Source organism: Aliirhizobium smilacinae, assembly GCF_006335145.1.
In the GTDB taxonomy this organism is placed as follows: Bacteria; Pseudomonadota; Alphaproteobacteria; order Rhizobiales; family Rhizobiaceae; genus Neorhizobium; species Neorhizobium smilacinae.
The window spans coordinates 738425-966563 of the sequence record NZ_VDMN01000001.1; the positions used below are offsets into that span (position 1 = coordinate 738425).

The 228139-nt window shown below is 59.4% G+C and carries 226 protein-coding genes, 1 tRNA gene, 1 riboswitch and 1 other annotated feature (1 of these 229 only partly in view); of the genes, 142 read left to right on the top strand and 85 right to left on the bottom strand.

Annotation, left to right across the window (positions count from 1 at the left end; translation table 11 throughout):
* From FHP24_RS03600 to FHP24_RS03645, 10 genes are all read left to right on the top strand, one after another.
* Positions 1–80: the 3' portion of a (2Fe-2S)-binding protein gene (locus FHP24_RS03600; RefSeq protein ID WP_246091588.1), read on the top strand. It extends 262 nt beyond the left edge of the window; only the last 80 of its 342 coding nucleotides appear in the window; its start codon lies off the left edge, out of view; it ends in the stop codon at positions 78–80.
* Positions 58–1461, top strand: a complete 1404-nt coding sequence (locus FHP24_RS03605; protein ID WP_246091589.1) for an FAD/NAD(P)-dependent oxidoreductase — start codon at positions 58–60, stop codon at positions 1459–1461. Before FHP24_RS03600 ends, FHP24_RS03605 begins: the two co-directional genes overlap by 23 nt.
* Positions 1448–2581 carry an NAD(P)/FAD-dependent oxidoreductase gene (locus FHP24_RS03610; RefSeq protein WP_139672972.1) on the top strand — a complete coding sequence of 378 codons (1134 nt, stop codon included), beginning with the start codon at positions 1448–1450 and terminating at the stop codon, positions 2579–2581. Before FHP24_RS03605 ends, FHP24_RS03610 begins: the two co-directional genes overlap by 14 nt.
* Positions 2582–2583: 2 nt before the next feature.
* Positions 2584–3702 (top strand): C45 family autoproteolytic acyltransferase/hydolase, encoded by a 1119-nt coding sequence (locus FHP24_RS03615; RefSeq protein WP_180355877.1) that lies wholly within the window; start codon positions 2584–2586, stop codon positions 3700–3702.
* 498 nt (positions 3703–4200) lie between these two features.
* Positions 4201–5031 (top strand): substrate-binding periplasmic protein, encoded by an 831-nt coding sequence (locus tag FHP24_RS03620; RefSeq protein ID WP_394344607.1) that lies wholly within the window; start codon positions 4201–4203, stop codon positions 5029–5031.
* Between the two features lie 74 nt (positions 5032–5105).
* Positions 5106–5906, top strand: coding sequence for an amino acid ABC transporter ATP-binding protein (locus tag FHP24_RS03625; protein WP_139672978.1), 801 nt, complete (start codon positions 5106–5108; stop codon positions 5904–5906).
* Positions 5903–6550: an amino acid ABC transporter permease gene (locus FHP24_RS03630; protein ID WP_139672981.1), complete on the top strand. Its 648-nt coding sequence runs from the start codon at positions 5903–5905 to the stop codon at positions 6548–6550. The genes FHP24_RS03625 and FHP24_RS03630 overlap by 4 nt, the downstream gene beginning before the upstream one ends.
* Complete coding sequence (locus FHP24_RS03635) at positions 6550–7284, top strand: amino acid ABC transporter permease (RefSeq protein WP_139672984.1); 735 nt, start codon at positions 6550–6552, stop codon at positions 7282–7284. The genes FHP24_RS03630 and FHP24_RS03635 overlap by 1 nt, the downstream gene beginning before the upstream one ends.
* An 83-nt stretch (positions 7285–7367) precedes the next feature.
* Entirely contained in the window at positions 7368–7790 is a 423-nt protein-coding gene (locus tag FHP24_RS03640) for a Rid family hydrolase (RefSeq protein ID WP_139672988.1), read from the top strand.
* A gap of 561 nt (positions 7791–8351) precedes the next feature.
* Complete coding sequence (locus tag FHP24_RS03645) at positions 8352–8666, top strand: ArsR/SmtB family transcription factor (protein WP_139672990.1); 315 nt, start codon at positions 8352–8354, stop codon at positions 8664–8666.
* 56 nt (positions 8667–8722) lie between these two features.
* On the opposite strand, the gene FHP24_RS03650 is transcribed toward FHP24_RS03645, so the two are convergent.
* The 4 genes from FHP24_RS03650 to FHP24_RS03665 all read right to left on the bottom strand — a co-directional run bounded on the left by FHP24_RS03650 (position 8723) and on the right by FHP24_RS03665 (position 19733).
* Positions 8723–9508, bottom strand: coding sequence for an SDR family NAD(P)-dependent oxidoreductase (locus FHP24_RS03650; protein WP_139672993.1), 786 nt, complete (start codon positions 9506–9508; stop codon positions 8723–8725).
* 16 nt (positions 9509–9524) lie between these two features.
* A complete protein-coding gene (locus tag FHP24_RS03655; RefSeq protein WP_394344587.1) occupies positions 9525–10952 on the bottom strand; it encodes an aminotransferase class I/II-fold pyridoxal phosphate-dependent enzyme in 1428 nt (475 codons plus the stop codon).
* Complete coding sequence (locus FHP24_RS03660; protein ID WP_139672995.1) at positions 10949–18376, bottom strand: type I polyketide synthase; 7428 nt, start codon at positions 18374–18376, stop codon at positions 10949–10951. The genes FHP24_RS03655 and FHP24_RS03660 overlap by 4 nt, the downstream gene beginning before the upstream one ends.
* A gap of 178 nt (positions 18377–18554) precedes the next feature.
* Entirely contained in the window at positions 18555–19733 is a 1179-nt protein-coding gene (locus FHP24_RS03665; RefSeq protein WP_180355878.1) for a polysaccharide biosynthesis/export family protein, read from the bottom strand.
* A 352-nt stretch (positions 19734–20085) separates the two neighbouring features.
* On the opposite strand from FHP24_RS03665, the gene FHP24_RS03670 reads away from it, so the two are divergent.
* Positions 20086–20967 (top strand): DUF6030 family protein, encoded by an 882-nt coding sequence (locus FHP24_RS03670; RefSeq protein ID WP_139673001.1) that lies wholly within the window; start codon positions 20086–20088, stop codon positions 20965–20967.
* Here FHP24_RS03670 and FHP24_RS03675 read toward each other — a convergent pair.
* The 9 genes from FHP24_RS03675 to clpP form a co-directional block, all read right to left on the bottom strand.
* Positions 20944–24396: an ATP-binding protein gene (locus tag FHP24_RS03675; RefSeq protein ID WP_139673004.1), complete on the bottom strand. Its 3453-nt coding sequence runs from the start codon at positions 24394–24396 to the stop codon at positions 20944–20946. The two genes, FHP24_RS03670 and FHP24_RS03675, sit on opposite strands and share 24 nt — an antisense overlap.
* Positions 24397–24398: 2 nt before the next feature.
* Entirely contained in the window at positions 24399–25634 is a 1236-nt protein-coding gene (locus tag FHP24_RS03680; protein WP_139673007.1) for a metallophosphoesterase family protein, read from the bottom strand.
* A gap of 111 nt (positions 25635–25745) precedes the next feature.
* Entirely contained in the window at positions 25746–27935 is a 2190-nt protein-coding gene (locus tag FHP24_RS03685) for an esterase-like activity of phytase family protein (RefSeq protein ID WP_139673011.1), read from the bottom strand.
* 182 nt (positions 27936–28117) lie between these two features.
* Complete coding sequence (locus FHP24_RS03690; protein WP_139673014.1) at positions 28118–28720, bottom strand: inorganic diphosphatase; 603 nt, start codon at positions 28718–28720, stop codon at positions 28118–28120.
* Between the two features lie 171 nt (positions 28721–28891).
* Positions 28892–30934: an autotransporter domain-containing protein gene (locus tag FHP24_RS03695; RefSeq protein ID WP_180355879.1), complete on the bottom strand. Its 2043-nt coding sequence runs from the start codon at positions 30932–30934 to the stop codon at positions 28892–28894.
* Positions 30935–31417: 483 nt separating this feature from the next.
* Positions 31418–31696: a DNA-binding protein HupB gene (gene hupB / locus FHP24_RS03700; RefSeq protein ID WP_112457241.1), complete on the bottom strand. Its 279-nt coding sequence runs from the start codon at positions 31694–31696 to the stop codon at positions 31418–31420.
* 190 nt (positions 31697–31886) lie between these two features.
* Positions 31887–34307 (bottom strand): endopeptidase La, encoded by a 2421-nt coding sequence (gene lon / locus FHP24_RS03705; RefSeq protein ID WP_139673020.1) that lies wholly within the window; start codon positions 34305–34307, stop codon positions 31887–31889.
* Between the two features lie 387 nt (positions 34308–34694).
* Positions 34695–35972, bottom strand: a complete 1278-nt coding sequence (gene clpX, locus FHP24_RS03710) for an ATP-dependent Clp protease ATP-binding subunit ClpX (RefSeq protein ID WP_139673023.1) — start codon at positions 35970–35972, stop codon at positions 34695–34697.
* Positions 35973–36250: 278 nt separating this feature from the next.
* Positions 36251–36883 (bottom strand): ATP-dependent Clp endopeptidase proteolytic subunit ClpP, encoded by a 633-nt coding sequence (gene clpP / locus FHP24_RS03715; RefSeq protein ID WP_139673026.1) that lies wholly within the window; start codon positions 36881–36883, stop codon positions 36251–36253.
* A gap of 364 nt (positions 36884–37247) precedes the next feature.
* Here clpP and FHP24_RS03720 point away from each other — a divergent pair, with 364 nt between their 5' ends.
* The 5 genes from FHP24_RS03720 to FHP24_RS03740 all read left to right on the top strand — a co-directional run bounded on the left by FHP24_RS03720 (position 37248) and on the right by FHP24_RS03740 (position 42894).
* Positions 37248–38495: a GGDEF domain-containing protein gene (locus tag FHP24_RS03720; RefSeq protein WP_139673029.1), complete on the top strand. Its 1248-nt coding sequence runs from the start codon at positions 37248–37250 to the stop codon at positions 38493–38495.
* 103 nt (positions 38496–38598) lie between these two features.
* Complete coding sequence (gene ggt / locus FHP24_RS03725) at positions 38599–40353, top strand: gamma-glutamyltransferase (protein ID WP_139673032.1); 1755 nt, start codon at positions 38599–38601, stop codon at positions 40351–40353.
* A 56-nt stretch (positions 40354–40409) separates the two neighbouring features.
* Complete coding sequence (locus FHP24_RS03730) at positions 40410–41657, top strand: cytochrome P450 (RefSeq protein WP_139673035.1); 1248 nt, start codon at positions 40410–40412, stop codon at positions 41655–41657.
* A 132-nt stretch (positions 41658–41789) separates the two neighbouring features.
* Positions 41790–42209, top strand: coding sequence for a CidA/LrgA family protein (locus tag FHP24_RS03735; protein WP_139673039.1), 420 nt, complete (start codon positions 41790–41792; stop codon positions 42207–42209).
* Positions 42196–42894 carry an LrgB family protein gene (locus tag FHP24_RS03740; RefSeq protein ID WP_139673041.1) on the top strand — a complete coding sequence of 233 codons (699 nt, stop codon included), beginning with the start codon at positions 42196–42198 and terminating at the stop codon, positions 42892–42894. Before FHP24_RS03735 ends, FHP24_RS03740 begins: the two co-directional genes overlap by 14 nt.
* Here the strand turns inward: FHP24_RS03740 and FHP24_RS03745 are convergent.
* A complete protein-coding gene (locus FHP24_RS03745; protein WP_139673044.1) occupies positions 42891–43688 on the bottom strand; it encodes an SDR family NAD(P)-dependent oxidoreductase in 798 nt (265 codons plus the stop codon). The two genes, FHP24_RS03740 and FHP24_RS03745, sit on opposite strands and share 4 nt — an antisense overlap.
* A 168-nt stretch (positions 43689–43856) precedes the next feature.
* Between FHP24_RS03745 and FHP24_RS03750 the strand changes: the two genes are divergently transcribed.
* Positions 43857–44330: a MarR family winged helix-turn-helix transcriptional regulator gene (locus FHP24_RS03750; RefSeq protein WP_180355880.1), complete on the top strand. Its 474-nt coding sequence runs from the start codon at positions 43857–43859 to the stop codon at positions 44328–44330.
* A 26-nt stretch (positions 44331–44356) separates the two neighbouring features.
* Here the strand turns inward: FHP24_RS03750 and FHP24_RS03755 are convergent, their stop codons facing one another.
* From FHP24_RS03755 to FHP24_RS03765, 3 genes are all read right to left on the bottom strand, one after another.
* The gene (locus tag FHP24_RS03755; RefSeq protein WP_139673050.1) at positions 44357–44596 is read right to left on the bottom strand and encodes a hypothetical protein; all 240 of its coding nucleotides are present in this window, start codon (positions 44594–44596) and stop codon (positions 44357–44359) included.
* A 104-nt stretch (positions 44597–44700) separates the two neighbouring features.
* Complete coding sequence (locus FHP24_RS03760) at positions 44701–45045, bottom strand: cupin domain-containing protein (RefSeq protein ID WP_139673052.1); 345 nt, start codon at positions 45043–45045, stop codon at positions 44701–44703.
* A gap of 40 nt (positions 45046–45085) precedes the next feature.
* A complete protein-coding gene (locus FHP24_RS03765) occupies positions 45086–45685 on the bottom strand; it encodes a TetR/AcrR family transcriptional regulator (protein ID WP_210237804.1) in 600 nt (199 codons plus the stop codon).
* A gap of 85 nt (positions 45686–45770) precedes the next feature.
* On the opposite strand from FHP24_RS03765, the gene bdcA reads away from it, so the two are divergent.
* Together bdcA and FHP24_RS03775 are read left to right on the top strand one after the other, a co-directional pair.
* Positions 45771–46484 carry an SDR family oxidoreductase gene (gene bdcA, locus FHP24_RS03770; protein ID WP_139673055.1) on the top strand — a complete coding sequence of 238 codons (714 nt, stop codon included), beginning with the start codon at positions 45771–45773 and terminating at the stop codon, positions 46482–46484.
* A gap of 360 nt (positions 46485–46844) precedes the next feature.
* A complete protein-coding gene (locus tag FHP24_RS03775; protein ID WP_139676105.1) occupies positions 46845–48416 on the top strand; it encodes a TerC family protein in 1572 nt (523 codons plus the stop codon).
* Between the two features lie 24 nt (positions 48417–48440).
* On the opposite strand, the gene FHP24_RS03780 is transcribed toward FHP24_RS03775, so the two are convergent.
* The 3 genes from FHP24_RS03780 to FHP24_RS03790 form a co-directional block, all read right to left on the bottom strand.
* Positions 48441–48851 (bottom strand): response regulator, encoded by a 411-nt coding sequence (locus tag FHP24_RS03780; RefSeq protein WP_139673058.1) that lies wholly within the window; start codon positions 48849–48851, stop codon positions 48441–48443.
* Positions 48852–48984: 133 nt separating this feature from the next.
* Positions 48985–49905, bottom strand: a complete 921-nt coding sequence (locus FHP24_RS03785) for a cation diffusion facilitator family transporter (protein ID WP_139673061.1) — start codon at positions 49903–49905, stop codon at positions 48985–48987.
* Positions 49906–50062: 157 nt separating this feature from the next.
* Entirely contained in the window at positions 50063–51349 is a 1287-nt protein-coding gene (locus FHP24_RS03790; RefSeq protein WP_139673064.1) for an O-acetylhomoserine aminocarboxypropyltransferase, read from the bottom strand.
* A 219-nt stretch (positions 51350–51568) separates the two neighbouring features.
* On the opposite strand from FHP24_RS03790, the gene FHP24_RS03795 reads away from it, so the two are divergent.
* On the top strand, positions 51569–51895 hold the full coding sequence (locus FHP24_RS03795; RefSeq protein WP_246091591.1) for a DUF6455 family protein: 327 nt from the start codon (positions 51569–51571) through the stop codon (positions 51893–51895).
* 5 nt (positions 51896–51900) lie between these two features.
* Here FHP24_RS03795 and FHP24_RS03800 read toward each other — a convergent pair whose 3' ends face one another.
* Entirely contained in the window at positions 51901–52329 is a 429-nt protein-coding gene (locus FHP24_RS03800) for a CoA-binding protein (protein ID WP_139673069.1), read from the bottom strand.
* A gap of 523 nt (positions 52330–52852) precedes the next feature.
* On the opposite strand from FHP24_RS03800, the gene rplM reads away from it, so the two are divergent.
* On the top strand, positions 52853–53317 hold the full coding sequence (rplM, locus tag FHP24_RS03805) for a 50S ribosomal protein L13 (RefSeq protein ID WP_112457226.1): 465 nt from the start codon (positions 52853–52855) through the stop codon (positions 53315–53317).
* Between the two features lie 2 nt (positions 53318–53319).
* Complete coding sequence (rpsI, locus tag FHP24_RS03810; protein ID WP_139673072.1) at positions 53320–53787, top strand: 30S ribosomal protein S9; 468 nt, start codon at positions 53320–53322, stop codon at positions 53785–53787.
* Positions 53788–53939: 152 nt separating this feature from the next.
* On the opposite strand, the gene FHP24_RS03815 is transcribed toward rpsI, so the two are convergent.
* The gene (locus FHP24_RS03815) at positions 53940–55199 is read right to left on the bottom strand and encodes a TadE/TadG family type IV pilus assembly protein (RefSeq protein ID WP_139673075.1); all 1260 of its coding nucleotides are present in this window, start codon (positions 55197–55199) and stop codon (positions 53940–53942) included.
* A 262-nt stretch (positions 55200–55461) separates the two neighbouring features.
* On the opposite strand from FHP24_RS03815, the gene FHP24_RS03820 reads away from it, so the two are divergent.
* From FHP24_RS03820 to FHP24_RS03835, 4 genes are all read left to right on the top strand, one after another.
* Positions 55462–55806 (top strand): antibiotic biosynthesis monooxygenase family protein, encoded by a 345-nt coding sequence (locus FHP24_RS03820; RefSeq protein WP_139673077.1) that lies wholly within the window; start codon positions 55462–55464, stop codon positions 55804–55806.
* An 8-nt stretch (positions 55807–55814) separates the two neighbouring features.
* Positions 55815–56765, top strand: coding sequence for an agmatinase (gene speB / locus FHP24_RS03825; protein ID WP_139673080.1), 951 nt, complete (start codon positions 55815–55817; stop codon positions 56763–56765).
* A gap of 73 nt (positions 56766–56838) precedes the next feature.
* The gene (gene argC, locus FHP24_RS03830; protein ID WP_139673083.1) at positions 56839–57771 is read left to right on the top strand and encodes an N-acetyl-gamma-glutamyl-phosphate reductase; all 933 of its coding nucleotides are present in this window, start codon (positions 56839–56841) and stop codon (positions 57769–57771) included.
* Positions 57771–58649: an aminoglycoside phosphotransferase family protein gene (locus FHP24_RS03835; RefSeq protein ID WP_139673086.1), complete on the top strand. Its 879-nt coding sequence runs from the start codon at positions 57771–57773 to the stop codon at positions 58647–58649. Before argC ends, FHP24_RS03835 begins: the two co-directional genes overlap by 1 nt.
* On the opposite strand, the gene FHP24_RS03840 is transcribed toward FHP24_RS03835, so the two are convergent.
* The gene (locus FHP24_RS03840; protein ID WP_139673089.1) at positions 58639–59739 is read right to left on the bottom strand and encodes a COX15/CtaA family protein; all 1101 of its coding nucleotides are present in this window, start codon (positions 59737–59739) and stop codon (positions 58639–58641) included. The two genes, FHP24_RS03835 and FHP24_RS03840, sit on opposite strands and share 11 nt — an antisense overlap.
* A gap of 196 nt (positions 59740–59935) precedes the next feature.
* Between FHP24_RS03840 and FHP24_RS03845 the strand changes: the two genes are divergently transcribed.
* Positions 59936–60148, top strand: a complete 213-nt coding sequence (locus tag FHP24_RS03845; RefSeq protein WP_139673092.1) for a DUF2842 domain-containing protein — start codon at positions 59936–59938, stop codon at positions 60146–60148.
* A gap of 179 nt (positions 60149–60327) precedes the next feature.
* Entirely contained in the window at positions 60328–61479 is a 1152-nt protein-coding gene (locus tag FHP24_RS03850) for a GNAT family N-acetyltransferase (protein ID WP_246091593.1), read from the top strand.
* Between the two features lie 7 nt (positions 61480–61486).
* Here the strand turns inward: FHP24_RS03850 and FHP24_RS03855 are convergent, their stop codons facing one another.
* A complete protein-coding gene (locus tag FHP24_RS03855) occupies positions 61487–63766 on the bottom strand; it encodes an exopolysaccharide transport family protein (RefSeq protein WP_139673098.1) in 2280 nt (759 codons plus the stop codon).
* Positions 63767–63937: 171 nt separating this feature from the next.
* Between FHP24_RS03855 and FHP24_RS03860 the strand changes: the two genes are divergently transcribed.
* The 10 genes from FHP24_RS03860 (at position 63938) to FHP24_RS03900 (ending at position 70613) form a co-directional block, all read left to right on the top strand.
* Positions 63938–64528, top strand: a complete 591-nt coding sequence (locus FHP24_RS03860) for a polysaccharide biosynthesis/export family protein (RefSeq protein ID WP_180355881.1) — start codon at positions 63938–63940, stop codon at positions 64526–64528.
* 6 nt (positions 64529–64534) lie between these two features.
* The gene (locus FHP24_RS03865; RefSeq protein ID WP_139673101.1) at positions 64535–65692 is read left to right on the top strand and encodes a glycosyltransferase family 4 protein; all 1158 of its coding nucleotides are present in this window, start codon (positions 64535–64537) and stop codon (positions 65690–65692) included.
* 77 nt (positions 65693–65769) lie between these two features.
* The gene (locus FHP24_RS03870) at positions 65770–67317 is read left to right on the top strand and encodes an undecaprenyl-phosphate glucose phosphotransferase (protein WP_139673104.1); all 1548 of its coding nucleotides are present in this window, start codon (positions 65770–65772) and stop codon (positions 67315–67317) included.
* The gene (locus tag FHP24_RS03875; RefSeq protein ID WP_139673107.1) at positions 67314–68576 is read left to right on the top strand and encodes an O-antigen ligase family protein; all 1263 of its coding nucleotides are present in this window, start codon (positions 67314–67316) and stop codon (positions 68574–68576) included. Before FHP24_RS03870 ends, FHP24_RS03875 begins: the two co-directional genes overlap by 4 nt.
* 30 nt (positions 68577–68606) lie before the next feature.
* Positions 68607–68897: a helix-turn-helix transcriptional regulator gene (locus tag FHP24_RS29385; protein ID WP_139673110.1), complete on the top strand. Its 291-nt coding sequence runs from the start codon at positions 68607–68609 to the stop codon at positions 68895–68897.
* A gap of 71 nt (positions 68898–68968) precedes the next feature.
* Positions 68969–69118 (top strand): hypothetical protein, encoded by a 150-nt coding sequence (locus FHP24_RS28630; protein WP_180355882.1) that lies wholly within the window; start codon positions 68969–68971, stop codon positions 69116–69118.
* Between the two features lie 92 nt (positions 69119–69210).
* Positions 69211–69399, top strand: a complete 189-nt coding sequence (locus tag FHP24_RS03885; RefSeq protein ID WP_139673113.1) for a hypothetical protein — start codon at positions 69211–69213, stop codon at positions 69397–69399.
* Between the two features lie 214 nt (positions 69400–69613).
* Positions 69614–69928, top strand: coding sequence for a hypothetical protein (locus FHP24_RS03890; protein ID WP_246091664.1), 315 nt, complete (start codon positions 69614–69616; stop codon positions 69926–69928).
* 153 nt (positions 69929–70081) lie between these two features.
* Positions 70082–70158 (top strand) — tRNA-Pro (locus tag FHP24_RS03895).
* 71 nt (positions 70159–70229) lie between these two features.
* Positions 70230–70613, top strand: coding sequence for a c-type cytochrome (locus FHP24_RS03900; protein ID WP_139673118.1), 384 nt, complete (start codon positions 70230–70232; stop codon positions 70611–70613).
* A gap of 76 nt (positions 70614–70689) precedes the next feature.
* Here the strand turns inward: FHP24_RS03900 and FHP24_RS03905 are convergent, their stop codons facing one another.
* From FHP24_RS03905 to FHP24_RS03935, 7 genes are all read right to left on the bottom strand, one after another.
* Positions 70690–71169, bottom strand: coding sequence for a BA14K family protein (locus FHP24_RS03905; protein WP_139673121.1), 480 nt, complete (start codon positions 71167–71169; stop codon positions 70690–70692).
* Positions 71170–71285: 116 nt separating this feature from the next.
* On the bottom strand, positions 71286–71822 hold the full coding sequence (locus FHP24_RS03910; RefSeq protein ID WP_139673123.1) for a MerR family transcriptional regulator: 537 nt from the start codon (positions 71820–71822) through the stop codon (positions 71286–71288).
* A gap of 240 nt (positions 71823–72062) precedes the next feature.
* The gene (locus FHP24_RS03915; RefSeq protein ID WP_139673127.1) at positions 72063–72401 is read right to left on the bottom strand and encodes an integration host factor subunit alpha; all 339 of its coding nucleotides are present in this window, start codon (positions 72399–72401) and stop codon (positions 72063–72065) included.
* A 118-nt stretch (positions 72402–72519) separates the two neighbouring features.
* A complete protein-coding gene (locus FHP24_RS03920; protein WP_139673130.1) occupies positions 72520–73491 on the bottom strand; it encodes a beta-ketoacyl-ACP synthase III in 972 nt (323 codons plus the stop codon).
* A 19-nt stretch (positions 73492–73510) separates the two neighbouring features.
* Positions 73511–74557 carry a phosphate acyltransferase PlsX gene (gene plsX / locus FHP24_RS03925; RefSeq protein ID WP_139673132.1) on the bottom strand — a complete coding sequence of 349 codons (1047 nt, stop codon included), beginning with the start codon at positions 74555–74557 and terminating at the stop codon, positions 73511–73513.
* A 146-nt stretch (positions 74558–74703) separates the two neighbouring features.
* Positions 74704–75270 (bottom strand): YceD family protein, encoded by a 567-nt coding sequence (locus tag FHP24_RS03930; protein WP_139673135.1) that lies wholly within the window; start codon positions 75268–75270, stop codon positions 74704–74706.
* Between the two features lie 20 nt (positions 75271–75290).
* On the bottom strand, positions 75291–75830 hold the full coding sequence (locus FHP24_RS03935; protein ID WP_139673137.1) for a ubiquinol-cytochrome C chaperone family protein: 540 nt from the start codon (positions 75828–75830) through the stop codon (positions 75291–75293).
* Between the two features lie 170 nt (positions 75831–76000).
* On the opposite strand from FHP24_RS03935, the gene FHP24_RS03940 reads away from it, so the two are divergent.
* On the top strand, positions 76001–76564 hold the full coding sequence (locus tag FHP24_RS03940; RefSeq protein ID WP_394344588.1) for an outer membrane protein assembly factor BamE: 564 nt from the start codon (positions 76001–76003) through the stop codon (positions 76562–76564).
* Between the two features lie 69 nt (positions 76565–76633).
* Here the strand turns inward: FHP24_RS03940 and FHP24_RS03945 are convergent, their stop codons facing one another.
* From FHP24_RS03945 to ribH, 4 genes are all read right to left on the bottom strand, one after another.
* The gene (locus FHP24_RS03945) at positions 76634–78775 is read right to left on the bottom strand and encodes a sodium-translocating pyrophosphatase (protein WP_139673141.1); all 2142 of its coding nucleotides are present in this window, start codon (positions 78773–78775) and stop codon (positions 76634–76636) included.
* 188 nt (positions 78776–78963) lie between these two features.
* Positions 78964–80187, bottom strand: coding sequence for an MFS transporter (locus FHP24_RS03950; RefSeq protein WP_139673145.1), 1224 nt, complete (start codon positions 80185–80187; stop codon positions 78964–78966).
* Positions 80188–80200: 13 nt separating this feature from the next.
* Positions 80201–80677, bottom strand: coding sequence for a transcription antitermination factor NusB (gene nusB, locus FHP24_RS03955; RefSeq protein ID WP_139673148.1), 477 nt, complete (start codon positions 80675–80677; stop codon positions 80201–80203).
* On the bottom strand, positions 80677–81138 hold the full coding sequence (gene ribH / locus FHP24_RS03960; protein ID WP_139673151.1) for a 6,7-dimethyl-8-ribityllumazine synthase: 462 nt from the start codon (positions 81136–81138) through the stop codon (positions 80677–80679). The genes nusB and ribH overlap by 1 nt, the downstream gene beginning before the upstream one ends.
* 290 nt (positions 81139–81428) lie before the next feature.
* On the opposite strand from ribH, the gene FHP24_RS03965 reads away from it, so the two are divergent.
* Positions 81429–82583 (top strand): GAF and HD-GYP domain-containing protein, encoded by a 1155-nt coding sequence (locus tag FHP24_RS03965; protein WP_210237805.1) that lies wholly within the window; start codon positions 81429–81431, stop codon positions 82581–82583.
* A gap of 10 nt (positions 82584–82593) precedes the next feature.
* Here the strand turns inward: FHP24_RS03965 and FHP24_RS03970 are convergent, their stop codons facing one another.
* From FHP24_RS03970 to FHP24_RS03990, 5 genes are all read right to left on the bottom strand, one after another.
* The gene (locus tag FHP24_RS03970; RefSeq protein WP_139673154.1) at positions 82594–83208 is read right to left on the bottom strand and encodes a riboflavin synthase; all 615 of its coding nucleotides are present in this window, start codon (positions 83206–83208) and stop codon (positions 82594–82596) included.
* Complete coding sequence (gene ribD / locus FHP24_RS03975) at positions 83208–84296, bottom strand: bifunctional diaminohydroxyphosphoribosylaminopyrimidine deaminase/5-amino-6-(5-phosphoribosylamino)uracil reductase RibD (protein WP_394344589.1); 1089 nt, start codon at positions 84294–84296, stop codon at positions 83208–83210. The genes FHP24_RS03970 and ribD overlap by 1 nt, the downstream gene beginning before the upstream one ends.
* Positions 84293–84784 carry a transcriptional regulator NrdR gene (nrdR, locus tag FHP24_RS03980; RefSeq protein WP_139673157.1) on the bottom strand — a complete coding sequence of 164 codons (492 nt, stop codon included), beginning with the start codon at positions 84782–84784 and terminating at the stop codon, positions 84293–84295. The genes ribD and nrdR overlap by 4 nt, the downstream gene beginning before the upstream one ends.
* Before the next feature lie 9 nt (positions 84785–84793).
* Positions 84794–86083, bottom strand: a complete 1290-nt coding sequence (gene glyA / locus FHP24_RS03985; protein ID WP_139673160.1) for a serine hydroxymethyltransferase — start codon at positions 86081–86083, stop codon at positions 84794–84796.
* Positions 86084–86262: 179 nt separating this feature from the next.
* Positions 86263–87591: a L,D-transpeptidase family protein gene (locus tag FHP24_RS03990; RefSeq protein ID WP_139676110.1), complete on the bottom strand. Its 1329-nt coding sequence runs from the start codon at positions 87589–87591 to the stop codon at positions 86263–86265.
* A gap of 545 nt (positions 87592–88136) precedes the next feature.
* Here FHP24_RS03990 and FHP24_RS03995 point away from each other — a divergent pair.
* The gene (locus FHP24_RS03995) at positions 88137–88337 is read left to right on the top strand and encodes a hypothetical protein (RefSeq protein ID WP_139673163.1); all 201 of its coding nucleotides are present in this window, start codon (positions 88137–88139) and stop codon (positions 88335–88337) included.
* Positions 88338–88490: 153 nt separating this feature from the next.
* Here FHP24_RS03995 and ldtR read toward each other — a convergent pair whose 3' ends face one another.
* Positions 88491–89003, bottom strand: a complete 513-nt coding sequence (gene ldtR, locus FHP24_RS04000; RefSeq protein ID WP_139676111.1) for a transcriptional regulator LdtR — start codon at positions 89001–89003, stop codon at positions 88491–88493.
* Between the two features lie 232 nt (positions 89004–89235).
* Positions 89236–89673, bottom strand: a complete 438-nt coding sequence (locus FHP24_RS04005) for a DUF6163 family protein (RefSeq protein WP_139673168.1) — start codon at positions 89671–89673, stop codon at positions 89236–89238.
* 97 nt (positions 89674–89770) lie between these two features.
* Between FHP24_RS04005 and hemB the strand changes: the two genes are divergently transcribed.
* From hemB to FHP24_RS04040, 7 genes are all read left to right on the top strand, one after another.
* Positions 89771–90817, top strand: a complete 1047-nt coding sequence (hemB, locus tag FHP24_RS04010) for a porphobilinogen synthase (protein WP_139673171.1) — start codon at positions 89771–89773, stop codon at positions 90815–90817.
* A gap of 61 nt (positions 90818–90878) precedes the next feature.
* Positions 90879–91337 carry an RDD family protein gene (locus FHP24_RS04015; protein WP_139673175.1) on the top strand — a complete coding sequence of 153 codons (459 nt, stop codon included), beginning with the start codon at positions 90879–90881 and terminating at the stop codon, positions 91335–91337.
* Positions 91338–91473: 136 nt separating this feature from the next.
* A complete protein-coding gene (locus FHP24_RS04020) occupies positions 91474–92244 on the top strand; it encodes an arginyltransferase (protein ID WP_139673178.1) in 771 nt (256 codons plus the stop codon).
* 9 nt (positions 92245–92253) lie between these two features.
* Positions 92254–93126, top strand: a complete 873-nt coding sequence (locus FHP24_RS04025; protein ID WP_139673181.1) for a DMT family transporter — start codon at positions 92254–92256, stop codon at positions 93124–93126.
* Positions 93127–93184: 58 nt separating this feature from the next.
* Entirely contained in the window at positions 93185–93406 is a 222-nt protein-coding gene (locus FHP24_RS04030; RefSeq protein WP_139673184.1) for an AbrB/MazE/SpoVT family DNA-binding domain-containing protein, read from the top strand.
* A complete protein-coding gene (locus FHP24_RS04035) occupies positions 93407–93796 on the top strand; it encodes a type II toxin-antitoxin system death-on-curing family toxin (protein ID WP_139673187.1) in 390 nt (129 codons plus the stop codon). It begins immediately after the preceding gene.
* 112 nt (positions 93797–93908) lie between these two features.
* Positions 93909–94151 carry a hypothetical protein gene (locus FHP24_RS04040; protein ID WP_180355883.1) on the top strand — a complete coding sequence of 81 codons (243 nt, stop codon included), beginning with the start codon at positions 93909–93911 and terminating at the stop codon, positions 94149–94151.
* Here the strand turns inward: FHP24_RS04040 and parC are convergent, their stop codons facing one another.
* The gene (gene parC / locus FHP24_RS04045; RefSeq protein WP_139673193.1) at positions 94152–96407 is read right to left on the bottom strand and encodes a DNA topoisomerase IV subunit A; all 2256 of its coding nucleotides are present in this window, start codon (positions 96405–96407) and stop codon (positions 94152–94154) included.
* A gap of 193 nt (positions 96408–96600) precedes the next feature.
* Here parC and FHP24_RS04050 point away from each other — a divergent pair, with 193 nt between their 5' ends.
* Positions 96601–97791, top strand: coding sequence for a DUF945 domain-containing protein (locus FHP24_RS04050; RefSeq protein ID WP_139673196.1), 1191 nt, complete (start codon positions 96601–96603; stop codon positions 97789–97791).
* Between the two features lie 56 nt (positions 97792–97847).
* On the opposite strand, the gene FHP24_RS04055 is transcribed toward FHP24_RS04050, so the two are convergent.
* From FHP24_RS04055 to aspS, 4 genes are all read right to left on the bottom strand, one after another.
* On the bottom strand, positions 97848–99335 hold the full coding sequence (locus tag FHP24_RS04055) for a SulP family inorganic anion transporter (protein WP_210237806.1): 1488 nt from the start codon (positions 99333–99335) through the stop codon (positions 97848–97850).
* Between the two features lie 68 nt (positions 99336–99403).
* Positions 99404–99461 (bottom strand) — a sequence feature (sul1 is cis-regulatory element that is thought to sense ions involved in sulfur or methionine metabolism; They are found in Alphaproteobacteria).
* Between the two features lie 116 nt (positions 99462–99577).
* Complete coding sequence (locus FHP24_RS04060; protein WP_139673199.1) at positions 99578–99913, bottom strand: DUF1236 domain-containing protein; 336 nt, start codon at positions 99911–99913, stop codon at positions 99578–99580.
* 170 nt (positions 99914–100083) lie between these two features.
* Positions 100084–102189 (bottom strand): methyl-accepting chemotaxis protein, encoded by a 2106-nt coding sequence (locus FHP24_RS04065; protein WP_246091595.1) that lies wholly within the window; start codon positions 102187–102189, stop codon positions 100084–100086.
* Between the two features lie 198 nt (positions 102190–102387).
* Positions 102388–104178: an aspartate--tRNA ligase gene (aspS, locus tag FHP24_RS04070; protein ID WP_139673203.1), complete on the bottom strand. Its 1791-nt coding sequence runs from the start codon at positions 104176–104178 to the stop codon at positions 102388–102390.
* 246 nt (positions 104179–104424) lie between these two features.
* Between aspS and FHP24_RS04075 the strand changes: the two genes are divergently transcribed.
* From FHP24_RS04075 to rnd, 4 genes are all read left to right on the top strand, one after another.
* A complete protein-coding gene (locus FHP24_RS04075; RefSeq protein WP_139673206.1) occupies positions 104425–104796 on the top strand; it encodes a hypothetical protein in 372 nt (123 codons plus the stop codon).
* 44 nt (positions 104797–104840) lie between these two features.
* A complete protein-coding gene (locus tag FHP24_RS04080) occupies positions 104841–105296 on the top strand; it encodes a DUF411 domain-containing protein (RefSeq protein ID WP_246091596.1) in 456 nt (151 codons plus the stop codon).
* Positions 105297–105511: 215 nt separating this feature from the next.
* Positions 105512–106750, top strand: a complete 1239-nt coding sequence (locus FHP24_RS04085; RefSeq protein WP_139673209.1) for an MFS transporter — start codon at positions 105512–105514, stop codon at positions 106748–106750.
* 80 nt (positions 106751–106830) lie between these two features.
* Positions 106831–107976, top strand: coding sequence for a ribonuclease D (rnd, locus tag FHP24_RS04090; RefSeq protein ID WP_139673212.1), 1146 nt, complete (start codon positions 106831–106833; stop codon positions 107974–107976).
* Positions 107977–107990: 14 nt separating this feature from the next.
* Here rnd and FHP24_RS04095 read toward each other — a convergent pair whose 3' ends face one another.
* Entirely contained in the window at positions 107991–108398 is a 408-nt protein-coding gene (locus FHP24_RS04095; protein ID WP_139673214.1) for a DUF2000 family protein, read from the bottom strand.
* On the opposite strand from FHP24_RS04095, the gene FHP24_RS04100 reads away from it, so the two are divergent.
* Positions 108397–109290 carry an AraC family transcriptional regulator gene (locus tag FHP24_RS04100; RefSeq protein WP_139673217.1) on the top strand — a complete coding sequence of 298 codons (894 nt, stop codon included), beginning with the start codon at positions 108397–108399 and terminating at the stop codon, positions 109288–109290. The genes FHP24_RS04095 and FHP24_RS04100 overlap by 2 nt on opposite strands.
* Positions 109291–109430: 140 nt before the next feature.
* Entirely contained in the window at positions 109431–110789 is a 1359-nt protein-coding gene (locus FHP24_RS04105; RefSeq protein WP_139673220.1) for an esterase-like activity of phytase family protein, read from the top strand.
* Positions 110790–110901: 112 nt separating this feature from the next.
* Here the strand turns inward: FHP24_RS04105 and FHP24_RS04110 are convergent, their stop codons facing one another.
* Positions 110902–111840, bottom strand: coding sequence for a DMT family transporter (locus FHP24_RS04110; protein WP_139673223.1), 939 nt, complete (start codon positions 111838–111840; stop codon positions 110902–110904).
* Between the two features lie 293 nt (positions 111841–112133).
* On the opposite strand from FHP24_RS04110, the gene FHP24_RS04115 reads away from it, so the two are divergent.
* Positions 112134–112577, top strand: coding sequence for an SRPBCC family protein (locus FHP24_RS04115; RefSeq protein WP_139673226.1), 444 nt, complete (start codon positions 112134–112136; stop codon positions 112575–112577).
* A gap of 56 nt (positions 112578–112633) precedes the next feature.
* Here the strand turns inward: FHP24_RS04115 and ppx are convergent, their stop codons facing one another.
* The 4 genes from ppx to FHP24_RS04135 all read right to left on the bottom strand — a co-directional run bounded on the left by ppx (position 112634) and on the right by FHP24_RS04135 (position 118334).
* Entirely contained in the window at positions 112634–114154 is a 1521-nt protein-coding gene (gene ppx / locus FHP24_RS04120; protein ID WP_139673229.1) for an exopolyphosphatase, read from the bottom strand.
* A gap of 5 nt (positions 114155–114159) precedes the next feature.
* Positions 114160–116352 (bottom strand): RNA degradosome polyphosphate kinase, encoded by a 2193-nt coding sequence (locus FHP24_RS04125; RefSeq protein ID WP_139673231.1) that lies wholly within the window; start codon positions 116350–116352, stop codon positions 114160–114162.
* Between the two features lie 64 nt (positions 116353–116416).
* Entirely contained in the window at positions 116417–117145 is a 729-nt protein-coding gene (hdaA, locus tag FHP24_RS04130) for a DnaA regulatory inactivator HdaA (protein ID WP_139673234.1), read from the bottom strand.
* Between the two features lie 22 nt (positions 117146–117167).
* A complete protein-coding gene (locus FHP24_RS04135) occupies positions 117168–118334 on the bottom strand; it encodes an AI-2E family transporter (protein ID WP_139673237.1) in 1167 nt (388 codons plus the stop codon).
* Between the two features lie 208 nt (positions 118335–118542).
* Here FHP24_RS04135 and purM point away from each other — a divergent pair, with 208 nt between their 5' ends.
* The 4 genes from purM to FHP24_RS04155 all read left to right on the top strand — a co-directional run bounded on the left by purM (position 118543) and on the right by FHP24_RS04155 (position 121007).
* A complete protein-coding gene (gene purM / locus FHP24_RS04140; protein WP_139673239.1) occupies positions 118543–119616 on the top strand; it encodes a phosphoribosylformylglycinamidine cyclo-ligase in 1074 nt (357 codons plus the stop codon).
* 26 nt (positions 119617–119642) lie between these two features.
* Positions 119643–120296, top strand: coding sequence for a phosphoribosylglycinamide formyltransferase (gene purN / locus FHP24_RS04145; RefSeq protein WP_139673242.1), 654 nt, complete (start codon positions 119643–119645; stop codon positions 120294–120296).
* A 76-nt stretch (positions 120297–120372) separates the two neighbouring features.
* On the top strand, positions 120373–120606 hold the full coding sequence (locus FHP24_RS04150; protein WP_139673244.1) for a type II toxin-antitoxin system Phd/YefM family antitoxin: 234 nt from the start codon (positions 120373–120375) through the stop codon (positions 120604–120606).
* Entirely contained in the window at positions 120582–121007 is a 426-nt protein-coding gene (locus FHP24_RS04155; protein ID WP_139673248.1) for a type II toxin-antitoxin system VapC family toxin, read from the top strand. Before FHP24_RS04150 ends, FHP24_RS04155 begins: the two co-directional genes overlap by 25 nt.
* 7 nt (positions 121008–121014) lie before the next feature.
* On the opposite strand, the gene FHP24_RS04160 is transcribed toward FHP24_RS04155, so the two are convergent.
* The 3 genes from FHP24_RS04160 to FHP24_RS04170 all read right to left on the bottom strand — a co-directional run bounded on the left by FHP24_RS04160 (position 121015) and on the right by FHP24_RS04170 (position 125140).
* Complete coding sequence (locus FHP24_RS04160; protein ID WP_139673251.1) at positions 121015–122184, bottom strand: alpha-D-ribose 1-methylphosphonate 5-triphosphate diphosphatase; 1170 nt, start codon at positions 122182–122184, stop codon at positions 121015–121017.
* 169 nt (positions 122185–122353) lie between these two features.
* A complete protein-coding gene (locus FHP24_RS04165) occupies positions 122354–122968 on the bottom strand; it encodes an NUDIX domain-containing protein (RefSeq protein WP_139673254.1) in 615 nt (204 codons plus the stop codon).
* Positions 122969–123007: 39 nt separating this feature from the next.
* Complete coding sequence (locus FHP24_RS04170) at positions 123008–125140, bottom strand: molybdopterin-containing oxidoreductase family protein (RefSeq protein WP_139673257.1); 2133 nt, start codon at positions 125138–125140, stop codon at positions 123008–123010.
* A gap of 98 nt (positions 125141–125238) precedes the next feature.
* Between FHP24_RS04170 and FHP24_RS04175 the strand changes: the two genes are divergently transcribed.
* The gene (locus tag FHP24_RS04175) at positions 125239–126111 is read left to right on the top strand and encodes a 23S rRNA (adenine(2030)-N(6))-methyltransferase RlmJ (protein WP_139673260.1); all 873 of its coding nucleotides are present in this window, start codon (positions 125239–125241) and stop codon (positions 126109–126111) included.
* Positions 126112–126116: 5 nt separating this feature from the next.
* On the opposite strand, the gene FHP24_RS04180 is transcribed toward FHP24_RS04175, so the two are convergent.
* On the bottom strand, positions 126117–127100 hold the full coding sequence (locus tag FHP24_RS04180; RefSeq protein ID WP_139673263.1) for a lysylphosphatidylglycerol synthase domain-containing protein: 984 nt from the start codon (positions 127098–127100) through the stop codon (positions 126117–126119).
* 134 nt (positions 127101–127234) lie between these two features.
* Here FHP24_RS04180 and FHP24_RS04185 point away from each other — a divergent pair, with 134 nt between their 5' ends.
* The 3 genes from FHP24_RS04185 (at position 127235) to FHP24_RS04195 (ending at position 129758) form a co-directional block, all read left to right on the top strand.
* The gene (locus FHP24_RS04185) at positions 127235–127933 is read left to right on the top strand and encodes a ribonuclease T2 family protein (protein WP_180355884.1); all 699 of its coding nucleotides are present in this window, start codon (positions 127235–127237) and stop codon (positions 127931–127933) included.
* A 23-nt stretch (positions 127934–127956) separates the two neighbouring features.
* Complete coding sequence (locus FHP24_RS04190; protein ID WP_139673266.1) at positions 127957–128553, top strand: glutathione S-transferase; 597 nt, start codon at positions 127957–127959, stop codon at positions 128551–128553.
* A gap of 215 nt (positions 128554–128768) precedes the next feature.
* Positions 128769–129758, top strand: coding sequence for a Bug family tripartite tricarboxylate transporter substrate binding protein (locus FHP24_RS04195; protein ID WP_139673268.1), 990 nt, complete (start codon positions 128769–128771; stop codon positions 129756–129758).
* 69 nt (positions 129759–129827) lie between these two features.
* Here the strand turns inward: FHP24_RS04195 and FHP24_RS04200 are convergent, their stop codons facing one another.
* The gene (locus FHP24_RS04200; protein WP_139673271.1) at positions 129828–130466 is read right to left on the bottom strand and encodes an outer membrane protein; all 639 of its coding nucleotides are present in this window, start codon (positions 130464–130466) and stop codon (positions 129828–129830) included.
* Between the two features lie 581 nt (positions 130467–131047).
* Between FHP24_RS04200 and uvrC the strand changes: the two genes are divergently transcribed.
* The 4 genes from uvrC to FHP24_RS04220 all read left to right on the top strand — a co-directional run bounded on the left by uvrC (position 131048) and on the right by FHP24_RS04220 (position 134694).
* Positions 131048–133114, top strand: coding sequence for an excinuclease ABC subunit UvrC (gene uvrC / locus FHP24_RS04205; RefSeq protein ID WP_139673274.1), 2067 nt, complete (start codon positions 131048–131050; stop codon positions 133112–133114).
* A gap of 141 nt (positions 133115–133255) precedes the next feature.
* Positions 133256–133843 (top strand): CDP-diacylglycerol--glycerol-3-phosphate 3-phosphatidyltransferase, encoded by a 588-nt coding sequence (gene pgsA / locus FHP24_RS04210; RefSeq protein WP_139673277.1) that lies wholly within the window; start codon positions 133256–133258, stop codon positions 133841–133843.
* 10 nt (positions 133844–133853) lie between these two features.
* Entirely contained in the window at positions 133854–134111 is a 258-nt protein-coding gene (moaD, locus tag FHP24_RS04215; RefSeq protein WP_139673280.1) for a molybdopterin converting factor subunit 1, read from the top strand.
* A 124-nt stretch (positions 134112–134235) separates the two neighbouring features.
* Positions 134236–134694 (top strand): molybdenum cofactor biosynthesis protein MoaE, encoded by a 459-nt coding sequence (locus tag FHP24_RS04220; protein WP_139673283.1) that lies wholly within the window; start codon positions 134236–134238, stop codon positions 134692–134694.
* Here FHP24_RS04220 and FHP24_RS04225 read toward each other — a convergent pair whose 3' ends face one another.
* Positions 134695–135591 (bottom strand): branched-chain amino acid ABC transporter permease, encoded by an 897-nt coding sequence (locus FHP24_RS04225; RefSeq protein WP_139673289.1) that lies wholly within the window; start codon positions 135589–135591, stop codon positions 134695–134697.
* 65 nt (positions 135592–135656) lie between these two features.
* On the opposite strand from FHP24_RS04225, the gene FHP24_RS04230 reads away from it, so the two are divergent.
* Together FHP24_RS04230 and FHP24_RS04235 are read left to right on the top strand one after the other, a co-directional pair.
* Positions 135657–136202, top strand: coding sequence for a CGNR zinc finger domain-containing protein (locus tag FHP24_RS04230; protein WP_139673292.1), 546 nt, complete (start codon positions 135657–135659; stop codon positions 136200–136202).
* A complete protein-coding gene (locus FHP24_RS04235) occupies positions 136199–136702 on the top strand; it encodes a hypothetical protein (protein WP_139673295.1) in 504 nt (167 codons plus the stop codon). Before FHP24_RS04230 ends, FHP24_RS04235 begins: the two co-directional genes overlap by 4 nt.
* 53 nt (positions 136703–136755) lie before the next feature.
* On the opposite strand, the gene ndk is transcribed toward FHP24_RS04235, so the two are convergent.
* Together ndk and FHP24_RS04245 are read right to left on the bottom strand one after the other, a co-directional pair.
* On the bottom strand, positions 136756–137178 hold the full coding sequence (ndk, locus tag FHP24_RS04240) for a nucleoside-diphosphate kinase (protein WP_112457152.1): 423 nt from the start codon (positions 137176–137178) through the stop codon (positions 136756–136758).
* Positions 137179–137294: 116 nt separating this feature from the next.
* Positions 137295–137987 carry a glutathione S-transferase family protein gene (locus FHP24_RS04245; RefSeq protein WP_139673298.1) on the bottom strand — a complete coding sequence of 231 codons (693 nt, stop codon included), beginning with the start codon at positions 137985–137987 and terminating at the stop codon, positions 137295–137297.
* Positions 137988–138137: 150 nt separating this feature from the next.
* On the opposite strand from FHP24_RS04245, the gene FHP24_RS04250 reads away from it, so the two are divergent.
* The 7 genes from FHP24_RS04250 (at position 138138) to FHP24_RS04280 (ending at position 145678) form a co-directional block, all read left to right on the top strand.
* Positions 138138–138650, top strand: a complete 513-nt coding sequence (locus FHP24_RS04250; protein ID WP_139673301.1) for a DinB family protein — start codon at positions 138138–138140, stop codon at positions 138648–138650.
* A gap of 125 nt (positions 138651–138775) precedes the next feature.
* Positions 138776–139810, top strand: coding sequence for a GGDEF domain-containing protein (locus FHP24_RS04255; protein ID WP_180355885.1), 1035 nt, complete (start codon positions 138776–138778; stop codon positions 139808–139810).
* A gap of 62 nt (positions 139811–139872) precedes the next feature.
* Positions 139873–141759: an ABC-F family ATP-binding cassette domain-containing protein gene (locus FHP24_RS04260; protein ID WP_139673307.1), complete on the top strand. Its 1887-nt coding sequence runs from the start codon at positions 139873–139875 to the stop codon at positions 141757–141759.
* 142 nt (positions 141760–141901) lie between these two features.
* The gene (locus FHP24_RS04265; RefSeq protein ID WP_139676116.1) at positions 141902–143944 is read left to right on the top strand and encodes a prolyl oligopeptidase family serine peptidase; all 2043 of its coding nucleotides are present in this window, start codon (positions 141902–141904) and stop codon (positions 143942–143944) included.
* Positions 143945–144045: 101 nt separating this feature from the next.
* Positions 144046–144303, top strand: a complete 258-nt coding sequence (locus tag FHP24_RS04270; protein ID WP_139673309.1) for a type II toxin-antitoxin system VapB family antitoxin — start codon at positions 144046–144048, stop codon at positions 144301–144303.
* Complete coding sequence (locus FHP24_RS04275) at positions 144303–144695, top strand: type II toxin-antitoxin system VapC family toxin (protein WP_139673312.1); 393 nt, start codon at positions 144303–144305, stop codon at positions 144693–144695. Before FHP24_RS04270 ends, FHP24_RS04275 begins: the two co-directional genes overlap by 1 nt.
* A 110-nt stretch (positions 144696–144805) precedes the next feature.
* The gene (locus FHP24_RS04280) at positions 144806–145678 is read left to right on the top strand and encodes a polysaccharide deacetylase family protein (RefSeq protein WP_139673315.1); all 873 of its coding nucleotides are present in this window, start codon (positions 144806–144808) and stop codon (positions 145676–145678) included.
* Positions 145679–145701: 23 nt separating this feature from the next.
* Here FHP24_RS04280 and FHP24_RS04285 read toward each other — a convergent pair whose 3' ends face one another.
* Both FHP24_RS04285 and FHP24_RS04290 read right to left on the bottom strand, forming a co-directional pair.
* A complete protein-coding gene (locus tag FHP24_RS04285; protein ID WP_139673318.1) occupies positions 145702–146151 on the bottom strand; it encodes a DNA polymerase III subunit chi in 450 nt (149 codons plus the stop codon).
* Positions 146151–147635, bottom strand: coding sequence for a leucyl aminopeptidase (locus tag FHP24_RS04290; protein WP_139673322.1), 1485 nt, complete (start codon positions 147633–147635; stop codon positions 146151–146153). Before FHP24_RS04290 ends, FHP24_RS04285 begins: the two co-directional genes overlap by 1 nt.
* Positions 147636–147885: 250 nt before the next feature.
* Between FHP24_RS04290 and lptF the strand changes: the two genes are divergently transcribed.
* From lptF to rsmA, 6 genes are all read left to right on the top strand, one after another.
* On the top strand, positions 147886–149061 hold the full coding sequence (gene lptF / locus FHP24_RS04295) for an LPS export ABC transporter permease LptF (protein WP_139673325.1): 1176 nt from the start codon (positions 147886–147888) through the stop codon (positions 149059–149061).
* Positions 149058–150146, top strand: coding sequence for an LPS export ABC transporter permease LptG (gene lptG / locus FHP24_RS04300; RefSeq protein ID WP_139673328.1), 1089 nt, complete (start codon positions 149058–149060; stop codon positions 150144–150146). Before lptF ends, lptG begins: the two co-directional genes overlap by 4 nt.
* Complete coding sequence (locus tag FHP24_RS04305) at positions 150146–152476, top strand: LPS-assembly protein LptD (RefSeq protein ID WP_139673330.1); 2331 nt, start codon at positions 150146–150148, stop codon at positions 152474–152476. The genes lptG and FHP24_RS04305 overlap by 1 nt, the downstream gene beginning before the upstream one ends.
* A 140-nt stretch (positions 152477–152616) precedes the next feature.
* The gene (locus tag FHP24_RS04310; protein ID WP_394344608.1) at positions 152617–153549 is read left to right on the top strand and encodes a SurA N-terminal domain-containing protein; all 933 of its coding nucleotides are present in this window, start codon (positions 152617–152619) and stop codon (positions 153547–153549) included.
* A 21-nt stretch (positions 153550–153570) separates the two neighbouring features.
* On the top strand, positions 153571–154611 hold the full coding sequence (gene pdxA, locus FHP24_RS04315; protein WP_139673336.1) for a 4-hydroxythreonine-4-phosphate dehydrogenase PdxA: 1041 nt from the start codon (positions 153571–153573) through the stop codon (positions 154609–154611).
* Complete coding sequence (rsmA, locus tag FHP24_RS04320) at positions 154611–155456, top strand: 16S rRNA (adenine(1518)-N(6)/adenine(1519)-N(6))-dimethyltransferase RsmA (RefSeq protein WP_139673339.1); 846 nt, start codon at positions 154611–154613, stop codon at positions 155454–155456. Before pdxA ends, rsmA begins: the two co-directional genes overlap by 1 nt.
* A gap of 34 nt (positions 155457–155490) precedes the next feature.
* On the opposite strand, the gene zigA is transcribed toward rsmA, so the two are convergent.
* Positions 155491–156696: a zinc metallochaperone GTPase ZigA gene (zigA, locus tag FHP24_RS04325; protein WP_139673342.1), complete on the bottom strand. Its 1206-nt coding sequence runs from the start codon at positions 156694–156696 to the stop codon at positions 155491–155493.
* Positions 156697–156824: 128 nt separating this feature from the next.
* Positions 156825–157020, top strand: a riboswitch (cobalamin riboswitch).
* A 143-nt stretch (positions 157021–157163) separates the two neighbouring features.
* Between zigA and FHP24_RS04330 the strand changes: the two genes are divergently transcribed.
* The 6 genes from FHP24_RS04330 to FHP24_RS04355 all read left to right on the top strand — a co-directional run bounded on the left by FHP24_RS04330 (position 157164) and on the right by FHP24_RS04355 (position 163123).
* Complete coding sequence (locus tag FHP24_RS04330; protein WP_139673345.1) at positions 157164–158183, top strand: ABC transporter substrate-binding protein; 1020 nt, start codon at positions 157164–157166, stop codon at positions 158181–158183.
* An 80-nt stretch (positions 158184–158263) separates the two neighbouring features.
* Positions 158264–159277: an ABC transporter substrate-binding protein gene (locus FHP24_RS04335; RefSeq protein ID WP_139673348.1), complete on the top strand. Its 1014-nt coding sequence runs from the start codon at positions 158264–158266 to the stop codon at positions 159275–159277.
* Positions 159274–160305, top strand: a complete 1032-nt coding sequence (locus FHP24_RS04340) for a FecCD family ABC transporter permease (protein WP_139673349.1) — start codon at positions 159274–159276, stop codon at positions 160303–160305. Before FHP24_RS04335 ends, FHP24_RS04340 begins: the two co-directional genes overlap by 4 nt.
* Positions 160302–161063: an ABC transporter ATP-binding protein gene (locus FHP24_RS04345; RefSeq protein ID WP_139673352.1), complete on the top strand. Its 762-nt coding sequence runs from the start codon at positions 160302–160304 to the stop codon at positions 161061–161063. The genes FHP24_RS04340 and FHP24_RS04345 overlap by 4 nt, the downstream gene beginning before the upstream one ends.
* 8 nt (positions 161064–161071) lie before the next feature.
* A complete protein-coding gene (locus FHP24_RS04350; RefSeq protein WP_139673355.1) occupies positions 161072–161857 on the top strand; it encodes a class I SAM-dependent methyltransferase in 786 nt (261 codons plus the stop codon).
* A gap of 138 nt (positions 161858–161995) precedes the next feature.
* Positions 161996–163123: an acyltransferase family protein gene (locus FHP24_RS04355; RefSeq protein ID WP_139673358.1), complete on the top strand. Its 1128-nt coding sequence runs from the start codon at positions 161996–161998 to the stop codon at positions 163121–163123.
* Positions 163124–163132: 9 nt separating this feature from the next.
* On the opposite strand, the gene gmk is transcribed toward FHP24_RS04355, so the two are convergent.
* The 7 genes from gmk to fabD all read right to left on the bottom strand — a co-directional run bounded on the left by gmk (position 163133) and on the right by fabD (position 169757).
* Positions 163133–163807 carry a guanylate kinase gene (gmk, locus tag FHP24_RS04360; RefSeq protein ID WP_112457127.1) on the bottom strand — a complete coding sequence of 225 codons (675 nt, stop codon included), beginning with the start codon at positions 163805–163807 and terminating at the stop codon, positions 163133–163135.
* 3 nt (positions 163808–163810) lie between these two features.
* Positions 163811–164698: a YicC/YloC family endoribonuclease gene (locus tag FHP24_RS04365; RefSeq protein ID WP_139673360.1), complete on the bottom strand. Its 888-nt coding sequence runs from the start codon at positions 164696–164698 to the stop codon at positions 163811–163813.
* 51 nt (positions 164699–164749) lie between these two features.
* On the bottom strand, positions 164750–166015 hold the full coding sequence (gene mltG, locus FHP24_RS04370) for an endolytic transglycosylase MltG (RefSeq protein WP_139673363.1): 1266 nt from the start codon (positions 166013–166015) through the stop codon (positions 164750–164752).
* Positions 166016–166143: 128 nt separating this feature from the next.
* Positions 166144–167406, bottom strand: a complete 1263-nt coding sequence (gene fabF, locus FHP24_RS04375; RefSeq protein WP_139673366.1) for a beta-ketoacyl-ACP synthase II — start codon at positions 167404–167406, stop codon at positions 166144–166146.
* Between the two features lie 116 nt (positions 167407–167522).
* Positions 167523–167759 (bottom strand): acyl carrier protein, encoded by a 237-nt coding sequence (locus FHP24_RS04380; RefSeq protein WP_003502080.1) that lies wholly within the window; start codon positions 167757–167759, stop codon positions 167523–167525.
* Positions 167760–168044: 285 nt separating this feature from the next.
* The gene (gene fabG, locus FHP24_RS04385) at positions 168045–168782 is read right to left on the bottom strand and encodes a 3-oxoacyl-[acyl-carrier-protein] reductase (protein ID WP_139673368.1); all 738 of its coding nucleotides are present in this window, start codon (positions 168780–168782) and stop codon (positions 168045–168047) included.
* An 18-nt stretch (positions 168783–168800) separates the two neighbouring features.
* Positions 168801–169757: an ACP S-malonyltransferase gene (gene fabD / locus FHP24_RS04390; RefSeq protein WP_139673371.1), complete on the bottom strand. Its 957-nt coding sequence runs from the start codon at positions 169755–169757 to the stop codon at positions 168801–168803.
* Positions 169758–170020: 263 nt separating this feature from the next.
* On the opposite strand from fabD, the gene FHP24_RS04395 reads away from it, so the two are divergent.
* From FHP24_RS04395 to FHP24_RS04425, 6 genes are all read left to right on the top strand, one after another.
* Positions 170021–171064 (top strand): aldo/keto reductase, encoded by a 1044-nt coding sequence (locus FHP24_RS04395; RefSeq protein ID WP_139673375.1) that lies wholly within the window; start codon positions 170021–170023, stop codon positions 171062–171064.
* A gap of 444 nt (positions 171065–171508) precedes the next feature.
* Positions 171509–171973, top strand: a complete 465-nt coding sequence (gene rpsF / locus FHP24_RS04405; RefSeq protein WP_139673378.1) for a 30S ribosomal protein S6 — start codon at positions 171509–171511, stop codon at positions 171971–171973.
* Positions 171974–171995: 22 nt separating this feature from the next.
* Positions 171996–172244, top strand: coding sequence for a 30S ribosomal protein S18 (gene rpsR / locus FHP24_RS04410; protein ID WP_112457119.1), 249 nt, complete (start codon positions 171996–171998; stop codon positions 172242–172244).
* 213 nt (positions 172245–172457) lie between these two features.
* Entirely contained in the window at positions 172458–173447 is a 990-nt protein-coding gene (locus FHP24_RS04415) for a DUF2232 domain-containing protein (RefSeq protein ID WP_139673381.1), read from the top strand.
* A 21-nt stretch (positions 173448–173468) separates the two neighbouring features.
* On the top strand, positions 173469–174047 hold the full coding sequence (rplI, locus tag FHP24_RS04420; RefSeq protein WP_139673385.1) for a 50S ribosomal protein L9: 579 nt from the start codon (positions 173469–173471) through the stop codon (positions 174045–174047).
* A gap of 296 nt (positions 174048–174343) precedes the next feature.
* A complete protein-coding gene (locus tag FHP24_RS04425) occupies positions 174344–175846 on the top strand; it encodes a replicative DNA helicase (RefSeq protein ID WP_139673388.1) in 1503 nt (500 codons plus the stop codon).
* Positions 175847–175900: 54 nt separating this feature from the next.
* On the opposite strand, the gene FHP24_RS04430 is transcribed toward FHP24_RS04425, so the two are convergent.
* Positions 175901–176407 carry a ClbS/DfsB family four-helix bundle protein gene (locus tag FHP24_RS04430; protein ID WP_139673391.1) on the bottom strand — a complete coding sequence of 169 codons (507 nt, stop codon included), beginning with the start codon at positions 176405–176407 and terminating at the stop codon, positions 175901–175903.
* 221 nt (positions 176408–176628) lie between these two features.
* Between FHP24_RS04430 and alr the strand changes: the two genes are divergently transcribed.
* The 8 genes from alr to FHP24_RS04470 all read left to right on the top strand — a co-directional run bounded on the left by alr (position 176629) and on the right by FHP24_RS04470 (position 183748).
* Positions 176629–177801 (top strand): alanine racemase, encoded by a 1173-nt coding sequence (gene alr, locus FHP24_RS04435; protein WP_139673395.1) that lies wholly within the window; start codon positions 176629–176631, stop codon positions 177799–177801.
* An 83-nt stretch (positions 177802–177884) separates the two neighbouring features.
* Complete coding sequence (locus tag FHP24_RS04440) at positions 177885–178142, top strand: type II toxin-antitoxin system ParD family antitoxin (protein ID WP_139673398.1); 258 nt, start codon at positions 177885–177887, stop codon at positions 178140–178142.
* A gap of 47 nt (positions 178143–178189) precedes the next feature.
* The gene (locus tag FHP24_RS04445) at positions 178190–178426 is read left to right on the top strand and encodes a type II toxin-antitoxin system RelE/ParE family toxin (protein WP_246091668.1); all 237 of its coding nucleotides are present in this window, start codon (positions 178190–178192) and stop codon (positions 178424–178426) included.
* 14 nt (positions 178427–178440) lie between these two features.
* Positions 178441–179856, top strand: a complete 1416-nt coding sequence (radA, locus tag FHP24_RS04450; protein WP_139673401.1) for a DNA repair protein RadA — start codon at positions 178441–178443, stop codon at positions 179854–179856.
* 112 nt (positions 179857–179968) lie between these two features.
* Positions 179969–180556 carry a CvpA family protein gene (locus FHP24_RS04455; protein WP_139673404.1) on the top strand — a complete coding sequence of 196 codons (588 nt, stop codon included), beginning with the start codon at positions 179969–179971 and terminating at the stop codon, positions 180554–180556.
* Between the two features lie 136 nt (positions 180557–180692).
* Positions 180693–182195: an amidophosphoribosyltransferase gene (gene purF / locus FHP24_RS04460; protein WP_139673407.1), complete on the top strand. Its 1503-nt coding sequence runs from the start codon at positions 180693–180695 to the stop codon at positions 182193–182195.
* Between the two features lie 123 nt (positions 182196–182318).
* Entirely contained in the window at positions 182319–183059 is a 741-nt protein-coding gene (locus tag FHP24_RS04465) for an SDR family NAD(P)-dependent oxidoreductase (protein WP_139673410.1), read from the top strand.
* Positions 183060–183172: 113 nt separating this feature from the next.
* A complete protein-coding gene (locus FHP24_RS04470) occupies positions 183173–183748 on the top strand; it encodes a DedA family protein (protein WP_139676118.1) in 576 nt (191 codons plus the stop codon).
* A gap of 23 nt (positions 183749–183771) precedes the next feature.
* Here the strand turns inward: FHP24_RS04470 and FHP24_RS04475 are convergent, their stop codons facing one another.
* Positions 183772–184386: a TetR/AcrR family transcriptional regulator gene (locus FHP24_RS04475; protein ID WP_180355886.1), complete on the bottom strand. Its 615-nt coding sequence runs from the start codon at positions 184384–184386 to the stop codon at positions 183772–183774.
* Between the two features lie 158 nt (positions 184387–184544).
* On the opposite strand from FHP24_RS04475, the gene FHP24_RS04480 reads away from it, so the two are divergent.
* The 13 genes from FHP24_RS04480 (at position 184545) to FHP24_RS04540 (ending at position 193811) form a co-directional block, all read left to right on the top strand.
* Entirely contained in the window at positions 184545–185102 is a 558-nt protein-coding gene (locus tag FHP24_RS04480; RefSeq protein WP_139673416.1) for a hydrolase, read from the top strand.
* Complete coding sequence (locus FHP24_RS04485; RefSeq protein WP_246091597.1) at positions 185095–186207, top strand: AbrB family transcriptional regulator; 1113 nt, start codon at positions 185095–185097, stop codon at positions 186205–186207. The genes FHP24_RS04480 and FHP24_RS04485 overlap by 8 nt, the downstream gene beginning before the upstream one ends.
* A gap of 203 nt (positions 186208–186410) precedes the next feature.
* The gene (cysS, locus tag FHP24_RS04490) at positions 186411–187808 is read left to right on the top strand and encodes a cysteine--tRNA ligase (RefSeq protein WP_139673419.1); all 1398 of its coding nucleotides are present in this window, start codon (positions 186411–186413) and stop codon (positions 187806–187808) included.
* A gap of 57 nt (positions 187809–187865) precedes the next feature.
* Positions 187866–188126, top strand: coding sequence for an antitoxin (locus FHP24_RS04495; protein WP_139673450.1), 261 nt, complete (start codon positions 187866–187868; stop codon positions 188124–188126).
* Positions 188123–188542, top strand: a complete 420-nt coding sequence (locus FHP24_RS04500) for a type II toxin-antitoxin system VapC family toxin (protein WP_246091598.1) — start codon at positions 188123–188125, stop codon at positions 188540–188542. The genes FHP24_RS04495 and FHP24_RS04500 overlap by 4 nt, the downstream gene beginning before the upstream one ends.
* Positions 188539–189033, top strand: coding sequence for a GFA family protein (locus FHP24_RS04505; protein WP_246091599.1), 495 nt, complete (start codon positions 188539–188541; stop codon positions 189031–189033). Before FHP24_RS04500 ends, FHP24_RS04505 begins: the two co-directional genes overlap by 4 nt.
* The gene (locus tag FHP24_RS04510) at positions 189030–189539 is read left to right on the top strand and encodes a GFA family protein (RefSeq protein WP_139673454.1); all 510 of its coding nucleotides are present in this window, start codon (positions 189030–189032) and stop codon (positions 189537–189539) included. The genes FHP24_RS04505 and FHP24_RS04510 overlap by 4 nt, the downstream gene beginning before the upstream one ends.
* Entirely contained in the window at positions 189536–190027 is a 492-nt protein-coding gene (locus FHP24_RS04515) for a GFA family protein (protein ID WP_139673456.1), read from the top strand. Before FHP24_RS04510 ends, FHP24_RS04515 begins: the two co-directional genes overlap by 4 nt.
* Entirely contained in the window at positions 190024–190983 is a 960-nt protein-coding gene (pip, locus tag FHP24_RS04520; RefSeq protein ID WP_139673459.1) for a prolyl aminopeptidase, read from the top strand. The genes FHP24_RS04515 and pip overlap by 4 nt, the downstream gene beginning before the upstream one ends.
* A 29-nt stretch (positions 190984–191012) precedes the next feature.
* Positions 191013–191480, top strand: a complete 468-nt coding sequence (locus tag FHP24_RS04525) for a GFA family protein (protein ID WP_139673462.1) — start codon at positions 191013–191015, stop codon at positions 191478–191480.
* Positions 191477–193093 carry a citramalate synthase gene (cimA, locus tag FHP24_RS04530; RefSeq protein ID WP_139676122.1) on the top strand — a complete coding sequence of 539 codons (1617 nt, stop codon included), beginning with the start codon at positions 191477–191479 and terminating at the stop codon, positions 193091–193093. The genes FHP24_RS04525 and cimA overlap by 4 nt, the downstream gene beginning before the upstream one ends.
* A gap of 68 nt (positions 193094–193161) precedes the next feature.
* Positions 193162–193497 (top strand): type II toxin-antitoxin system RelE/ParE family toxin, encoded by a 336-nt coding sequence (locus FHP24_RS04535; protein WP_139673465.1) that lies wholly within the window; start codon positions 193162–193164, stop codon positions 193495–193497.
* Positions 193494–193811 carry a helix-turn-helix domain-containing protein gene (locus FHP24_RS04540; RefSeq protein ID WP_139673468.1) on the top strand — a complete coding sequence of 106 codons (318 nt, stop codon included), beginning with the start codon at positions 193494–193496 and terminating at the stop codon, positions 193809–193811. Before FHP24_RS04535 ends, FHP24_RS04540 begins: the two co-directional genes overlap by 4 nt.
* 22 nt (positions 193812–193833) lie before the next feature.
* Here the strand turns inward: FHP24_RS04540 and FHP24_RS04545 are convergent, their stop codons facing one another.
* Positions 193834–194415, bottom strand: coding sequence for a hypothetical protein (locus FHP24_RS04545; protein WP_139673471.1), 582 nt, complete (start codon positions 194413–194415; stop codon positions 193834–193836).
* 136 nt (positions 194416–194551) lie between these two features.
* Positions 194552–195451 (bottom strand): alpha/beta fold hydrolase, encoded by a 900-nt coding sequence (locus FHP24_RS04550; protein ID WP_246091600.1) that lies wholly within the window; start codon positions 195449–195451, stop codon positions 194552–194554.
* 104 nt (positions 195452–195555) lie between these two features.
* Here FHP24_RS04550 and FHP24_RS04555 point away from each other — a divergent pair, with 104 nt between their 5' ends.
* Positions 195556–196464, top strand: coding sequence for a LysR family transcriptional regulator (locus FHP24_RS04555; RefSeq protein ID WP_139673477.1), 909 nt, complete (start codon positions 195556–195558; stop codon positions 196462–196464).
* Here the strand turns inward: FHP24_RS04555 and FHP24_RS04560 are convergent.
* Both FHP24_RS04560 and FHP24_RS04565 read right to left on the bottom strand, forming a co-directional pair.
* Complete coding sequence (locus tag FHP24_RS04560) at positions 196461–197087, bottom strand: pyridoxamine 5'-phosphate oxidase family protein (RefSeq protein WP_139673480.1); 627 nt, start codon at positions 197085–197087, stop codon at positions 196461–196463. The two genes, FHP24_RS04555 and FHP24_RS04560, sit on opposite strands and share 4 nt — an antisense overlap.
* 205 nt (positions 197088–197292) lie before the next feature.
* Positions 197293–198171, bottom strand: coding sequence for a protein-L-isoaspartate O-methyltransferase family protein (locus FHP24_RS04565; protein WP_139673483.1), 879 nt, complete (start codon positions 198169–198171; stop codon positions 197293–197295).
* 191 nt (positions 198172–198362) lie between these two features.
* Here FHP24_RS04565 and rarD point away from each other — a divergent pair, with 191 nt between their 5' ends.
* Entirely contained in the window at positions 198363–199289 is a 927-nt protein-coding gene (rarD, locus tag FHP24_RS04570) for an EamA family transporter RarD (protein WP_139673486.1), read from the top strand.
* A gap of 32 nt (positions 199290–199321) precedes the next feature.
* Entirely contained in the window at positions 199322–199651 is a 330-nt protein-coding gene (locus tag FHP24_RS04575) for a DHCW motif cupin fold protein (protein ID WP_139673489.1), read from the top strand.
* Positions 199652–199715: 64 nt separating this feature from the next.
* On the opposite strand, the gene FHP24_RS04580 is transcribed toward FHP24_RS04575, so the two are convergent.
* Positions 199716–200321 (bottom strand): LOG family protein, encoded by a 606-nt coding sequence (locus FHP24_RS04580; RefSeq protein WP_139673492.1) that lies wholly within the window; start codon positions 200319–200321, stop codon positions 199716–199718.
* A gap of 170 nt (positions 200322–200491) precedes the next feature.
* Here FHP24_RS04580 and FHP24_RS04585 point away from each other — a divergent pair, with 170 nt between their 5' ends.
* The 5 genes from FHP24_RS04585 (at position 200492) to FHP24_RS29185 (ending at position 206292) form a co-directional block, all read left to right on the top strand.
* The gene (locus FHP24_RS04585; protein ID WP_139673495.1) at positions 200492–202213 is read left to right on the top strand and encodes a LysM peptidoglycan-binding domain-containing protein; all 1722 of its coding nucleotides are present in this window, start codon (positions 200492–200494) and stop codon (positions 202211–202213) included.
* 558 nt (positions 202214–202771) lie between these two features.
* Positions 202772–203410: a hypothetical protein gene (locus FHP24_RS04590; protein ID WP_139673498.1), complete on the top strand. Its 639-nt coding sequence runs from the start codon at positions 202772–202774 to the stop codon at positions 203408–203410.
* A gap of 179 nt (positions 203411–203589) precedes the next feature.
* Positions 203590–203817, top strand: coding sequence for a hypothetical protein (locus tag FHP24_RS04595; protein ID WP_139673501.1), 228 nt, complete (start codon positions 203590–203592; stop codon positions 203815–203817).
* A gap of 393 nt (positions 203818–204210) precedes the next feature.
* Positions 204211–206115 carry an ABCB family ABC transporter ATP-binding protein/permease gene (locus tag FHP24_RS04600; protein WP_139673504.1) on the top strand — a complete coding sequence of 635 codons (1905 nt, stop codon included), beginning with the start codon at positions 204211–204213 and terminating at the stop codon, positions 206113–206115.
* A gap of 42 nt (positions 206116–206157) precedes the next feature.
* Positions 206158–206292 (top strand): hypothetical protein, encoded by a 135-nt coding sequence (locus FHP24_RS29185; RefSeq protein ID WP_281287389.1) that lies wholly within the window; start codon positions 206158–206160, stop codon positions 206290–206292.
* A gap of 73 nt (positions 206293–206365) precedes the next feature.
* On the opposite strand, the gene FHP24_RS04605 is transcribed toward FHP24_RS29185, so the two are convergent.
* Complete coding sequence (locus FHP24_RS04605) at positions 206366–206641, bottom strand: hypothetical protein (protein ID WP_139673505.1); 276 nt, start codon at positions 206639–206641, stop codon at positions 206366–206368.
* A gap of 328 nt (positions 206642–206969) precedes the next feature.
* Entirely contained in the window at positions 206970–207095 is a 126-nt protein-coding gene (locus tag FHP24_RS29190) for a hypothetical protein (protein ID WP_281287390.1), read from the bottom strand.
* Between the two features lie 338 nt (positions 207096–207433).
* On the opposite strand from FHP24_RS29190, the gene FHP24_RS04610 reads away from it, so the two are divergent.
* From FHP24_RS04610 to FHP24_RS28635, 3 genes are all read left to right on the top strand, one after another.
* Positions 207434–208132, top strand: a complete 699-nt coding sequence (locus FHP24_RS04610; RefSeq protein WP_139676123.1) for a phosphatidylserine decarboxylase — start codon at positions 207434–207436, stop codon at positions 208130–208132.
* Positions 208133–208158: 26 nt separating this feature from the next.
* Complete coding sequence (locus tag FHP24_RS04615; RefSeq protein ID WP_139676124.1) at positions 208159–208971, top strand: CDP-alcohol phosphatidyltransferase family protein; 813 nt, start codon at positions 208159–208161, stop codon at positions 208969–208971.
* 198 nt (positions 208972–209169) lie between these two features.
* Positions 209170–209307, top strand: coding sequence for a hypothetical protein (locus FHP24_RS28635; protein ID WP_180355888.1), 138 nt, complete (start codon positions 209170–209172; stop codon positions 209305–209307).
* Positions 209308–209319: 12 nt separating this feature from the next.
* Here the strand turns inward: FHP24_RS28635 and FHP24_RS04620 are convergent, their stop codons facing one another.
* The 5 genes from FHP24_RS04620 to FHP24_RS04640 are packed head-to-tail and all read right to left on the bottom strand — an operon-like array spanning position 209320 to position 211679.
* A complete protein-coding gene (locus FHP24_RS04620) occupies positions 209320–209931 on the bottom strand; it encodes a LysE/ArgO family amino acid transporter (RefSeq protein ID WP_180355958.1) in 612 nt (203 codons plus the stop codon).
* A 32-nt stretch (positions 209932–209963) separates the two neighbouring features.
* Entirely contained in the window at positions 209964–210728 is a 765-nt protein-coding gene (locus FHP24_RS04625) for an SOS response-associated peptidase (protein ID WP_139673507.1), read from the bottom strand.
* A 58-nt stretch (positions 210729–210786) separates the two neighbouring features.
* On the bottom strand, positions 210787–211116 hold the full coding sequence (locus FHP24_RS04630; RefSeq protein WP_139673508.1) for a YnfA family protein: 330 nt from the start codon (positions 211114–211116) through the stop codon (positions 210787–210789).
* Positions 211117–211120: 4 nt separating this feature from the next.
* Positions 211121–211435 (bottom strand): type II toxin-antitoxin system RelE/ParE family toxin, encoded by a 315-nt coding sequence (locus FHP24_RS04635; protein WP_139673509.1) that lies wholly within the window; start codon positions 211433–211435, stop codon positions 211121–211123.
* Positions 211419–211679, bottom strand: coding sequence for a type II toxin-antitoxin system ParD family antitoxin (locus tag FHP24_RS04640; protein WP_139673510.1), 261 nt, complete (start codon positions 211677–211679; stop codon positions 211419–211421). Before FHP24_RS04640 ends, FHP24_RS04635 begins: the two co-directional genes overlap by 17 nt.
* Before the next feature lie 120 nt (positions 211680–211799).
* On the opposite strand from FHP24_RS04640, the gene FHP24_RS04645 reads away from it, so the two are divergent.
* From FHP24_RS04645 to FHP24_RS04715, 15 genes are all read left to right on the top strand, one after another.
* The gene (locus tag FHP24_RS04645) at positions 211800–212216 is read left to right on the top strand and encodes an NUDIX hydrolase (protein WP_139676125.1); all 417 of its coding nucleotides are present in this window, start codon (positions 211800–211802) and stop codon (positions 212214–212216) included.
* A gap of 126 nt (positions 212217–212342) precedes the next feature.
* On the top strand, positions 212343–212738 hold the full coding sequence (locus FHP24_RS04650) for a TIGR02301 family protein (protein WP_139676126.1): 396 nt from the start codon (positions 212343–212345) through the stop codon (positions 212736–212738).
* 116 nt (positions 212739–212854) lie between these two features.
* Positions 212855–213112 (top strand): hypothetical protein, encoded by a 258-nt coding sequence (locus tag FHP24_RS04655; protein ID WP_139673512.1) that lies wholly within the window; start codon positions 212855–212857, stop codon positions 213110–213112.
* 14 nt (positions 213113–213126) lie between these two features.
* The gene (locus tag FHP24_RS04660) at positions 213127–213915 is read left to right on the top strand and encodes a hypothetical protein (protein ID WP_139673514.1); all 789 of its coding nucleotides are present in this window, start codon (positions 213127–213129) and stop codon (positions 213913–213915) included.
* 241 nt (positions 213916–214156) lie between these two features.
* Positions 214157–215872 carry an ABC transporter ATP-binding protein gene (locus tag FHP24_RS04665; protein WP_139673516.1) on the top strand — a complete coding sequence of 572 codons (1716 nt, stop codon included), beginning with the start codon at positions 214157–214159 and terminating at the stop codon, positions 215870–215872.
* 122 nt (positions 215873–215994) lie between these two features.
* Positions 215995–216879 carry an AraC family transcriptional regulator gene (locus tag FHP24_RS04670; protein ID WP_139673518.1) on the top strand — a complete coding sequence of 295 codons (885 nt, stop codon included), beginning with the start codon at positions 215995–215997 and terminating at the stop codon, positions 216877–216879.
* Between the two features lie 144 nt (positions 216880–217023).
* On the top strand, positions 217024–219210 hold the full coding sequence (locus tag FHP24_RS04675; protein ID WP_394344592.1) for a TonB-dependent siderophore receptor: 2187 nt from the start codon (positions 217024–217026) through the stop codon (positions 219208–219210).
* 110 nt (positions 219211–219320) lie between these two features.
* Positions 219321–220406: a siderophore-interacting protein gene (locus FHP24_RS04680; protein ID WP_342782304.1), complete on the top strand. Its 1086-nt coding sequence runs from the start codon at positions 219321–219323 to the stop codon at positions 220404–220406.
* Positions 220407–220478: 72 nt separating this feature from the next.
* Complete coding sequence (ygfZ, locus tag FHP24_RS04685; RefSeq protein ID WP_139673522.1) at positions 220479–221321, top strand: CAF17-like 4Fe-4S cluster assembly/insertion protein YgfZ; 843 nt, start codon at positions 220479–220481, stop codon at positions 221319–221321.
* Positions 221322–221353: 32 nt separating this feature from the next.
* Positions 221354–221935, top strand: a complete 582-nt coding sequence (locus FHP24_RS04690; RefSeq protein ID WP_139676128.1) for a YfbR-like 5'-deoxynucleotidase — start codon at positions 221354–221356, stop codon at positions 221933–221935.
* Positions 221932–222480 (top strand): tyrosine phosphatase family protein, encoded by a 549-nt coding sequence (locus tag FHP24_RS04695; RefSeq protein WP_139673525.1) that lies wholly within the window; start codon positions 221932–221934, stop codon positions 222478–222480. Before FHP24_RS04690 ends, FHP24_RS04695 begins: the two co-directional genes overlap by 4 nt.
* Positions 222481–222588: 108 nt before the next feature.
* Positions 222589–223422: a mechanosensitive ion channel family protein gene (locus FHP24_RS04700; protein WP_139673528.1), complete on the top strand. Its 834-nt coding sequence runs from the start codon at positions 222589–222591 to the stop codon at positions 223420–223422.
* A 345-nt stretch (positions 223423–223767) separates the two neighbouring features.
* Positions 223768–226485 carry a DUF2339 domain-containing protein gene (locus FHP24_RS04705; protein WP_139676129.1) on the top strand — a complete coding sequence of 906 codons (2718 nt, stop codon included), beginning with the start codon at positions 223768–223770 and terminating at the stop codon, positions 226483–226485.
* A gap of 2 nt (positions 226486–226487) precedes the next feature.
* Complete coding sequence (locus FHP24_RS04710) at positions 226488–227132, top strand: HD domain-containing protein (RefSeq protein WP_139676130.1); 645 nt, start codon at positions 226488–226490, stop codon at positions 227130–227132.
* A gap of 10 nt (positions 227133–227142) precedes the next feature.
* Entirely contained in the window at positions 227143–227991 is an 849-nt protein-coding gene (locus FHP24_RS04715; RefSeq protein WP_139673531.1) for an MOSC domain-containing protein, read from the top strand.
* Positions 227992–228139 lie beyond the last annotated feature (148 nt).

Consider the following 228139-nt stretch of genomic DNA (forward strand, 5'->3'; position numbering starts at 1 on the left):
AACGCATCCGGGCATGCTCGACACTCGTTGCAGACGGTCAAGAGATCGTCACTCAGCATGGCGGAAAAACAGATGGTTGAAGCGCGTATCGTGATAATTGGCGCCGGACCGGCAGGGATGAAGGCAGCGCTTTCACTGGTGGAAGCCGGCCATCGCCCGGTCGTTATTGATGAAGCTCAGCGCAGCGGCGGACAAGTGTATCGTCGTCCATCACCGGCGGCCGAGCGATCCCCCAGAGCACTCTATGGCTTTGAAGCGGCGCGTGCGCAGCGACTACATCAAGGTTTCGACGCGATCGCTGACTTCATAGACTATTATCCAGAGACGCTGATCTGGAATGCCGAAGGCAGGACTTTAGATCTGCTTTATAATGGCCAAAACCAGCGAATTGCATGGTCGCATCTCATCCTGGCGACCGGTGCGATGGATAGGATTATTCCGGTTTCCGGCTGGACGTTGCCAGGCGCCTACACTCTGGGGGCTGCCCAGATTGCGCTCAAAGCACAAGCGGTTGGTATCGGACAATCGGTCGTATTTTTCGGCACGGGACCACTCTTGTATCTCGTCGCCTATCAATATGCCAAGGCCGGGATAACCGTCAAAGCGGTACTTGATGTGTCGGCGTTTAGGCAGAGCGTCGTTGCGCTCCCACAGCTGCTGACTGGCGGTCGCACGTTTGCAAAAGGTCTGTTCTTCCTGGCCTGGTTGCGTGCTCGGCGTATTCCGGTTCTTAGAGGCATTACACCGGTGGAAATCGTGGCCGGCACGGATCAGGCAGTGGCTGGCATTACTATTCGTACAGCCGGAGGGAAGCTTCGCCATTTCGACTGTAGTGGTGTTGGATTTGGTTACGGTCTGCGATCGGAAACTCAGATCGCAGATCTCCTGGAGCTTGAGTTTGCATTTGAGCACAATCATCGGCAATGGCTTCCGGTCAGTGACGATAATGGCCGAGCATCGACCTGCGGTGTTTATCTGGCGGGTGACGGTGCGGGCATTCTTGGAGCTGATGCGGCGGAGTTGACTGGGCGACGCGCGGCGCTGGTTTTACGGTTTGATCTTGGTGAGACCGAGCTAGCGGCGGAGATAGACACGCTCAGCGCCCGGCTGAATGCGATGCGCCCCTTCAGGCACGCACTCGACCATGTCGCATTTGCGTTCCCCGAACGCCTGGCGCGAAATGTTCCGGACGATGTTATCATCTGCCGATGCGAGGGGTTAAGGGCCGCAAACATACGGCAGATGGCACGCGATACCGAAGAAATCGATCTTAACCGCATCAAGGCTTTTACCCGCCTTGGCATGGGACGGTGTCAGGGACGAGTGTGTGTTGCGGCTGCGACCGCCGTCCTTGCTGGAGCGGCGACAGATATGTCATCGACCGGGCGCTATCGCTGCCAGGCCCCAGTTAAACCTGTTCCGTTACGGGCGTTTCTGGGAGGCTGCGATGAACAGGTTTGACGTGGCGATCATCGGCGGAGGCCTTGCAGGTTGTTCAGCGGCATTTCATCTGAGCAAGCGGGGCGCATCTGTCGCCCTTCTGGAACGCGGTCGCTGTGGCGCCCAAGCGAGCGGCGTTAATTTTGGCGGCGTACGCAGACAGGGGCGCCATCCGGCCGAATTGGGCATCGCACAGCGATCGCACGCCCTTTGGAAAGATCTGGCCAGGCTGATCGGAACCGATGGTGAGTTTCGAACGACCGGCCACCTGAAGCTCGCTCGCTCGCCAGACGAAATGGCAGACCTTGAAGCCTATCGAGAAACAGCACGAACATTCGATCTAGAGCTGGAACTCCTCGACACGAAATCTCTGCGGGCACGGTATCCCTATCTTGGCCAGGCTGCTCAAGGTGGCTCATTCTGCCCGGGGGATGGCCAAGCAAATCCGCGCATTGTCGCGCCAGCTTTTTCGCGTGCAGCCCGAGCGCTCGGCGCGACGGTGCTTGAAAATACGGAAGTGGTCCATGGCCGGCGTGATGATGGGGACTTTCGGCTTGAACTTGCCAGTGGTCAAAACATTCGCGCTCGGCGGCTCCTTAATATGGCGGGCGCCTGGGGCGCGCGGATTGCGGCCTGGTTTGGTGATATCGTCCAAGAAGGGGTGATGGCGCCGAATATGTGCGTCACCGAGCCGCTACCACAGTTTATCGGACCAGCGCTCGGCGTCTGCGGTGGAGATGTCTACATTCGCCAAGTCCCCCAGGGAAGTGTCATTTTCGGTGCCGGGTACGGGCTCGCAGACCGGGATCGGGTTTTCGCCAGACCTCTTGCGGATGTTACTGCCGCTGGCGCTCGACTTGCCGTGTCAATAATCCCTCGACTGGCTGATGCCCTGCTGGTGAGAACCTGGACAGGTATTGAAGGCACGATGCCTGACGGCATTCCAGTGATGGGGCCAAGTCCGTCGACAGAAGGGTTGTTTCACGCTTTTGGCTTTACCGGGCACGGTTTCCAACTCGGTCCAGCCGCAGGAGCGGTCATGGCCGAACTCGCGCTTGATGGCGAGACGCCCACAGAAATTGGCGCGTTAGCGTTCACACGGTTCAATCGATCATCAACCGCGACCAGGACAGGATGTTAGCCATGTCCTCATTGTTATCCTATGTCGGCTACAATCTTCCCATTGTGATGCTTTCTGGCTCGGCGTTTCAGCGAGGCCACCAGCACGGCAAAGCGTTCTCCGAACGAATTGCCCGGTTGATTGGCCAAATGAGACAAAGCCATTCGCCCGCAGGTTATGACCAGGCTCGTGTGCTTGCGTCAGAATCCTGGGCCGGGTTGCAAACGAATGCCCCCACAATCGCCGAGGAAATCTGTGGCATTGCTGCCGGTTCGAATTCCGATCCGCTTGAGCTCTATTGTCATATCGGTTTCGAGTTTTTTGAAAAAGAAACACGTACCGGCTGTAGTGGACTGGCCCTTGCAACACGCGACGGAGCCATCCTTGGCCAAAACTGGGACTGCCACCCAGACTTGATCGATGATCTTGCGCTCTTTTTGCATGTTGAAGAGGCTGGATGGTCGCTCGCCGTGATCGCGACGGTTGGGACACTCGGTTGGGTCGGACAAAACAGTTCCGGGCTCGCTCTGTTGTCGATGGACACAATGCTGGATTGCGTCGAGCGCGGCATTCCAAGTCAAGTTGCTCGACGACTTATGCTCGGCGAACCCGACATCCAATCGGCGCTCACACACCTTGAGGATCGACCGATTATGGCGGGCAGATCCTACCTGCTCGGCGATCGTTCTGGCTCCATTGCAGCTGTAGAAGTGTCTCCAAGTGCTGGCGTTTGCCGACTTCCCAATGCTGGCCGATACTTTCACACAAACCACGCACTGACATCGCAAACACAGGCCGTTGAAGATGAACAGCGTCTCAATTTAACCTACCCTTCGAGCCGAATGCGGCTGGCGAGCCTTCAATGCGCCGGGGCTGATGCTCAGAGCGTGGATGACCTTAAACGCATTCTGTCCAATCGCGAAAACGCACCTCACTCGGTTGCAAAAACCTCATCTGGCTTAGAGCCAACGATGACAGCCTTTTCGATTGTCTTCGATTGCGGCGAACGTGACTTCTATCTTTGTTCGGGTCCACCAGCGCCGGACCGCTATCAACGCTTTTATTGGCCTGAAACGAAACGTGCCGATACGCCGGCCTTTTCGCCCGAGCCGAACGGGCAACCGATCGGGGTAGAGATATGAAACAGCTCCAGGATCCGACAGGGACTTACTCTGGCTGGTGCTTGCGAACACGCGATGCTGCCCGATCTCTTTGGGCCGCAGGCAGATGCAGCCGTGATCGGTCGTGATGATGGGCGAGCTGCGATGAAGACAAAAACGCATAACCGGCGGATGTCGGGACCGGACAGAGGCAGGCACTTGCGCCACCTCGACATTCTTGAACGCATCTAGTCGCTGGCCTGGGCCGATCGAAGCTGGAATGAAACCCTGCCGGCGGCGGCGGTTTAGACAGAAACTCTGGCGTTGGACGTCGATACTTCAGAGGACGTCCACCCAGTAGTCGATTCATTCGAACAATCGCGGCCTCACGGCTGGCGACGACAGAATCACGCATGCGGATGCGTGGATGAGGCAAAACACGCCTTGAAAAATGAACGGGAACAAGAACTGGAGACAATCATGAAACTAACATGCCTGATGCGAACACGAAACGTGCTTTATGCTCTCGCAGGGGCAATAATGCTGGCGCCTCATGTCACAGGGGCACAAGCTTCAGACTACAAAACCGTTGAACCCAATGTCTTAACCGTCGCGATCACTGGCGACATGCCCGGGCTCATCGCCCAAAATGGCAGACTGGTTGGCTATGATGGCGAAATCCTCCAAAAAGCTGCAGAAAATCTCGGGCTTAAAATCAATCCCATGCCGACGGAATGGAGTGGTGCGATTGCCGCCGTCCAGGCGGGACGCGTCGACCTGATCGGTGGCACCGTTGCCTGGACACCCGAGCGAGCCAAGGCATTGTCGCTTACCGATCCAACCGGCTATTTTCAGAACGGCGTCACGCAAAAATCCTCGACACACTGGACCAAGCTCAAAGATCTTGAGAACCGAAAAGTCGGATCGATGACGGGTTTCTCGTTTCTTCCGGAACTGCGAAAAATCCCCGGCATAGAGCTGACGCTTTATGACACTTCGGATGCCGCGTTGAGAGACCTCATCAATGGCCGCGTCGAGGCAATCATTGGCGACCCTCCGGTGATTGACTATGCCATTGCGCAAAACCCCAGCTGGGGGCTGATCAACCTCGCTTTTGCTGACAACAATCCGGATTTTCCACTTCTGACAAGTGTTGGGCGTCAGTACATTTTTGGCCTCAGCAAAGACAACAAGCCGCTCGCCGACGCACTCAGCAGGGAGATCCGCAAGCTCTGGGACAGCTGTGAAGTGAAAGCAATTGGCAAGAAATATGGCTTTTCCCGCGAGGCCCAGTTCACCCCGTCAAAGGTGAACTTCCGCGTGGGGGTAGATCGCCCGGACGGTTGGGAGCCTCCCGCCTGCAAGACGTAAGTGGCACGCGGCGACTGTCGATTGATCAACGCCAATCGACGGTCGCCACTCCGACGACGAGAGGAGAGTTTCCAATGAATACGGCGCCGATCTTAACGGTCAGAAATCTGAAGAAATCTTATGGCATTCTGGACGTGTTGCGGGATGTGTCTTTCGACCTTCACCGTGGCGAACGGCTTGCCATCCTAGGGCCTAGTGGCTCAGGTAAGTCTACTTGCTTGCGCGCGATCAACTTTTTGGACCCACCAACAAGCGGTACGATTACGCTTGAAGGCGAGCTCATAGGCTTGCATCCCAATGGCAAAGATCATCGCAGCGCAACCAGGCGAAAAATGACGGCGCGTGAATTGGCGCCGCAGCGAGCCGAGATTGGCATGGTGTTCCAGCTCTTCCATCTCTGGCCGCATCTGACGGCACGTGAGAACGTGGCTCTCCAGCCTCGCAAGGTCCAGCGCATGTCATCGTCCGACGCCAATCATCTGGCAGAAGCGATGCTCAAAAAAGTTCATCTTGGCCATAAGCTTGATGAATATCCCGGCCGCCTCTCAGGAGGCCAACAGCAACGTGTTGCGATAGCGCGTGCCCTGGCACAAAAGCCTAAAGTACTATTGTTTGATGAGCCCACCTCAGCGCTTGATCCCGAACTGGTCGGAGAGGTGCTTAACGTCATTCAGGAGCTTGCCGACGAGGGCCGCTCAATGGTCCTGGTTACCCATGAGATCGCGTTTGCTCGCCGGATGGCCGACAGGGTCATATTCATGGACGCAGGGGTGATTGTCGAAGAGGGGCCCGCGCGCGAGGTTCTGGCTAATGCGAAGGAACCAAGGCTGCGGAAATTTCTGTCTACGGTATCAACCCAGGAGGCAGTCCAATGAATTATGAAACCATTGGACCCATCGCGCAGGCCTTGCTTGCCGGAGTGGTTGTCACTGTGGAAGTGTCGATAGGAGCTTTGTTTATCGCTGTGGTCTGGGGCGGCCTTCTGGCGTCGTTACGTTTTCTCTATCCAAGCCGGATGCTGGATCTTGCCATCTCGACCTATGTGGAGATATTCCGCAATATCCCGACGCTGACCCATCTTCTTATTGTCTATTTCGGCCTTGCATATTTCGGAGTGACTCTGCCTTCGCTTGCGGCAGCCATTCTGGCTCTTGGCTTAATTGGCGGCGCGGTGATGGCTGATGTGTTTCGCGCCGGCTTTCAAGCCGTCCCGATTGGGCAGACCGAAGCCGCGTTGGCGACAGGGCTGCCGCCATTGCTTACCTTTCGACTTGTGATTTTTCCTCAAGCTTTGCGGATCATCCTTCCACCCTCAGGGAATTACGCCGTAGGCCTGGTCAAGGACACTTCACTGGTTGCCGCGATTTCGGCACCGGAAATAATGTTTAACGCCCGGCAGATCGTCAATGTCTCGTTCCAAACGGGGCTGGTCTACGGCACTGCGGCGATGATCTATCTCGCACTGACTTTTCTGCTCACCGCGTTGTTCTATGCGTTAGAGAGAAAGGCGGCATACTGATGTTTTCCTTTTATCAGACCATTGCCGAGAACTGGTCCGACTGGTGGCCTCGGTTAAGTCACGCTGCCTGGATTACGATTTATGTTACGGCTCTGTCCTTTGTTGTGGCATTTGCAATCGGACTAGCGCTGGAATTTATGAGAACGCGCTCGTCGGTTGCTATTCGTCTGACAGCCCAGATCTATATCCTCACGCTACGCGGCGTCCCAATACTCGTGGTTCTTTACCTGCTTTATTTTGCATTGCCGGGATACGGTGTGATCATATCCGCACTTACTGCCGGAGTAATCGGCTTGGGTGCAGTGCATGGTGCATTCCTAGCAGAGGTTTTCCGGGCAGGCTTAAGATCCGTGTCGCCGGGCCAGAGGGAGGCCGCGCAGGCCGTTGGGCTTAGTCCGTTTCAGACATTCAGCCTGATTTTGTTTCCGCAAGCCATCAAAATTGTTCTGCCGCCTCTGCTTGTCGGTTTCATCTCCCTGTTAAAAGACAGCGCGATCTGTGCGTTGATTGCGGTTCCAGAGCTCATGCTGGCCGCCCGCGCAATCATGGCGGAAACGTTTCTCCCCATGCACGTCTTTGTCCTGGTTGGCGTGTTTTACTTCGGCATCGCGTTTCCAGCATCACTTTTGGTGAGGGCGCTGGAAAAACGCCTCACGCGAGGCAGCACAAACAAGTCATCGCTTGAGACCGGCGACATCCTGCCGGTTGCAAGATTGGATGGTGTCGGGCGGTAACCCATGCCTTGTCATCGTTTTCCAGTCGGCTGCAGGAACGACGACAGCACAGCCAAATTCCAGCAAATACGGAGGTTTTCGAGGTGGCAAAAATTATCAAAGTAAAGACGGGCAATCCTTTTGAAGACAAGGAAAGCTTCTCGCGTTTGATCGTGGTCGACGATTGGATACTTACGTCCAACACAGCCGGACGGAATTTAAAAACGAAAATTATGCCTGATACCGCGCATGAGCAGGCGAACCTTGCGTTCGACAATGTGGAAGCGGCACTAAGATTGGTCGGCTCTTCACTCCTGGATGTTATCCGATCTCGAGTGACGATACCGAATCCGAATGATGTTCCAGCTGCGATGGCCGTTGTTGGAGAGCGATTTCGTGGCGTCGATCCGGTGAGTACGGTCACATGCGCGCCGCTTGGCCTCGACTACCTCAGATTCGAATTAGAGGTGACGGCATTGCGCGGGGTAGCGTCAGCGCAGACAGAGCGATTGATTGTCGCTCTTTGATCATTTCGCGCTTCTGCCTAACCGTAAGCCTGCTACTCCACGAGCAGGCTTCCCATCCTGGACCTGTTGAGGTCAGACCTTGGGCAGGTCCAGGATGTATTGAACGGTCATCTCAGAGGTGTTCGGCATGTCACGTTTGTTCTGTAAAAACTGCATGACGCGCCACATCTGGCCTGAGGCATGACCAGTGACGTCCGATGGCAAGCCTCAGCCGCCGATGCATTTGGTACTCCCGTTTGGCGCTGCATAGCTCAGGGGCTTCGAGATACAAGTAGAGCCAACTCTTGGCCATGCAACGCAATAACAATCACTGATTGCACCAAGATCTCCTCCTCGACCCAGAACAGTATGGAGAGCCAACCGAACGTTGCAGCTTCAACACAGGAATAGAAATTTTCTTTTTTACCGACCGTGTTGGCTTCGCAGATGCAACATTACTAATTGTATATTTTTCTAACTTACATTATTTCTCGCACGTCAAAAATGATCGGGGGATCAGCTTCTCTAAACAACCGGAGAAGCGATTTTTTGATATGTTTTACTTGGAACCAAGGGGTGACAATGGAATCTGGCGTATCATTTGATGCAAGTCGAGCCGCTGCGTTGCTGGGGCTCCTGTCCAACGAATCTCGTCTGCAGGTTTTGCAGCTGATATCGCAACGTGAATGGGACGTAGGCTCGCTTGCTGCGGAAACCGATCTCAGCCAATCAGCTCTGTCGCAGCATCTGAAAAAGATGCGCGACATGAAGGTTGTGCGCACCCGTCGCGATTCGCAGACGATTTATTATTCGTGCACGGATGCGAATGTTGCCCGCGTTCTTGATACTTTGAGCTCGATATTCGAAACCAAAGTCCCGGCAAAAAGTGCAGCTTAGACGCCACTAAATGGCGATGTTCTCTGATTGAAAGATCAGCCAGACCTTTTTGCCTTTCAATGGCTGATACGGTGCTTGTACCACCACGCGATAATGGGTCTGGCTACTGGACCAAGCATGGCCAGAGCCGCAACCGACGACGTGAAATAAACCCGGCCACGTCGCCGGTCGACACCGACGACGAGTTTTCGGCCTATATCTGCGGCCGAGCTTGGCTTGATCGTTCCCATCAGCAAGGCGGCCTCGCGTGGCCGACTTTCGATTTCCCGGGACAGTTGCGGCGTATCGGTATCCGGGGGAAAGCAGATCCCGACCGAGATATCGGTGCCCACCGCTTCGAGCCGCAAAGCATCGGCAAAACCGACAAGTGCGGATTTCGAGGCGCAGTAGGCAGTATATGCCGGGATGCCGATAAAAGCCGCAGCCGACGAGACGATCATGATACGCCCCTGCCCGCGGCGCCTCATACCCGCATAAACTGCTCGCACGGCGTTCACGACACCCGTCACGTTGGTCTGCCATTGCACCTGGAATATGTCGACTGCCTGTTCGTGGAACCAGCCCGGCTCGACGATGCCCGCCGAGGCGACGAGAATATCGCATGGCCCAAAGGTTGCTTCACAGGCTTGGATTGCGGCCGAAAGCTCAACGCCTGAGGCGGCATCCGCCCCGATGACAAAAATCTTTCCCCCGCCCTCGACGGTCCGCTCAATCTCATTGCGAGCAGCTTGCAGCCTGTCGACGTTGCGGGCAATCAGCGAAACCGAGGCACCGCGGCACGCGTAGATTTTCGCGACTTCAAGGCCTATGCCGCTCGATCCCCCGGTTACGACAACATGCATGGCCGCGCCCCCTGGATCAGGTATTGGGAGACTGGAGCAGCGGCGAAAGCTGCATCATCTTTTCCATGTCGAGCGATGCGAGGCCGAAATTGCGCTCCTGCAGAGCTTTCAGCCGACGCGCCGTGACATCTACCGCATGCCGGATCTGATCTTGTGTATGGTTGCAGGTAATGAAGAAACGCAGCCGCGCCATGCCTTCCGGCACCGCCGGATGGATGATCGGCAATGCATTGACACCGTCTTCCAGAAGTTCGTTCGACAGCTGTACGGCGCGCAGCGAGTCTCCCACGAGAACCGGAACCACCGAAAACCCGACGCTGAGACCTGTGTCGAGACCGGCCTTGCGAGCCTCTTCCAGAAACAGTGCGCCATTGCGGTGAAGTTTTTCAGTCCGCTCAGGTTCGCTACGAAGGATATCGAGACCGGCTTTTGCCGCCGTTGCCAAGACCGGCGCTAGCCCGACGCTGTAAACAAAGCCGCCGGCCTCAGCCTTAAGGATATCAGCCAGTGCCTGAGAACCGGCAATGTAGCCGCCGCAGCTGGAGGTCGTTTTGGACAGCGTTCCCATCCAGATGTCGACGTCCTGAGGATCGAGGTCGAAGTGCTCGAAAGTGCCCCGGCCCGATTTGCCGAGGACACCGAGCGCATGGGCTTCATCGACCATCAGCCAGAACCCATACCGGCTGCGCAATTCCACTAGCCTCGGCAGATCTGCAATATCGCCGTCCATCGAGTAGACGCCCTCGACAATGACGAGGACGCGCCGAAACTCCGACGACAGTGTCTTCAGCACGGTTTCGAGATTGTCGACGTCATTGTGGCGGAACAGCCGGCGTGTCGCGCCGGACTGCTTGATGCCGGCCAGAGCGCTATTGTGGATGAATTCGTCGTGCACAACGAGATCCTGCGGGCCGACGAGGCAGCTGATGGCTGCGACATTCGTCAGGTAACCGCTGACGAAACAAACCGCCGCCTCGACGCCATAGACCTCGGCAAGTGTCGCTTCGAGTTCGGTATGAACGGGGCGTTCACCCGCAACAAGACGGCTGGCGGACGCGGAAATGCCGTAACGGTCAATCGCTTGCTTGGCACGGGTTGTGACCAATGGATCCGTATTGGTCCCGAGATAGTCGTAGGAGGCGAAATTGGCAAAGTTGCGACCGTCCATCACCGTGGTGGCGCCGGCCGCCATGTCGTGGGAACGATAGAAGGGATTGTCCACTCCGATCAGTTCGCCGACCTTCCGCTGCGTCAATACCCGCTGATATTCGGGGAGCTGATCGAATTTCGGGCTCTGGCGAACCGAAGCCTGCGGCTGACGATTCAGGCGAGCTTCCCGATTGCGGCCAGACGCTTCGCTGGTCTGTCGCATTTTTTCCAGAAACCCGCGCGTGGCGCCTCCTGCGGGAGACGCGGTTGTTTCCGGCTTGTCTTTGTCTGTCACTGCGCGGCTGCTTTCTGGCTCTGGTTCGAGTGGCTCTTGACCAATCGGTCGAGCACCTCGTCCTGCGGAGCCTCCTCCTCTCCGCCACTACGTTTCGAAACTCTCTCACGCAGGCGGGTGACCACGTCACTCACCGTCGTGTCCTCACCGACACCGCTCAACGGAATATCAAATCCGGTCTTCTGCTGGAAGCTCATGCCGAGTTCCATTGCCATCAGGCTGTCGAGACCGACATCCTTGAGGACTTTTTCCGGCGTGACACTGTCCTCGGTAACACGCAGGATGGAGGCGATCTCCGCTGCGACGATCTTGTGGAGGATCGCCTGTGCCTCATCTGCGGACTTGCCGTGGATCAGTGCTTCGAGATCGATCGGGTCGCCATCGGCAGACGACTGGGCATTGCCGGCAGCCCGCATCGCGGTTTCGAACAGCGATGCCGTCGAGATCGGCAGCATGCGCACCGCGTTCCAGTCGACTTCGGCGATCATTACAGCGGCCCCATCGATGCTGCCGCTGTCGCTTGCCAGATAACGCTCGACCTGTTCCAGCGCATCGCGCGCCTTCATCGCGGTCTTGCCGATCCGCTTCGACAGGATCTCGTTGACCTCGGCATTGCGTGCAAGGAAGCCGGTATCGGCAATTGCACCGAAACCGATGGCCAATGCCGGACGACCGGCGGCGCGGCGCATGCGCGCGAGCCCTTCGAGATAGCCGTTTGCGATCACATAATTTGCCTGCCCCGGATTGCCGAGCATCGTGGTAGCTGATGAGAAGAGCAGGAAAAGCTCCAGAGCGTCATCACGGGTCAGCTTGTCCAGCAGTTCAGCGCCGCGAACCTTGACGTCGACGACGGGGCGGTTGCGGTCGTCAGTCAGGTTCGATAGCAAAGCGTCGTCCAGAACCATGGCGGCATGGATTATACCCTTGATGGGCGCGACCGCACGCAGTTCCGTCAGAAGAGCGAACAGGGCCTGCTCGTTGGTGATGTCGCAGGCGTGAAGCGTCGCAACGACGCCGAGGCCTGTCCATTTTTCCAGAGCCTTGATCGTCGCCTCGTCGGCGATACCGCGGCGGGAGCAGAGCGCGATACGGCGCGCACCTCTGGCGACAAGCCAGTCCGCTGCAACGAGACCGAAACCACCGATGCCGCCGGCAACGAGGAAGGTGCCCTCGCCGTCGAAATGCACATTTCGTTCGCTTGCGACAACGACCCGATCCTTGCCGCGGACCGGCGGACGGATGACGATCTTGCCGATCTGGCCGGCATTCTGCATCAGGCGGAATGCGCTGCCGATCTCGTCATGACCGAAGCTGCGATAAGGCAGAGGCACCAGTTCGCCACGCTGGAAGAGTTCGCCGATCTCGGCGAAAATCCGCTTGGTGACGGCCGGCAGGTTGACCAGCAACTGGTCGGCATCGATGCCGAAATAGCTGATATTGCGGCGGAACGGACGCAGGCCGATCTTGCGGTCGGAATAATAGTCGCGCTTGCCGAGTTCCAGGAAGCGGCCGAAGGGCTTTACCAGCTCCAGGCTTCGTTCCATCGCTTCGGAGAAGAGAGAGTTCAGAACGAGGTCGACACCTTCGCCATTCGTGACGCCGCGGACGCGGGAGACGAAATCGAGCGAGCGGCTGTCGAAAATATGATCGGCGCCGAGCGCTTCGAGGAAGCGGCGCTTCTCGACGGTACCGGCCGTTGCAATGACCGTTGCTCCCTTCAGCTTGGCGATCTGCAGCGCGGCAAGGCCAACGCCACCGGCAGCACCATGGATGAGGATCGTCTCGCCCGGTTCGATATGGGCGAGCTGGACCATGGCATAATAGGCCGTCAGGAAGGCGACCGGAACCGTCGCCGCAGCGGCGAATTCCAGACGATCGGGGAATTTGGTGACACCATCACGGCGGACGCGAACATGTGTCGAGAAGGCGGCCGGGCCGATGCCCATGACGCGATCACCCGGAACCAAATCGGTCACTGCCGAGCCGACGCGCTCGATGCGACCGGCCATTTCCATGCCGATCGTGGCACCGGCAAACCCGTCTTCGAGCGCTTCTTCCGGCAGCAGACCCATGGACCACATGACGTCGCGGAAGTTCAGTCCTGCAGCCTCGACCGCGATGATGACCTCGTCATCACCGGGCTCCTGACGCGCGCAGCTTTCCCAGACGATGCTGTCGACGCGACCGCTGGTCAGCTGGTGAATGGTTGCGGCCTCGAAGTCGGACGTGGTGCCATCACGACCTGCAGACGGCCCGGAAGCCGCGCGGATTTCAACAACACCGCTCTTGCCTGCCAGCCATTCGCGATTGTCACCTTCGACCGTCGCAATCCGGTCGATGAGGGCGATCGCCTCTCCGCCTTCCGCATCGATCATATGGATGTCGATCGCATCATATTCATTCTGCAGAACGCGGGCGAATGTCCACAAACCGCCATTGGCTGCATCGCTGTTTTCGCGGGCAAGCGGAGAACCGCCCGGCACCAGCACGATCAGGCGAGGCCGGACCGCCGAGCCGTTGGCATGACGGGATAGGCCTTCGGCGAGAGCCTTGAAACGAGACAGTCGTGTAATTTCGAGAGCCGAAACGGCATGTCCCACGCCACGATCTGCAAGATAGGCAATGCAGATTGCAGATCGGCTGCCTTCCGGCACCAGTTCCAGCGCGCGTTCGGCTTCGGCGGCCTGAATGATCGATGCATTTGCAAACAAAGAGGCCGCGTGTTCGCACGACGGTTCTGCAACGACGATAAGTCTTTCCCGAACCGCTGCCGCAGCGACATTTTCGGAACTGACGCGGGAGTGCGCGATGGCGACAACAAGGCCGCCCTCATCCAGTTGCACATCGTTGACCGACGAGGCCTCGAAGCCGAGATCGGAGAGAAGTGTTTCCACCTGTGCCGACGTGGACAATTGGCCCACCGGGAAGTCAGCGGACTGACTTGCCGCGAACCATTCTTCCGACAGACCGAAGGCGAAGTCATTGAATGCCGAGGGTGCGCGATCGGCAAAAACGATCGCAGCGCCCCTGGAAGCAACAGCACGAACCGCCTGACGGACATCTTCATTGCCGACCAGCATGGCCTGGCTGGTCAGACCACCGGCAACGATCAGGTCAACCTGTTTGAGACCGGCAAGAGCCCGAGGTTCGACAACGGAAACATGCACGTTCTGCTCGAACGCCAGTTCCAGCATGCGCCGCGCATTTTCCCTCGGCTCGGCGATGACCAGCGATGCACCGATCGAGGCCGCGAGATCTGCAAGCCTTGTGCTGGCCGACTGGCTCACCGTACCAAGTTCGAGGATAAACCGGATTGCGCCGGGATTTTCCCGGCAGAGGCGCTCGGTCAGATCGAAACCGCTTTCGGCGCGGCGACGACCAAGCGGCGAGTGCACGAGGACATGGTCCAGCGTGGCTTCGCTGACATTGCTCGTGTGTTGGTTTTCTGCTTCACCAGGCTTTCCTGACAGTGACAGGTGTTCGAGCGCATCACGATAAACGTCGTTGACCAGCACGGCTTCCGCAATGCGCGAAGAATCCTCGCGGTAAATTTCCTGAATCAGTTCATCGACGCTCGGAAACGAAAATTCGCGCGGGACAGTCCAGCCGTCATCGGACGGCGCGGCGACACCGGCATCTTCCAGCGTGAACAGGCACGATGTCAGGAACGCGCGGAAATCCTTGTCGCCCGGCAAGTCTGCAGAAGACAATTTGCCATCGCCATCGGCGAGCGACAGGACGATCTCGTGACATGCACGATAGACGGCCGCATCGATCATCAACGATGCATTGTCCTTGGCATCCACGGATGCCAGATCGGCCAGAATCGGCAATCTGGGCGCTGGCGCATCAAGCGTCGCCAACAGCGCACTCGGAACGGCGTCGAAATGGAAGGCGACGGTATCCAGCGTGTGGTGGCGGCGCAACGAGGTACGACGGAAGCGGCAGTCCGAAAGGACGGCGATCTGTTCGCCCGCTTCATCGAACAGGCGGAAATTGACCTTGATCGAGAAACTGCTGAATCGCTCGATCTCTATCCTTGCCCTTGCGATCGCACGGCCTCTGCCCACGACCCGGATCGAACCGAAACGAACCGGAATATAGGGGGATCCGGCCTCGGCTCCGGACAATCGGTCAAACAGCGCAACGAGCCCATGGAAAGCAGCGTCGACCGAGAACGGATTGAGGTTGTAGCCGATATAGGGATGGGCGGGTGCCGCCGCCTGTTTAAGTTCGACTTCGACGATATTGTCGCCGAAAGCCACCGCCTTCGACAAAAGCTGGAAACGCGGACCATATTGCAGACCGAAGCGTTCGGCAGTTTCATAAACGTCGACAGACGAGAGGCTATCTCCGCCTTGCGCAGGTGCTGTGATTTCGAACCGGTGGCTTTCCTCATCCACCGGGCGTCGACAACGGCCAACGGCGTGAACGGTCCAGTCGTCGCTGCTCAGCCGCTCGCGCGAGCGTATCTCGATATTGCCGGTCTCCGGAGAAAGCAGCGTCGAAAGCTCCAGCATCCGGTCGGGGCGCAACTCCAGTGGGCGAACGATCTCCATATTGGAAACCTCGACCTCGTCGGTGCCGAAATGTGCCTGGGCAGCGGTAACCGCAATCTCCAGGAAACCGGCTCCCGGCAGGATCGCTCTGCCATCAACCACATGCTCGGCCAGATCGGGGAAGAGCAACGCGTCGATATGGTTCTTCCAGTGCGAACCATTTGGATCGGTTCGCCAGCCAAGCAGCGTGTAACTGTTCTTGAAATCCCGACCGAAGATGTCGATTTCATCGGTGGTGGCAGGTACTTTCAGAGCGGTTGGTTCGAACGGCAAAGGCGGCAGATCGACAATCGGGCTGCGTCTTCCGGAATGCCTTGACTGTGCGGGGGCTGCACCGTGGGCAATGGCCCGCGCGAACGCACGGGCGATTGGATCACGGCCTTCGATCAGGGTTTCGCGCTGCAGCGAACCGATCACAGTGGCTGGCTGCGCCTTGCTCTTGGCAATTTCCGAGACGTAATTCGACAGGATCGAGCGCGGTGAAATCTCGATGAACAGATTACAGCCGAGATCGAGTGCTGCTTCGGTGGCCGAGCGGAAGAGCACGGGCTCGCGCACATTGTGCCACCAGTATTCGGCATCAAGACCGCGTCCGTCGTAGATCCCGCCGGTAACAGTGGAAATGAACGTACAGGCAGCGGCCTGGGGTTCGATCGCCGGCAGTTCAGCCAGGAAGCCATCACGGGCACTGTCGATGATCGGGTGATGAAACGGATAATTGATATCGAGGATATGAACGACCGTCTGAGACTTGCGGGCAGCATCCCGGAATGCCTGGATTTCGGCGACGGGTCCAGAAATTGTCACGGAGTTGGGTGCGTTTACGGCAGCCACGTGGATACCGTCCAGCCCGTGCGTTTTCGCGAACGCCGTAGCGGCCTCTTCGCCCATCACGGCAGCGGCCATCTTGCCCTGCCCTGCAAACAGATGCTGGGAGTGCGAACGTTTGGCGACGATTGCAACGGCTTCAGCGGCCGTCAGTGCCTTCGAGGCGTAGGCTGCCGCGATTTCGCCAACGGAGTGGCCGAACACGACGTCAGGCCTGATGCCGTAGGCGCTCAGGCTGTCCGAGAGCGATGCCTGCACGGCAAACAGCAGCGGCTGGGCGATCGTCGCATCGGACAGACGCGACCCGAGGTCGTCTGCAATGATAAGATCGGTCAGCTTTTCGCCGAGATGGTATTCGAAGAGCGCACTGAAGGACTGGAAATACTGGCGGAAATGAGGGTTTTCGCGATAGGCCTCCACGCCCATCCCGGCCCATTGCGCACCGTTTCCGGAAAACACGAAAGCGATCTTGCCGAGCGATGACGGGGCTTCGCCGCGCTCGCCATCGGAAGCCTCGCCTGCAAGATGCGTCTTGATCGCGTCGAGAACCGCGCGCTCTCCGCGGGCATCGATCGCGAACCGATATTTCAGTGCATCTCTGTTCGTCGTTGTGGCGGCAATGATCCGGCGCGCCTTTTCAGGCACAGCCGCAGAAAGACGCGCGCGATAATCCTTGAGTAGCTCTTCCAGTGCGCTGGCGCTATGGGCGCTGGCAAGGAACAGAAGGTTGTCGCCCTTGGCAGGCGATTCAGCCTGTGTGGCCGGTTCGGGATCGCCAATGACAACATGCGCATTGGTGCCGCCAAAACCGAAGGAGTTGATGCCGACGAGCCGTGCTTCCTTTGCCGGGAGCAGTTTGATGGCGGATGTATTGACCCTGACATTGAGTGCATCGAAATCGATGTCCTCATTCGCCGTTTCGATGTGCAGCGCTGCAGGAAGATAGTTGTTCTCAAGGGCGAGCATCGCCTTGAACAGGCCGAACAGGCCGGAGACGGGTTCTGTATGGCCAATATTCGACTTGATCGAGCCGATCGGAAGCGGTGCGCGGCGCTTCTGGCCGATAACACTGCCGATTGCCCAAACTTCGGCAGGGTCGCCGACGCGCGTGCCGGTTCCATGACCTTCGATGAAGGCAACGCGGTTCACATCTATGCCGTGGCCCTTGTAAATGGAGCTGAGCAGATCGGCCTGTGCTTCGCGTGACGGGAGACTGATACCGTTGGTGCGACCGGACGAGTTGACGCCGGTCGCATGGATGCGGGCATAACTGCGGTCGTGCTGCTGGCGCGCGACGTCGCTTCGGCGCAGGACAATGGCTGCACCACCTTCGGCACGCACATAACCCTGACCATTGGTATCATAGGCTCGGCAGAGACCTTCCGGCGACAGCATGCGCGCCTGGGCGAAACCGACGAAAGAAAGCGGATGGACGAGAAGATTGACGCCGCCGACGATCGCGGTGTCGATATCACCGTGTTCTAACGCACGGGTCGCCTGGTCGAGAGCAACCAGCGACGACGAACAGGCAGTATCGATCGTCATGCTCGGACCATTAAGCCCAAACACATGCGAGATGCGATTGGAGACGATCGAGAGCGTGTTGCCCGTCATGAAATAGGGACTGCCGGAAGCAGGATCCTCGGCCGACAGGTTGCCGCTATCGAGGCTTGAGGCACCGATATAAACGCCAACCCGCTCTTTCGCCAGCGTACTGACCGGCAGGTTGGCATCTTCGAGAGCCTTCCAGACCAGCGTCAGGAGAATACGCTGCTGCGGGTCCATTTGCATGGCTTCGCGCTGAGACAGGCCGAAGACGGCAGGATCGAAATCATAGACCGCTTCAATCACGCCGGCTGCGAATGTGTAGGTCTTCCCGGGCGTGCCCTGACTGGGATGCCAGAAGCGAGCCAGTTCCCACCGATCAGCAGGGATTTGCGTGACGGTGCAACGACCGGTTCGGAGAACTTGTTGCAACTCCTCGATGGAGTTGGCACCGGGCGCGACACAGGCTCGGCCAATTACTTCTATCGTCATCGTCACTCTTACGTTCGTCACAGCTATAGTAGCTAATGCAGATTTAAGCCGACACCGACTTTAACAACACAATTGCCTCTGTTGTCACGAGAAAAGCGGAGAAAACCACTACTTAAACGTGACGGCACGAGGTGAAATACAATCCTCCACAGGGAAGCGCATACGGCAGGTTGTGCCGTTAGTCACTCAAATTATTTGAAATCGCGGCGCCTTGAACAGCGATTCCCACGGGTGCGCCGATGACACGAAGGAATTTCGTCAGATCGACCGCCGGATGGCGCGAGGCGTAGATCACGTCACGGCTCTTGACCGGGAAGGTCTGGCCGACAAGCAGGCTGTCCGCATGGCTCATATCGAATCTGTAGACGATCGGATAACGACCGTCCTTGTCCGGCTGCATGCCCTTGCGAGCCAGTTCATCGAACCGGCGCTGGCCGAGCAGGCCGAGCACCACTTCCGGATCCTCGTAGCGGAACAGGAAATACCCTTTCGCATTGACGGTCTCGTCATTGCCGCCGCGGCCGAGTGCAACGGCTTCGAGAAGGTTCAGGTCGTTGGCGCCGAATTCGATTCGCGAATTGCTTTTGACGGCACCAAGCAGCGTGAAGGTTCTGGGGTCGCGGGTGACGAAAATCTGGTCACCCGGCTGGACATAGATATTTTCCGACGGGTTCTCGACGATCGACTTCAGCAGCGCAGTGCCGGTCTTCTTGCCACGGACAAGCGTCACGTAGGATTCATAAGGCTGCGATGTCGGGCCGCCGGCTTTCGCAATCACGTCGGTGATCTGCTCTCCGCTCAGGTTGAGCGGGATCTGCGCTGAGCGATTGACGGCACCGGCTACGGTTACCGAACGGGATGGTGTATCGCCCATGCCGATGATGACGTCCGGTTCGACAGCCTTGCTTTTCAAAGACGCAAGGATTTCCTGGCGTGCCTGTTCGAGGGTGCGACCGGCGAACCGCACCGTCCCGACATAAGGGATCGCTGCGGTACCGTCGGGCTGCACGACGACATCGATCGTTGCCTGCTTGCTATCGTTGGTCGAGAACAGACCATCTGCACCGGCTTCGAAAATCGTGACTTTTAGCTGGTCACCGATACCGATGACCGCCCGTCCCGGACCGCCGCCAATGCCGAAGCGGCGCTTCAGTGCCGTCGAAACATAATCCGACACCAGTCTTGCCGTGTGGTTGTCGACATCGACGATATCAAAAACCGCAGCGTTCACGCGGCCGATCTCGGCCGGGGACCGACCGGCGTCCTCATTGATCGCGGAAGCCAGAGGTCCCTCACCCGGTACAGCCTGGCATCCTGCCAGGGCAGCACAGATTACGATCGCAGTTACTCGCATCAAATCTCGATACTCCAAGTCAGGACCGTAAGACTGCTGGCATGCTGCCTCTTGATCCGGAATTTGATGTCCTTGAAAGCACACCGAACGGCGAACGACAAGCTTCATGGCTTGGGCTTCCCGCAAAATAAAATCCGGTGCTGTTTTAAGGCCATAGTCACCTTCGGACAGACATTCAGAGTCGAATTTAAAAAAGTTAACTTAAATGCCTGCTAATTAACGTGGTTAACAGCACGGGCGATTGCGGTGGCAAACCTGGTTTGTCCTTTTTCATCTGATCAATCTGCCTTGGACACAGGCGGGTAGAATGTGGCAATGCTGATTGGAAACGGGATCTTGAGCGGAGCGTATGTCCTTGAAGGGTAAAGCGGAAATTATGACACCGCTGAAACACCTGCAGCGACGACGGCGCGCTACGCGAATATTTTCCACATTGCTTGTAACCGGCGTTGTGGCACTTGCCTGCTTTATCCTTTCCGTCAATGACGGACGCAATTACCGGCGGTTCGTTCTGTGGCTGGGTGCGGAGAAATATGTCGGGCGCTATCTCAACGATTACCTGCCCGACTATTTGACGCAGCCTTTTTCCACTCCCGTGCCCACGGCGATCAAATCCCGTCGGATGGGACGCGTTAGCGCGGCGTCTGTGCGACTCACCGAGCCAAAGGCAGTTGATCTGGAAATGCTGCAGCAACGTCAGCGGCTGAGTACCTATGAGCGCTGTGAAAGCCTGGCATCCGACGGCACGGCAGCTCCTACATTCCAAGCAGCTGGCGGCGAATGGGAATGCCTGTATTCACGCGAGCTCGGTTCTGCTGCCGAACCGTCAGTGCTCTTCATCCAGATCAAGGGCGTCTCCTCAAACGAGTTCCGGACCTTCCGCTTGAAACTCAATCGTCTGGATCCGTCTCAGGACGGCGAAATCATGCGGCTGGCGCTTGCGTCCATCAATAATTTCGGCCTGGAGATGAGTTCTCAGAACCGCCGTTACTTGGAAAACCGTATACAGGCGGGTGAGACGTTTTCCTCAAGGCTTGGAGACTTCCGCGTTTCTCTTGATCTGGAACGGGGCGATAGCCGCCGACTGAATATCATTATCATTCAGCGGCCGGATAGCAGCTGCAGTGACCTTGTGCCTGCGGTATCGCAAGGTTTACGGATGCATGCCTCGATGGCGCCCTACATGCTAGGATGCCTTGCGTTGCCGTCATCGTCACGCCCGGTCGAGCCGGATTAAATCGACATCATCGCCCAATTCACGCTGTGCTGCATCCATCAGGCTCGTCTGGTGGGTAAAAAGGATCGACTGGAACGCGCTGCTCGATGCAGCGAGCGTGCGAAGGCCTGCCCCCGTGCGTTCGTCATCGAAGGTCTGGAAAATATCGTCCAGCACCAAAGGCGCCGGCTCGTTGCGGCGGCAATAATCCTCAAGGAAGGCAAGCCGCAGCGCCAGATAGAGCTGATCGCCGGTTCCCTCGCTCAATCCGGACAGCGGCACCTGTTCGCCCGTGCTGCGCTCGACGGCCAGCTGCAGGTCGTCGTTATCGTCGTAGATCTGGACTAGGCGGGCGAATCGACCTCCGGTCAGATCGGAAAACACCTCGCCAGCACGGGTCATCACCGGGTCCGCTTGTTTTTCACGATAGACTTCCATCGAATGGGCGAGAAGAGATCCCGCGAGCTTCAGGATGACCCATCGGCGGGCGAGCTGCTTTGCTTCTTCCTCCGCAGCAAGCTTTTCGAACACGGCGCGCTCTGCTCCGGTTCCCTTCTCCAGTTCCTGCCTGCGGCGGATATTATCCGCTTCGGCGGCCCGCAAATCGGCAAGGCGATTGACCTGGCGACTATCTTCAGCGTCCAGCCGCTCGATCTCGACACCGGCTGCGATCTTATCAAAATCGACGAGAGCCGACCGTACGGCACTTTCCTCAAGGCCATTCGCCTGATCGGCGAAACGGCGGCGCCACAGTTCCTCGCTCGCGGTATGCCTTGCGCGTTCCTGCAGATCGGCGAGAACGGCGCCAAGGCGTTCCGGCTGGACGGAAACCATCTCGGCGTATTTGGCACGTTCCACCTCAAGCAGCGCTGCTTCGGCAAAATTACGATCGTGGGAAAGCCTGTTTCTTTCGAGAGCGGCGGCGAGCGCGATGCGCTGGTTGTCCGCAGCGCGCGCCGCTATAACCCGATCGTTCAACAGTCCGCCTGCGACATCCGCCGGAACGGATACGAGATCCGATGCCAGGGAGCGGCAAAGGGAGACGATCTCCTCCTCGAAGGCTTCCATGTCGCGCGCCATGCCGCGCACGCGCCGGTCGCGGTTTTCGCGCTCCGACATCAGATCGGGAAGCGTACGCCAGATATCCAGCGCAGCATTCGCCATTTCGATCGTCGCATCCTCGGCAAGCCCGGCCGATGTTGCCGCGGCTGCAAAGCCCGATCGCCACAGATCGACCTTGCCGCGCAGGTCGGTCTCATCAGCTTCCAGGCGCATCAGTGTCCGGCTTGTCGTGTCTCGCATCCGCTCAAGGGTACGCCCCTCGCTCCACTGGCGGGTGATCTCTTCCAGGCGAACAGAAATTTCCCGCGCAAGGCTGCGCGGCGGCAGGACGCCCGACGACGCGCCGGTGGCATCGGCAAGCGCTGCAAGTGCGGGCCGCAGCGTTTCCTCCCTGGAACGCAACACTTCGTGTTCATCTTCCGCGGCATTCAGAGCGGAGGAAAGTGCCGCCAATCCGTCGACTGCACGGCGCCACTCGATCATGCGCTCGGGCGCGCCGGGCGTCAGCGGAGCGGCGTGAAACAGGTCCTCGAATTCGGTCATGGCATCGGATGCCGCAATGCCGGTTTCCCTGATCGCAAGCTCCGCAGCGGCGATGGCGTCCGCGATTTTCCGCTGCTGCAATGTCAGATGTGCATGGCGCGAAACCCGTTCGGCATCGGAAAGCGCCGCATCGGACAGTCGATCCGCCTCCTCGACGGAGGATTTTGCGGCTAGCAGCGTGGCTTCAGAAGGTCCTGCAGCAAGAACATCGATGAGACCGTCGCGCTGCTGCCTTGCGAGCCCGATCGTCTCGCGCGACACGATCGTTCCCCCGCCCTCCAGGAGCGCCAGCTGACCGGCAAGCTCGTCCGCGTCGCCCTTCAGAGCGACCAGCTTTTGCAAGGCCTGCGCATTTTCCTGTCTCGCTGCTTCAATCAGGCGGCGATGATGGACAAGCGTCTCCATGTCCGGCAGTGGAACGGAGAGGAGAAGGCCGATATCTTTGACCGGAGGATCGAGACGTGCCGCCGCTGTGTCGAGATCGCTCCTCGCCCGCGCAGCGCGGATCTTCAGCGCTTCTAGATTGGTCAGCTCCTCGATTTCAGGCCGCAATGCCGCAAGCTGGTCACTCAACGGCTTGGGATCGACGATCCGCATCAGCGGAACATCTGCCTCGATTTTCCGAAGTGCATCGGCTTCCTCATCGATACGCTTGCGCAGCTGGCGCATTTCGCGATCGAGGTCGCTCCCCTCTTCCACGAGCTGTCGCAGGCGCGCCAGATCGGCGTCCGCGGGCTGGGCCCTCTGGAGATCGGTGAGATCCCTCAAGCCGAGGCGACGGGCCGCAAGGATCAGCTTCTGGTCAAAATCGTCGACCTCGCCGCGAACCCGGGCAATGTCCTCCCGCGCCTTGAGATAGACGCCACTTCGGCTATAGGCGGCAAGAATGTTCGGACCTGCGCCAAGCAGGGCTTCGTCCACATGGATTGCCGCGATCTCTTCACCGAGCCTTGCAATCTCGCTTTCGGAGACTGCCAGAGCTTCGATGTTCTGCCGGGACGCCTCCAGTATTTTCGACAACCCGGCCTCGAACCCTGCGGGAACGCCGGCCAAGGCTTCGTAGTGTTGAAGAGAGGCGCGCTCTCGGTCCAGTTCCCGCAGGAGAGGTTCCAGCGCCATATGCCGGCGCAATCGATCGAGAGTTCGTTTGGTCTCTTCACGGGCATGCTGGAGCGTCTGGATCTCGGAACCGAGTTCGGCCTCTTCCTTCAGCAGGCTCTTCCAGTCACCGGACTTCAGCTCGTTGTCACGCTCGGCCTTGCGGGCTGCGTCATGGGCATCGAGCACCTGGTAGAAACTGCGATCCTTCGATCTGCGCTGGGAATAGATGGCGTCGGCGCCTGCCTCCAGAGACTTGCGCAGGTTGGACAGGCCGGTCAGGCCGGATGCGGCGGAAAACAGCAGGCTGCCGATCTCGCCGCCACTTTTCAGCATGGTTTCCCCACCGGCCCGAAGCGAATCGGAATTCAGGCCGAAGGCACGCTCGAAGACATCGCGCGACAGATTTCCGAGAAACGGCGACAATGCATCGTCCGCCAGGTTCTCTTCAGAATCGGAGTGTCCGAGCAGGGTATTCTTGCGTCCCTTGCGGCGCCGGAAGGACAAGGACTGCCCGTCACGCGCCGTCAGTTCCGCACCGATGCGCAGGACGCCGACATCATGCAGGAAGCCATATGCCGATCGTTCCGGGAACCCGAACAGCAGATCGGAAATCGCCGACAGGGCAGAGGATTTTCCGGCCTCATTCGGGCCGTAGACAATATGCAGCTTAGCGCCCGGCCTGAAGACGAGCTGGCGATCGGTGAGCGCGCCATAACGAAGGATGTCGAGACGATCAAAGCGCATGGTCAGTTAGCCTCCGCCGCACGGGAGACGAGCAGGTCACGGGCTTCCGTGAGAAGCACATCGAGGTCGTCGCCAAGCGGCAGGTCCCCTGCTCCGCTGCCTCCCGGCAGTCTGGCAGCAATTTCCGCAACACGGGCAGCGGCCTCCTCCAGCAGTTCCGGCGGAAACCCATCCATCGCTAGCAGACCGTCGAGACCGAGCGTGGCGGTGCCGCGCTCTGCCGTTCCGGTGTCCGGATCGATGCGCAGATCGAGCTTTTCGAGCCAGATATCCGCATGGCCGCGATGGCAGGCAGCCTGCACCTCATCGCGAAAATCCTCCGCCTTCGACAGGAGCTGATTGCGGACGCGGCTTTTACCGGTCATTCGGACACGCAGCGCAAGCGGCCTGCCCTCCATGGCCTCGACCAGCGGCTCTATTGCGTCTTCGACGCGGCGCAACACGGCGGCCGGCGTGTCCTCCATCTCGACTGCGATGTTCAACTCGGCAAAGCGTGCGCTGTCGGTGATCAGGCGTTCGTAGGCGATGCGGCCATCCTCGACCGTCACCAGCACGGCACCCTTGGCTCCCGTCTCGCGGATCGAACGACCTTGCAGGTTGCCGGGAAATACCACGAGCGGATCTTTCGCCACGATTTCGAAATCGTGGACATGGCCGAGTGCCCAATAGTCGTAGCCGCGTGAGCGCAGGTCCTCCACCGAGCATGGCGCATAGGGTGCATGCGGCTCGCGGCCGGTGAGCGATGTGTGCAGCACGCCGATATTGAACCAGCCGGGATCAGGCTTGGGATAGGCGAGCGCGAGGTTCTCGCTTGCCGAGCGTTCGGCGAACCCCTGGCCGTGCAGCGCGACCTTCAGATGCTCAAGCCGGAAGCTACCGGGTTTTGCCGTCGGGAATTCGCTGACATTTTTCGGCAGCGTGATGGTTCTGGTAATGACGCTTTCGGCGTCGTGATTGCCTTTCAGAAGGAATACCGGAATGCCGGCGCGTTCCAGCCGTGCGACTTCGCGGTTGAAGAACAAGCCGATCTTGTTGTCCTTCCAGTCGCCATCATACACGTCGCCGGCGACGATGAAAAAATCGACCTTGCGCTCCACCGCCTCGTCCACAAGGGCGGAAAAAGCCTTGCGGCCGGCCTCGATGAACAGGTCTGCAAGATCTGCATCCTTCAGCGCCAGTCCCTGAAAGGGGCTGCCGAGATGCAGGTCTGCAGCATGGATGAAGCGGAATGAGGTCATCGATTCGCCTGATAGGAACACATCGGGAACGACAGACTTAAAGGAGGCGCCTCCAATAGAAAAGGCCGGGTGTCGAAACACCCGGCCTTTTCCCGTTCATTCGCAAAAGGATCAGTTGGTGACCTTGATGGTGACGGGCAGGAACAACGTCTCGCCGGAGCTGTCGTCAACGCCGTCATTGTCGGTGACCATGAAGGCCTTGCCCGACTTGTCGAAGGCAAAACCTTCCAGCTTGTCGAGAACGTAGCCGTTGGTGGCAGACTTCAGGTCGGGCAGGAAGTCGTGGACCTCTTCCTTCTTCACGAGCGGCAGTTCTCCGCCAAGCTTTGCCGGCTTCAGGTCATTCAGGGCGACGCGATAAAGCTTTTTCAGCTTGGCGGCATCGCCGACGAGATTGTCGCGTTCGACGATATAGAGGTGGTCACCATTGGCGGTGATTTCCGACAGGCCGACCCAGCCCTTCTCTGCCTTTTCGAGCGGGTAACGGACCGCGGCCCATTCCTTCGACTTCGGCTTGTAGCTGAGAAGTTTCACCTGGCCCTTCGGATCATCCTTCCATTCGCGCTGGATCGCCATCCAGAGCGTCAGGTCGTCGCCCGAGCCGATGGTGGTAACGCCTTCGAGACCGTAACGGCTCTCACCGGCCAGCAGTTCGGCCGGAAGACCGATCTCGGTCTTGATCTCGCCCTTGGCGTTGACGTTGTAGAGGCCGTGGCCGACGAGCTTGGCACTGTCGCCTTCCGACGCCAACCAGAAGCCGCCCTTGCCATCGAGAGCGATGCCTTCGATATCGAGCTTCTGGGCAGGCTGACCGTTGCGGGTGATGCGGACGACGTTGGTGATCTCGGCCGGCTTCTTGGTCGTGTCGATGGTGAAGATCGACGGCTGCATGGCGTAGACCGAGTCGCTGACGGCGTAGACGATACCATCCTTCTCGGCGTCACCGACGAGACCCGACAGAGCACCCCAGCCGAGCGGCTTGCCATCGACATCCTTGGACACCAGCGTCGGATAGGCTTTTTCGCCTTCCGCCAGTTCGTAGAGCATCACATGCGAGCGCGGGCCGCCGTCTTCGCCGAGATCGGCTTCGTTGGCGGTGGCAAGCAGGTTGCGGCCCGGAATGGCGACAGCGCCTTCGGGCGAGATGCCCGATGGCAGGAGCTGAACGAGTTCAGGTGTCGCACCGGTGTCCTTGTAGACGGCGACCATGGAGCCGCGCTCGGACAGCACGAAGAAATATTGCTGGCCATTAAAGACTGCAGCCTCCATGCCTTCCGGCTCGATGCCCTTGTTCTTGGCGCGCTTTTCCGGGAAATGGCCAACACGGGCGATCGCGTATTCCAGCGACGTGCCGGCGTCGTAGAGAACCTTGCCCGAACGATCGAAGATGGTGAAGCCGCGCGAACCGCCCTTGTAGTCGCCTTCGTTGGCAATCACGAGACGGTCGGTGCCGAGCCACTTAACAGCATCCGGCTCGCGCGGAACGGCGGAAAGCTTGTTGTTGAAGTTCAGCGCGCCATCGGTCTTGGCATCGACGCCATCGAGATCGACCGTGCCGGCGGAGAAATGGCCAGTGACCTTGGCGGTCTTGCTGTCGATGATGATGACGTGGTTGTTTTCCTGCAGCGTCAGGGCGATTTCGCCATTGGCGTTGATGTTGACGAATTCCGGCTCCGGATCTTCCGGCGCAACGGTGGCCAAGCCGGTCACGTCGACGCGCTTGATGCTGTCGCAGGCCGGTACGCCATTGTTGAGCGTGAGGATGAGGAGTTCGCCGGCCGGAAGCTGCGGCAGAGCGCCGTCGTTCAGGTCTTCGTCCCGCTGGTTCTCGATCGCGATGGCAGCAAATGTGCCATCTGGCGAGACGACGACGGAGTCCGGCTGACCACCGAGATCGCAGGTGCTTTCCATTTTCTTCGATGCGATATCGACGACACCGAGTGCGCCTGCCGGCTTCGTCATATCTTCGGTCTTGTCGATGGTGACGAGAACCTTTGGACCGGCCACGGCAACCGAGTTCGGCTCGCCCTCGATTGCAAGCGAACCGCCCGCCTTGGGAGCCTTGGCATCGGTGATGTCGATAAAGCCGATCGTGCCGCCCGGAGCGTCGGAATAGATCAGCATATTGCCGTCAGCCGTCGCGGTAATGATTTCCGACGACGTCGCCTTGTCTGCGCCTTTGGGCAGATTATTGGCGACCGGGAAAGATGCGATGCGGTTGAAAACCTGTTCTGCGCTGGCCGGCGCGGCGACCGAAGTCAGCAAGGCCGCCGTCAATGCGAGCCGAAACGAAACTGTCATGCCAATTCTCCCCTATCCTTAAACCACCGGTGGGTAGTGAGGCACGGTCATGACAACAGGATGACAAAAACAACACCCCTGATTGCAATCGCATCGGACAGGGATGACGGCTATGGCACAAAATGAAAAAGGCCGGGCAAAACCCGACCTTCGTATTTGTCATTTACAAGCAGTAACCGGGATCACTTCTTCTTTGCGGCATAGGCCTTGATGGCTTCCGACACTTCGCCTTCAGCATGGGCGGCATTGTCGAAACCATTCAGCTCGACAGCTTTGCGGCCGGCCGGAAGCTGCTTGTAGACGCGGAAGAAGGCCTGAAGGCGTTCCTGCTCGACCTGCGGCAGGTCGGTAATTTCCTTAATGTTGTCGTAGCTCGGGTCGATCTTGCTGGTCGGGACAGCGACAATCTTGTCGTCGACTTCGCCACCGTCGATCATCTTCAACACGCCGATCGGGCGAACCTTGATGATGGCGCCCGGAACGACCGGTTCGCGGGTATAAACGAGTGCGTCGAGCGGATCGTTGTCACCGCCGAGCGAGCTGGTGATCGAGCCGTAATTGGCCGGATAGATGACCGGCATGGACTGGTAACGGTCAACGACGATGTGGCCGGTGTCGGCATCGATTTCATACTTGGTAAAGCTGCCCTGCGGGATCTCGATGGCAACGTTGAATTCCTTGCCGTCGTCCTTCTTCTGCGGGAAGTCGAGGTAGGAAACATATTCAGCGGAAGCAAAGCCGGCGGTGACGAGAAGCGCGGCGGCGGCAGTCAGAAGTGTTTTCATGAAAATCCCGTTCGGTGTGGTGAGGCCCCTCACCTATGCAGGTGACATGACAATGCGATGACAATATCCACCCTTTCGAGATCTCCCCGACAAAATGTAAAAGGCCCGACAAAGCCGGGCCTTTCCAATTGAATACCGGGATTTCCGGCGGCGGATTTCAGTGGCGAACGTTCAGAACTTGACGGTATAGTTGCTGCGCAGCCAGACAGTCGGATCCTGGCCCTTGGTCGTGGCATTGACCATGAACGAGGCGACCCCCTTGCCGAGATCGAATTCGGCGCCGACACCGCCGCGCGCCCAGAACTGCTGCAGATCCTGACCTTCGAGATTGAAGTCGCTGATGCCGGTCAGTGTACCTGTCGATGCCGCCGCATGGCTTTCGAACTGGTAGTCCAGCTCGGCCTTGGCAAGCAGCCGGACCGTGTCGTTCAGGGGACGAACGAAATCGGCACCGAGACGGGCAATCGTAGAATGGTCGCTTGACCCGTCGAACTCGACCGGGAAAGAGCCGCCGGTTTCGGTGAATGCATCGACTTTGGTGTGGGCGTAGGAGAAGCCGACATAAGGCGTGATCGCCGTCTCGTCGACAGTAACCGCGTTCAGCCAGTCGAAGCGGATCTTGGCGCCCCAGGTTTCGGCATTGGTATCACCTTCAGAATAGTCGGTTGCCGCACCACTTAGATAACCACGACGGCTGTCGACACTGCTGCGTCCCCAGTAGCCACCGGCCGTCATATAGACGTTCTGGCCGAGATCGACGGAAACTTCCGGCGACAGATAGAAACCACGCTGGCGCACATCGCCGCCGGCATCGAGATCCTGATCGGTATAGGTGGCGCCGGCCGAGAAGCGCGCTGTCACACCATCTGCAATACCATAACCGAAGCCGAACTCGCCGAGAGCCAGGCCGCCATCGGCGTGATCGCCATTGTCATAACCGCCGTCGATCGTGCCCCAAACGGAGCGCTGACCGGTGGTCAGCAGGTTGCGCATCGGTGCGCCCTGGGCGCCGAACATGATCGTGTCGGCGCTGTTGACGCCGCTCTGGACGATGACGCTGCTGGCCGTCGCGACAGTCGGGAAAAATTCGGCGGTATCGATGATACCGCTTCCGCCTTCGCAAACGTCAGCGTTGCATTCATTGCCGCCCTCGTTGCCCTGATTTTCGATGACACGGGCAATATAGGTGGAGCCGGTGGTTGTCTCGCCGATGATGACATTGCCATCAGCCGACACGAGATCGGCGGTTTGCGTGATGGCATTGCCGATCGTCGCTCCCTCTCTTGCCAGCCAGTCTTCGACAGTCTCCATGCCGGTCGCCTGCGTCCAGCGGAATCCGTGACTGTCAGACTGGGCGTCTGTTGCCCATCCGACGACGACGCCGCCGTCGGCGTTTACTGCACTTGCGCTGGAGGACGTACCGCCAAGTGTTCCCAGATCGGTGATCTGACCGAAGGAACTCGTATAGCGATAGGCATGATAATCGCCACCGACCAGAGAGGACTGGCCGACCAGAACATTGCCATCGCCGCTCATTGCGTTCAGCCAGGTGTAAGAACCACCCAGGCTGCCGATGTCGACCATCCCGGTCGCTTCTGTCCAGCGAAACACGTGGTACGGCGATGACGAGGATGTCTCTCCAGATCCGGCGACCACGGATCCATCACTGCTGACAAAGTCGGCGCTGGAGGAGCTATAAAGCGTATCGATGTTTTCCATCGTGCCGCTGTCCACAGTCCATTGAAAGGCGTGATAGGCACTATCTAATGTCATGGCTTTACCAACAACGGTACTGCCGTCATTGCTGATCGCATTGGCTTCGGAATGCAGGCCGCCAAACGTACCGAGACCGACCATGCCGCTCGACGGTGTCCAGTAGAAGGCTTCCTTCATGAAGCTCATGACGCTGACATAGCCAGCAACGGCCGTTCCGTCTCCGTTCACCACTTTAGCGAAGGTAGCGGTCGTGTTGGCGTCGACGGTGCCTAAATCGACGAAGCCACCAGCGGCAGTCCATACAAAGGAGGTCTTGCCGCGGATTGCGTCGGTATAGGTGCCCGTCACGGTTTTACCATCGGCGCTCAGGTCTTTGACGGTGAAAGCGGAGGCGCCGGCCGGAGGTGTGATTTGCTGGGTTGCATTGGTTGCGGTGGATATAAGCGCATAGCTGTAATCGCTCGTAGCCTGATCATAGGACGATTTGAGAATAACCAAACCGTCGCTGCTCAGACCGATTACGTCCGGCCTCGACGCGGCCTGGGCCACAGATGCAACTCCCAGCATGCTGACGAGAGCAGAACTGGCAAGAAGACAAAGGGTCTTGGATTTAAGAAACATTTCTAGAACACTCGCTGATCGTTTGAGACGGATGCCGTCAGCGACGCCGAGATATGAAATGCCTCATAAAAGTAAGAAGTAATCATATTTCTAAATTACGAATCGCTTGTGCCCCCACGCACGCATTGGTGAGGATTCACTCGATCTGACAAGTCTAGCGAAATCAGCCCTCCGGCGTTTTTCTGACAGATGATAAGAAAGCCGAAGCGGTGTTGCCGGTGCGCACCACCATTCAATTACCGGTAATTGGTGTTCACCCAAGGCCCGCCACCGGGAGTGGAGACAGTATTTTGCGCAACAAAAAACCCCGGAGACGATCCGGGGTTTTGAGACCAGGCAGACATGCTGCCGGGTGAAGTCTTACTTGCCGTTGACGGCGTCCTTCAGACCCTTGCCGGCCGAGAACTTCGGAACGTTGCGAGCCGGGATATCGACTTCTGCGCCGGTCGACGGGTTGCGGCCCTTGGAGGCTTCGCGACGGGATACCGAGAAGCTGCCGAAGCCAGCGAGGCGAATGTCGCCACCGTTCTTCAGTTCGCCCTGTACGGTTTCGAATACTGCGTCCACGGCGGATGCGGCGTCAGCCTTGGAGAGGCCAGCCTTTTCGGCAACTGCGGAAACCAGCTCGTTCTTATTCATGTTTCCATCCCTTTCTACGGTTTTGGAACGACTCGATTAGTCGGCGCCGACAATAGTTTTGCGTCGGGGCTTGGCAACCCAAAAGCTCTGAGACGGCCTGAAAAACAAGGGGTTTCGTGCATTTTTCACAAAAAAGCCGGCTTTCGCCGGCTTTCTCCACAATTCAAACTCGGTTTGCCCGAGGTATCGCTTAATGGGCGATGGTCGTAGCGCCGTCTTCGGATCCTTCGACATTGGCAATAACCGGCGTTTCAACCGTGCCATCCCACTCGATCGGTTCAGGGCGACGCACCAGCGCATGCTTGATCACCTCGCCCATACGGGACACAGGAATGATCTCCATGCCGTTCTTCACATTGTCCGGGATCTCCGCCAGATCCTTGGCGTTCTCTTCCGGGATCAGAACCACCTTAATGTTACCGCGAAGAGCAGCAAGCAGCTTTTCCTTTAGGCCACCGATCGGCAGGACACGGCCGCGCAGGGTGATCTCGCCGGTCATGGCAACATCCTTGCGAACCGGGATGCCGGTCATGATTGAGACGATCGCCGTTGCCATGCCGACACCGGCGGACGGACCGTCCTTCGGGGTCGCACCTTCCGGCACGTGGACGTGAATGTCCGACTTGTCGAAGCGCGGCGGCTCAATGCCGAAATCGACAGCGCGCGAACGGACATAGGATGCCGCCGCGGAAATCGATTCCTTCATCACGTCCTTCAGGTTGCCGGTGACGGTCATACGACCCTTGCCGGGCATCATGACGCCTTCGATCGTCAGCAACTCGCCGCCGACTTCGGTCCAGGCGAGACCGGTGACGACACCGACCTGATCCTCGCCCTCGGCTTCACCGTGACGATAGCGCGGAACGCCGAGGTAATCCGAAATGTTGGCCGCCGTAACGGCAACCGACTTCGTCTTGCCTTTGATGATCTCGGTCACCGCCTTGCGGGCGAGCTTCATCAATTCACGTTCGAACGAACGAACACCGGCTTCGCGCGTGTACTGCTGGCTGATTGCCATCAGAGCATCGTCGGAGACCGAGAATTCGTGCGGCTGCAACGCATGTTCCTTGATCGCCTTCGGCAGAAGGTGACGTTTGGCGATCTCGCGCTTTTCATCTTCCGTGTAACCGGCGATGCGGATGATCTCCATGCGGTCCATCAGCGGACCCGGAATGTTGAGCGTGTTCGCCGTGGTGATGAACATCACGTCGGACAGGTCGTATTCGACTTCCAGGTAGTGGTCCATGAAGGTCGAGTTCTGGGCCGGATCAAGGACTTCGAGCAGAGCAGACGACGGATCGCCGCGGAAATCCGAGCCCATCTTGTCGATCTCGTCGAGCAGGAAGAGCGGGTTGGACTTCTTTGCCTTCTTCATCGACTGAATGATCTTGCCGGGCATCGAGCCGATATAGGTGCGGCGGTGACCACGGATCTCGGCTTCGTCACGGACGCCGCCGAGCGCCATGCGCACGTATTCGCGGCCGGTCGCCTTGGCAATCGACTGAGCAAGCGAGGTCTTGCCGACGCCCGGAGGGCCGACGAGGCAGAGGATCGGGCCTTTGATCTTGGTGGCGCGGGCCTGCACTGCAAGATATTCGACAATGCGTTCCTTGACCTTATCGAGACCGAAATGATCGTTTTCGAGGATCTTTTCAGCGTTGTTGAGGTCGGTCTTGATCTTCGACTTCTTGCTCCACGGAATACCCAGCAGCCAATCGAGATAGTTGCGCACGACGGTGGCTTCCGCCGACATCGGGCTCATCTGACGCAGCTTCTTCAGCTCGGCGTCTGCCTTTTCCTTGGCTTCCTTGGAGAGCTTGGTCTTGGAGATGCGCTCTTCCAATTCGGCCATCTCGTCACGGCCTTCGTCGCCGTCGCCGAGCTCCTTCTGGATCGCCTTCATCTGTTCGTTCAGGTAATATTCGCGCTGGGTCTTTTCCATCTGGCGCTTGACACGCGAGCGGATGCGCTTCTCGACCTGCAGGACCGAGATTTCGCCTTCCATGAAGCCCAGCGCCTTTTCTAGACGCAGCTTGATGGACACCGTTTCCAGCATTTCCTGCTTTTCGGTGATCTTGATCGACAGGTGCGAGGCGACCGTATCGGCCAGCTTCGAGTAATCCTCGATCTGGCTTGCGGCACCGACGACTTCCGGCGAGATCTTCTTGTTGAGCTTCACGTAGTTCTCGAACTCGGAAACGACCGAGCGAGACAGGGCTTCGACCTCGACAGCATCCTCTTCGGGCTCGTCGAGAATGTCGGCCTTGGCTTCATAGAAGTCTTCGCGATCGGTATAGGTATCGATCTTGGCACGCGCACGGCCTTCGACCAGAACTTTGACCGTACCGTCGGGCAGCTTGAGGAGCTGCAGGACGTTGGCGACGGTGCCGACCTTGTAGATCGCATCGGATTCCGGATCGTCGTCGCCGGCATTGATCTGGGTGACGAGCATGATCTGCTTGTCGGAGCCCATGACCTCCTCAAGTGCGCGGATGGATTTCTCACGTCCGACGAACAGGGGAACGATCATATGCGGGAAGACCACAATGTCGCGCAATGGCAGGACCGGGTAAGTCGCAGTGCCGGATGCCGCAGACGTTGAACTTGTCATCTTGTTTCCTTTCATCGTCCCGTTACCGGGATGGCTTGAGCAAATACCCAAGCACTTCACTCCCGCTCAAAGTGGAGCTTTCCTAAACGGTTTTCAAGCCTTGCAGGAGCCCGGCCTTTGCCAGTGTGACAGGGATATTACAAAGCGCCCACGCAAACACAACATACCGAACCGGGATCGACTACAGATGCTTGTCCTGCATGGATATAAACGAAACGAAGCAGCTGATATGCCGATGATCTTCGTGGTTCGTCTCTAAAGCAAGCTGAATATCGCGCAACCGTCCGTCCCGGAGATTTTTCGGGTTAGGACAAGTGAAACACAGCTTACCAACGAAAAGAGGCCCCAATGTGGGGGCCTCTTTGAGCTTGATTGAACTGTCCCGGATCAGGCCGAAACGTTGGCTTTCTCGTCCTGGCGATCCGCATAGATGTAGAGCGGGCGGGCATTGCCCTTCACCACGTCGTCTGAGATCACGACTTCACGAACGCCATCCAGAGCCGGCAGTTCGAACATCGTGTCGAGCAGGATCTTTTCCATGATCGAACGAAGGCCGCGTGCGCCGGTCTTGCGGATGATCGCACGTTTGGCGATTTCGCGAAGAGCGTCCTCGTGGAAGGTCAATTCCACGTCTTCCATCTCGAACAGGCGCTGATACTGCTTGATCAGTGCGTTCTTCGGCTCAGACAGAATCTGGATCAGCGCGTCTTCATCCAGGTCTTCGAGCGTTGCCAGAACCGGCAGACGACCGATGAATTCCGGGATCAGACCGAACTTGACCAGATCCTCTGGCTCCAGTTCGCGCAGGACTTCGCCGACGCGGCGATCTTCCGGGGACTTGACGGATGCACCGAAACCGATCGAGGTCTTCTCGCCACGCGCAGAGATGATCTTGTCAAGACCGGCAAAAGCACCGCCGCAGATGAACAGGATGTTCGTCGTGTCGACCTGCAGGAATTCCTGCTGCGGATGCTTGCGACCACCCTGAGGCGGAACCGAGGCAACCGTGCCTTCCATGATCTTCAGAAGCGCCTGCTGCACGCCCTCGCCCGACACGTCGCGGGTGATCGAGGGGTTGTCCGACTTGCGCGAGATCTTGTCGACTTCGTCGATATAGACGATGCCGCGCTGTGCGCGCTCGACATTGTAGTCGGCGGACTGCAGGAGCTTGAGGATGATGTTTTCGACGTCTTCACCGACGTAACCGGCTTCGGTCAGCGTCGTCGCATCGGCCATGGTGAAGGGAACATCGATGATGCGGGCCAGCGTCTGGGCAAGATAGGTCTTGCCGCAGCCGGTCGGACCGACGAGCATGATGTTCGACTTCGCGAGCTCGACGTCACCGCCCTTGGAGGCGTGCGCGAGGCGCTTGTAATGATTGTGAACGGCGACCGACAGGATGCGCTTGGCCTGCTGCTGGCCGATGACATATTCGTCGAGGACCTTGATGATGTCCTGGGGCGTGGGAACGCCGTCACGGGACTTGACCATCGAGGTCTTGTTCTCTTCACGGATGATGTCCATGCACAATTCGACGCATTCATCGCAGATGAATACGGTCGGTCCGGCAATCAGCTTGCGGACCTCGTGCTGGCTCTTTCCGCAGAAGGAGCAGTATAGGGTATTCTTGGAGTCGCCGCCGTTGCCGCTGCTGACTTTGCTCATATCACTTTCCTTCCAGCACTCTGCGCTCACGTAAAGACGGGCGCAGTCCACTCAACCGCTGCCGGCACGTGACACCGACGGGCTTCACGTGCCTGCCCTGCTTCTGGGGTACTCTACCGGTCCATATACTGGTCCGGCGGCAACGAAACCCTCTGAAACGCATGCTATGTCATAAAAGTTCAACACAGCATTAATAGTTACTAATAGCGCTTTCCCAGCGACTTGAAACCCCTTTTTGCTCACAACGGGGTGACAGTCACCGAAAGGCTACACTGCGATCAGCCTTCCGAGCCGCCTTCAAGCTCCTGACGCGTGGTCAGGATCTTGTCGATGACACCCCATTCCTGGGCTTCGTCGGACGTCATGAAGTGGTCACGGTCGAGGGTCTTTTCAACTTCCTCGAGCGTGCGGCCGGTATGCTTGACGTAGACTTCGTTCAGGCGGCGCTTCATCTTCAGGATGTCGCGCGCATGGCGCTCGATATCCGAGGCCTGGCCCTGGAAACCGCCGGACGGCTGATGCACCATGATGCGGGCATTTGGCGTTGCAAACCGCATGCCCTTTTCACCGGCGCACAGAAGCAGCGAGCCCATGGAGGCAGCCTGACCGATGCATAGCGTCGAAACGGCAGGCTTGATGAACTGCATCGTGTCGTAGATCGCCATGCCGGCGGTGACGACGCCACCCGGCGAATTGATGTAAAGCGCGATTTCCTTCTTCGGATTTTCAGCCTCGAGGAAAAGCAGCTGGGCGCAGACGAGCGACGCCATGTGATCTTCCACCGGGCCGGTCAGGAAAATGATGCGCTCCTTCAACAGGCGCGAATAGATGTCGTAAGAGCGCTCACCGCGATTGGTCTGTTCGACGACCATAGGCACCAGGGCCATTGCGGTATCAACTGGATTTTTCATGTCCGTCCTTTGTCAAATGCCTTGCCGAAGGCAACGTGGCGCCCCGGAATCATTGGAATGGGTCAACCCCTACATAGAGTGTCAATGCCCGGTACTTCAAGACGGAGAGCCCGATATCCTTAACTCGCTTTAGATGCACAAGCCTGACCGCATGCGCGCTGTCGCGAATAAACGCTCCGGGCTCAATGATGGTCCGGCAATAACCACCATCTTTTTCGCCGCCAAGGTAAAGCGGTGGTAAATCACGCACCAAACAAAGCCTCAAGCCAGATATAGCGCCCTGAAAGGTCGTTTGGCGCAAACTTCACCTTAAACTTTCGGCCTTATACACGCGACGTGCCTGGGTTCGGCAAGGGGTATTGCGTTGGATATTGTTACGGGTTTCATGATCTGGGCCGCAGAGGCCAGCACGATCGGTGTTCTTTTGTGGACGCGCTGGTTTTACGAGCGCCAACCGTTTTACTTCACCTGGGGAACAGGTTTTATTTTTCACGGCCTCGGCATCGGCATGGTGGCGCTGCGTGGCACATTGCCGGATTTCGTCTCGATCGAGATCGCCAATGTCATGGCGCTCGGCGGCATCGGCCTTTGGGTCGCCGGAATGATGCAGTTCGATAATCGGCGCGTAGAGCCGCTTGTCGCCATACCGTCGCTGATCTTCGTCGCCGGCATGCTGCTGGAGCCGGTGCGGACCAATTTCAGCTATCGCGTCGCCCTCTTTCATGGCGCAGCTTCCGTCGGATATTTGATGTTGATCGCCACCGTTTTATGGGGGGAAAACGGCCGCTCGCAGACCCGCCGCGTCTTCGCAACATGTGTCGGCATCCAGGTCTTGTCGAGTATCATCGTTGCAGTCTTTGCGCTGATCAGCCAGCCACAGTCGTTTGCCTCCGGCAACAATTCCTTCCTGCTGCTTCTGGTTGCCGCCCTTTGCTTCATTGCGGCCATCATGAGCGGCAGCAAACTCATCAGCGAACGCAAGGAAGCCAAGCTGAAACTGCTTGCAGTCACGGATCCGCTGACCGAGCTTTTGAACCGGCGCGGGCTGATCGAGGAATTCCACAAGTTGAAACGGTCGCATGCCGACGATAGCGGATTTCTGGCGCTGATCCATCTCGACCTCGACGGCTTCAAACAGATCAACGATATCTACGGCCACCAGGCCGGCGACGAAGTGCTCGTAGCGTTTGGCAAGATCGGTACGGCCGCACAGCGCGGACGTGGATCTTTCGGACGCATGGGGGGCGAGGAATTCGCCTCGATCATGTATGTCGCCAACATGATCGAAGCCGCAAGCGTCGCCGAGGCGATCCGCACGACGTTAAAGCGTCAGCCGATCACCGTCGGAGAACATCAGATCCCTGTCACCGTCAGCATCGGTATCGCGCTTGCGGAAATCGGATCGGCCAATCTCGACACGCTACTCAGCGCTGCAGACCGGGCACTCTATGTCGCCAAGACCAATGGCCGGGACCGCACGGCGATTGGGACGGAGAATGATGTCTCTATCGTTCCCGCCATCGATCATGCCGATACACCTGACACGCCGGTTCAGGCCAACATGACGCAACAGGTTGCAGCGCTGAGGCGGATCGTGGCGATCGGCAAGTAAGCTTCTCGAATGTCGGGAGGCGGCTCCGTTTTTCGTTCCGCCCCCTTGCCTTCCTTTCCCGGATCACCCAATTCCCTTCGAAACGAAAACGAGAGGGTGGGACATGGCGAAGAGAGTTTATGGGGCTGTGGTCATCAGCCTGCTATCGATCTCGTCCGCATCTGCGCAGCAGGCATCAGACACGATCGCACCCGAGCTCGCGACAGGCGTGACCAGCGCCAGCCGAGTCGAAGCCCGGGACTTCATGGTCGCGGCAGCCAATCCGCTGGCCGCACAGGCTGGCCGGGACATTCTGGCCAGCGGCGGCAACGCGATCGATGCCATGGTGGCCGTGCAGGCTGTCCTTGGCCTCGTCGAACCACAGAGTTCCGGCCTCGGTGGCGGCGCCTTTCTCGTCTATTACGACGCTGCCGCCAAGCGGCTGACGACGTTCGATGCGCGCGAAACCGCACCGATGGACGCGACGCCCAAGCTTTTTCTCGACGATTCCGGCCAGCCGCTGAAATTCATGGACGCCGTCGTCGGGGGCCGTTCGGTCGGCACGCCTGGTACAGTGCGGCTGCTGGAGGATGTCCAGATACGCTACGGCAAGCAAAGCTGGCCGGCACTCTGGAAACCGGCCGCCAAGCTCGCTCGCGAGGGTTTTGCTGTCTCCCCTCGCCTTGCGTCGCTGATTGCTGCTGAAGGTGATGCGCTGAAGCGATATGAAGGTCCTAGGACCTATTTCTTCGATCAGTCCGGCGCGCCGCTGAAGGCGGGGCATGTTCTGAAAAACGCGGATTATGCCGAAACGATCGAGGCGATCGCCACCGGTGGTGCCGATGCCTTCTATCGCGGCCCGATCGCGGAAGACATCGTCAAAACGGTACGCGGCGCCCGCGACAACCCGGGCGTCCTGTCCCAGACCGACCTTGCCATCTATCATATCAAGGAAAGGAAGCCCGTCTGCTTCCCTTACCGTGCACTGGACATCTGCGGCATGGGACCGCCCTCTTCGGGCGGCATTGCGATCAGCCAGATGTTGGGAATGACGGAGAATTTCGATCTCAAGGCGCTTGGGCCGGAAAATGTCGAAAGCTGGAGGATTATCGGCGATGCACAGCGGCTGGCATTCGTCGATCGCGAGCGTTACGTCGCGGACACAGATTTCCAGCCGCTGCCGATCAAGGGACTGCTCGACAAGACCTATCTTGGCGAGCGCGCAAAGCTTCTCGACGGAGACAAGGCGCTTGAGAAGGACGCCGTCAAGGCCGGCGAGCCCGAATGGGATCACGCCATGCTGCTTGGCAGGGATGCCGCGATCGAATTGCCGTCTACCAGCCATTTCGTCATCGTCGATAAGGAAGGCAACGTTGTCTCGATGACGACGACGATCGAAAACGGCTTCGGCTCGCGGCTGATGACACATGGTTTTCTGCTCAACAACGAGCTGACCGATTTTTCCTTCAAGACCCATGACGGTGGGCTTGCCGTCGCCAACCGCGTCGAGCCGGGCAAACGGCCGCGCTCGTCCATGGCGCCGACGATCGTGATGAAGGACGGCAAGCCGCTGCTGGCCATCGGTTCGCCGGGCGGCAGCCAGATCATCGGTTATGTGGCGCAGGCACTTATCGCCTATATCGACTGGGGCATGCCGGTCGAACAGATCGTCGCCCAGCCGCATCTGATAAATCGTTTCGGCACATACGATATCGAGGCCGGGACGACGGCGGAAAAATTCGCCGAGCCTCTGAAGGCGCTCGGATATGCGGTGAAATCCGGCGACATGAACTCCGGCCTGCATGCGATCGAGATCACAGGAAACGGGCTTGTCGGCAGCGCCGATCCCCGCCGCGAGGGCGTTGCTCTCGGCCAGTAACCGGAGTTGCCTTATCCCGATTGCGCAGCGCAGAGCCTTTGCGCTACGCATCGGGAATGACATCGCTCCCCGACTTCCTCCGCATCGACCCCACGACACGCCAGGTCTCGCTCGATGGCCGTGATCCTGCTTTTTACAGCGATCCGAACAGGGTCTATTCTGTATTCCACCAGCATTGTCCCACCTTCTACTGGGAAGAGCAGAGGCAGTGGTTCTTTACCGGTTATGACCGTGTGAATGCGCTTTTGCGCGACCGGCACTTCGGGCGGCAGATCCTGCATGTGGCAAGCCGCGAGGAGCTTGGCATGCCGGAACCGGAAAAGCATCTTGCCAATTTCGACCTTGCGGAGCGGCATTCGCTGCTGGAGATCGAGCCGCCGGAACACACGCGGCTTCGCACGCTGGTCAACCGTGCCTTCGTGTCCCGCCATATCGAAAAGCTCAGACCCGAGATTGCAGATCTCGCCGAAAAGCTGATCGACGGGTTCGAGAAAGACGGCAGGACCGAATTGCTCTCGTCCTTCGCCGACATCATTCCGGTGACGATAATCGCGCGGATGATCGGCATTCCCGACGAGATGGGGCCGCAGTTGCTAAAATGGAGCCACGCCTATGTCGGCATGTACATGTTTAAGCGTTCGGCAGCGGACGAACATGCCGCCGACCGGGCGGCGAGAGAATTTTCCGACTATGTCAGGACGCTGATTACAGAGCGCCGCAAAACGCCGGCGGAAGACCTGCTCAGCCACATGATCCACACCGAGCATAAGGGCCAGCACCTCACCGACGACGAGTTGGTGTCGACGACGATCGTGCTGCTTAATGCCGGTCACGAGGCGACGGTGCATCAGATCGGCAACTCGGTTCGGGTCATTCTCGAAAGCGGCCTTTCGCCGGATGCGCTATTTCGCGACGAGGCTGCAACACAACGAACGGTGGAGGAAACGCTGCGCATCTGCGCGCCCGTCCACATCTTCCAGCGCTGGGCGCTGGAGGACATCGAAGTCGATAGCGTTTCTTTGAAACGCGGCGACAAGGTGAGCCTCATCCTCGCCGCGGCCAATCTCGATCCGAAAATGTTTTCCGATCCCTTGCTCTTCAAGCCGGAGCGGAAGGAAGCACAGAACCTGTCGTTCGGCGCAGGCATCCATTTCTGCATCGGCGCACCGCTCGCCCGGCTGGAACTGAATACGGTGCTGCCGATCCTGTTTCGCCGTCTGCCGGGCCTGCGGCTTGAGGCAAAGCCGACGGTAAAAGACGTCTATCATTTCCACGGTTTGGAGCGACTTGATCTGTTCTGGTGAGGAATATTCAGGCACCGAGCGACAGTACGCCACATCGAAAACACATGGCTCATATGCGATCTGTTCGATTGTTTAGCGAGAACAGTACCTTATAGTACGGCTCAGGGAGGATTGTTGAATAGGACCCCTTCCGTGACCAAGCGCAAGACCGCCATTCTCCTGCATAAGAGCCTTCGCGGCAGCCGCCTCGCACAGGTGGCGCTGATCGTGCTTCTGTGGCTTGCCGGCGAGGCCGTGTCACGCAGCACCGGCATACCTGTCCCTGGCAGCGTACTTGGCCTGTTCGGCCTCCTTTATCTGCTCCTAACCGGCACGATCCACCTTTCGACCATGCGGCGTGGCGCATATTTCCTGCTGGCTGATATGTTGCTCTTCTTCATTCCCGCGGTTCTTGCGGTGCTCGACCATTCCGAATTCCTCGGCCTTGTCGGGCTCAAGGTGCTCGCCGTCATTGTCGCGGGAACGCTGGTCGTCATGTGTGTAACGGCTCTGGCTGTGGATGTCGGTTATCGGCTGATGCTCCGTCTGGAGAACCGTCATGCCGTCTCCTGAGACGATCCTGATCACAGCCTTCTGGTCGGTGGCGACGATCGCGATCTATCTTCTCTCCAAACGAACCTATCGCCGCTGGCCCGCAATCTGGTCGTCACCCATGGTGCTGACCCCGGTTCTCTTGGCGGCGCTGGCACTCTCGCTGCACACGACTTACAGCGAATATATCGGCGCTACCCGCTGGCTGATGGTCATTCTTGGTCCGGTCACTGTCGCCTTCGCAATCCCGATCTACGAGCAGAGAGCAATGATCCGACGCTATTGGCCGGTGCTGATCTTCGGCATCGTTGTCGGCAGCGGTACGGCCATTTTGACAGCCTGGGCACTGGCGAGCCTGCTGTCTATCGACGGGACGCTGCGCCTCAGTCTTTTGCCGCGCTCGATCAGTACTCCGTTCGCCATGTCAATTTCGGAGAATATCGGTGGTGTGCCGGATCTTACCGCACTCTTCGTGGTGCTGACCGGCGTGCTTGGCGCCACACTCGGCGAAAACCTGCTGCGCGTTCTTCCGCTTAAATCTTCACTCGCGCGCGGCGCCCTGTTCGGAATGGGCGCGCATGGTGTCGGCGTCGCCAAGGCGAACCAGATCGGCGCCGAGGAGGGCTCGGTCGCCGGTCTGGTGATGGTGCTGGTCGGACTCGTCAATGTACTTGCCGCACCGCTTCTGGCTTATATTCTGCGTTAGCTTCCGACACCGTATCGGGCTGCAGGCTTGCGCAGCGACAGATGCGGTCCAAGTGCGCCGCGGGCGGCGAGATAGGCGTTCCAGATGCCGTCATCGGCAAGCGCCGGGATCGTCACGAGCTCTCCCTGATCAAAGCCGGCCAATGCCGCATCCACCAGATCCGCTACATCCATGACCTTTTCCTGATCCAGATCGTCGAAAGAGCGCCCGACGCGATCAAAGATCTCGGTGCGCGTCAGGCCGGGCAGAACCGCCTGGATACGCACATTTTTGCCATTCAGTTCGGCAGCAAGAGATTCGGTCAGACTCAAGACAAAGGCCTTGGTGGCGCTGTAGGTGCCGTTGAACATCTGCGGGGCGAGAGCGACGACGGATGCCGTGTTGATGATCGCCCCTGCCCTGCGTTTTGCAAATGTCTGTGCAGCCGCGACAGCGAGCCGATTGGCGGCCGTGACGTTCAGCGCAACCATCGTGTCCAGATAATCGACATCGCTTTCAAGCAGTGACGTGACCGGTCCGATGCCGGCATTGTTGACGAAAAGCGTGATGGCCTCGTCCTGCCTGAGCCTGTCCTCCACCTTCAGAACGTCAGCCCGCTCACTGAGGTCGGCACGCAGGACATCGGTGCCAACACCATAGGTCGTCTTCAGCTTCTCGGCCAGCTGGCCAAGGCGCTCGGCGTCACGCGCCACGAGGATCAGATCATAACCGCGGCTTGCAAGCCGGTCGGCATAGGTGGCGCCGATGCCGGACGAGGCTCCGGTTACAAGCGCAGTTCCAAGCTTGGATGTCATGACAATTCTCCTGTTTTTGTTAAGGCTGGAATTTAATGGTATATGCCACTATATTTGAGGAGCAAATTCCGCAGCGCAAGTGGCCGTGAATAATTTTGTTCACGCGTGCAGGATTGCAGACAGCCCATAGCCTTGCCGGCAAGCGCAAGTGCTGAGATGAAGGATGTCATGGAGAAGATCGAAAACAGTATCTGGATGAATTGCAGCAGCAGCTCGGTCCGCCGGGCCTCACGCCAGCTCGGACAGCTTTACGGCGATGCGATGGGCCTAACCGACCTTCGCGGCACGCAATTTACGCTGCTCACTCAGATCAGATATCTCGATGAACCGACGCAAAAGATGCTGGCACAGGCAATGGTGATGGATCTGTCGGCATTGGGCCACACGTTGAAGCCGCTCATCCGGGACGGCCTGGTGGAACTGGCGCCCGATGAAAAGGACCGCCGTGCCAAGCGCGTGAGGCTGACGCCGGAAGGCCTTGCCCGGCAGACGGAACTTGTCGGCCAGTGGCAGGAAGCGCAAAGGCGGTTCGATGCGGTTCTGGGGGCTGAAAAATCAGCGGAGCTTCGCCGCACCCTTGCCTTCGTCGCCTCGGAAGAATTTGCCAAAGCCTATGCGGCTGCGGGCAAGAAGGGCGATTGAAACCCGCCCAACCATGTCTGCCTGGATTACAGCCAGCTGCGTCCATCGGCATCGGCCTGGCAGCCGTAGGGCGGCAGGACATTGCCGAACGTGACATGCAGCTTGTCGCAGCCCCATTTGCGAACCGGCGTCGGAAGGCGACTGTTGATCTCGATGCCGACTTCGTCATAGGGGCTGTCGGTATTGCCGACGTAACGGTACCAGCGGAAGCCGACGACGACCGATAGGGCAATGACGACAGTCAGAAGAAGTTTTACAATTCGCATGTGGGCATCCGGGTTATCCTCGATCCGAGCGGGTTTAGCCCGGACGGCTACAGATCGGCACCCCTCTTCCACGTCTTTCCCCAGACACTGACCGTACGCGCAAGCTAAACCCGGATCACGTAGTCCTTGCGAGTCGTTTCAACGACTTCCCAGCTTCCCTTGAAGCCGGGTCTGAGGATCATTCGGTCGCCGGCGCGAAGATGAACGGGCTCGCCGCCTTCTTCGGTGATGATCGAATGGCCGGATAGGACGTTAAAATATTCCCACTCGTCATAGACGATCCGCCACTTGCCGGGCGTCGCTTCCCAGACGCCGGCATAGATACCCCCCTCGGCCTCCTCGACATTCCAGGTGCGGAATTGCGGGTTACCTTCAATCACGCGGTCAGGTGCCGGTGCGCCCTCTTCCGGTTCGATGGTCGCAAGATCGAATGTCGTCCAGGTCTGCATCACCAATCCTATTTTGGGCCAACGGCCACCGTCATATGTTTCACCTGCCGCTTGTCAGATAAGCGGAAAGGCCTTCGGCGGCTATGCCTGCCATGACACGCAATCGCTGCGTCGGCATGCCGTTGCGGGCGCTGGCCGACAGGCCCGCAAAAGACATCATCACATAATCGGCCGCGAGGTCTGCATTGTTTGCGTCGAGGACAACAATCTTTTCGCGGATATAAGCCCGGCTTGCCTCCATGCGCGCACGGGCTCTGTCGCCCGCCTCCGGGTCCGCGGTGCCTCTGGCACCCTCGATCACCATGCAGCCGCAAGGACCATCGCAGGCGTAAGCATCTGCGGCATATCGGAGAAGTTTGGTGACGCCGGCCGGCAACGGGGTGCCGGGGGCAAGCGCCGTATCGACGTCCAGCCCCTCGGTCTTCTCGTATCGCCTCAGGGCTTCGTCATAAAGCGCCAGCTTGCTGCCGAAAGCCGCGTAGAAACTTGGCGGATTTATGCCAAGCGCCTGCGTCAGGTCTGCTACACTCAGGCCGTCGTATCCCTTCGCATGAAACAGAACCTGTGCCTTGGCGAGTGCCTCGTCACGATCAAAGGCACGCGGCCTTCCGCGCTTGGCAGTTATTTTTGTATCACTCACTACAAAATCCTTGACGTCGCTTGTCCGTATCTTTATGTAACGCTCACTACATTAAATCTCAAGCCTCAATACAGGGAGACATGCAATGACGGACTTCCACGAAAAAAAGGTCATGGTTCTTGGCGGCAGTCGCGGCATCGGTGCCGCAATCGTTCGCCGTTTTGCGAAAGACGGCGCCAAGGTGACGTTCACTTATGCCGGATCTAAGGATGCGGCCGACGCGCTTGCGGCAGAGACCGGCGCGGAGGCGGTGAAATCCGACGCGGGTGACCGCTCGCAGACGATCGCCACGGTCAAGGCTGCCGGCGCATTGGACGTGCTGGTCGTCAATGCCGGGACACTCGTTCTCGGCGACCCGCTTGAGACAGACCCGGATGCGGTCGACCGGATGATCGACATCAATGTGCGGGCGCCCTACCACGCCTCGGTGGAAGCAGCCCGACAGATGCCGGAGGGCGGCCGGATCATCATCATCGGTTCCGTCAACGGCGACCGCATGCCGTTTGCCGGTGGTGCCGCCTACGCGCTGACCAAATCGGCAGTCCAGGGCATGGCCCGCGGCCTCGCCCGTGATTTCGGCCCTCGCAACATCACCGTCAACGTGATCCAGCCCGGCCCGATCGATACCGACATGAACCCGGCCGACGGCCCGATGAAGGACACGATGCACGGTTTCATGGCACTGAAACGCCACGGCCGACCGGAAGAAATCTCCGGGCTTGCCGCCTATCTCGCCGGCCCTGAAGGTGGCTTCATTACGGGGGCGATGCACACGATAGATGGTGGCATGGGCGCCTGATCGCCCAAAGGTACGGCAGGATATCCTCTCCAAAAGACAGCCTGCCGTGGGCATTATCTCAAAAAAATGAATGCGGTCAGGATGCAATTGTGGCCGCAATCGTCTATAGCCCTTCGCCATGGACAGCCGATTGCGTTTGTCCGGCCTGACGAGTCGCGTAAAATCGGCAAGGACATCGGACCGGACGTTCCACCTTCATGGTCGAGAGATGACCGCGCCCCGCTATAAGCCGGGGACGCCTGATCGCGCCATCGCGCATATGTTCCATTTTATGCCGTTCCCGTTCCGGGGCGGCATTTTTTGTTTTCCCTTTCAACCACAAAAGGAATGGCCACCAGAAACGGTGTGCCGCTTATCATCATGATATTCGAATGGATGTCCGACCCCGCCGCATGGGCGGGTCTCGCCACCCTCATTGTTCTTGAAATCGTTCTCGGCATCGACAATCTCGTGTTCATCGCGATCCTTGCCGACAAGCTGCCAGAGCACCAGCGGGAAAAGGCGCGCCTTGTCGGCCTCGGCCTGGCGCTCATCATGCGCCTGATCCTGCTCGCCTCCGTGGCCTGGATTGTGACGCTGACAGCACCGCTCTTCACAGTCGCCGGTCTGGAAATCTCCGGCCGCGACCTGATCCTGCTGTTCGGCGGCGTGTTCCTTTTGTTCAAGGGCACGATGGAACTGCACGAGCGCCTGGAAGGTCATTCCGGTCCTAAGGAAGGCAAGATCGAACACGCCGTGTTCTGGCAGGTTCTGGTCCAGATCGTCGTCCTCGACGCCGTTTTTTCGCTCGACAGCGTGATCACCGCAGTTGGCATGGTGCAGCATCTTTCGGTGATGATGATTGCCGTCATCGTCGCCGTCGGCGTCATGCTGATATGCTCGAAGCCGCTGATGGCCTTCGTCTCCAAGCACCCGACCGTGGTCATCCTCTGCCTCGGCTTCCTGATGATGATCGGTTTCTCGCTGATCGTCGAAGGCCTCGGTTTCCATATCCCGAAGGGCTATCTCTATGCGGCGATCGGCTTTTCGGTCCTGATCGAGGCGTTCAACCAGATCGGCCGCCGCAATCGCGAGCGTTTCATGAGCACCGGCGACCTGCGCGAGCGAACGGCAAGCGCCGTTCTCTCGTTGCTTGGCAGCCGTCGCGGTGAAAACTCGCTGGGTGAGACGGGCGACGTAATTGCCGAGCGCGCATCGGAAAACGAGCTGTTTACACCGGTCGAACATGAGATGATCGAGAGCGTTTTGACGCTTGCCGATCGTCCGGCCAAATCCGTGATGACGCATCGTCTCGAGATAGACTGGCTGGATATTGGAGACAGCGACGAGGAGCTGCGCCGCAAGGTTCTCGAATCAGGCCATTCCCGTTTCCCGATCGCACGCGGCAGCCTCGACGAGTTTCTCGGCGTCGCGCTCGCCAAGGACCTGCTGCGCGACCTCATCGAAACCGGCAAGATCGATTTCGAGCGGTCGTTGCGTCAGCCTCTCGTGGTGCATGAAAGCGTCAATGCGCTGCGACTGCTGGAGCAGTTGCGCCAGTCGCCGCTGCAGGTGGCGATCGTGCTGGACGAATACGGATCGGTCGAAGGCATGGTCACGGCAACGGACCTGCTGGAAGCCATCGCCGGTGACTTTGCCGACGATGACGAGGAACAGTTGACTGTGGAGCGTGGCGAGGACGGCTCGCTTCTGGTCGACGGCTGGATCGACATCCGCCACGTATCGAGACTTCTCGACAGCGATCTCGTCGATGATGCCGACCGCTATTCAACGCTGGCCGGGCTTATCCTCTGGCGTCTCGGCCATCTTCCGGAAAAGGGCGAAACGTTTACCTTCGGTGGCCTCACTTACGAGGTGGTATCGCTTGACGGGCGCAATATCGACAAGGTGCGTATTCGTGCTGCCAACTCGGCGGCGACCGAACCGGCATAAACCGGGCCTTGAGCCCAGATACCATCAGGCGGACCGGCGGCGAGGTTCCTTGCCGGTCTGCTCCCTGCCCTTCAACATATTGCCGACAGTGATCAGCAGGGTTCCCGCCGCGCATGGTTTCGCCAGTCGCCGGGCTGTAGCCGGCAATTCGGAAAGATCTCGGCCGGTGCGGGCAGACGAGACGACAATGCCGATCCGCGGGGCGCATTCGGCCACCATCTTGGCGAGATCGATACCGTTCAGCGATCCCGGCATATCGATATCGGTGAGCACGAGATCGATATTCTCGAACTGGCCGAGCCTGCCGACCGCCTCCAGTACGCTGCTGGCCTCCAGCACCGCATAACCCGCATCTTCGAGAGCGTCGGCCATCGCAAAGCGGATCAGCGCGTCATCCTCGACAACCAGGATCGTCTTCTGCCGGAACGTGTTCATCGCCGTTATCCTTCTTCAATCGTCGCACCATGAACGCATGAAGATTGGAAAGGATTGCGGCAGCGGCTGTGCCAATTCGAAACATGTTTAATAAAATACGAACGAAATCAGACGGCTTTCGGAAGGAAACCTGTCAATCCGCCCATTCCGGATCGCTGGTGAAAACGATCGTCAGCCAGCGGTCGGGGCCTTCATCACCGATCGCATCGCCGATCTCGTCGCGGATCGCATCCCATTCCGACAGATGACGCGCCGGCCAGTCGGACGGCGCGATGAAGAACAGTTCGATCTGCTTGCCGCGGCCGACGCGGGCGACATAGGCGCGATAAGACAGGAAACCGTGACGCTCGACGATGTCTTCCGCTACCGCATCGACATGCCGCTTTAGGTCGACCGGCGTCACAAGCAGGATATCGGCGACAGCCTGGCGCACATTGGAAAACGGCGCCGGCAGGATCACCACGCATATGATGGCGAGCACACCGGGATCGATATAGGGCCCGAGCCATTCCAGTTCGGTACCTTGTATGAAGTGACCGAGAGCGAAGGCGATTACGAGTGCAGACGCCAGCGCGGCAGACATCGCCCAGGCCTGGCTATCGAGCGCGATGAAGCCGGATTTCAGCTCACGGTTTGCCCGCCGGCAGAAAAGCCACATGGCGAACGCGATGACCATCGTCACCACGGCAAAGATGATGGCCGGGCCGAAATCGATCGCCCGACCGCCGGCCATCAGGCTGCCGACGGCGCTGATGAATGCAAAAATTGCAGCTCCCATCAGAAGCGTGCCGTTAAGGCCGAGCACCATCGGCTCCAGATGCCAGAAACCAAGGCTGAAGCGATCGATCAACTTGCCCTTCGCCGTTGGCTCTGCAGAAGTCGCGATGAGCTTCGACACCAGCAGCGCCAGAAGCGTCATGAAAGCGTCAGCCAGGGAATAAAAGCCGTCGAACACGATGGCGAAGGAGCCGGACAAAAGACCGACGATGATGCCGAATGCCGCCAAGGCGGCCGTGACGGCGATGGACAGCCGAAGAAGTGACTGCTCGCTCACGGGAATTCTCCATTGAAGCGGGAGTGTGCTCCCCCGCCCCTTATCTGTTTTCTTCTAGGCCAATCCCAAAAGCGGCGTGTCCGATGACCGTCGCCGCAGCAAGCCGATACCGGTTCACTGTGTAGGGATGATTACATGAGCGGCCTCTATAGAAGCGTCAGGTGACTTTCGCCAGTGCCTGATCGAGATCCGCGATAATGTCGGCGGCGTCCTCGATACCGATCGACAGGCGCACAACATCGGGACCGGCACCCGCTGCGATCTGCTGCTCTTCGGTCAGCTGGCGGTGGGTGGTCGATGCCGGATGGATGACAAGCGAGCGGGTATCGCCGATATTGGCGAGATGCGAAAAGAGCTGCAGCCCTTCGACAAAATTTTTGCCCGCCTCGTATCCGCCCCGGATGCCGAAGGTGAAGACAGATCCCGCCCCCTTCGGTGAATAATGCTGCTGCAGCAAATGATTGGGATCATCCTCCAGCCCGGCATAATTGACCCAGGCGATTTTTGGATGCTGCTTCAGCCATCTGGCGACTTCCAGCGCATTGTCGCAGTGTTTCTGCATCCGGAGCGGCAGGGTCTCGATACCGGTCTGAATCATGAAGGCGTTGAAGGGGGAAATCGCCGGCCCGAGATCGCGCAGGCCAAGTACACGGGCGGCGATCGCAAAAGCGATATTGCCGAAAGTCTCGTGCAATACGATGCCGCCGTATTCCGGCCTAGGCTCTGACACCATCGGATATTTGCCGGATTTCGACCAGTCGAATGTGCCGCCATCGACGAGAATACCACCCATCGAATTTCCATGGCCGCCGAGAAATTTCGTCAGCGAATGAACGATGATGTCGGCGCCATGCTCAAGGGGGCGCAAGAGGTAGGGGCTAGCCATAGTGTTGTCGACGATTAAAGGCAGGCCGCGGCGGTGGGCAATATCGGCGATCGCGGAAATATCGACAAAAGTGCCGCCCGGATTGGCAAGGCTTTCGATGAAGATCGCGCGCGTCTCATCGTCGATCGCAGCTTCGAAGCTTGCCGGGTCATCGGTATCGGCCCAACGCACATGCCAGTCGAAATTCTTGAATGCGTGGCCGAACTGATTGATCGAGCCACCATAGAGCCGTCTCGCCGCGACGAAATTTGCGCCGGGCTGCATGATCGTGTGGAAAATCAGCATCTGGGCCGCGTGGCCGGAGGCGACGGCAAGCGCCGCCGTACCGCCTTCGAGTGCTGCCACCCGCTCCTCGAGCACGGCCTGGGTCGGGTTCATGATCCGCGTATAGATATTGCCGAACTGCTGAAGGCCGAAGAGTGCTGCCGCATGGTCGGCATCGTTGAAAACGAAGGACGTCGTCTGGTAGATCGGCGTCGCCCTCGCCCCGGTCGTTGGGTCCGGTGCGGCTCCGGCATGGACTGCAAGCGTAGAAAATCCCGGATTTAACGGCGACATCGCACCCTCCCTAAAATGTGAGCTTTTTTATCTTGTTGCAGCAAAGCGCGGACGTTGACGGGGATCAAGGAATATAATTCTGCCCGGCGCATCTTTCTGGAAACAAAGGAGGACGTCATGGGAAGGATGGCATTCGAGGAACATACAAGCATCTCGCGGCGGTTCTTGAGCTGGTGCGCAGAGGCTTGGTCAGCATCGGCGGAATCGGAGGAAATCGCCATGCTGGACGAAGCAACGATACGGCAGATTTCCAAGGACTGCGCGATTGCACCGGATGACCTGCTGCAGCTGGTCAAGGCAGGGCCACACGCCGCCGATGAAATGATCGAGATGATGGGGGCACTCAACATCGACCAAAGCGACGTGGCCCTGCTGCATCCCGCTCTATACCGGGAAATGCAGCTCACTTGCAGCAAATGCAGGTCCAAGACCCGCTGTCGCCGCGACCTTGAAGCCGAGGTCGCAGGCCAGGAGTTTGTTGGCTATTGCGGTAACGCAGCAAGTCTCAACACGATGCGTGCGGATCCGGAACTGCTGCACGGCTGACGCCGTCAGCCGACGAGCCTCGGATACTCTATAGCTGGGCAGCGGTTCATCACGACCTTGATACCCGCTGCCTCGGCCTTGGCGGCGGCGGCGTCGTCGCGTACCCCAAGCTGTGCCCAGATCGCGGCAGGCTGGGTTTTTAGTGCCAGCGCCTCGTCGACGACTCCGTCCAGATATTCCGGTGCGCGAAAGACGTCTATCAGGTCGATCGGTTCGGGAATGTCGGCAAGTGTGGCGTAGGTTTTGCGCCCGAGGATTTCCTTGCCCGCCTGCCCCGGATTGACGGGATGGACCGTATAACCGCGCGCGATAAGGAAACGCATGACGCCATAGCTCGGCCGATCCGGCTTAGGCGACGCTCCCAGAAGAGCGATCGTGCGGGTCTCCTTCAGGATCCCGGCGATATAGTCGTCTTCATAAAGATCATGGTTCATATGCGGCACTCCCAAACGTTGCCTTGGCCTGTTCGGCTGTCTGTCCGCTTATGTAGTCTTTCGGGGCGGCCCTCGCCAATATCCATGTGATAGAGACAGCGCTTCACATAGTCGCTGATGCCGACCTCAGGATCTTAGCAGGGATCAGCATTATTTGTTTCCGGAACATTCCAGTTTTGTTCCTGCCATATTAGACACACCTTATATCTTAATGAAAATTTACTAATATTAACTTGCGGCATCCCATCCGTGTCTCGGCCGGACAAGAGGAAACAAGCCGGGCGATGGATTTTTTGTGGTATCGATATACCCCACAAACAAGCCATTGTTTTTGTTATGTTTATTTTTCAAATCCATTAGCAGACAAAGTTGACCGTTTTTCCTCATCACGCTATAAGCGCGCCAGATTGCGGACCTTAACGGGCCCGCTTTCTTTTTGGCGTCGTCAAGACAGTCAATTCAAGCAACAAGAAACGCCTTGGTGACCGGTTTCGGTCCTGAGGACCAAACGAAAGAGAAAACCATGTCTACCTTCGTTCAGAAGCCTGCAGAGGTGGAGAAGAAGTGGGTGATCATCGACGCCGAAGGGCTCGTTGTCGGCCGCCTCGCCACCCTCGTTGCCAACCGTCTGCGCGGCAAGCACAAGGCTACCTACACCCCGCACGTTGACGACGGCGACAACGTCATCATCATCAACGCTGAAAAGTGCGTCCTCACCGGCAAGAAGTACACCGACAAGAAGTACTACTGGCACACCGGTTACCCGGGCGGCATCAAGGAGCGTACTGCACGCGCCATCATCGAAGGCCGCTTCCCGGAGCGCGTTATCGAGAAGGCCATCGAGCGCATGGTCCCGCGCGGCCCGCTCGGACGTCGCCAGATGAAGAACCTGCGCGTTTACGCCGGCTCGAACCATCCTCATGAAGCACAGCAGCCGGTCGCTCTCGACGTGGCTTCGCTGAACAGCAAGAACACAAGGAGCGCCTGATAATGGCCGATCTTTCCTCTTTGAAGGACCTCGCTCCGGCTGAAGGCCAGGCAGCACCGGTTCACGTCCGTAAGGTCGATGCGCAGGGTCGCTCCTACGCAACCGGCAAGCGCAAGAACGCCATTGCCCGCGTCTGGGTCAAGGCCGGCTCCGGCAAGATCGTTGTCAACGGCAAGGACTTTACCGCGTATTTCGCACGCCCGGTCCTTCAGATGATCCTGCAGCAGCCGCTGGTTTCGGCTGCCCGCACCGGTCAGTTCGACATCATCGCAACCGTCACTGGCGGTGGTCTTTCCGGTCAGGCCGGCGCTGTTCGTCACGGCGTCTCCAAGGCTCTCACCTACTTCGAGCCTGGCCTGCGTCCGGTCCTGAAGAAGGGTGGCTTCCTGACCCGCGACAGCCGCGTCGTCGAACGTAAGAAGTACGGTAAGGCCAAGGCTCGCCGGTCCTTCCAGTTCTCCAAGCGTTAATCGCTTTCGGATTTATGCTTTTCGAAAGGCGGGGCTTCGGCTCCGCCTTTTTCGTTTTGCATCCGGCGAAAAACTCGCAGCGTGTGGACAAAAAATGCCGCCCCCATTTTCGGGAGGGCGGCGGCCAGAAGCGACGAGGCAGGAGCTTTCCGTCAGTTTATCAGCCTCACGGAACCTGGACCGGAGCCGGAACCAGACTGGCCGCTCGAAGACCCTCCTTCGTAAGGCTCGATGTCCCAGTTGGAAGAGTTCATGATCATCGTGTTGACGACCATGTTGATGCGGCTCGTCTGGTTCGTCTTCGAATTATAGGTAACGTCGCGGTTCGGCAGGTAGATGATGCCGCTTAGCGTCTCACTCACCGATCCGTTGAATATATACTGCTGTTTGTTCGAATTGTTCGATGCGCTGGCGGTTGCCTCGAACATCAAGATTCCACCGTATACGCCCGTGGTGGGGGCCGACGCATTGAAGGTCAGGCCACCATTGGCGCGGATCTCGCTATAGACGTCCGGGAAAAAGAAGGTGACGCCCTCGGCGGAAACAGTCGCACCGGAATTGATGATCATACGCCCCTTGATGATGTGGAGGCCGGGCGCGAAGGTTACCTTCGGGCTTCCGTTAAACGTCACGTCACAATGCATGCCGGGCTTCAATGTAAAACTCGTGCCCGAAGGCACGCCTGATGTCTCGCATTTCGAAGGGAGCGTCGGCTCCGGCATCGCGCCTGCATAAGGGTCACCGGAAGCAGCACAGCCGGTCAGCAGGTTCGTGAGAGTGCCACCATTCTTGATATAGTTCGTGCCCTTGACGCAGAAGCGCGGTGTTTCGATCTTCGCACCGGCGTTCATAATGAATGCCGGGGCCGACGTGGAAAGAACGTCGATGCCGCATTTTTCGGATTTCACGTTTGCGCCGGAATTGATCAGCACGGCTTGCGAGGCATTGCCAAGCACATGGATGCAGGCTTCGGCCGCGCTGTTGGTCTCTCCTGCGGACTTGGTTTTTGCCATCGCCGTCGCGGTGACCACCAGCTTGAAGCTGTCGATACCGACAATGCCAAGAAAAGAGTTCGGCGCCATGTAGGTGTAGGTGCCAGACACGCTGCCATCGCTGTTGTTGGTCACCACGAGAGGGTTTTCACCCGCGCCATTAGATATGGCAGGCAAGAACCCCGCAGCGGTGGCAAACCGCTTGGTGGTGTCGCTCTGGCCAGCTGCCGCGAGTATCCCGGCATCGAGCTGCCCCTGGATCCTGCTCCGCTCAAAATAGGCAGAAGACGCATCGACGGCACCGCCGCCTGCCACGATCAGGACCGGCAGCATGACTGCCGTGGCTATGGCAAAATTCCCACCCCGATCCGCGCCTAATCTGCGCCCGTTAGCCAAGAAAACATTAAAAAATGCTAACATTATCAACAATCACCCCGAAATCATGACAGAGTGTCCGAATAGCGCGAGAGCCTTTAAATGTGCCTGAATGAAATATCTAGGATTGTCTCGTTCATCACCTGTTAGCCATGCCAGGCTCCCGCAGCGCTTAAATCGCGCCTCCTTTACCCGCATGAGATCGGGTTCCGGCACTCTCTGGGCAATCGATCAACAATTGAGATTTGCCTATTACGCCGACGTGGCCAACATGCGGGAATCGATCAAAACCGAGAGACGATCTGCCATGTCGAGCACGCCCACTTCCCCTTACGCCCGCTTGCCGGAACCGCCCTATTACGTCGTCGCCTTTTCCTCCAGTCGTACCGAGGGTGATCGTGGCTACGACACTATGGCCGATGCGATGGTGGAGCTTGCCAGCCAGCAGCCGGGATTTCTCGGCGTCGAAAGTGCGCGCGGCATTGACGGGTTCGGAATTACCAATTCCTATTGGAAGGACGAAGACAGCATCAGGGCATGGAAGACCGTCGTCTCTCATGCAGCAGCTCAGAAACTGGGCCGAGAGCGCTGGTACGAGGACTATCAAGTGCGGATCGCGCGGGTGGAGCGGGCCTACGGGTTCGAAAGATAGGATAGAGAATGGCGAGCAAATCGATCGATAACGCCTTTAATGCCAAATCCCTGCGGGGTGCAGCGACCGATCCGACCTATGCGGGCGCCCTCTCCTTCATGCGGCGGCGCTATTCCAAGGAGATCGATGGCGCCGATGTGGTGGTGCTCGGTATCCCCTTCGATGCAGCTGTCTCCAACCGACCCGGCGCCCGATTCGGGCCGCAGGCGATCCGCCGTGCTTCGGCAATCTTCGATAACGACCCGCAATATCCGTTTTCACGCGACCTGTTCGAGGCGATGACTGTGGTCGATTATGGCGACGTGCTACTCGACTACGGCAATCATCAGAGGACACCCGAACTGATCGAGGAGACGGCGGCGAAGATCATCGCATCGGTGACTTTCCTGCTGTCGCTCGGCGGCGACCATTTCATCACCTGGCCGCTGCTCAAGGCCCATGCCGAAAAACATGGGCCCCTCGCCCTTGTGCATTTCGACGCCCATCAAGATACCTGGGACGACGACGGCGAACGGATCGACCATGGCTCGTTTGTCGCCCGTGCGGTGCGCGAAGGCGTCATCGACGCGGCACATTCGATCCAGATCGGCATCCGCACCCATGCACCCGAGGATTTCGGCATAAAAATCCTGCACGGCTACGATGTCGAGGATATGGGCGCGCAGCAGATCGCCGATGCGATCCTCGCGCATGTCGGCGACCGGCCGGTCTATCTCACCTTCGATATCGATTGCCTCGACCCGGCGTTTGCACCCGGCACCGGCACCCCTGTTGCCGGCGGGCCATCGAGCGCAAGGATCCTCTCCGTGCTGCGCAAGCTTGGAGGACTGGATATCCGCGGTGCCGACGTGGTGGAGGTGGCGCCGGCCTATGATCATGCGGATATCACCGCCATTGCCGGGGCAAGTGTTGCAATGTATATGCTCGGGCTCAGAGCCGAGCGTCTGGCCCGGCTTTAACAAACTGATTCAAAAGGCTGGTAAAGTGATTCCAGCTTCCTATCCAAGGCACTGATTTAACAGGACAAAGGCAATGACAGCAAAGATCTTCATCGATGGCGAACACGGTACTACGGGATTGCAGATCCGCACCCGCATGGCCGGCCGCCGCGACGTCGAGCTTCTGTCGATCCCGGAAGCCGAGCGGCGCAACGCCGCCATGCGCGAAGACCTGCTCAACAGCGCCGATATTGCCATCCTTTGCCTGCCGGACGACGCTTCCAAGGAAGCCGTCTCGATGCTGTCCGGCAACAACAGCGTACGGATCATCGACACATCGACCGCCTACCGGATCGCGCCCGACTGGGCCTATGGTTTTGCCGAGATGGACAAGGCGCAGGCCGACAAGATCAAGGCTGCCCGCCATGTGGCCAATCCGGGCTGCTACCCGACCGGTGCGATCGGCGTCATCCGGCCGCTCAGGGCCGCCGGCATCCTACCCGACGGATATCCGGTCTCGGTCAATGCGGTCTCCGGTTATACCGGCGGCGGCAAGCAGATGATCGGCCAAATGGAAGACCAGTCCCGCGAAGACGCGATCCCCGCCAATAATTTCCTCTATGGCCTGACGCTCAAGCACAAGCATGTGCCAGAGATGAAGACGCATGGCCTGCTTGACCGCGCTCCCATCTTTTCGCCGTCGGTCGGCCGCTTCGCTCAGGGCATGATCGTGCAGGTGCCGCTGTTCCTCGACGACCTCAAGGACGGCGCGACGATCGAGGGCATTCATTCCGCACTCGTTGCGCATTATGCCGGCCAGGATATCGTCACCGTCGTGCCGCTCGAAGAAAGTGCAAAGCTTGGGCGGGTCGATGCGGAAGAACTCGTCAATACCGATAGGATGAAGCTCTTCGTGTTCGGCACGCCGGGTGGTGCGCATGTCAATCTCGTGGCGCTGCTCGACAATCTCGGCAAGGGCGCTTCGGGCGCTGCCGTGCAGAACATGGACCTGATGCTGTCTGCCTGATGACAGGTTCGGCCCCATCCCTTCCCACAGAACTTGTGGAACGATGGGACATCCAGTCCGCCGAACTGATCGCGGATACCCGCACCAGCTACGTCCATCGCGTCCGTCGCCGCGATGGCTCACAGGCGATCACCAAACAGTTGAAACCGGAGGGGCTGCACGAACTTTCCGGCATCGACTTTCTCGATTGGCGAAAGGGTCACGGGAGTGTCCGGCTTCTGGACCGCCTGCGCACATGCTGTCTTCTTGAAGACGCAGGCACACTTATGCTGAAGGATTATCGTCTTGAGCATGGAGAGGACGCGGCCAACAGCATTATCCTGTCCGTTCTGAGTGAGATGCACTCGACCTCAGCGGACATTCCGCCGGATAGCCTAGTCCCGCTGAGGCGGCATTTCCAATCGTTATTCGAGCGGGCCTCAAAAGAAGACAATGCCGATCTCTCAGCCGCCCTTACCTACAGCGCATGCATCGCAGACGAATTGCTTTCATTCCAGACCGACATTCGTCCGCTCCATGGTGATCTGCATCATGAGAACATCGTCAGCGGCTCAGAGCGAGGATGGCTTGCCATCGATCCTCAAGGGCTTTTGGGTGATCCTGCCTATGATGTCGCCAATGTCTTCGGCAACCCGGATGGCGCGTTTGCCGAGATCATCGATCCCCGAAGGATCATCCGGCTTCTCGGACTGTTCGCACCGGCCATCGGCTGCGACCGGGAAAAAATCCTGCGCTACGCGATCGCGCATGCAGGGCTTTCGATCTGCTGGTCGCTGGAAGGCGGAGACAGGATTTCAGGAAAAGGCAACGCGATGGAGCGCTTTGCCTTCCTGAAGGTTGCGAAACGCCTGCTCGACGAGCGTGCTTTCAGCTCCTGACCTCGATTGCCGTTTCCCGCTTATATTCGCCGAAGAAGGCCCGGAAATGTGCAACGGCAAAACCGAGCACGATCAGCGCCATGCCCTGATGGGCGAGCGCCATATCGAGCGGCACCTGAAAGATGAGTGTCGAAATGCCGATTACCGCCTGAATGGACACGAGGATGAACAGCAGCACAGCACGGCGGGCATGGGTTGTCGCCGGCGCTTTCGACAGCGAGACGATCATGTGCAGGAAGACGACGACCAGGAGCACATAAGCGCCGCAGCGGTGCACGAACTGAACCGTCTTGGGGTTTTCGAAGAGATTGATCCACCAGGGGTTCTGGATGAACAGGTCACCGGGAATGAAGGCACCGTCCATCATCGGCCATGTATTGTAGCTCAAGCCCGCATCGAGACCGGCGACAAGCGCACCGAGATAGATCTGGAACAGCACGAGAAAGGCGATTCCGCCGGCCGCCCATTTCGACTTGTCCGTGGGTGCGCGGTCCTTCGTATGCGACGCCAGCCCGCGCATGATCCACACACAGGCGGAAAAGATCAGACAGGCGATGACGAGATGGGTGGCGAGGCGGTATTGCGAAACGCTCGTCAGCTTGGTGAGGCCGGACGAGACCATCCACCAGCCGATAAAACCCTGAAAACCACCGAGCGCCAATGTGCCGACCAAGGGCAAACGGACGCGCTTTTCGATACGGCCGGTCAGCCAGAAGAAGGCGAGCGGCAGCGCGAATATGATACCAATCGAACGGGCGAGAAACCGGTGCGCCCATTCCCACCAGAAGATCGACTTGAACTCCTCGACGGTCATATGGCTGTTGAGCAGCTGGTATTGCGGAATACGCTGGTATAGCTCGAATTCCTCCTGCCATTCCGCAGCATTGAGCGGCGGGATGACGCCGTGGATCGGCTTCCATTCGGTGATCGAAAGGCCGCTGTCAGTCAGCCGCGTGGCGCCACCGACAAGGACAAGACAGAAGAGCGTGAAGATGACGACGCCGAGCCAGATGCGGACCGCCTTGCGGTTACGGTCGAGCCGCCCGGTTTCGCGTGTCGCTTCGATGATGATTGTGTCGGTTGCCGACATGGTGACGACTCCTGCCATTGATGGCCTGGTTCGGGCCGCTCATGGGGTGCGCATCGGCCCGTCATTTATGAGACAACGCGCCGCTGTGGCACATCGTCTCCGGTTCCCACGTTGATTTGCCTCATGGACCGGTGCAAAACAAGCCCCAAGGCTTTGCGGCATCCGGTCGCGGCCACGAGGGGCATGGGGAGGACGTCTGGTGCCGCGTTGGAGAAGTTTTGTCGGTACCATTCTCATTATCGTGCTTGTGATCACCTATGCGCTTGCCGCAACGACGATTGCAACGCTGACGCTCGCCACCTCGCCTTGGTGGGTGCATTTCCTCTACTTCCTGCTATCCGGCCTGCTCTGGATCCTGCCGGCGATGCTGATCATCAAATGGATGGCCGGCCCGAGACCGAAGCGGTAGCCGTACACCGCGGGTTAACCAGACCCGGCGCTTCCGTGCCGTTCGTTGGCCTCATAAACGCATTCTTCGTGCTCACCGGCCAATATATCGATCGGCATATTGGGTGGTGAATGACTGCAAGGGCAAATCAGGACGAGGCAAATGACCCGTTGGTTCTCTCCAGGACGGATGAGAAGCCAATGCTGCCTTTTGGTGAACTCGAAATTGCCCTGGTGCGCGACGTTTCGCTGATCGAAGACGAATGGCGGCGTCTTGAGGGCCGAGAATGGAACTCCCTCAATCAGGGCCTCGACTGGTGCCGCGCCTGGACCGCGGCTCATCAGAGCGATCTGTTGGCTGTCACCGGCTCCATCGGCCCTCGCATCCAGTTTCTGCTGCCGCTGGAGATCATCAGAGGCCGGTTAGGCCGCATCGCCCGGCTGCCGGGCGGCCGTTTCAACAATATCAGTACCGGGCTTTTCGACGAGGCGCTCGCCGCGCCGAACGCGGATAAACTGCGGCAATTCAAGGCCGCGCTCGCGCGATCCCTTCGAAACGCTGCCGACCTGGTTGTGATCGACGAGGTTCCGCTCGCGTGGAAGGGCATCACGCATCCGCTGAGCGGCCTCGCTTCCATCGAGAACCAGAACCACTCGTTTCAGCTACCGCTGTTCGCCACGATGGAGGCGACGCTTTCGCAGGTAAACGCCAAGGCGCGGCGCAAGAAGTACCGTGTCCAGGTCCGCCGGCTGGAGGCGATCGGCGGTTTCGACTATGTCGTGGCACATGCTGCGGAAGAACAACATGCGCTTCTCGACCGGTTCTTTGCGCAGAAGAGCGAGCGGCTGAAGGCATTCGGCCTGCCGGATGTGTTTGCAGCCGCGCAGACGCGTGATTTTCTGCACAGGCTGCTCGATGCGCCTCAACGTGGCCAGGACAAGCCGCTCTCGATGCATGCCATAAGGCTGAAAGGCGAACATGACGGCCATATCGCGGCGGTCACCGGCCTGTCACGCAAAGGCGGCCATGTGCTTTGCCAGTTCAGTTCCATCGACGATAGCGTTGGAGCCGATGCAAGCCCGGGAGAGCTTCTCTTCTGGCTGGCGATCGAGCGCAGCATCGAGGACGGGGCGACGCTTTTCGATTTCGGCATCGGCGACCAGCCTTACAAGCGCAGCTGGTGCAGCCAGGAGACCGTGCAGCACGACATGCTTCTGCCGATCAGCGCTAGGGGTTCTGCGCTGGCTTATCTGCATCTGGGCAAGACCGGTATCAAGACGGCGATCAAACGCAACCATCGGCTCTATGCAATGGCGCAGCGCTGGCGCTCCCGCCATGGCGGACAGGACTGACCGGATTTCAGGCGGCGCTGCGGCGCGATGATGGCGACTGCCGGTCGTCAGGCTGCGCCATAACCAGCAGGTTGCGGAACCCTGCGTCGGCATAGGTGATCACGAGTTCAGCGATCGCATCTTCGGTAAAGCCCGGAACGGAAAGAATGATCTCCGTTCCGTCTGCGCGCACCAGACGTTTCAGGCTGGTCGTATCCGCCGGGCCGCATTCGATCAGCACGAGGTCATAAGCATCGGCAAGCGCATCGATGATCATCGTCAGGCGATCGGCGCCGCGCATGGCACGGACCGGGTCGGACACGCCCTGCGGCACGATATGGGCTTCGGACAGACGGTCGGGATGAATGGCTTCGCCGAACGCGGTTTCTCCGCAAAGAAGATCGGTGATCCCCGGAAGACGGTCATGCTCTGCCATCAGGCGCGTCGGGCAGGCCGATCCAGTCAGATCGATGAGGATGACGGTGCGTCCGGATTCGGCCACGGCGCGCGCCAAGAGGACGGTCGCCGTAGACCCTTCATCACCGACCGGGGATACGGCAACAGCAACCGGCACCGCATGGCGCTGAAGATAATGAGCGACCGAGCCGATGGTGAAGCCTGTATCGATTACGGGCGCAACTTCCGTCTCATCTGATACGGCAGGCTCTGGAGACGCGACTTCAACGACCGCTGCTGGTGGACCAGCAACAGGCGCAGGTGACAGAACCGTGGTACGGACCTCTGATGTTCGCTCTATTGCTGCCTTCGGCTCGGGCAACGCTTTCGTTTCAACCTGCGTTTCAGTCAGGACGGCAGTAACGGCAGCAGCTGGCGCGGCGACAGGCACCGGTGCCTCTGCCGTCTTTTCACGGTCCCGTACAGGCGCGGTTTCAGGCAAAACCTCGCGATTGATCGGCCTCAGAGCCCGGCCACTGAACAACTCCGAAATCATCACGATCAGGCAACTGACGATCAATGTGGCAAGCGTCACGACGATGACGATGGGGATGACTTTGGGGAAATAGGGCTCGGACGGTTCCACTGCCTTGGAAACGACGCGGGCATCGGCCGGCGTGGCATTTCCATCAAGCCTCGAAGTCGCCTCGCGATAGCGGGCAAGATAAGTCTCCAGCAACTGACGCTGTGCAGTGGCCTCACGCTCCAGCGCACGAAGTCCAACTTCCTCTTCCCCGGCGCGGGCGGAGTCGGCCTTCAGCGTATTAAGCTGGGTCATGAGCTGCTGCTCGCGCAGACGCGAAACCTCTGCCTCACTCTCAAGGCTTGCCAGAACTTTCCGGGTCTCGCTGGCGATCTGCTGGCGGATCTGCGCAAGCTGCGCGCGCAGACCCTTGATCCGGGGATGACCGTCGAGAAGCGATGTCGCCTGATCGGAAATCTGCGCCTGAAGATTGGTTTCGGCTTCCTTCAGCCGCTGGATGACCGGCGAGCTGACGACATCGGCGATCGTATCGGAATCCCGCCCTGCGCTCAGCGCGACACGGACATTTTCCACTTTCGCCTCGGCATTGGCGCGTTCGCCACGCACCCGCGTCAATTCGGTGGAGATGTCGTTCAACTGCTGGCTTGAAAAACTGTTGGTCTCGTTCGTCCGGAACAGGCCGTTGCTGGACCGATATTCGGCAACCTTGCTCTCGGCCTCCCTCACCCTCCGGGTCAGATTTGCGATCTCCGGTTCCAGCCATTTGGCCGTTTCCGAATGGGTATCGAGCTTGGCGCCGCTTTGTAACTGAAGATAGACCTCGGCCATCTTGTTGGGGATGGCGGAGGCAAGGATCGGATCGTGCGAGGAGAACTCGACGCCGATCACGCGGGAGTTTTCGACCGCGTAGACTTCCAGCCTCTCGCGGAATTTCTCCACGACGCGGTCTTCGGGATCAAGCGCCATCGGGTCTGGCTTCAGGCCGGCCATGACGAGAAGATCGGGCAGCAGCGACCGGGCGGCCGGATCGAACTCCTTATATTGCGCGAGGTTCAGTTCGCGGGCGACACGACGGATGAGATCCGTCGATTGCAGGAGCTGCGCCTGGCTGGTGATGTTGAGACTGTCCAGCACCGGATCGTTACCCGCGGCAGCACCCTCCCCGCCGCTCAGGTTCGGCGAACGGGATTCGATCAGTAGCCTCGTCTCGGCCTTATAGCTTGGCGTCATCATGCTGGTGATGACAAGCGAGGCCACGGCGGCGAAGGCGGTGACGGCAAGGATCCGGCCCTTGCGCGCCCATACGGCGGCAATCACGCGGCCCAGATCGATATCCACGTCCTGGTAATTGCCGTTGGTACCCGACATCACACACTCCACCGTCTCAATTCAGCGAATGGTAAAGGACCGTAGTAACCCTGTGGTTAATGACCTTATATTTTCGAAGTCGCTGATTTTCGGTCCGGCTTTTACCGGCCATTAACCCTAACAGATCCATAACGGATGAAATGGTATGAACAGCCGGAGCCTGAGTGGGACATGGTCCTTGCCCGACGCAGACAAGTGCAGACCCATAAGGTGCTGGCAGCCGCCATGGTCGCCGCTGCCGCGCTGTTGAGCGGCTGCGCATCCAGCCCGCCGCCATCGAAGGGATTCGAGACGGCCGCGCTGCAGCCCTATCGGCTGGATAGCGGCGACCGCCTGCGCGTCACCGTCTTCGAACAGACTGGACTGACCAATACCTATACGGTCGATCAGGCTGGTTATATCGCCTTCCCGCTGGTCGGACAGGTTGCCGCCCGCGGCCAGACCCTGCCGGCACTCGAAGGCGCGATCGCAACCCGCTTGAAAAAGGGTTACCTGCGCGATCCGGACGTCAGCATCGAAATCGATCGATACCGCCCCGTCTTCGTTATGGGCGAAGTCGGACGGCCCGGCCAGTATTCGTATGTACCAGGCATGACGGCCCAGAATGCGATCGCAATTGCCGGCGGCTTTACCTCGCGCGGCAACGAACGGGATGTGGACGTGACCCGCAAGATCAACGGACAGGTGGCAACCGGACGGACGACCGTCACTGCCCCCATCCTTGCCGGCGACACGATCTATGTCCGCGAGCGTCTGTTCTGACCCAAGATGCCGCCCTCACCCCCCTTGCGCATTCTGCATTGCTTCCGCAACCCCATAGGCGGGATCTTCCGGCATGTGCGCGACCTGGTGGAAGAACACAGTGCGGCGGGCCATCAGGTCGGCATCCTGTGCGACAGTTCCACGGGCGGCGCCTACGAGGACGCGCTTTTCGAAACGATCAGGCCGCGGCTTGCATTGGGACTGACGCGCCTGCCGATGCGACGGGCCATATCGCCCTCGGACATGATCGCTCTCGCCAAGAGCTATCAACATATAAAAAGTTTGCAGCCGGACATTCTGCACGGACATGGCGCCAAGGGTGGCGCAGTGGCCCGGATGATCGGCTCAGTGTTGCGGGTAAACAAGTATCGCGTAGCCCGCGTCTATTCTCCGCATGGCGGCAGCCTGCATTTTGCCTCGTCATCCGCGACCGGGCAGATCGTACTCAGGCTTGAGCGCTTCCAGGAAAACTTCTGCGATGCCATCGCCTTCGTCTGCGACTACGAGAGGCGAACCTACGAGGCCAAGGTCGGCAGGCCGAGGCCGCATTCACAGGTCATCTATAACGGCATAAACGAAGCGGAATTTGCACCCGTTACGATGGAGCCGGATGCCGCGGATTTTCTGTTTATCGGTATGATGCGGGACATGAAGGGCCCGGACGTCTTCATCGATGCCTTTCTGCGCACCGAACGACGTGTCGGCCGGCCGTTGACGGCAATGTTGATCGGCGATGGCCCCGACGAGGATAAATACAGGGCGATGATTTCGGAACTCGGGCTAGATCGGCGCATGCAGATGCTGCCTGCAATGCCGGCCCGCAAGGCATTTGCGCTGGCCAAGACCATCGTTGTCCCGTCCCGTGCCGAGGCGATGCCCTATATCGTGCTTGAGGCACTCGCAGCCGGCAAGCCCGTTATCGCATCGAGAGTGGGTGGAATACCGGAAGTGTTGGGCGAAAACAGCGAAGCTCTTGCTATTCCGGGCGACGCGCAGGATCTTTCCCGCATCATGACCGCGGCAGCAACCCAGCCGGATTGGCGCGCCCGCACCATGCCGAAACCATCCGCTTTCAAGGCCGTATTTTCCGCGCCGGTGATGGCGCGCGACATGCTTGGGCTTTATCGGGAGGCACTTCCCGCCGGCATCCGGAAGCCAGCCTAAAGGCTTCCTTAGCATCTTCCTGATAAGCGATTTCCCATGATCTCTCCGATAATAACCGGGAGACAAGGGACCGTTTCATGAGCGACTTGGGCAATCGGCCGGACCTGGACCTCGACGCATTGCGCCGCAGCGTCGCCGACGGCGGATCACATGGTGATGGGCCGGCTACGCCCGTCGAGCTTAATCCATTTGCCAAGCAGATCGCCGACCAGTTTCGCGACAACAATTATTCGCCGACCATGCTGATCGGACAGTTCCGCCTGTTCGAACTCGTATCCCTTCTCGCGATAGGCCTGCTTGCCTGCTACATGGAACCCGTCCCTGCAGACAGCCATTTCCTGACGCGTTTCGTCGTCACTGCAGTCGGCGCAACGTTGACGGTGTTAATCCTGCAGCTCGCCGATACCTATCTCATTCCCTCGATCCGCGCCGCGCGGCGCAATGCCAAACGAGTGCTTGCATCGTGGGCCATCGGCTTCGTTCTGACCTATCTCGGCGTGTCGATCGCGGAGGGAGTGCTTTATCCCGTCGAAGCAGCCACGATCTGGTTCCTGTGCGGCGGCACCTTTCTGCTCTGTGAACGTCTTCTGACGGCTTATGCGATCCGTAACTGGGCACGCAATGGCGTGATGGAACGCCGCGCTGTCATCGTCGGCGGCGGTGAGCCTGCAAAACAGTTCATCCGCGCACTGGAACAGCAGCCGGACAATGACATCCGCATCTGCGGCATTTTTGATGACCGCGGCAGCGACCGTTCTCCAAGTGTTGTTGCAGGTTATCCTAAGCTCGGCACGTTTGCCGAGCTGATCGAATTCGCCCGGCTTGCCCGTATCGACATGCTGATCATCGCGCTGCCGGCGAGTGCCGAGGCGCGCATTCTCCAGCTCCTGCGCAAGCTTTGGATCCTTCCCGTCGACATCCGGCTCGCAGCGCATGCCAACCGCCTGCGTTTCCGGCCCCGATCCTACTCGCATGTGGGTACGGTGCCGATGTTCGACATTTTCGACAAGCCGATCCGCGACTGGGACTCTGTCGCCAAACGGGCCTTCGACATCGTTTTCACCGTGATCGCAATCACGCTTCTCTGGCCGATCATGCTGGGTGCCGCGATCGCCGTGAAAACCACGTCGCAGGGACCGATCCTGTTTCGACAGAACCGGCACGGTTTCAACAACGAGATCATCAAGGTCCTGAAATTCCGCTCTATGTACACGAACATGAGCGACCAGACGGCGGTCAAAGCCGTCACCAAGGGTGATCCGCGCGTCACGCCGGTCGGTCGTTTCCTGCGCAAATCCTCGATCGACGAGTTGCCGCAGTTGTTCAATGTCTTGAAGGGCGAGCTTTCGCTGGTCGGACCGCGGCCGCACGCGGTTCATGCCCAGACGGGCGAGCGCAAATATGTCGATGTCATCGAAAGCTATTTCGCCCGTCACCGGGTGAAACCCGGCGTTACCGGCTGGGCGCAGATCAAGGGGCTTCGCGGCGAGCTCGATTCGGACGAAAAGATCCGCGCCCGGACCCAACATGATCTGGACTATATCGAAAACTGGTCGCTGCTCTTCGACCTGAAGATCCTGTTCATGACCCCGATCAGCTTGCTCAACACGGACAACGCGTATTGACCACGGCGGATTTCGAAACTCAGGCCCAGCGCCTTTCGACAGTACAGATCGCCCGACTTCTCGGGTCTGGCCTTCTGGCGTTCGGGGTCTTTCTTTCGGGTTTCGTCATCTCCGAGCCTGCGCCATACGAACTCATCATGGTCGTGCAGATCGCCATCTGGTTCCTGCTCGGCCTGCGTCTTTCGCGCACCGTCTGTCTTCTTCTGGCTCTGCTGCTCGTCTTCAATATCGGCGGGTTGTTCTCGATCACCGTGATGAAGGACATGAGCGGTGCCCCGATGTATTTCGCGGTGTCGATTTTCCTGGCGCTGAGTTCGGTGTTTTATGCCGCGATCATCGAAGACGATCCTGCCCGGTTCGAACTGATCTTCCGCGTCTGGGTGGTTGCGGCAATTATCACCGCGATTCTGGGCATTCTAGGCTATTTCAACGCCTTTCCGGGCTCGCATGTCTTTACCCGGTATGACCGGGCCATGGGCGCGTTTCAGGACCCGAACGTATTCGGCCCCTTTCTTGTGGCCCCGATCCTTTACATGCTCTACCGGCTGCTGACGGGCCGTATCCTGATGGCGCCGTTGCTGATCGCCGGTATCCTCGTGCTGGTTCTGGGCGTATTCCTCTCCTTTTCGCGCGCAGCATGGGGCCTGCTGTTCTTCAGCGGCATTGCCCTCGTCATCGTCATGCTGCTGAAAGAACGAACGACCACCTTTCGGCTGAAGATCCTGACGATCTCGGCCATCGCAGCACTGGCGCTCATTCTCGCCTTGGTGATCGCGCTTCAGATCCCACAGATCTCCGACCTCTTCACCAACCGCGCCCGGCTTGTGCAGGAATATGACGGCGCCAGGCTGGGCCGTTTCGAACGGCACAAGATCGGCTTCCTGATGGCGATGGAGCGGCCGCTTGGCTTAGGTCCCATGGCGTTCGGCAAGATTTATGGAGAGGACGAGCATAATATCTGGCTGAAGTCGCTGACGACCTATGGGTGGCTAGGCGCTGTGACCTATCAGATCATGATCTGGTCGACGATCTGGATGGGTTTTCGCTATTTGTTGCGGGAAAGACCATGGCAGCCTTATCTGATGATTGCCTGGGTGATGATCCTCGGACATGCACTTATCGGCAACGTGATCGACACCGATCACTGGCGGCATTTCTACCTGCTTCTCGGGCTGCTGTGGGGCTGCTACGCGCTCGAGCATCGTTATATGCGCAGGCAACGCGCCGAAGCGGCAATGGTCACCTCCGGAGCCGCTTGACTTCGGCCGGAACCATTCCAAATCATAAAGATGCTTACCACATCACAGTTGCGCGCTGCCCGAGCGCTGATCGGGATTTCGATAGAAGACCTCGCTGAAGCGGCAGGGATCGCCGCCGAGACCCTTCGCGATGCGGAAACTTCCGCCGGCAATGCCGATCCGGAACTTGCCGAGAAACTGAAACGCGTGTTTGAATCCCGCGGCGTCGTCTTTGTCGCCGCCGGTCAGCATGATGCGTCGGGGCCGGGAGTGAGGTTGCATTCGCAGCCGCCGGACGAAGGTATCAGACCGCAAAATCTGAATGCGACGAATGACGATTAAATTCTTCGAATTCACCGGAACCATTTGACTTCCCACGCGTTTATCCGCCGCAATCAATATCGGGGACACGTATGGCTCGCAGTAATAACCTCTACCTTCTCATCGGCGCACTGATCGTGGTCGTCGCAGGCTTAAGCTTCTACGTCTATCGGGAAGAAACAAAGCCTGAAGGTGTTTCCATCAGCATCGGTGAAAATGGCGTGCAGGTAAAAGAACAATAAAAGTAAAATTGCGCATATAAACTTAACTACAAAAGCGCATACTTAATTCAAATTGCCTTTAGCAAAGTCTCTGAACACGAAGAGGGGTTCACATGACATCGCATCTCAGCATTGCTGAAATTGAAGAGAAGGGCTTGCGGAAGGTCTGGAGCGTGGCGGATTTTGCCCGACGCTATCGCCTCGACACCGAGGAAGAAACCAGGCTTCTCAAGCTTCTCGGCCCTTTCGCAACGCAGCAGGAATTGCTGATGAATGCCAGCCGGGCACCACGCTTCCGCTAAAATTATCGCCGCTATCTTGAGATAGCACTCCGCGCCGAGTGCTTCTCCTTCCGCATGGAATGCTTTCCCTATACTTCAGCTCAAATCCATCCTGTCGCGGAACCTTTCAGTCCGTCGCCGGGTTACATTCTTGTGACTATATTAATGGTGCACGACATAGCGACGTCGGCGCGGAGGAGAAAAGGTGTTCAAGATGGCATCGAAAATCGGGCTCATGGCAGCCCTATCTATTGCAGCGTCTTCGGTATTCGTGATGCCGGCTGCCGCCCAGGATGTAGAACTGCGCATTGGTCCGGATGGCGTGCGCCCGGTCATTCGAGATCGCGACAGAGATCGTGATCGCGATCGTTACAGCGAAAGGGGTCGCGGATGCAGCCCGGGAGAAGCTCGCGCTGCGGCTCGCAACGAAGGCCTGCGTCGTCCCGAAGTCGTTCGAGAGACCTCCCGTAGCGTTACCGTCGAAGGCATGACGCGCCGCGGCCCCGATCGGATTACGTTTGCCAAACGTCGCGGTTGCCCGATCATCTGATACAGGCCGACACCGAGAGATCCGGTCCTGCCGCGCGATGAGAGCCCGGCAGGACTTTTTCGTTGGATGATGTGCAAGCAGCGGCCTTATCAGGATTTTTCGCTTGCGCCGGCAATGTCATCCCAGTATGGAAAACATGCTCTCGAAGCAGGTCGGAATGTAGCGCAGCCCGGTAGCGCACTTGACTGGGGGTCAAGGGGTCGTGGGTTCGAATCCCGCCATTCCGACCAATTATTTCCCCCGCTGAATTCCAGTTACGAAATGCCTTGGCACCTGCGATCCGCATGAGGTCTTGTCAACAATGCCGATCGCACTCCCAAAACTCCTGTTCTTCTGTGCACTGTCTTTATTCATTTCGTCAGCAAGCCTTGCTGCCGATCTCGGACATGGCGAGCGCGTGTTCAAAGTCTGCGCCCCCTGCCATGTGATCGACAGCGATATGAACAAGATCGGCCCCCACTTGAAGGGCGTGGTCGGAAGACCTGCCGGCAGTATTGGCGATTTCCGGTACTCCAAAGCGATGACGCAAGCTGGGGACGCCGGCCTGGTCTGGGACGACAAAACGCTTGCGGAGTTTCTCTCCAGCCCCAAGACGAAGGTGCCGAATACCAGCATGCGTTTCTGGGGACTATGGTTTCAGTCCGAGATCGACGATCTGATCGCTTATCTCAAGGCCAATCCTTAAAACCCCTCCCCTATTTTAAAAAAATGCCGCCCCGAAATCCGGAGCGGCATAATCGATCAGATAAAGATCAGCCTCATCAATAGGGCGAGTAGCACTGCTGGCGTGGGCCATTATAGGGCTGGAACGTATTGTCATAGGCTCGGTACGAGCGGTAGCGGGCGTAGCACCAGTTAGCATGGCTGTTGCCGCCGACATAACGGCGCGGCGGCGGTGCATAACGCGGCTGAGCAAGCGCGCCGCCGATGATGGCGCCGGCTGCCAATCCGCCGATAATCGCACCGGCATTCGAGCCGTGATGACGATCCCGACGCCAACGACGGTCGCCATACCGTCTGTCGTCGCGCCAGCGGCGGTCGTCACGCCAGCGGCGACCATCGTCGCGATAATAACGGGGGCTGCTGCGGCGCCAATCAGGACGTCCATCGCGCCATTGTACCATTTCTACAGGCTGCGACGTCTGTACCGTTGGGGCGCTTGCCGTTGGAAATGCCTGTGCCGGTGCTACACCAGAAAAGGCGGTGATTGCCGATACCAGGATTATTGCAAGTTTCTTCATTTCATTCTCCTCGGAATGTCTCCCTGAGGTAAATGATGTGATTTGCGCGCTGAACCAGAGGTGAACGGTAAAAATCCGGTGATCACAGATCGGTGTAGTGTCGGTTTTCGATGCGGTTAGCGAACCTGATCGAGCAGTCGCTTGCATTCCAGGAGATCGAACAGTGCCTCCTGCAGCAACGCCCTGTCCTCCTTGCCGACGCTCGATTTTCCGATCGACACTTCCAGCCCGCCCTCGTCGCTGGACGAACCGAAGCCGAAAAAGCGACCGCTGGGCTTCACCTTCGGGCGGCCCAGAACCTGGTCCTCTTCGGAAGAACTGACCTTCGGTTCCGCATGCTTTTCGCCGCTGGAGGCGATAATCGCGTCCATGGTGGCCATATCACCCGATGCGATGGCGGCAACGAACTTGTTGCCGTTCGTCTTCAGAAGCTTCTGGACGCCTCTGATCGTATAACCGTGATCGTATAACAGATGACGGATGCCTTTCAGAAGCTCGACGTCTTCCGGGCGGTAATAACGCCGGCCGCCGCCACGTTTCATCGGTTTGATCTGAGTGAAACGGGTTTCCCAGAAACGCAACACGTGCTGCGGCAGATCGAGATCATCCGCCACCTCGCTGATGGTGCGAAATGCATCCGGGCTCTTGTCCACGCTCAAACCTCCAGACAGCGGCTTTGAAGCCTACCTACGGCGCAGAACCGGGCGTCAGATCTGGCGCGAAAACGACTCTGCAGCACATCATAATCTACGCATCGCGTATTCGGAACATCGATTCCGATGTCCAGCGCGATACACGAGACTACGCCCTGATTCCCACTTATCTCAATGGGTTGAGGCCGAAGATTCAAGCATGTTCACAGGAATGAGGTAAAATACGGGCTCGCCGCAGGCTTAAGCGACCGGAGCCGCAGACTTCTGCTTGGCCTTGCGGCTGGTGTGGGACTTCAAGATCCGCTGCTTCAGAACATTGGAGGCCTTGAAGGTCATGACCCGACGCGGAGAAATCGGCACTTCTTCGCCCGTCTTGGGATTGCGTCCGATCCGCTCGTTTTTCGACCGGACCTGGAAGGTCGCAAAAGAGGAGAGCTTGACGACCTCGCCGCGAATAATCGCGTTGCAGATTTCGTCGATCACCGTCTCGACGAGCTCGGCAGATTCAGTCCGAGAGAGCCCAACCTTGCGAAACACCGATTCCGCCAAGTCTGCACGCGTCACTGTCTTTCCGGCCATGATCCCCGCCCAGTTTGCAAATTGATCTCGTCAAAGCCAACTAAGACTATTTTGCTTGGCGACTAGGGTCAAGCACCTGTCGCCAATCAGCTATTTGTTCCAGATGACCGTGGCGCGCTTACCACCGAACGAGAACGGAACCCCAGGTGAAGCCGCCGCCCATTGCTTCGAGCATGACGAGATCGCCTTTCTTGATCCGGCCATCGGCACAGGCGACGGAAAGCGCCAGCGGGATCGATGCCGCGGAGGTATTTCCGTGCAGATCGACCGTCACCACCACTTTTTCCGGCGGAATGCTGAGCTTCTTCGCCGATGCGTCGATGATGCGGCGGTTTGCCTGGTGCGGGACCAGCCAGTCGATATCCTCGGCGGTCGTTCCGGTTGCCTCGAATGCACCCTCGATCACGTCGGTAATCATCGCGACTGCATGCTTGAAAACCTCGCGGCCTTCCATGCGCAGGTGACCGACGGTTCCGGTCGAGGACGGACCACCATCGACATAGAGCTTCTCCTTGTGGGAGCCGTCTGAGCGCAGCTTGGCCGTGAGGATGCCGCGATCGCTCGTGGTCCCCTCACCCTCCTGCGCCTCCAACACGACGGCGCCTGCGCCATCACCGAAAAGTACGCAGGTGGTGCGGTCCTTCCAATCGAGAATGCGCGAGAATGTTTCTGCGCCGATGACCAGCGCGCGCCGCGCCATGCCGCCACGGATGTGCAGATCCGCCGTCGCCATCGCATAAACGAAACCGGTACAGACAGCCTGCATGTCGAAGGCATAACCGTGATTCATGCCAAGCCGACGCTGGATGTCGACCGCGGTCGCGGGAAAAGTGTTATCCGGCGTCGATGTGGCAACCAGAACAAGATCGATATCGTCAGGTGTCAGGCCAGCGTTGGCGAGTGCTGCTCTTGCCGCCTGTTCCCCGAGGGATGCCGTCGTCTCGTTTTCACCGGCGATGTAGCGCTGCGTGATGCCCGTACGCTGCACGATCCATTCATCGGTCGTATCGACGATGCTTTCCAGATCCCGGTTGGTCATCACCCGCTTCGGGAGCGCCGCCCCATAACCGCATACTACTGATCGGATCATTCTCAATCACATCCTGTCGTCATGCAGCTTCAGGACCAGCCGGAGGCTGGTGCTTGGCATGGTAAAGTGTCAAATCCTGCGAGATCTTCGCATTCAGGTCATTGCGTGCCATGTCGTAAGCAACGTCTATCGCTGCCGCGAAGCCATCGGCACTGGCACCGCCATGGCTCTTGATGACGATGCCGTTCAAGCCTAAGAATACGCCGCCATTGACCTTGTTTGGGTCCATTTTCTCGCGCAACCGGTCGAATGCGGGCTTGGCCAGAAGATAACCGATCTTGGCGAGAAGCGTGCGCGACATCGATTCGCGCAGCAGCGTGGCGATCTGGCGGGCCGTGCCTTCGGCAGTCTTTAGCGCGATATTGCCGGTGAACCCTTCGGTCACCACGACATCGACCGTGCCCCTGCCGATATCGTCGCCCTCGACGAAACCCTGATAGGCAATTGTCGGATGGTTGGCCTCACGGAGCAACCGACCAGCTTCCTTGACATCCTCCTGTCCCTTTATCTCTTCGACGCCGACATTGAGGAGACCAACGGTCGGGCGCTCAATCTCGAACAGGGCACGCGCCATGGCGCCGCCCATCAGGGCGAAATCGAGAAGCTGCTGACTGTCGGCGCCGATCGTAGCGCCGATATCGAGCACGATGCTTTCGCCCTTGAGGGTCGGCCAGATGCCGGCGATTGCCGGCCGTTCGATATTGGCCATCGTACGCAGACAGAATTTGGCCATGGCCATCAATGCACCGGTATTGCCGGCAGAAACGGCAACGTCCGCCTCCCCCAGCTTCACGGCCTCGATCGTACGCCACATTGATGAAACGTAACGACCACGCCGCAGCGCAGCGCTCGGCTTTTCGTCCATGGTCACTGCGACTTCACATTCGTGAAAGACAGAGCGCTGCCGCAGTTTCGGATATTTGGCGAGCCATGGCTCGCACTCAGCCTTCAAGCCATAGATGATAAAGGTCGCATCGGGGTGCCTGTCGAGAGCCTTTGCGGCACCGGGTATGACAACCTCGGGACCGAAATCACCCCCCATGGCATCCACAGAAATTCTGATCACGCGTATCTGATCCTTATCTTCGACCGACCGGACCGGTCATTGAAACCCGTCCGGCTGTCGTCGCCAGCGTTCCGGCCATGCTCATGCTTGGCCCTGCTGGCGAAATCGTGGCCAAAATATAGTTTTCGCCGCCGCATACAACAGGCCTAGTCCTTTTTCCAGTCCTTCAGCGCGGCGAAGGGATTCGGCCGGTCGTTCTTGCTGTCGGCAGAACTCTCGATGTGATCATCAAATTCCACTCCAGACTTGCGTGGATAAGGATCAATCGCCAGTGCCGCAAACTCGGCAACGGCCTCGCCGATATCGATTGCGTCGCCTGCGAACTCCTCGGGAAGATCCGGCCCATCCGGATCAAGCACCATTTCGGCAGCATCCTTGGCGATGACGCGGGCAAGTTTCGAGCCTTCGGGCACAAAGATCTGGTCGAATTGCTCGTCGATGCGCGATTCGACCGGTTCCAGCGTCACGACGCAGGCCTGGACAAGCTCCGCCTCGACCTGACCCTTGACCCGGACGCCGTCCTTTTTCCAACGCGACAGATAGACTTCGGCTTTCAGCGACTTCACTTCAAGCACCTGCCAGACCTCGGCAAGTCCTTTGCGCTCGCGATCATCTGCCGCAACCTTTACAGTCACCGGATTGGCGGAGATGTTTCCGACCTTGACCGGATAAGAAAATGGCGGCTTGGCCGCCGGGTTGTCATCGTTTGTCATCTTTCCTCACTTCTCCCGCGTCAGCCAATCTCAGGCGTCGGGATAACCGCGTTGCCGCGGGCGATATCGTCTTCCGGAATTGCGGCAAGATGCCGCTCCGCCTCGGCCATCCATACGGCCAGCCGGCCCATGTCCGGCGCAGACTGGTTTTCCGGGTATATATTGCGGGCAAGGCTTCTTGCCAATTCATCCGTGTCGCCAGCGTCCAGTGCCCTGGCATAGGTCTCCAGCCGTCCGTAGAACATGCCCGCCAGTTTCTTCATCCGCTTCGGCACGCCCTGATCGCCGATCCCGAGTTCGCGGATCGAATGGTCTAGATCCTGGAAAAAGGCGTCGACGATCTCCTGCGCCAACTCCTGCCCGCTGGTTGCGGATTTCGCTGTGCGGCGAAAAAACAGGATCATCACGATCGACAGCATCTCGTAGCGACCCATGACGGTGTCGGGCACGCCGAGATCGGTATAGAAAAAGGGAATGCGCGCGGCCGATGTCAAAGCCGCGTACTGCCGCTCGACAATGGCCTGATTGTGCTTTTTCTTTTTGAATAGCCCGAAGATCATCGATAAGTCCCGCGAATGACCGGGCCCAATGTTGCATGGAGACGAAAGCTGGTTTACCGAAGCAGGCGCGAATTGCAATGCCGTTCGGCCAGGGCCACAGACGGGATGCGATCGATCCGTAAAACGTTTGGCGTTGCAGGGTTCTCGTCCCCGGAATAGCCACAATGGTGATGAACAGCAGAAGTCCGGCCGATATGCCGGTCTCGTTTACCTGGGGGATCCCGTTGAAGAAGCGGACTGTCGAGTACGGAATGAATTTTCTGAATAAAACCGCCATCAGCCTGGTACTTGTCGCTTCCGTCACGGCCTCTGGCTGCACGTCGATGAATATCGGCGACACCATGTATAACGGCTATGTGATCGACCAGAAGTCTCTCGAACTCATCCCGGAAGGGTCGAGCCGTGAACAGGTCTTGCTGACGATGGGCACACCATCGACGACGGCAACGTTTGATTCGGAAGTGCTCTATTACATTTCCCAGCGACGCGAGCGCGCAGCCGCCTTCATGAAGCCAAAACTGGTCGAACAATCGGTTCTGGCAATCTATCTCAGCAAGGACGGCACGGTCGCACGCAAGGCGAACTACACGCTCCAGGACGGCAAAGTGTTCGACACGATCTCGCGCACGACCCCGACCGGCGGGCGCGACCTGACCTTCCTGCAGCAGATTCTTTCCGGCGGAAGCGGTGCTGGCGCTGGTGCTGCCGCCATGCGCAGCTTGCTCAAGAACTAAACAGCCAATCGAATACAAAGAAGCCCGCGGAGCTCCGCGGGCTTCTTTCGTTTGCGTGATGCGGCGAAGCTAGCCAGCGAGTATCGCCAGCAGCAGCAAGGCCACGATATTGGTGATCTTGATCGCCGGATTGACGGCCGGACCTGCCGTATCCTTGTAGGGATCGCCAACAGTATCGCCCGTTACCGAGGCCTTGTGGGCATCCGATCCCTTCATGTGACGCACGCCATCCTTGTCGACGAAGCCATCCTCGAAGCTCTTCTTGGCATTGTCCCAGGCACCGCCGCCCGACGTCATCGAAATGGCGACGAACAGGCCGTTGACGATCACCCCGAGAAGCGATGCGCCGAGTGCTGCAAAGGCTGACGCCTTGTCGCCGCCGGAAATCAGCAGGACGCCGAAATAGACGACGATCGGCGCGAGCACCGGAAGGAGCGACGGTATGATCATTTCGCGAATCGCCGCACGCGTCAGGATATCGACCGCACGACCGTAATCCGGTCGGTCCGTGCCCTGCATGATGCCCGGCTTTTCGCGGAACTGACGACGAACCTCTTCGACAATCGAACTTGCCGCCTTGCCGACGGCGGTCATGGCAATGCCACCGAACAGGTAGGGGATAAGCCCGCCGAAGATCAGGCCGGCGACGACGTAAGGGTTGGCGAGGCTGAAGGAGATCGGCCCTACCCCTTCGAAGTAAGGATATTGCTGCGGGTTCGCGGCAAAATACTGCAGATCGTTGGAATAGGCCGCGAACAGGACAAGAGCGCCGAGGCCGGCTGAGCCGATCGCATACCCCTTGGTCACGGCCTTGGTGGTGTTGCCAACGGCATCAAGCGCGTCGGTCGATTTGCGGACCTCCGGCGGCAGATGAGACATTTCGGCAATGCCGCCGGCATTGTCGGTAACAGGACCGAATGCGTCGAGCGCGACAATCATGCCGGCGAGGCCGAGCATGGCGGTCACAGCGATACCTGTGCCGAACAGGCCACCGAACTGGTAGGTGGCGATGATGCCACCGACGATGACGATTGCCGGAAGCGCCGTCGATTCGAGCGATACGGCCAGGCCCTGGATGACGTTGGTGCCATGGCCGGTCACCGAAGCCTGGGCAATCGAATTGACCGGCCGCTTGTTGGTGCCGGTGTAATATTCGGTAATGACGACGATCAGCGCGGTCACGACCAGACCGACCAGACCGCAGACGAAGAGGCTAGCGCCCGTGATCTCCTTGCCCGCTACGGTGCCGATCACACCCCACCCGACTGTCGCAGACGTGGCGATTGCCAAGCCGATGATGGAAAGCAAACCGGTTGCGATCAGGCCCTTGTAAAGGGCGCCCATGATCGAGCCGTTGCTGCCGAGCTTGACGAAGAAGGTGCCGATGATCGAGGTGACGATGCAGGCGCCGCAGATCGCCAGCGGATACAGCATTGCCGATTCGAGCACCGGAGCGCCGGCAAAAAAGATCGCAGCGAGCACCATGGTCGCAACGACCGATACGGCATAGGTCTCGAACAGGTCGGCCGCCATGCCGGCACAATCGCCGACATTGTCGCCGACGTTATCAGCGATCGTTGCCGGGTTGCGTGGATCGTCTTCGGGAATACCAGCCTCGACCTTGCCAACGAGGTCACCACCGACATCTGCGCCCTTCGTGAATATACCGCCGCCAAGGCGGGCGAAGATGGAAATGAGCGACGCACCGAAACCAAGCGACACCAGTGCATCGATGACTTCACGCGAACCGCTTGGGTGACCGAGGCCGGCGGTCAAAACCCAGTAATAGATCGAGACGCCGAGAAGCGCCAAACCTGCAACCAGCATGCCGGTAATGGCGCCGGACTTGAAAGCGATATCGAGGCCTGCCGCCAAGCTGTGGGATGCGGCCTGAGCCGTACGGACATTGGCCCGGACGGAAACATGCATGCCAATAAAACCTGCGGCGCCGGACAGGACCGCGCCGATTATGAAGCCCAAGGCAGCCGCACCGGACAAAAGTAGCCATACAAGGATGGCAACAACGATGCCGACTGCGGCGATCGTCATATACTGGCGCGTCAGATAGGCCTGAGCCCCCTCACGGATATAGCCAGCAATTTCTTGCATGCGTTCATTGCCCTGGTCGGAGGCAAGTACGGAACGCGTAGTCCACGCGGCATAGATGATCGACAGCAGACCGCAGACGATCACACTCAAAATCACTGTCATACTATTTTCCTCTCCCTAACCGCCGAGATGAAAAATCCCGGTCGCGCATTTCCCTGCGGCTGCTCTCCCCTCCCAAGGAAGCGTTTCCGCCATGCGAAGACGAGATTGCGGTGGAGATGAAATGACGTCAAGCCCTGCAAGGACAAGGGCTCAAATGGACGCAGGTTGTAGTACGAGTTAACGCTCGTTTACGGCGATTTGGCCGACGGACGTCGGAACAACAAGGCTGCGATCAGGAACAGGCAGATGACGGCCACAGGCCATATCGCCATATTGATGAAGGACCAGCCCCAGGTGACGAAGACCTTGCCGGAGGAAAAGGACGACAGGGCCACCGTGCCGAACAGCACGATATCGTGAAAGCCCTGAACCTTATCGGCTTCATGCGGCCGGTAGCTGGAAGTAACGATCGCGGTCGATCCGATAAAGCCGAAATTCCACCCGACACCAAGCAGGACCAGCGCGCCCCAGAAGTTCCAGAGCTCTATGCCGAGATGCGCGACGACGGCGCAGGCCATCATGACACAAACGCCTGTTGCGACGATCTTCTCTGCACCGAATCGGGAAATCAACGTCCCGGTGAAGAAGCTCGGGCCGAACATGGCAAGCACGTGCCACTGGATGCCGAGTGTCGCCATTTCGGGCGGAAAACCGCAGCCGATTACCATGGCAAGCGGCGCTCCGGTCATGACGAAGGTCATCAGGGCATAGATGCAGATGCCGCAGATCATGCCGGTGAGGAAACGCTGGGTCAGCACGATCTCTTTCAGCGGTCGCGCCGGCTCCGTGCCGCTTACCGGAGGTTTTGCTGCCGGAAGCCTGAGAAAGGTCAGGATGCCGATGGCGACAAGGCTCAGAGGGATAAGAGCAATGAAAGCGCCGGCAAAGGTTACCGGCGCGAACCAGTCCTTTGCCCAGATGACGATCTGCGGCCCGAGGACCGCCGAAACGATACCTGCACCGAGTATCCAGGAGATTGCTTTCGGCTTGTAGGATGACGGCGACGCATCCGCCGCAGCGAAACGGATTTTCTGGGTAAAGCCCGAAGACGTTCCGATCAGCACGAGAGACAGGGCGAAAAGCCAGAAGCTTTCCCGAAAGAGCGCGATTGCGGCAAAAGCGGCGCTGGCCGCACCGATCAAACAGCCGACAATGAAGGCTTGACGGCGACCAAGAAGCCTAGACAAAAGCGCGATGACAACGGCACCGCAGGCAGTACCGACATTGAATGCGGTGATCGGAGCTGTCGCAAGCGACTTGTCGTCGCCGAGCAACTGATATCCGGCAAGCGAACCGACTGCGATCGAAAGCGGTGCCGCAGCTCCGAGTACGGACTGAGTGGCAGCGAGCAAAGCGACATTGCGGCGGGCGGCACGCATCTGCGTTCGAAGACCGTCCACCCCGCCGTCCATGCCTGCCTACCTTTTATTTCTTGTCGCCGCGGACCTGTTTAGCAATTCGGTCGAGAACCGCATTGACGATGCGCGGTTCATCCTCCTCGAAGAAGGCGCGAGCGATCTCGACATATTCGGTGACGATCACCGGTACCGGAACGTCCTTGCGTTCCAGGATCTCGAACGTGCCGGCACGCAGGATGGCGCGGAGCGTCGAATCGAGACGCGACAGCGGCCAGTCCTCCTGCAAGGAAGAACGTACGATCGGGTCGATCTTGGTCTGGTCGCGCACGACGCCCGAAACGATCGAGCGGAACCACGAAGGATCAGCCTTCAGGTAGGTATCGCCGTCGATTTCCTGGCCCAGACGATGCGCTTCGTATTCAGCAACAACCTCGAGAACGCCCGTGCCGCCGATGTCCATCTGGTAGAGCGCCTGCACGGCTGCGAGACGGGCTGCGCCACGCTGGTTTACCGGCTTGACCTGTTTTTCCTGCTCGTCAGACATCAGCGTGCACCGTTCAGCTTTTCGCGCACGGCGATCATGGTCAGCGCAGCGCGGGCCGCGAAGCCACCCTTGTCCTTGTCGGAGCGGCGCACACGCGCCCAGGCCTGCTCGTCGTTTTCAACGGTCATGATGCCGTTGCCGATGGCCAGCGATTCCGAGACGGCGAGATCCATCAACGCACGCGAGGATTCATTCGAGACGATATCGAAGTGGTAGGTCTCACCTCGAATGACCATGCCGAGTGCAACAAAACCGTCATATTCGGTGCCGCCGTTTTCCGAAGCGTCGAGCGCCATGGCGATCGTCGGCGGGATTTCCAGCGCGCCGGGAACGGTGATCACGTCGAAAGTCGCCCCTGCCTCCTTGAGAGCCGTGGTTGCACCGTCGAGCAGTGCGTCGGCCATATCGTCATAGAAGCGTGCCTCTACGATCAGGATGTGTGGAGCGGATTCAAGCGACATGGATCACCTTAAGATACGTGTATTCGGCCCGACAAGGGCGGACTTTGAGCATGGGCGCGGTCAAAACACGCCCTGAGGCGGTTGGCAAGCGATTTTGCGGGAACATGGCTTGCACGCATGGAATAGGAGAGCGTCGGGCACGCCCCACGATACACTATCAATCCTGCTTTGGATCATCACCATATGCTTGTATGAATTATCTGTTAAACTAAAGAAACTATATGTGCCACTCTTGTCACCTTCGTTCTATTAGACATTTATTATTCGACGCACCGATGCGGGTGACACAAATGGATAAGCACCGTTTCCAGATGGACGATATCGACGACCTGCTCCTGAAGATATCCATGGCTCGTGGTCTGGAAGAGATCATGACCGTGGTGAGGCAGTCGGCGCGTCGATTGGTCGGCGCCGATGGCCTTGCCTTCATCCTGCGAGACAGCAACGAATGCTTCTATGTCGATGAGGATGCGATCCAGCCTCTATGGAAAGGCCAGCGATTTCCGATGGACGCCTGCGTCTCCGGCTGGGCGATGCAGCATTCGGAAGTGGTCGTCATAGACGATATCTCCAAGGATCCCCGCATTCCTCAGGATGCGTATCGCCCCACCTTCGTCAAAAGTCTGGCCATGGTGCCATTGCGGCCGGGAGACCCGCTGGGGGCCATCGGTGCCTATTGGGCACAAATCGGCACGCCACCGAGCGAAGGCGTCTATCGCCTGCAGCGCATCGCCAATACTGCCGCGGTCGCGATGGCAAACGTGGCGCTGACGAATTCGCTGGCAGAAGCAAGGGACGAAGCCGCGCGCGCGCGCGATGCGATGATCCTTGCCATGGCCTCGCTTGCCGAAACACGTGATCACGAAACCGGCGATCATATCCGTCGCACGCAGCACTATGTGCGGGTTCTGGCCGAAGCGCTCAATCGGCGCGAACCGGAAACCAACGGTCTTGATGACGAATTTGTCGACCTGCTGTACAAGTCTGCGCCTCTTCACGACATCGGCAAGGTCGGCATTCCGGACCGCATCCTGCAGAAGCCGGGGCGGCTTGACCGGGCCGAATACGACATCATGAAAACACACGCCGATCTCGGACGCGCGGCGATCGCCACGGCGGAGCGTTATATCGGCTCAACCAACCCATTCCTCAGCCTTGCCAAGGAAATCGCCCATTGCCATCACGAGAGATGGGATGGAAAGGGTTATCCGAGGGGCCTCAAGGGCGAGGATATTCCGCTCGCCGGGCGGATCATGGCCGTCGCGGATGTCTATGACGCACTCGTTTCAGAGCGGGTCTACAAGCCCGCCATGAGCCATAACGAGGCCGTCAGCATCATTACCGAGGAGAGCGGCAAGCACTTCGATCCGGCTGTTGTTGCGGCCTTCGGAGAGGTGGCTCCGCAATTTGCGAAAATCCACCGCGAATTCTCACAACTCAACTAGGCTTGAGAACTTAGGGCTTAGCCGGAAATTCCGCGAGCCGCGCTGCATAACGCGCCATCGTGTCCACTTCGAAGTTAACGAAGTCGCCTGGCTGACGATCGCCCCAGGTGGTGACGCCCAGCGTATGACGGATCAGAAGAATATCGAAATCGGTGCCGTTTACGGCGTTGACCGTGAGCGAGGTACCGTCGAGGGCGATAGAGCCCTTCGGAGCAACGAAACGCGCCAGTTCCTCGGGCGCGCGCAAGGTGATGCGGACCGCCTCGCCTTCCGGCTCTACGGAGAGGATTTCGGCCTTGCCATCGACATGGCCAGAGACGATATGACCGCCGAGCTCATCGCCGATCTTGAGGGCGCGTTCGAGGTTGATGCGCGTTCCTGTAGTCCAGGACGCGATCGTCGTCAGCCTCAGCGCCTCTTCCCAGGCCTCGACCTCGAACCAGCGCTCATTGCTGCCGTCTTCGGGAAGCGTGGTTACGGTCAGGCAGACGCCGCCATGCGCGATCGAAGCGCCCATGTCGATCGTCTTGGGATCGAAATTAGTGGCTATGCGCAGCTTCACGCCCTCATCGAGAGGTGTCAGTTCGGAAACCGTGCCGATATCGGTGACAATACCTGTAAACATCAAAGGCCTCTTACGTATTCATAGCTGCGGTCGGCGCCGAAACGGTCTTTTCGAACGCAGTTAAATCCCGCTGGAATATCGGATGGCGTTGCAGGCGATTCAATGCCCCCAGCACCGACGACCATCTCGGACTGGGCCAGCACCAGCCGGTCGACCAGCCCCGCCCCGATGAAGCCGCGAGCGACCTGCGCGCCGCCTTCGACCATCAGCGACGAGATGCCGCGTGTCGCGAGATTGGCAAGAAGGTCGTTGAGGTCTGCCGCCTGCAGGATTTCGACCCCCGCCGACATCAGCGCCCGCAATCTTTCCTCATTCGAAGGATGGGTGTCGCAGAAAGGATCGGTAACGGCCACGACAGGCACGGCACCGGTCGACCGCACCAGTTTGGACGATAGCGGCAGTTCCAGCCGGCGATCGAGAACGATGCGCAGCGGCGAACGTTTTTCCAGGCCTGATAGGCGCACGGTCAATTCGGGATCGTCCACCAGCGCCGTGCCGATACCGACGAGAATAGCGTCGTTTTCGGCCCGCATCATATGAACCTGGGCGCGCGATTGCGGCCCGGTGACCACGAGTTCTTCGCCGCGCCGGCCCAGCATGCCATCGGCTGAAACGGCAAGTTTCAGAGTCACATAGGGGCGTCCCTTCGTCTGACGCGAGAGGTAGGCGGAGAGGACCCGACGTCCCTCGTCTTCCAGCAACCCGGTTTCGACGATGATACCGGCTTCACGCAGGATACCAAAACCGCGACCGGAAACACGCGGATCGGGATCATTCAGGCAGACGACGACGCGGGCGACACCTGCAGCCACAAGCGCATTGGCACAGGGCGGCGTGCGTCCGTAGTGGGAACAGGGTTCGAGCGTGACATAGGCAGTAGCACCCCTCGCCCGCTCGCCGGCCACGGCCAGTGCCTGCGTTTCCGCATGCGGGCGACCGCCCACAGCAGTCACGGCCTGACCGACGATCGCGCCGTCGCTGACGACGATGCAACCGACGGAGGGATTTGTTGCCGTCAGACCGGCATGCCATCGGGACAACCGCAAGGCGGCTGCCATGAAGCGCTGGTCCTCGGCAGCGCTCGTCAAGATTGGCCTCCGGGCTCAAGCCCCGGATCACGGGCAATTTTGGCGTTGATCTCCTCGATCACCTTCTCGAAATCCTCCGCATGGGAGAAATCGCGATAAACAGAGGCGTAACGGACGAAAGCGACGTCATCGAGGCTTTTGAGCGCTTCCAGCACCTGGAGACCGATCTGCTCGGAAGAAATCTCGGCTTCGCCTGAGCTTTCCAGCCGGCGGACGATGCCGGAAACGGCCCGCTCTATACGATCGGCATCCACCGGCCGCTTGCGCAGCGCGATCTGGAAGGAGCGAACGAGCTTGTTGCGGTCGAAGGGCGCCTTGCGGCCGGTCTTCTTCAACACCATCAGTTCGCGAAGCTGGACGCGTTCGAAGGTGGTGAAACGACCGCCGCAATCCGGGCAGATGCGCCGCCGACGGATGGAGGTAAAATCCTCCGCCGGACGCGAATCCTTGACCTGGGTATCTTCAGAGCCGCAGAAAGGGCAGCGCATTGGCTCTCCTCAGAGGTAGGGGTACATCGGGAAGCGGTCGGTCAGAGCGATGACCTTTTCGCGAACGGCAGCTTCGACGGCAGCGTTACCTTCGTCGGAATTGGCAGTCTTCAGACCGTCGAGAACCTCGACGATGAGAGTGCCGATTTCCTTGAACTCGGCTTCCTTGAAACCGCGGGTCGTGCCGGCCGGCGTGCCGAGACGGACACCGGAGGTGACGAAGGGCTTTTCCGGATCGAAGGGAATGCCGTTCTTGTTGCAAGTGATGTAACCGCGGCCAAGTGCTGCCTCGGCGCGCTTGCCGGTAGCATTCTTCTTGCGCAGGTCGACCAGCATCAGGTGATTGTCGGTGCCGCCGGAAACGATATCGAGACCGCCGGCAACCAGCGTTTCCGACAGCGCCTTGGCGTTCTTGACGACCTGAGCGGCATAGTCCTTGAAATCGGGCTGCAGCGCTTCACCGAAAGCGACCGCCTTTGCGGCGATGATGTGCATCAGCGGGCCGCCCTGCAGGCCGGGGAATACGGCCGAGTTGAACTTCTTTGCCAGATCTTCGTCATTGGTGAGGATGACGCCGCCGCGCGGGCCGCGGAGCGACTTGTGCGTCGTTGTCGTTGCAACGTGGCAGTGCGGGAACGGCGACGGATGCTGGTCACCGGCAACGAGACCGGCGATATGCGCCATGTCGACCATCAGATAGGCGCCGACTTCATCGGCGATTTCGCGGAAACGCTTCCAGTCCCAGATGCGGGAATAGGCTGTGCCGCCGGCGATGATCAGCTTCGGCTTGTGTTCGCGTGCTTTTTCGGCAACCGCATCCATGTCGAGCAGGTTGTCGCCTTCACGCACGCCGTAGGAGACGACGTTGAACCACTTGCCGGACATGTTGACCGGAGAACCGTGGGTCAAATGGCCCCCGGAGTTCAGATCGAGACCCATGAACGTGTCGCCCGGCTGCAGAAGCGCGAGGAAGACGGCCTGGTTCATCTGCGAACCCGAATTCGGCTGAACGTTGGCGAAGTTGACGCCGAACAGCTTCTTGGCGCGCTCGATGGCGAGTTCTTCGGCTATATCGACGAACTGGCAACCACCGTAATAACGCTTGCCCGGATAACCTTCGGCATACTTGTTCGTCATGATCGAGCCCTGGGCTTCGAGCACGGCTCGCGAAACGATGTTTTCGGATGCAATCAGCTCGATCTCATGGCGCTGACGACCGAGTTCCTTCTGGATCGAACCGAAGATTTCCGGATCGGTTTCGGCAAGCGGGCGAGAGAAGAAGGCTTCGGTATTCGACATGAATGAGGCTCCTCGAACGGGATGGCAGGCGGTGTGACGCGTCTTAGCGCTCTGCCCGGTCAAGGGCAATACAGAGAGCGACATTTGCACGCCTTGCAAGGCTTTCCAGCCTTAAAGCAGAAAGGCCGCACCCCTCTTGAGGGTGCGGCCATAGACAAACTCAGTCGGAGAATACCCGCTTATTGCGGCAGCATATCGCTTTCGGTAAGCGCGCCCTGCCGCTGCTCGATGCCGGTCGTAGTCTGCAGCGCAAGCTCCTGGTTGCCGTCCTTCTGGTAGATATCGTCGCGGAACTGCACAACCTGGTCCTTTGCCGACCACGCCGTTATGTAGACGATATAGACAGGGACTTCCTGGGCAAGCTTGATCGGGTTGTTCTGGCGGGTCGAGATGACGCGCTCGATCTCCTGACGCGACCACCCCGACGTGTCGCGCAACAGCCACGTGACAAGGTCGCGAACATTCTGGATGCGCATGCAGCCGGAGGATTCGAAACGCATAAGCTTGTTGAACAGGCCCTGCGACGGCGTGTCGTGCATATATTCGTTGTTGGGATTGTGGAAGTTGATCTTCGTCGAGGCCATGGCGTTGATCTTGCCGGGATCCTGACGGAACATCAGGTTCGGCGCCTTGGGCGCGAACCAGTCCACGGTTTCCGGCGAAACTTCCTGACTGCGGCCATCAAACAGGCGAATATTGTTGCGCGTCAGGTAGGTCGGGTCCTTGCGCATCAGCGGTACGATATCTTTTTCGATGATCGAACGCGGAGCGGTCCAGTAGGGATTGAGGATGACTTCGTAAATCTTCGAATTGATCGCATGCGTCGGACGGTCGATACGACCGACCACCGCATTGGTGCGCAGCGCAACGCGATCACTTTCCACGGCTTCCACATAAGCGGCCGGGATGTTGACCATGACGTAACGCGTGCCAAGGTCGCCGGACATGGACTGAAGGCGCACGAGGTTAGTTTCGAGCTGCATCAGGCGTGTCTGGGCCGGGATGTTCATCGCCTTCAGAGAAAAATCGCCAAGGACGCCATCTGCGGGCAAGCCGTGACGTGCCTGGAATCGCTTGACCGCACCATCGACATAACTGTCGAACGCATTCGACATACCGGCGGATTGATCCAGATCACCGGCGACCATCAGGCGGCGACGCAGGTTCTGGACTGCCGGATCGGCAACGCCGAGCTGAAGACGTGTGGACGAATTGACTTCCGGCCAGCCGCCGTTCGAAACGATCTGCTGGTAGGCCAGAATGGCCTGCTGGATGTTTGCCGGGCCTTCGGGGCCAAGAACAGGATTGTTGGAGACGACGCCAACTGCCGTGCGCGAACCGCGCGCATCGAACTGGTCGTCCCAGCTGCCGCGCCGTGGCGCATTGATAAGAGAATCGATCGAGCTTTGAGCCAGCGCTGGAGCGGCCAGTGCCGCAGCACCGACCGAAACGGCCGAGCGCAACAAGGCGCGGCGAGACAAAACTTCAGGTCCGATCTTCTTCGACATCATTCAATCCATCTGATCCCGGTCAACACGACAGCGCTACAGGGATATGGTTAAAAAAGGCGCAAAAGCCAAGCAGTCGCCTTTTCCGGCCCGCTCCGCCGCAACCGGCAAAGTCCCATTTTACCAATTGCTTGAACAAGTGCGGTCCCATAGCAATATGGCCAATTCGTGTCGGCAGGTGGAGGGTCACAAAGCCGTGTTGCGCTGTGACTTTTCTGCCGTGCCAGAAGTTGGGCCGCGGACTGTTTGCAAAGGGCTTCCGGATCAGGAAGCCCTTATAGCCGGCACTCTAAATGACGCATTACCACGTGTCTGAGGGGGAGCGAAACCTGAGGCATCAAGATCGCTGATGGCGGCAAGTTTCGTTCGAATAGAACGGGATGCCTTGCTCTTTGGTGCGCTTTCCGCAAAACAAGCTGCCGTCAAAGAATCAACCACAGGAGGAACCGCTTCCTCACTTTAAGTTGTTCTTTAGAACCACAAGTTTCAAGCAAGCCGATAACAATACAATTCATGGCTTAGATTACGCCGGGCGGAGGAACTTCATGCAATGGAAACCGATAACCACTCTCATTCCAAACAAACTCGTCTTTCTACTGTTCGATCATCTTGAGAGCGCGCAGTGGGTTGGCTATGTCAACGAAGACGGAATTTGTGAGTGGCCGGACAAGGTCCGGGGATATCAGCCGACCGGATGGCAGGAAGTGATTGTCGATCTGACGCGGATCAAGGCCATCGGCGGCTGATCTGCCCCCAGCCCTTCGGACGGTAAACCAAACGAGCGAAACGGAGCGTAGGCCTTACGCTCCGTTTCGCTTTTGTGCGTCACCGCATGACTGGAGGAAATGAGGAACGCCAAGCCCTTAGTGGTTTAAAGGCAGATCGCAGTTCCAATCCGATTACATCCGGTATGCGATCGAGTCGTTCCAGAAGCGGTCGAGGCGCTGCAGCAGACGGTTCATCTGCGAGAACTCGCCTTCGCCGATACCGCCGACCTTTTCGATCGAGCCGATGTGGCGTTCATAAAGTTTCGAGACGGTTTCGGCGATCTCCTGGCCAGACGGCGTCAGGCTGATGCGAACCGAACGACGGTCGATGCGCGAGCGGGCGTGATTGATGAAGCCGAGATCGACCAGCTTCTTGACGTTGTAGGAAACGTTGGAGCCCAGATAGTAGCCGCGGGAGCGAAGCTCACCGGCAGTCAGTTCCGAGTTTCCGATATTGAAGAGAAGAAGTGCCTGGACGGCGTTGACGTCGTCACGACCCTGACGGTCGAACTCGTCCTTGATGACGTCGAGGAGACGACGGTGGAGACGTTCCACCAGGTGCAGCGATTCCATGTAAAGGCCACGAATGGTATCTTCGTGCGGATCTGCGACTGCCGGTGCCTGCGGCTTAAGCTTCGTGTTCATCATGACTGCCTCACTGTTTTGTTTGGCGGTGTGTTTGTTCTTCCCGCCTTGAGACAGACCCTATCGAATGCGCATAAAATTCGACTTAAAACACTTGCTTAACAAACACCTACCTGCATTTTCCGATTGTGTCGGCAGTGCGGCGGCTCCTGGGGCAGACCAATTTCCGCTCATATAAATCAGTCACTTAGCCTGAAAATTTCACTAAAGTTCGAGCTAAAAGCCTTTAGGGTCATGGTAAATCGATCCTTACCTTCTCTTCCTTGCGCCGTCCTTCCAGCCATAATGCGAGCCGAAATACGACATAGAGGCTCGCCACGAGGACGTTCAGAAGCGGTACGAGATGGTTCTCGCCGAAGATATCGGACCAGACGACATACATGAGGATCTGGATGATCGCGGCCATGGCCCAGAGTACCGCCCCCCAGGAGACGGCCAGCCACAGGCCAAGAGATGCGACCGGGAAAAGAACGGCCAAAGTCGGAGCCGCTGCCCGCCATGGCAGGTTCAGAAGATCGAAGCGCGCCCTGCCTTCCAGCGAGTAACCGACCAGCATCGCCCAATATTGCATGCCGAACCAGAAACAGGTGACGGCAATCATCCTCAGGAAGATGACGAACAGGAGCTCGGTCAGCGTGCGCCTTGGCGTCGAAGGTGAATCAGGTTCCATGGTCCAATGATATATAGGGGCATCGCGTCAGCCGCCAGCCACGCGCATGGCAGCAATGCTTGCTTCAGACCATTCATAAACAACTTGCTGCATGCTAATGAGCCGTCCAAGAGTAAAGAACGGAGACACCGTCATGGACAAGACCCACCTCGTCGATGAGATCACCGGTCATCGCCGCATGCGACGCAATCGCAAGGCCGACTGGGTCCGGCGCATGGTGCAGGAAAACCGGCTAACCGTCGACGACCTGATCTGGCCGATCTTCATCACCCACGGCACTGGCATTTCCGAGCCGTTGGCGGCCATGCCGGGCGTCAACCGGATGAGCGTCGACAAGGCGGTAGAAGCGGTGAAGGAAGCGGCCGATCTCGGCATTCCGGCCATCGCCCCCTTTCCGGATATCGAGATGGACCTGCGCGATCCGACCGGTTCGCACATTCTTGACGCTAACAACCTGATGAACCGGTTCATTCGTGAGACCAAAAAGGCAGTGCCGAATATCGGCCTGATCACCGATGTGGCGCTCGACCCGTTCACCAGCCATGGTCACGACGGCATTCTGCGTGACGGTATCATCGTCAACGATGAAACGGTGGACCATGTGGTGAAGGCTGCGGTCATGCAGGCGGATGCCGGGGCCGATATCATCGCGCCATCCGAAATGATGGACGGCCGGATCGGCGCCATTCGTCGCGGGCTCGATGCAGCCGGCCATCAGGATGTCGGCATCATGTCCTATGCGACGAAATTCTCGTCCGGCTTCTATGGTCCCTATCGCGAGGCGATCAATACCGGCGGCCTGCTGAAGGGCGACAAGAACAGCTATTACATATCTCCGGCCAACGGCACCGAGGCAATGCGCGACGCAGCGCTCGATGTCGAAGAAGGCGCCGACATGATGATGATAAAGCCCGGCCTTCCCTATCTCGACATCTGTTGGCGGATAAAGGAAGCCTTCGGGCTTCCGACCTATGCCTATCAGGTCTCGGGTGAGTATGCGCAGATCAAGGCCGCCGCAATGAACGGCTGGATCGACGGCGATCGGGTGATGATGGAAACGCTTCTCTGCTTCAAGCGGGCCGGATGCGACGGGATCCTCACCTATTTCGCCGTGGACGTCGCAAGAAAGCTCGGTCGAACCTGATACTTGTGCAAATCGCGTTTCCTCACCATATCGTTGAGGAAACGCAGGAGACCTTGAACGCATGAGCCTCGATCAGAACCCGACCTATACCGCACCCGACGACTGGCGCGCCTATAGCGGCGTCCTTTCGCGCCGGGTCTTTGCATTCATCCTCGATTACCTGATCGTGCTGCTGCTCTGCATTCCAGCGGCGGTGATCGTTTTCTTTCTCGGCATCATCACGCTGGGACTGGGCTTCATGCTCTACCCGGCGCTGTTCGTCATCGTCGCGCTGCTTTATTTCGGCATGACACTCGGCGGGCCGTCGCAGGCATCGCCCGGCATGAGGGCCATGGGCATCACGCTGATGCGGATGGACGGCCGACGGATGGATTTTATGACCGCCATGGTCCACACGGTGCTTTTCTGGCTGATCAATTCGGTACTCACCCCGCTCATTTTGCTGGCCGGACTGTTCACCTCCAAATCGCGACTGGTGCATGACATGTTGCTCGGCACAGTGGTCGTTCGCACGACCTGACCATCGCCGGATGATCAGGATTGTCTGAATTGGCGCGCCTTTGGAAATCAAGGGTGCAAGCATACGGTTGACGTTTTCCATTTATGCGCCATGGTATGATATTTTCCATCACCAAGACGGGATCGGCCGCGACTCGATGAATACCCAGACGACGCCCTCACCGCAGTTTTATCTGACGGCACCGGCAGTTTGTCCTTATCTTCCGGGTGAAATGGAACGCAAGGTGTTCACCCACCTCGTCGGCCCGCGCGCGGCGGAGATGAACGACCTCTTGACCCAAGGCGGCTTTCGCCGCTCCCAGAACATCGCCTACCGACCGGCCTGCGAAGCCTGCCGGGCCTGTGTTTCGGTGCGCATCCTTGCAGGAGAGTTCGAACCGACGCGCTCGATGAAGCGTGTCGTGACCGCGAATCGCGACCTGATTGCCACCATCCAACCTGCGCAGCCTTCCACCGAACAGTTCGCACTCTTCCGCCGGTATCTCGATGACCGCCACCAGCACGGAGGCATGTCGGACATGTCGGCTCTCGACTACGCCATCATGGTGGAAGATACGCATGTGAACACGAGGCTGATCGAATACCGTATCCGCGAACCCGGATCGGGAATCAGCGACCAGCCCAAAGGGGAGCTGATCGCGGTCGCGCTCACCGACATGATGAGCGACGGGCTTTCGATGGTCTATTCCTTTTTCAATCCGAAGTTCGACAAGCGATCGCTCGGGACCTTCATGATCCTCGACCACATCAACAGGACGCGCACGCTTGGCCTGCCGCATGTCTATCTCGGCTACTGGGTCAAAGGTTCGTCGAAGATGGATTACAAGACCCGCTATCAACCGCAGGAACAGTTGATGGCGCGGGGTTGGGAGCGCTCCCTGCCGCCGACAACCGATGCCGATGATTAGCGGCAACCAATGAACAGTCACCGCAGAGGGCTGATCATCACGATCATCGGAGGCATCGCGCTGTCATTCGACGTACCGCTCGTGAGGCTTGGCGGCGGCGAACTCTGGCAGACACTTGCCCTGCGCAGTCTCTCCACCTTTGCCCTCGGCGCAGTCATATGGCTGCTCCTACGCCGTTTCCAGCCAGACAATTCCGTGCTGCGGCCCGGAAAGGCCGGGCTGCTTGCCGGTCTTTTTTATGGCCTCTCGACCATCACGTTCCTTGGCGGCGTCTTCAACACGGCAACGGCCAACGTCGTTTTCATCGTCGCCTTTACACCGATGTTCGCCGCCCTGTTCGGATGGCTGCTGCTGAACGAACATCCGTCGCGATCGACCTGGATTACCATGGGTCTGATGATCCTCGGCGTCGGGATCATCGTCTCGGGCGGCCTGTCGGGTGGCGAACTGCTGGGCAACATGTCGGCGCTGGCAACGACGCTGCTGCTCGCCGGCGCGATCACCGTCGGGCGCAAGAGCCGCGCCGATCTCGGCCTCGTTCCCCTCGCCGCGACCATCATTCCTGCAATCATCGGCCTGACGATGATGCAGCCGGACGGCTTGACCACCGTCCCACAGCCGTTCTGGGTCCTGCTCGACGGCCTCGTGCTCATACCGCTGGCTTTCTGGTGCCTGGCGGTCGGGCCCAAATATCTGTCGGGCGCCGAAGTGGGCATGTGCTACCTGCTAGAGACGGTGCTGGCGCCCATCTGGGTATGGTCGATCTTCGCCGAAGAAATTTCCCAACGCACCCTTACCGGCGGCGCAATCCTGATCCTCGCGCTCATCGGCCATGCTCTATGGCAGTTGCGTAGACGGCAACCCGACGTCAGCGTCCTATAGGTCCGTTGTTTGAGTGCTGGCCTCATGTTATAACAGCGTTGCAACATGAGGCTCGAAGATGAACACGACCATCCGCAAAATCGGCAATTCCGAAGGCATCATCATTCCGAAGGAAGTTCTGGACCGTCTGGGGCTGAAGGCGGGGGATAGTGTCGCGCTTGATGAAGAAGCAGGGCGACTGGTTCTCAAACCGCTCGACGATGATTTTGCACGTCAGATGGACCATGCGGAGCGGTTCATGGAGAGATACAAGACCACCCTGAAAAAGCTGGCGGAATAAATGGCCGTCAGCTTCCTGAGCAGACCACTCGTCGAACGCTTACATCACCGGCAGATCGAAAGATTCGGCGGCGCATACGGTCTGCGTGACGAGGGCGCACTGGAATCTGCTCTTATGCGACCGGTCAACAAGGTCGCGTATGGCTCGACCGATATCATCGAACTTGCCGCGGCTTATCTTTATGGCCTTGCAATGAACCACGCTTTCATTGACGGCAACAAGCGAATAGCCATCGTTGCAGCCGGTGTCTTCCTGATGGACAATGGCTATATGATCGAGGCGGATGAAATTATACTCTATAAATTCGTCCTCGCCGTAGCCGCTGGCGAGATAGACGAAGACGGCGCGACGCGTTTCCTTCGCGACCACAGCGTCGCCTATCCGGGATAAATCTGCAAGCTTATCGGAGCGCCTCCGCGCGACGACCGTACCATCCGTTCATCACCGTATATTTTATCGCTCATACATGATATCATATCACCTCCATCGACGGAGGGCGATGATGGGCGAGACAGTGATCATTCAGCGCATTGGGGAACGGTGCGGCATCATGCTGCCGCAGGAACATCTCGACAGGCTTGGCTGGAAAGAAGGCGACCACGTCGAAATACATTCGGACACGGGCCATATCGAATTCGTGGCGACCAGATCCAGCGAGGCCGAGGCACCGGGGAACCGGGAACTCATCGCCAGTGCGGCGATGAGAAATTACTATGCGGCGCTCAAAGAGCTCGCAAGGAACTGATCAGCCGGCGAACTTGCCGCTGCGCGGGAACCCCTTCGGAACGGTGCGGCCAGCCGAGGCACGGTCGCCCATCCATTCCAGAAGTTCTTCCTTCGACCGGTTGAAGGCGCGGCCGGCGCTGTCTTCCCACGAGAGACCTGCATCCATCGCAAAGCACTTGATGTCGGAAATGCCGCCATCCTTGTAACGCTGCAGGCGAACGCCCTTGCCGCGTGTCATTTCCGGCAGCTGCTCCAGCGGGAAGACCACCATCTTGCGGTTTTCACCGACAATGGCGACATGATCGCCGGAAACAGGCACGACCAGCTTCGTCTCGTCAGGCATGCCGACATTCATCACCTGCTTGCCCTTTCGCGTATTGGCGACCATCTCGCTCTCGGCGACGATGAAACCGTAACCCGAAGTCGAGGCGATGATCATCTTGCGGCTTGAATCGTGGACGAAGGAAGTCAGGATGTCCTGATCGTTTTCCATGTCGACCATGATACGGATCGGCTCGCCATGGCCACGGCCGCCGGGCAACTTGTCGCCGCCGAGCGTATAGGCCTTGCCGCCGGTGGTGACGAGCAGCAGCTTGTCGGTCGTCTGCGCCGTAAAGGCGATCTTCGGACCATCACCTTCTTTGAAGGTGAGGCTCGACGTATCGGCAACATGGCCCTTCAGCGCGCGGATCCAGCCCTTCTGCGAAATGATGACGGTGATCGGTTCTTTCTCGATCATCGCCTGCTGGATGGCTTCGAGGTCTGCCTCTGGCGCATCGGCGAACTGGGTGCGGCGGCGGCCGAGTTCGGTCGCCTTGGCATATTTCTTCTTGACGTCCTGGATCTCGACTTCGATCATCCGCCACTGCTTGTCGTCGGACGCGAGCAGTGCCTCGATCTCGGCCTTTTCCTTGGTCAGGTTATCATGCTCGGTGCGGATCTCGAATTCTTCGAGCTTGCGCAGGGCGCGCAGCCGCATGTTGAGGATGGCTTCGACCTGAATATCGGTGAGCGACCAGCGCTCCATCATCACCGGCTTCGGCTCATCCTCTTCGCGGATGATGCGGATCACTTCGTCGATGTTGAGATAGGCGACGAGCAGGCCGCCCAGGATCTCAAGGCGCCGATCGATCGCAGCCAGACGATGGTTCGAACGGCGGACGAGGACATCCTTGCGATGCGCCAGCCATTCGATCAGCACCTCGTTCAGCGCCATCACCTTGGGCACGCGGCCCATCGACAGCACGTTCATATTGAGCGGAATGCGGTTTTCAAGCTCGGTCAGCTTGAACATCGATTCCATCAAGAGCGTCGCATCGACGGTACGGCTCTTCGGTACGATGACGACACGCACGTCTTCGGCCGACTCGTCGCGGATATCGTCCAGCAGCGGCAGCTTGCGGGCGATCAGCAGCTCGGCGATCTTTTCGATCAGACGCGACTTCTGCACCTGATAGGGAATTTCGGTGACGACGATCTGGTAACCGCCGCGACCGAGATCCTCGATCTCCCACTTGGCGCGAACGCGAAAACCACCACGGCCGGTCTTGTAGCTCTCGATGATCGATTCACGACTGTCGATGATGATACCGCCGGTCGGAAGGTCCGGACCGGGCACGAAGTCGACCAGTTTCTCGACCGTTGCATCCGGATGCCTGATCAGATGCAGCGCCGCATCGCAAAGCTCATGGGCGTTGTGAGGCGGGATCGACGTCGCCATGCCGACAGCGATGCCCGTCGAACCATTGGCAAGCAGGTTCGGGAAGGCGCCCGGCAATACGGTCGGCTCGGAATTGCTCTCGTCATAGGTCTCGCGGAAATCGACGGCATCCTCGCCGATACCCTCGAGCAGAAGTTCGGCCACCGCCGTCATCTTGCTTTCGGTGTAACGCATGGCGGCGGGGCTATCGCCGTCGATATTGCCGAAATTGCCCTGGCCGTTGACCAACGGGTAACGCTGCGAGAAATCCTGGGCCAGACGCGCCAGCGCATCGTAGATCGACTGGTCGCCATGCGGGTGATAGTTACCCATCACTTCGCCGACGATCTTGGCACATTTGCGGAAGGCGGCGTTCGGGCGAAGACCCATCTCGCTCATCGCATAGACGATACGGCGGTGGACCGGCTTCAAGCCGTCACGAACATCCGGAAGGGCGCGGTGCATGATGGTGGACAGCGCATAGGCGAGATAGCGCTCTTCGAGCGCTGCCTTGAGGTCCACCGGTAAAATATTGTCGCCGCCGTCGCCGCCGGGCGGATTCACGATCTGTCCCATGGACCCTGACTAGCTGAAAGCCCGGTTTTCAGCAACAAAGCGGGGATATCAGCCTGTGGAGAAACTAACCCTTTGATAAGGGCGTCACAAAAATGGCTCAGACCCCGGCTCTTAAAGCCATGGACCTTTCAGTCGCCAGACCTATAAATGCCATTGATTTCACAGGCAGGCCCCTGCCCTCAGGAGGATATTCATGCGTTACGTTCCCTCGGCCAGGCTGCTTGCGGCCGGAACCGCCATTTTCGCGCTCTCGACGCCAGCCTTCGCGCTCGATGGGAACGATCTCGTCAGGAAGATCAACGGTGCGCTCTACATGCAGCAGGGCCAAGGCCTCGTGCCCGGCTCGGTCGAGGTGAATGGCTCTGATGTCACGCTGAGAAACAGCCGTTTCGACGCCGGAAACGGCCAAGGCAGCCTGCCGCTCGGAACGATCGAGCTGGAAGGCATCGAAGAAGATGCCGGCGGCTATACGATCGACAGCGTGACTTTCGAGAATATCCGGATGCATCAGGAAAAGACGGAGGTGAATGCCTCCGACATTTCAATCAGCGGCGTTACCGTTCCGGCCAGCACCAATGGCAACACGCTTGATTCCGTCATGCTTTACGATGAAGCAAACGTCGGGCCGATCGAGGTCAAAGTCGATGGCAAGAGTGTCGCATCGATCGGATCGACAAAGCTGACGACAGACGTTTCCGATGACGAAAAGAAAGTCGGCTTCGACCTGCAGGTCTCCGACGTGAAGGCCGACCTCAGCACAATCGACGATCCGAACACCAAGCAGACAATTTCGGATCTCGGCATCAACTCACTCGACGGCAAGATCAGCATGGTCGGCAGTTGGGACCTTGCACCCGGCACACTGGCAATCGAGGAATATGCCTTCGATTTCGCCAATATCGGCAAACTCGACATGGCGATCAGCCTGTCCGGTTATACGCTCGACTTCGTCCGCTCCGCCAATGAGACGGCGCGCGCCATGGAAGCCAATCCTAACAAGGAAGAGGCCCAACAGGCCGCCAATCTCGCCATGCTCGGCCTGATGCAGCGGCTGACCTTCAACAGCGCCATGGTCCGCTTCGACGATGCCGGCATTACCGCAAAGGGGCTGGACGTCGTCGGCAAGCAGCAGGGCACGACTGGTGACCAGATCGCACAGATGGTCAAGGCGATGACGCCGATGGTGCTTGCCCAGTACAACATCCCGGAACTGCAGAATGCCTTGAGCGAAGCCGTCAACACCTATCTCGACAAGCCGGGCAACCTGACGATCACCGCGCAGCCGCAGAACCCGGTCCCGTTCCCGATGATCCTCGGTGCGGGTATGGGCGCTCCGAATACTCTGCCCAAGGTTCTCGGCGTGACGGTCAAGGCGAACGACTGATATCGTCGCTGAAATTTGAAACGCCCGGCAGATAATTCTGCCGGGCGTTTTTCATGTCAGTGAGTCGGAGTTGCTGCGAGAGAGGCATGGTCCTTGTCGTGCAAAGCGAAGCGATCGATCATGCTGGCACTGGCCTCATTGGCGCCCTTCACGTCGACGTCTGCGCCGCGGCGGCGGAATTTCAGGACGATCTGATCCAGCGCGTCGACGGCGGATATGTCCCAAAGATGCGCGCGGCTGACGTCGATCGTCACACGTTCAAGCCTCTCCTCGAAATCGAAGGCCTGAAGCAGGGAGTGGGTCGAGGCAAAGAAGACCTGGCCTTCGATCTCATAGGTTCGCGACGCGCCATCGGACGCCGTTCGAGAAACTACCTTGAACATGCGTGCCACCTTGCCGGCAAAAAAGACACCCGACAGAAGCACGCCGACGATGACGCCCTTCGACAGATCATGGGTGACGAGCACAACGGCAACAGTCGCCAGCATGACGATGGACGACGTACCGGGATGGCGCTTCAGATCGACGATCGACTTCCATGAGAAGGTGCCGATCGAGACCATGATCATGATCGCTACCAGGGCTGCAACGGGCACGATGCGAAGCACATCGTCGAGAACGAGAAGCAGGACCAGCAGAAACGCGCCAGCGACGAAGGTGGAAAGACGTCCGCGACCACCTGAAGAGACGTTGATCACCGACTGGCCGATCATCGCACAGCCGCCCATGCCGCCGAACAGGCCGGAAACAATATTGCCCGTCCCTTGCCCGACGCATTCGCGGGTCTTGCTGCTGACCGTATCCGTCATGTCATCGACGATCTGGGCGGTGAGTAGGGATTCCAGCAGTCCGACCGCGGCCAGCGCCAGCGAATAGGGGAAGATGATCTGCAATGTCTCGAATGTCAGCGGCACCATGGGAAGCGCAAAGACCGGCAGGGCTGTCGGCATTTCGCCGAGATCGGCAACTGTCGGCACATGGATGCCGAAGGTCAGGGTTACCGCCGTGACCACGATGATGGCCACCAGCGGCGACGGCACCGCCTTGCTGATGCGCGGAAAAAGATAAATCACCGCGAGCGCCAGGGCGATCAGGGGATAGGTGATATTGGGCACGCCGATCAGCTGCGGCAGCTGGGCCATGAAGATCAGGACCGCTAGCGAATTGACAAAGCCGGTCATCACCGATTTCGAGACGAAGCGCATCAAACGGCCGAGCTTCAGCATGCCGGCAATGATCTGCAGCACACCCATCAGAAGCGTTGCAGCAAAGAGATATTCGATGCCGTGCTCCTTTACCAGCGGCCCCATCAGGACGGCCGTGGCTGCCGTTGCCGCCGAGATCATTGCCGGACGACCGCCGGTAATGGCCGTGGTGCAGGCGATCGCAACGGAAGCGAACAGCCCTACCTTGGGATCAACACCGGCGATGAGCGAAAAGCCCACGGCCTCGGGGATAAGCGCCAGGGCAACGACAATGCCGGAAAGCACATCGCCGCGGATATTGGAGAACCACTCGCGGCGGTAATTTGCAAAACTGATCATGGAAAATTGCACACATTCGCGCATCGCCGCAGGAAAGATCCGGGGTGTGAAAAACGGCTGATGCTTTGCGTTGTCCGGCGGATCGGCGGCCGGAAGAGCCACCCGGGAGTTTCACCCGAGTCCTTGTGGTGCGTGCTATTTAGACGCCGCGACGAGAGGCGGCAACATAAAACGACAAAACCCGGAAGGCCGCAACCTTCCGGGTTCCAGGTTCCGGGTTACCGGAAATGATGCGATCGGTATTATTCCAGAACTTGGATAACCGTATGCGTCTGCGGATCGACGATTACGCGACGCTCATTGACGATCGTGTAGCCGTAATTGTCATATCCCTGCACCGGGCGCACCTCGACTGTATCTGGCAGCACGCGCCCGACAAGGACGTCACCTTCGTAAGGGATGGAATCGACCGGCTCCTGCTCCATCACGTAGGTGCGAACTTCGCCTGGAAGCGGACCTGCCGAATGGGTGACGACCGGGTCGGTCGGTGCCTGCTGAATGATGACGGTGCTCTGCGCATAGGCCGAAGCCGACAGAGCGAAAAATGCCGCGGTGGCGGCCATCGTGAACTTGCGCATATTGCTTCTCCCTGAGCTTATTGCTGGCAGTAACAACCCGGCTTGGCCAAGATGGTTCCGTCTTTTTACCCGCCTTAATTGTGGCGGAAACTGTGGCAAAATCGGAGCAGCACTTAAGCACCTGCCCGGAATACAATCCTGGACAAGCACCGGCCAGAACCTCCACGCGATCAGGCGGCGCGGCTATCGAGCCGTCGCTCCTCCTCTTGCCCATGGGCAAGCCGGAACATGCCAACGAGTTCGCGCAGTCTCTGAGCTTCCGTCATCAGAAGTGCACTGGCGGCATTGTTTTCCTCGACCATCGCCGCGTTCTGCTGAGTACCCTGGTCGAGCAGGTTGACGGCGCTGTTGATCTCGCCGAGCCCTACCGACTGCTCGCGGGCGGACACCGCTATCGCTTCCACCTGAACGTTGATTGCCTCGATGCGGGCGCTGATCCCGGTCAGGGCTTCACCGGTGTCTCGTACTGAGCGCACTCCGTCCTTGACCTCGTCAGCAGAGACCCGAATGAGTTTCTTGATCTCGCGTGCGGCATCGGCCGAGCGGCTTGCAAGTCCGCGCACTTCCTGTGCGACGACCGCGAAGCCGCGACCTGCATCCCCTGCCCTTGCCGCCTCGACACCGGCATTCAGCGCCAAGAGGTTCGTCTGGAAAGCGATCTCGTCGATCACGCCGATAATGCCTGAAATCCTTGCGGACGAGCCTTCGATACGGTGCATGGCATCCAGCGCTTTCGCGACAAGGTCGCTTGTCTGTTCTGCCGCCTTGTTCGCGTCGCTCGCAAGGCTATGGGCTTCCTGCGACCGGCGCGAGGAATTGCCGACATTGGCGGTGATCTCGTCGAGAGCCGCTGCGGTTTCTTCCAGTGAAGCCGCCTGCTGTTCGGTGCGTCGGGACAGATCGTCGGCGCTGCCAGCGATCTCGCGACTTCCACCTTCGATCGAACCGCTGGCATGTGCAATTTCCGACATCACATCGGCAAGTCGCGCTACCGTCTGGTTGAGATCGCTTCGCAATGTTTCGAAATCGGGCGCAAAGGGTTCGGACAGCGTGAAGGACAGATCGCCTGCGGCAAGACGATGCAATCCGGCTGCCAGCCCCTTCGTCGCCTGCTGCAACAGGCTGCGGGCATCGGCTTCCGCCTGTGCGCGCAAGCGCTCGCGTTCGACCTCGGCATTGGCGCGTGTCTGTGCGGCCTCCTCCTCGAGACGGTGATTGGCAATCGCCGCCTGGCGAAAGGTTTCGAGCGCATCCGCCATGGCACCGAATTCGTTGCGCGCGTTCAGCGAGGGAATGGTGATATCCGTCTCGCCGCCGGCCAGCTTGCGCATCGCATAGGTCATGGCGGCAACGGGCTGCGTGATCGAGCGTCCTACCAGCCAGACACCGGCAGCCAGTGTCGCAATCGCGCTCAACAGAAGGGTTGCGACAATCATCAGATTACGCTCGGCAACCTTGCTGTTTTCCGCCAGCGCCGTATTTCGCTGCGCTTCATAAGCGGCACGCACCGCCTCCACCTGAGGCTCCAATGCCCGGTAGATCGTCGATACGTTCTCCGCGGAGGCGATCTGCTTGAGACTGCCTTCGGCATAAAGCCTGAAGGCCGTGCGATAGACTTCAAGCGCGTCCAAAACGCGGCTACGCTGCGCACCGGGGCGGAAGGCCTGCTTGACCAGAGCGGTAAAAGTCTCGGCCTCGGCGGCATGTTTATCGAGGTAGGACGAATTACCGCGAAGGATGAAATCCTTCTCGTGGCGTCGCATCATCAACATGCTGGCGCGAATGGCTATGTCCTCGACCGAATCCAGCCGCTGCTCGATCGAGTGAACTGCCGAACGCATCGCGCCTTCAAGCCCGCTATCCTGGTCGAGGCCGAGATTCTGATTGTCCGCGACCAGTGCGGCAAAAGCGCTTTCATAAACATTCAAGCCATTGCCCAACTCGTTTATCTGGCCGCTCAAATCGCCGGTTGCCGAGACCTTCAACCCCTCCAGCCCGAAGCGGACTTCGCCGATCGCCTTCTGAAACCTCTCGACTGCGGCCATATCCTTGTGCAGCAGAAACGACTGCTCCCATAAAAGACTGTCGCGGACGCTCGCCGACATGCCCGCAACTTGAGCCTGTTTTTCCGTCAACATATCCGTGGTCGCTCGATACCCCGCCTCTACCTGCCGCTGGCCCATGAATATCGCGGAGATTGCGATGATCCCGACCAGAGCCAGAACGGCGAGCAAAAGCACACGGTGAGAAATGCGAAGGTTCGAAAAGAAGGCCAAGTCTGAAATCCCGAGATGAGAATCTATTTTTCGGGATAACTGCCTGCCGGACCTTAAATAAACATCAATCCGAAGGCGAAATTTCAATGACAGTTTTGCAACGCAGGAATGCATTCATGTGTTGCGTGCCAACGCAAAACGGCGACCCAAAGGGCCGCCGTCGCAATCACTTGACGATGTGCAAGTCTAAGATCGAAATCAGTCTTTCTTGACTGGCGGGATCGGGCGGATCGCCAGCTCGCGCAGCTGCGTCGGGCTGGCTTCCGACGGTGCGCCCATCAGAAGATCCTGCGCCTGCTGGTTCATCGGGAACAGCGTGATTTCGCGCAGGTTCTTTGCACCGGTCAGCAGCATGACGACGCGATCGACGCCGGCTGCCATACCGCCGTGCGGAGGAGCACCGTACTGGAAGGCGCGGTAGAGGCCGCCGAAGCGGTCTTCCACGTCCTGCTGGGACAGGCCGACCATTTCAAACGCCTTGACCATAACTTCCGGCAGCTGGTTACGGATCGAGCCCGAAGCAATTTCGAAACCGTTGCAGACCATGTCGTACTGGTAGGCCTTGATCGTCAGCGGATCCTGATTTTCCAGTGCGTCGAGACCACCCTGCGGCATCGAGAACGGGTTGTGGGCGAAATCGATCTTCTTTTCGTCTTCGTTGTATTCGAAGAACGGGAAGTCGACGATCCAGCAGAGAGCAAACTGGTCCTTGTTGGACAGACCCAGTTCGTCGGCGGCGCGGTTGCGGGCTTCGCCTGCAAACTTGTAGAACTTTTCCGGTTCGCCGGCGACGAAGAAGCAGGCATCGCCCGCCTCGAGGCCAAGCTGGGTGCGGACGGCTTCGGTGCGCTCTTCGCCGATATTCTTGGCGAGCGGGCCGGAACCGGCGACCTTGCCGTCCTCTTCCTTCCAGAAGATGTAACCGAGGCCGGGCTGGCCCTGGCTCTGCGCCCAGGCGTTCATGCGGTCGCAGAATGCACGGCTACCGCCGGTCTTGGCCGGGATCGCCCAGATCTCGACCTTCGGGTTCGAGGCGATCATGCCGGCGAACACCTTGAAACCGGAACCGGCGAAATGTTCGGTGACGGCTTCCATTTCGATCGGGTTACGCAGGTCCGGCTTGTCGGAACCATATTTGCGCAGTGCCACGTCATAAGGGATGCGCGGGAATTCCTGGGTGACCGGCTTGCCGTCTGCAAATTCTTCGAAGATGCCGCGCATGACCGGCTCCATCGTTTCCCAGACTTCTTCCTGGGTAACGAAGCTCATTTCGAGGTCGAGCTGGTAGAATTCGCCCGGCAGGCGATCGGCGCGCGGGTCTTCGTCGCGGAAGCAGGGCGCGATCTGGAAGTAGCGGTCGAAACCGGCCACCATCATCAGCTGCTTGTACTGCTGCGGTGCCTGTGGCAGGGCAAAAAACTTGCCGGGGTGAATACGCGACGGGACGAGGAAGTCGCGTGCGCCTTCCGGCGAAGAAGCAGTCAGGATCGGTGTCGAATATTCGGTGAAGCCGCCGATCGTCATTTCGCGGCGCATGGCGGCGATGATCTGGGTGCGCTTGACGATGTTCTTGTGCAGCGTTTCGCGGCGCAGGTCGAGGAAGCGATACTTCAGGCGCACGTCTTCCGGATATTCCGGCTCGCCGAACACCGGCAGCGGCAGTTCCTTGGCAGCCGACAGAACCTCGATTTCGCGCGCGTAAAGCTCGATCTCGCCGGTCGCCATGTTCTTGTTGACGGTGTCTTCCGAGCGCGCCTTGACGGTGCCGTCAATGCGGATGACCCATTCGCCGCGGACGATTTCGGCCGACTTGAAGGCCGGGCTATCCGGATCGCAGACGACCTGGGTCATGCCGTAATGGTCGCGAAGATCGACGAACAGGACGCCGCCATGATCTCGTACGCGGTGGACCCAGCCGGAGATGCGGACATTGGAGCCGACATCCGACTTGCGGAGGGCTGCACAGGTGTGGCTGCGGTAACGATGCATGACTTCAATCCTGGACTGATGCTTTGGAACGGCTTTTATGGCGTGCGATGCACGGCCGCCGATCACATGGAAAATCGGCGCGAAAAGCGCATGTGTGCTCCGATTTGTCAAGGTTGCAATGCTTTGGCAAGGCCGCTTGGCACATGATAGTCGGCATCAGCCTGTATCTTCTCGACCATCGGCCTGCGTGCTTATGTCCGTCGAGGGCATCTTCATTGTTCAGGCCAGCGGTGCGACTATAGCTGTATGGTCAAGTTCATCCAGGTCACGCTGTTGCTTCTGGCCGCGCTGTTCCTGTCGCGCGGACCCGCCGCCTATGGCCCGCAACCGGCACCGGTTCACATCTATGTCAGCCATGCCGAACTGGTCCTGCATCCCGGGCATGCACCGATGGATGGCCATCTGGTCGAGAAACAGTGTTCCAAGGCAGGCTGTGCGATAGCGTCTTGCCAGTTGCAATCAGCGGCGGCGGCAATCCTGCCGGATTGCCCTATCGCGATGCAGTTCCCGTATTCATCGGCCTGGACCTTTTCAGACGACGCGTCCTTTTCCTCCCTGCGCAACGGACCGCCCTCACCTCCTCCGAAATCTCCGATCGGCTATCGACAGGCGGCTTGACCGCCCGAACAGAAACATCCGTTCGCCGATCCAAGGAGATTATCGTGAACAGAAACACATTTGCGGCGAGATCGCTCGCCTTCGCATTGCTGAGCGCAGCATCTGTTATTGCCACCAATGCCACTGCCGCAGAAATGGTGGTTTACAAAAGCCCCTATTGCGGCTGCTGTGAAGCATGGGCCGAGGCGTTGACGGCATCCGACACTGCGCTTCGCATGGAAAATGTAGAGGACATGGACGCATTGAAGACCGGTCACAACGTACCGGACGATGCCTGGAGTTGCCATACTGCCGTGGCGGACGGCTATGTGTTCGAAGGCCATGTGCCGCTCGAAGCCGTCAAGCGCGTGCTGGAGGAACGCCCCGAGATCATCGGCGTTGCCGTCCCCGGCATGCCGAGTGGCTCTCTGGGAATGGGCGAGGATCCATCGGCATCCTATGATGTCGTTGGCCTCAACAGAGACGGCAGCCAGTCGGTCTATATGGAGATCAGACCGTAACAGCGGCACGTCTCCCCATCCCCACCAGCACGCATCCACCCACCCTTGGTCACACAACGCAGGCCAGGAGTGGAGAACGTCTCGGTGACTGCATCGCGCTTATCCGCAAGTTCGTAATATTCGTATACGCAAGGATGCCTTGTGTGGTTTCCGCCCTGTCGTTTCCATGCGCATCAGGCTAGAGCTTTGCCAACACCCCCACGCAAAGATTCCCGATGTCCCATATCCGCCCTCTCGTGCCCCTTCTCGTTACCGCAGGAATCCTCATCGGCGGGAACGGGCTTCAGGGGACCTATATTGCGCTGCGCGGCACGGCGGAGGGCTTTTCACCGACGGTGATCGGCATGATTGGCGCCGGATACAGCGTCGGCTTCGCCGTCGGCTGCATCTACGTGACGCGACTGCTGCGATCGATTGGGCATATCCGCACCTTTGCTGCGATGGCCGCCATCGGAGCCTCCTGCTCCATCGTGATGGCGCAGGTGATCGACCCTGTCGCCTGGGCATTCCTGCGCTTTCTCATCGGCATTGCGGTCGCCAGCCTGTTTGCCACCGTCGAGAGCTGGATCAACGCCAAGGTCACCAATGAAAACAGGGCGCGAACGCTGTCGATCTACCGTTTCGTCGATTTAGGCTCCGTCACCTTCGCGCAATATCTCATCCCGACGATCGGCATCGAAGGACAGGCGATCTTCGCCATCATCTCGATTGCCATGACGCTGTCGCTGGTGCCGATTTCGGTTGCCGACAAATCCAGCCCCGCCCCGCCGGATGCCGTGGCATTCGACCTCAAGGCCGTCTGGCAGATCTCACCGCTTGCCGTTGTCGGTGTCGTCGCCGTGGGACTTTCCATGGCAGCCTTCCGCAATATCGGGCCGGTCTATGCGCATGAAATCGGCATGGACATCACCTCGATCGCCACCTTCATGAGCGCCGGCATTATTGGTGGCGTGGTGCTGCAATATCCGCTCGGGGTTTATTCCGACAAGCTGGACAGGCGGCGTGTCATCGTCTGGGCGACGATCGGATCGATCCTGACCGGGGGGTATCTGTCGTTCGGCGCCGGATCCAGCGAGACGGCCAATATCATTGCGGTCTTCCTGTTCGGCGCGTTTTCAATGCCGCTCTATTCGCTGTGTTCGGCGCATGGAAACGACCACGCCCAACCCGGACAATATGCGCTTGTCGCGGCAGGCCTGCTTTTCTTCTGGTCGGTTGGCGCGATCGTCGGACCGCTGCTCGCCGCCACCCTTCTCCAGTATTACGGACCACGCGCCTTCTTCGCCTACACGTCCTTCATCTTTGTCGGTTTCCTGATCTTCACCCTCATGCGCATGGGCGTAAGGCCGCCGGTTCCGCCATCAGAACGACGCTCCCGTTTCCGCGCCCTGTTGCGCACATCCGCCTATTTCAACCGGCTTGCGGCGCCGCCCGAAAAAGATCGCAGGGACTAAACCCGTACGAAGCGCCAGCCGGTATTGACATGCGTGGCCTAACGCGAAAGGAAGGTTGATCACCGCTTGTGAACGGACCAATGATCGAAACAACCGCAGCTCTCCAAGAAGCCTGCGCCCAGCTGGCGCAGTCGGAATTCATCACAATCGACACGGAGTTTCTCCGAGAAACGACGTTCTGGCCGGAACTCTGCCTGATCCAGATGGCTAGCCCGGATGTGGAAGTTCTCGTCGATCCGCTGGCAAAAGGGCTTGATCTCGCGCCCTTCTTCGAGCTGATGGCGAACCCCGCAGTGGTGAAGGTTTTCCATGCCGCGCGGCAGGATATCGAAATCGTCCATCACCTCGGCGGACTGGTGCCGCATCCGATCTTCGATACGCAGGTCGCTGCCATGGTCTGCGGTTTCGGAGACAGCGTTTCCTATGACCAGCTCGTCAGCCGCATCAAGAATATCCATATCGACAAGTCGTCGCGCTTCACCGACTGGAGCCGCCGGCCGCTTTCGGAAAAGCAGCTCGACTATGCGCTGGCCGACGTCACCCATCTTCGCGATGTCTATCTGTCGCTGAAGGAACAGCTGGAGCGCGAAGGCCGCGCCCTGTGGCTGACCGAGGAAATGGCGATCCTCGAGAACCCGTCTACCTACGATCTTCATCCCGACGACGCCTGGCAGCGGCTGAAGGCACGGCTGCGCAAGCCGAGCGAACTCGCCATCCTGAAATTCGTCGCCGCGTGGCGCGAGCGGGAAGCGCGCAGCCGCAACGTGCCGCGTTCACGCGTGCTGAAAGACGATGCGATCTACGAAATCGCCCAGCAGCAGCCGAAAGAGACCGAGGCACTCGGCCGTCTGCGCACCATTCCCAAGGGCTGGGAACGTTCCGCCTCCGGCACCGCGATCATCGAAGCCGTCAATACCGCTCTTGCCTTGCCGAAATCCGACATGCCACACCCGCCGAAACAAAGCCATGTGCCGGAAGGCGCTGCGGCTGCCGTCGAACTCCTGAAAGTGCTGCTCAAGCTCGTCTCGGACAAGCAGGGCGTCGCGGCCAAGGTGATTGCCAATACGGACGATCTGGAAAAGATCGCGTCGGACGGCGAAGATGCGCAAGTGGCTGCTCTATCCGGCTGGCGCAAAGAGCTTTTCGGCGACACGGCGCTGAAACTGATCGAAGGCGGCGTTGCACTGCGCTTCGTCAACAAGAAGGTCGAGGCGGTCGAGCTTTAAGCACCCGAACGCGATCAGGGGTGCATTTTTGCGCCCTTGGTGATTTTGTCGACCAGTTTTCTTTCCGCCCGCAGCGCGATGCCGACCAGTTTGGCATCGTCGGGGCCGAACCGAGCAAACACCTCCCGATTGGCGACGTCGTGACCGGTCGCGAACATCTCTTCGATATAGGCGGAGGTCGTCACCTTACGATCCAGAGCGCGCTTGTGGATCGCCCGCAACGTCTCCTGATCGGCGGCAAGCACCACAAGCGGCTGGATGGAGAGCGGATTATAGACATTCTCCATGGCATCCCGGTATGGTTCCCCGATGATCGCCGGCGACTGGGCGATAATACCGCTCGTCAGAAAGGCGGTGACGTTAAGCTTCTGCCAGGTGGCGAGGTCGTCGCGAACAACAATCGCGATCTTGGTGTCGAACATGCGGGAAAACTCCGTTCGGGGTATCGAAAGAGCCGAACACTTAGCGGCCGGCAATGCGGACGGTCTTGAACGTTCGTGCAATGGGCAGTTCCGCGACGGCATGCGCATCGCGATGCCGAGCCGTGGCGTCGAGCGGATCGAGGCGCGGTTCCACGGCAACGGCTTTTCACCGCACCGCCACGATACCTATGCGCTGGGTCTGACATTGCACGGTGTGCAGACGTTTCGGTATCGCGGCTCCGAACGATTCAGCAATCCCGGCAATGTCATTGTACTGCATCCCGACGAAGTGCATGACGGCGCGGCCGGCACCGACGATGGGCTGATCTACCGGATGATCTATCTGCCGCCAGAACTGATCGGTGCCATCGATGGTCATCGCAGGACGCTGCCTTTCGTCGGAAATCCGGTCGTTGCAGATGCCGGCCTGTGGCGGGCGCTTGCCGACATCCTTGACGATCTGGATCACGAACCGGATGAACTGGTGCTGGACGACGCGATGATGCGGATCGCCGCCGGTCTTTCGCGACAGGCCGGCATGCCCCGCAAGGCCATTTCTGCGGCAGCACGGACCGCGGTTCTTTGCGCCCGCAATTTCCTTGAAGAGCACAACGCCCGGATGATTCGTTCGGAAGATCTGGAGGCCATTACCGGTCTCGATCGTTATGAACTGGCGCGACAGTTCCGCCGGCTGCTCGGAACCAGCCCGCATCGTTATCTCGTCATGCGCCGGCTGGAACGCGCCAAAAGGCTGCTATCGACCGGTTGCGGACTTGCCGATGTCGCCGCCGATGCGGGGTTTGCCGACCAGGCGCATTTCACCCGACATTTCCGCAAGGCCTTCGGCATGACGCCGGGTCGTTGGAATGTTCTGCGGAATGGCGCGCTATAATCGCGGTCAAATCCAGGTAGGCCGGCACTGTAAAATTCCGGTCATCAAAACTTCATCCGGCCGTCAATTTATCATCACCTGCCCGTCATGCGAGCAACCTATCGAGGCTGCATGTTCAATGCGAAACGATCAGGTGTTTCATGACCAAAACCTTTATCACTTCTGTTGCAGTAGCGGCCCTCCTCGCCGGTTCCGCCTTTGCGGATGACAAGGAGTTTCCGGCCAAGCTCGCCGGCCAGGCAATCCTGCCGGCCAACACGATGACGGCAGCGCCGGCCGATGCGCCTGAATTCCTGAAAACCTCCGGCAAGTTCACAACGCCGGGCAAGCGCGTCGAGAATCTCGGCACGGTCGACGGCAAGGATGGCGCCCGCGTAACCGACGTGAAGCTGCCGCTCGACGGTCAGCCAATCCAGGGCTTCTCCGGCATCAAGGCAATGGCTGACGGCACATTCTGGACGTTGTCCGACAACGGTTTCGGCTCCAAAGCCAACTCGTCCGACGCCATGCTCTTCCTGCATCAGGTCAAGTTCGACTGGGCAACCAACAAGGTGGACGTGGTCAAGAACATCTTCCTTTCCGACCCGAACAAGATCGCTCCCTTCCCCATCGTCATGGAAGGCTCGGAGAAGCGCTACCTGACGGGCGCCGATTTCGACATCGAGTCGATCCAGCCGGTTGCTGACGGCTTCTGGCTCGGCGAGGAATTCGGTCCCTATCTGATCAAAGTCGATGCTCTCGGCCAGTTGACGGACGTCGTTGCCACCGTGGTGGACGGCAAGCCGGTCAAGTCTCCCGACAATCCGACACTCTCCATGCCAGCCAACCCGACTGCCAAACTGCCGGTCTTCAACCTGAAGCGTTCCGGCGGTTACGAAGGCATGGCGATGTCGAAGGACGGCTCCAAGCTCTACGGCCTGCTGGAAGGCCCGCTCTTCCTCGAAGACGGCAAGGTCGAACAGGCCGATGGCCGCACCGCACTACGCGTCATCGAATTCGATATCGCCTCGAAGAACTCGACCGGCCGTTCCTGGCTCTATCCGCTGGCTGAAAAAGGCGTCGCGATCGGCGATTTCAACATGCTCGACGCAACGACCGCCCTCGTCATCGAGCGCGACAATGGCGCCGGCTCCAAGGACAAGACCTGCGCCGATCCGAAGCAGCCGAAGCCGGATTGCTTCGATGCACCGGCCGAACTGAAGCGCGTCTACAAGATCGAGTTCAACGACGCCAATGTCGGCAAGGCTGTCCGCAAGATCGGCTATATCGACCTGTTGAACATCCAGGATCCAGACAACAAGAAGAAGGTCGCGGGCGGCAAGCCCGGCATCTACGACATGCCGTTCGTCACGATCGAAAACGTCGATCAGGTCGATGCCACCCATATCGTCATCGGCAATGACAACAACCTGCCCTTCTCCGCCGGCCGTGCCGTCGACAAGGCAGACGACAATGAATTCAGCCTGCTGGAAGTCGGCGAGTTCCTGTCTGCGAAGTAACAATATTCGACACGATGATGCAGAGGCGTCCGGTAGAGACCGGGCGCCTTTCGCAGTTTCATGTATCGCGCAATCCAGAGCGCGCATTCAGCACCCGGCTTTTAAGGCGGCACTACGGCGTCACCTTTTGCTTTTTGAGGCCAGCCCAGCTCAGGGCGTAAACACAGATCACCACGACGACAAATGCCCCGATTTGATAGGCTTCGATCCGGTCGCCTAGAACCGCGGCGGCGACGATCATCGTCAGGGCAGGCCACGGCGTGGTGATCGAGCTTGCCAGCGATACATCGATATGACGCACGGCATAGAACCAGATCATCAGTTCCAGATAGTAGACGAGACCCATCAGGATCGAGATCGGCTGGAGCAGCGCAGTGGTCACATCCTCCAAACCATATGTCGTCGTTGCGGGAACGAGAATCATCGCAAGAAAAATGGTTGATATGAGAACCCGGAAAAAGGTTACCTGGGCTGGCGTTATGGGCGTCCGCGCCAACTCCTCCTTGATCAAAACATGAGCGATGCTCCACAGGAACGGTACGCCTAGCGACAGCAGGAACCAGACGGATATTCCCGCCATCCGGAAGGTTCCGCCGGTACCGATATAATAGAGGGCGATGCACAGACCCAGCGTCAGACCCAGTTCAAGCACGTTCTTGCGGCGGCCAAGGAAGACCGTCTCCAGAAGGATGGCGAAAAGCGGATAGGCCTGCAGCGCTATAGCAGCATTGGCGGCACCTGCCATTTCGGTGCCAAGAACGTAAAGATAGGTCGAGAGACCGAACATCATGCCTGTGAGCAGGCCGATGATGACAACGCGCCTGCCCTCACGTGGCGACATGATTGCACCGAAGATACCCTTTTGCCCTCTCCTCGTCTCAAGTGCGACGACAGGAGCGGCGAAGACCGTTTGCCAGACCGACAGGGCGAATGCGAAGGTCAGCGCATCTATTTCAGCAGGGCGGCTGTTCGAAATGACAGGCATGACGCCCAGAAGAGCCAGACTGCCGAATGATAGAATTACCCCTTTGGCGGCAGACCGCTGGAACATCGCCTCAACCTTTGAAATAGTGCGCTTACAGCGAAAAATGCACTCTTTGGTTGATTCCGGGCAACGAAATATCTGGCCTACGCCAATTTGTCGCTGTAAACCGCGCCGCCCTTATTGGAGCGAGAACCTATCCTCATCAAGTCTGCCAACATGGCCTTCTAACCACCGGTCGATTATCCTCTCAGACAGCTCGATACGGATTTATTTTGCTGCCGGGCAAATTGACTTGTCGGAATGCCCGGCTCCCATTCGTCCTTCGAGCATGGAAATCGACAGCAGAGGAGGAAACGAACATGCCGAGCACGATCAAGCTGCACCGGGTTCTGGCGACCAGCCCGGAAAAAGTCTATCGCGCCTTCATCGAGGCCGACGCGTTGACCAAATGGTTTCCGCCGAACGGTTTTACCTGCACCGTCCATCATCTCGATGCGAAAGTCGGCGGCACTTTCCGCATGTCGTTCCGCAATTTCACGACGAGCGAAAGTCACGCCTTTGGCGGTGAATTCAGCGAACTCGTTCCCGGCGAACACATCCGCTACACGGACAGGTTCGACGACCCGAACCTTCCGGGTGAGATGGAGGTGACCATCATTCTGACGAAAGTCTCGGTCGGAACAGATCTCAGCATCACCCAGGCGGGCGTGCCCGATGTGATCCCGGCCGAGGCCTGTTATCTCGGCTGGCAGGAATGCTTGCGCAATCTGGCGCGGCTCGTGGAGCCGAATATCGAAGAGTAGCACGGGTCCGTCAAAACCATGGCCGGCGAAGAGGCCCTCGCCGGCCATGTTTGGAACTATTCGAACTTGAAGGCCAACCGCTTACCGGTCAGCTTCGCCAGCTGTTGAAGCCGGCCGTCCAGCCGCTCACCGGCAAAATTGGCGTAAGCGTGCGGCACGACGAATTCGAGATCCAGATCCGGCGACATCGCTTCCCGGAAGGTCAGGTGATGCACCAGACCGGGCATGGAAGCCGAGAACAGATAAACGACCCGCAGCAGCCCACCCAATAGCTTGGCGAGCTCCAGAAGACGCGGCGTCGCGATGGTTGCCAGTGGACCGGTATCGCCATTGTCGGCGACGCCTTCGAAACGGTAGTAGTTGGCGAGCGCCAGATAGGCGCGGCCCGGATGGCTGATTCCGACGAAGGATGAATGGGCGATCACGTTCATCGCCTGCGCGCCGCGGTAGTCCGGATGAGCGCGCCAGCTGATATCGGCGACGAGACAGGCTGCCCGCCGATACCGGCTCTCTTCCTCTGTCTCCGTTATGCCGAAAAACGGCATCATGCGGCCGGTCCAGTCGGCAAGCTCGCGCGCATGCTCGGGCGAACGGGCGCGCAATATCGCGAGTTGATCGGCTGCGACCAGCAAGGGATCCGCATCGCGTTCGCTGTCCGGCAGGCGGGAATAGAGATAGCCTTCGCGCACGCCCTGCGCCGAAAAGGCGATCCTGGCCGGCTTCATGACGCTCAGCACTTCCTGCATGGCGATCGCACCATAGGGGAGAAGCGAGCGGCGGTTCTTCGAGACCGCCTGCCAGGCGCCGTCCTTGCTGTCCTTGGCGGCGATGACCTCTTCAAGGAACTTCTGCATGTCGTCGAGCGAAAGCTCATAGCCCTGCATCATGTGCAGCGGATAATTGCTGATCTCCATATGCAGCTTGGCGATGTTACGCCATGTGCCGCCGACCGCATAAAAGGTCCGCCCCTCGCCTTTTTCCAGAAAACGGGCGGTATTGACCTGTTTGCGCGCGAAAGCCCGGGCCTTGGTGAGCGAGTTTCCGGAGGATTCCGAAAGCCTCAAGCCTCCAAGCGGAAGGGTGATGCCGCGCCCGAATTCATGTCCCTTGATGTCGATCAGTTCCAGCGATCCGCCGCCGAGATCACCGGCAATGCCATCGACCTCATGGAAGCCGCTGATGACACCGAGTGCCGAATATTTGGCCTCTTCCTCACCGGAGAGAACCTGGATTTCCTGACCCAGGATCTGCTCGGCATTGCGGATGAAATCCGGGCCATTGCTCGCCTCTCGGGCTGCAGCCGTGGCCAGGACATAAATATCCGTCGCCTTGGCCTGGTCGGACAGCGCCTTGAAGCGTCTCAACGCGACAAGCGCGCGTGCCACACCTTCATCGTCCATCCGGCCATTGGCGCCGAGGCCCTTGCCAAGACCACACAACACCTTCTCGTTGAAAAGTACCGTCGGGGCCCGAGTCAATCCCTCGTAGATCACCACGCGGACGGAGTTCGACCCGATATCGATAACGGAAACAGGGGCGATGCCCGGGAGCCGCCCCTGAGCTTCAGAACTTACCATACTGCCTATTTCTTACGGCCGGACAGAACTCCGGCGATCAGTTTCGGTGCACTCGACTTCAAGGCTTCGCCTCGGCCGGAAAGGCTGGGGTTGGTCATGAAGTAGTGCTGGGCATTGAAAGGTTCCTCACCCTGCCGCACCTCCATGCGCCTTGACGTCCCGTCGGGCAGTATCTCGTAGCTCTGCTGGTTGTCAATCAGATTGCCCAGCATAATCTGTGATAGAACCTGCTCGTGCACCGTTGGGTTGAGCAGCGGGACCAACGTCTCGACGCGGCGGTCGAGATTGCGCGGCATCATGTCGGCCGAGCCGATATAGACGAGCGCCTTGTCGGACGGCAGACCCTGACCGTTGCCGAAGCAGAAGATACGGCTGTGCTCGAGGAAACGGCCGACGATCGACTTGACGCGGATATTGTCGGACAGGCCCTTGATCTGCGGACGCAGGCAGCAAATGCCGCGGATGACCAGTTCGACATCGACACCTGCATGGCTGGCGCGATAGAGCGCATCGATGATCTCGGGATCGACCAGCGAGTTCATCTTCATCCAGATCGCGGCCGGACGACCGGCCTTGGCGTGGGCGATCTCTTCCTCGATATGGCGAAGAATACGCGGACGCAGCGTGTAGGGCGAGACGGCCAGCTTCATGCTTTCCTTAGGCTCGCCGTAACCCGTGATGAAGTTGAAGATATTCGCCATGTCATGGGCGATCTTCGGGTTACAGGTGAAGAACGAAAGGTCGGTGTAGATCTTCGCCGTGATCGGGTGATAGTTGCCGGTGCCGAGGTGGCAATAGGTGCGAAGCTTGCCGTCTTCGCGGCGCACCACCATCGACATCTTGGCGTGGGTCTTCAATTCGATAAAGCCGAACACGACCTGTACGCCAGCGCGCTCAAGGTCGCGTGCCCAACGGATGTTTGCTTCTTCATCGAAGCGCGCCTTCAGCTCGACGAGAGCCGTGACCGATTTGCCGGCTTCGGCAGCATCAATCAGCGCCCGGACGATCGGGCTGTCATTGGAGGTTCTGTAGAGGGTCTGCTTGATGGCTAGGACGTCGGGGTCCCGGGCGGCCTGCAGAAGGAACTGCACAACCACGTCGAAGCTCTCGTAAGGATGGTGGACCACCATGTCCTTTTCGCGGATGGCCGCAAGGCAATCGCCAGCATGTTCGCGAACCCGCTCCGGAAATCGGGCGTTATAGCTGTCGAATCGCAGATCCTCGCGCGGTGCCTTGGTGATTTCCGACATGGTATTGAGGGCGAGAAGCCCTGGAAGAACCGCGACACGATTGTCCGGCACACCGAGTTCCTGCACGACGAACTGGCGCAGCGAGGCTGGCATTTCCGAATCCGTCTCGATGCGGATGACCTTGCCGCGACGGCGACGTTTCAACGCCGTCTCGAAGAAACGCACCAGGTCTTCGGCTTCTTCTTCCACTTCAAGATCGCTGTCGCGGATGATGCGGAAGGTGCCGGCACCCTTCACTTCGTAACCGGGGAAAAGCCGGTCGGTGAACATGCCGACAACGTCTTCGAGCGTGATGTAGCGGATCGTCGTGCCATCGTCCGGAAGGCGAACGAAGCGGTCAAGGGTCGTCGGAAGGCGAAGCAGACCCGTCATCGGCTCCTTGCCGAGCAGGCTGTGAAGCTGCAGGCCCATGGTGAAGCCGAGGTTCGGAATGAATGGGAACGGATGTGCCGGATCGATCGCCAGCGGCGTCAGTACGGGGAAAAGGTCTTCCTCGAAATCAGTGGCAAGCCAGGAACGGTCCTCGGCGGACAGCGCGTTGGGGCGCACGATCAGGATGTCTTCCTGCGCCAGATATTGCTGCAGCACGGCGAGCGATGCCTGCTGTTCCATTTGCAGATTGTCGATTTCCTGCAGGATGGCGTCGAGCTGTTCCGCAGGGGTTTTACCGTCGGGGCTGCGCACCACGATGTTCTGGCGCACCTGGCCTTCGAGACCGGCAACGCGGACCATGAAGAATTCATCGAGGTTGGCGGCAGAAATCGACAGGAAGCGCACGCGTTCCAGAAGCGGATGAGCGGTATTCAGCGTCTCTTCGAGAACGCGACGATTGAACTGCAGCCAAGAAAATTCGCGATTGATGAAGCGCTCGGGGCTGGACAGCTGCTCCTCGAAGCTGCGGGTCGCCTCGACTTCCTTGATTTCCTGCGTTTCGGCGATCTGATCCATGGCTCCGTCCCTCATCTGATTTGCCTTGCGGCCGTATAATGTTTTGACGACGGAACTGTGACAGTCAATCGTCGTCAACGTCTCGCTCGCCATCGCCGGCGGCCCGACCGAAGCGCTCCAGCACCTCGGCCGCGAGATTGCGGTTGATCCGGGTACCGCGGGCAAGCGCCAGCTTGTCGAGCTGATCGACGATGCGCTGCGCCGCGTCCAGCGAGCGTTCCATCCGAGTGACGATGTAGCCTACGAGTTTGTCATCAATATTAAGCTGCCGGTCCGAAAACAGCTTGATGATCACCTGAGCCAATAATTCTTCGTCCGGTTCGCCGATTTCCACCACGGTCGCCGCCTTCAGGCGGGACTTCAGATCGGGCAGTTCGACCGGCCAGGAGATCGGCCAAAGCCGCGACGTCATCAGCAGCGTATGGCCATGCTGGCGCACGGCGTTGATGACGTGAAAAAGCTCGGTGTCGTCAAAACCCCGGCGATCGGCATCCTCGAACAGGACCGGACCGGCAGCTGCAATCTGCGAGGTGTTGGAGCCCGCCTGCGGGTGGATCTCGACCGCACCGGAATGCTCGCGCCAGATATTGGCGAGATGGGACTTGCCCGATCCCACAGGCCCGGCCAGCACGACCACGGGCGACGGCCAGTGCGGCCATTCGTCAACGAGCGAGACAGCGGCGGCGAGCCGTTCCGAAACGAGCAGGTCTTCACGACCACGCGCGGTATCGTGGGAAAATTGCAGCGGCAATTGTTCGCCTCTGCCTTGCGGGCGGTCTACAGGGTCAGTCATTCTCTATCGTTCTGGGGCAATTTCAGTTGTTCTTGGGAGCTTCGATTTCACGCACACCGCTCTTGTGTTCGACGGCGTGCGGCGCCGATTCTTCCCAGGGAAGATCGGCGGATCGTCCATAGTAGATATCGCTATCAAGATACCGCGAGAGCGCGAAGCGGACAAGCACGCCAACCACCGCAGCCGCCGGAACCGCAATCAGCAGACCGACGAAGCCGAAAAGTGCGCCGAAAGCGAACAGCGCAAACATCAGCCAGACCGGATGCAGGCCGACACTCTGGCCGACCAGTTTCGGCTGCAGGATGTTGCCTTCGAGGAACTGGCCCGAGAAGAACACGGCGGCAACCGCCAGTATCCAGGGATAATCAGGCCAGAACTGCACAAGTGCCACGCCGATCGCCATCACCAGGCCGAGCAGCGAGCCGATATAGGGGATGAACGAGATCATGCCGGCGACAAAACCGATCAGCAGGCCAAAATTCAGCCCGACCAGCGACAGGCCGACCGCATAATAGATGCCGAGGATAAGGCAGAGCGAGCCCTGGCCGCGGATGAAGCCGGCAACGGATTGATCCATGTCTCGGGCGATCTGGCGCACCACCTGAACCTGATCGCGCGGCACCCAGCTATCGACCTTGGAGACCATGCGATCCCAGTCGAGCAGGATATAGAAGGCGACGACCGGGGTGACGATGAGCAGCGACATGACATCGACGATCGCCTTGCCGGAATTCCAGATCTGCGCCAGAAGCGAGCCGACGAAACCGGCCCCCTGGCTCAAAACCTGCGAGAAATTGTCCTTCACCGTTTCGATCTGGCTCGATATCCAGGGCGGCAAGAAAGAGGTCTGCGGGCTCGAAATAATCGTCTGCAATTCGGATATGTATTGCGGCATCGCAGCCGCGAACTGGGTGAACTGGCTGAGGATGATCGGAATGACCAGCATCAGCGCCAGCGCGAAGATGGTGACGAAGCAGACGAGGATAACCACCGTTGCCATGGTGCGGCTCAAGCCCCGGCGCTCCAGCCAGTCGGCGACCGGATCAAGGAAATAGGCGAGCGCCATGCCTGCCACGAAGGGCAGGAGAATGGAGGAGAAGAACCACAGGAACACGATAAAGCCGAGCAGAACCGCGATCCAGAACAGGATGTAACGCTTCAGGCTTGCGCCACTGACGTGGTATGGCATGTCTGCTCCTTGAGGTTCCCGGCAAGCTCAAGCCTGCGGTGCATGAGGCATATGAGGGGCTTACGGGAAGAGGTCAAGTTCACATCCCGGTTAAGGACCATGCCTGTGAAATGCCTTTAAAACATGGCCGTAACGCTTGCATATCCGGGCGTGCCGTGCAATTGGCGGCAGCTTATAGTTCCCTTTGGGTCCGGACTGGAGATGGATTATGAGCGAGGCAGGCAAGAACGGTCTCACCTATAGCGATGCAGGCGTCGATATCGATGCCGGCAACCTGATGGTCGAGAAGATCAAGCCGGCGGTGCGCTCGACCCGCCGTCCCGGCGCTGACGGCGAAATCGGCGGCTTCGGTGGCCTGTTCGATCTCAAGGCGGCCGGTTTTACCGATCCAATCCTGGTAGCTGCCAATGACGGTGTCGGCACCAAGCTGAAGATCGCCATCGATGCTGATTTCCACGATACGGTCGGCATCGACCTCGTCGCCATGTGCGTCAACGATCTCGTCGTGCAGGGCGCAGAACCCCTGCTGTTTCTCGATTATTACGCAACCGGCAAGCTCGACCCCGACCAGGGCGCGGCGATCGTCAAGGGCATCGCTGCTGGTTGTGTCGAATCCGGCTGTGCGCTGATCGGTGGCGAGACCGCCGAAATGCCGGGCATGTATTCCGACGGCGACTATGACCTTGCAGGCTTTGCGGTTGGTGCAGCCGAACGCGGCCAGCTTCTGCCGGCCGGCGACATCGCTCCCGGCGACGTTATCCTCGGCCTCACTTCTTCCGGCGTCCATTCAAACGGGTTTTCGCTGGTGCGCAAGATCGTCTCACTTTCCGGCCTTGGCTGGGATGCGCCTGCGCCGTTCGCGGCGGACAAGAAGCTCGGCGAAGCTCTTTTGACGCCGACCCGCATCTATGTGAAGCCGCTTTTGAAGGCGATCCGCGAGACCAAGGCCCTCAAGGCGCTTGCGCACATCACCGGCGGCGGTTTCCCGGAAAACATTCCGCGCGTCCTGCCGAAGACGCTTTCCGCCGAGATCGAGCTTGGCAACATCCCGGTTCCAGCCGTGTTCTCCTGGCTTGCCAAGACCGGCGGCGTCGAGCCGAAGGAAATGCTGCGCACCTTCAACTGCGGCGTCGGCATGATCGTTGTCGTTTCGCAAGAGAACGCCAAGATCGTCACCGATGCTCTGGCAACTGAAGGCGAAACCGTCGTCCAGCTCGGCCGGATGATCGAGCGCCCCGAAGGCGGTGCCGGTGTCATCTACAAGGGCACGCTCGGCCTCTGAACTCGACCTTTCAAAAGGCAAGGACCATGAACTCGGCCAAAAAACGCGTCGTTGTTTTCATCTCCGGCAGCGGCTCCAACATGGTGTCGCTGGCAGATGCCTGCGCGGCACCGGACTTTCCTGCCGAGATCGTCGCCGTCATTTCCGACAAACCGGCCGCCGGCGGCCTCGCCAAGGCGCAAAGCCGCGGCATCAGCGCCCATGTCTTCGAGCGCAAGGCCTATGCCGGCAAGGCTGAGCACGAGGCAGCCATTCTGGCGGCCCTCGACGAAATCAAGCCGGACATCATCTGCCTCGCGGGTTACATGCGTCTGATATCGGGCGAATTCATCCGCCCCTATGCCGGTCGCATCATCAACATCCACCCTTCCCTGCTGCCGCTTTTCCCTGGCCTGCACACCCATGAGCGCGCCATCGAGGCCGGCATGAAGATTGCCGGCTGCAGCGTGCATTTCGTCACCGAAGGCATGGACGAAGGCCCTATCCTCGCGCAGGCGGCCGTGCCGGTCTCAACGGGCGACACGGTCGAGACACTTGCGGCCCGTGTACTCACCGTCGAGCACAAGCTCTATCCGCTGGCACTGAAGCTGCTGGCAGAGGGCAACGTGAAGATGGAAGATGGCAAGGCCGTCGGCGGCATTGCTTCGGCAGAAGACTTCGGCACCCTCATCTCAGCCTGATTTGGGGCGGACATTTCACTCCAATTGACCGGTTCGATGACCGGCTCTATCCTGCCTTGACAGGTGGAGCATAACGATGACGATCACAGTCAATATCGGCGACGCCGATCTCAGTGAACTGCTTGCGAAAGTGGAAGCCGGTGAGGATGTCGTTCTCGCCCGCGATGGCGTGCCGGTGGCGCAATTGACGAGTGTGACACAGCCGATCAGCAAAGCCGAACTTATCGAAACCATTCTTCGCGAACGCGCAGGTCGTAAGACGGTCACTCAGGAAGAGATCGCCGAATGGAAGCAGATCGGACGCCGATAACGGGCCTTGTTCTCGACGCATCCATAGCTCTCGTCTGGTTTTTGCCCGATGAACAAAGTTTGGTTGCGGATGCAGCCTTGAAGCTTCTCGATGGTGCATCCGCAACCGTGCCGGATCTCTTCTGGCACGAAATGCGAAACATCCTGATGACTTCCTACCGGCGCAAAAGGCTTTCGTTGCCGGAAGTCTGGCATTCGATGCTCCGCCTGGACCAACTTAACATTATCACGGCACCCAGGTCAGACAGCAAACAAATCCTCACCCTTGCCGAAAGGCACGGGCTCACAGCTTACGATGCGGCCTATCTGGCCCTGGCTTTCGAGACCAGGTTGCCGCTCGCGACACTCGACAACCAACTGATCGCCGCAGCGACACAGGACGGCGTGCCGCTGCTCGCATGAGAGCTTTCTACGCAGCCAGTATCTGCAGCGGATGCAGAGTACCGTCGCTATAGACGAAGCGGCCGTCACGGAAGGTTGCGCGGATACGGTGAACGTCGCCGTGTTCGATGACCACCAGATCGGCATGCTGACCGATGGCGATCTCGCCGCGATCGGTGATGCCGGCGGCGCGGGCCGCATTCGATGTCGCCATTGCGACCGCGGCCGGCAATCCGCCGGTCACGACATCGGCAAGCTTGAACACAGCCGGAACAAAGGCTGCCGGGTGATAATCCGCAGCGATCGTCGACAGCAGGCCTGCCTTCGCCGCTTCAAGCGCGCTCAGATTGCCGGACATGGATTTGCCGCGCAGAGCATTCGGCGCGCCCATTAGCGTGTAGAGACCGCGGCGTACCGCTTCCTCGGCGGCCGCCATTGTCACCGGAAACTCGCTGATCGTCACGCCGAGCGCCTGCATCTCGATGACCTTCTCGACGCTGTCATCATCATGTGACGCAAGCGAAAGGCCATGCTTGCGTGACAAGGCGACGATTTCGCTCAGCCGCGTCTCGATATCCGGGTTCTTGCGCATCTCGATGCGCTTGTTGATCATCTCCTGCGCCGTTTCGATCGAGATCGAGCGTCGCTCGGACATGCTCAGCACATAGGCTTCGATATTGTTGTACTGGCCCTGCCCCGGCGTATGGTCGGTCAGCGACACCATGTCGATCTCGCCGGCTTCCAGCAAACGTTCCAGCGTTGCCGCGGCACCGACATTGGTGATCTCGTAACGGGCATGGACGCGATGATCGATCAGCAGATTGTCGCGCAGCCGGTTGACGCCCTCGATGACGGCCGATGTCGTTTCCAGCGAGCGGACGTTGCCGTAGACGCTTTCGGTGGCAAAGGAGACCGCCGCGAATGCCGTGGTAACACCGGCAGCCGCCAGCTTCTTGTCCAGTTCATGAATGCCGAAATCGATCGGCATCTCGGCATTCGGACGCGGGGAAATCTCGCGCTCGATCATGTCGCCATGCAGGTCGACAAAGCCGGGCATCAGATAACGGTTGCCACCATCGATGACGGCATTGGCGACAGGTTCGGCGCGAATTTCAGCGATGACACCGTCCTCGATGCGCACCGAGCCACCGCTCACCACCTCATTGGGAAGAACGAGGGTGAAATTGCCGAGCCACATAGGCTTGTCTCCTGAACGATTTTGCAAAATGGACAAGGCGCAGCCGTTAGTGCGCCTTCGTGACAATCATGTGAAATAACGCGCATGAAAAGGTACGGTATGGCAACCGCCCCCAGCTCTTTCGAAAAACAGAGAAAATCAGCCCCTCAAGAGAGCCGTTATTTCATGGTCAATCGCAAGGTGAAAGACTGTCGCGATGGAGCATCGCCCATTGCAGCGCGACGATGGTCTTGGCGTCGGTAATCTCGCCGGTGGCAATCATTCGATAGGCCGCATCGAGACCGAGGGTGACGATCTCGATATCCTCAGCCTCGCCTGCGAGCCCACCGCCGAGGCCGGTTTTTTTGTCGGCGTCAATGCTGGCTACAAACAGTGACAGCTTTTCCGTCAGCGCTCCGGGACTGGCATGGATGTCGCAGATATGCCTGGGCTTCTCGATCAAGAAACCGGTCTCCTCCATCGCCTCGCGTATCACTGCATCGGCAGGTATTTCACCTTCGTCCACGAGACCCGCCGGAATTTCCAGCATGTAGGCCGGATCGCCATTGGCGAAAGCGCCGGGGCGGAACTGGCGGACCAGTGTGACCGTATCGTCCCGCGCGTCGTGCAGCAGAATGCCCGCGGCGCTACCGTGATCGTGGACCTCGCGGTCGATCGTGACGATGCGTCCGTCGGGCATGTGCTGCTCGAAGGTGAGCATTTCAAGCTGCACGAAGCCTTTCCAAAGTATTCGCCTGGAAAGCAACCGCACGCGTTCGGCTTCGGAAGTGTCGATGTCGATCATGTCCGTCCCTGTCGTCCCAATCTGTTTCATCTTGCAGGATCAGGCCTTGTGCAGCCAGACCTTGTTGTCATGCACGGCAGCGCCACCGAAAGGTGCCACGGGGTCGGCACCGGTCAGCACGTTGATGCCTTCGCCATCAAGATGCGCGTCGTTCGGCCAGAGCCCTTCTGCGATCAGGACGCCCGGCTTTGCCCCCGGCACCAGTTTTGCATGAAGACGGATTTCGCCGCGACGATTGCCGATCCGCACCACGTCACCGTCGACGATGTCCAAGCGTTGCGCATCGGTCGGCTCGATCATCACTTCCGGCCGGCCTTCCTTCTGGACCGAGCTTTTCGTCTCGGCAAAGCTGGAATTCAGAAAACTGCGCGACGGCGAGGTTGCCAGGCGGAACGGATGTTCTGCGTCCGCCGTCTCGATCACCGCCACATGGTCTGGAAAGCGCGGCAGCTCGGCATGCGGCCCAAGCGGCCCAACGCTTGCCGGGGTACGATCAGGCGACGGGCCATTGACCCAGTCCGGCGAAAAACGGAACTTTCCGTTCGGATAACCGAAACCGTCGATGTAGTGGGCAGTATCGAAATCCGGCTGGGCATCGATCCAGCGGTTCGCCTTGAGGTCCTCATAGCTGCCCCAGCCGCTATCGCTCAGGATACGGTCGATATGGGTGCGCTCGTCGTGACCGAAACCGGCGAAATGATCGATGCCGAGGCGCTTTGCCAGTTCCTCGATGACGAAGAGATTGGTGCGCACCGTCGATGGCGGTTCGACCAGCTTCGGCCCGAGCAGAATATGCTGCTGACCGCCGGCACGGTAAAGGTCGTCATGTTCGAGGAACATGGTTGCCGGCAGCACGATGTCGGCCACTTTCGCCGTGTCGGTCATGAACTGCTCGTGCACGGCGGTAAACAGGTCGTCACGCAGAAAGCCCTGCCGAACCAGCCGCTGTTCCGGCGCTATGTTCATCGGGTTGGTGTTCTGGATCAGAAGTGCGGTCACCGGGCCGCGATGGCGCAGAGCCTCCGCGTCGCCGGTCAGCACGCGGCCGATCTGCGACTGGTCGAGCATGCGGATCTCCGGATCCATATAGGCCGTGCCCATCAGCTCGGCCTTGTTCAGCCGAAAGATCTCGCCATTGTTGTGAAAGGCACCGCCGCCTTCATGTTGCCAGCAGCCGAGAACCGTCGCGATCGACAGCGCCGCATGCATGGCAGCCGTGCCGTTGCGCTGGCGGGAAAAGCCGTAACCGAGACGGAAGAAGGTTTTCTTCGTCGTGCCGATCAGCCTGGCAAAATCCTCGATTTCCTCGACAGAAAGACCGGTGATCGCCGCGGCCCATTCGGGCGTGCGGGTTTTCAGATGGGCTTCGAGGCCTGCCGGGTCATCTGCATATTTCGCCATGTATTCGCGGTCGGCATAACCGTCGCGAAAGGCGATATGCATCAGAGCGCAGGCAAGCGCTGCATCCGTTCCGGGGCGGACGACGATCTTCACATCCGCCTGCTTCATCGTCGGATTGTCATAGATATCGACGACAACGATCTTGGCGCCGCGTTCCTTGCGGGCCTTCACGGCGTGGGTCATGACGTTGATCTGGGTGGCGACCGCATTGGTGCCCCAGATGACGACGCAATCGGACTTCGCCATCTCGCGCGGATCAGGACCACGCAAGGCGCCGGTGCCCATCACATAACCGGTCCAGGCCATGTTGGTGCAGATCGTGCCCATGAAGCCGGAATATTTCTTGGCATGCCGCAGACGCTCGATCGAGTCGCGCTGCACCTGCCCCATCGTGCCGGCGTAGAAATAAGGCCAGACGGCTTCCGAACCATGCTTCCCCTCTGCCTTGACGAAGGCGTCGGCGATCTCGTCGAGCGCCGCCTCGCAGGAGACCTCCTGCCAGTTGCCATCGCCCTTTGCGCCCTTGCGGCGCTGCGGCACCATCAACCGGCCCGGATGGTAGATGCGCTCGGAATAGCGCGCGACCTTGGCGCAGATGACACCTGCCGTATAGCTGTTGTCGGACGAGCCGCGCACACGGCCGATCCTTCCGTCCTCGGTCAGATCGACGTCCAGCGCGCAGGCGCTCGGACAGTCGTGCGGACAGACTGTATGGCCAACGGAATTATGGCCCGGTTTCGTTTTGGCGGAGATGGGGGTCGCAACGTTCATGGGTTTTCTATATTGCAAGCGCGAGCCCGCAAAAAGCGCGATTTGCGGAGCATCAGTTTTATTCACGCGACAATCTTAGCCCCGCAGGATCAGAGACCATGAACTACCGGCATATCTATCACGCGGGCAATTTCGCCGACGTCCTCAAGCACGCCGTTCTGGCACGACTCGTTCGCTACCAGCAGAACAAAGACAAGGCGTTTCGCGTGCTCGATACCCATGCCGGCATCGGGGTCTACGACCTGTCGTCGGAAGAGGCACAGAAGACCGGCGAATGGGTCGATGGTATCGGCCGTCTGATGGAGGCGGAGCTTCCGGCAAATGTCGCGGAAATCCTCGAACCCTATCTGGGCGCCGTCCGGGACCTGAACCCCAAGGGCGGCATCAAGCTCTATCCCGGCTCGCCGAAGCTCGCGCGCATGCTGTTTCGCCCGCAGGACCGGCTTTCGGCGATGGAGCTTCACCCGGAAGACCATAATCGTCTGCACAATCTCTTCGAAGGCGATTACCAGGTTCGCGTGACGGAACTGGATGGCTGGCTGGCGCTCGGCGCGCATCTTCCGCCGAAGGAAAAGCGGGGGATCGTGCTGGTCGATCCGCCGTTTGAAGAAAGTGACGAATACGAGCGGCTGGTGAGCGGGCTGGCAAACGCCTATCGCCGCTTCTCCGGCGGCACCTACTGCCTCTGGTATCCGATCAAGAAAGGCGCTCCGATCAAGGCCTTCCATGACGAACTTCAGGCGCTGGAAATCCCGAAAATGCTCTGCGCCGAACTTTCCATCAAAAGTGATCGCGAAACGACGGGATTGACCGGCTCAGGCCTGATCGTCGTCAACCCGCCCTTCACGCTGAAGGACGAGCTGCACGCGCTGCTGCCGGTGCTCAAGACGATCCTGGCGCAGGACCGTTTCGCCTCGCAACGCGCCTTCTGGCTGCGTGGAGAAGAGGCCGGGTCACGCGACGACGACTGACGCGGTCAGGGCTCTTCCTGCTGTTTTGCCCGCTGCATGTCGAGCGGGTCGTTACGGCGGAACTGCGAGCGCTCGAAGACGAAGATCACCACCAGCGCCATGATGAACGGGATGATCAGGTAGAACAGCCGGAAGACGAGAAGCGCTGCGATCACGTCTGCCGGGTTCATGTCCGGCAGGCCCATGACGAAGACCAGTTCCAGCACGCCCAAACCTCCCGGCGCATGGGAAAGGAGTGCGGCCGAGAACGATACGAGAAATATCCCCAGCACGATCATGTAGCCGGGATTTCCGGCCTCCGGCAGCGCGAAATAGATGATGCCGGCGGCGCCGATAAGTTCGATCGGGGCGATGAGAAGTTGCGGCAGCACGACCCGCGGCGCCGGATAGACGATATTGACCGAGCCGAATTTCGCAAGCCGGAGCGTCAGCGGCTTCAGCTTCATGAAGCTTGCGACAACATAGAGCCCGATCAGCACCAGCAGGACATAACCCATAGCGGCAGAGGCCTCGACGGGGATCAGGTCGCCGAAACGTTCGATCACTTCAGGCTCGATAACGAGGATGATGCCGATCAGCATCAGCGTTCCGAGAATGAAGGTGAAGGAACACATGGCGATGAGAACGCCGATTTCCGCCGGCGTCATGCCCCGGGTCGAATAGGCCCGATAACGCACGACCGCACCGGAAACCACCGAGGCCCCGATATTATGCGACAGCGCATAGGTGGTGAAGGAACAGACCGTGATGAACAGCCAGTCGATCTTGCGCCCGAGATGCATCAGCGCGATGCGGTCATACCCCGCCAGCGCCCAGTAGGCGACGAGGCTCGATCCCGCTGCCAGACACCAGTGTGTCTTGGGAATGGCCGCAAGGCTCACCCATAAGTCATCAAGCGAAAGTCCTCTCAATTCCTTGTAGAGAAGCCACGCCGAAAGCGCTATCGTCAGGCCGCCTACGACGGGCCACAGGTATTTCTTGAATGTCATTCAGCTATTTCGCTCTATGCTCCCCACCTCGATCACTGCACGCAGCCATCAGCGAATTTGCACTCTATTCGCCTGGACACTGAACATTCAACAATTACAACGCTCTCGTGTTCCAATGGTGAGGATTCGTGATCATGATGAAGAAATCGTCTGCTGTCCGCGAGATCCTTTTTGCCGCAGTACTCATGCTTGCGACGGCCATTTCGGCATTGTCCCCGGTCAACGCACAGGAGCGCCGTCAGGATCGCACCCAGGACCGCGCCGGAAATTTCGACTTCTACGTACTCTCGCTGTCATGGTCGCCAACCTTCTGCGCCAGCGACAAGGGCGCGCGCAACGGCCAGCAATGCGGCCTCGACAAACGTTCCCGCTTCGTCGTGCATGGACTCTGGCCGCAAAATGAGAACGGTTATCCGGACTTCTGCCGAACCGCCGAGTCTGACCGTGTGCCGCGTGACCTCGGCGAGGCCATGTTCGACATCATGCCATCGATGGGGCTTGTCGGCCATCAGTGGCGTAAGCACGGGAGTTGCTCCGGGCTCGGCCAGAGGGCCTATTTCGAAAAAGTGCGGCAGGCTTTTCAACAAATCGAAATTCCCGCCGACCTTTCACGCGGCGACCGGCCGCTAAGCCTTTCGGCCGACGAGATCGAGCAGAAATTTCTCAGCGCCAATCCCGGCATGACTCACCGGGGGATCGCTGCAAGCTGCGAGGGGCGACAGCTTGAAGAAATCCGTATCTGCCTTACCAAGGACCTGGCATTCCGCGACTGCGCCGAGGTCGACCGCCGTGGCTGCACGATCAGTCAGATCACCCTGCCGCCTGCTCGCTGACAATTTTCCAAAGAGGAACTTTCATGAAAATTCTCTACTCACCCGCTTCGCCCTACTCGGCCAAGTGCCGCATGGCGGCGCGCCATCTTGGCATCGCACTCACCGAAGTGAAGACCGATACCAATGAGGCCCCGGCCGAACTGACCGACAACAATCCGCTGGGCAAGATCCCCGTGCTGATCCGTGAGGGCGAGGCGCCTATCTATGACAGCGTCGCAATCATGCATTTCCTCGACCGCAAGTCGGGCGGCAAGCTTTATCCGAAAAAGGATGAGAAACGCACCGAAGCGGAGGTGCTCGAGGCGCTGTGCGATGGTGTGATGGATAGTCTTTTGTCGATCGTCTACGAGCGCCGTTTCCGTGGCGAGGAAAATGCCTATCAGCCCTGGATCGACAAACAGTGGGCGAAGGTCGTCAAATCTCTCGATTATCTGGAAAAGACCCTGCCGAAGACCGGCAAGAAACTGCACGGCGGCCATTTCGCGCTTGCCGCGATGATCGGTTATCTCGACCTGCGCTTCAACGGCCAGTGGGCGGAAGGCCGTCCGGAGCTTGCTTCATGGCCTGATATTTTTGCCAAGAAGTTTTATCATTATGCGGAGATGAAGGCGGCGAGCTGAGCAACGTAGCCAGCCTCTGCCCCTAACCCCAACCTTCTCCTCGCTCGCGGGGAGAAGGTGCCTACAGGCGGATGAGGAGCAAGTTCCCGACGCCACTCAACCTCCAATAGACTTAGACTTTCCTCCTATCCATGCAAGCACCTGAATTGCTTGCCCTCGTCCCTTCCTCCGCTACTATGAGACGAACGGCGGGAGGCCGTGATGGAGGAAATGAGATGACACTCACTGCATTGACGCGGCGCGCCGCACTCGTTCTTGCCGGCACCGCTCTTTCGGCACTGTCGATCGGCCAGCCTGCAGCCGCTCAGACATTTCCCGACCGGGCGATCACGCTGGTCGTGCCTTTCGCCGCCGGCGGATCGACCGATGTCGTCGGCCGCGTCGTAGCCCAGAAGATGGCCGACATACTCGGCCAGCAGGTCGTGGTCGAAAACGTCGCTGGTGCCGGTGGCAATCTCGGTGCCGACCGGGTCGCACGCGCGGAGGCAGACGGCTACACGATCCTCATGGGAACCGTTGCAACACACGCGCTCAACCCGTTGATCCTGAAACAGAAACCGTATGATCCCGAAAAGGATTTCTCGCCGGTCTCGCTGCTGGTCATCGTGCCTAACGTGCTGGTCGTCAATCCGAAACTTGAAGTCAATTCTGTCGCTGAACTGATCGAGCTTCTGAAAAAAGACCCGGACAAATATTCCTATGCCTCATCCGGCAACGGCACGCCGCTGCATCTGTCCGGCGAGCTGTTCAACAGCATGGCTGGGGTAAAGATGCAGCACGTTCCCTACAAGGGCGCCGGCCCTGCTCTCAACGATCTTCTGGGCAACCAGATCTCGATCATGTTCGACAACCTCCCCTCGTCCTCAAGCCACATCAAAGGCGGAACGCTGAAGGCGCTCGGCGTGACGACGAAGGAAAGGGCATCCTCCTTCCCCGATGTGCCGACGGTGGCGGAAACCGTGCCGGGATACGAGACCTATACCTGGAACGCGCTTTTTGCGCCCGCCGGCACCCCGCCGGAAGTGGTCGCAAAGCTCAACGAAGCAGCAAATGCAGCGCTCAAAGACCCGGCTGTCGCCGATCGGATGAAGGATTTCAGTGCGACGATCGTCGGTTCGACGCCGGAAGAACTCGGCAAGCATGTGACTGCGGAGCTCGCCAAATGGAGCCCGGTCGTCAAGGCCGCCAACATCCAGATGGATTGACGGTTTTCGAATACGAAAAAGCCCGCGGCATTGACGCCGCGGGCTTCCCCAGCCTGTTTAGACTTAAACTTAGAACTTCACGCCGATACCAACCTTGACGCTGTGGTCGTCGTAGCCCTTCGAGAAGGAGCCGCTATCGAGGTTGTAATCCTTGGAACCGAAATCGGTATAACGATATTCGAGACGTGCCGTGATGTTGCTGGTGACGAAGGCTTCCGCACCGGCACCGACGGTGTAACCGACGGCAGTCTTGCTTTCGGAAGAGGTCGCGTCAGACAACTTGTTGTCCTGAATGGCAACACCACCCGTACCGTAGATCAGGAAGGGGTTCAGGTCGTAACCGACGCGGCCACGAAGCGAGCCGTTCCAGCCAGCCTTACCTTCGAGATCCGGATAGGTGCCCGACTTTTCGCCGTTATAGGCAACGTCGCCTTCGACACCGTAGACGATCTGGCCGCTCTGCCAGTTGTAACCGGTGTAGAGACCACCACCGAGCTTGCTGTCACGGTCGCCAGCGCCGAAACGACCCCAGTCGTAAGCACCGGTCGCACCGAGGTAGTAACCCTGCCAGTTGCCGACAGCCGGAGCCGGCTCTTCCACGGCGACCGGCGCCTGCGGGATCTGGTCGACAGCGTCAGCAGCATTGGCCGCGGAAATTGCGATGAAGCTGGCAGCCGAGGCCATCAGAGTTGCGATGAGGATACGCATACATAATTCTCCTTTTAGTGCTGCCGGGAAGGCCGTCACATAAACTTGGTGGCGACGAGTTTGTTCCCTGCTGGCTGAGGAGAATTTGGAGTGCAATTGAGGAATTGAGAGAGCCGAATTGTGAATTGATTGCGGCAGATAGAAGGCTAAAGTTCGATGTTGCATCGCCGCAACATGTATATTGTTAACCCTAACAGAATACTAATTCATTTATTAACTGTTTTACATTTCTTTCTTATTTCTTACCAAGCGAGAATATCCAAGTCAATACACGAGGATTCGCGTCGACATCTCGGTGTCACGATAGAAATGCACTTGTTGTTCAAGTTCAGATCAAACACATCGCTGCTTGGCATCCGCGTTTTATCCTTGGAAATACCTGTTTCAACCGGCCAATCCCTGCCTCACGCCGACGTTCCCATCCGAATGCTGCCGTATTTCCTACCCCGTCGCGCTTGACGCGTGACCGCCGAGCCTGCTTCCAAAGCGGGCCGGCGGACACTATCTGTGAGATCAGCAATCGGCTTCGATTCGAGATATGACGAGCCCGGCGCCCATACGTGGCCCGGCGGAGATGTGGAATGAACGACAAGAAGCTGCCGGATGGCGGCGTTCTCTATGACGAGACGGAAGAAGACGACGATGAGGTTCTGGCGCCGGACACGGCTGCCGATGTCATCACTGCGTCGATCGACTGGAACGAGGCCGTCAGACAGGATAACGGCCTCAAGGGTGCCGACCTGATTGCCGAATTCGTCAAGCACCTGCCGAATGCGCCGGGCGTCTATCGCATGTTCAACGAGGCCGGCGACGTCATGTATGTCGGCAAGGCGCGCAGCCTGAAGAAACGCGTCGGCAACTATGCGCAGGGGCGACTGCATTCCAACCGCCTCACCCGCATGGTGCGCGAGACGACCCATATGGAATTCGTCACGACGCGGACGGAAACCGAAGCGCTGCTGCTCGAAGCCAATTTGATCAAGCGGCTGCGCCCCCGCTTCAACGTGCTGCTGCGCGACGACAAGTCGTTTCCCTACATTCTGATCAGCGGCGACCACCGCGCCCCTGCCCTTTTGAAGCACCGTGGTGCGCGGGCGAGAAAAGGGCAGTATTTCGGGCCGTTTGCATCCGCGAGTGCCGTCGGCCGCACGATCAATTCGCTGCAACGAGCGTTTCTCTTGCGCACCTGCACCGACAGCGTGTTCGAGACCCGCACGCGCCCCTGTCTGCTGTATCAAATCAAACGCTGTTCCGGCCCCTGCACGCATGAAGTCAGCGATGCGGGGTATGCGGAGTTGGTGAAAGAGGCATCGGACTTCCTCTCGGGCCAAAGCCAGAACGTCAAAACCGTGATCGCCAAACAAATGGCCGAAGCTTCGGACGATCTCGATTTCGAGCGCGCCGCCGTCTACCGTGATCGCCTGGCTGCCCTCAGTCATGTCCAGAGCCATCAGGGCATCAATCCGGCCGGCGTCGAAGAAGCGGATATATTTGCCATCTACCACGAGGCCGGACTGACCTGCATTCAAGTGTTCTTCTTCCGCACCGGTCAGAACTGGGGCAATCGCGCCTATTTCCCGAAAGCCGACCCGCAGATGCCGGCTGCGGAAGTTTTGAACGCCTTCCTCGCGCAGTTCTACGACGACAAGCCGGTGCCGAAGCAGATTCTGCTTTCGGAAGCCGTCGAGGAACAGGAATTGCTCGCGCTCGCCTTCTCCGAAAAGGTCGGCCACAAGATTTCGATCCTGGTGCCGCAGCGCGGCGAGAAGCGCGATCTCGTCGATCACGTCGCTGCAAATGCCCGCGAGGCACATGGCCGAAAACTGGCGGAAACCTCATCGCAGGCCCGCCTGCTGGCAGGCCTCGCCGAGACGTTCAAGCTGCCCTACCAGCCGCGCCGCATCGAAATCTATGACAACTCCCACATCATGGGGACCAATGCCGTGGGCGGCATGGTCGTGGCTGGACCCGAAGGGTTCGTCAAAGGCCAGTACCGGAAGTTCAACATCAAATCGACCGACATCACCCCCGGCGACGATTTTGGAATGATGAAGGAAGTGATGACGCGGCGTTTTTCGCGGCTGATCAAGGAGGAAGGCATTCCCAACCGCAGCATTTCGGCGGGGGCGAATGCGGAAGCACCTGCCGAGGTCAGCGGCGACGACATCAACGACGCCGCGTTCCCGGCATGGCCCGACGTCATCCTGATCGACGGCGGCCAAGGGCAGATGACGGCGGTGCGCGCCATTCTCGACGAACTCGGCATCCGTGAGGTGGTCACCGCGATCGGCGTCGCCAAGGGCGTCGATCGCGATGCCGGCCGCGAGCGTTTTTTTGCCGACGGAAAAAGCGACTTCTCGCTGCCGCCGCGGGATCCGGTTCTCTATTTCGTCCAGCGCATGCGCGACGAGGCGCATCGATTCGCCATCGGCTCACACCGGGCACGCCGCAAGAAAGAAATGATCAAGAACCCGCTGGACGAGATTTCCGGCATCGGACCGGGCCGCAAGCGCAAGCTCCTGCAGCATTTCGGCACTGCCAAGGCCGTATCGCGAGCAGGCTTGAACGACCTGATGGCGGTCGAGGGGATTTCGGAGGCCGTGGCGAAACAGGTCTATAATCATTTCCATGAGACTAGAGCCAATTGATCCGGACAAAGGCGCTCAAATCGGGCTTTCGGATCGCCGATCGGATCGCCTGTCACAATCGTCTGTAAAAAAGCCGCGAAACCGGTTGACGCTTCGCCTCCGAAACATCAACTAGGGACAAACCGCTAGCATAGGTCCGATATGGCTTCCCGCGCATACAATATCCCCAACCTTCTCACCTATGCGCGTATCGTTGCCGTGCCGGTGATCGTCCTCTGTTTTTTCGTCGAGGGTAAGCTGGAAAGCTCTGACACGGCCCGCTGGACGGCGCTGTGGCTTTTCATCATTGCCTCGCTCACCGATTATCTAGACGGCTATCTCGCCCGCATCTGGAACCAGACGTCGAACATCGGCCGGATGCTCGATCCCATCGCCGACAAGCTGCTCGTCGCAGCCGTGCTCCTGCTCCTGGCCGCCGACCAGACGATCGCAGGCTGGTCGCTCTGGGCGGCGATCACCATCCTGTGCCGCGAAATCCTCGTCTCGGGTCTGCGCGAATATCTCGCGGCGCTGAAAGTCTCGGTCCCCGTCACCCGAATTGCCAAGTGGAAAACGACGATCCAGATGGTGTCGATCGCCTTTCTGCTCGCCGGTCCTGCCGGCGACAAGGTCGTGCCCTACATTACCGAGATGGGTATAGCGCTTCTCTGGATCGCTGCGTTCCTAACCTTCTATACCGGCTACGACTACTTCAAAGCCGGTGTGAAGCATCTGGTGGATGCGGATTGAGGACCTTTGAATGAAAGCCAATCTCGTCTATTTCGCCTGGGTCAGAGAGCGCATCGGCAAGACGGAAGAAGAGATCGAACTTCCCGAGACTGTCGTGACCGTTCGCGACTTATTGAGTCATCTGAAGGGCTTGGGCGAGGAATACGAGAACGCGCTTGAATATCCCGACGTGATCCGCGTGGCGCTGAACCAGGAGCATGTTGAACACGACGAGCCGATCGCCGGCGCCCGAGAGATCGGAATTTTTCCACCCATGACCGGGGGGTGAGACGCGATCCGGTAAAGCCGGAGAAATCGATCCTGCGAATCGATTTCAGCGTCGAACGCCCTGAGCCAAAGCGAAGGGCCGGGATAGGGTTCGGCAAAATTGACTGAAGTCCTTGGAGACCACGATGACCACTCCAACAATCCGTGTCCAACCTAACGACTTCGACCTTCAGGCCGAAGTCGATGCCCTGACGGATGGGCGTACGGATATCGGTGCCGTCGTCTCCTTCGTCGGGCTGTGCCGCGGCGAACAGGGCAAGCTTTCGGCGCTGGAGCTGGAACATTATCCCGGCATGGCGGAAACCGAGATGCGACGGATCGTCGACCTCGCGATTGAACGCTTTACGTTGATAGGCGCCACCGCCATCCATCGTCACGGCCGGATCGAACCGGGCCAAAATATCGTGCTGGTCATCGCCACGGCTGCGCATCGGCAGGCCGCCTTCGACGGCGCCAATTTCATCATGGATTTCCTGAAGACCTCGGCTCCCTTCTGGAAGAAGGAGCATGCTGCTGATGGTACCGCCGGCAATTGGATCGAAGCCAAGGGCATTGACGACAAGGCAGCGGACAAGTGGCTCTGACTAAAGTGTCAAGCGCTCTCTTCGACTGAGAACCAGAAGCAGAACCAGCCCCGAGATCACCACCAGATCGCGCCAGAAGATCGGGCCGTATCCGCTCCATAAAGTTTCGGCAAGTCCGACCAAGGCCGCCCCCGCCGCCGACTTGAGCGGGCTCGAATGCCCGCCTGCGGCGGCAATCAGCACCACTTTCAGACCGAAGAGCAGGCCCGCGCCGAAATCCATCGTGCCGTAATAGGACGTCGCCAGCACGCCGCAAACGGACGCATAGAATGCTGCAAGAGCGTAGGCAGATACGAATATCCGGGCAGCGCTGACGCCGGATAGTTCCGCCGCAAGAGGATCGTCGGACACCGCTCGCCACCGGCGGCCGAAACGGCTGTATCCAAGGACCATATGACCGGCGAGGACCATAAAAGACATCAGCGCAATATTGATCAATTGGAGCACTGTCAGCGCGACGGGAAAACCTGCGCCTCGCCAGAAAACGATGTTGGCGTTGAGAAAAGGCGGTAGCCAGAGTTCGCGTGTATCGGAGGCAAGCCGCGCGCCTTCCATCAGCACCATCACCAGACCGAGTGATGCGACGATCATGGCATTCGGCGAAGCTGCCGAAAGCGGCCTCATGACGAACTGCCCGATTATCACACCTGCCCCTAGCCCGCCCATCAATCCGGCTGCGGCTCCAAGCGCCAACGAGGCAGTAAGGACGAGCCAAAGCCGATCCCAGCCGAGATGGGCGAACAGAAGATAGATATGGCCGGAAAAGGCGAAGATCGCACCATAGGTAATATCGGCGCGCCGCGTGACCGCGAAGGCAACCGCATAACCGAATGCCAGCGCCGCATAGAGCGACGCGATGGGCAGGGCGTTAGCGATCTGCTGCAGAAAATAGGCCATCCGGGGCTCCAATCCACAGCCCGATTGTAACTGGCAAAACAATTTTTGACAGTTATAATTGCTCCATGACCTTTTCATGGACCCAACACCGTTTTGCCGGAGGCGCGCTGGCGCTTGATGTTGCCAACAGCGTTATCCTGCGCTTCGATCCCGCCCGCAGCATCGATCGCCTCGTCGATATGGAGCAGCTGGATGCATTTGCGAAAGCAGCAGCGGAGTTTTCGGCCGAGCGCGCGCTGTTTGGCACGCTTGCGCCTGTGTCGAGCCAGAACCATGACCTTTTCATCACATTGCGCGAGGCGATCGACCGCTATTTTCGGGCCTGCGTGAGCGATGTCGAGACGCCGATTCTTCTCGCCGAACTGCTGGAGGCGACGGCCGTCCTGCTGCGACGCGGAGCCAGGCGATCGCTTGAGACCGAGAGCGCCTATTCGGCTCTGAGGTTGCTTTCGAAAAGTGAGGTGAAAAGGATCCGGATATGCGGCAATTGCGGCTGGCTGTTCGTCGACCGCAGCAAGAACAGCAGCCGTATCTGGTGCGACATGTCCGTCTGCGGCAACCGGGTAAAGGCCGCACGCCACTACAATGCCAGGAAGGAGCGTTCGCCATGAACGGCACAGCGTTTGCTGCCGGCCTGGCTGTGTTTCTGCTGACCTCCTGCCAACGGGAAACCGAGGGCAAGCTGGTCGAGCTTTCGGGGCGTCTTTTCGTGTTCAACTACCGCGTTGCCACGGCCAACTATCTCGTTACGCTTCGAAAACTTCGTCCAATGCCGGATGGCAGTCTCGTCTCGGCGGAGTTCGAAAACCCGAGAGGCGGCGATTTATTGATCGCACGTGAAAAGATCTTTCCAATCGAGGACACGATCGTCATCCAGAGCCCACATCTGCAATGCGTCCGCAAGGATCATCCCTACGCTGTCACCATCCGCATCCTGTCGGCATCCGGCGAAGTCCTGCAGGAAATAGCGACCAGCATCACCTCGGATGTCGACCAGAGCGTGCTGCCCGCCAAGCCGCTCGTGATAGGGCCAGGTTATACGCCCAATCCGGACGTCTTTCACGCCGATGGAACTCAGGACATGTCGGCCTATAGCGACTGCCCGAAATGAAAAACGCCGGAGCATCGGCCCCGGCTTTTTCAATCAACAATCATATCCGGCAATCAGCCGACGATTTCGGTTTCTGCGAACCAGTAGGCGATTTCCTGCGCTGCGGTTTCCGGAGCGTCCGAACCGTGAACCGAGTTTTCGCCGATCGACAGAGCGAACTGCTTGCGGATCGTGCCTTCATCGGCGTTTGCCGGGTTGGTTGCGCCCATGATTTCGCGGTTCTTCAGGATGGCGCCTTCGCCTTCCAGAACCTGAACGATGGTCGGGCCGGAGGTCATGCCTTCAACCAGTTCGCCGAAGAACGGGCGTTCCTTGTGAACTGCGTAAAAGCCTTCGGCTTCGCGCTTCGACATCCAGACGCGCTTGGATGCGATGATGCGCAGGCCGTTGTCTTCGAATACCTTGGTGATAGCGCCGGTCAGGTTGCGCTTGGTGGCATCAGGCTTGATCATCGAGAAGGTGCGTTCAATCGCCATCTTGTCTATCCTTTGTTTCCAGGGGCACTTTGCCAGGGGAAAGTTGGCGGTGTTTACCCGCCTTAATCGCCGGAAACAAGGGGGTTTTGGCTATTGTCACGTCACCCGCCTGAATTTCACGCCGCCGTCACACTACGACCTACGCCCTCATAAAGGTCGAGGCAACGCTCGAACCACTGCCCGACCGGGTCACCGGCGGCAAACACGTCAGCACCGGTCGTGATGCGCATCCATTGCAGAGCGCCGAAGAGGATATAGTCGGCAAACAGCGGGCCATCGCCGCCGATGAAATCCTGATAACCAAGCGTCTGGCGCATCGGCTCCAGCTTTGCCGCAAACTCTCTGACCGCCGCCTCACGCCCGGCACGAACCTCCTCCAGCGACTTGCCGAGCATTTTTTCACGCGATGTTCGGAAATAGCGCTGGTCGGTTTCGTCGAGCATGTCGTGAATATCGGCCACGGCGATGCCGGTGATCGCCGGGTGGACGATGGTCTGCGAGAAACGCTCGACGAAGCGTGACAGCGCCTTTCCACCCTCCCCGCCGAAAAGCGTCGGCCGGTTCGGATAATGGTCCTCGAGATAGAGCGCGATATCGAAACTGTCGCGGATCAGCTCGTTGCCATCCCGCAGGATCGGCACCGTCTTGGAAAATCCGTTCTCGATCTCCGGGATCTGGGTAAAGGGCGTAGGCTTCTCGACGAAATCCAGTCCCTTGTGCTTCAGTGCCAACACCACCTTCCAGCAATGGGGAGAAAACGGCCGGGCCTCATCGGCACCGCAAAGGGAATAGAGGATACGGGTGGTCATGTAGGGGCTCCAAATCATCCGTTCGAAACGTGATGATGATCAGGAAACCTGCGCCGATCCAATCAGAAGATTTCATGGATTGCATAAGAGCCGCATGATGCGGTTTGGTGTAGACGGGAAAATACGAAACGGCTTGCGGGGGAGAAACACATGCTGCGCCATTTCCAGATGCTTGCCGATTACAATCGCTGGGCCAATGAGCGCATCTATGATGCCTGTGCCGCCCTCCCCGACGACGATTATCGTGCCGACCGTGGCGCCTTTTTCGGTTCGGCGCACCGCACCCTCAATCATCTGCTCGTCGCAGACCGGATCTGGCTGCGGCGCATCACCGGCACCGGCACGGCGCCGATGGAGCTCAATGTCGTTCTCTACGAAGACCTTGCCGAACTTCGCACGGCGCGCGCGGCGGAAGACGAGCGGTTCATAAGGCTCACCACCTCCCTTGCACCGGATGCATTCGAACGTTCGGTCAGCTACACGCCGGTCACCGTTCCGACCCCAGTCACCGAGCCGCTCGGCCCAATCCTGGCGCATGTGTTCAACCACCAGACCCATCACCGCGGACAGGTGCATGCGATCCTCACATCGCTCGGGCAACCATCGGTCGTGCTCGACATGATCGCGTTTCTCCGGAAGGACGGGAAGCAGTGGATGTCGTGAACCGGGCCTTAACCCTTTTTCGCACGAATCGCGCTCGTCACTGCAATCCATGGCCGTATTTCAGCGGATGTTAACGCGCTCCCGCAATCAATCGTCTTCATGAACGAATGATCAGGAGACGACGGATGTCGACCCAGGCCCGCAAGATAGCTCAGGACAGGACATTGCAGGCGGTCAGCCAACATATGACCCGCATCGAGGTAAGTGGCCTGCCGCGCAACTACGAGCTCTTCTACGAAGCGCATTGCGGTGCCGATGCAGTGCTGTCGCGTGAAGTCATGGCACTGCCGGTCGCACCGCGACAGACGGTGTTGGACGAGATCGGCATCCGTTATCAACTTCCGGGTTTCGTCGCCAGCGGACTGCCGAAATCCCGCGATCCGGATATCCGCCTGCTGACCAGCCTTCGCGAAAAAATGACGAGCGGTGCCGAGCAGAAACGCGGCTTCAGCCGGGCGCTCGAAGCCGTGGCAAAAAGCCTGCGCGAGGACAATGGTGCAGGTCCCGGCGATATTCTTGCCGAGATCGAATATCTCAGCGTCTCGCTTTCGGATGCCGTCGTGGCGGAAACGGAGCTGGAGGCAGCCCTGCGCTCCGGTGCCCATCTTCTGACGGCTGCGGAACAGGACGTTTCCGCAGTCCGCGCCGTGATGCTGCGCGACCGGATGACCAGCCTGCCGAACCATGCGGCCTTCACCGAGAAGCTGGAAGCACTTTATGCCGATGACACGGAAAGCCGCGACACCGCGCTTTTCCTTGTCGCCATCGCCGACATTTCCGAACTCGCCGACACCTATGGAGAGGCGGCCGCCACCCGGATCATCAAGAAAACTGCGGCCGTCTTCCGTAAGACGATCAAGAAGGACGATTTTCTCGCCCGAATCGGCAAGGGTGAGTTCGCCTTCCTGTTCCAGCATGTCAGCCGCGACGCGATCAAGCCAATCGCAGCCCGCCTGACGACCTCGATCAGCGACAACCTCGTATTCGCGACTTCCGACGGGACACCGGCCATCCGGCTTTCCATGGGGGCGGCAATGGCAACCGAAGCGTTTTCGCCACAGCAATTGCGCCAGCAGGCGGTCCTTGCGGCCGAGGCGTCGCGGGCCAATCCGCGTTTGAGCGTCATCATTCACGGGGACACTAGCCGGCCGGGCGTCTAATCTGCGCGTCTGAGCCGGGCAATCCCTTGCGTTAGCAGCGTGTTTCGGCCAAAAACGCCGCCATGATCACGATTACCGACCTTTCCGCCCGTATCGCAGGCCGCCTGCTTCTCGACAATGCCAGCGTTTCGCTTCCGGCGGGTGCGAAGGTCGGCCTGATCGGTCGCAACGGCGCCGGAAAGTCGACGCTGTTCCGCGTCATCACCGGCGATCTCGTGGCCGAGAGCGGATCGGTAACGATCCCGAAGAATGCGCGCATCGGACAGGTCGCGCAGGAAGCGCCGGGCACGGAAGATTCGCTGATCTCCATCGTCATGGCCGCCGACAAGGAACGCACCGCGCTGATGGCGGAAGCAGAAACGGCGACCGACCCGCATCGCATAGCGGACATCCAGATGCGGCTCGTCGATATTGACGCTCATTCGGCGGAAGCGCGTGCGGCCAGCATTCTCGCCGGCCTTGGCTTCGATGCGAACGCACAGCTGCGCCCGGCCTCGTCCTTTTCCGGTGGCTGGCGCATGCGCGTGGCGCTGGCGGCCGTGCTGTTTGCCGAGCCGGACCTGCTTCTGCTCGACGAACCAACCAACTATCTCGATCTCGAAGGCACGATGTGGCTGGAAGACTATGTGCGGCGTTACCCGCACACCGTCATCGTCATTTCCCACGATCGCGACATGCTGAACAACGCGGTCAACTCGATCGTGCATCTGCACCAGACGAAGCTGGCCTTCTACCGCGGCAATTATGATCAGTTCGAGCGGCAGAAGGCCGAGGCCGACGAATTGCAGATGAAGGCGAAAGCGAAAAACGACGCTGCTCGAAAGCATCTGCAGAGTTTCATCGACCGCTTCAAGGCGAAGGCAACCAAGGCCAAACAGGCGCAGAGCCGCGTCAAGGCGCTGGAGCGCATGGGTACGGTGGCCGCCGTGATCGAGGACCACGTCCAACCGATCAGCTTCCCCAAGCCGGAAAAGATCCCCGCCTCGCCAATCGTCGCGATCAACAAGGGCGCAGTCGGTTACGAGCCCGGCAAGCCGATCCTGAAGAATGTCAGCCTGCGCATCGACAATGACGACCGCATTGCGCTGCTCGGCTCGAACGGCAACGGCAAATCGACCTTCGCCAAACTGATTTCCGGCCGTCTGCAGCTGGATGACGGCGAAATGAAGCGCGCGTCGTCGCTGTCGATCGGCTTTTTCGCCCAGCACCAGCTGGACGACCTCATCCCCAACGAAACGCCGGTGGACCACGTACGCCGCCTGATGCCGCAGGCAGCCGAAGCACAGGTGCGTGCCCGCGTGGCGCAGATGGGGCTTGCGACGGAAAAGATGAACACCGCCGCCAAGGATCTTTCCGGTGGCGAAAAGGCCCGCCTGCTGATGGGCCTTGCCGCGTTCCACGCACCGAACCTTCTCATCCTCGACGAACCGACCAACCACCTCGACATCGATAGCCGCCGGGCGCTGATCGAGGCGCTGAACGATTATGAAGGCGCCGTCATCCTGATCTCGCACGACCGCCACCTGATCGAGGCGACCGTCGACCGGCTATGGCTGGTCAACGAAGGCACGGTCAAACCGTTCGAAGGCGACCTGGAGGAATATCGCGACCTGATCATCGCGTCGGGCCGCAAAAAGGACGACAAGGCGCAGGGGTCAGCGGACGAGAATGCCTCCAAGGCCGACCAGCGCAAGGCGAATGCCGAAAAGCGTGCGTCGCTCGCGCCGCTGAAGAAAAAAATCAACGAAATCGAATCCTTGACGGCTAAGCTTGAGAAGCTGATTCAGGCGCTTGATAAAGAACTTGCGGACCCAGTGCTCTACGAGAAGGCTCCTGCCAAGGCTGCCCAGAAGGCCAAGGAACGCGGCGAGGCCGCTGCAAAGCTTTCGAGTGCCGAAGAAGAATGGCTGATGCTTTCGTCCGAATATGAAGAGGCGATGGCAGGGTAACACCGATTCCCGTTCTCACGGTCGTCATCCTTGGGCTTGTCCCGAGGACCAATCCGCGTTGCAGCTAAACGAAACGGCAGCGGTTGCCAGCGACCTTCTCCGTGCATAGGTAAAGGCTTCCCGAGTGCATGAGGAGGCCATGATGAACCTTTTTCTCGAAACAGATAACGACCAGAACACGATCGCTTTCGTCACCGAGCAGAACGGCAAGTCGGACCACCAGTTCAGGACACCGGAATTTGAGAAAGATCGCGACGCGCTGAAGGCGATGATCGAGCGCGAGGACCGACTGATCGTGCCGGTGCGGCGTGGCAAATGGCTGTTCGATTTCCACCGCTCGAAGAACAATCCACTCGGCATCTGGCGTCGCCTTCCGGCAGACCTTGAGCCGCGCCACGATGCGGCCTGGGAAACCGTCTTCGACTTCGACGCCTTCTGTCTGCAGGAAGGCAAGCGCTGGATCTATTCCGGCGCGATTACCTGCCCTTACGAACCGACGCGGGTTCTGCTGATCCTGTCGGATGGTGGTTCTGACCAGCTGCGGCTCCTGGAATTCGACACAGAGACGAAGACGATCGTCGAAGGCGGTTTCGACACGCCGCCGGCACGGGCCCATGCCACGTGGCTGAGCCCGGACAAGCTTGCCTATTTCGGCTCGGTCGACGAATTTTCGGCCACCCGCTCCGGCTGGCCGCGCGTCGGCCGTATCCTGAAACGCGGCGTCGATCCGAAGGATGCGCCGATCCTTTTCGAAGCGGGTCAGGACGACGTCTACGGCGCTGCAAGTTCCATCGATCCGTTGTTCTGGGGCGGAAAGCCGGATGAGCGAAAGATCGAGTTCTTCACCGTCGGCCATGAGATCGGCAAGTCGAGCGTGCATATCCGCAATGCGAGCGGCGAAATCCAGCGCCTCGACCTGCCCGTCGAAAGCGACAGCGATTTCAATCATACCCATGCCATCTGGCGGACGAAAACCGGCGAGCGGTATCCAACCGGCACTCTGATCCTACAGGATTTTCACGCCTTCGGGTCCGAGCCGCTGACAAATCCGCGCATCTTGTTTTCGCCGAAGGACGGCCAGTCGGTTTCCCAGTTCGCGCTGCTCAAGACATGGGCTGTCTTCATCGTCGTCGATCGCATGGTGCCGAAACTCTATCTGGTCGACCTGACCAAACCCGATCCGGCACCGGAAGAGCTGCCTTTGCCGGAAGAGTTGCAGACGGTCGGCTTCCGGATGTTCGATGCCGACCTGACGCTTGGCGAGGAAATACTGACCATTATCGGCCAGGGTTTTCTGCTGCCTTCGAGCAGCTTCCGGCTGGATCTCGCCGACCACAGTGCCAGCCATAAACTCGTGCAGACCGGCACGTCGCCGGCCTATTACGACGCCGAAGGCATGACGTCGGAACTGCTCGAAGCAATCTCGGAGGACGGCACCAAAGTGCCGTATCACATAACTCTACCGAGGAACTGGACCAAGGGGGAGTTGCCGGTCCTGATGTATGGTTATGGCGGTTTCGGCGTTTCGCTGTCGCCCGTCTATTCCGGCGCCTACGGCGTGCTGCTCGAACAGGGCGGCGCTTTCGTGCAGGCCTATATCCGCGGCGGCGGAGAGCTTGGACCTGACTGGCACACGGTCGCCAAGGGCAAGGGTCGCCACAAGGCCTTCGAGGATTTCGTCGCCGTCGCCCGCGATCTGGTCAAGCGCGGTTACACCAAACCATACCGCATCGCCTGCAATGGCGGCAGCAATGGCGGGCTTCTGACCGCCGTCATGGCCACACGTTATCCTGAGGATTTCGGCGCGGTCTGGACCTCGGTGCCGGTGATCGACATGTCACGCTTCCACGTCTTCCCTGCTGGCCGAGCTTGGATGGACGAGTATGGCAATCCAGACCTTCCCGAAGAACTGAATGCCATGCTCACCTATTCGCCGCTGCATCAGGTGAAGCCGAAAAGCGAGATCAGCTATCCGCCAATCTATATCGAAAGTTCGACCAATGACGACCGGGTGCATCCGTCCCATGCGCGGCGCTTTGCCAAGCGGCTGATCGATGCCGGCCATGAGCCGTTCTTCCGCGAATACGGTTCAGGTGGCCATGGTGGTGCCGGCGATACGACCGAAATGGCCGAACGCCGCGCCATGGGTTACAGTTTCCTGCGGCAAACAATCATGAGGGATTGAGATGAGGAACGCCTTCTATCTTGCCTAAAGCCCCACGATCCTGCGGTTGCCGGCCTCGCGGAGATGCTTTATCTTAAGATTTGTATCCGCGAGGTGCTGAGATGGCGCTCTATCTGACAGACGAGGAACTCGACGCTCTTGCCGAAAGGGCGCAGAAGGTGCTGAACGCTCCGAGCAAAAAGGATGCCGTCCGGCAGGCTCTGGAACGGGTGGTGCTGGATGAGCCCGATAAGACCGAGGGTGACAGAGAGCCGTTTTTCGAAAGAGTGAAAGCGATCCAGGATGAGATCAAAAGGCTTGGCAGGCCTAACCCGAATTTCGACGATAAAGCATTTTTAGACGATATGTGGGAAAGTTAATGTTCATCGAGACATCGGCCCTTGTCGAGATTTTAATAGAAGGACCGGAATCTCTAGCACTCCTCAAGCGGATTGAAGCAACGCCTTTTGTTAAATCGACTGGCCCGACTGTAGTTTACGAAGCAACCGTTGTTCTCGCCGGCAAACAGGGGCTGACCGTCACTGAAGCGGAGCGGCTGGTGCGAGCTCTGCTGACCACGATGAACGTCTCCGTCGTTAATGTGACCGATCAAACTGCCTCCATCGCCCTGGATGCTTTCGCCCGCTATGGCAAAGGCAGGCATCCGGCAAAGCTCAATTTTGGCGATTGCTTTTCCTACGCCGGTGCCCGTATGGACAATATGCCTCTACTTTATGTCGGCCAGGATTTCGCCCAGACCGACCTCGCTTAGCGACTGATGCCACAGCGCGGAAAATCCTGAAAATAACCACCCATTAACCATGTTCGACGAAAGATCGCGCATCACTGATTCACGCGTCATTTTTCATCGAGAACCCTTTCATGCCGGTCCGTGCCGCCTTTGCCGCTGCTGTCGTTATCAGCCTTCTGTCCTCCTGCGCGGGAAAGCCGCCTTCTGAAGGCGGGTCGCTCAGATCAGCATTTGCAGCCGGTGATGCCGCCGGTTCGCTGAAACCGAAGGACGACGCCAGATCGCCGGTCGCTCTCACGCCTGCTGCCTGGGGCCGGTTCAACAAGATGGGCGGACTTGCCGGACGCGAACTGACGGTTAGTTCGATTTCCGACATCAAGCTGCGCGACAGGGAAGTGGTGCTGACCTTCGACGACGGCCCGATGCCCAAAAAGACCGAGCGCATTCTTGCCACGCTCGACCAGTTCGGGGTGAAAGCCTCGTTCATGATGGTCGGCCAGATGGCCAAGGCGCATCCGGATATTGCCCGCGAGGTCGTGGCCGATGGCCACACGATCGGCAGCCACACCTACCGCCACCCGGATCTCGCCCATATGTCATTCGACGACGCCGTGGCCGAGCTGGAAAAGGGCCGCAAGGCCGTCGAGGCGGCAACCGGCGTCGAGGCCGACTTCTTCCGCTTCCCGTATCTTGCCGATTCGAGAAAGCTGCGGCAGTGGGTCGGCAGCAACAAGATGGTGGTGATGGATGTCCAGGTCGATTCGAAGGACTATTTCAGCGACACACCAGCTGCGGTTGCGACACGGACGATGGAGGCGTTGCGCGCCCATCGCAAGGGCATCATCCTGATGCACGACATCCACCCGCGCACCGCCGCCATGCTGCCGGCGCTGCTGACTCAGCTCAGGGCCGAAGGCTACAAGGTGGTGCAGCTGAAATACGGCAAGCCGCCGTCGGACGTGCTGGTCGCTTCGATCACCAAGCCATTGTTTGCGACAAACTGAGCAACGACAAGGAAGACGGCCGCTCAGGCCTTCTTCACCCAGCGCCCTTCCGGCGACTGTTGCCAGTAGGTCAATGCATGCCCCTCGCCCTTCAGCCGTTTCCATTCGGCGCGGGCACCTTCGAGCTGGCTCTGGTCATAACCGTCGAACATGAAGACGACGCGCTCGTAAGGATCGAGCGGCGGGGCTTCGGCACCGTCCACCATGAAGCGGACGGTTGCGCCGTTGGCGTTTCCGACTGCCGTCGTCAGCAGCACCGGCTGCACTTCGGGCATCGGCGCAGCATCGGTGCCATGCGGCAGAAAACTTTCATCGCGAAAAGTCCACAGATGCGCGTCGAGCATGTCCCGGCGCGCCTCGTCATTTGTCTGGACGACCACCTTCCAGCCGCGTTCGACGCTTTTTTCGAGGAGCGCCGGCAGCGCATCCTCGAGCTTCGATTCGGTCAGATGGTAGAAAAGAACTTCGGTCATTAGTCCTCGTAGTTCGCCCGCACGAGTTCGTCCAGCAGACGCACGCCATAACCGGATGCCCAGGACTGGTTGATCTCGGTCTGCGGCGAGTTAAGCGCAGTGGCGGCGATATCGAGATGCGCCCATGGGGTTTCGCCGACGAAGCGCTTGAGGAATTGCGCCGCGGTGATCGACCCCGCCTGACGGCCACCGCTGTTCTTCATGTCGGCAAAACGTGAGTCGATGATCTTGTCGTATTCCTTGGCCAACGGCATGCGCCACAACTTTTCGGAGGTTACCTCACCAGCCGCCGTCAACTGTCCGGCCAGCGTGTCGTCATTGGAAAAGAGGCCGGCATGGACGTTGCCGAGCGCCACGACGACCGCACCGGTCAGGGTCGCAAGGTTGACCATGAATTTCGGCTTGAAACGCTCCTTGGTGTAAAACAGCGCGTCGCCGAGAACGAGACGACCTTCGGCATCGGTATTGATGATCTCGATCGTCTGGCCGGACATGGACGTAACGATGTCGCCGGGGCGCTGGGCGTTTCCATCCGGCATGTTTTCCACAAGGCCGAGAATACCGACCGCATTGACCTTCGCCTTGCGGGACGCAAGCGCATGGATGAGACCGATGACGGCGGCAGCGCCGCCCATATCGCCCTTCATGTCCTCCATGCCGGCGCCCGGCTTGATGGAGATACCACCTGTATCGAAGACAACGCCCTTGCCGACGAAGGCGATCGGCTTGTCTTTCGCCTTGCCGCCGTTCCAGTGCATCACGGCCAGACGCGGAGGACGGACCGAACCCTGAGCCACACCGAGCAGCGCGCCCATGCCGAGCTTCTTCATTTCCTTCTCGGTGAGAACTTCCACCACCACACCGAGGCTTTCCAGCTCCTTTGCCTTGTCGGCGAATTCCACCGGGCCGAGCACGTTCGGCGGCAGGTTGACGAGATCGCGGGCGAGAACCACGCCGCCGGCAATGGCTTCTGTTACCGCGAATGCTTTCTTCGCGGCAGCATGTCCGGCCAGGACGATCTTCACATCGACCGATGCCGGCTTGTCATCGTCCTTCTTGCTCGTCTTGTAAGTGTCGAACGAATAGGAGCGCAGCAGCATGCCCAGCGCGAAGTCTGCCGCCTGCGCGGCAGTCACATCGAGGCCCGGCACATCGAGAAAGACGACGGCCTTCTTTGCAGTCTTGAGATTTGCGGCAGCAACACCGCCCGCACGCAGCCAGTCATAGGCGGTCAGCGCATCCGGCTTTCCGAGCCCAATCACAGTCAGCCGGTCCGCTTCCGATCCGTGTGGAGCGATCACCTCCAGCACCGTCATCGCCTTTGCGCTGAACTTGGCTATCCCCGTCGCCCGCGCCCCGATCCCCTGCGGATCGGCCTCGGTTGAACCGGAAGCAGGCTGTTCACCGGAGAGTTGGAGCTGAATGACCAGGGAAGAGGCCAGAGAAGAGGATTTTGCAAAAGAGATATTCAATTGGACGGACATTGGCACTCCACGTCTTTTAGTCGAAATAGGGCTACGATCTTTACCCTTTCGGCTGCAAAGGCAAGTCCGGCACCACCAGACGTGATAGCCTGCGGGCGAATGTCACCCGTTTTGAAATGTCACAACAAAAAATAAAAGTCGGCTAGCCAACATTTTTGTGACGTGGCATCTGTCGCAATGGCCGCATCGATCACATAGATAGGCTCGGCGTCATCATGGGATGGCGGGGCAGCAAAAATGTCGGACGGGAATGAAGCTTCTCGAAACTTACATATTGCGCCGGATATTCCAGATGTTCCTGGTCGCACTCGTTCCGGTGCTCACCATCATCTGGACCATCCAGGTGCTTGGGCGCATCAATCTGGTCACGGACACCGGCCAGTCTATGGGCTCGTTCATGCTGCTTGCGAGTTACATCCTGCCGACGATCCTGCCGGTCGTGATGCCATTCGCCTTCGTCATCGGCATCACCCAGACATTGACGGCGATGAACAACGATTCGGAACTGCCGGTCATCGACGCGGCAGGCGCCGGGCGCAGCATCATCTACCGTCCGATCATCGGGCTGGCCGTCGTGCTCGGCATTTTCTCCTTCTCGGTCACCAATTTTCTGGAGCCGGTCTCGCGGCTGGGCGCACGCCAGATGGTTGCCGCCGCTTATGCCGACCTTCTGTCCTCGGTCATCGAGGAAAAGACCTTCCGAAGCATCGAGGACGGGCTTTATGTGCAGATCTCGGAGAGGCATTCCGGGCGCCTGCTTAAGGGCCTTTTCGTCGTCGATTACCGCGATCCCAACTTCGATCTCATCTATTATGCGAAAGAAGGTTCGGTCGATCCGGGCGGCACGTCGCTCACCATGCGCGACGGCGAAGTTCACCGTAAAACCCCGGATGGGCGCATCTCCATCATTCGCTTTGATTCCTACGCCTTCGACCTGTCGGCCATGACGAAGTCCGAGGGCGGACTGCCGCTTTATGCCGGTGATCGCCCCTTGAGCTTCCTGCTCAACCCAGATCCCGATGATCCGGCTTTCAAGCGATCGCCGCATAATTTCCGGACTGAACTTCACCGGAGGCTTTCCGACTGGACCTATGTCGTGACCTTCGCGCTGGTCTCGCTCGTCGTCGCCGGCAGCAGCCGCTCTCACCGTCAGGCGCGTGTTCACCCGATGATTTATGCGCTGGTGGTTGCTTTCGGACTACGCTGGCTCGGTTTTTCCTTCACTAACCTGACGGAACGCAGCGCATCCTACGTGCCCGCAGTCTATGCCGTGCCCGTCGTTGCGTCCGCGGTCGCCATTTACATGCTCGTGACCAACACGCAGATCCACATGCCGCGCATTTTCACCAGAAGCGTCGCCCGTCTGACCAGCCTCATGCAGCGCCGATTCTCACGTTCAGCCGGCACCGACGGAGGTGCGGCATGATCTTTTCCACTTTGGGTCGCTATTTCTTCCGCCGCTATGTGATTACCGCCTTCTGGTTCATGCTCGGCGTCAGCGCCATCATTTTCCTTGCGGATTTCAGCGAGACGACGCGCAGGCTTTCCGGTCTGGTCGATTACAGCATCTTCGGCGCGCTCGGCATGACGGCGTTGCGCCTGCCCTCGATCCTGCAACAGACTATCCCCACGCTCAGCCTTTTCATTGGCATGACCGTGCTGATCTCGCTCAACCGCCGTTACGAGCTTGTGGTCACCCGCGCCGCCGGCATCTCGGTATGGCAGTTCATTTCTCCGCTCATCATCGGGTCTTTCCTGATCGGCATCCTGACGGTTGCGGTGATCAACCCTCTCGGCGCCTGGGGACAGCGCGAATCGGCTTCGATGGAGACGTCCTGGCGCCAGTCCAGCAACCGAACGAAATCCAGCAAGTTCGTTCCGTGGATCCGCCAGATCAGCGGCGACGAGGATGTCGTAATCGGCGCAAAGACATACAAGGACAATGGTTCGGAGCTTATCGACGTGGTGGTTTTCCACTTCGACAAGAGCGGCTCCGTGACGATGCGACAGGATGCGCGCACAGCAAAACTCGAAGATGGTTACTGGCTTCTTAACGATGTTTTAGAGAATCGCCCGGGTGAAGTTCCGGTACGAAAGCCAACGGAACAGGTGCGTACCAATCTGAAACAGGAATACATTCAGGAAAGCCTGTCTCAGCCGGAAACCGTTGCGTTCTTTGAGCTTTCCCGCAAGATCGAGATCAGCCGCTCATTCGGCATCTCAACCAAAGCGCTGGAAACGCAATTCCACTCGCTTCTGTCGCTGCCTCTCCTGCTCGTAGCCATGACTCTCATTGCTGCAACAGTCTCGTTAAAATTCAGTCGCTTCGCCCAGTCTCGCTCGGTGATTCTGGGTGGAATAGTTTCCGGCTTCGTGCTTTATGTCGTCAGCGTGCTTGTAAAAGCGTTTGGAAGCAGCGGGGCGATTCCTCCGTCCGTGGCGGTCTGGATACCAGTCATCGTCGCAACGGCAGTGGGTGCAACGATCTTGCTTCATCAGGAGGACGGCTAGTGGCGGTCAGTAACCGCGGAAATATAAGACGGCTTGCCGCCGCTCTGCTGACAGGTGTGTCTGTGTTCGTCTGTGGAATCACGGCGGATGTCGTGCATGCACAGGGGCTCGTGCCTGTCCAATCGGACGACGCGAAGATGCTTCTGCGCGCCAATGAGCTGACCTACAATCAGGACGCTCAGCGCGTCACCGCCCGTGGCGGTGTGCAGATTTATTACAATCGCTACCGGATGGTCGCCCAGCGGGTCGAATACGACCAGAAGAGCGGCCGCGTCATGGCGTCCGGCAATATCGAGCTGATCGAACCGGCAGGGACGCGAGTCTATGCCGAAGAGCTGGACGTTACCGACGACTTCGGCCAGGGTTTCCTTAACTCGTTGCGCGTCGAAACCACCGACAATACCCGCCTTGCCGCAGAAAGCGCCGAGCGCCAAAGTGGCGACGTGATGGTGTTGAACAATACCGTCTATACGGCCTGCCTGCCCTGCGCCCAGACACCGGGCAAGGCACCTCTGTGGCAGGTCAAGGCTCAGCGCGTGATTCGCAACGGCCAGACACATACGATCCGCCTCGAAAATGCACAGTTCGAGCTGTTCGGCCTGTCGCTTGGCCGACTGCCGTTCCCAATTACCGTTCCAGACGAAACCGTCGAGCGGAAATCAGGCCTGCTGTTCCCGCGGTTCAGCGCCGATGACAACCTCGGCTTCGGGGTCAGCGTTCCGTATTACCATGTCTTCTCACCGAGCATGGACGCCACGATCACGCCGACCTATTACAGCAATCAGGGTCTGCTCCTTGAAGGCGAAATTCGCAACAAGTTCGAAACCGGAGAGCACACGTTCCGCTTCGCCGGTATCAACCAGCAGAATCCCGATTCGTTTGATGCCGGCACCGCTGACAGAGATGCCGACAGCCGTTTCATGGCCGCGTCCAAGGGCGAATTCCACATCAATCCTCGCTGGACGTTCGGTTGGGACGTCATGGTGCAGAGCGACAACAACTTCTCGCGCACCTACAATCTCGAAGGCCTGGATCAGGAGACGATCAAGAACGACGTCTACCTCACGGGCCTCGGCACGCGGAATTATTTCGATCTGCACGGCTATTATTTCGACGTGCAGGACGATGCCAAAACCAGCTTGCTGGAACGCCAGCAGGCGGTCGTCTACCCGGTTCTTGATTACAGCTGGTACGCGCCGGAACCCGTTTTCGGCGGACAGTTGTCGATCAATGCCAACCTGACGAACCTTTCCCGACGGGCTGACGATCTTTATTTCGAAGGCACCGACTTCCGTTACCCCGGCTTGGAAGGCAGCTACACCCGCCTCACCGCCGAAGCGGAGTGGAAGCGTACCTTCACGACCGATGAGGGTCTGCAGCTGACGCCGTTGCTTGCGTTGCGAGGCGACGGATTGCGCAGCACGTCTTCCAGCGCCGGCGGTCCGTATGACGGATCACTCGAAAACGATCCAAGTGGACGCTACATGGCGACCGCTGGCCTCGAAGCCCGCTATCCGTTCCTGATCACGGCTGGCAGCAGCAGCCATATCATCGAGCCGATCGCACAGATCTATGCACGTCCTAACGAGCAGATGGCCGGCGGCCTGCCGAACGAAGATGCGCAGAGCTTTGTCTTCGATGCGACCAACCTGTTCGAACGCGACAAGTTCTCCGGATATGACCGGATCGAGGGCGGCACCCGCGCCAATGTCGGTATCCGCTACACCGGCTCGTTCGACAACGGCGTAGGCTTGCGCGGCATCTTCGGTCAGTCCTATCAGGTTGCCGGTGAAAACTCGTTCGCCAGCGCCGACCTCGTCAATGCCGGTGCCAATTCGGGCCTCGAAAACGACGTATCGGATTACGTCGCCATGGCGGCGATCGACCTGCCGCAAGGCTTCAGCCTTTCGACCAATAGCAGGTTCGACAAGGACACGTTCGATGTCCGCCGCACTGATGTCGGTTTGGACTACAAGATACCGCGCGTGACCGGCAAGCTCGTCTACACCAAGGTCGAAGCGCAGCCGGAATACGGCAAGGACACCTCGACGAATATTCTCGAAAAGTCGATGAGCTTCCGAATAAACGAGAACTGGTCGATCTCCGGCAAGGCGACCTGGGACCTCGACGACAATGAAGTCACGCGCCGCGGCCTCGGCTTCAGCTATGCCGACGAGTGCACGATCTTCACGATCGCCTATACCGAGAAGACAGACTCGAGCAAAGCAAACGACTGGAGCATTGGCGCCCGTCTGAGCTTCAGAACGCTCGGTGACGTCAATATCGGGTCGACGAGCGATTACGACAAACAACAGACTTTCCGTTATTGATCGCGCAGAATTGACGGCGCCCCTGTGGCGCCGTCATGGTTTTGCCGCAACGATTGCGCATGCGGGCACGCTTATAGTAAAAAGCGGCCCGTAAGTCGCATGACAAGTCTGAGCGCAAGAGGAGTGGACTGATGTTTGGAGTGATCGGAACGCGCAGGCTGGCAATCGCCATGACTGCACTGGCGGCGTCGCTCGTCATCGATCCCATCGTGGCGACAGCCCAGACCAGTGGCGTGGCCGCGGTGGTCAATCGCACGCCGATCACTACCGCCGACGTCTCGCGGCGTGTGGCTTTCCTTCGCCTGCAGCGCCAGAAGGCCGACAGCAGCACGGCCCGCGAGCAGCTGATCAACGAGACATTGAAGCGTCAGGAAATTGCCCGCGTCAAAATGTCGGTCAGCACCGACGACGTCGATGCGTCCTTCGCGCGCTTCGCGGCCAGCAACAAGATGACGCCTGAGCAGATGGGCAAGGTTCTGGATCAGGCGGGCGTCACGGCAGAACATTTCAAGAATTTCATCGCCGTTCAGATGAGCTGGCCGCGATTGCTCAATGCCCGTTACGGCGGTGGCGGCAGCCGCATGTCGAGCCAGGAGCTTGTCACCCGGATGAAGGAAAGCAAGGAAAAGCCGGTTACCACCGAATACTTCCTCAAGCAGATCATCTTCGTCGTGCCGGCCGCCAAGCGCAATGCGATCCTCAACAAGCGCAAGTCCGAGGCTGAAGCGTCCCGTTCCAAATTCCCCGGCTGCGACCAGGCCAAGGATTTTGCGGCAACGATGATGGATGTCTCGGTCCGCGATCTCGGACGCGTGATGACGCCCAACCTGCCGGATGACTGGAAGCCACTGGTCGAAAAAGCGGCCCAGAACGGCACGACCGCGACAAAGATCACCGAACGAGGTGTCGAATTCCTCGCCATCTGTAACCAGCGTCAGGTTTCCGACGACGTTGCGGCAGAAGCCGTTTTCCGCGCGGAAGACCTTGGCAAGGCGGAAAAGAGCGGCGACAACCCGAACGACAAGAAATATCTCGACGAATTGCGCTCGAAGGCGCAGATCGATCTTCGCTGATCACCGCATTCCGGAGTTTCCATGGCGCCCGACCGCCCGCTTGCATTGACCCAGGGCGATCCCGCAGGGATCGGCCCGGATATTACCTTGGCCGCATGGGCGGCACGGCGGGAAACCGGGCTTCCGCCTTTCATTTTTATCGGTGACCCGACAGTTTTGAAGTCACGCGCAGCGTTGCTCGACCTTGATGTCCCGATCCGCGAGGCAAGTCCCGAGACCGCTGCATCTGTGTTTGATCATGCGATCCCGGTGCTTCCCATTTCGTCAGGTGTCGAAGTCGCTGCCGGTGAACCGCATGTGGCGACCGCCCGCAGCACGATTTCGGCGATCGAAACGGCGGTCGATCTCTGCTTTTCAGGCCGGGCCTCGGCCGTCGTCACCAACCCGATCGCGAAATCGGTGCTTTATCAATCCGGTTTCAGGTTTCCCGGCCATACCGAATTCCTCGCCGATCTTGCTACCAAGGCAACGAACCGGCCCTTCCTGCCGGTGATGATGCTTGCGGGACCGAAGCTGCGGGCCATCCCCGTGACGATCCATATCCCTCTCAGCCACGTTCCCGCGGCGCTGACGGAAGATCTGATCGTTGATACCTGCCGTATAACGAACCAGGATCTCAAAGCACGCTTCGGCATCGAACGGCCGCGTATCGCAGTGGCGGGTCTCAACCCGCATGCGGGCGAAGACGGCGCGATCGGCCTTGAGGATCAGGAGATCATCCATCCCGCGATCGTTCGACTGCGCGAAGAAGGTCTGCACGTGTTCGGGCCGCTTCCGGCCGACACGATGTTTCACGACGAAGCGCGCGCCCGGTATGACGTGGCGGTCTGCATGTATCACGATCAGGCCCTGATCCCTGCAAAGGCGCTCGGCTTCGACACCTCTGTCAACGTCACGCTCGGCCTTCCCTTCATCCGCACCTCTCCCGATCACGGCACCGCTTTCGGCATCGCGGGTCAGGGCGTGGCGCGCGAGACGAGCCTGGTCGAAGCGCTGAAGCTTGCGGCGCAACTGGCATCGAATATCGAAGCGAACGCCCCAGCATTCGGCGTCATCGTCTGATGGCCGCACTCGACGGACTTCCGCCGCTTCGCGACGTCATCCAGCGCCATGGCCTGGATGCAAAGAAATCGCTTGGCCAGAACTTTCTTTTCGATCTCAATCTGACCCAGAAGATTGCCCGCTCAGCCGGCTCTCTCGAAGGCGTGACAGTGTTCGAGGTCGGGCCTGGTCCGGGCGGCCTCACGCGTTCCATTCTCGCACTTGGGGCAAAGAAGGTGATCGCCGTGGAGCGCGATGCACGCGCGCTGCCGGTGCTTGCCGAGGTTTCCGACTTCTATCCCGGCAAGCTCGAAGTGATCGAAGGCGATGCGCTGAAGACCGATTTCGCAGCACTCGCGGCCGAGAAGGCGGATGGCGGGCCGGTCAAGATCATCGCCAACCTGCCCTACAATATCGGCACGCAACTGCTGATCAACTGGCTGCTTCCCACAGACGGCACATGGCCTCCCTTCTGGGAAAGCCTGACGCTGATGTTCCAGAAGGAAGTCGGCCTGCGCATCGTCGCCGATCAGGACGACGATCATTACGGCCGCCTCGGCGTGATCTGCGGCTGGCGGACGGATGCGCATATGATGTTCGACGTGCCGCCGCAGGCGTTTTCGCCACCGCCCAAGGTGACGTCGACCGTGGTGCATCTGACGCCGCGTACCAATCCCCTGCCCTGCGATGTCGCCAAGCTTGAGCGCATCACCCATGCCGCCTTCGGCCAGCGCCGCAAGATGCTGCGCCAGAGCTTGAAGCCGGTCGGCGGCGAAACCCTGCTCAACAAGGTGGGCATCGATCCGCAGCGCCGCGCCGAGACGCTTTCGGTCGAAGAATTCGTCACACTGGCCAACGCGCTCTGAGGCGCGCTGGCGAAGCGATCATCCCCTCTTCATGTCACGAAGCCTTGCGCTCCCAGCTAGCGAAGGGATCGGGCAGGTTTTTCCAGAATTCGGGCGCGAAGGTCGGCGCGTCAACCAGACAGCTATCCAATTCAGCCCTGATACTCTGCTCGTCCATCGGATCTGCCCCGATGAAAACAATCTCCTGTCGACGATCGCCCCAGACCGGATCCAGATAGGGTTTCATCATTTCTCCGAATTCCGGCGTCTGCGGCCAGCGTTCCTGTGGCACGGAAGACCACCACATGCCGGTTTTGCCTGTGCGGACCAAGGCGCCTGCCTGGCTGATCTCGCCGACCAGATGCGGACGCGTCGCCAGCCAGAAAAAACCCTTGGCGCGCACGACACCCGGCCATGAGCGATCGATGAAGCGCTGGAACAGCGTCGGGTCGAAGGGGTGTCTGGCGCGATAGACGAAGGAGCGGATGCCGTATTCCTCCGTCTCCGGCACATGATCCTTGAAGCCGTGCAGTTCCTTAAACCAGAGCGGATGCTGTTGCGCCTTGTCGATATCGAAACGGCCGGTTCCCAGCACATCCTTGAGATCGACCTGGCCAAAATCGGTTTCGATCAGCTTCGCATCCGGATTGAGCGCAACGATAATCTTGCGGGCCGCATCGCGCTCGGCCGGCGTTGCAGTGCCGATCTTGTTCAGCACCACAACATCGGCGAATTCGATCTGCTCGACGAGAAGATCGACGATCGTGCGATCATCCCCCTCGCCTGCCGTCTCGCCGCGATCGGCAAGGAAATCGCCGGAGCCGTAGTCCTTCAGAAGATTGGCAGCATCGACCACCGTCACCATCGTGTCCAGCTTCGATATGTCCGAAAGGCTGCGGCCGTTTTCATCGCGAAAATCGAAGGTGGCCGCGACGGGCAGCGGCTCGGCGATACCGGTCGATTCGATCAGCAGATAATCGAACCGTCCCTGCTCGGCGAGCGCCCGCACCTCCTTCAACAGGTCGTCGCGCAGCGTGCAGCAGATGCAGCCATTGGTCATCTCCACCAGCTGTTCCTCGGTGCGCGAAAGATTGGCACCGCCATCGCGGACGAGCGCTGCGTCGATGTTCACCTCGCTCATGTCGTTGACGATCAGTGCCACGCGCAGGCCCTGCCGGTTGGCAAGAATGTGGTTGAGCATGGTCGTCTTGCCGGCCCCGAGGAAGCCGGAAAGCACGGTGACGGGAAGCTTGTCTTTCATTACGGATGTCCATTGCGCTTGTCGTTACGTTATACTATTACATCATCATGCGATCGAGACGCTGTCAAGCCACCGCGTCGGAAGCGCCTCGATCACGTAACTTCACTGGACAAGCTTCGGCGTGTCTCCTATCAAGGGCGCGCTACGGTTCTGCATTCGCAGATGAAAAGGGAACGCGGTGGGGTCTTCAAGACCGATCCCGCGACTGCCCTCGCAACTGTAAGCGGCGAGCCTTTCGTCATATCCACTGGTCATCCGACCGGGAAGGAGACGGAAAGCGTTCGAGCCGCAAGTCAGGAGACCTGCCGTGGCTAAGGCTAGACCAATACCGGACGAGGTGTTCCGGCAGGGAGATGTTATGACGCCAGCGACCCCGTCGCCCGCCATTTTGATGCAGACTGCAATCGCGGTCCTGCTTCGTCCTGCCTTTCATCCCGGCTCAGCCATTTCTCTTGAAAGGACAGGACATGAAACTCGGCTTGATCGCCGCGCTGTTTGCGGTTTCCGCAACAGCGCTTCCCGCAACGGCATTCGCAGCCTCGACCAGCTATCCGCTGACGCTTGAGAATTGCGGACAGAAGGTGACCTTCGACAAGGCGCCGGCAAAGATCGTCTCCATCGGTCAGGGCATGACGGAAGTGCTCTATTCGCTCGGTCTGGCCGACAAGGTCGTCGGCACGGCCGTCTGGGTTGGGCCTGTCCTGCCGCAATATGCCGAGGCCAATGCGAAGATCAAACGGCTCGCAGACAACGATCCTAGCTTCGAGTCGATCGTCGGGCTTGAGCCGGATCTGGTCGCCGCCGAATTCGAGTGGCATGTCGGGCCGATGGGCTCCGTCGCCAAGCGCGAACAGTTTTCCGATATCGGCGTCAACACCTATCTGTCGCCAGCCGATTGCGTCGCCAAGACCAATCTTGAAGGTGGCGATGGCGTGCGCAAGGAACTGTTCACGATGGACCTGATCTATCGCGAAATCGCTGAACTGGCGCAGATCTTCGACATTCGGGACCGCGGGACCAAGCTGATCGCCGACCTCAAGGCGCGTGAAGCCGCCGCCGTCGCCTCGATCAAGGGCGCGGAGGCGAAAAACCTGCCGATCGTTTTCTGGTTCTCCAGCAAGGAGACCAAGGGCGACGCCTTCATTGCCGGCAAGAACAGCGCGCCTGCCTATATCCTGAAGGCGATCGGCGCCAAGAACGTCGTAACGACGGAAGAGGAATGGCCGCTGGTCGGCTGGGAAACGATTGCAGAGGCTGATCCGGCCGTGATCGTCATCGCCACGATGGATCGCCGCCGTTACGCCGCCGACGACCCGGCGGTAAAAGTCTCCTTCCTCGAAAGCGATCCCGTCGTCAGCCAGCTCGATGCGGTGAAGAACAAGCGCTTCGTGATGATGGATGCGCAGTCGATGAACCCGACGATCCGCACGATCGACGGGATCGAGACGTTGGCCAAGGGCATCCAGTCCTTCGGACTTGCGAACTAGGCCACGACGTATTCACCGCCCTGCCCTATGGCCGGGCGGTGTCTTACTCGTCTCTCATCCGTCTTTTGAAAGGTCAGGATATGAAATACGGCCTGATTGCCGCTCTCTTCGCAGCTCCCCTCACCGCCCTTCCCTTCGTTGCCTTCGCCGCACCTACCAACTATCCACTGACGATCGAAAACTGCGGTTCCGACGTGGTCATCGACAAGGCTCCGCAACGGGCTGTCGGCCTCGGCCAGAACAGCACCGAGATCCTGCTGATGCTCGGCCTTTCCGACCGCATGGCCGGCAGCGCCATCTGGGTCTCGCCGGTTCTACCGGAGCTTGCCACTGATAATGAAAAGGTGCATCGCATCGCCGCCAATACGCCGAATTTCGAGGCCGTGGTGGCGCGCGAACCGGATTTCATTGCCGCGCAGTTCCTCACGTCTGTCGGGCCGCAGGGCCGCGTCGGTACACGCCAGCAGTTCTCCGATCTCGGCGTACCAAGCTATGTCTCGCCGACCGATTGCGTGGTGACCGATAACAGCGTCTCCGACGGCAGCCGCAGGAAGATGTTCTCGATGGACCTGCTCTATCAGGAGATCGACGAACTCTCCCGCATCTTCGACGTTGTCGATCGCGGCGAGACGCTGATTGCGCAGATCAAGGTTCGTGAAGCAGCCGTCCGTACAAAAGTCGCGGACAAGGCCAATGATGTCAGCCTCGTCTACTGGTTCTCCTCGCCGGAAGTCGCAGGCGATGCCTGGGTTGCCGGCAAGAACGGCGCATCCGGTTACATCACCCAGGTCCTCGGTGCGAAAAACGTCGTCGCTTCCGAACAGGAATGGCCGCTGATCGGCTGGGAGACGATTGCCGCTGAAGACCCGACGGTGATCGTCATCGGCACGATGGACCGCCGCACGCAAAGCGCAGATGACCCCGCCGTGAAAAAGACCTTCCTCGCCACCGATCCGGTCGCCAGCAAGCTCGGCGCCGTCGAAAAAGGCCATATCGTCGAGATGGACGCGCAGGCGATGAACCCGACGATCCGCACGATCTCCGGCCTGGAAACCGTCGCCGCATCCCTCGAACGGTTCGGGTTGCTGAAGTGACGCCATCCCGCATCAGGCTCTGGGCCGCCGGCACTGCCGGCGTCCTCATCGTTCTTGCCGCCCTCCTCGTCGCGATAACTGCGGGCGTGGCGATCGGCGAGATGGCCATTCCGATGAAAACGACGGTGGCTGCGGTCACCAACCGTATCGGCCTCACCGCCATTCCGGTACCGCGTATCCAGGAAGCGGTGATCTGGGATTATCGCCTCTCGCGCTCGCTGGTTGCCGCCTTCTGCGGTGCAGGCCTTGCACTGTCCGGTGCGATCCTCCAGTCACTGTTGCGCAATCCGTTGGCGGAGCCCTATGTGCTCGGCATATCGGCTGGCGCATCGACTGGCGCCGTCTCGATCATGCTGCTCGGTTTCGGTGCGGGCGCGATCTCGCTGTCGGCCGGGGCCTTTGCCGGCGCGCTGCTCGCCTTCGCCTTCGTCGTCATGCTCGCGAGCGGACGACAGACGGCCGACCGGACGATCCTTGCCGGCGTCGCCGCCTCGCAGCTCTTCAATGCGCTGACTTCCTATATCGTCTCGACATCGGCCAATGCCGAACAGGCGCGCAGCGTGATGTTCTGGCTGCTCGGCAGTTTTGCCGGCGTGCGCTGGCCCGATGTGGCGCTTTCCGCGTCCGTCGTCAGCGTCGGCCTCGTCGTCTGTATCTGGCATTCCCGCGCGCTCGACGCCTTCACCTTCGGCGAGGATGCCGCCCGTTCGCTCGGCATCGCCGTTGGCCGTGTTCGCGTCGTGCTGCTGCTCGTCACAGCGCTGATGACCGCGACCATGGTCAGCATGGTCGGCGCGATCGGTTTCGTCGGGCTGGTCATCCCACATGCCGCCCGCTTTATCGTCGGACCGGGTCATATGCGCCTCCTGCCCGCCTGCGCCCTTGTCGGCGCGCTGTTCATGGTGGTGGCCGATATCGTCTCGCGCATCATCATCGCGCCGCAGGTGCTTCCGATCGGCGTCGTCACGGCGCTGGTCGGCGTGCCGTTCTTCTCGGTCATCCTCTACCGGGCAAGGAGGGTCGCATGACTTTGGCTGCAAATGCCGTCCGCTGGCTCGCCGGCCGCAAGGTCATCGTCGACGGCGTCTCGGTCTCCGTCAAGCCTGGCCAGACGCTGGGGCTGATCGGTCCGAACGGTTCGGGCAAATCCTCGCTCATCCGCCTGCTGGCGGGCCTCAGGGCTCCGGCAGAGGGCGACGTCCTGCTCGACAACCGAAAAATCTCCGGCTTCGGCCGGTGGGAACTTGCGCGCCGCGTCGCCGTCGTCGAACAGCATTCGATGACCGAGGCGAATGTCACCGTGCTCGACGTGGTGAAACTCGGGCGTACGCCCCATCGCTCCGCCCTCTCCCCCTGGACCGACGCTGACGATGATATCGTCGAGGATGCGCTTGTCCGCGTCGGCCTGACGGATCGCCGCGACCAGTTCTGGCATACGCTTTCGGGTGGCGAAAGGCAGCGGGTTCAGCTTGCCCGGGCGCTTGCGCAATCGCCCGTGGTCCTGATCCTCGACGAACCGACCAACCATCTCGATATCCAACACCAGATCGACATTCTGCGGCTGGTCGAGGATCTCTCAATAACGACGGTCGTCGCCATCCATGACCTCAATCTCGCCGCCCGTTTCTGCGACCGCATCGCCGTCTTGTCGGAAGGCAAACTCGTCACCTGCGGGCCACCGACCGAGATCCTCACCGAAAAAATGATTGCCGACGTCTTCGGGGTCGAGGCGCATGTCTCCACCTCTGCCCATCACGGTCGGCTCCATATTCAATTCCTGATGTAGGCAAAGACATGCAGAACTGGTCGATCAAGGACGATATCCGAGACTACTGGAGTTTGCGCGCGCAGACCTATGATGCCAGCCCCGGCCATGGCATCGCCGAACACGCGGAGATGGAAGCCTGGGGCCGGCTGATACGCCGCCATCTGGGCGATGGCGAGGGCAGAAAAGCACTCGATCTCGCCTGCGGTACCGGCGTGATGACCATGCTGATGCATGGCCTCGGCTTCGACGTGACCGGGCTGGACTTCACCGAGCCGATGATGGCCCATGCGCGCAGCAAAGCGGACGAGGCCAAGGCTTCGATCCGCTTCCTGACCCGTGACGCGGAAGAAACGATGGAGCCTGATGGCACTTACGACGTCATCATCGCCCGGCACCTCGTCTGGACGCTCACAGATCCAGACAAGGCTTTTTCCGAGTGGCTGCGCATCCTGAAACCCGGCGGACGCCTACTGATCATCGACGGTGATTTCGTCCGCAAGCACTGGCTGGAGAAACTGCTACCTCTCCTCGACCGTATATTCGGCAAACAGAAGGACGGTCACACCCTGCTGACGCCGGAACAATGGCAGCACCACGAGCGCATCGTCGGCCAGGTACATTTCAACAACGGCATCCGGGCAGACGATACGGTGAGGCTTTTCGAATCTGCCGGCTTCGGCGAACTTAAGGTCGAGACCGATCTTGCCGATATCCGACGCAGCCGTGGTATCCCGCTCCTGTCGCGCAAGGGTTTTTCTTCGACGCTGCAACACCGTTTTGCGATATCGGGCAAAAAAGCCCGTTCCGGCTAATTCTTCACCTCTTTGCCCGTCAAATCTAAATATTACAATACACTAATAAATAGAAATATGATATAGATTCACAATATTACAACCCTCGGTATGCTACCTTTGGTCAAATCGACCATGTTCAACAGTAGCGAGGGGAAAATGACACGCCGATATGAGCTTGATCTGGTGCGTATCTGTGTTTTCTTGCTACTTATATTATACCATGCAAGCCTAATGTATGGATCTCGGGCCTTTTTCATCAAGGCGGATGACAGCAATAGCTATTTCGACGTCATCTATATACTCAGTCACCCATGGCGCATGAGCCTGCTTTTCTTCATCTCGGGTGTAGCAACCGCTTTTGCGCTGGAACGGCTCTCTCCCTCCGAACTGAGAGCCAAGCGCTCGAAGCAGTTGCTGTTGCCGCTCATCCTGGGGATGTGCTTCCTGATCCCGCCGCAGCTTTATGTGTATTTCAACGGCACCGCCGGAATGTCCATCAACATGCTTGAGGTGTTCGCACACTACCTCACGCTGAACCCGGTCACCCTGCCAAACGGCGAGCAGGAGGTTGGCTTCAGGATGGAGCATCTCTGGTATCTCGCCTATCTGTGGGTCTATACCGCAATCCTCGTCATGGTCGCGGCGATCGCCAAACCGCAATTGAAGGCTTTGGGCACCTGGCTGGCATTGCAGCTTCAGGGCTATGGCTTGCTGTTCTGGCCGGCCACGCTGTTCATTCTCCTGCGTATCACGCTTCGACCGGTGTTTCCGCCGACGATCAATCTCGTCGACGACTGGTATTCCCATACCCTGTATCTGTCGTGTTTTGTCGGAGGCGTCGTGCTCGGGCGCCACGAGGAGTTCTGGCAGCAGTTAGCGCGCATGCGCAGGCTGGCCCTGATCGTGGCGCTTCTGTGCGTTCCCGCCCTGCTCTATCGGCTCAGCATCTCACCGCTTTACGATCAGGACGCATGGAATTCGCTGGCGAGCAATCTGATTGTCGGACCGTTCAGATGGTGCATGATCGTCGCGATACTCGGCTATGCCCAGAAGCTCAAATCCTGGCGGCCGCCGGTGCTGCAGTATCTCAACCGGGCGATCCTGACCTATTACGTCCTGCATCAGACGCTGATGCTGCTGATTGCCTATGAGCTGGACAGGATGGGGCTGTTCAACGTCGCGTCCTTCCTGCCGATCGTCCTGCTGACGCTGGGGGCAAGCGCGCTTCTCTATGAAGGATGGCGCAGGCTGCGCATGGTCTTCGCCCACCCGCAACTTGCATAAACCGAGAGCCTAAAGCTTCGGCTCTTCGGTCAGCAGCGTAGCGACGAAGTCGAACAGGCCGTGGCGACGGTCACGGCGCACCCGTTCGGCATTGACGATGCAGTTGACGTGGCCGAAGGCCTCATCGAGATCGTCGTTGACGATGACATAATCGTATTCGCGCCAATGCTCGATCTCGGCGCGGGAATTGAGAAGCCGCGTGCGGATCACGTCTTCACTGTCTTCCGCGCGGCGGTGAAGGCGCGACTGGAGCTCGGTCATGGTCGGCGGCAGGACGAAGATCGAAACGATGTCGGCCTTCATCTTTTCCTGCAACTGAAGGGCGCCCTGCCAGTCGATGTCGAACAGCATGTCGCGGCCCTCGGCCATCGCCTGTTCCACCGGCTCGCGCGGCGTGCCGTAGAAGTTACCGTGTACCTCGGCCCATTCGAGCAATTCGCCATTGTCGCGCATGCGTTCGAACTGCGGGACCGTGATGAAGTGATAGTGCGTCCCGCCGATTTCACTCGGACGCTTGGTTCTGGTCGTGACACTGACCGAGATCTTCAGGCTGTGGTCGTCCCGCAGCAGGTTTCCCGCGATGGTCGATTTGCCGGCCCCGGAGGGAGACGAGAGCACGAGCATCAGCCCGCGCCGGGCGATCTTCGTATCTGCCTTGTCTGACGGGTTCGGGGCCGGGCTCATCTTCTACTCCAGATTCTGGACCTGTTCGCGGAACTGGTCGATGACGACTTTCAGTTCTATGCCTGCAGCCGTTACAGCAGCGGAATTGGATTTGGAACAGATGGTATTCGATTCCCGGTTAAATTCCTGTGCAAGGAAATCGAGCTTGCGGCCGATCGGCCCGCCCTTTTCGAGAAGTTCGCCGACGGCAGCAACATGCGCCTTCAGCCGGTCGATCTCTTCCCGCAGGTCCGCCTTGGTCGCAAGCAGCGCCACTTCGGCATAAAGCCGGTCGCGATCGAGACCTGCCTTATCCTGCAGGATCTGGTCCAGCTGCTGCGTCAGGCGGCGGGCGATCTCATCCGGCGAGCGGGACGGATCGGCCTCGACGACCTGCGTCAGTTCCGCGATACGCGCCACTTGCGCTGCCAGAACGGCGCGCAGTGCCGCACCTTCCGTCTCGCGCATGCGCTTGAGGTTCGCAAGAGCCGTCGTCAGGCCCGACAGGATCGCGGCGTCGCGGGCGAGAAGTGCATCCTCGCCATCCTCCTGCTCACGGATATCCACCAGTCCACGGATCGAGATCAGCGTATCGAGGCGAAGCGGCGACGGATCAATGACATCCTTCAATTCCTCGCGCAAAGCCAGAACGGCCGACAGCGCATCACGATTGACCACCGCTTCCATGCGCGTCTCGTCAACCGAGATCGACAGCGACACCTGGATATTGCCGCGGGAAAAAGCCTCGCCGATCATCCTGCGGGTATCGGGCTCCAGCCTTTCCTGGCCGGACGGCAGACGAAGCCTGGCGTCGAGACCCTTGCCGTTGACGGATCGTAGTTCCCAAACGAAGCGGCTACGCCCGCTGACCCCTTCGCTACGCGCAAAACCGGTCATCGACTGCAATGTCATTCATTTCACTCCAAGTGCGGCCACCGGCTATTGGAGCCGGTGACGTCCACTTCAATTAGCGGCAGGTTTCTCGGCGTCTGCGCCGTCCGGCTGGCCGTCGACAACTTCGTCCGCACGGCTCCTGGAACCGTTTCCGGCGGCACGCTCGGTTTCGATCCTGCGCCAGCGCTTGACGTTGGCATTGTGCTCTTCCAGCGTCGGCGCAAAGACGTGACCGCCCGTGCCATCGGCGACGAAATAGAGATCCTTGGTCCGCCACGGATTGGCGACCGCTTCGAGCGCCGCACGGCCCGGATTGGAAATCGGCGTCGGCGGCAGGCCCTTGATCTTGTAGGTGTTGTAGGGTGTCTCTTTCTGCAGGTCGGACCGGTAGATCGGGCGGTCGGACGGCTTTCCTTCGCCACCGAACAGACCGTAGACGATCGTCGGGTCGGACTGGAGGCGCATGCCCTTCTGCAACCGGTTAAAGAAGACAGAGGCGACATGCGCGCGCTCGTCATCCTTGCCGGTCTCGCGCTCGACGATCGAGGCCAGAACGACGAATTCTTCCTTTGTCTTGATCGGCAGGTCGGGGTCGCGACGGTCCCAGATCTGGTCGACCAGCTTCTGCTGGGCCGCGTGCATCTGCGACAGGATCTCGGCGCGATTGGTGCCGCGGGAGAACTTGTAGGTATCCGGCCTCAGACTGCCTTCCGCCGGCAGATCGGCAGGCAGGTTGCCTTCAAGAATCTCGTCTTCCTTGAGCCGCAAGCTCATCTGACGGACCGTCAGGCCTTCGGGCATCGAGATCGAATAGAGGATGGACTTGCCGGATTCCAGCAGGTCTGCAACCTCCTGCATCGTGGCATGTGCCTTGATTTCGTATTCGCCGGCCTTGAGGCTGCGGCGCTCTTCGGCCGAACCGGCATAACCGAGATTGACCGATGTCACGTAACGGAAGACCCGCGCATCCGAGATGATCTCGTTGCGCTCGAGGCTCGATGCGATCTCGGCAATGCCGGCGCCTTCGCGCACGACGAAATTGGTATTGGCTGCAAGCGGGCCAGGACCGTGATAGGTCGACAGCGCGTAATAGAAGATCGCAGCGCCCGCGAGGCACACGAGCACGAGCATCGTCATCACGAAGTTGAAGAAGATGATGACCTGGCTGCGGGCTTTTTTCGAACGTCTCGGAGGGTCCGGCACACGTTCCGGCTTCAGGGCTTCGTTCGGAGATTTTGGAATGATCGGGCCGCGGCTGCTGCCGTTGTTGGCTGCGTTACCACCAGCATTGCCACCGCCGGGGGGAAGCTCGCTACCATTATCGGAATTGCTCAACCGCACCCCCCATTTGCATTAGACGGAATCATTGCCCGCTGTTTGACCAAGCAATACGGCAAAAAGCAGGTTCAGAATATGATGTCGGCCGGACACTGGCGTCCAGCCGACGATGGAGGCGATCACTTTTAAGCGTCGTAACGCTTCAGCACCAGCGATGCATTGGTGCCGCCGAAGCCGAAGGAGTTCGACAGGGCGACATTGACATCGCGTTTGCGCGCCGTGTGCGGCACGAGATCGATCGCCGTGTCGACATCGGGATTGTCGAGATTGAGTGTCGGCGGCACGATATTGTCGCGGATCGACAGCGTCGCAAAAATCGCCTCGACGGCACCGGCGGCTCCCAACAGATGGCCGATGGCCGACTTGGTCGACGACATGGAGACCTTCGAGGCCGCATTGCCGACCAAACGCTCGACGGCGCCGAGTTCGATCGTGTCGGCCATGGTCGAGGTGCCGTGGGCGTTGATGTAATCGAGATCCGAAGGGCTGAGACCGGCGCGCTTCAGCGCCATGGTCATGCAGCGGAAGGCGCCATCGCCGTCTTCCGACGGTGCGGTGATGTGATAGGCATCGCCCGACAGACCGTAACCGACGACTTCGGCATAGATCTTGGCACCGCGTGCCTTGGCATGTTCCAGCTCTTCCAGAACCACGATGCCGGCGCCCTCGCCCATGACGAAACCATCGCGGTCGCGGTCATAGGGGCGCGAAGCCTTGGTCGGATCATCGTTGTGCTGGGTAGACAGCGCCTTGCAGGCGGCAAAACCGGCAAGACCGATGCGGCAAACCGGCGATTCGGTGCCGCCGGCCACCATCACGTCAGCATCGCCGAAAATGATCAACCGCGCCGCATCACCGATCGCATGGGCGCCGGTGGAACAAGCGGTCACGACAGAATGGTTGGGTCCGCGCAGCTTGTGGCGGATCGAAACCTGGCCGGATACGAGATTGATCAGGCGGCCGGGAATGAAGAATGGCGAAACGCGGCGCGGTCCTTTGTCGCGGAGCGTATAGCCCGCTTCGACGATGCCTTCGAGGCCGCCGATACCCGAACCGATCAGAACGCCGGTGGCGATCTGGTCATCGTCGGTCTTCGGATGCCAGCCGGCATCGTTCAGCGCCATTTCGGCGGCAGCCATGCCGTAGAGAATGAAGGGATCGACCTTGCGCTGTTCTTTGGGTTCAAGCCACTGATCGGCATTGAAGGTGCCGTCGGATCCGTCGCCGACCGGGATACGGCAGGCGATCTTCGCCGGCAGATCCTCGACTTCGAATTCAGTGACCAGTCTTGCCCCGTTCTGGCCTGCAAGCAGGCGCTGCCAGGTGACTTCCGTTCCGCTTCCAAGCGGTGATACCATGCCGGTACCGGTGATAACGACACGCCTCATCGCCAGTGCCACACCCCGTTTTTCATGTTCTGATTGCTGAAACGGCCCGAACTAGCGGGCCGTCCTGAGGGATCGCGACCTGCAAACGCAGGCTTTCGTCCCGAATATGTCGTCGATTAGGCCTGGGCCTTCTCGATGAACTTGACCGCGTCACCAACGGTGAGGATCGAGTCAGCAGCATCGTCCGGAATTTCAACGCCGAACTCTTCTTCGAACGCCATGACCAGTTCGACGGTGTCGAGCGAATCCGCACCCAGATCGTCGATGAAGCTTGCGCCTTCAACAACCTTGTCGGCATCGACGCCGAGATGATCAATAACAATTTTCTTAACGCGTTCTGCGATATCGCTCATGTCGGTTTCCTCGACCTTTATCTTTCACCGGATGCCCGTTGGGGCACCCTCGTCCTGTTAAACCTTCAACTGCACCTTTCGGGTGCCGATGTCGGCAAACCCCGCCACCCCTTTCCCGGTTCCGTACAACATTGCTCACGCAATGTGACGACCTGAATTTGAGGGTGACTTTTCACAGTCATGGCCCGATTAACACGGTTTGACTGTTCCGAAAAGCCAGAATTTGTTCCCTCCCACAGCGCAGAACCCTTGTTCTCCACTGCTTTCGCGAACCAAGTCCGGCAATCAGATCATTGCCATGCCACCATTGACGTGCAGCGTCTGTCCGGTGACGTAGCCTGCCTCGTCCGAAGCGAGGTAAAGAACGGCTGCCGCAATGTCCGATCCAGCGCCCATGCGCTTCATCGGAATGGCACCCATGATGGCTTCTTTCTGCTTCTCGTTCAGCTTGCCGGTCATGGCGCTGTCGATGAATCCGGGCGCCACGCAGTTGACCGTGACGTTGCGGGTGGCGATTTCCTGGGCGAGCGACTTGGAGAAGCCGATCATGCCGGCCTTCGACGCACAGTAGTTCGTCTGGCCCGGATTGCCGGTAACGCCGACGATCGATGTGATGTTGATGATGCGGCCATGGCGGCGGCGCATCATCGGGTGCGTCAGTTCGCGCGTCAGGCGGAAGACTGCCGTCAGGTTGACTTCAAGCACCGCATCCCAGTCCTCATCGCTCATGCGCACGAAAAGACCGTCCTTGGTGATGCCGGCATTGTTGACGAGAATGTCGATGCCACCGAGTTCGGCCTCCGCCTTCTCGCCGAGCGCCTTGACCTCGGCGCGGTCGGAAAGGTTGGCCGGAAAGATATGGACGCGTTCGCCGAGATCGGCGGCAAGCGCTTCCAGCTTTTCGACACGGGTGCCGTGCAGGCCGACGGTGGCGCCCTGCTTGTGCAGCAGACGGGCGATCTCTTCGCCGAGACCACCGGTCGCGCCGGTGACGAGGGCCTTGCGGCCGGTCAGATCAAACATATCGAAAATCCCTTATCTTCAGCCGAGAATGGCGGCAATCGCCGCGTCGATGTCGGCCGGGGTGTTGACGGCCACGCCGGAAATATTCTTGTCGATGCGGCGGGCAAGACCCGTGAGCACCTTTCCGGAGCCGATCTCATAAAGTGTGGTGATGCCGTTGGCACCGAACCACTCAACCGTCTCGCGCCAGCGCACCTGACCGGTGACCTGGGTGACGAGCAGTTTTGCGATTTCGTCGGCATCGGTGACCGGTGCGGCGCGGACATTGGCGACAACCGGCACGATCGGGCTCTTCTTTTCGACCTTGTCCAGCGCATGGCGCATGGCATCTGCGGCTGGCGCCATCAGATCGCTGTGGAAAGGTGCTGAAACCGGCAGCATAATAGCGCGCTTGGCGCCTTTTTCGGTTGCCAGAGCCGCAGCCTTCTCGACCGCTGCCTTGGAGCCGGAGATGACGAGCTGGCCGCCGCCATTGTCGTTGGCGATCTGGCAGACACCTTCCGCCTTGGCTTCGGTGCAGATCGCATCTACATCGCCATGTTCGAGGCCGATGATCGCGGCCATCGCGCCCTGCCCGACAGGAACCGCAGACTGCATGGCATCACCGCGGATGCGCAGGAGCTTCGCCGTATCGGAAAGAGAGAAAGTACCGGCGGCACAGAGAGCCGAATATTCGCCGAGCGAATGACCGGCGACGTAGGCGACGTTGTCTGCCAGCACGAGACCACGCGCTTCCAGCACGCGCATTGTGGCGATCGAAACCGCCATCAGTGCCGGCTGGGCGTTTGCCGTCAGCGTCAGCGTCTCTTCCGGGCCATTCCACATGATGTCGGAAAGTTTCTGGCCGAGTGCGGCGTCGACTTCTTCAAAAACCGCACGGGCTTCCGGGTAGGTTTCGGCGAGATCCTTGCCCATGCCGACGGCCTGGCTGCCCTGACCGGGAAACGTGAATGCGATGCTGGCTGAAGTGCCCATGGGGACGATCCTTCCCTTAAGTTTGCCTCTCCATTCACATTTGAACCTTGAGAGTCAAGGGCACGGCCGTACGCCTGCCTCACCATTCCGAAGCAAATCGGCCCGTTTGGCGGTTTGTCAAAGCTCTTCGAGGCGAAATCGCGACCGGCCGCCAAGTTGATCGAGCGATGGACTTGCGCTTCATCAATCGAGCGCTAAAGTCCCCCACCTTGCATCGTTTATCCCGGCCTCCTCCCACCGGCCTTCCATCCAGGACGTCTTTCATGAAATTCAACACACTCGGCCGAACGGATATTTCCGTGTCGGAAATCTGCCTTGGCACCATGACCTGGGGCACACAGAACACCGAAGCCGAAGCGCATGCCCAAATGGATTATGCCGTCGAGAACGGCGTCAACTTTTTCGATACGGCAGAGCTTTATCCGACGACGCCGGTCAGCGGTGAAACCTATGGCCGCACCGAACAATATATCGGCACATGGCTGAACAAACGCGCCAAACGCGACGATATAGTGCTCGCCACCAAGATTGCCGGTGCTGGTCGCCCGCATATTCGGCAGGGCCGGCCGATCGAGGCAGCCACGATCCGCGAGGCCGTCGATTCCAGCCTGAAACGCCTGCAGACGGATTATATCGACCTCTACCAGATCCATTGGCCGAACCGCAGCCATTACCATTTCCGCAACTCCTGGGAGTTCGACGCGACGACGCAGGATCGCGAAAAATCCATCACCGATATTCTGGAAAAGCTGCAGACGCTGGACGACCTGGTAAAAGCCGGAAAAATCCGCGCCGTCGGTCTTTCCAACGAAACCGCCTGGGGCACGATGCAGTATCTACGGCTGGCCGAGGAAAAAGCCCTGCCGCGTGTCGCCTCGATCCAGAACGAATACAATCTTCTTTATCGCACATTCGATCTCGATCTCGCTGAAGTCGCCCATCACGGCGATGTCGGGCTGCTGGCCTATTCGCCGTTGGCCGCCGGTCTGCTGAGCGGGAAATATCTGAACGGCGCCCGCCCCGAGGGCTCTCGCGCAACCATCAATGCCGATCTCGGCGGTCGCCTTCAGCCCAAGCAGGAACCCGCGGTCAAGGCCTATGTCGAGCTTGCCGGCAAACATGGCCTCGACCCGGCACAGATGGCGCTCGGCTTCTGCCTGGCGCGCCCGTTCATGGCCTCTGTCATCATCGGCGCCACTTCGATGGAACAGTTGAAGACGGATATCGGCGCGGCCGATTTGGCTCTTTCAGATGAGCTGATGAAGGATATAGCCGACATTCACCGGCACTACCCGATGCCGATCTGACCAAACCGGCGGATCGCGCCCTCCTCGCGGTTCGCATCCTCTCCCGCGTCTCCTCCGCCATCTACCGCGATGAACAGCTCTGCCGGATTCGGCAACCCAAAAGACGCTGACTCTGACGCCTTTTGGACATTCGATGACCCGGGGCCACAAGTGGCCTGTCGTGCAGAAGGCAAGGAACCTGACGCAGAGACTTGCCTTCTGCCGAAAAATCCGTATAAGCCGCCCTTGTTCGAACACCCGGTCTTCTGGCTGGTGGCTGTACGGAGGGCAGGCTCACGCAGGTGGGCCTCAGGAACGAGAACGTTCCGGCCTCCCGTGTCTCCGCTCTCGACCGTCTCGAAACAACAACTTTTCTTGCCGGCCGCAACGCCATCAGGAGCAGTCGTTGAGGCTTAGCCGCCGAAACCGGGTGACAAAACAACCGCAAGAAAAGGCAAAGCTTACATGGCTCTTTACGAACACGTATTCCTTGCCCGGCAGGATATGTCCGCTCAGCAGGTTGATGCCCTCGTCGAACAGTACAAGGGTGTCATCGAAGCTAATGGCGGCAAGGTCGGGCGCGTCGAAAACTGGGGCCTCAAGTCCCTGACGTACCGCATGAAGAAAAACCGCAAGGCTCATTACGCCCTGATGGACATCGATGCTCCGGCAGCTGCCGTGCATGAGATGGAACGCCAGATGCGTATCAACGAAGACGTTCTTCGCTACATGACGCTTTCCGTCGAGAAGCATGAAGAAGGCCCGTCCGCGATGATGCAGAAGCGCGACCGTGACGACCGTCCGCGTGACGATCGTGGCCCGCGCCGCGACTTCGGCGATCGTGGCCCGCGCCGCGATTTCGGCGATCGTCCTCCGCGTGAAGGTGGCTTCGAGCGCGCACCGCGTCCGTCCGCCCCGCGCGAATCCTAATTGGGTCTAAGGAGAAAACACAATGGCTGACGTATCCTCGTCCCCGGCACGCCGTCCTTTCCATCGTCGTCGCAAGACCTGCCCGTTCTCGGGTGCCAATGCGCCGAAGATCGACTACAAGGACGTTCGTCTCCTGCAGCGCTACATTTCCGAGCGTGGCAAGATCGTTCCTTCGCGTATCACCGCAGTTTCCCAGAAGAAGCAGCGCGAGCTGGCCCAGGCCATCAAGCGCGCCCGTTTCCTCGGCCTGCTGCCTTACGTCGTATCGTAAGTGATTATCAGACCCGCTGATCGAAAGTCAGCGGGTCCACTCTCCCTTCCGCGTTGGGCGCGGATCGGAATTCTACGTGTCGCAGATACCCTTCGCCCGAGCTTCGCTCGAACGGGACCTGCGGTGCAAACCCCATGTTGGGGATGAAGTGCCTGTCACAATGATTCAGGCCCGTCCCCTAACTGCTTGATATGGCAGGACAGCGAGAGCGTAATGAACAAGACACAGACAGTGCTGCCCACCGGCATCCTTGCCGGCGTCATCGCTACCCTCCTTGTGATGGGTGCGAACACGCAGTCGTCTTTTGCCGCGATCCTTTACGCCGCATCGGCACTCCCAATTTTCGTTGCCGGCCTTGGCTGGGGCAATCGCGCAGCCATCACCGGCGTTGTCACGTCCGGAATTCTCGGCGCAATTCTTATCTCGCCGACATTTTCCGTCACCATGGCGATATTCACCCTGATCCCTGCCGGCTGGCTGTCGCATCTTGCCAATCTGGCGCGCCCGGCCTCCGAACTCGGCGGTCCCGACGATCTGCTTGCCTGGTACCCGATTTCCGACATCCTGCTGCATCTGTGCGGCCTCGTTACGCTTGCCGTGATCGCGCTCGGCGTTGCCATCGGTTACGGACCGCAACTCGTCGGCCAGATGGTCGATGTTCTCAGTTCTGCACTGCAGACCCAGGAACCGGGCCTGGCACTCGATGCCGCCGGCGTCACCCAACTCAAGGGCACGATGCTGCTGATGCTGCCGATGGTTCAGGGCGGCATCTGGGTGATCCTGCTGTTCACCGCCTTCTATATCGCCATGCGTATCGTCTCGCGTTCGGGCCGTGCACTGCGTCCGCGCGAAGACATGCCGTCGGCGTTGCGGATGAACCGGAACGCCATCTTCGTCTTCCTTGCCGGCGTGTTGCTGACCTTCATGGGCGGCGTTCCGGCGATGGTCGGCGCCACGATCTGCGGAACGTTCGGCGCGGGTTTCCTGATGTCCGGCTTTGCCGCCATCCACTTCCGCAGCCAGGGCAAGGACTGGCGGCTGCCGGTCCTCGTGCTTTCATACCTCTCTTCCATGCTCGTCATACCGGCATTCGCGATCCTCGTGCTCGGTCTTACCGAAACACGCCGGACCATCGCGCTGACGCCGGCCCAAGGGGCACCGAAGGGCGACACGGACCAGAATACAACCAATCCAGACACTTGAAGATCAGAAAGGAACTCCAACATGCAAGTTATTCTGCTTGAACGCGTGCCGAAGCTCGGCCAGATGGGTGAAGTCGTGAAGGTTCGCGACGGTTTTGCTCGTAACTTCCTGCTGCCGCAGGGCAAGGCGCTTCGTGCCAACGACGCCAACAAGAAGCGTTTCGATTCCGAGCGCGCAACGCTCGAAGCCCGTAACCTCGAGCGCAAGGGCGAAGCCGAAACTGTTGCCGAAGCACTTGCTGGCAAGGTTTTCGTCATCGTCCGTTCGGCTGGCGAAACCGGCCAGCTCTACGGTTCGGTCGCTGCCCGTGACGTCATGGACGCGCTGGCTGCCGAAGGCTTCAACATCGGCCGCAACCAGGTTGACCTCAACCACCCGATCAAGTCGATCGGCCTGCACGAAGTTACCCTGCACCTGCATTCGGAAGTCGAGATCCAGGTCTCGGTCAACGTTGCCCGTTCGGCCGAAGAAGCCGAGCGTCAGGCTCACGGCGAAAGCCTCACCTCCGCCGACGCCATCTACGGCGTTGACGAAGATGCGCTTCGTCCGGAAGACTTCTTCGATCCGGACGCAGACGGCAACGCCGAAGACGACGAATAAGAAACGTTTCGCAGATCTTTCTGCGATGGCGCCCGGTCTCACAAGGCCGGGCGTTTTTTTGTCTTTTTTCCGGGTTATGCTGGCAATTGTTCCGGTGAGTCGCGAGCTGTTCCCGACCATCCCCCGAAAGGGGCACAGTCAACCGGATTTGTCGCTTCATTACGTTTTTTGTTTCGAGTAGATGACGCCCGCTGTGGATAGCTGTGGGAATCCTTCAAAGGCAAAATGCACGGTTTCGAGGTCGAGCAGTTATCACTAGAACCTGCATCTTGAATGGACAGGACGGGTAGAAGATCATGAACGAAGTCGCGCGCAATCTGGCATCTCTCAGCAACAAGGATGCAGCGCCGCACTATCGCGAGGCGCCGAACAATATCGAGGCTGAACAGGCGCTGCTTGGCGCGATCCTGGTCAATAACGATGCCTATTACCGCGTTTCCGACTTCCTCAAGCCGCCGCATCTCTATGAGCCGCTGCATCGCAAGATCTATGAGGTTGCGGGCGACATCATCCGCATGGGCAAGACCGCCAATCCGATCACTCTGAAAACCTTCCTGCCCGCGGATGACAAGGTAGGTGACCTGACGGTGGCGCAATATCTCGCGCGCCTCGCCGCCGATGCAGTCTCGATCATCAACGCGGAAGATTACGGCCGGGCCATCTACGATCTGGCGCTTCGCCGGGCGCTGATCACCATCGGCGAGGACGTCGTCAACATCGCGTATGACGCACCGCTCGATATGCCGCCGCAGAGCCAGATCGAGGATACCGAACGACGCCTGTTCGAACTTGCCGAAACCGGCCGTTACGACGGCGGCTTCCAGTCGTTCAACGACGCGGTTGCACTTGCCATCGACATGGCTGGCCAGGCATTCGAGCGCGACGGCCAGCTTTCAGGTATTTCCACCGGCATCATGTCGCTCGACGGCAAGATGGGCGGGTTGCAGCGCTCCGACTTGATCGTGCTTGCAGGACGCCCCGGCATGGGCAAGACATCGCTTGCCACCAATATTGCCTATAATATAGCGGCAGCCTACGAACAGGACGTCAATCCGGATGGCTCGTTCAAGGCCAAGAATGGCGGCGTCGTCGGCTTCTATTCGCTCGAAATGTCGTCCGAACAGCTCGCCACCCGTATCATTTCCGAGCAGACGGAAGTCTCGTCGTCAAAAATCCGCCGCGGTGACATTACCGAGGCCGATTTCGAAAAGCTCGTCGCCTGCTCCCAGATGATGCAGAAGGTTCCGCTGTTCATCGACCAGACCGGTGGTATCTCGATCGCCCAGCTTTCCGCACGCGCCCGTCGCCTGAAGCGTCAGCGCGGCCTCGATTGCCTGGTTGTCGACTATATCCAGCTGATGACCGGTTCCGGCAAGTCGGGCGAAAACCGTGTGCAGGAAATCACCCAGATCACCACCGGCCTGAAGGCGCTCGGCAAGGAACTCAACGTTCCGATCGTGGCGCTGTCGCAGCTCTCGCGCGGCGTCGAAAGCCGCGAAGACAAACGCCCGCAGCTCTCCGACCTTCGCGAATCGGGTTCGATCGAGCAGGACGCCGACGTCGTGCTTTTCGTGTTCCGTGAGGAATATTACGTGAAGAACATGGAGCCTCGTGATCTCGCCGATCCAAAATACCCGGAATGGGAAGCACAGATGGAACGCGTCAAGGGCACGGCGGACGTGATCATCGCCAAGCAGCGCCACGGACCGACCGGCACCGTCAAGCTCGCCTTCCAGTCGGAATTCACCCGGTTTGCAGACTTGGCCGAACCGAGCTTCACGCAATACGAGGAGCCGTGATGGAACGTCCTCGCCGGTGCGAACCCGGCGGGGACGAAAGACGTTTGCCCAGGCTCAGCACTGCGCCTTCAGCCATTTGCGGATGCGCGCCCTTGCATTCGCATAGGGAGACGACGTGTTGAACTGGATCATTCGACCTTTGGTCCATTTGCCGTACCAGCCCTTCCCATAGAGCTCGTCATTTGACCGCGCGGAAATTGTCGAAACCAGCAGCTCCTTCACAGCCCCCAGACGCTCCAGTCGTTCTGGCCAGTCGAGCGCGTCATAATCCGCATAGAATTTCTCGGCGAGCAGACCCAACTCGTTCCATTTAAATCCTGTCTCGGGGGAATCGACCTTCCCGCCCCGGTCATCCCGATCAAGCCATTTCAATACGAGCTCGTTCCAGCCAATCAGGTAGGCGACGAGATCCGCCGGGCTCATCGTCTTGCCAGCCAAATGCCCCTCCATTGAGGTATCCCTCGCCCTCTTCGGAGGCACGCGGGCGAGATCTTCGCAAAGCCGGTCAAAGGTCTTGGAGATCGCGGCAATAAGCTCGTTTTTGGAGCCGGGGACGGCCATGAATGCGCCTGCAGGTCATGTTGGAATGCCGGGAAAGGCTACCACTCTTCAAGTCAGGATGAAGCCGTCCTGCTGTCGCAGTTGAACGACAAGTTCTGGCATGGCGGTTTCAAAACCCTGTGCGGAGGAACGGAATCTTTTCGCCCGGCCTTTTTCCGGACGGCAAAAAGGTTAGGATCGGCGATCTGCCTCCCCTGGCCAAGCACCCGATCGAGAATAGCATGACAGAACAGACCGACTTCGACAGCAACGACATTCTTATCGATGACTTCGACATCGCCCCCGTGCGCCTCACCGTCGATCTCGGCGCGCTTGTCGATAACTGGCGTGAGATGGCGCGGCGCTCCGGTTCGGCGAACACCGCCGCCATCGTCAAGGCGGACGCCTATGGTCTTGGCCTGGAAGACTGCGGCACGGCGCTTTACGAGGCCGGCGCCCGCGACTTTTTCGTCGCCGTCGTGCAGGAAGGCGTGACGCTTCGGACTTATGCGCCGGATGCCCGCATCTACGTCCTGTCCGGCATCTGGCCGGGCCAGGAACGGCTGTTCTTCGACCACGATCTTGTCCCGGTCATCATATCGGAAGAACAACTCGCCTTGTGGATGTCGGTGACTGCCGAGCATGGCGACCACCCTTGCGCCCTGCATATCGATACCGGTTTCAACCGGCTCGGCCTGCCGCTGGAGGAAGCGATTGCTTTCGCCGAGGACGTCTCCCGCCCGGCAAGCTTTTCACCGGTTCTGGTGATGTCGCATCTGCATAGCGGCGATTCGCCCGCCTCGCCGCTCAACCGGGCACAGCTTGAGTCGTTTCAACGGGTTGCCGCGGCTTTCGAAGGCATTCCGGCAAGCCTGTCGGCCTCCGCCGGCATTTTCCTCGGTCCCGAATATCATTTCGACCTTACCCGGCCCGGTATTGCCGTTTATGGCGGCGAGGCCGTCAACGGCATGAAGGCGCTGAAGCCCGTCGCCAAGGCGGAAGCCCGCATTATCCAGATCCGCGAGGCGCCTTCCGGCTCGACCGTCAGCTACGGCGCAACCCATCAATTGTCGCGCAACAGCCGGCTTGCGATCGTATCGGCCGGTTATGCCGACGGCTATCTGCGCTCGCTCTCCGGCTCCGGCGTGCCGATCCGTGCCGGCGGTGCGCCCGGCGCCTTCGGCTTCATCGGCAATACCCGCGTGCCGGTCATCGGCCGGGTGACGATGGATCTGACGATCTTCGATGTCACCGACGTGCCTGAAGGCGAAATCCGCGCAGGCGACTATATCGAGCTGTTCGGGCCGAACATCTTGCTCGACGACACCGCACGCGCCGGCGGCACGATCGGTTACGAGCTTCTGACCGGATTGGGCCTGCGCTACGAACGGCGTTATCTCTATCCCGACGATTGATCGGTTCCCTGCCCGAGGCCATTTCCAGCGCCCTCTTGGAAGCCGCAAATCTTCGTGCTAAAAGAGAACAAAAGGAGATCGAAATGACCGAGATCCATCTCAGCGAGAAGGATAGGGCCTTCATCGAAGAACAGGTAAAATCCGGTGCATATAATAATGCAGAGGATGTTATCGCGGCAGGTCTGAGCCGTCTTGGGAGCGAGGACGAACATCTGCGGGCCATGATTGCAGAGGCCGATGCCCAGTTGGAAAGAGGCGAATTCGTCAGCTTCGAAAGTGCTGAGGCGCATGCCGACTCGATCATCGAAAGGGGGATGCGGATATTGAACCGAAAAAGCTGATCTACGCCCCGCTCGCGGATCAGGACCTACTCGATATATTCCTTTATATCGCCGTCGATGATCCAGTAACGGCTTCTCATTTTGTCCGGGATCTCACGCGGAAAATCGAATGGATTGCGCTCACCGGTTTTCCTGGCTCGCCTCGGGACAATCTTTCACCAGGTTTAAAAGCGCTGCCCTATCGCAGTCGCTGCATTTATTTCCGCAGGCTTGAAACGACCGTTCGCATCGTGCGCGTCCTTCATGGCCATCAAAATCTGTCGCCTGACCTATTCAAAGACTGACGAAAACTGACCTCATGGCAAAAACCAAAACTCAATTTTTGTGCCAGAACTGCGGCACGGTGCATAATCGCTGGGCCGGCAAATGCGATGGCTGCGGCGAGTGGAACACGATCGTCGAGGAAGACCCGATGGGCGGCATCGGTGGCGGTCCCGGCCGTGCGCCGAAAAAGGGCCGCGCGGTGGCACTGACGACGCTTTCCGGCGAGACCGAAGAAGCCCCACGTGTCTTTACCGGCATTTCCGAACTCGACCGTGCCACCGGCGGCGGTTTCGTGCGCGGTTCGGCGGTGCTGATCGGCGGCGATCCCGGCATCGGCAAGTCGACATTGCTGATGCAGGCGGCGGCAGCGCTTTCCCGTCGCGGCCACCGGATCATCTATGTCTCGGGCGAAGAAGCGGTGGCGCAGGTTCGCCTGCGCGCCCAGCGCCTCGGCGCCGCCGATTCGGATGTGCTGCTGGCAGCCGAAACCAATGTGGAAGACATTCTTGCGACAATTTCCGAAGGCAAGCGCCCCGATCTGGTGATCATCGATTCGATCCAGACGCTGTGGAGCGACACGGCCGATTCGGCGCCCGGCACCGTCACGCAGGTGCGCACCGGCGTGCAGGCGATGATCCGGTTTGCCAAGCAGACGGGTGCTGCGATGGTGCTGGTCGGGCACGTCACCAAGGAAGGCCAGATCGCCGGCCCGCGCGTCGTCGAGCATATGGTCGATGCGGTGCTTTATTTCGAAGGCGACCGCGGCCATCACTACCGCATCCTGCGCACGGTAAAGAACCGCTTCGGACCGACCGACGAGATCGGCGTGTTCGAGATGTCCGACAAGGGTCTGCGCGACGTCTCCAACCCGTCCGAACTGTTTCTCGGCGAACGCAATGCGAAATCCCCCGGTGCTGCCGTGTTTGCCGGAATGGAAGGTACAAGGCCGGTTCTGGTCGAGGTGCAGGCGCTGGTGGCAGCCACTTCGCTCGGCACGCCGCGGCGCGCCGTGGTCGGCTGGGACTCGTCGCGTCTGGCAATGATCCTTGCCGTGCTCGAGGCCCATTGCGGCGTCAAACTCGGCAACCACGACGTCTATCTCAATGTCGCCGGCGGCTACCGCATCTCGGAACCTGCCGCCGACATGGCGATCGCGTCGGCTCTCGTCTCCTCGCTTGCCGGTGCCGCGCTGCCGCCCGATTGCGTTTTCTTCGGCGAAATCAGCCTCTCGGGTGCCGTGAGGCCGGTATCGCAGACGGCACAGCGCCTGAAGGAAGCGGAAAAACTCGGCTTCGCCAGCGCCATGCTGCCGGCGACTTCAGCTGAACTGCCCAAGACGGGAAATGCGCGCTGGACGATGATCGAGGACCTGCCGGATCTCGTCTCACGAATTGCGCGATCGGGAAGGAAGCTGGGGAAAGACCATCAAAATGCCGGAGAAGATGATTGATCTTCCGTTAATCACCCGGCTGATGTATGAGACTGCGCCCGACACCCGCGTGTGGGGTGCAGTGCCGGAACGAAACACCGGCGCGAAACGGTAGTCTTGGAGTAGAGTTTACATGCCCATCACGATTTTCGACGGCATCGTCATCGGCGTCACCCTGTTTTCGGCGGTGCTCGCCATGGTTCGCGGCTTTTCCCGCGAAGTGCTTTCGATCGCCAGCTGGGCCGGCTCCGTCGCCGCAGCCTATTATCTCTATCCGCTCGCCGTGCCTTACGCGGAGAAATATACGTCGGACCACCGTATCGCGATCGCCGCCTCGGCCGGCATCATCTTTCTCGTGGCGTTGATCGTCATCTCCTTCATCACCTCGAGGATTGCCGATTTCATCATCGACAGCCGCATCGGTGCGCTCGACCGCACGCTCGGTTTCCTCTTTGGTGCGGCTCGCGGCATTTTGCTGCTCGTCATCGCAACCGCCTTCTGGAACTGGCTGGTGCCGGTTCAGGCGCAGCCGACCTGGGTCAAGCAGGCAAAATCCAAGCCTTTCCTCGACACGCTCGTCGGCCGCCTGGAAGCAGTGCTGCCGGAAGACATCGAGCCGCAGATCCGCGCCCGCATCACCGGCAAGGAAGAAGCGCCGGCAGAGGTTCAGCCCGGCCAGGAACTGCCGCCGGTGGGCGACGCACCTCCCACAAATAATTGACGCTGTGTTGCGCTTGATGCAGCGCAATTCGTCACCATTTGTGGTAGGACTTGAATTCAGATAAAGAACGGGCTGGCTCCGGGGGTGATAATCCCCGGCCGGCCTTTCCATTTTCGGATAAGGGCACAGGCTCACGATGGACCAGTCGGCTTCGCAGACTTTCGACGTCAATCTCTCCAACGAATGGGAGGATGACACACTGCACGAAGAGTGCGGCGTATTCGGCATTCTCGGCCATCCGGATGCAGCGACGCTTACGGCGCTCGGGCTTCATGCCTTGCAGCACCGCGGTCAGGAAGCGGCCGGTATCGTCTCCTTCGACGGTCTGCGCTTCCATTCGGAACGCCGCATGGGCCTTGTCGGCGACCATTATACGGACCCGGCAACGCTTGCCAAACTGCCCGGCAATATCTCCATCGGACATGTGCGTTATTCGACGACCGGCGAAGTGGCACTGCGCAACGTGCAGCCGCTGTTTGCCGAGCTCGAAGTCGGCGGCATCGCGATCGCCCATAACGGCAACTTCACCAACGGTCTAACACTGCGCCGTCAGCTGATCGCCGGTGGCGCCATCTGTCAGTCGACCTCGGATACCGAAGTCGTCCTGCACCTGATCGCCCGTTCGCGTTATGCCTCCACTGCCGACCGCTTCATCGACGCGATCCGCCAGATGGAAGGCGGTTATTCGATGGTTGCCGTCACCCGCACCAAGCTGATAGCAGCGCGCGACCCCACCGGCATCCGTCCGCTGGTCATGGGCGAACTCGACGGCAAGCCGATCTTTGCGTCGGAAAGCTGTGCGCTCGATATCATCGGCGCCAAGTTCGTTCGCGATGTCGAAAACGGCGAAGTCATCATCTGCGAAATCCAGGCTGACGGATCGATCTCGATCGATGCCCGCAAGGCCGGCAACGGCCAGCCGGAACGCCTCTGCCTGTTCGAATATGTCTATTTCGCCCGTCCGGATTCGGTCGTCGGCGGCCGCAGCGTCTATGTTGCGCGCAAGAACATGGGTACCAACCTTGCCAAGGAAGCCCCGGTGGATGCCGATGTTGTCGTGCCTGTTCCCGATGGCGGCACGCCGGCAGCGCTCGGTTACGCACAAGAGAGCGGCATTCCCTTCGAATACGGCATCATCCGCAACCATTATGTCGGCCGTACCTTCATCGAGCCGACCCAGCAGATCCGCGCCTTCGGCGTCAAGCTGAAGCACTCGGCCAACCGGGCGATGATCGAAGGCAAGCGCGTCGTTCTCGTTGACGACTCTGTCGTTCGCGGCACCACTTCGTTGAAGATCGTGCAGATGATCCGCGATGCCGGCGCCAAGGAAGTGCATTTGCGCGTCGCCAGCCCGATGATCTATTACCCGGATTTCTACGGCATCGACACGCCGGACCGGGAAAAGCTGCTCGCCAACCAGTATGAAAGCCTGGAAGCGATGTGCAAATATATCGGCGCGGATTCGCTTCAGTTCCTGTCGATCAACGGCCTCTACCAGGCTGTCGGCGGCGAAGACCGCAACAATGTTCGCCCGCAGTTCACCGACCACTATTTCACCGGCGACTACCCGACCCGTCTTCTCGACCGGGACGGCGAAGCTGTCGGCCGCAAGGTCTCGCTGCTCGCCAGCAACGGGTAAGGTCCAACATGGAGGAGTGAGGCAAGGCGCCGCACCTGTTTCCAACGGCGGATAAACGTTTTAGAAGGCTGCGGAAACGCGGCCTTCTTTTTTGGCCGCAAAGTCAGCGATTGGGAGTGAGACTTGACCATCGATCTCAAAGGCAGGATTGCGCTTGTTACCGGCGCCTCACGCGGTATCGGCTATTTCACGGCATTGGAGCTCGCGAAAGCCGGTGCGCATGTGATCGCCTGCGCCCGCACTGTGGGTGGCCTTGAAGAACTCGACGACGCGATCAAAGCTACCGGCGGCTCTGCGACGCTCGTTCCCTTCGATCTTTCCGACATGGACGCCATCGACAGGCTGGGCGCCTCGATCTTCGAACGCTGGGGCAAGCTCGACATTCTCGTTGCCAATGCCGGCATTCTCGGAGTTATTGCGCCGATCGCCCATGTCGAAGCAAAGGTGTTCGAACGAGTGATGACCACCAACATCACCTCCATGTGGCGGCTCGTTCGCTCGCTGGAACCGCTTCTCGTCAAGTCCGATGCCGGCCGCGCGATCCTGCTCTCTTCGGGTGTCGCCACCAATCCGCGCGCCTTCTGGGGCGCCTATGCGATGTCGAAGGCCGCGGTCGAAACGATGGGGCGGATTTGGGCTGAGGAAATGGCGCATACGGCGCTGAAGATCAACATGGTCAATCCGGGCGCCACCCGCACCGCCATGCGCGCCCAGGCGATGCCCGGCGAAGATCCCGAAACCCTGCCGCATCCTTCCGAGGTCGCCGCACGGATCCTGCCGCTGGCCTCACCCGAAACGACCGATAGCGGCCGCCTGTTTGTGGTGCGCGAAAACCGGTTCGTGGATTACCGGCTGCCAGAGTGAGACGGACACCGCAACGATAACATCCGGCATGACTTTGGCGGCGGCTCCGCTAGTTTGACGAGGCAGAGCCGAACCACTGCCATGCTGGAGATTTATTCTTGCCTTTCGAACATCTGTCGCTTGAAAACCTGATTTCCCAATATGGCGTGCTGGCGGTATTTCTCGGCGCTGCTTTCGAGGGTGAGACGGCCGTCTTTCTCGGCGGCGTTTTCGCGCATCGGCATTTCATCACCTGGTGGCAGGCGGCTACGGCCGCCGCGCTTGGTTCGTTTGCCGTCGATCAGGCATGGTTTTTTGCCGGGCGTTACGCAAACCGGCTGGCTCTGGTCCAGAGGTTCCTGAAAACCGACGCGGCACGGAAGGTCAATCATCTTCTCGAGGCTCATCCGACCGGCTTCATCCTCGCCTTCCGCTTCATCTATGGCATGCGGACCGTCAGCCCTATCGCGATCGGCCTCACCTCCGTGCCGGCGATCCGCTTCGTCGTGCTCAATTTCATCGCCGCGGTCGTCTGGGCCGTACTCATCACCACGATCGGTTATCTGTTCGGCAATGCCGTCGAGGTGCTGTTCGGGCGATTGAGGCTGCATATCCACCTGATCATCGCGCTGGTGGCGATCGCGGTCATCATAGCCGCCCTCGCCTTCTTCGTCCGCAGCAGGATGCGCCGGCCGAATGCCGGCCCCTGACGCGCAAGACCACTGCCATATCGTCAGCCGGTTTTCGTGAGCCCGGCCGCCACCAGCGGCTCGATCAGCAGGCAGGCATCATCGACGAGCCGTTTCGATAGTGCCGGGTGATCCTGATCGAACTGGCGGATCGCCTTCAGCGCGTAAAGAAGCATCCAGGCCCGCTGATCGATATCGGCGGGGACCGGCTTGCCGTCGATCAGCGCCAGAACCGCCGTCAGTTTTTCCAGCATATGACGGCGCAGGCCCGCGCGCAGCAGCGGGCCATCCTCGCGGGCATCGGCCAGAACGAGCGCCGCCGCCCTCTCCACCTGCAATCCGCGCATCATCGACACCAGTGCGCGCGCCACCTCCGGCGCGGATGCGCTTGCGGCAACCGCCACCACATTTTCCAGTTCGTCGGTCAGATGCGTGCCATAGCGATCCATGATCGCCTGGGCGAGCGCATCCTTGGTCGGGAAGAAGCGATAGAGCGAACCTATCGCCGTGCCGGACCGGGCGGCGACTTCCGACATGGTCACGGCGCGATATCCATCGGCAGCAAACAGACCTATCGCCGTTTCGACGATGATAGCGACCCGTTCATGGCCACGTTTGCGCTTCGGTTCCACCGCCTGTGGCGGCGAGGCTGTTGACATTTGCGAAGCAATCCTCAAATAGAAGTTATGCGAGACATCCCTCGCATAACACGAAGCAGGCCTCACGTCATCCTGTCGCGGCTCTCTCCTCGCCATCATGCCACGTGCGGCTGCAACACCCCTTGCATGCCTGAAGCTCCACATCCGAGAGATACCCCATGCTCGCACTCGACCCGAAAACCACCGCCCTCGTCCTGATCGACCTGCAGAAGGGCATATTGGCGATGAATACCGCGCCTCATGCCTCCGCCGACGTTCTGGCGAAGGGCCACCTGCTTGCGGAAACCTTCCGCAAGGCGAATGCGCCGGTTGTTCTCGTCAATGTCGATTTCGGCGCGGATTTCGGCGATGCTCCGCGCGGTCTCACCGATGCGGCCGCCGGCCGGAACTATCCGGAAGACTGGACGGAGCTGGCGCAAGGGCTGCGGCAGCCCGGCGACCTGACGGTGACGAAACATCAATGGGGCGCCTTTCATGGCACCGATCTCGACGTAAAACTCCGCCGCCGCGGCATCACCACCATCGTTCTCGGCGGGATCGCCACCAATTTCGGCGTCGAATCGACCGCCCGTGCTGGCTGGGAACATGGCTACAACATGGTCATGGTCGAGGATGCCAGCACCGGTGTGTCTGCCGAACTGCACGACATGTCGTTCAAGTTCGTCTTCCCGCGGATTGCCCGCATCACCACGACTGCGGACGTCACCCTTGGCTGATCGCTTCATGTCCGAGAAGCCGGAAGAAGGCTGCTCCACCAAAAGGTGGCAGAAACACATCGCCTCCTTGCCGCCGGCCTTGCGCTGGGTGATCCTCGTCGCAGGCTCGCTGGTGGTCGGCTGGCTTCTCGAACTCGTTCACCTGCCGGCGGCGCTGTTGCTCGGGCCGATGGCGATGGCGATCGCGATGGCGCTGTCGGGCATGAGTTTTCGCATGCCGAACCCGGCATTCGCTGGCGCCCAGGCAATCATCGGGGTGATGATCGCCTCCAACATGCCGCCGTCTATTTTCAGCGAGCTGGCGGCGCAATGGCAGGTTTTCGTGGTCGGCATATTGGCCACCGTCGTCGCCGCCTCGACACTCGGGGCGCTCATGGTGCGGGCGCAGGTGTTTCCCGGAACCACGGCGATCTGGGGCTCCTCGCCTGGCGCTGCGTCGGTCATGGTACTGATGTCGCAGGCCTATGGCGCCGACATGCGGCTGGTGGCCTTCATGCAATATCTGCGCGTCGTCTGCGTCGCGCTTGCCGCAACGCTCGTCGCCCGTCTGTTCGGGGTGACACCCGGCGCGGCGCAGGCCGTGGACTGGTTTCCGGCACTGCCGCTGGCACCGGTGGCAGCCACTCTCGCAATCGCATTTGCCTCGGCCTGGATCTGTACGCGGCTGCGATTGCCCGGCGCTCCGCTGCTCGGACCGCTCGCTGCCTGCCTTGTCGCCAAATTCATGTTCGACATGCCGCTTGTCATGCCGCCATGGGTGCTCGCCATCGCTTATGCCGTGGTCGGCTGGGCGATCGGCGGACGTTTTACTCGCGAGGTCGTGAGTTATGCCGCACGCAATTTCCTGCGCGTGCTCGGTTCCATCATCTGCCTTATCGCCATCTGCAGCGTGTTTGCCGCGATCCTGGTCGTGACGACCGGCGTCGACCCGCTGACGGCCTATCTTGCCACCAGCCCTGGCGGTGCCGATTCGGTGGCAATCATCGCGGCATCGACCAATGTCGATGTACCCTTCGTAATGGCGATGCAGATCGGCCGCTTTCTCGTCGTGGTGCTGACCGGCCCGATGATCGCCAAAGCCATCGTGCGCCATATGTCCCGCTGAAGGCGCGGCCTTCCCCTCTTGACCAAACCAGCCACCCGCGCCATAAACCTGACCATGAAAACGACGATTTCCATTTGTGGGAAGATTATCCGCTAGCGTCCGCGCTGGTCCGGCCGTTTTCGTCTCTCGAAAAGCCTTGAAGACAAACGCCCCGGTCCGGTACCGGTCGCTGCATGCCTTGTTGACGTTGGGAGATTTTTTCGATGAGCGCCACGCTCAAGCTATACAATACCTTGATCCGCGAGAAATCGGCCTTCCAGCCGATCGATGCCGATAACGTGCGCATGTATGTCTGCGGCCCGACGGTCTATGATTTCGCGCATATCGGCAATGCCCGCCCGGTCATCGTGTTCGACGTGCTTTTCCGGCTGCTTAATCATGTCTATGGCGCTGCCCACGTCACCTATGCGCGCAACATCACCGACGTCGACGACAAGATCAACGCCCGTGCGCTGCGCGATTTTCCGCATCTGCCCCTCAATGATGCCATTCATGCAGTGACGGAAAAGACGGCGCAACAGTTCCATGCGGATGTGGCCGCCCTCGGCTGCCTCGAGCCGACGATCGAGCCGCGCGCCACCGACAATATTGCGCAGATGATCGAAATCATCGAGAAGCTGATCGCCCGCGGCCATGCCTATGTGGCGGAAGGCGAAGTGCTGTTCGACACGAAGTCGATGACCGATTACGGCCAGCTTTCCAAGCGCCCGCTCGACGAGCAGCAGGCCGGCGCCCGCGTGGCCGTCGATGCGCACAAGAAAAACCCCGGCGATTTCGTGTTGTGGAAGCTCTCGTCCAATAACGAGCCCGGCTGGGAAAGCCCCTGGGGTCGTGGTCGCCCGGGCTGGCATATCGAATGCTCGGCCATGAGCGGCCGTTATCTGGGCGAAGTGTTCGACATCCATGGCGGCGGGCTGGACCTGATCTTCCCGCACCACGAAAACGAGATCGCCCAGTCCCGTTGCGCCCATGGCACGCAGGTGATGGCGAACGTTTGGATGCATAACGGCTTCGTGCAGGTCGAAGGCCGCAAGATGTCGAAGTCGGACGGCAATTTCATCACCATCAACCAGTTGCTGGAGACAGACACGTTCGGCGGCCGCACGTGGCCGGGCGAAGTGCTGCGTCTGGCAATGCTGATGACGCATTACCGCGAGCCGATCGATTTTTCGATCAAACGGCTGGAGGAGGCCGAACGCCTTCTCGCGAAGTGGCCGGCCGTTGATCCGTCCGAAATTCCTGCCGGAACGGAGGCCTGCCCGATCGTGTTCGAGGCGCTGGCCGACGATCTGAACACGGTCGCCGCCGTACAGCGTATCCACGCGCTGGCGCAGGAAGCCAATGCCGATCGGACGCTTCTGCCGATGTTTGCGGCAAGTGCAGCCCTTCTCGGTGTGTTGCCGAAAAAGACCGAAGTAGATGAGGCGCTTGCCGATGCCGTCGATGCGCTGGTTCAGATGCGACTGGAAATGCTGAAGGCAAGGAATTTCGCCGAGGCCGACAAGATCCGCGACGAACTGTCCGCCAAGGGCATCCAGTTGAAAGACGGCAAGGATCAGGCGACGGGCGAACGGGTGACGACCTGGGAGGTCAAGCGGTAGCTTGCCGCGTCCGGGTAACCGGCCCTATGCTGCAACTGAAAGTCGAAGGAGGAAGGCATGAGTGCAGAGCATCACGTTAAACTCTTCCGCAACGGCGGTGCCCAGGCGGTGGTTATTCCGGCTGAATTCGAAATGGCGGGGGAAGAAGCCGTCATGCGCAAGGAGGGTGATCGGCTCGTGATTGAGCCGGTCGGGCCAAAAGACGATTTTCGCGAATGGCTGGCAACCATCGAACCTTGGGATGAAGAATTTCCCGATGTGGATGAAGATCAGCAGCCGATGAAAGAAACCGACATCTTCAAGGATGCCGACCGGTGACAACGGCTTGGCGCTACATGCTCGACACGAATATTGCCTCCGAGATCATCCGTCATCCGGACGGTGCCGTTGCGCACCGCATGCTGGATGTCAGTTCGGCCTGTTGTATCAGCACGCTGGTCGCCTCCGAGCTTCGTTACGGAGCCCAAAAACGAGCCTCGCCGAGACTTACAAATCTTGTCGAGGCTCTGATCCGGCGGTTGGCTGTCGCAGCGTATGAGGATGTTTCAACGTTCCATTACGCGTCGATCCGCGGTGATCTAACCGCTAAAGGCGCCTTGATCGGACCCGTCGACCTCTTCATCGCCGCTCATGCGCGCTCCCTCGATCTGACGCTGGTCACCAACAATGTCCGCGAATTTTCACGGGTTGAAGGCCTGAAGGTCGAAAACTGGCTGGAGGAGAGCGCTTCGTGACACAGATCATCCACACCGGAGGCTGCCAATGCGGCGCTATCCGTTACCGCGCAACCGGCGAGATCGGTTTTCCGCATGTCTGCCATTGTCGGATGTGCCAGAAGGCGGCGGGCAGCTACTTTTTGCCGTTCGGCGGTGTGATGCACGAGAATTTCAAGCTTACCCGCGGCGAACCGGCATGGTTCCAGTCCTCCGACAGCGCGCGCCGCGGCTTCTGCCGCGACTGCGGCACGCCGCTCTTTTATGACGGTGGGCACGATCATATCAGCATAACGCTCGGCTCGCTCGACACGCCCGAAAACGTCAAGCCACAGATGCAGACCAACCTCGCCCGCAAGATGCCCTGGTTCGGCGAGCTTGACGGTCTGCGTCACGATGCCGGCATGGATACGACACCGCAACAGCGTGCGGAGATCGCCGCCACCAGCCGGCAACACCCTGATCATGAAACCGCACACTGGCCGCAAAAAGGATCGGAGCTGTGGATTTGACCCATCATCTCCATACCGGCGGCTGCCAATGCGGCGCGGTGCGCTTCCGTATCGAGGGCAAACCGGGCCAATCGTCGATCTGCCACTGTCGGATGTGCCAGAAAGCCTTCGGCGCCTATTACGCCCCGCTGATTTCCACGCGTGGCGCGCAGTTCGGCTGGACCCGCGGCGAGCCGACATATTTCCAATCGTCCAACCACGTGCGCCGCGGGTTCTGCGGCAATTGCGGCACGCCGCTTTCCTACGAGGCCAGCGACGGGATTGCCGTCTCGGCCGGTGCGCTCGACGAACCGTCGGCGCTGCCACCCTCGATCCAGTACGGCATCGAGGCGAAAGTGCCGTTCGTCGATCATTTGGGCGCGCTGCCGGCACATCATACGATGGATGATATCGCGGAAGCTCCGTTTCTCGCCGAGATCGTCTCCAACCAGCATCCCGACCACGACACAGAGACATGGAAACCGGTTCCTGCCATCGGCGCAGCCACCAAGGAGGACGATGCATGACTGAAGCGACAAAACCAGACGGTTCGAGGGCCGGCGGATGCCAGTGCGGCGCTGTCCGTTTCCGGATTCACGGCAAGCTCGGTCGCGCCTCGATCTGCCATTGCCGCATGTGCCAGAAGGCTTTTGGCGGCTTTTTCGGTCCGCTCGTGAGTGCGCCGACGGATGGCGTCGAATGGACCCGTGGAGAGCCAAAGTATTTCCAGTCCTCGGTCAATATCGATCGCGGCTTCTGCGAGAACTGTGGCACGCCGCTCACCTACCGCACGCCGGAAAGCCTCGACATCGCCATCGGCGCTTTCGACGAGCGTGAGGATCTGGCGCCGCAGGTTCAGGTGAACCACAATTTCAGGCTGCCCTGGGTGGAAAAGATTTTCGACGCTCCAGCGCACAATGATGCGAATTATTACGCCCGGCAGGAGCAGATCATCTCCTTCCAGCATCCTGACCACGATACGGAAAACTGGCCCGAGAAAGGCTTGCACCTGTGACCGACATATTGCGTACGCTTTATCCTGAAACCACAGCCTATGAGACAGGCACGCTCGATGTCGGCGACAACCATGTGATCTATTGGGAACGGCACGGCACGAGGGGCGCAAAACCCGTCGTCTTCCTGCATGGCGGACCGGGCGGCGGGATTACCTCTATCCAGTCGCGGCTGTTCGATCCGACGCTCTACGACATCCTTCTCTTCGATCAGCGAGGCTGCGGTCGCTCGACCCCGCATGCCCATCTGGAAGCCAATACGACCTGGCATCTGGTGGCCGATATCGAACGGCTGCGGAACATGCTGGGTGTCGACAGATGGCAGGTCTTTGGCGGTTCCTGGGGCTCGACGCTGGCACTCGCCTATGCCGAGACCTATCCTGAACGGGTGAGCGAGCTTCTGCTGCGCGGCGTCTATACGCTGACAAGGCCCGAACTCGACTGGTACTACCAGTTCGGCGTCTCGGAAATGTTTCCCGATAAATGGGAAGACTTCGTCGCCCCCATTCCGGAAAATGAGCGCCACGAGATGATGGCCGCCTATCATCGCCGTCTGACCGGCACCGACCGCGCCGAGCAGATCGCCTGCGCCAAGGCATGGAGCGTCTGGGAAGGATCAACGATCACGCTTCTGCCCGATCCGCATCTTGCGTCGAAACACGACGAGGATCATTTCGCTCTCGCCTTTGCCCGTATCGAAAACCACTTCTTCATCAATTCCGGCTGGCTGGTCGAAGGCCAGCTTTTGCGCGATGCGACAAAACTTGCAGGTATTCCCGGCGTTATCGTCCACGGTCGATACGACATGCCCTGCCCGCTCAAATATGCCTGGCAGCTGTCGAAGGTGTGGGCGGACGCAGAGTTTCATATCATCGAGGGTGCGGGACATTCGATCTCCGAACCGGGGATTACCGACCAGCTGATCCGCGCGACGGACAGGTTTGCGGGGAAAGTGTAGACCGAAGTCGGAAAGGAGGGGAGGAAAACATGGGCGAAAGACTGACCGGCGGCTGCCAATGCGGCGCCATCCGATATGCGATCATCGGCCCAGTTACCGATCGGGCGATCTGCCATTGCCGCATGTGCCAGAAGGCCGTCGGATCGGTGGTCTGGCCGTTCTTTACCGTCTCGGCGGTCGATGTCGAATGGACACGCGGGCGTCCGGCTCTCTATCGCAGTTCAGAAGCCGCCGAGCGCGGCTTCTGTGCCGCCTGCGGCACACCTCTCAGCTTCCAGGCGACCGGTGACGATACGATCGACCTGTCGATCGGCAGTCTAGACGCCCCGGCGGCCATCGAGCCGGAGAAGCAGTATTTCGTCGGCAACCGCATGCCTTGGTTTGAGGCCATGGCCCACTTGCCTGAAAGGCCAAGCATCGCCACGCCCGAACAGATAGAGCGCCGCCGCCCTTTCCAGCATCCAGATCACGATACGACAGAATGGCCAAGACCATGACCCGAAACCGCATCCATCTCTTCGACACGACATTGCGCGATGGCCAGCAGACGCCCGGCGTCGATTTTTCGGTCGAGGACAAAATCGCGATTTCGGCAATGCTGGACGAATTCGGCTTCGACTATGTCGAAGGCGGATATCCCGGCGCCAATCCGACCGACACCGCCTTCTTTTCTCAACAGCGCACGAGCAAAGCCAAATTCGTCGCCTTTGGCATGACCAAGCGGGCCGGCATTTCCGCTTCCAACGATCCGGGTCTTGCCACGCTTCTGCAGGCGAAAAGCGATGCCGTCTGCTTCGTCGCCAAGAGTTGGGATTATCACGTGCGCGTCGCGCTCGGCTGTACCAACGAGGAAAACCTCGCCTCCATCCGCGACAGCGTCGAGGCAGCGCTTACTGCCGGCAAGGAACCGCTGGTCGACTGCGAACATTTCTTCGACGGCTACAAGGCCAATCCGGATTATGCGCTTGCCTGCGCCCGCACCGCTTATGACGCCGGAGCCCGCTGGATCGTGTTGTGCGATACCAATGGCGGCACACAGCCGGGCGAAGTGACCGAAATCGTTTCGGCCGCCATCGCCTCGGGTATTCCCGGCGCCTCGCTCGGCATCCATGCCCATGACGATACCGGACAGGCGGTCGCCAACTCGCTGGCGGCTATCGAGGCCGGCTGTCGTCAGGTACAGGGCACGCTGAACGGCATCGGCGAGCGCTGCGGCAACGCCAATCTGATCACGCTGATCGCGACGCTCTGTCTCAAGCAGGCCTATGCCTCCCGCTTCGAGACCGCAATCGACCCGGAGCGGCTTTCGGGGCTGACGCGCCTGAGCCATGCCTTCGACGAGCTGCTCAACCGTTCGCCGAACCATCAGGCGCCTTATGTCGGCGCGTCTGCCTTCGCGACCAAGGCCGGCATCCACGCCTCGGCGCTGCTCAAGGACCCGCGCACCTACGAACATGTGACGCCGGAAAGCGTGGGCAATTTCCGCAAGGTGATGGTCTCGGACCAGGGCGGCAAGTCGAACTTCATCAATGCGCTCAAGCGTCGAGGTATCGATGTCGCCAAGGATGATCCGAAACTCGACCGGCTGATCTCGATCGTCAAGGAACGGGAGGCGACCGGTTATGCCTATGAGGGCGCCGATGCCAGTTTCGAGCTTCTGGCAAGACGCACGCTCGGCGTGATCCCTGAATTTTTCGCCGTCGACGGATTCCGAGTGATGGTCGAGCGCCGCTTTGACAGTTTTGGTCGGGTAAAGACGGTGTCAGAAGCGGTGGTACGCATCGTTATCGACGGTGAGAACCATATGTCGGTGGCGGAAGGCGACGGCCCGGTCAATGCGCTCGATCTGGCGCTCAGAAAGGATTTCGGCAAATATCAGAACGAGATCGACGATCTCGTTCTGGCCGATTTCAAGGTGCGCATCCTGAACGGCGGCACCGAAGCCATCACCCGCGTGCTGATCGAATCCACCGATGGAAGCGGCGTACGCTGGTGGACGGTCGGCGTCTCGGAAAACATCATCGACGCCTCGTTCCAGGCGCTGATGGATTCGGTCATCTACAAGCTGATGAAAAACCGCGAACTGGCGGGCAGGATTGCGGCGGAGTGAGGCCGAGAACCTTGAATCAGCAATAGTCCATGTTTGCCAAATATTGTCAAATATGACAACATTTCCTCATGAGGGAGATCGCGTGGGTCAGGGCGGCGCTGAAAGACTTCGGAGCTTTTCCGGGGGTTGCTCAGAACCGCATAAAAGATGCTCTCGCGATCGCCAGCATGGGTCAAAAGGCAGACATCGTTAAGCCGATGCAAGGTTTGGGATCGGGTGTGTTCGAAATTGCTCTCCCTTACCGAGGCGGTGCCTATCGCGCAATTTATGCGGTCCAGCTTGGTGATGCCATCTGGGTTGTTCACGCCTTTCAGAAAAAATCGGTGAAAGGCATTGCCATGTCGCAAAGAGAGATCGAGTTGATCAAAGCCCGGCTGACAAAACTGAAGGAGATACTGCGATGAGCGACGAGGATTTCGCCATCGTCAGGGGCAGCGGCAATATCTATGCCGACCTTGGCGATCCAGATGCCGATACCAAAATGATCAAAGCCCGGCTTGCCGCCGAGATCATCGCAACACTTGATCGCCGCAAACTGACAGTGCGCGAAGGCGAAAAGCTCATCGGTGTCACGGCCGCAGATCTGTCTCGCATCAGAAACGCAAATCTTGGACGCTTTACTATAGACAGGTTGGTCAGAGTGCTGAATGCGCTTGACCGACGCGTGACCATAAAAATCTCCAAAACCTCGGCCACGGATAACAGCGCAGCCGCTTGAAAACTCATCTGCCGCGAGCTTCTCACTTCCGCAAAACATCCGCCAGCGACGCGACCGCGATCGACACTGTCGTGTAGGCCTTGTTCCAGGCGGCGGTGCGCTTGCCGATATCGAGCAGGCGCGACTGGGTGGCGTCTAGCGCCTTGAAAGCGTCGGCCTTGGTGTCGTTATAGCTGCCCGCCTTGGTGGCCGCATAATAACGTCGTGTCTTGAAGCGTGGATTGCTGCCGGGTTTGACTTCCAGCCTGCCTTGGTCGTCGTCGGCATGAGCCTCGATGATCGGCGCGACAGATACGGCACCCGATCTCAGCGCGTCACGCATAGGGCCGTAATCGCCATGATAGGGTGTCCGTCGCGAGGTCAATTCAAGTCCCTGGCGAATGCAATCCAGCCGGTAGACCGGAGAAGCGGCCATGCATTCGCTCCGCACCGAGGCAAGATCCTGGACGATGCTCTGTGTCAGAAGATCGTTCAGGGTCTGGTCGTAATCCGACGCCCCGTCGCGATCTGCGGAGCGGGTTTCCTGCGCCTGGGCCAATTGCCCGAGGGCCAGGGTTTGGGCTGACGCGATCACGATGAAATACAGAATACCCCGAATACCCATGCTCACCCTCTTCCGATTGCCACCGGTGCATCTTGCCCCGTCGTGCCATCCACGCTCTTGTACGATGCTAGCGTATCGGCACGACAACCGGAACGGCTTTCGGGCGACGCGATATACGCCGCCCGAAAACAAAGGCCTATCTCTTGAGTAATGTCCGATCGAGGAAATCCTGGATCAGCGGCGCGATTTCGTCGAGCTTGTCTTCAAGCGCGAAGTGCCCGGTGTCGAGGAGATGCAGTTCCGCGTCCGGCAGATCCTTCAGATAAGGATGCGCGCCGTCTGCGGGGAAGATGAAGTCGTTCTTGCCCCAGACGATCAGCGTTGGCGGCCGATGCTCACGGAAGAAGGCCTGGAACTGCGGGTAAAGCGGCACATTGGTGCGGTAATCGTAGAAGAGATCGAGCTGGATATCGTTATTGCCGGGCCGGTCGAGCAAAGCCTGATCCTGCAGCCAGTTGTCGGGGCTGATACGGGACAGGTCCTTCACACCATCGGTATATTGGAATTTTGTCCCATCCAGCGTCAGAAGCGCCGACTGCACCTCGCGGTCGCTCTGCGATCCGCTTGCCCAATAGGTCTTGATCGGATCCCAGAATTCCTTCAGCCCTTCCTCATAGGCATTGCCGTTCTGCACAATCAGCCCCGTCACCCGTTCGGGATGCTTGAGCGCCAAGCGGTAGCCGACAGGCGCGCCGTAATCCATCACATACATGGCGTAGCTCTTCGCCCCGATCTGTCCGAGCAAGTCATCCACCAGATCGGCATAATGGGCGAAACTGTATTCAAATGCCTTGTGGTCCGGCGCGTCGCTGTAGCCGAAACCCGGATAATCCGGCGCGATAACGCGGTAACGATAAGCGAGCAACGGGATCAGGTTGCGGAACATGTGCGACGAGGTTGGGAAACCGTGCAGCAGCAGGACGACAGGGCCATCTGCAGGGCCAGCTTCGCGATAGAATATGTTGACGCCATCGACGGTGGCGGTGCGGTGATGCACGGTAACCGGTACAGGGCGGGCAATCTTCACGTCAGTCATTTCATTTCTCCAAGCGGTTGACATTACATTCGAAAGTTTCGACGCTGGCCAAAATCTCGGCCAGTGACATGAGTGCCCGGCGATGGCCGGCGAACGGGAAGACGATGGACCGCATAGAAGCCATGTCGATGCTGATCGAGGTGACCGACCGGGGCAGTTTTTCCGCCGCCGCGCGCTCGCTCAATGTTCCGGTCACCACGCTTTCCCGCAAAATTTCCGATCTCGAAGCGGCGCTCGGCGCCAAATTACTTGTCCGCAGCACCCGCAAGATCGATCTGACCGATGCAGGTGCCACCTATCTTGCCGCTGCCCGGCGGATCATCGAGCAGGTCGAGGAGGCGGAGCGGGAAGCTGCCGGCGAGTTCACCGAGCCGAAAGGCAGGCTGGTGATCACGGCGCCGATCCAGTTCGGCCAGCTGCATGTCCTGCCCGTCGTCACCGATTTCCTCGCGCAGTTTCCGCAGATCGACGTCAGTCTGCTGCTGCAGGACCGGAATCTGCAGCTGGTCGAGGATCATATCGACATGGCCGTACGCATCGGCAGACTGCCGGACAGTTCGATGATCGCGACATCGATCGGTTCGGTCAGGATGGTGGTCTGCGCCAGTCCGCGGTTGCTTGAGGCACAGGGCACTCCGGCAGGCCCGCAGGATCTCTCTCGTTTCCCGTCGATCACGATCGAGACCCCGTTATCCCAACCCGGCTGGCAGTTTCGCGACCCGGAGGAACGATCCCCGCTGGCGATCTCCCCCATTCCTCGCCTGTCGGTCACCACGGTCGAAGCTGCATTGCGGGCGGCTATCCGCGACACAGGCGTCATCCGGTTGTTCCATTACCAAGTCGCCGATGCGGTGAAAGCTGGTGAGTTGCAGATCATTCTTGCGGAGTATGAACAGGAGCCGGTTCCGGTCAGTCTTTTGCATGCCTCGCGCGGACAGATGCCGCTCAAGATGCGCAGTTTTCTCGATTTCGCGGTGCCCAGGTTGCGTGCGGTCTTCCCGATCGGCAGTTAGGCTTTCCCAGCCCCTGCCCTTCCCCGCAATTCGGCATTTTCCTTTTCGAGTGCCGCCAGACGTTCCTTCAGCGGCAGAACCGCTGCGGCGACTTCCCGTTCGGTAAAGCGTGGCGTGATATGCTGCGGGCAGTTCCAGTCGAAAGCTTCAAGCCGTATCCTGAAGATACGTTCGGCCCTGCCCCGATAACCGGCATCGGCGACGAGCGCAGTGATGGCCGGGTCCTCGTCCAGCGCCAGTTTTTCGACATGCGCATAGATCTTCAGCCGGGCACGGCGCGGGTAATCCATCAGGAACAGGCAGGCCTTGTCGCTGGCGGCCAGATTGCCCGTGCTGATATACTGGCGATTGCCGCGGTAATCGGCGAAAGCCAGTGTGCGGTCATCAACGACCTTGAGAAAGCCGGCTGGACCGCCGCGATGCTGGATATAGGGCCAGCCCGTCTCGGAAACCGAGGCCATGTAAAAGCTGTCGCGTTCGGCGATGAAGGCCTTTTCGCCTTCGGTAAAGCGGTCCATCGTGCGGTCGCCGCCGAAATCCGACCAGAACTGATCGACGCCCATTTCGGCCTGCGCTGCCCGCACGGCCGGTGTCGAGGCGATATCCAGAAATCCGTAGGACATGGCGTTCTCCTTCAGAAAGGTGAGCCGTCGACAATCGCTTGCAATCTCGTTCGGCTTGCTGGAGAGGACTATGCATCCTTTCAATCAACGCCATAATCAGTTCATTTCGGAGATCATCTCCCCAAAAAATGGAGAGGTGATTTTGGCATCACGTGTTCGGCTCCGGTGTGGCAAAAGAACAGCGCGGGCAGGAAAACGTCACAGTTCAAGGCTCATCAAAGGACAGACCCCAATCTTCTTCGCCGTACCACTCCTGATCTGTCGGCGAGCTTTTCCAGCGGAGGCTTCTGACCTTGCGCATGCCGCGAGCCCGAAATGCGGTTTCCAATCCGGCATGCCGACCTGCCGGCACCGGCTTGCTGCTCTCACCCCAGATGAAGGAGACCGTCTGCAGGAAACGGGCGCCAAAACCCTGGGCCTGCCGGTCGATCATCAGATAAGCGGCATAACGGGTAAAGCCCGACCGCTTGCCGTTGTCCATGGCGGGAATGCCCAGCGGAAAGATCATCCGACCATATGGCGCAAGATTGTCGATCCAGGCCTGCGGCGGATGGTCGAGGGCGAAATTGGCGTAGATGATATCGGCCGTCTCCCTCGGCCACTCGGTTGCATCGCCGCGCACCACCTCGACATTGTCGTAGGAGGAGAGATTGGCTCTGGCCCGTTCCGCGAGCGAAGCGTCGTATTCCACCGCGATCACGCGCCCCGAAGGACCGACGAGTTCCGCCATGATCGCCGTATAATACCCGGCGCCGGCGCCCATGTGCACAACAGTCTCGCCTTCGCGGATCTTGAATGCGTGCAAGGCCGCCACATGCAGCGAGGGAGAGCCGTTGTTGATGCCCTTTTCCGTATCGAGACCGACAAGAACGTCCTGATATAGAACCACCGGATCGGTGGATGCGACCTGATGATACTCGGCGCTGAAAACATCGTTGAATATCCAGGGCGGTGGGCCGACATAATCTTCGCGCGGCACGCGGGCGAAGGCGGCAAGCAGGCGTTCGTTGCTGTCGATCCCCGCCTTGGCGAGCAGTTGGAGCGCATAGTTGCGGCGATGGGCAGGCTCAGTCTCAAAACTCATTTCATCTCCTTCTGGCCGTCATCCGCTTCGGTTGTGCTCTCATCGCCATGACGTAGCGATGACCAATTCGCGCCATAGTGGCAGGACGGATGAGTTGTCTCAATGCAAGGTTCAACGAAATGAATTGGTAGCTCATGGCACGATCCTGTAATTGCGCTTGAACAATCACAAAAGAATGCCGGAAACACACCATGGCCACAAAAACCGCCGCGCCGCCCGTCAGCAACCCGGGTGCCGTCAACGAAGACACGCCGCGCGGTTTCGCCTTCGGTCTGACGGCCTATCTGCTGTGGGGTTTTCTGCCTTTCTATCTGAAGGCGGTCGGCCATCTTCCGGCGATGGAAGTGCTGGCGCACCGGGCACTCTGGTCCGTGCCGGTGGCCGGGATCGTGCTGGTCATCCTCGGACGACTGAAGGATGTGAAGGCGGCACTGCAGAACCCGCGCATGCTCGGCATGGCCTGTGTCACCGCCGCGTTCATCACCGCCAACTGGGGCGTATATGTCTGGGCCGTCGCCGCGGGACATGCGCTCGATGCCGCTCTTGGCTATTTCATCAACCCGCTGTTCAGCATCTTTCTTGCCGCCGTCATCCTGAAGGAAAAGCTCTCGCCGCTGCAGATGGCGGCAATTGGGCTCGCTGTGGTGGCGGTCGCTATTCTGGCCTGGGGAGCCGGCGGGCTTCCCTGGGTATCGCTGGCGCTGACCTTTACCTGGGGCATTTATGCGCTCCTGCGCAAAACGCTGCCGATCGGGCCGAATCAGGGGTTCTTTCTGGAAGTGCTGCTGATCAGCATTCCGATGCTGCCCTATGTGATCTGGCTCGAAGCCACCGGACAGGGGCATTTTTTCGGTGGAACCCATTTCGACATGGGCATGCTGGCGCTTTCCGGCATCGTCACCGCCGGCCCGCTGATGATCTATGCCAACGGCGCAAAACTGCTAAAATTGTCGACCATCGGCATCATGCAGTATATCGCGCCGACGATGATTTTCCTGATCGCCATCTTCGTTTTCGGCGAGCCGCTGAGCACGACCAAGCTGATGAGTTTCGTCTTGATCTGGGCAGCGTTGGCGCTCTACACCATTGCCATGCTTCGCCAGTTGCGCGGCCGCTGATTGCTTATTGCTGATTTCAAGGACGAACTTTCATGCAGATGTCAGACATTCCCTTCGGCACGACCGACTGGTCGAGCGTCGAGCCGACCGAGCACAAGGGCGAAACGGGACATTCGACCTGGCGAACCCGCCATTTCGGCGGCATCCGGGTGCGGATGGTGGAGCATTCGCCGGGTTATCTTGCCGACCACTGGTGCGAGAAAGGCCATATCCTTCTGTGCCTCGAAGGCGAAATGACGACGGAACTGGATGATGGAAGAGTGTTCGTGCTGAAGCCCGGCATGAGCTATCAGGTTGCCGATAAGGCGGAGCCACATCGTTCCTCGACCACGACCGGCGCGAAGCTTTTCATCGTCGACTGAAGACCAATTTCGTCGTCATCCTCGGGCTTCTCCCGAGGATGACGACGAACACACCTGAAACACCTCACAGCTTCGAAATAACGCCCTCTTCCCCCTTGGACGATGCCGTGATCTCATCGCGCTCGAGGATCGCTGGGACGATATCGTCGACATCTGCAATGACCAGCGGCTGGACGAGATGGGCGCGGTGGATGAAGCCCTGATCGCGCATGTGATTGACCAGCGACAGCATCGGATCCCAGAAGCCGCCGATATTGGCAAACACCATCGGCTTTTCGTGGCGGCCGAGTTGGCCCCAGGTCATGATCTCGACGATCTCTTCCAGCGTGCCGATACCGCCCGGCAAAGTGACGAAGGCGTCGGAGCGTTCGAACATCTTATGCTTGCGCTCGTGCATGTCCTTTGTCACGATCAACTCGTTGAGCTGGCCGAGCGAATGGCGCGTCGCCTCCATGTCGACAAGAAATTCGGGGATGATGCCGGTCACCTGGCCGCCATTCGACAAGACGCCCGCAGCGACTGCGCCCATGATGCCCTTGGTGCCGCCGCCATAGACAAGCCGAAGGCCATGTGCGGCGATCGATTTTCCAAGCGCGCGGCCGGCGGCGAGATAGGCGGGATCACGGCCGGGCTGGGAACCGCAGTAGACGCAGATGGATCGTATTGGCACAGTTTTCTCCGTTCGGCATTTTCAGGCTGCGACAAAGCCGTCGCAAAACGCAAAATTGACGGGAAAATCCCGCAAGAGCAAGGCTTTATGATGTGAAAAGCTTGTTAAGAATGATGGAAACCGCTAATCGGTAAAGTAGCGGAAACACAGGCCCTATGAGGCAACAGACGATGAAGAACCGTGCCGGCTGGCTCGCCCTGATTGTACTTGCAATAGCTTCGCTGCTGATGATCTTCGTTGTCATGCCAAGGATCAATCACGACGGCAAGCCGGTAGCAGCTGCGATCAATGCTGCCGGCGACGCGGTGAAGGATGCCGTGACCGAGGGCAACAAGCCTCAGGAGACGGCAAAAGTCGAGCCGCAGGCGACGGTGCCTTCTTCTGCCAATCAGGCTGCACCCGCGCCGACAAGCCCGGCAGCACCGGCTCCTGCATCCGAGAATGCCGCAGCGGATACGCCGACATTCGATGTGCTTCGCGTCGAGCCTGACGGCTCCGCGGTCATTGCCGGCCATGCCGCACCCAATTCGGTACTCGAGATCACCAACGGCACTTCCGTCATCGCCAAGGTCGAGGTCGGCCCGAGCGGCGATTTTGCCGCCGTGCTCGACAAGCCGCTGCCGCCCGGAGATCACCAGATCGTGCTGAAAGCAACGAGCAAGGACGGCAAGGTCGTCACTTCGGAAGAGATCGCCACCGTTTCCGTACCTGCCGACAAAAACGGCAAGCTTCTCGCTATGGTGACGAAGCCCGGCAAGGCAAGCCGCCTGATCGCGGTTCCGGAAGAGGCCAACAAGGTCGCATCCGCCCAGGCCGGCAGCCTGCCTGCGGCCGCTGCAGCCGGCGCCGCAGCTCCTGCCACGACACCGGCTCCCCAGGGTTCCGGCAAGGTCGCATCCGCTCCTGCGGCGGGTACAACCGCTCCGATCGCAGCCGCTCCCGCCATGTCGAGCGAGCTGCAGATCACCGCGGTCGAAATCGAAGGCTCCAAGATTTTCATCGCCGGCATCAGCCGGTCGGGCCGGCAGGTTCGCGGCTCAGCCGACGGTTCGGTCGTCGGACAGGCCCAGGCAGGAGGCGACGGACATTTCGTCATCGACGGAAACGCCAACCTGACGGTCGGCGATCATCGCATCGCCGTCGAGGCGCTTGGCAGCAACGGCCAGGTTCTGGTGCGCGTCGAAGTGCCGTTCAACCGGCCCGCTGGTGATCAGGTCGCGGCCATCGCGTCGCCCTCGCCGGTGAGCCCGGTCACGGCTGTCGATGGCGGTGCCTTTGACAATCTGCGCGGACAGGTGGCAAAAGCCTTCTCGCTGCTCAAGGGTCTCTATGACGCGGGCAAGGTGCCTTCGCTCGAAAGCATGGCGGCAGCCCGCTCGGCAACTGGTATCGCGCTACAGTCGCTTGCCGAATACAGGCTGCCGGCGGGCGCCTCGATCAACGCCACCGAAGCTGTCGGCGTCACCGCCGGCCATGCCAATGCCGCCCGGCAGGTGCTCGACGCCCTGCCCCGCGACGTGGCAGCCGTTGGCGAAGCATTGGACAATCTGACGAAACTGATCACCGAAACCGTCGGGCCGGCTCTGGCACAACAGTTCGGCGGCGCGCCGCAGACGATGGCGTCTACCGGTGGAGCACGTACGATCGAGCAGGCACCGCTCACCCAGAGCGACCGCAACTCGGTCATCATCCGTCGCGGTGATACGCTGTGGCAGATCGCACGGCGCGCTTACGGTCAGGGCGTGCGTTACACGACGATCTATCTCGCCAACGAGGAACAGATCGCCAATCCGGACGTCATCCAGCCCGGCCAGATTTTTGGCGTTCCGGAAGAATTCCGCCCCGATTCAGAAGAGCTGCACCGCGAACGGCTGCAGCATCGCAAGGGTTGAGCAGGCTTGCAGAATTGAATTTACCAAGGCCGGCGGTCCCGACAGGATCGCCGGCCTTGGTGTTTCAGGATTGCGCTTCCCCGGTGAACGCGAGGATGACGGGAGGCCTTGCAAGAAAATCTATGGCGCGATCCCAGTGGCTTAGCCGTTCCGCCCACGCGTCATCATCCCCGCCTGTGCAATCAAGCCGATAATCGTGCCGTCATCGGATGGGAACCGGGTTCGCGAACCGGCCTCCTCATTCAGCGGGTCTCGGCTCGGTTTCCGGTGATGGTCGTGACTGCGATCCGATGGGAACTGACACGTCCCGCAGGATCGGACGAAGCGGCCGGGGCAGGCGGAAAGCCTGACATACCAAATCCCCAATACCACCGCCTGCCCCCTTCCCTTCCTTCACCGACCCGGTTTTCCCGGTGCGGTTATCGCCGTTTGCCCGTTGCAGCGCTGCGGAGCAATTGCGAGCGATGATCAGCTTCGCGCATGCCAGCCGCGGGACCCTCGCCCCATTGAGACTGCCGAATCGATTGACGCCAAGCCGATATTTTTCGCGAGGACAAAATGATTTCCAGCATCAGCTCCAGCCGGCTCTGGCCGCAACAGGTCGCGTTCAAGGCTTTCAACGATACTTCGGGCAATCCGGAAAACCCGACACCGGGTTCGTCCGCCGCCTCGCTTTCGCGGCTGTTCTATTCCGAAGCCGCCGATGAGGTTGACGACTACGGATATGAGAGCGAACTGTCGTCGCTGTTCGGATCGCTGTCGCAAACGACAGCCGGCAACAGCCCGGATCAGGACACGGATGTCGCGATCGACGACATTTCGTCGAATGCCTTCATGAAGGCGCTGCAGCAGAAAATCGACACGCTGAAGGCCAGCGCAGATACTTCCGGCATGGCCGAGACCATGCAGGCGGCACTTGCGGCCGGCCGGCTGACGGTTACCGACGTGGTTACCGGCGAGGAGATAATCGCCCGCGATATCGCAAATGCTGACACGACGTCCGGGGAGGTCACCTCCATCACGACGTCGGAATGGAGCAGCTTTCTCCGCGACACCCTGCTGCGCGACTCCTATGGACGCTATGTCCGCAACGACGATTCCAGCCATATCGACAAGGCAAGCGGCAAAAGCGCCTATTTCGGCATGATCGGCGAGACACATTATTATCTGAGCTGGACGAGTGCGGCGAACACCTAAGCGGGAAGCACTGCATGATGACGGCTGCTTTCCGCCCCAAGCGGTCATTCCTGAACCAAACGGTACTCGCCAGCAGGTAGCCATTTGCTGTCACATATCAGCGTTGCATAACAAGAAGTATGCATTTGCCTAATAAGAGATCATAAGTCGCTTATCTGATGCACATGAGAGTCCTTGATATGGATTGGGTCCCTATAGTCTTCGTTACGTTCAAGGCTCTCGCGTTAGGCATTGCCATGTTCTTCGCCATCAAGTGGCATTACGATCAGGGAGAGAAGGCGGACACGCGAGCCTTGCTCCGCACGGGCGGAAAGATGGCCGCAGTCTTCGCGCTGGCGCTACTCGGCGTGGTGCTCTTCGCCTTCGTGCTTAGCAGTACGCTCGGTTTGGACTTGAGCTTCCCATGACGGCATCGTCAATGTACCTAGTCCTGCGGGGACTCCCAGAGGCCGACGACACCCTTTGTGTCATTAGTCGGTCTCGAATGATATGGATTCCGGCTTCTCCGGTGGGCAAGTTTCTCCTGTGACCAGGAGGGTTTTCAGATCGCGCACATGCCGAAACTCAGCCGGAAGGGAAACAAGCAAGGCCGCACGAGCGACCTGAAGAGAACGCCTCCTAATAGCGCAAACGAGCCAGAAAGTCGCCGTCTCAAAAGAACGATAGTCTGCCGAACCGGAACCGCCATTTGAGCCACAACTGACCATTTCCTAAGGAAACACCCCACTCCGCATTGCATCCAAAGCCTTTGCCGCCTATCTGCCGGGTGGCGCCTCTTTCGCGCGTCGCCGGAGCCCTGCATGCCAGATAAAAAGAAGATCGTTTCCGCGGATGATGGCAATCCGTTCGGAACCCTTGTCAACCTGTGGCCCTATATGTGGCCGACGGGCCGGGCCGACCTGAAGGCGCGGGTGCTCTGGGCAACGTTTTTCCTGATCCTTGCCAAGCTGGTGCTTCTCTCGGTTCCCTATTTCTTCAAATGGGCGACCGATGCACTGAACGGCAAGCTGGATATGGCCGGCATCCTGCCCGCCTTCCTGCTCGGCGCCGTCGTCCTCGTCATCGCCTATAATTTCACCCGCATCCTGCAGGTGGGCTTAAACCAGTTACGGGATGCACTGTTTGCCTCTGTCGGCCAGCATGCGGTGCGCCAGCTTGCCCACAAGACTTTCGTGCACATGCACCAGCTTTCGCTGCGCTTCCACCTGGAGCGCAAGACGGGCGGCCTGTCGCGGATCATCGAGCGCGGCACCAAGGGCATCGAGACGATCGTCCGCTTCACCATATTGAACTCGGTGCCGACGCTGATCGAGTTCATCCTGACAGCGATCATCTTCTGGGCGGCCTATGGCTTTGCCTATCTCGCTGTCACTGCCGTCACCGTCGCAGCCTATATCTGGTTCACCATCAAGGCGAGCGACTGGCGCATCTCGATCCGCCGGACGATGAACGACAGCGACACCGACGCCAATACAAAGGCGATCGACTCGCTGCTGAATTTCGAGACGGTCAAATATTTCGGCAACGAGGAGATGGAGGCGAAACGCTTCGACGGCTCGATGGCGCGTTATGAAAAGGCCGCAACCCAGGTCTGGACCTCGCTCGGCTGGCTCAACTTCGGCCAGGGCGTCATTTTCGGCCTCGGCCAGGCGGTCATCATGATCATGTCGGCGATGGCCGTCCAGCGCGGCGAACAGACGATCGGCGACTTCGTTTTCGTCAACGCGCTTCTGATGCAGCTTTCCGTGCCGCTCAATTTCATCGGCTTCGTCTATCGCGAAATCCGCCAGGGTCTGACCGATATCGAGCAGATGTTCGAGCTTCTCGAAGTCGAGGCGGAAGTCGTCGACAAAGCGGATGCGAAACCACTCGCGCTCAATGCGCTCAGCCCGCAAAAGGGCGCCATCGCCTTCAAGGATGTCCGCTTCTCCTACGATCCGCAGCGACCAATCCTCAAAGGCATTTCCTTCGAGGTGCCTGCTGGCAAGACGGTGGCAATCGTCGGTCCGTCAGGTGCTGGCAAATCGACGATTTCCCGGCTGCTCTACCGCTTCTACGATATCCAGGATGGTTCGATCACCATCGACGGCCAGGATGTGCGCGACGTGACGCAGACATCGCTCAGGGCGGCGATCGGCATGGTTCCGCAGGATACTGTGCTGTTCAATGATACCGTCGCCTACAATATCCGCTATGGCCGACCGGGTGCCACTGAGACGGAACTGCAGGCTGCCGCCGAAATCGCCCAGATCGACACATTCATCAAGCAACTGCCGGACGGCTACGAAACCAAGGTCGGGGAACGGGGCCTGAAACTTTCGGGCGGCGAAAAGCAGCGCGTGGCGATCGCGCGCACGGTGCTGAAGGCACCGCCGATCCTGATCCTCGACGAAGCGACGTCGGCGCTCGACACGACGACGGAACACGAGATCCAGTCGGCACTCGACAAGGTTTCCGAAAACCGCACGACGCTGGTCATCGCCCACCGGCTTTCGACCGTGATCGGCGCCGACGAGATCATCGTGCTGCGTGCGGGCGAGATTGCCGAACGCGGCACCCATTCCGGGCTGCTTGCTGAAAATGGCCTCTACGCCTCGATGTGGAACCGCCAGCGGGAAGCAACACAGGCGGAAGAACATCTGCGCCAAGTGCGCGAGAGCGATGATCTCGGCGTGGTGACACGCGGCGCGCCTGCTGCGGAATAACGAGTCGAAATAAAGGGATCGGGAGACAGGATGAGACGCCGGATGAATTATTCAGTCAGACGAATGCTGATCGCAGGAACCTTCGTCGTGGCTTACCTGCTGGTGCTCATCTTCTGGGGCTCGCCGCTTCTGGCGCTGACGACATGGCTCGGGCTCGTCGATCCGGCAAAAATCTGAAATCCCAGCGCCCCAAGCGGCACACGCCGGGCGACCGGCCCGCCGCTGTGGAGAATATCTGTCGGGTTCTTTCTTACCAGCCAATACATGACGCGCCTGCTTTCGGCGTGGTTCGCACGTGAGCCACATCCTGCGGTCGCGCGATATCCAGCCCGTCCGGACGGTTAAGTATCGACGCGGGATCGTCACGATGCGCAGAGCGCGTCTTTTTGCGCATATCGGCGCCGTAAATCTGCGAAGCGGCAAGAAGCAGCTCCGTAAATTCCGGCGTCGAAATCCCATCTGCCCGGCGAAGCTGGGCAATCAGGGGATCGGATAATACGTCTTCGATGGTGAGTTCACGTTGCATGGTTTTGCTCCTCTTCAAAACCTATACACAGGCAGCACTACAGCTACGTTGCAAAACTACGGCCAAAACACGGCATTTTCTATGTGGCAAATCGCCGTGAACCAGGGTTGGCGGGACGATCAGCGGCAACATTACCCCCTCGCCCGGCTGGCATCCGCCAGCAATCACTGATCGCTGTGACCGGCTTCGGACGTAGAGACTTACAGACGACCCGGAGAGACGACGGAACGGAAAATATCAGAGGCAGTTCTTGCAGGGGGCAAAGCGAAATCAGCCCATCCTTTTCTGCCAATGGGCTCACCAAGGACGGACGAGCACTAGACGACATCTATCGGCGCGACGAACCGTAACGGTTACGTTCGCGATAACGCCGCTGGCTCCACGCCGTGTAGGCAACCGCTGCCACCACGATCGCGATATCCACCATTGCTATCAGGCACCATGTAACGCTCATGTCTAAACTCTTCCGTGTTCCAACCGTAGCGAATTTACCAGAAGTGCTTCCAGTGATGATTTGAGCACATCCGTAACATTCGACCTTGATGTAAGTCAGCCGCCTCCTGACCTAGTTTTGTGACAACCACGTGAAAATCGAAGCAAGAACCGTGCCGAATTGCTGCATTGCAACAAAAATCGGACTTCCTGTCGGATATTCCAACGCATCAATCCCGTGATAGTTGCAATCCTCTGCCAGATCGTAAAGCCGCACGGAACCGCATTGCCGCCAATACCGTTTTTCGATAGTTAGTGCCGGAAACACAGGACCTTACGCCCTTCAGGGAGAAACAGTTGATCAACCTCTTCGACACCATCCGCAACACGCTCGTGCCGATCCACAAGGAAGGTTACATCTTCGTTGCGATCTTTTTCGTCGTGTCCCTGATCCTGGGTTACTTCGCCGAACCCCTGTTCTGGATCGGCCTGGTGCTGACCCTCTGGTGTGCCTATTTTTTCCGCGATCCCGAGCGCGTCGTGCCGCAGGATGACGATCTCATCCTCAGCCCGGCCGATGGGCGCGTGAGCCACGTCGCCATGGTCGTTCCACCGGCGGAACTGGGCCTCGGCCTGGAGCCGATGCTGCGTATCTCGGTTTTCATGAACGTCTTCAACTGCCACGTGAACCGCGCACCGGTCCGTGGTGAAGTGACGACGATCGAGTATCGCGCCGGACAGTTCGTCAATGCCGAGCTGGACAAGGCGAGTTCCGACAACGAACGCAACGGCCTCGTCATCGAAAGCCGTCACGGCAAGGTGGGCGTCGTCCAGATCGCCGGCCTCGTTGCACGCCGCATCGTCTGCTGGGTCAAGCCCGGCGAGCCACTGAATGCCGGCGAACGCTTCGGCCTGATCCGTTTCGGCTCGCGCCTCGACGTGTTCGTGCCGGCCGGTGGTGCCGCGCGTGTGTCGATCGGCCAGCTGGCAATCGCCGGCGAAACCGTGCTTGCTGAATTCGGCTCGACCAAAGGCGCTTCGCTCGGTCGTCGCAGCTGATACATACATAAAGGAGGAAACGGATGATGGATTTGCCCCCAGTAGAGCCAAACCGCTCGACCGACGAGGCCCGCGGTCCTCGCCTGAGGGAGATCCCCATCCGGCTGATGGTACCGAACCTGATCACGGTGCTCGCCATCTGTGCCGGCCTGACGGGTATAAGGCTCGCCTTCGAGGGTCGTTACGAGCTGGCGGTCGCCATGGTGCTGCTTGCTGCTTTTCTCGACGGTATTGACGGGCGGATCGCTCGTCTTCTGAAAGCGACATCGAAATTCGGCGTGCAGATGGATTCGCTCGCCGACATCATCAATTTCGGCGTTGCCCCGGCTTTGGTCTCCTATGCCTTCCTGCTCGACGGCGCCCGTTCGCTCGGTTGGATCGCAGCCCTGCTCTATGCGATCGCTGCAGGCCTGAGGCTGGCACGTTTCAACGTCATGGAAGACCGTGGCATCAAGGCGCCGTGGCAGTCGGAATTTTTCGTCGGCGTACCAGCGCCGATGGGCGCCGTGCTGATGCTGCTGCCGGTCTATCTCGGTTTCCTCGGCATCGAACGCACACCCTGGTTCATCTATGGCAGTGTCGTCTATACGGTTGCGATCGGTTATCTGCTGGTCAGCCGCCTGCCGGTCTGGTCCGGAAAATCGAGCAAGATCCGCCGGGATCTGATGTTTCCGGCCCTGCTTCTGGTGGTTCTCTATGTGGCGCTTCTGATGAGCTACACATGGGAAGTGCTGTCGATCACAGTCGTCGCCTATCTTTGTGTCCTGCCGTTCAGCGCCAGAGCATGGAAGCGCCGCTACGGCACGATCACGATCGAAGACGAAGGGACGCACGTATAACGTGCGTCCAATTATGGAAAACCTACCGCAATGCACTGATATTGCTGCATTGCGGTATACGCCTGCGGCAAGTTGCCACGCGTAGACCTACCTCATCGAAAAGAGACGGATAAGCCTTTATTCCGCCCGTATTGCCGGTGAATTCCGGCGCCCCGCAACACCAGAGAATCATGCGGGTGAAATGATGAGGATAAAGACGTGAGCAATACGCAAAAGACCGACAAGCCGGAAGCAAAGCCGGACTTTACCGACCATTTCCGCCCGCTGGGCATCAAGGCCGTGGCCGCTGCCGCCATGATGCTCAAGCGGAAGCCGAAACTGACGCCTGTCCGGTAAACGGCTCAGAACTCACTTTAGCGCACTCCACAAAAGACCGAGCGCCAATGCGCTCATGACGAGGCCGATCAGGCCGTCCAGTACCCGCCATGCGGCGGGTCGGGCGAAGACCGGCGCCAGAAGACGGGCACCATAACCGAGCCCAAAAAACCAGACGAACGAGGCGGTCGCTGCACCTGCCCCGTAGGCAAGCCGTTCTGCTCCTTCAAAACCCGCCGAAAGGCTGCCGAGGAGAAGGACGGTGTCGAGATAGACATGCGGATTGAGGAACGTAAAGGCAAGGCAGGTCAGCACCGCCGCCTTCAACGATAGCCCTTCCGGCGCACCGGCCACCATGGCCGCAGGCTTTGCTGCCCGTCTGAAGGCAAGCATCGCGTAACTTCCCAGAAAAACAGCACCGCTGAGCGTCACGATCAGGATCAGCGTCTTCGACTGTGAAACCAGCGCACCCATGCCGCCGACACCGGCTGCGATCAGCAAGGCATCAGACAATGCGCAGATGAAGCAGAGCAGAAATACATGCCGACGCAAAAGGCCCTGACGCAGGATGAAAGCGTTTTGGGCGCCGATCGCGATGATCAGCGACCCGCCGAGGGCAAAACCGGACAGGCCGGCAGACAGAATGTTCATGAAAAGAATTCCGGTGGGGAGATGAATTAGAAGAGCGACATCTGGGACGTGTCTTTGCCGAGTTTCGGCGGTTTGTCATCGAGCGCCGCGACCGCCACCGGCTTCTGGACTTCCGGCCCCATGTTGGAGACCTTGTTGACCAGGTCGGAAACCGGGATCGCTTCGAAGAAGTCGTCCTCGGCCGGGTTCAGAAGATCGGCGACCTGACGCGGCTCCTGCGTTTTGCATTCCAGCCAGCGCTCGAAATCCTCCGGCCTGATGACGACCGGCATGCGATCATGGATGCCGCGAATGGCGCGATTGGCTTTGGTCGTCATGATTGCCGCAGTATCGACTTCCGATCCATCGGCCGACGCCCATGTCTCCATCAGGCCGGCAAAGGCGATGACGCCGCCGTTCTTCGGCCTGATCCAATAGGCCTGCGATTTCACACCGCCTTCCTTCGGCGGGCGCTTCCATTCGTAAAAACCGGAGGCCGGAATGAGGATGCGGCGGTGGCGCATGGCGGCACGAAAGGACGCCTTGTCGATCGCGGTTTCGGACCGGGCGTTGATCAGCAATGGAAACTCGCGCATGTCCTTGACCCATCCGGGGATAAGCCCCCAGCGGGCGAGCAATGACTTGCGTTCCGGCAGGTTGCTGCCCGGCTGGCGGTCGGCCTTTGTCACCACGAGAATAGGCTGCGTCGGCGCGATATTGAACCGCGGCGGAAAATCATCCTCGAAATCGGCGACACCAACAGTGCCGAGAACCTCGTCCGGCTTGTGGGTCAGGGCATAACGTCCACACATCGGTTTTAGATGGCACCGGGCTTGATAGCGGTCAAGCAGTCGGGAGGTCGGAAATGACCTATGCGCTGCGAGGGCCGAACAGGATGATCGCCCCACCGGCAAGGCAGATGACGGCGCCCGTCACATCCCAGCGATCAGGTGCGCGACCTTCGACACCCCAGAGCCAGAGAACCGAGGCGACGATATAGATCGCGCCATAGGCGGCATAAGCACGCCCCGCCGATTCCGCCGGCACAAGCGCAAGCGCCCAGGCGAAGGCGGCCAGAGAAACCATGCCTGGCGCCAGCCAGAGAGGTGACCTGTCGAGTTTCAGCCAGGCCCAAAAGGCAAAACAACCGGCGATTTCGGCAACAGCGGCGAATGCGTAGAGGAGATAGGTCTTTATCATAGCGCTATTCAAAATCTTCCCGTTTTACATCCTGCACCATGTGCATCACCCGAAGGATCACGATGCGATCGGCATAGTATCGGTAGTAGATGCAGAGCCGGCGATAAGGAAGCGCCCGCAGACCGGGCGAAATATGATCTCGTGGCGAACCGGTGAAATCGGCTTGTGCTATCCAGCTGATCTTCGCAGTCAGATCCCGAAGGAACTCCCTGGCATAAAAAGGGCTGGTTTCTGAGATGAAACGACGAATGCCGCGGAGATCGGTACGCGCGAGAGGCGAAACAATCAGCCGCTTTGACTGTTTACCGCTCTTCGTCATCGTTCATGACATCCGACAGGATAGCTTCGGCACTTCCATACTCCATCCCCAGACCAGCCTCTATCTCGGTATCTGCCGCGGATATGGCCTGGCGGAGGGATTGCATTCGCATTTCATAGTCGGCGAGCATACGAATGCCAGCACGCACAACCTCGGTTTCCGTGCCGAATCGGCCATTTCTAACCAGATCGGCAAGAATGCCGTCATAGGCATCACCAAGAGAAAAGGTTTTCGCGCGAGCCATGTCGTACTCCTTGGAGTGGGAAGAATACTGCATTTTACAATACTTTTGCAATATCGCCCCAATCGGCTACGATCTCACCGACGTGCCACGTAATGCCTTAGAATGATGGACCTCACCGCGATGCACTCCTCTCCACAAGCCGCCTCTTCCGCCATTCTCGAACGGGATGGCCGGTTTCTTCTGATCCGGCGGAAGAACCCGCCGTCGGCTGATCTTTTTGCTTTTCCGGGCGGGCGGGCAGAACCGGGTGAAACGCCGGCGGACACGGCGCTGCGCGAGTTTTTCGAGGAAACCGGCATTGTCGCGCGCAACCCTGTGCTGTTTGCCACCTACGACCTGAACGGCGACAAGGACGACACCCGGCATTTCTTTCTGTCGGTCTTCCGCATCGAGGCCGATGCCGACATCGAGGCGATCGCCGCAGACGATGCGACCGATCCGGGCTGGTTCACGGTCGAGGAAATCCGCAACCTGCCCTGCCCGCCGAGCGTGCTTGAATGTGCCGAAAGGCTGGCGGTGATCGGCACCGGCCGGTAATGTCGGAAAGCTGATAGGCGGATGCCGAATCATTTGCGTCCGAATTAAAACCTTCGACCCGAAGACCGAACCAAGGAATTCCGTTTGAGATCCGCCGCCTGCCTCACCCTGCCGCTTCTCCTCGCGATGGCCTTGCCGCTTGCCGCGCAGACCGTGAAGAAAACGGCGCCGGAGACCAAGGCTCCCTTGGAGCAGGCCGCACCGGCTGAAGCTGCCAAGCCTGCGCCTTATGACGGCCCGCTTCTGCGGCTCGCGGAAGTGCTGGGCTCGATCAGTTACTTGCGGGAATTGTGCGGCGCTCCGCAGGAAGACTGGCGCCGGACGATGCGCCAGTTGCTCGATTCGGATGCGGCAAACGAGCCGGCGCGGCGTGAACGGTTGACGGCCGCCTATAATCGCGGTTACCGCTCCTTTGCTGCCGTACACAGCTCCTGCACGCTTGCCGCCCGCAACGCAGAGGAGCGATACCGTAACGAAGGCGCAACACTTGCGACGGAAATAGCCTCCCGCTTCGGAAATTAGCGGATTATTTACCTCTTTCGTCAGGAGAGCGTGTCGTTTTGATAAAAGGCTGATAAAGTTCTTAACGGCGCAGTAAGCAAATCGGCCTCAATAGCCGGCACCGAGGAAAGTTCAGTATGCAGTCAGGCCTCAACGAAATCGATGACATGATCGTCCACGAGAAGATGCAGGTCGCGCTCGAATATCAGAACGACGCCTGGGCAGACGGACGTGCAGACGGTATCGAGCCGGAAATCATCGCCGACGCAGCAATCGCGTTTGCTATGCGCGAGACTATCCGTCAGCGCGGTGAAGAGGGTGCGGAAGCGCTGCTCGAATCATTGCGTGAACGCATGCTGGCCGGTGAGTTTTCTCCCGAACGCAACATCCAGTAATATCCGAGCTTCCCATGCGGAACGCCAGTTTCAAACCCGTCACGATCTGGCTGCTGGCATCAGCGGCTTTATTTTCTATTGCTCCGAACGCGTTTGCGCTCTCGGACGGTAAAATGACGCCCGTGGCCGAGGATACGCTGTCTCAGGAACCGCCTCTCAGACAGGCTTTCGAAGGCGCAACCCAGACAAAGCCCGGCTTGTCTTCGCAAAGTGATACGGTGAAGGACGGTGCCGAGAATACGGCACCAGCGGCCGGTGGCAAAAATGCTCCCAAGACGGATGGCACGGATGCCAATCCAGGAGGAAACGGCACGGTGGCCGCTGCTGCAGATCAAATGTCTGCAGAAATCATCCGCGATCTTTCGGCCCTGCCCGCTCCGGTGAAGGCGATGCGCGAAAAGCTCGTCGAAGCCGCCGCGTCCGGTGATATCGAACGGCTGCGGCCGTTGATCGAAGGCACACCGAAGCCGCCGCAGATCATGAACAACGAGAGCGACGATCCGATCGATACGCTGAAGAATTTTTCTGGCGATCCGGACGGTCAGGAAATCCTCGCGATCATGCTCGACATCATGGCGACGGGTGCCGCGCGTATCGATGCCGGCACGCCGGATGAAACCTATGTCTGGCCCTATTTCACCGGAAAGCCGCTCGCGTCTCTGACCCCGCCTGAACGTGTGGAGCTGCTGCGCATCGTCACTGCCGGTGACCTGATGGGCATGGAAGAAACCGGCAACTACAATTTCTACCGCCTCGGCATCTCGCCTGACGGACAGTGGAAATTCATGGCCGGCGGCGACTGAGACTTTCATCGTTCCGCCACAGACGACCAAACACCCCGAAATACCCCGTTCGCGTGGATTTTTGTCACCCGTTTCGCGGCGAATAGACGTCTGAACGCAACACTGGGCGCATATTCCCCTCCCGCCCGGAGACATTTGGACTTTCCGGGAGCGATCATTTTCGAATATGGAGGATGCGGCTCATGTTTGATGCCTTCATTTCCGGCGATCCGTCGCCGCACCACATTCCAGAGATGCCGTAATGCTTTCCCGCTTCTTCGCCTATTACCGCCCCTATCGCGGTCTGTTCCTTCTCGACTTCGGCTGCGCGGTACTGTCCGGGCTGCTGGAACTCGGCTTCCCTATGGCGGTCAAGCTGTTCGTCGACCGGCTGCTGGTGACGCAGGAATGGTTTCTGATCGTGATCGCGTCGATCGCGCTGCTGATCTGCTACGCGCTGAATACCGGGCTGATGGTGGTCGTCACCTATTGGGGCCACATGCTGGGCATCAATATCGAGACCGACATGCGCCGGGAAGCCTTCAATCATATGCAGAAGCTTTCCTTCCGCTATTACGACAACCACAAGACCGGGCATCTCGTCGGGCGCCTGACCAAAGATCTCGAGGAGATCGGCGAAGTCGCTCATCACGGGCCGGAAGACCTGTTCATCGCCATCATGACCTTTATCGGCGCGTTGGCGCTGATGATTTCGGTCAACTGGAAACTGGCCATCATCACCGCGCTGGTCGTGCCGCTGACGGCATGGGTGACGAGCCGCTACGGTGCGCGGATGAGCGCCAATTTTCGCCGGCTGTTCGACCGGGTGGGCGATTTCAACGCACGCATCGAGGAAAATGTCGGCGGCATGCGGGTGGTACAGGCTTTTGCCAACGAGCCGCATGAACGTAGCCTCTTCGAAAAAGACAACCAGAACTATCGCCGGGTGAAGCTCGAAGCCTACAAGATCATGGCCGCCAGCACGTCGCTGAGCTATATGAGCATGCGCCTGACGCAGATGATCGTGATGGTCGCCGGTGCCTGGTTCGTGCTGCAGGGAGAGCTGACCGCCGGTGGCTTTATCGGCTTCCTGCTGCTGGTCGCCGTGTTTTTCCGCCCTGTCGAGAAGATCAACTCCGTCATCGAGACCTATCCGAAGGGCATTGCCGGTTTCCGCCGCTTTACCGAGCTTGTCGATACCGAACCGGATATCGCCGATGCGCCGGATGCAGTCTCGGTCAACGTGCTCACAGGCGCGATCGACTACAACAACATCTCCTTCGGCTACACCAAGGACAAGCCTATCCTGACGGATGTCAGCCTGTCGATCCGGCCCGGCGAGACGGTCGCCTTTGTCGGCCCGTCCGGTGCCGGCAAGACGACGATGTGTTCGCTGCTTCCCCGCTTCTACGACGTCACCGGCGGCAGCATCACGATTGACGGCATCGACATTCGCAAGATGACCAAAACGTCGCTGCGCCAGCAGATCGGCATCGTGCAGCAGGACGTATTCCTGTTCGGCGGCACGATGCGGGAAAACATCGCCTATGGCCGCCTCGGTGCCAGCGATGCCGACATCATGCAGGCGGCCCGCCGGGCGCGGCTGGAAGAGATGATCGCCGATCTGCCCGACGGGCTGGACACGGTGGTCGGCGAACGCGGCGTCAAACTTTCGGGCGGCCAGAAACAGCGCGTCGCGATCGCCCGGATGTTCCTGAAGAACCCGCCGATCCTCATTCTTGACGAGGCGACCTCGGCGCTCGACACGGAAACCGAACGGGCGATCCAGCGGTCGCTTTCGGAGCTCGCCGTCGGGCGCACGACGCTGATCATCGCGCACCGGCTAGCCACCATCCAGGGTGCCGACCGGATCGTGGTGATCGACGGCAACGGCATTGCGGAACAGGGCACGCATCAGGAGCTGATTGCCCGCCGTGGCGCCTATAACCGCCTGCATGCCGCCCAGATGGGGGCCTGATTTTCGGAATGGGTGGACGGGCATCCGATTCGCGGCAGTTGAAGGCTGGCGAAAAACTTGATAAAAGAAGTGGAGTTTTATCCGCGGGCGGTTCCGCGAGGGTGGAGCCGCGGGGTCGGGGCATGACGTTTCAGCCGAGAATGCGCAACCAGATCGAAGGATTTTCGGTTCTGGGCGGCCTGCGTCGGCGATACTGGAACGGAATTACCGCCGATCTGTGGGATGTCGAATGCGCCGCTTACGCCGGCGGATATTATGTGGCGCGCGATCCGCGCCTGTTCATCCTTCTCGACCAACGGGGTCAGGGCCGACCGACGCTCAAGCGTTCACCGCGCGAAACGGGCATGCTGCAGGACGCCGATCTCAGCCCGATCTCCTATATTCCCGCCGAAATGGATTTGTGGATCGACATCAAGGATGTTCAATATGTCCGCCATCTCGATATCCATTTCGAAACGGACACGATGAGCCGGCGGCTGGGAGACAATCTCGATCCCCGTCGATTGAAGGACCCGCAGCTCGTCTTCGCCGATAGCCGCGTCATGGCGCTCGCCGAACTGATCGCCGCAGAAATTGCCAATCCCGATCCGCTGCATGATCTTTACGGCGATGGGCTGGCGCTGGCGTTGCTGATCGACGTGCTGAAGCTCGCCAAGTCCGAACCGCGCAAGCGGGGAGCGCTTGCGCCATGGCAATTGAAACGCGCGACCGAATTCATCGAACACCATTGCCTGCGTAATATCCGACTGGAAGAACTGGCGGTGCTGACCGGCCTGTCGCAATCGCATTTTTCCCATTCGTTCAAGGCCTCGACAGGCATGGCGCCGCACGAATGGCAGATGAATGCCAGACTTTTCCGCGCCAAGCAGATGCTGAAATCCGGCGAGCAGCCCCTGACGGCGATCGCCGCGGAAACGGGCTTTTCCGACCACGCGCATTTCAGCCGGGTGTTCCGCAAGCATGTGGGGATCGCGCCATCGCAGTGGAAAAAGTCACAGTCGGAATAAAACATGCGGGCAAACGCGCAGGCCGCTGAACTTTGCCCAATATCGTTCAAGTCTCGCACATCAGAACAAGCGCACGAAACAAATCTGAGTTAACCACTCACCTTATTATTTTGCCGCAGATAAAGCGGCGCGAGTGGGGCAGAAATGAAGAAATCGGTCAAGTCTTCCGCAATGAGAGCGGGCGTAAAGAAGGCAGGTCTGTGGACAGGCGTTGCGGCTATCGGGCTTGTTGCGGCCTGGGCGGCGCAGGCGCAGGATGCCGGCAGCAGCCAGAGCGGCACGACGCTTGCTCCCATCGTCCTTCAGGGCGAAGGCGAACAGGGCGGCACCGGCCCGGTCAAGGGTTATGTCGCCAAGCAAACCACGACCGGTTCGAAGACGGATACGCCACTCAACGAAATCCCGCAGTCGGTTTCCGTCATCGGCACTGAAGAAATGTCCGACCGAGGCGTCGTCGACAAGGTCGATCAGGCCCTGCTCTACACGCCGGGCGTCTTCGCTCAGCCTTACGGCTCGGACGTCGATACGGACTGGATCTATGTGCGCGGCTTCAATGCCAGCCAGACCGGCTTGTTTCTCGATAATCTGGCGTTGACGAACCACGCCTTCGGCAATTTCCAGATCGATGCGTTTATGCTGGAACGCGTCGAAGTGCTGAAGGGTCCGGCATCCGTCCTGCTCGGTGGTGCAAATGCCGGTGGCGTTATCAACCAGGTGCGCAAGCGCCCAACCGATCAGCCCTATTTCTACACAGAACTGGGTATCGACAGCAACGGAGCCGGCTACGGTGCATTTGACCTGTCCGATAAACTCGGCGGCAGCGATGTCGCCAGCTATCGTCTGACCGGCAAGCTTTCCGGCGGCGACGGCTATTCGGACGAGCAGGAAGACTTCCACGGCTTCATCATGCCACAGGTCACAATCCAGCCCGACGACGCGACCAGCCTCAACCTTTGGGGTTACGTCAGCCATCTGGACCAGACTCATACGAACAATGGTCTTTTCCCCTATTCCGGAACGGTCGTCAGCAATCCCACCTTCGGCAAGATCGATCGTGACGCCTATCTCGGCAATTCGGACTTCGACATCGGCCGGGCCACACAGTCGATGATTGGCTATGAATTCGAGCACGAATTCGAAGATGGATGGAAGTTCACCCAGAACCTTCGCTACGCCAACCTGAACAAGCGCGAACGCCAGATTTATCCATTCGACTACGACTCGCAGAGCAATGGAACGATCCTGATGTACGCCGACGACGTGCGTTCGAAGGCAAATTCGTTCAATATCGATAACCGCATCGAGAACGATTTCGATATCGGTGGCGCCAATCACAAGGTCATGGCCGGCATCGACTATCGCTATTACCGTCTCGATAACAACCAGTTGGCGGCGTTCGGCGATCAGGTTGATCCACGCGACGGCTCTTACGGCACGCCGCCGACACTCTTCCCGTCCACCTATCAGATCTACTCGATCAATCAGGTCGGCGCATACGTGCAGGATCAGGTCAAATTCGGTGGTGGCTGGATTGCGACCCTGAACGGCCGTTTCGACTACCTTCATAGCGATCTTGAAACCATCCGTTTCACACCGGCCGAAGACACGCTTTCGGACACGGCCTGGAGTGGCCGTGCCGGTCTGGCTTATGAATTCGACAATGGCCTGACACCTTACGCCAGCGTCGCGACCTTCTTCAGCCCGCTCGTCGGTGCAAGCGCTGATGGTACACTGAAGCCGGAGGAAGGCGAACAATACGAAGCCGGCGTCAAATATGAGCCTACATCGTTCGATGGCGTGCTGACCGCTTCACTGTTCCAGATCGACAAGCAGAATTATACGGTTTCCGTACCTGTTGCGGGTGGCGGCACGGAGAGCAGGCAGCTTGGGGAGGTTCGCTCGCGCGGCATTGAACTCGAAGGCAAGGTCAATCTCGACCAGAACTGGAAGATGATTGCTTCGGCTTCGTATACGGATATCGAGTTCACCAATAATCCGGGCTTTGAAGGCAACACTCCGGCAACCGTCCCGAGTTCGCAGGCTGCACTTTGGCTGGACTACACAGTCACGGAAGGCGCACTTGAAGGTTTGGGTCTCGGCGCGGGCGTGCGTTACCGAGGCAAGTCCTGGGCAGACGACGGGAATACGCAGCGTGTCAGCGATGCCACGGTCTTCGATGCAGGTATCCGCTACGAAAAGAACGACTGGAAGGCCGCCCTTAATGTGACCAACCTGTTCGACAAGGAATATGTCGCGGGCTGCAATACGAATATCTTCTGCGGTTATGGCGAAGCGCGCACCGTCACCTTCAAGGTCAGCAAGGTCTGGTAGCCCAACAGCCTGAAACGTTAAGTTGACAATTCAAGTAAACTTAACCAGGAAGGCCCACACGGGCCTTCCTTTTTTGCTTCTGCCGGCCCCGCATGTTTGGAGGAATGATCGTGAACGCTGCCAGTTTTCCGCACCGGGATTTCGTTCTCACCGGCACCGCCATTCCGGTGGATGCAGACGACATGCTGGCGGAAATCTGCGAACATTTCATCGACCATGCCGAGGTGTTTCGCGACGGTGACCACGTGACGCTGTCGAGCGAGATCGGCGAGGCCTATATTTCGCGGGTTAGCGAACAGCTGGACATCCGGCTTGCCTGCTCGACCGAAGACATGCTGTCGATGACGCGCGGCATCATTGCCGAGCACCTGTTCATGTTTGCCGGCGACGATCCGCTGACACTCGAATGGGCCGATCAGCCGAAGCCGACAAGACTTTCGAACCTCAGTGAAATCCGGATCGTATCGGCGCAGAACGTCACGCCGCGGATGCGGCGGCTGATCGTCTCCTGCGCCGATGTCGCCCGGTTCGATACGACCGAAGGTCTGCATGTGCGGCTACTGATGCCGCCAAAAGGCCGCGAGCCGATCTGGCCGGTGACGCTTGCCGACGGACGCATCGGCTGGCCGGAAGGCGAAGACGAGATCGCCGTGCGTTATTACACCATTCGCAGCATCGATCTCGAGCACCAGCAAATGGCGATCGATTTCGTGTTGCACGAAGATTGCGGAAAACGCATGCCGGGCGCCGAATTCGGTCTCACCGCGCAACCGGGCGACCGGGCAGCCCTTCTCGGCCCCGGTGCCGGCGGCATGCCGGAAGCAAAAGATCTGCTGCTTGCCGGCGACGAGACCGCCCTGCCCGCCATAGCGCGGATGATCGAACTGGCGACCCCGGATACGAAAGTTCACGCGATCATCGAAGTTGCGGACAAGGCGGAGGAACAGGCGCTGACCTGTGCGGCCGCCGGTTTTTCCGTCGAATGGCTGCATCGCAACGGTACCGAGCCGGGCACGGCCGGGCTGCTCGAACCGGCGATTGCGGCAAGGCTCGATAAGCTCGGTCCGGACACATTCGTCTGGGCGGCCTGCGAAAAGACCGAGGCGCAGGCGATCCGTGCGCGGCTGAAAGCCCACGGTCTCGACCGGGCGCGGATGACCTCGATCACCTATTGGCGACGTGGCCACACGGACTGATCCACGCGCATCAGGCTTGCTCCGCTGATCGCGAAGACTTATCTCCGTGATGAGTAGAGGGATTCCCGTTCCATGACCAAAGCCTATCTTCCGACCCGCAGCCTGATCCGGATTTCCGGCAAGGACGCCCAGGATTTTCTGCATTCGCTGATCACCACCGATGTCGAGGGACTGCCGGAAAACGAGGCGCGGCCCGGCGCTTTGCTGACACCCCAGGGCAAGATCCTGTTCGACTTCAGCATCTGGCGAGATGTCGACGGTTTTATCGTCGAGACCGATGCCTCACAGCGTGAGGCGCTTACCAAGCGGCTGATGATGTACAAGCTGCGCGCCGCGGTCGATCTGGCTGCCCTGCCCGAAGACGGCGTGACCGTGTTCTGGGGCGAGGATGCCGATCAGGGCATGGTTGTCGATGGCGGTTTTGCAAAGGCGGGGATCGCGCTTTTCCGCACGCCCGGACAGCATGCCGAGGATCCGGCAGCGGCCTATCAGTCCCTCAGGATCGATGCCGGCCTCGTCGTTTCCGGCGAGGACTATGCGCTGCAGGATGCGTTTCCGCATGACATCCTGCTCGACAAGAATGGCGGGCTGTCGTTCCGCAAGGGATGTTATGTCGGCCAGGAAGTCGTCTCGCGCATGCAGCACCGCGGTACGGCTCGCCGCCGCGTGGCGCAGGTTACTGCCGGGGCAGTGCTTCCGGCAGCGGGCACAGAGATTACGGCGAACGGAAAGCCTGTGGGAACGCTGGGGTCGGTTTCGGGCAAGAATGCCCTTGCCATCGTGCGGATCGACCGCGTCGGCGATGCGGTCGCCAATGGTGTGCCGCTTCTGGCCGGCGGCGTGCCGGTGACGATCGAGCTTCCCGCCTGGACCGGTCTCACCTTCCCTGCCGAGACGGAAGGGGCGCAGCAGTGACAGCGACGACCGGTGCGCGCGCCTGGCAGCGCATGCTTTCGGGCCGCCGGCTCGATCTGCTCGACCCCTCGCCGCTTGATGTCGAGATTTCCGACATTGCCCACGGGCTTGCCCGCGTCGCCCGCTGGAACGGCCAGACGCGCGGCGACCATGCCTTTTCCGTTGCGCAGCACTGCCTTGTGGTCGAGGAGATCTTTCGCCGCTGCAACGAGGCTGCCCCTGCCGATGCCTTGCAGATGACGCTTTTGCACGATGCGCCGGAATATGTGATCGGCGACATGATCTCGCCGTTCAAATCGGTGGTCGGCGGCGGCTACAAGACGGTGGAAGCGCGGCTGGAGGCTGCGATCCATATTCGTTTCGGCCTGGCGCCGCATCCAACCAAGGAGCTGAAGGTGCGGATCAAGAAGGCCGATACGGTCGCTGCGTATTTCGAGGCGACGGAACTGGCAGGGTTCACCGCTGCCGAGGCGCGAAAATTCTTCGGCCAGCCGCGCGGCATCACCCGCGACATGTTGCCCCTCAGCCCCCTTTCGGCCGTCGAGGCGCAGGCCCTGTTCATCGCGCGTTTCGAGGCGATCGAGATGGAGCGGGAAAAGGCAAAAGCATCATGAGCACCGTTGCCGGCCGCATCATCGTCTGCCCGCTTGCCAGTATCGCGGAGACCGCCGCGCGCAACGGCGCGCACGAAATGGTCAGCCTGATTGCCGAGAAACAGGATTTTCATCGGCCGGGCATCATTCGCGCCGAGCGGCATCTGAAGCTTGCGATGAACGATATCGGCTTTGCCGGCACCGGCGGGCTGATCGCGCCGAGCGAAAACCATGTCGCACAACTGATCGAGTTCGTCCGCGACTGGGACCAGTCGGCGCCGTTGATCGTGCATTGCTGGATGGGCGTTTCCCGCTCACCGGCGGCAGCCGTCCTCGCCATTCTGGCGCTGCATCCGGAAGAGGACGATGTTGCGCTGGCACGGCGGCTTCGCAAGGTAGCGCCGCATGCGACACCGAACACCAGGCTGATCGAAATCGGCGACAGGATGCTTGCCCGCGAAGGCCGTTTGATTGCGGCAATGAAGTCGATCGGGCGTGGGGCGGATACTGATGGACGGGCATCGTTTTCGATAGAACTACGGCAGGAAAACTCGCCAAACAGTTGAGAAATATGATAATTCCAGGGAAATAGCGAAAACCTTCCGCGATCGCCTTGACCTCTCCACCCTTTGCGCCAATTACGGGCGCTTAGGAAAAGAGGAGTTTTTTGCGGTATGGATCAGGCATCCGACTTCGTCGTCGCGACACGAACGGCGCTTGCTCAACTGACGGCTCTGGGCGTCCAATATTCCTTCTCCGTCATCGGCGCGATCATTCTTCTGATCCTCGGCTGGCTCGTTGCAGGACTTCTCAGCCGATGGGTCTTTAACGGCCTGTCGCATATCAACGGCATCGACGCGACGCTGTCGCAGTTCTTCTCCAATATCGTGCGCTATGCGGCGCTGATCCTCGTCGTGGTGATGGTGCTCGGCCAGTTCGGCGTGCAGACGGCATCTATCCTCGCCGCACTCGGCGCGATCGGCCTTGCCGTCGGTCTGGCGCTGCAGGGCACGTTGCAGAATATCGCCGCCGGCATCATGCTGCTCGTGCTGCGCCCGTTCCGGGTCGGCGAAAGCATCGAGACCGGATCGGTCACCGGCACGATCGTCGACGTGGGCCTGTTCGCAACCGAGCTGAAGACCGCCGAGGGTGTCTATCGGCTGGCGCCGAACTCCACCCTGTGGAACGTGCCGATCACCAATTACAGCCGCCTCGCCAGCCGCCGCCACGAGATCACCATTTCGATCGGCGCGGATGAAAATGTCGACGTGACCGAAAGCAAGCTGATCAAACTTGCGACGGCCGACAAACGCGTGCTGAAATCCCCTGCCCCGGCCGCGTTCCTGTCTGATTTCGATGCCGGCAGCGCCAAGATCACCCTACGTTACTGGATCGGCAGCAAACAGTGGTGGGACGTGAGTCGCGACATGACCAAGGCCGTCAAGATCGCCTTCGACAAGGAACCTGAAACCGAGACGCCTCAATCCTCCGAGGAGGCTACGGCCTAACAGAGATCCCTATCCATCGTTTCTGCACGGCAGAGTACCGGTATGCGCGGACCTCCGTTGCCTTATGGGCGCGGACAAGCCGGAGCCAGGCATGGACGATGGCAAGGATGTATCGGGTCCGGTTACGAGGACCGGACCCGATAGCTTTTGGATCGATCCGACGCCGAACCTGTCCGTCTGACGTTTGCCATTTCCCCCGACGTGCCTTATCCACCCATGCCAACCGTCTTATGGTTTGTGGAAGGTGGCGGAAAAGCCTTTCTTCGCCAGGTTGTTCCTCTAGATTAACGGCGTCGGCCGCACGCCGGCATTGGGGGAGTGAGTGTGTTTCTTATCGATATCCTGATGGTCATCCTTGTGCTCCTCCTCGTCTCGCAGAACCGCAAGGTGTCTGCCCGGGTCGACGGGGTGGAGAAGGAACTGGCGGCGCTGAAACAGATGATCGCCGAGGGCGGTTTCGATCCTGTGCCCTTGCCGCGACCCGTTCAGGAGGCGGACGCCGAAACGGTTCTCGAAGAGATGCGGTCGGAGGAGACCGCAGCGGAATCGGATGCGTCTCCCACAGGGCAAACGGGCGATGCGCCCGAAGAGCCTATTGATGACCAGGACACGCCGGCCACGCCGCGTCCTATCCGGGAGCGCCCCTCGCGGGAAAATCTCGAAAGCTATCTCGGTGCCCGCTGGCCGGTCTGGGTCGGTGGCGTCGCGCTTGCCTTCGGCGGCATCTTTCTCGTTCGCTATTCGATCGAGGCAGGGCTTCTCGGTCCGGCCGCGCGGCTGACGCTGGCATCGCTGTTCGGACTGTTGCTGATGGCAGCAGGCGAGATCGTGCGGCGCCGGGCATTGCCGAAGATTTCCGAACTCTATGCCAATGCGATGATCCCCGGCGCGCTGACGGCGGCCGGCAGCGTGACGCTGCTCGGCACGGTGTTTGCGGCCTATGCCTTTTACGAATTCATCGGCCCCGGCACTGCCTTCGCGCTTCTGGCGCTCGTGTCGCTTTCGACGGTGGGGCTGTCGCTGCTGCATGGGCAGGCGCTTGCCGGCCTCGGCCTGCTCGGTTCGCTGGTCACGCCGGTGCTGGTGACGACCGACGAGCCGAACGTCAATGCGCTGTTCCTGTTTCTCGGCGTCACCTGGCTTGCGGTGTATGCCGCATCGCGCCTGCGCCGCTGGACGGTCGTGCCGATGCTTGCCAATATCGGCACGGGGCTGTGGGTGCTGGCCTATGCCGCGATCGGCACCGGGTTCGACCCGCTACCTCCTTCCTTGGTGATGCTGGTAATGATTGCCGGCACGATCTTTGTCTGGCCCGGCCAGCAATACGCCACAACGGTCCGGTCTGGCTGGAAGGCGCTTCTGACGCATCCGCCGCTGAAGATCACGCTGTCTCTGGCGATCATGGTCACGCTGGGTGCGCTTGCGACCGTGGCCGGCGGGTCTGCATCCGGGCTTGATCCGCAGTTTGCATTCCTTGCGGTCATTGCGGCGCTGGCGGCACTTGGTGCCGCGCGCGCCTATGCGTTCTGGCCCGCTATTCTTTCGGCTGCCGGTGCCATTCTCGGCACGCTCGTCACGGCGCTTTCGCTTCTCGACTATATCGCCCCAGAGGGCGCCGACGGCACGCCCATTCCTCTTCCGATTTCCGGCAACGAGATCTCCGTAAGCCTCATGCTCGGCGCGATCTTCACCCTGCTCGGGTTCTTTTTTCTCAAACGTTTCCGCCGCCAGGAACATGAATTCTCGATTGTCTGGGCGGTTCTGATGGGGGCGATGCCGGTGACGCTCGGCTTCATCTCCTTCCTCAATTTCGGCAATTTCTTCCGTGACTGGACGCATGGTCTCTACGGCGTCGTGATCGGTGCCGTTCTGCTTGTGGTCGCCGAATGGATGTTCCGCACACGCGAGGACACGGCGGAGAGCCGGATCGACTGGCCGGCCAATCTCGTCGTTGCCGGATCGTTTGCGGGCTTCACGCTGGCGCTGCACGCGCTGACCAACGGTATCGTCACGACCATTTCCGTTTCGGTGCTCGGTTTTGCCTACCTTATGACCCTTCGCGCCCGCAGCTGGCCGGCGCTGCCGTGGATGATGGCGGCGGCGATCATGATCGTTTTCGGCCGTATCGCCTGGGAGCCGACGCTGATCGGCGCCAACAGTCTCGGTACAACGCCGTTCTTCAACGCGCTTTTGGCCGGTTATGGCATTCCGACTGCGCTGGCGGTCGTCTCGGCGTGGCTGCTGCGCGACAGTTCGGATTTCCGGGTGCGCAACATCATGCAGGCGCTTGCATCGCTTTCGGCGCTGATTACGGTTGCGGTGCTGGTGCATCATGCGATGAATGGCGGAAAGCTGTCCGGCGACGTGCCGACGCTCGGCGAGCAGTCGATCTACACGCTGATCACCATCGGTTTCTCCGGCATCCTGATGACGCTCGACCTGAAATCGCCCTCCCCGGTCTTCCGCTTCGGCTCAATGATCGCCGGCGTGGTGGCGACGGCCAATGTGCTGTCGCTGCATGTGTTTGCGCTCAATCCGTTCTTCTCGGGCGAAGACACCGGGCCGTGGCCGTTCGTCAACCTGCTGCTGCTCGGTTATCTGTTGCCGGCGCTGGCCTACGGTCTGGTGGCCTATCTTGCCCGCGGGCGACGGCCGGTGCCTTATGTGGCGATGCTGGCTGTCGCCGGCGCCGTGCTCGGTTTCCTCTGGGCGACGCTTTCGGTGCGGCGCTTCTGGCAGGGGATCAACATCGCCGACTGGAAGGGGTTCCAGCCCGGCGAAACCTATACCTATTCGGTCGTCTGGCTGATTATCGGCGTCGGCCTGCTGGTGCTCGGCTCGAAGCTCGATGCCAAGAGCATCCGGCTTGCGTCCGCCGGGCTGGTGCTGATCGCGGTGCTGAAGGTGTTCTTGATCGACATGGCGAACCTCGAAGGCATTCTGCGGGCGCTTTCCTTCATCGGGCTCGGCGCGGTGCTGATCGGGATTGGGCTTTTCTACCAGCGGATATTGGTGAAAAAGAGCGGCGCGGACGATAGCCAATCCAAGGAAAGCACTGCATGACCCTGTCCCTCGCCGCTGCGTTTGCCCCTTACGAGGCGCTTGCGCTGCAGCTCATCCCACATGCGACCGAGGGCGATGACGGGAGCCACGACATCGCGCATATCCTGCGGGTGTTCAAAAACTCGATGCGCATCCATGCGATGGAAGGCGGCGACGGTGATGTTCTGGCCGCCGCCGTGCTTTTGCATGACTGCGTGGCGGTGGAGAAAAATTCGCCGCTAAGGGCACAGGCCTCGCGGCTCGCGGCAGAGAAAGCCGGCGTCATTCTGGCAGGGATGGGCTGGGAAAAGGCGAAGATCGAAGCCGTCGCGCATGCGATCACGACCCACAGCTTTTCCGCCAACATCCCGCCCGAAACGCTGGAAGCGAAAATTCTGCAGGATGCCGACCGGCTGGATGCGATCGGCATGGTGGGCGCTGCCCGCTGTTTCTATATCGCCGGCCGCATGGCGTCCGGTCTCTACGACCCCGCGGATCCGCTTGCCAAAGACCGCGCTCTGGACGACAAGACCTTTGCCATCGACCATTTCGAGGTCAAGCTTTTCAAGCTCGCCGACGGGTTCCAGACCGAGACCGGGCGAGCGCTTGCCGGTGAAAGGCACGAGCGGCTGAAGCAGATACGGAATATGTTTCTGGACGAGATTTGAGGACGATACGATGAAGGTCGCGGAACTGAATTTCTACCCCCTGAAGAGCGGCCGCGGCATCACGCTCAACGAGGCGCTCATAACAGCGGCGGGCATTCCCGGCGACCGGCAGATGATGGTTGTCGATCCGTCCGGCCAGTTCATCACCCAGCGGGAACTTCAGGAACTGGCGCAGGTGGAAGTGGAGCCGCGCGACGTCGGCTTTCGTTTCGCTGTCGAGGGCAAGGGCGAGATCCTGGTCGCCGTTCCACCATCTGACCGACGCATGGATGTCGTCGTGTGGAAATCTCCCGTCAGCGCCGCCGTTGCCGATGACGGGGCGAATGCGATCCTCTCCACATGGCTCGGCCGCGAGGTGAAGCTGGTCTATTTCGACGAGAAGGCCGAGCGCATTGCAAGTGCCGACTGGGCGGGGCCGGATACGCCGGTGACCTTTGCAGACGGTTATCAGGCGCTTGTCACGACCACCGGTTCGCTCGCGGCACTCAATGCCGATATGGACAAGCATGGCGAAGGATCTGTCGGGATGGACCGGTTCCGGCCGAATATAGTGCTCGACCACGACGAAGCCTGGGCCGAGGACAATTGGGACGGTATCGAGATTGCCGGCATCCGCTTCGATTTCGTCAAACCCTGCGCCCGCTGCATCATGACCACGCAGGATCAGCAGAGCGGTTCGCGCGAGGGAGCAAACCCAATACCGGCAATGGGCCGCATCCGCATGTCGGGTGATCGGCGTGTGCCCGGCCCGCTGTTCGGTTGGAATGCCGTGCCGCGCGGGGAAGGCACGATCCGGCTTGGCGAGACGGCAACGGTCACCGGCATGCGCGACCCATGGGCGATCAAGCGCCGCGCCTGATCCGGTATAAATACCCGAATTTGATGGATGAGCGTACCAAGGGCTGCCAGCCGGCCCTTGACGCATGGCTGCCATGCGCAATGGTCTGTTGTCGGCATGCCACGCTGGCGGCCACAACGAGTTCATTCACAAATATCAAGATTCGGGC

Excerpts from the sequence above, each read along its gene's own strand:
- lon (WP_139673020.1), bottom strand. The coding sequence starts at position 34,307 with ATGACAAGTTCAACGTCTGCGGCATCCGGCACTGCGACTTACCCGGTC.
- FHP24_RS04395 (WP_139673375.1), top strand. The coding sequence starts at position 170,021 with ATGAAATTCAACACACTCGGCCGAACGGATATTTCCGTGTCGGAAATC.
- FHP24_RS04230 (WP_139673292.1), top strand. The coding sequence starts at position 135,657 with ATGACCTTTTCATGGACCCAACACCGTTTTGCCGGAGGCGCGCTGGCG.
- FHP24_RS04035 (WP_139673187.1), top strand. The coding sequence starts at position 93,407 with ATGGCCGTCAGCTTCCTGAGCAGACCACTCGTCGAACGCTTACATCAC.
- FHP24_RS04180 (WP_139673263.1), bottom strand. The coding sequence starts at position 127,100 with ATGACATTCAAGAAATACCTGTGGCCCGTCGTAGGCGGCCTGACGATA.
- FHP24_RS03935 (WP_139673137.1), bottom strand. The coding sequence starts at position 75,830 with ATGATCTTCGGGCTATTCAAAAAGAAAAAGCACAATCAGGCCATTGTC.
- moaD (WP_139673280.1), top strand. The coding sequence starts at position 133,854 with ATGAAAGCCAATCTCGTCTATTTCGCCTGGGTCAGAGAGCGCATCGGC.
- hdaA (WP_139673234.1), bottom strand. The coding sequence starts at position 117,145 with ATGACTGACCCTGTAGACCGCCCGCAAGGCAGAGGCGAACAATTGCCG.
- FHP24_RS04380 (WP_003502080.1), bottom strand. The coding sequence starts at position 167,759 with ATGAGCGATATCGCAGAACGCGTTAAGAAAATTGTTATTGATCATCTC.
- FHP24_RS04705 (WP_139676129.1), top strand. The coding sequence starts at position 223,768 with ATGGTCATCCTTGTGCTCCTCCTCGTCTCGCAGAACCGCAAGGTGTCT.
- FHP24_RS03645 (WP_139672990.1), top strand. The coding sequence starts at position 8,352 with ATGGAATCTGGCGTATCATTTGATGCAAGTCGAGCCGCTGCGTTGCTG.
- ldtR (WP_139676111.1), bottom strand. The coding sequence starts at position 89,003 with ATGAACACGAAGCTTAAGCCGCAGGCACCGGCAGTCGCAGATCCGCAC.
- uvrC (WP_139673274.1), top strand. The coding sequence starts at position 131,048 with ATGAACGACAAGAAGCTGCCGGATGGCGGCGTTCTCTATGACGAGACG.
- FHP24_RS03865 (WP_139673101.1), top strand. The coding sequence starts at position 64,535 with ATGCCGCCCTCACCCCCCTTGCGCATTCTGCATTGCTTCCGCAACCCC.
- FHP24_RS04600 (WP_139673504.1), top strand. The coding sequence starts at position 204,211 with ATGCCAGATAAAAAGAAGATCGTTTCCGCGGATGATGGCAATCCGTTC.
- FHP24_RS29190 (WP_281287390.1), bottom strand. The coding sequence starts at position 207,095 with ATGAGCGTTACATGGTGCCTGATAGCAATGGTGGATATCGCGATCGTG.
- FHP24_RS04605 (WP_139673505.1), bottom strand. The coding sequence starts at position 206,641 with ATGCAACGTGAACTCACCATCGAAGACGTATTATCCGATCCCCTGATT.
- FHP24_RS04245 (WP_139673298.1), bottom strand. The coding sequence starts at position 137,987 with ATGACCACCCGTATCCTCTATTCCCTTTGCGGTGCCGATGAGGCCCGG.
- FHP24_RS04105 (WP_139673220.1), top strand. The coding sequence starts at position 109,431 with ATGACCAAAACCTTTATCACTTCTGTTGCAGTAGCGGCCCTCCTCGCC.
- cimA (WP_139676122.1), top strand. The coding sequence starts at position 191,477 with ATGACCCGAAACCGCATCCATCTCTTCGACACGACATTGCGCGATGGC.
- hemB (WP_139673171.1), top strand. The coding sequence starts at position 89,771 with ATGAGCCGTCCAAGAGTAAAGAACGGAGACACCGTCATGGACAAGACC.
- FHP24_RS04700 (WP_139673528.1), top strand. The coding sequence starts at position 222,589 with ATGGATCAGGCATCCGACTTCGTCGTCGCGACACGAACGGCGCTTGCT.
- argC (WP_139673083.1), top strand. The coding sequence starts at position 56,839 with ATGACAGCAAAGATCTTCATCGATGGCGAACACGGTACTACGGGATTG.
- FHP24_RS29385 (WP_139673110.1), top strand. The coding sequence starts at position 68,607 with ATGCTTACCACATCACAGTTGCGCGCTGCCCGAGCGCTGATCGGGATT.
- FHP24_RS03740 (WP_139673041.1), top strand. The coding sequence starts at position 42,196 with ATGCCGTCTCCTGAGACGATCCTGATCACAGCCTTCTGGTCGGTGGCG.
- fabG (WP_139673368.1), bottom strand. The coding sequence starts at position 168,782 with ATGTTTGATCTGACCGGCCGCAAGGCCCTCGTCACCGGCGCGACCGGT.
- FHP24_RS03835 (WP_139673086.1), top strand. The coding sequence starts at position 57,771 with ATGACAGGTTCGGCCCCATCCCTTCCCACAGAACTTGTGGAACGATGG.
- FHP24_RS03615 (WP_180355877.1), top strand. The coding sequence starts at position 2,584 with ATGTCCTCATTGTTATCCTATGTCGGCTACAATCTTCCCATTGTGATG.
- FHP24_RS04275 (WP_139673312.1), top strand. The coding sequence starts at position 144,303 with ATGTTCATCGAGACATCGGCCCTTGTCGAGATTTTAATAGAAGGACCG.
- FHP24_RS04715 (WP_139673531.1), top strand. The coding sequence starts at position 227,143 with ATGAAGGTCGCGGAACTGAATTTCTACCCCCTGAAGAGCGGCCGCGGC.
- ggt (WP_139673032.1), top strand. The coding sequence starts at position 38,599 with ATGGCGAAGAGAGTTTATGGGGCTGTGGTCATCAGCCTGCTATCGATC.
- FHP24_RS04330 (WP_139673345.1), top strand. The coding sequence starts at position 157,164 with ATGAAACTCGGCTTGATCGCCGCGCTGTTTGCGGTTTCCGCAACAGCG.
- FHP24_RS04015 (WP_139673175.1), top strand. The coding sequence starts at position 90,879 with ATGAGCCTCGATCAGAACCCGACCTATACCGCACCCGACGACTGGCGC.
- FHP24_RS04155 (WP_139673248.1), top strand. The coding sequence starts at position 120,582 with ATGGAAGCAGATCGGACGCCGATAACGGGCCTTGTTCTCGACGCATCC.
- pdxA (WP_139673336.1), top strand. The coding sequence starts at position 153,571 with ATGGCGCCCGACCGCCCGCTTGCATTGACCCAGGGCGATCCCGCAGGG.
- FHP24_RS04555 (WP_139673477.1), top strand. The coding sequence starts at position 195,556 with ATGGACCGCATAGAAGCCATGTCGATGCTGATCGAGGTGACCGACCGG.
- FHP24_RS04595 (WP_139673501.1), top strand. The coding sequence starts at position 203,590 with ATGGATTGGGTCCCTATAGTCTTCGTTACGTTCAAGGCTCTCGCGTTA.
- fabF (WP_139673366.1), bottom strand. The coding sequence starts at position 167,406 with ATGAGGCGTGTCGTTATCACCGGTACCGGCATGGTATCACCGCTTGGA.
- FHP24_RS03795 (WP_246091591.1), top strand. The coding sequence starts at position 51,569 with ATGCTGGACGAAGCAACGATACGGCAGATTTCCAAGGACTGCGCGATT.
- FHP24_RS03970 (WP_139673154.1), bottom strand. The coding sequence starts at position 83,208 with ATGTTTACAGGTATTGTCACCGATATCGGCACGGTTTCCGAACTGACA.
- FHP24_RS03610 (WP_139672972.1), top strand. The coding sequence starts at position 1,448 with ATGAACAGGTTTGACGTGGCGATCATCGGCGGAGGCCTTGCAGGTTGT.
- FHP24_RS03685 (WP_139673011.1), bottom strand. The coding sequence starts at position 27,935 with ATGACAGTTTCGTTTCGGCTCGCATTGACGGCGGCCTTGCTGACTTCG.
- FHP24_RS04515 (WP_139673456.1), top strand. The coding sequence starts at position 189,536 with ATGACTGAAGCGACAAAACCAGACGGTTCGAGGGCCGGCGGATGCCAG.
- bdcA (WP_139673055.1), top strand. The coding sequence starts at position 45,771 with ATGACGGACTTCCACGAAAAAAAGGTCATGGTTCTTGGCGGCAGTCGC.
- purN (WP_139673242.1), top strand. The coding sequence starts at position 119,643 with ATGAACTCGGCCAAAAAACGCGTCGTTGTTTTCATCTCCGGCAGCGGC.
- FHP24_RS04440 (WP_139673398.1), top strand. The coding sequence starts at position 177,885 with ATGACCGAGATCCATCTCAGCGAGAAGGATAGGGCCTTCATCGAAGAA.
- FHP24_RS03965 (WP_210237805.1), top strand. The coding sequence starts at position 81,429 with ATGGATAAGCACCGTTTCCAGATGGACGATATCGACGACCTGCTCCTG.
- FHP24_RS04495 (WP_139673450.1), top strand. The coding sequence starts at position 187,866 with ATGAGTGCAGAGCATCACGTTAAACTCTTCCGCAACGGCGGTGCCCAG.
- FHP24_RS04195 (WP_139673268.1), top strand. The coding sequence starts at position 128,769 with ATGACACTCACTGCATTGACGCGGCGCGCCGCACTCGTTCTTGCCGGC.
- clpP (WP_139673026.1), bottom strand. The coding sequence starts at position 36,883 with ATGAAAAATCCAGTTGATACCGCAATGGCCCTGGTGCCTATGGTCGTC.
- FHP24_RS03680 (WP_139673007.1), bottom strand. The coding sequence starts at position 25,634 with ATGACCTCATTCCGCTTCATCCATGCTGCAGACCTGCATCTCGGCAGC.
- gmk (WP_112457127.1), bottom strand. The coding sequence starts at position 163,807 with ATGAGCCCGGCCCCGAACCCGTCAGACAAGGCAGATACGAAGATCGCC.
- purF (WP_139673407.1), top strand. The coding sequence starts at position 180,693 with ATGGACCAGTCGGCTTCGCAGACTTTCGACGTCAATCTCTCCAACGAA.
- FHP24_RS04670 (WP_139673518.1), top strand. The coding sequence starts at position 215,995 with ATGACGTTTCAGCCGAGAATGCGCAACCAGATCGAAGGATTTTCGGTT.
- FHP24_RS03890 (WP_246091664.1), top strand. The coding sequence starts at position 69,614 with ATGGCAGCCCTATCTATTGCAGCGTCTTCGGTATTCGTGATGCCGGCT.
- FHP24_RS04475 (WP_180355886.1), bottom strand. The coding sequence starts at position 184,386 with ATGTCAACAGCCTCGCCGCCACAGGCGGTGGAACCGAAGCGCAAACGT.
- FHP24_RS04655 (WP_139673512.1), top strand. The coding sequence starts at position 212,855 with ATGCAGTCAGGCCTCAACGAAATCGATGACATGATCGTCCACGAGAAG.
- cysS (WP_139673419.1), top strand. The coding sequence starts at position 186,411 with ATGAGCGCCACGCTCAAGCTATACAATACCTTGATCCGCGAGAAATCG.
- nusB (WP_139673148.1), bottom strand. The coding sequence starts at position 80,677 with ATGTCTGACGAGCAGGAAAAACAGGTCAAGCCGGTAAACCAGCGTGGC.
- ribH (WP_139673151.1), bottom strand. The coding sequence starts at position 81,138 with ATGTCGCTTGAATCCGCTCCACACATCCTGATCGTAGAGGCACGCTTC.
- rpsF (WP_139673378.1), top strand. The coding sequence starts at position 171,509 with ATGGCTCTTTACGAACACGTATTCCTTGCCCGGCAGGATATGTCCGCT.
- FHP24_RS04125 (WP_139673231.1), bottom strand. The coding sequence starts at position 116,352 with ATGGATCAGATCGCCGAAACGCAGGAAATCAAGGAAGTCGAGGCGACC.
- FHP24_RS03675 (WP_139673004.1), bottom strand. The coding sequence starts at position 24,396 with ATGCGCTTTGATCGTCTCGACATCCTTCGTTATGGCGCGCTCACCGAT.
- FHP24_RS04550 (WP_246091600.1), bottom strand. The coding sequence starts at position 195,451 with ATGACTGACGTGAAGATTGCCCGCCCTGTACCGGTTACCGTGCATCAC.
- FHP24_RS04690 (WP_139676128.1), top strand. The coding sequence starts at position 221,354 with ATGCTTTCGGGCCGCCGGCTCGATCTGCTCGACCCCTCGCCGCTTGAT.
- FHP24_RS03780 (WP_139673058.1), bottom strand. The coding sequence starts at position 48,851 with ATGAACACGTTCCGGCAGAAGACGATCCTGGTTGTCGAGGATGACGCG.
- FHP24_RS04430 (WP_139673391.1), bottom strand. The coding sequence starts at position 176,407 with ATGGCCGTCCCCGGCTCCAAAAACGAGCTTATTGCCGCGATCTCCAAG.
- FHP24_RS28630 (WP_180355882.1), top strand. The coding sequence starts at position 68,969 with ATGGCTCGCAGTAATAACCTCTACCTTCTCATCGGCGCACTGATCGTG.
- FHP24_RS03995 (WP_139673163.1), top strand. The coding sequence starts at position 88,137 with ATGCAATGGAAACCGATAACCACTCTCATTCCAAACAAACTCGTCTTT.
- FHP24_RS03850 (WP_246091593.1), top strand. The coding sequence starts at position 60,328 with ATGCTGCCTTTTGGTGAACTCGAAATTGCCCTGGTGCGCGACGTTTCG.
- FHP24_RS04225 (WP_139673289.1), bottom strand. The coding sequence starts at position 135,591 with ATGGCCTATTTTCTGCAGCAGATCGCTAACGCCCTGCCCATCGCGTCG.
- FHP24_RS04560 (WP_139673480.1), bottom strand. The coding sequence starts at position 197,087 with ATGTCCTACGGATTTCTGGATATCGCCTCGACACCGGCCGTGCGGGCA.
- FHP24_RS04635 (WP_139673509.1), bottom strand. The coding sequence starts at position 211,435 with ATGACGAAGAGCGGTAAACAGTCAAAGCGGCTGATTGTTTCGCCTCTC.
- FHP24_RS04095 (WP_139673214.1), bottom strand. The coding sequence starts at position 108,398 with ATGTTCGACACCAAGATCGCGATTGTTGTTCGCGACGACCTCGCCACC.
- FHP24_RS29185 (WP_281287389.1), top strand. The coding sequence starts at position 206,158 with ATGAATTATTCAGTCAGACGAATGCTGATCGCAGGAACCTTCGTCGTG.
- purM (WP_139673239.1), top strand. The coding sequence starts at position 118,543 with ATGAGCGAGGCAGGCAAGAACGGTCTCACCTATAGCGATGCAGGCGTC.
- rplI (WP_139673385.1), top strand. The coding sequence starts at position 173,469 with ATGCAAGTTATTCTGCTTGAACGCGTGCCGAAGCTCGGCCAGATGGGT.
- FHP24_RS03745 (WP_139673044.1), bottom strand. The coding sequence starts at position 43,688 with ATGACATCCAAGCTTGGAACTGCGCTTGTAACCGGAGCCTCGTCCGGC.
- FHP24_RS04640 (WP_139673510.1), bottom strand. The coding sequence starts at position 211,679 with ATGGCTCGCGCGAAAACCTTTTCTCTTGGTGATGCCTATGACGGCATT.
- zigA (WP_139673342.1), bottom strand. The coding sequence starts at position 156,696 with ATGAAAGACAAGCTTCCCGTCACCGTGCTTTCCGGCTTCCTCGGGGCC.
- FHP24_RS04190 (WP_139673266.1), top strand. The coding sequence starts at position 127,957 with ATGAAAATTCTCTACTCACCCGCTTCGCCCTACTCGGCCAAGTGCCGC.
- clpX (WP_139673023.1), bottom strand. The coding sequence starts at position 35,972 with ATGAGCAAAGTCAGCAGCGGCAACGGCGGCGACTCCAAGAATACCCTA.
- aspS (WP_139673203.1), bottom strand. The coding sequence starts at position 104,178 with ATGCATCGTTACCGCAGCCACACCTGTGCAGCCCTCCGCAAGTCGGAT.
- nrdR (WP_139673157.1), bottom strand. The coding sequence starts at position 84,784 with ATGCGCTGCCCTTTCTGCGGCTCTGAAGATACCCAGGTCAAGGATTCG.
- FHP24_RS03950 (WP_139673145.1), bottom strand. The coding sequence starts at position 80,187 with ATGGACGGCGGGGTGGACGGTCTTCGAACGCAGATGCGTGCCGCCCGC.
- FHP24_RS04260 (WP_139673307.1), top strand. The coding sequence starts at position 139,873 with ATGATCACGATTACCGACCTTTCCGCCCGTATCGCAGGCCGCCTGCTT.
- FHP24_RS04005 (WP_139673168.1), bottom strand. The coding sequence starts at position 89,673 with ATGGAACCTGATTCACCTTCGACGCCAAGGCGCACGCTGACCGAGCTC.
- rplM (WP_112457226.1), top strand. The coding sequence starts at position 52,853 with ATGTCTACCTTCGTTCAGAAGCCTGCAGAGGTGGAGAAGAAGTGGGTG.
- hupB (WP_112457241.1), bottom strand. The coding sequence starts at position 31,696 with ATGAATAAGAACGAGCTGGTTTCCGCAGTTGCCGAAAAGGCTGGCCTC.
- FHP24_RS04290 (WP_139673322.1), bottom strand. The coding sequence starts at position 147,635 with ATGTCCGTCCAATTGAATATCTCTTTTGCAAAATCCTCTTCTCTGGCC.
- FHP24_RS03650 (WP_139672993.1), bottom strand. The coding sequence starts at position 9,508 with ATGCATGTTGTCGTAACCGGGGGATCGAGCGGCATAGGCCTTGAAGTC.
- FHP24_RS03945 (WP_139673141.1), bottom strand. The coding sequence starts at position 78,775 with ATGACAGTGATTTTGAGTGTGATCGTCTGCGGTCTGCTGTCGATCATC.
- FHP24_RS04540 (WP_139673468.1), top strand. The coding sequence starts at position 193,494 with ATGAGCGACGAGGATTTCGCCATCGTCAGGGGCAGCGGCAATATCTAT.
- FHP24_RS04590 (WP_139673498.1), top strand. The coding sequence starts at position 202,772 with ATGATTTCCAGCATCAGCTCCAGCCGGCTCTGGCCGCAACAGGTCGCG.
- parC (WP_139673193.1), bottom strand. The coding sequence starts at position 96,407 with ATGGGACAGATCGTGAATCCGCCCGGCGGCGACGGCGGCGACAATATT.
- FHP24_RS03635 (WP_139672984.1), top strand. The coding sequence starts at position 6,550 with ATGTTTTCCTTTTATCAGACCATTGCCGAGAACTGGTCCGACTGGTGG.
- FHP24_RS04075 (WP_139673206.1), top strand. The coding sequence starts at position 104,425 with ATGGTCAAGTTCATCCAGGTCACGCTGTTGCTTCTGGCCGCGCTGTTC.
- FHP24_RS04185 (WP_180355884.1), top strand. The coding sequence starts at position 127,235 with ATGATGAAGAAATCGTCTGCTGTCCGCGAGATCCTTTTTGCCGCAGTA.
- FHP24_RS03760 (WP_139673052.1), bottom strand. The coding sequence starts at position 45,045 with ATGCAGACCTGGACGACATTCGATCTTGCGACCATCGAACCGGAAGAG.
- FHP24_RS03885 (WP_139673113.1), top strand. The coding sequence starts at position 69,211 with ATGACATCGCATCTCAGCATTGCTGAAATTGAAGAGAAGGGCTTGCGG.
- FHP24_RS04150 (WP_139673244.1), top strand. The coding sequence starts at position 120,373 with ATGACGATCACAGTCAATATCGGCGACGCCGATCTCAGTGAACTGCTT.
- FHP24_RS03905 (WP_139673121.1), bottom strand. The coding sequence starts at position 71,169 with ATGAAGAAACTTGCAATAATCCTGGTATCGGCAATCACCGCCTTTTCT.
- FHP24_RS04650 (WP_139676126.1), top strand. The coding sequence starts at position 212,343 with ATGGCCTTGCCGCTTGCCGCGCAGACCGTGAAGAAAACGGCGCCGGAG.
- FHP24_RS04425 (WP_139673388.1), top strand. The coding sequence starts at position 174,344 with ATGAACGAAGTCGCGCGCAATCTGGCATCTCTCAGCAACAAGGATGCA.
- FHP24_RS04665 (WP_139673516.1), top strand. The coding sequence starts at position 214,157 with ATGCTTTCCCGCTTCTTCGCCTATTACCGCCCCTATCGCGGTCTGTTC.
- rnd (WP_139673212.1), top strand. The coding sequence starts at position 106,831 with ATGATCGAAACAACCGCAGCTCTCCAAGAAGCCTGCGCCCAGCTGGCG.
- FHP24_RS04280 (WP_139673315.1), top strand. The coding sequence starts at position 144,806 with ATGCCGGTCCGTGCCGCCTTTGCCGCTGCTGTCGTTATCAGCCTTCTG.
- FHP24_RS04040 (WP_180355883.1), top strand. The coding sequence starts at position 93,909 with ATGGGCGAGACAGTGATCATTCAGCGCATTGGGGAACGGTGCGGCATC.
- FHP24_RS03915 (WP_139673127.1), bottom strand. The coding sequence starts at position 72,401 with ATGGCCGGAAAGACAGTGACGCGTGCAGACTTGGCGGAATCGGTGTTT.
- FHP24_RS04415 (WP_139673381.1), top strand. The coding sequence starts at position 172,458 with ATGAACAAGACACAGACAGTGCTGCCCACCGGCATCCTTGCCGGCGTC.
- FHP24_RS04030 (WP_139673184.1), top strand. The coding sequence starts at position 93,185 with ATGAACACGACCATCCGCAAAATCGGCAATTCCGAAGGCATCATCATT.
- FHP24_RS04545 (WP_139673471.1), bottom strand. The coding sequence starts at position 194,415 with ATGGGTATTCGGGGTATTCTGTATTTCATCGTGATCGCGTCAGCCCAA.
- FHP24_RS04675 (WP_394344592.1), top strand. The coding sequence starts at position 217,024 with ATGAAGAAATCGGTCAAGTCTTCCGCAATGAGAGCGGGCGTAAAGAAG.
- FHP24_RS04355 (WP_139673358.1), top strand. The coding sequence starts at position 161,996 with ATGACACGCCGATATGAGCTTGATCTGGTGCGTATCTGTGTTTTCTTG.
- FHP24_RS04055 (WP_210237806.1), bottom strand. The coding sequence starts at position 99,335 with ATGATCAGTTTTGCAAATTACCGCCGCGAGTGGTTCTCCAATATCCGC.
- FHP24_RS04625 (WP_139673507.1), bottom strand. The coding sequence starts at position 210,728 with ATGTGTGGACGTTATGCCCTGACCCACAAGCCGGACGAGGTTCTCGGC.
- FHP24_RS04175 (WP_139673260.1), top strand. The coding sequence starts at position 125,239 with ATGAACTACCGGCATATCTATCACGCGGGCAATTTCGCCGACGTCCTC.
- FHP24_RS04200 (WP_139673271.1), bottom strand. The coding sequence starts at position 130,466 with ATGCGTATCCTCATCGCAACTCTGATGGCCTCGGCTGCCAGCTTCATC.
- rsmA (WP_139673339.1), top strand. The coding sequence starts at position 154,611 with ATGGCCGCACTCGACGGACTTCCGCCGCTTCGCGACGTCATCCAGCGC.
- FHP24_RS04265 (WP_139676116.1), top strand. The coding sequence starts at position 141,902 with ATGAACCTTTTTCTCGAAACAGATAACGACCAGAACACGATCGCTTTC.
- FHP24_RS03860 (WP_180355881.1), top strand. The coding sequence starts at position 63,938 with ATGGTCCTTGCCCGACGCAGACAAGTGCAGACCCATAAGGTGCTGGCA.
- FHP24_RS04645 (WP_139676125.1), top strand. The coding sequence starts at position 211,800 with ATGCACTCCTCTCCACAAGCCGCCTCTTCCGCCATTCTCGAACGGGAT.
- FHP24_RS04025 (WP_139673181.1), top strand. The coding sequence starts at position 92,254 with ATGAACAGTCACCGCAGAGGGCTGATCATCACGATCATCGGAGGCATC.
- FHP24_RS04565 (WP_139673483.1), bottom strand. The coding sequence starts at position 198,171 with ATGAGTTTTGAGACTGAGCCTGCCCATCGCCGCAACTATGCGCTCCAA.
- speB (WP_139673080.1), top strand. The coding sequence starts at position 55,815 with ATGGCGAGCAAATCGATCGATAACGCCTTTAATGCCAAATCCCTGCGG.
- FHP24_RS03800 (WP_139673069.1), bottom strand. The coding sequence starts at position 52,329 with ATGAACCATGATCTTTATGAAGACGACTATATCGCCGGGATCCTGAAG.
- FHP24_RS03660 (WP_139672995.1), bottom strand. The coding sequence starts at position 18,376 with ATGACGATAGAAGTAATTGGCCGAGCCTGTGTCGCGCCCGGTGCCAAC.
- ygfZ (WP_139673522.1), top strand. The coding sequence starts at position 220,479 with ATGACCAAAGCCTATCTTCCGACCCGCAGCCTGATCCGGATTTCCGGC.
- FHP24_RS04345 (WP_139673352.1), top strand. The coding sequence starts at position 160,302 with ATGACTTTGGCTGCAAATGCCGTCCGCTGGCTCGCCGGCCGCAAGGTC.
- FHP24_RS03775 (WP_139676105.1), top strand. The coding sequence starts at position 46,845 with ATGATATTCGAATGGATGTCCGACCCCGCCGCATGGGCGGGTCTCGCC.
- FHP24_RS03620 (WP_394344607.1), top strand. The coding sequence starts at position 4,201 with ATGCTGGCGCCTCATGTCACAGGGGCACAAGCTTCAGACTACAAAACC.
- FHP24_RS03940 (WP_394344588.1), top strand. The coding sequence starts at position 76,001 with ATGAACAGCAGAAGTCCGGCCGATATGCCGGTCTCGTTTACCTGGGGG.
- FHP24_RS04615 (WP_139676124.1), top strand. The coding sequence starts at position 208,159 with ATGGATTTGCCCCCAGTAGAGCCAAACCGCTCGACCGACGAGGCCCGC.
- FHP24_RS03840 (WP_139673089.1), bottom strand. The coding sequence starts at position 59,739 with ATGTCGGCAACCGACACAATCATCATCGAAGCGACACGCGAAACCGGG.
- FHP24_RS04350 (WP_139673355.1), top strand. The coding sequence starts at position 161,072 with ATGCAGAACTGGTCGATCAAGGACGATATCCGAGACTACTGGAGTTTG.
- FHP24_RS04060 (WP_139673199.1), bottom strand. The coding sequence starts at position 99,913 with ATGCGCAAGTTCACGATGGCCGCCACCGCGGCATTTTTCGCTCTGTCG.
- FHP24_RS04220 (WP_139673283.1), top strand. The coding sequence starts at position 134,236 with ATGACCACTCCAACAATCCGTGTCCAACCTAACGACTTCGACCTTCAG.
- FHP24_RS03930 (WP_139673135.1), bottom strand. The coding sequence starts at position 75,270 with ATGACAAACGATGACAACCCGGCGGCCAAGCCGCCATTTTCTTATCCG.
- FHP24_RS04525 (WP_139673462.1), top strand. The coding sequence starts at position 191,013 with ATGGGCGAAAGACTGACCGGCGGCTGCCAATGCGGCGCCATCCGATAT.
- FHP24_RS03855 (WP_139673098.1), bottom strand. The coding sequence starts at position 63,766 with ATGTCGGGTACCAACGGCAATTACCAGGACGTGGATATCGATCTGGGC.
- FHP24_RS03630 (WP_139672981.1), top strand. The coding sequence starts at position 5,903 with ATGAATTATGAAACCATTGGACCCATCGCGCAGGCCTTGCTTGCCGGA.
- FHP24_RS03920 (WP_139673130.1), bottom strand. The coding sequence starts at position 73,491 with ATGATCCGATCAGTAGTATGCGGTTATGGGGCGGCGCTCCCGAAGCGG.
- FHP24_RS03755 (WP_139673050.1), bottom strand. The coding sequence starts at position 44,596 with ATGCGAATTGTAAAACTTCTTCTGACTGTCGTCATTGCCCTATCGGTC.
- FHP24_RS04695 (WP_139673525.1), top strand. The coding sequence starts at position 221,932 with ATGAGCACCGTTGCCGGCCGCATCATCGTCTGCCCGCTTGCCAGTATC.
- rpsR (WP_112457119.1), top strand. The coding sequence starts at position 171,996 with ATGGCTGACGTATCCTCGTCCCCGGCACGCCGTCCTTTCCATCGTCGT.
- FHP24_RS04255 (WP_180355885.1), top strand. The coding sequence starts at position 138,776 with ATGTCGACCCAGGCCCGCAAGATAGCTCAGGACAGGACATTGCAGGCG.
- FHP24_RS03730 (WP_139673035.1), top strand. The coding sequence starts at position 40,410 with ATGACATCGCTCCCCGACTTCCTCCGCATCGACCCCACGACACGCCAG.
- FHP24_RS04535 (WP_139673465.1), top strand. The coding sequence starts at position 193,162 with ATGAGGGAGATCGCGTGGGTCAGGGCGGCGCTGAAAGACTTCGGAGCT.
- rpsI (WP_139673072.1), top strand. The coding sequence starts at position 53,320 with ATGGCCGATCTTTCCTCTTTGAAGGACCTCGCTCCGGCTGAAGGCCAG.
- FHP24_RS04235 (WP_139673295.1), top strand. The coding sequence starts at position 136,199 with ATGAACGGCACAGCGTTTGCTGCCGGCCTGGCTGTGTTTCTGCTGACC.
- FHP24_RS04100 (WP_139673217.1), top strand. The coding sequence starts at position 108,397 with ATGCGGGAAAACTCCGTTCGGGGTATCGAAAGAGCCGAACACTTAGCG.
- fabD (WP_139673371.1), bottom strand. The coding sequence starts at position 169,757 with ATGGGCACTTCAGCCAGCATCGCATTCACGTTTCCCGGTCAGGGCAGC.
- FHP24_RS03750 (WP_180355880.1), top strand. The coding sequence starts at position 43,857 with ATGGAGAAGATCGAAAACAGTATCTGGATGAATTGCAGCAGCAGCTCG.
- FHP24_RS04250 (WP_139673301.1), top strand. The coding sequence starts at position 138,138 with ATGCTGCGCCATTTCCAGATGCTTGCCGATTACAATCGCTGGGCCAAT.
- FHP24_RS04480 (WP_139673416.1), top strand. The coding sequence starts at position 184,545 with ATGCTCGCACTCGACCCGAAAACCACCGCCCTCGTCCTGATCGACCTG.
- FHP24_RS04115 (WP_139673226.1), top strand. The coding sequence starts at position 112,134 with ATGCCGAGCACGATCAAGCTGCACCGGGTTCTGGCGACCAGCCCGGAA.
- FHP24_RS04335 (WP_139673348.1), top strand. The coding sequence starts at position 158,264 with ATGAAATACGGCCTGATTGCCGCTCTCTTCGCAGCTCCCCTCACCGCC.
- FHP24_RS04660 (WP_139673514.1), top strand. The coding sequence starts at position 213,127 with ATGCGGAACGCCAGTTTCAAACCCGTCACGATCTGGCTGCTGGCATCA.
- FHP24_RS04285 (WP_139673318.1), bottom strand. The coding sequence starts at position 146,151 with ATGACCGAAGTTCTTTTCTACCATCTGACCGAATCGAAGCTCGAGGAT.
- FHP24_RS04270 (WP_139673309.1), top strand. The coding sequence starts at position 144,046 with ATGGCGCTCTATCTGACAGACGAGGAACTCGACGCTCTTGCCGAAAGG.
- FHP24_RS04020 (WP_139673178.1), top strand. The coding sequence starts at position 91,474 with ATGAATACCCAGACGACGCCCTCACCGCAGTTTTATCTGACGGCACCG.
- FHP24_RS04575 (WP_139673489.1), top strand. The coding sequence starts at position 199,322 with ATGCAGATGTCAGACATTCCCTTCGGCACGACCGACTGGTCGAGCGTC.
- FHP24_RS03815 (WP_139673075.1), bottom strand. The coding sequence starts at position 55,199 with ATGTTAGCATTTTTTAATGTTTTCTTGGCTAACGGGCGCAGATTAGGC.
- FHP24_RS04160 (WP_139673251.1), bottom strand. The coding sequence starts at position 122,184 with ATGTGGCTCGGCAATTTCACCCTCGTTCTTCCCAATGAGGTGGTGAGC.
- FHP24_RS03625 (WP_139672978.1), top strand. The coding sequence starts at position 5,106 with ATGAATACGGCGCCGATCTTAACGGTCAGAAATCTGAAGAAATCTTAT.
- rarD (WP_139673486.1), top strand. The coding sequence starts at position 198,363 with ATGGCCACAAAAACCGCCGCGCCGCCCGTCAGCAACCCGGGTGCCGTC.
- FHP24_RS03820 (WP_139673077.1), top strand. The coding sequence starts at position 55,462 with ATGTCGAGCACGCCCACTTCCCCTTACGCCCGCTTGCCGGAACCGCCC.
- FHP24_RS03690 (WP_139673014.1), bottom strand. The coding sequence starts at position 28,720 with ATGAAAACACTTCTGACTGCCGCCGCCGCGCTTCTCGTCACCGCCGGC.
- FHP24_RS03790 (WP_139673064.1), bottom strand. The coding sequence starts at position 51,349 with ATGTCGCCGTTAAATCCGGGATTTTCTACGCTTGCAGTCCATGCCGGA.
- FHP24_RS04110 (WP_139673223.1), bottom strand. The coding sequence starts at position 111,840 with ATGTTCCAGCGGTCTGCCGCCAAAGGGGTAATTCTATCATTCGGCAGT.
- FHP24_RS04165 (WP_139673254.1), bottom strand. The coding sequence starts at position 122,968 with ATGATCGACATCGACACTTCCGAAGCCGAACGCGTGCGGTTGCTTTCC.
- lptG (WP_139673328.1), top strand. The coding sequence starts at position 149,058 with ATGATCTTTTCCACTTTGGGTCGCTATTTCTTCCGCCGCTATGTGATT.
- FHP24_RS04630 (WP_139673508.1), bottom strand. The coding sequence starts at position 211,116 with ATGATAAAGACCTATCTCCTCTACGCATTCGCCGCTGTTGCCGAAATC.
- FHP24_RS03605 (WP_246091589.1), top strand. The coding sequence starts at position 58 with ATGGCGGAAAAACAGATGGTTGAAGCGCGTATCGTGATAATTGGCGCC.
- FHP24_RS03900 (WP_139673118.1), top strand. The coding sequence starts at position 70,230 with ATGCCGATCGCACTCCCAAAACTCCTGTTCTTCTGTGCACTGTCTTTA.
- FHP24_RS03990 (WP_139676110.1), bottom strand. The coding sequence starts at position 87,591 with ATGTCGAAGAAGATCGGACCTGAAGTTTTGTCTCGCCGCGCCTTGTTG.
- radA (WP_139673401.1), top strand. The coding sequence starts at position 178,441 with ATGGCAAAAACCAAAACTCAATTTTTGTGCCAGAACTGCGGCACGGTG.
- glyA (WP_139673160.1), bottom strand. The coding sequence starts at position 86,083 with ATGTCGAATACCGAAGCCTTCTTCTCTCGCCCGCTTGCCGAAACCGAT.
- alr (WP_139673395.1), top strand. The coding sequence starts at position 176,629 with ATGACAGAACAGACCGACTTCGACAGCAACGACATTCTTATCGATGAC.
- FHP24_RS04365 (WP_139673360.1), bottom strand. The coding sequence starts at position 164,698 with ATGACATTGCAGTCGATGACCGGTTTTGCGCGTAGCGAAGGGGTCAGC.
- FHP24_RS04170 (WP_139673257.1), bottom strand. The coding sequence starts at position 125,140 with ATGAACGTTGCGACCCCCATCTCCGCCAAAACGAAACCGGGCCATAAT.
- FHP24_RS04455 (WP_139673404.1), top strand. The coding sequence starts at position 179,969 with ATGCCCATCACGATTTTCGACGGCATCGTCATCGGCGTCACCCTGTTT.
- FHP24_RS04585 (WP_139673495.1), top strand. The coding sequence starts at position 200,492 with ATGAAGAACCGTGCCGGCTGGCTCGCCCTGATTGTACTTGCAATAGCT.
- ndk (WP_112457152.1), bottom strand. The coding sequence starts at position 137,178 with ATGGCGATTGAACGCACCTTCTCGATGATCAAGCCTGATGCCACCAAG.
- FHP24_RS03870 (WP_139673104.1), top strand. The coding sequence starts at position 65,770 with ATGAGCGACTTGGGCAATCGGCCGGACCTGGACCTCGACGCATTGCGC.
- FHP24_RS04135 (WP_139673237.1), bottom strand. The coding sequence starts at position 118,334 with ATGCCATACCACGTCAGTGGCGCAAGCCTGAAGCGTTACATCCTGTTC.
- FHP24_RS04085 (WP_139673209.1), top strand. The coding sequence starts at position 105,512 with ATGTCCCATATCCGCCCTCTCGTGCCCCTTCTCGTTACCGCAGGAATC.
- FHP24_RS04050 (WP_139673196.1), top strand. The coding sequence starts at position 96,601 with ATGCGTTACGTTCCCTCGGCCAGGCTGCTTGCGGCCGGAACCGCCATT.
- pgsA (WP_139673277.1), top strand. The coding sequence starts at position 133,256 with ATGGCTTCCCGCGCATACAATATCCCCAACCTTCTCACCTATGCGCGT.
- ppx (WP_139673229.1), bottom strand. The coding sequence starts at position 114,154 with ATGGTAAGTTCTGAAGCTCAGGGGCGGCTCCCGGGCATCGCCCCTGTT.
- lptF (WP_139673325.1), top strand. The coding sequence starts at position 147,886 with ATGAAGCTTCTCGAAACTTACATATTGCGCCGGATATTCCAGATGTTC.